At 35.0% G+C, this 230,686-nt stretch carries 197 protein-coding genes, 4 tRNA genes and 18 pseudogenes (2 of these 219 running past the window's edge); 111 read left to right on the top strand and 108 right to left on the bottom strand.

The features are described 5' to 3' along the window. From ABWU38_RS06655 to ABWU38_RS06640, 4 genes are all read right to left on the bottom strand, one after another. On the bottom strand, positions 1-1,226 hold the 5' portion of the coding sequence (locus ABWU38_RS06655; protein ID WP_253309560.1) for a hypothetical protein. It extends 103 nt beyond the left edge of the window; the window shows 1,226 of its 1,329 coding nt (coding positions 1-1,226); its start codon is at positions 1,224-1,226; its stop codon lies off the left edge, out of view. Between the two features lie 4 nt (positions 1,227-1,230). Beyond that, entirely contained in the window at positions 1,231-2,664 is a 1,434-nt protein-coding gene (locus tag ABWU38_RS06650) for a hypothetical protein (RefSeq protein WP_353272708.1), read from the bottom strand. 31 nt (positions 2,665-2,695) lie between these two features. Beyond that, positions 2,696-3,655, bottom strand: a complete 960-nt coding sequence (locus tag ABWU38_RS06645) for an IS5 family transposase (RefSeq protein WP_353272271.1) — start codon at positions 3,653-3,655, stop codon at positions 2,696-2,698. Between the two features lie 86 nt (positions 3,656-3,741). Next, the gene (locus tag ABWU38_RS06640; protein WP_353272707.1) at positions 3,742-4,113 is read right to left on the bottom strand and encodes a hypothetical protein; all 372 of its coding nucleotides are present in this window, start codon (positions 4,111-4,113) and stop codon (positions 3,742-3,744) included. 191 nt (positions 4,114-4,304) lie between these two features. On the opposite strand from ABWU38_RS06640, the gene ABWU38_RS06635 reads away from it, so the two are divergent. Beyond that, positions 4,305-4,991 (top strand): hypothetical protein, encoded by a 687-nt coding sequence (locus ABWU38_RS06635; protein ID WP_265016585.1) that lies wholly within the window; start codon positions 4,305-4,307, stop codon positions 4,989-4,991. Positions 4,992-5,008: 17 nt separating this feature from the next. Next, positions 5,009-5,878: pseudogene (locus ABWU38_RS06630) on the top strand (DUF4815 domain-containing protein); the annotation flags it as partial. Positions 5,879-6,101: 223 nt separating this feature from the next. Here the strand turns inward: ABWU38_RS06630 and ABWU38_RS06625 are convergent. Then, entirely contained in the window at positions 6,102-7,052 is a 951-nt protein-coding gene (locus ABWU38_RS06625) for an IS110 family transposase (protein ID WP_151808084.1), read from the bottom strand. A gap of 223 nt (positions 7,053-7,275) precedes the next feature. On the opposite strand from ABWU38_RS06625, the pseudogene ABWU38_RS06620 reads away from it, so the two are divergent. The 16 genes and pseudogenes from ABWU38_RS06620 to ABWU38_RS06545 all read left to right on the top strand — a co-directional run. Continuing rightward, positions 7,276-8,322, top strand: a pseudogene (locus tag ABWU38_RS06620) (DUF4815 domain-containing protein); the annotation flags it as partial. A gap of 12 nt (positions 8,323-8,334) precedes the next feature. After that, on the top strand, positions 8,335-9,528 hold the full coding sequence (locus ABWU38_RS06615) for a hypothetical protein (RefSeq protein WP_265045260.1): 1,194 nt from the start codon (positions 8,335-8,337) through the stop codon (positions 9,526-9,528). Beyond that, complete coding sequence (locus ABWU38_RS06610) at positions 9,528-9,713, top strand: hypothetical protein (RefSeq protein ID WP_264688187.1); 186 nt, start codon at positions 9,528-9,530, stop codon at positions 9,711-9,713. The genes ABWU38_RS06615 and ABWU38_RS06610 overlap by 1 nt, the downstream gene beginning before the upstream one ends. Further along, positions 9,710-11,362, top strand: a complete 1,653-nt coding sequence (locus ABWU38_RS06605; RefSeq protein ID WP_353272706.1) for a hypothetical protein — start codon at positions 9,710-9,712, stop codon at positions 11,360-11,362. The genes ABWU38_RS06610 and ABWU38_RS06605 overlap by 4 nt, the downstream gene beginning before the upstream one ends. A 22-nt stretch (positions 11,363-11,384) precedes the next feature. Next, positions 11,385-11,943, top strand: a pseudogene (locus tag ABWU38_RS06600) (hypothetical protein). A gap of 54 nt (positions 11,944-11,997) precedes the next feature. Continuing rightward, positions 11,998-13,151: pseudogene (locus tag ABWU38_RS06595) on the top strand (phage tail sheath subtilisin-like domain-containing protein). A 24-nt stretch (positions 13,152-13,175) separates the two neighbouring features. After that, positions 13,176-13,682 (top strand): phage major tail tube protein, encoded by a 507-nt coding sequence (locus ABWU38_RS06590; RefSeq protein ID WP_265045254.1) that lies wholly within the window; start codon positions 13,176-13,178, stop codon positions 13,680-13,682. Positions 13,683-13,758: 76 nt separating this feature from the next. Continuing rightward, positions 13,759-13,980, top strand: coding sequence for a hypothetical protein (locus ABWU38_RS06585; RefSeq protein WP_236514454.1), 222 nt, complete (start codon positions 13,759-13,761; stop codon positions 13,978-13,980). Between the two features lie 3 nt (positions 13,981-13,983). Beyond that, entirely contained in the window at positions 13,984-14,277 is a 294-nt protein-coding gene (locus tag ABWU38_RS06580) for a type II toxin-antitoxin system RelE family toxin (protein ID WP_319803107.1), read from the top strand. A 132-nt stretch (positions 14,278-14,409) separates the two neighbouring features. Beyond that, positions 14,410-14,667 carry a phage tail assembly protein gene (locus tag ABWU38_RS06575; RefSeq protein WP_264688181.1) on the top strand — a complete coding sequence of 86 codons (258 nt, stop codon included), beginning with the start codon at positions 14,410-14,412 and terminating at the stop codon, positions 14,665-14,667. 109 nt (positions 14,668-14,776) lie between these two features. After that, positions 14,777-17,167: a phage tail tape measure protein gene (locus ABWU38_RS06570; RefSeq protein WP_353272705.1), complete on the top strand. Its 2,391-nt coding sequence runs from the start codon at positions 14,777-14,779 to the stop codon at positions 17,165-17,167. Further along, entirely contained in the window at positions 17,168-17,512 is a 345-nt protein-coding gene (locus ABWU38_RS06565; RefSeq protein ID WP_264735750.1) for a phage tail protein, read from the top strand. Beyond that, positions 17,509-17,715: a tail protein X gene (locus ABWU38_RS06560; protein ID WP_373457537.1), complete on the top strand. Its 207-nt coding sequence runs from the start codon at positions 17,509-17,511 to the stop codon at positions 17,713-17,715. The genes ABWU38_RS06565 and ABWU38_RS06560 overlap by 4 nt, the downstream gene beginning before the upstream one ends. Beyond that, complete coding sequence (locus ABWU38_RS06555) at positions 17,715-18,674, top strand: phage late control D family protein (protein ID WP_264688179.1); 960 nt, start codon at positions 17,715-17,717, stop codon at positions 18,672-18,674. The genes ABWU38_RS06560 and ABWU38_RS06555 overlap by 1 nt, the downstream gene beginning before the upstream one ends. Before the next feature lie 53 nt (positions 18,675-18,727). After that, a complete protein-coding gene (locus ABWU38_RS06550; protein WP_353272704.1) occupies positions 18,728-19,306 on the top strand; it encodes an ankyrin repeat domain-containing protein in 579 nt (192 codons plus the stop codon). 104 nt (positions 19,307-19,410) lie between these two features. After that, a complete protein-coding gene (locus ABWU38_RS06545) occupies positions 19,411-19,632 on the top strand; it encodes a hypothetical protein (RefSeq protein WP_264688177.1) in 222 nt (73 codons plus the stop codon). Here the strand turns inward: ABWU38_RS06545 and ABWU38_RS06540 are convergent, their stop codons facing one another. After that, positions 19,633-20,154, bottom strand: coding sequence for a phospholipase D family protein (locus ABWU38_RS06540; protein WP_264688176.1), 522 nt, complete (start codon positions 20,152-20,154; stop codon positions 19,633-19,635). Here ABWU38_RS06540 and ABWU38_RS06535 point away from each other — a divergent pair. The 5 genes from ABWU38_RS06535 to ABWU38_RS06515 all read left to right on the top strand — a co-directional run bounded on the left by ABWU38_RS06535 (position 20,153) and on the right by ABWU38_RS06515 (position 23,918). Further along, positions 20,153-21,073 carry a patatin-like phospholipase family protein gene (locus ABWU38_RS06535; RefSeq protein WP_265016458.1) on the top strand — a complete coding sequence of 307 codons (921 nt, stop codon included), beginning with the start codon at positions 20,153-20,155 and terminating at the stop codon, positions 21,071-21,073. The two genes, ABWU38_RS06540 and ABWU38_RS06535, sit on opposite strands and share 2 nt — an antisense overlap. 11 nt (positions 21,074-21,084) lie before the next feature. Further along, complete coding sequence (locus tag ABWU38_RS06530) at positions 21,085-21,675, top strand: hypothetical protein (RefSeq protein ID WP_353272703.1); 591 nt, start codon at positions 21,085-21,087, stop codon at positions 21,673-21,675. 227 nt (positions 21,676-21,902) lie between these two features. Beyond that, positions 21,903-22,232 (top strand): hypothetical protein, encoded by a 330-nt coding sequence (locus ABWU38_RS06525; RefSeq protein WP_253308912.1) that lies wholly within the window; start codon positions 21,903-21,905, stop codon positions 22,230-22,232. 517 nt (positions 22,233-22,749) lie between these two features. Then, complete coding sequence (locus ABWU38_RS06520) at positions 22,750-23,559, top strand: ankyrin repeat domain-containing protein (RefSeq protein ID WP_253308911.1); 810 nt, start codon at positions 22,750-22,752, stop codon at positions 23,557-23,559. Between the two features lie 5 nt (positions 23,560-23,564). Next, on the top strand, positions 23,565-23,918 hold the full coding sequence (locus ABWU38_RS06515) for a hypothetical protein (protein ID WP_265016460.1): 354 nt from the start codon (positions 23,565-23,567) through the stop codon (positions 23,916-23,918). Positions 23,919-23,959: 41 nt separating this feature from the next. On the opposite strand, the gene ABWU38_RS06510 is transcribed toward ABWU38_RS06515, so the two are convergent. Further along, complete coding sequence (locus ABWU38_RS06510; protein WP_253308909.1) at positions 23,960-24,721, bottom strand: helix-turn-helix transcriptional regulator; 762 nt, start codon at positions 24,719-24,721, stop codon at positions 23,960-23,962. 221 nt (positions 24,722-24,942) lie between these two features. Between ABWU38_RS06510 and ligA the strand changes: the two are divergent. Further along, a pseudogene (gene ligA, locus ABWU38_RS06505) lies at positions 24,943-26,667 on the top strand (NAD-dependent DNA ligase LigA); the annotation flags it as partial. Here the strand turns inward: ligA and ABWU38_RS06500 are convergent. From ABWU38_RS06500 to ltrA, 5 genes are all read right to left on the bottom strand, one after another. Further along, the gene (locus tag ABWU38_RS06500) at positions 26,599-28,293 is read right to left on the bottom strand and encodes a recombinase family protein (protein WP_353272702.1); all 1,695 of its coding nucleotides are present in this window, start codon (positions 28,291-28,293) and stop codon (positions 26,599-26,601) included. The pseudogene ligA and the gene ABWU38_RS06500 overlap by 69 nt on opposite strands. Continuing rightward, positions 28,280-28,498, bottom strand: a complete 219-nt coding sequence (locus ABWU38_RS06495) for a hypothetical protein (RefSeq protein WP_341819653.1) — start codon at positions 28,496-28,498, stop codon at positions 28,280-28,282. Before ABWU38_RS06495 ends, ABWU38_RS06500 begins: the two co-directional genes overlap by 14 nt. 104 nt (positions 28,499-28,602) lie before the next feature. Next, complete coding sequence (locus ABWU38_RS06490) at positions 28,603-28,920, bottom strand: hypothetical protein (protein ID WP_353272701.1); 318 nt, start codon at positions 28,918-28,920, stop codon at positions 28,603-28,605. A 56-nt stretch (positions 28,921-28,976) separates the two neighbouring features. After that, entirely contained in the window at positions 28,977-30,770 is a 1,794-nt protein-coding gene (locus ABWU38_RS06485) for a reverse transcriptase/maturase family protein (RefSeq protein ID WP_253309139.1), read from the bottom strand. Between the two features lie 557 nt (positions 30,771-31,327). After that, entirely contained in the window at positions 31,328-32,578 is a 1,251-nt protein-coding gene (gene ltrA / locus ABWU38_RS06480; RefSeq protein WP_353272700.1) for a group II intron reverse transcriptase/maturase, read from the bottom strand. Positions 32,579-33,565: 987 nt separating this feature from the next. On the opposite strand from ltrA, the gene ABWU38_RS06475 reads away from it, so the two are divergent. Continuing rightward, a complete protein-coding gene (locus ABWU38_RS06475; RefSeq protein WP_265016319.1) occupies positions 33,566-34,519 on the top strand; it encodes a helix-turn-helix domain-containing protein in 954 nt (317 codons plus the stop codon). Between the two features lie 345 nt (positions 34,520-34,864). Here the strand turns inward: ABWU38_RS06475 and ABWU38_RS06470 are convergent, their stop codons facing one another. Next, positions 34,865-35,656, bottom strand: coding sequence for a hypothetical protein (locus ABWU38_RS06470; protein WP_353272699.1), 792 nt, complete (start codon positions 35,654-35,656; stop codon positions 34,865-34,867). Between the two features lie 520 nt (positions 35,657-36,176). Between ABWU38_RS06470 and ABWU38_RS06465 the strand changes: the two genes are divergently transcribed. Further along, complete coding sequence (locus ABWU38_RS06465) at positions 36,177-36,449, top strand: hypothetical protein (RefSeq protein ID WP_264329155.1); 273 nt, start codon at positions 36,177-36,179, stop codon at positions 36,447-36,449. A gap of 89 nt (positions 36,450-36,538) precedes the next feature. Here the strand turns inward: ABWU38_RS06465 and ABWU38_RS06460 are convergent, their stop codons facing one another. Next, positions 36,539-37,360, bottom strand: a complete 822-nt coding sequence (locus ABWU38_RS06460; RefSeq protein ID WP_353272698.1) for a uracil-DNA glycosylase family protein — start codon at positions 37,358-37,360, stop codon at positions 36,539-36,541. Further along, on the bottom strand, positions 37,350-37,889 hold the full coding sequence (def, locus tag ABWU38_RS06455; protein ID WP_353272697.1) for a peptide deformylase: 540 nt from the start codon (positions 37,887-37,889) through the stop codon (positions 37,350-37,352). Before def ends, ABWU38_RS06460 begins: the two co-directional genes overlap by 11 nt. Before the next feature lie 138 nt (positions 37,890-38,027). On the opposite strand from def, the gene ftsA reads away from it, so the two are divergent. The 3 genes from ftsA to map all read left to right on the top strand — a co-directional run bounded on the left by ftsA (position 38,028) and on the right by map (position 40,642). Beyond that, positions 38,028-39,266 carry a cell division protein FtsA gene (ftsA, locus tag ABWU38_RS06450; RefSeq protein ID WP_265016322.1) on the top strand — a complete coding sequence of 413 codons (1,239 nt, stop codon included), beginning with the start codon at positions 38,028-38,030 and terminating at the stop codon, positions 39,264-39,266. Between the two features lie 41 nt (positions 39,267-39,307). Continuing rightward, positions 39,308-39,709 carry a nucleoside triphosphate pyrophosphohydrolase gene (locus ABWU38_RS06445; RefSeq protein WP_253309683.1) on the top strand — a complete coding sequence of 134 codons (402 nt, stop codon included), beginning with the start codon at positions 39,308-39,310 and terminating at the stop codon, positions 39,707-39,709. 150 nt (positions 39,710-39,859) lie between these two features. Then, positions 39,860-40,642: a type I methionyl aminopeptidase gene (gene map, locus ABWU38_RS06440; protein WP_353272837.1), complete on the top strand. Its 783-nt coding sequence runs from the start codon at positions 39,860-39,862 to the stop codon at positions 40,640-40,642. Positions 40,643-40,692: 50 nt separating this feature from the next. On the opposite strand, the gene ABWU38_RS06435 is transcribed toward map, so the two are convergent. Beyond that, positions 40,693-41,904: an MFS transporter gene (locus tag ABWU38_RS06435; protein ID WP_353272696.1), complete on the bottom strand. Its 1,212-nt coding sequence runs from the start codon at positions 41,902-41,904 to the stop codon at positions 40,693-40,695. Between the two features lie 220 nt (positions 41,905-42,124). Between ABWU38_RS06435 and rsmH the strand changes: the two genes are divergently transcribed. Then, a complete protein-coding gene (gene rsmH / locus ABWU38_RS06430) occupies positions 42,125-43,078 on the top strand; it encodes a 16S rRNA (cytosine(1402)-N(4))-methyltransferase RsmH (RefSeq protein ID WP_253309686.1) in 954 nt (317 codons plus the stop codon). After that, positions 43,075-43,386 (top strand): hypothetical protein, encoded by a 312-nt coding sequence (locus ABWU38_RS06425; RefSeq protein ID WP_265016323.1) that lies wholly within the window; start codon positions 43,075-43,077, stop codon positions 43,384-43,386. The genes rsmH and ABWU38_RS06425 overlap by 4 nt, the downstream gene beginning before the upstream one ends. Before the next feature lie 520 nt (positions 43,387-43,906). Here ABWU38_RS06425 and ABWU38_RS06420 read toward each other — a convergent pair. Together ABWU38_RS06420 and ABWU38_RS06415 are read right to left on the bottom strand one after the other, a co-directional pair. After that, the gene (locus ABWU38_RS06420; protein WP_253308905.1) at positions 43,907-45,181 is read right to left on the bottom strand and encodes an MFS transporter; all 1,275 of its coding nucleotides are present in this window, start codon (positions 45,179-45,181) and stop codon (positions 43,907-43,909) included. Between the two features lie 111 nt (positions 45,182-45,292). Further along, positions 45,293-46,114, bottom strand: coding sequence for a hypothetical protein (locus tag ABWU38_RS06415; protein ID WP_353272695.1), 822 nt, complete (start codon positions 46,112-46,114; stop codon positions 45,293-45,295). Positions 46,115-46,438: 324 nt separating this feature from the next. Here ABWU38_RS06415 and ABWU38_RS06410 point away from each other — a divergent pair, with 324 nt between their 5' ends. The 4 genes from ABWU38_RS06410 (at position 46,439) to ABWU38_RS06395 (ending at position 51,858) form a co-directional block, all read left to right on the top strand. Beyond that, positions 46,439-49,021: a valine--tRNA ligase gene (locus ABWU38_RS06410; RefSeq protein ID WP_353272694.1), complete on the top strand. Its 2,583-nt coding sequence runs from the start codon at positions 46,439-46,441 to the stop codon at positions 49,019-49,021. Between the two features lie 65 nt (positions 49,022-49,086). Continuing rightward, entirely contained in the window at positions 49,087-49,335 is a 249-nt protein-coding gene (locus tag ABWU38_RS06405; RefSeq protein WP_353272693.1) for a hypothetical protein, read from the top strand. 446 nt (positions 49,336-49,781) lie between these two features. Beyond that, positions 49,782-50,930, top strand: a complete 1,149-nt coding sequence (locus ABWU38_RS06400) for a hypothetical protein (protein ID WP_353272692.1) — start codon at positions 49,782-49,784, stop codon at positions 50,928-50,930. A gap of 82 nt (positions 50,931-51,012) precedes the next feature. After that, on the top strand, positions 51,013-51,858 hold the full coding sequence (locus ABWU38_RS06395; protein ID WP_353272691.1) for a hypothetical protein: 846 nt from the start codon (positions 51,013-51,015) through the stop codon (positions 51,856-51,858). Here the strand turns inward: ABWU38_RS06395 and ABWU38_RS06390 are convergent. Next, a pseudogene (locus ABWU38_RS06390) lies at positions 51,794-52,613 on the bottom strand (IS256 family transposase); the annotation flags it as partial. The gene ABWU38_RS06395 and the pseudogene ABWU38_RS06390 overlap by 65 nt on opposite strands. 86 nt (positions 52,614-52,699) lie before the next feature. Then, positions 52,700-52,999, bottom strand: a complete 300-nt coding sequence (locus tag ABWU38_RS06385; RefSeq protein WP_253309377.1) for an ETC complex I subunit — start codon at positions 52,997-52,999, stop codon at positions 52,700-52,702. A gap of 145 nt (positions 53,000-53,144) precedes the next feature. Between ABWU38_RS06385 and ABWU38_RS06380 the strand changes: the two genes are divergently transcribed. Further along, positions 53,145-53,753, top strand: a complete 609-nt coding sequence (locus tag ABWU38_RS06380) for a 50S ribosomal protein L25/general stress protein Ctc (protein WP_353272690.1) — start codon at positions 53,145-53,147, stop codon at positions 53,751-53,753. 2 nt (positions 53,754-53,755) lie between these two features. Further along, positions 53,756-54,304 carry an aminoacyl-tRNA hydrolase gene (gene pth, locus ABWU38_RS06375; RefSeq protein ID WP_253309378.1) on the top strand — a complete coding sequence of 183 codons (549 nt, stop codon included), beginning with the start codon at positions 53,756-53,758 and terminating at the stop codon, positions 54,302-54,304. 544 nt (positions 54,305-54,848) lie between these two features. On the opposite strand, the pseudogene ABWU38_RS08430 reads toward pth, so the two are convergent. The 12 genes and pseudogenes from ABWU38_RS08430 to ABWU38_RS06315 all read right to left on the bottom strand — a co-directional run. Continuing rightward, positions 54,849-54,950, bottom strand: a pseudogene (locus ABWU38_RS08430) (IS630 family transposase); the annotation flags it as partial. A 253-nt stretch (positions 54,951-55,203) separates the two neighbouring features. After that, entirely contained in the window at positions 55,204-55,980 is a 777-nt protein-coding gene (locus ABWU38_RS06365) for a hypothetical protein (protein WP_253309379.1), read from the bottom strand. 65 nt (positions 55,981-56,045) lie between these two features. Next, positions 56,046-56,435 (bottom strand): hypothetical protein, encoded by a 390-nt coding sequence (locus ABWU38_RS06360; protein WP_353272689.1) that lies wholly within the window; start codon positions 56,433-56,435, stop codon positions 56,046-56,048. Further along, positions 56,410-56,772: a DUF3168 domain-containing protein gene (locus tag ABWU38_RS06355; RefSeq protein ID WP_353272688.1), complete on the bottom strand. Its 363-nt coding sequence runs from the start codon at positions 56,770-56,772 to the stop codon at positions 56,410-56,412. The genes ABWU38_RS06360 and ABWU38_RS06355 overlap by 26 nt, the downstream gene beginning before the upstream one ends. A gap of 230 nt (positions 56,773-57,002) precedes the next feature. Next, on the bottom strand, positions 57,003-57,155 hold the full coding sequence (locus ABWU38_RS08425) for a hypothetical protein (protein ID WP_410542157.1): 153 nt from the start codon (positions 57,153-57,155) through the stop codon (positions 57,003-57,005). A 273-nt stretch (positions 57,156-57,428) separates the two neighbouring features. Next, the gene (locus tag ABWU38_RS06345) at positions 57,429-57,977 is read right to left on the bottom strand and encodes a head-tail connector protein (RefSeq protein WP_353272687.1); all 549 of its coding nucleotides are present in this window, start codon (positions 57,975-57,977) and stop codon (positions 57,429-57,431) included. A gap of 402 nt (positions 57,978-58,379) precedes the next feature. Further along, complete coding sequence (locus ABWU38_RS06340; protein WP_353272686.1) at positions 58,380-58,691, bottom strand: hypothetical protein; 312 nt, start codon at positions 58,689-58,691, stop codon at positions 58,380-58,382. 315 nt (positions 58,692-59,006) lie between these two features. After that, positions 59,007-60,620, bottom strand: a complete 1,614-nt coding sequence (locus tag ABWU38_RS06335) for an ankyrin repeat domain-containing protein (RefSeq protein WP_353272685.1) — start codon at positions 60,618-60,620, stop codon at positions 59,007-59,009. After that, positions 60,571-61,380: an ankyrin repeat domain-containing protein gene (locus tag ABWU38_RS06330; protein WP_353272684.1), complete on the bottom strand. Its 810-nt coding sequence runs from the start codon at positions 61,378-61,380 to the stop codon at positions 60,571-60,573. The genes ABWU38_RS06335 and ABWU38_RS06330 overlap by 50 nt, the downstream gene beginning before the upstream one ends. Positions 61,381-62,249: 869 nt before the next feature. Next, positions 62,250-62,828 (bottom strand): RlmE family RNA methyltransferase, encoded by a 579-nt coding sequence (locus tag ABWU38_RS06325; protein ID WP_353272683.1) that lies wholly within the window; start codon positions 62,826-62,828, stop codon positions 62,250-62,252. 76 nt (positions 62,829-62,904) lie between these two features. Beyond that, complete coding sequence (locus ABWU38_RS06320) at positions 62,905-63,480, bottom strand: PopZ family protein (protein WP_253309386.1); 576 nt, start codon at positions 63,478-63,480, stop codon at positions 62,905-62,907. Between the two features lie 19 nt (positions 63,481-63,499). Further along, complete coding sequence (locus tag ABWU38_RS06315) at positions 63,500-64,735, bottom strand: TolC family protein (RefSeq protein ID WP_353272682.1); 1,236 nt, start codon at positions 64,733-64,735, stop codon at positions 63,500-63,502. A gap of 132 nt (positions 64,736-64,867) precedes the next feature. Between ABWU38_RS06315 and rplM the strand changes: the two genes are divergently transcribed. From rplM to ABWU38_RS06300, 3 genes are all read left to right on the top strand, one after another. Continuing rightward, positions 64,868-65,326, top strand: coding sequence for a 50S ribosomal protein L13 (rplM, locus tag ABWU38_RS06310; RefSeq protein WP_253309391.1), 459 nt, complete (start codon positions 64,868-64,870; stop codon positions 65,324-65,326). Between the two features lie 10 nt (positions 65,327-65,336). Then, positions 65,337-65,792 carry a 30S ribosomal protein S9 gene (gene rpsI / locus ABWU38_RS06305; protein WP_353272681.1) on the top strand — a complete coding sequence of 152 codons (456 nt, stop codon included), beginning with the start codon at positions 65,337-65,339 and terminating at the stop codon, positions 65,790-65,792. Positions 65,793-65,937: 145 nt separating this feature from the next. After that, entirely contained in the window at positions 65,938-66,249 is a 312-nt protein-coding gene (locus ABWU38_RS06300; protein ID WP_264688310.1) for an HU family DNA-binding protein, read from the top strand. Here ABWU38_RS06300 and ABWU38_RS06295 read toward each other — a convergent pair. After that, positions 66,242-66,949 carry a pyridoxine 5'-phosphate synthase gene (locus tag ABWU38_RS06295; RefSeq protein WP_253309395.1) on the bottom strand — a complete coding sequence of 236 codons (708 nt, stop codon included), beginning with the start codon at positions 66,947-66,949 and terminating at the stop codon, positions 66,242-66,244. The two genes, ABWU38_RS06300 and ABWU38_RS06295, sit on opposite strands and share 8 nt — an antisense overlap. Positions 66,950-67,159: 210 nt before the next feature. Here ABWU38_RS06295 and ABWU38_RS06290 point away from each other — a divergent pair, with 210 nt between their 5' ends. The 4 genes from ABWU38_RS06290 to secA all read left to right on the top strand — a co-directional run bounded on the left by ABWU38_RS06290 (position 67,160) and on the right by secA (position 73,399). Then, entirely contained in the window at positions 67,160-68,119 is a 960-nt protein-coding gene (locus ABWU38_RS06290; RefSeq protein WP_353272644.1) for an IS5 family transposase, read from the top strand. A gap of 220 nt (positions 68,120-68,339) precedes the next feature. Continuing rightward, positions 68,340-69,512, top strand: coding sequence for a 2-oxoglutarate dehydrogenase complex dihydrolipoyllysine-residue succinyltransferase (odhB, locus tag ABWU38_RS06285; RefSeq protein ID WP_353272680.1), 1,173 nt, complete (start codon positions 68,340-68,342; stop codon positions 69,510-69,512). A gap of 103 nt (positions 69,513-69,615) precedes the next feature. After that, positions 69,616-70,503 (top strand): aminoglycoside phosphotransferase family protein, encoded by an 888-nt coding sequence (locus ABWU38_RS06280; protein ID WP_353272679.1) that lies wholly within the window; start codon positions 69,616-69,618, stop codon positions 70,501-70,503. Positions 70,504-70,738: 235 nt separating this feature from the next. Then, positions 70,739-73,399 (top strand): preprotein translocase subunit SecA, encoded by a 2,661-nt coding sequence (gene secA, locus ABWU38_RS06275; protein WP_253309398.1) that lies wholly within the window; start codon positions 70,739-70,741, stop codon positions 73,397-73,399. Positions 73,400-73,402: 3 nt separating this feature from the next. Here secA and ABWU38_RS06270 read toward each other — a convergent pair whose 3' ends face one another. The 6 genes from ABWU38_RS06270 to ABWU38_RS06245 form a co-directional block, all read right to left on the bottom strand. After that, a complete protein-coding gene (locus ABWU38_RS06270) occupies positions 73,403-74,302 on the bottom strand; it encodes an ankyrin repeat domain-containing protein (RefSeq protein ID WP_353272678.1) in 900 nt (299 codons plus the stop codon). Positions 74,303-74,611: 309 nt separating this feature from the next. Next, positions 74,612-76,174 (bottom strand): glutamine-hydrolyzing GMP synthase, encoded by a 1,563-nt coding sequence (gene guaA / locus ABWU38_RS06265; RefSeq protein WP_253309400.1) that lies wholly within the window; start codon positions 76,172-76,174, stop codon positions 74,612-74,614. Positions 76,175-76,279: 105 nt separating this feature from the next. Beyond that, positions 76,280-76,786 (bottom strand): DUF2924 domain-containing protein, encoded by a 507-nt coding sequence (locus ABWU38_RS06260; protein WP_253309401.1) that lies wholly within the window; start codon positions 76,784-76,786, stop codon positions 76,280-76,282. A 402-nt stretch (positions 76,787-77,188) separates the two neighbouring features. Beyond that, the gene (gene gatC, locus ABWU38_RS06255; protein WP_065094978.1) at positions 77,189-77,542 is read right to left on the bottom strand and encodes an Asp-tRNA(Asn)/Glu-tRNA(Gln) amidotransferase subunit GatC; all 354 of its coding nucleotides are present in this window, start codon (positions 77,540-77,542) and stop codon (positions 77,189-77,191) included. Next, a complete protein-coding gene (locus ABWU38_RS06250) occupies positions 77,532-78,458 on the bottom strand; it encodes a ribose-phosphate diphosphokinase (protein WP_253309402.1) in 927 nt (308 codons plus the stop codon). Before ABWU38_RS06250 ends, gatC begins: the two co-directional genes overlap by 11 nt. A 351-nt stretch (positions 78,459-78,809) precedes the next feature. After that, positions 78,810-79,007, bottom strand: a complete 198-nt coding sequence (locus ABWU38_RS06245; RefSeq protein ID WP_264688305.1) for a hypothetical protein — start codon at positions 79,005-79,007, stop codon at positions 78,810-78,812. A 180-nt stretch (positions 79,008-79,187) separates the two neighbouring features. On the opposite strand from ABWU38_RS06245, the gene sdhA reads away from it, so the two are divergent. Further along, entirely contained in the window at positions 79,188-80,993 is a 1,806-nt protein-coding gene (sdhA, locus tag ABWU38_RS06240; protein WP_353272677.1) for a succinate dehydrogenase flavoprotein subunit, read from the top strand. On the opposite strand, the gene ABWU38_RS06235 is transcribed toward sdhA, so the two are convergent. The 7 genes from ABWU38_RS06235 to ychF all read right to left on the bottom strand — a co-directional run bounded on the left by ABWU38_RS06235 (position 80,994) and on the right by ychF (position 91,973). Continuing rightward, positions 80,994-82,121 carry an ankyrin repeat domain-containing protein gene (locus ABWU38_RS06235; RefSeq protein ID WP_353272676.1) on the bottom strand — a complete coding sequence of 376 codons (1,128 nt, stop codon included), beginning with the start codon at positions 82,119-82,121 and terminating at the stop codon, positions 80,994-80,996. 212 nt (positions 82,122-82,333) lie between these two features. After that, positions 82,334-83,626, bottom strand: a complete 1,293-nt coding sequence (locus ABWU38_RS06230) for a hypothetical protein (protein ID WP_353272675.1) — start codon at positions 83,624-83,626, stop codon at positions 82,334-82,336. 313 nt (positions 83,627-83,939) lie between these two features. After that, on the bottom strand, positions 83,940-86,183 hold the full coding sequence (locus ABWU38_RS06225; protein ID WP_353272674.1) for an ankyrin repeat domain-containing protein: 2,244 nt from the start codon (positions 86,181-86,183) through the stop codon (positions 83,940-83,942). Positions 86,184-86,619: 436 nt separating this feature from the next. Continuing rightward, positions 86,620-87,228, bottom strand: a complete 609-nt coding sequence (gmk, locus tag ABWU38_RS06220; RefSeq protein WP_253308926.1) for a guanylate kinase — start codon at positions 87,226-87,228, stop codon at positions 86,620-86,622. Beyond that, a complete protein-coding gene (locus tag ABWU38_RS06215) occupies positions 87,212-89,017 on the bottom strand; it encodes a pentapeptide repeat-containing protein (RefSeq protein WP_353272836.1) in 1,806 nt (601 codons plus the stop codon). The genes gmk and ABWU38_RS06215 overlap by 17 nt, the downstream gene beginning before the upstream one ends. Next, a complete protein-coding gene (locus tag ABWU38_RS06210; RefSeq protein ID WP_265016412.1) occupies positions 89,010-90,203 on the bottom strand; it encodes an ankyrin repeat domain-containing protein in 1,194 nt (397 codons plus the stop codon). Before ABWU38_RS06210 ends, ABWU38_RS06215 begins: the two co-directional genes overlap by 8 nt. Positions 90,204-90,878: 675 nt before the next feature. Then, positions 90,879-91,973 carry a redox-regulated ATPase YchF gene (ychF, locus tag ABWU38_RS06200; RefSeq protein WP_353272673.1) on the bottom strand — a complete coding sequence of 365 codons (1,095 nt, stop codon included), beginning with the start codon at positions 91,971-91,973 and terminating at the stop codon, positions 90,879-90,881. A 118-nt stretch (positions 91,974-92,091) separates the two neighbouring features. Here ychF and ABWU38_RS06195 point away from each other — a divergent pair, with 118 nt between their 5' ends. Continuing rightward, a complete protein-coding gene (locus tag ABWU38_RS06195; protein ID WP_265016414.1) occupies positions 92,092-93,198 on the top strand; it encodes a hypothetical protein in 1,107 nt (368 codons plus the stop codon). Positions 93,199-93,280: 82 nt separating this feature from the next. Further along, positions 93,281-94,453: a CCA tRNA nucleotidyltransferase gene (locus ABWU38_RS06190; RefSeq protein ID WP_353272672.1), complete on the top strand. Its 1,173-nt coding sequence runs from the start codon at positions 93,281-93,283 to the stop codon at positions 94,451-94,453. Here the strand turns inward: ABWU38_RS06190 and ABWU38_RS06185 are convergent. Further along, a complete protein-coding gene (locus ABWU38_RS06185) occupies positions 94,437-95,183 on the bottom strand; it encodes a hypothetical protein (protein WP_309166719.1) in 747 nt (248 codons plus the stop codon). The genes ABWU38_RS06190 and ABWU38_RS06185 overlap by 17 nt on opposite strands. An 82-nt stretch (positions 95,184-95,265) precedes the next feature. On the opposite strand from ABWU38_RS06185, the pseudogene ABWU38_RS06180 reads away from it, so the two are divergent. Then, a pseudogene (locus ABWU38_RS06180) lies at positions 95,266-96,496 on the top strand (IS256 family transposase). A gap of 34 nt (positions 96,497-96,530) precedes the next feature. Here ABWU38_RS06180 and ABWU38_RS06175 read toward each other — a convergent pair. Further along, a pseudogene (locus tag ABWU38_RS06175) lies at positions 96,531-96,749 on the bottom strand (IS66 family transposase); the annotation flags it as partial. A gap of 93 nt (positions 96,750-96,842) precedes the next feature. On the opposite strand from ABWU38_RS06175, the gene ABWU38_RS06170 reads away from it, so the two are divergent. After that, positions 96,843-97,007, top strand: a complete 165-nt coding sequence (locus ABWU38_RS06170; RefSeq protein ID WP_253309122.1) for a hypothetical protein — start codon at positions 96,843-96,845, stop codon at positions 97,005-97,007. Here the strand turns inward: ABWU38_RS06170 and ABWU38_RS06165 are convergent. From ABWU38_RS06165 to ABWU38_RS06150, 4 genes are all read right to left on the bottom strand, one after another. Further along, a complete protein-coding gene (locus tag ABWU38_RS06165; RefSeq protein ID WP_253309121.1) occupies positions 96,998-98,260 on the bottom strand; it encodes a Tol-Pal system protein TolB in 1,263 nt (420 codons plus the stop codon). The genes ABWU38_RS06170 and ABWU38_RS06165 overlap by 10 nt on opposite strands. A gap of 9 nt (positions 98,261-98,269) precedes the next feature. Beyond that, positions 98,270-99,904: a ribonuclease J gene (locus tag ABWU38_RS06160; RefSeq protein WP_353272671.1), complete on the bottom strand. Its 1,635-nt coding sequence runs from the start codon at positions 99,902-99,904 to the stop codon at positions 98,270-98,272. A gap of 217 nt (positions 99,905-100,121) precedes the next feature. Continuing rightward, positions 100,122-101,240 (bottom strand): molecular chaperone DnaJ, encoded by a 1,119-nt coding sequence (gene dnaJ, locus ABWU38_RS06155; protein ID WP_264732332.1) that lies wholly within the window; start codon positions 101,238-101,240, stop codon positions 100,122-100,124. An 82-nt stretch (positions 101,241-101,322) separates the two neighbouring features. Beyond that, positions 101,323-101,400, bottom strand: a tRNA-Arg gene (locus ABWU38_RS06150). 369 nt (positions 101,401-101,769) lie between these two features. Here ABWU38_RS06150 and ABWU38_RS06145 point away from each other — a divergent pair. After that, positions 101,770-102,720 carry an IS110 family transposase gene (locus ABWU38_RS06145; protein ID WP_151808084.1) on the top strand — a complete coding sequence of 317 codons (951 nt, stop codon included), beginning with the start codon at positions 101,770-101,772 and terminating at the stop codon, positions 102,718-102,720. Positions 102,721-102,942: 222 nt separating this feature from the next. Here ABWU38_RS06145 and ABWU38_RS06140 read toward each other — a convergent pair. The 18 genes and pseudogenes from ABWU38_RS06140 to ABWU38_RS06055 form a co-directional block, all read right to left on the bottom strand. After that, positions 102,943-103,737: pseudogene (locus tag ABWU38_RS06140) on the bottom strand (phage tail protein); the annotation flags it as partial. Between the two features lie 286 nt (positions 103,738-104,023). Beyond that, positions 104,024-104,815, bottom strand: coding sequence for a baseplate J/gp47 family protein (locus ABWU38_RS06135; protein ID WP_264687798.1), 792 nt, complete (start codon positions 104,813-104,815; stop codon positions 104,024-104,026). A 2-nt stretch (positions 104,816-104,817) separates the two neighbouring features. Continuing rightward, positions 104,818-105,153, bottom strand: a complete 336-nt coding sequence (locus ABWU38_RS06130) for a GPW/gp25 family protein (RefSeq protein WP_264687797.1) — start codon at positions 105,151-105,153, stop codon at positions 104,818-104,820. 2 nt (positions 105,154-105,155) lie between these two features. After that, positions 105,156-105,410 carry a PAAR domain-containing protein gene (locus ABWU38_RS06125; protein ID WP_253303343.1) on the bottom strand — a complete coding sequence of 85 codons (255 nt, stop codon included), beginning with the start codon at positions 105,408-105,410 and terminating at the stop codon, positions 105,156-105,158. Beyond that, positions 105,411-105,875 (bottom strand): phage baseplate assembly protein V, encoded by a 465-nt coding sequence (locus tag ABWU38_RS06120; RefSeq protein ID WP_353272670.1) that lies wholly within the window; start codon positions 105,873-105,875, stop codon positions 105,411-105,413. Beyond that, the gene (locus ABWU38_RS06115) at positions 105,862-106,335 is read right to left on the bottom strand and encodes a hypothetical protein (RefSeq protein ID WP_353272669.1); all 474 of its coding nucleotides are present in this window, start codon (positions 106,333-106,335) and stop codon (positions 105,862-105,864) included. The genes ABWU38_RS06120 and ABWU38_RS06115 overlap by 14 nt, the downstream gene beginning before the upstream one ends. Next, positions 106,332-106,843 (bottom strand): annotated as a pseudogene (locus ABWU38_RS06110) (phage tail protein). Before ABWU38_RS06110 ends, ABWU38_RS06115 begins: the two are co-directional and overlap by 4 nt. Before the next feature lies 1 nt (position 106,844). Beyond that, positions 106,845-107,150 (bottom strand): hypothetical protein, encoded by a 306-nt coding sequence (locus ABWU38_RS06105; RefSeq protein WP_052265018.1) that lies wholly within the window; start codon positions 107,148-107,150, stop codon positions 106,845-106,847. An 83-nt stretch (positions 107,151-107,233) separates the two neighbouring features. After that, positions 107,234-108,238 carry a major capsid protein gene (locus tag ABWU38_RS06100; RefSeq protein WP_353272668.1) on the bottom strand — a complete coding sequence of 335 codons (1,005 nt, stop codon included), beginning with the start codon at positions 108,236-108,238 and terminating at the stop codon, positions 107,234-107,236. A gap of 25 nt (positions 108,239-108,263) precedes the next feature. Further along, entirely contained in the window at positions 108,264-108,623 is a 360-nt protein-coding gene (locus ABWU38_RS06095; protein WP_353272667.1) for a head decoration protein, read from the bottom strand. A gap of 76 nt (positions 108,624-108,699) precedes the next feature. Continuing rightward, entirely contained in the window at positions 108,700-109,725 is a 1,026-nt protein-coding gene (locus ABWU38_RS06090; protein WP_353272666.1) for a S49 family peptidase, read from the bottom strand. Then, a complete protein-coding gene (locus ABWU38_RS06085; RefSeq protein ID WP_353272665.1) occupies positions 109,725-111,143 on the bottom strand; it encodes a phage portal protein in 1,419 nt (472 codons plus the stop codon). Before ABWU38_RS06085 ends, ABWU38_RS06090 begins: the two co-directional genes overlap by 1 nt. Further along, positions 111,144-111,368, bottom strand: coding sequence for a gpW family protein (locus ABWU38_RS06080; protein ID WP_265018066.1), 225 nt, complete (start codon positions 111,366-111,368; stop codon positions 111,144-111,146). Beyond that, the gene (locus ABWU38_RS06075) at positions 111,358-113,196 is read right to left on the bottom strand and encodes a phage terminase large subunit family protein (protein ID WP_353272664.1); all 1,839 of its coding nucleotides are present in this window, start codon (positions 113,194-113,196) and stop codon (positions 111,358-111,360) included. The genes ABWU38_RS06080 and ABWU38_RS06075 overlap by 11 nt, the downstream gene beginning before the upstream one ends. Beyond that, positions 113,193-114,659: pseudogene (locus ABWU38_RS06070) on the bottom strand (ankyrin repeat domain-containing protein). Before ABWU38_RS06070 ends, ABWU38_RS06075 begins: the two are co-directional and overlap by 4 nt. Positions 114,660-114,673: 14 nt before the next feature. Next, on the bottom strand, positions 114,674-115,156 hold the full coding sequence (locus tag ABWU38_RS06065) for a hypothetical protein (protein WP_264337554.1): 483 nt from the start codon (positions 115,154-115,156) through the stop codon (positions 114,674-114,676). A gap of 7 nt (positions 115,157-115,163) precedes the next feature. Further along, positions 115,164-116,384 (bottom strand): DNA modification methylase, encoded by a 1,221-nt coding sequence (locus ABWU38_RS06060; RefSeq protein WP_353272663.1) that lies wholly within the window; start codon positions 116,382-116,384, stop codon positions 115,164-115,166. 103 nt (positions 116,385-116,487) lie between these two features. Further along, the gene (locus tag ABWU38_RS06055) at positions 116,488-116,943 is read right to left on the bottom strand and encodes a crossover junction endodeoxyribonuclease RuvC (protein ID WP_353272662.1); all 456 of its coding nucleotides are present in this window, start codon (positions 116,941-116,943) and stop codon (positions 116,488-116,490) included. 258 nt (positions 116,944-117,201) lie between these two features. Between ABWU38_RS06055 and ABWU38_RS06050 the strand changes: the two genes are divergently transcribed. The 11 genes from ABWU38_RS06050 (at position 117,202) to ABWU38_RS06000 (ending at position 139,033) form a co-directional block, all read left to right on the top strand. Further along, positions 117,202-120,729 carry a DEAD/DEAH box helicase gene (locus ABWU38_RS06050; protein ID WP_353272661.1) on the top strand — a complete coding sequence of 1,176 codons (3,528 nt, stop codon included), beginning with the start codon at positions 117,202-117,204 and terminating at the stop codon, positions 120,727-120,729. A 3,718-nt stretch (positions 120,730-124,447) separates the two neighbouring features. Next, positions 124,448-126,562: an AAA family ATPase gene (locus ABWU38_RS06045; RefSeq protein ID WP_353272660.1), complete on the top strand. Its 2,115-nt coding sequence runs from the start codon at positions 124,448-124,450 to the stop codon at positions 126,560-126,562. 584 nt (positions 126,563-127,146) lie between these two features. Next, positions 127,147-127,887, top strand: coding sequence for an NTP transferase domain-containing protein (locus ABWU38_RS06040; protein WP_353272541.1), 741 nt, complete (start codon positions 127,147-127,149; stop codon positions 127,885-127,887). 124 nt (positions 127,888-128,011) lie between these two features. Next, on the top strand, positions 128,012-128,965 hold the full coding sequence (locus tag ABWU38_RS06035) for an NAD-dependent epimerase/dehydratase family protein (RefSeq protein WP_182183380.1): 954 nt from the start codon (positions 128,012-128,014) through the stop codon (positions 128,963-128,965). Beyond that, entirely contained in the window at positions 128,922-131,249 is a 2,328-nt protein-coding gene (locus ABWU38_RS06030) for a glycosyltransferase (protein WP_353272542.1), read from the top strand. The genes ABWU38_RS06035 and ABWU38_RS06030 overlap by 44 nt, the downstream gene beginning before the upstream one ends. Continuing rightward, a complete protein-coding gene (locus ABWU38_RS06025) occupies positions 131,210-132,886 on the top strand; it encodes a WG repeat-containing protein (RefSeq protein WP_353272659.1) in 1,677 nt (558 codons plus the stop codon). Before ABWU38_RS06030 ends, ABWU38_RS06025 begins: the two co-directional genes overlap by 40 nt. Before the next feature lie 4 nt (positions 132,887-132,890). Next, a complete protein-coding gene (locus ABWU38_RS06020; RefSeq protein ID WP_265044340.1) occupies positions 132,891-133,880 on the top strand; it encodes a phytanoyl-CoA dioxygenase family protein in 990 nt (329 codons plus the stop codon). Next, complete coding sequence (locus tag ABWU38_RS06015; RefSeq protein ID WP_353272545.1) at positions 133,881-135,656, top strand: ABC transporter ATP-binding protein; 1,776 nt, start codon at positions 133,881-133,883, stop codon at positions 135,654-135,656. A 1-nt stretch (position 135,657) separates the two neighbouring features. Beyond that, positions 135,658-136,707, top strand: coding sequence for a threonine aldolase family protein (locus tag ABWU38_RS06010; protein ID WP_353272826.1), 1,050 nt, complete (start codon positions 135,658-135,660; stop codon positions 136,705-136,707). After that, positions 136,704-137,747 (top strand): threonine aldolase family protein, encoded by a 1,044-nt coding sequence (locus ABWU38_RS06005; RefSeq protein ID WP_353272546.1) that lies wholly within the window; start codon positions 136,704-136,706, stop codon positions 137,745-137,747. The genes ABWU38_RS06010 and ABWU38_RS06005 overlap by 4 nt, the downstream gene beginning before the upstream one ends. Positions 137,748-137,887: 140 nt before the next feature. Beyond that, on the top strand, positions 137,888-139,033 hold the full coding sequence (locus tag ABWU38_RS06000) for an MFS transporter (RefSeq protein WP_353272547.1): 1,146 nt from the start codon (positions 137,888-137,890) through the stop codon (positions 139,031-139,033). A 17-nt stretch (positions 139,034-139,050) separates the two neighbouring features. On the opposite strand, the gene ABWU38_RS05995 is transcribed toward ABWU38_RS06000, so the two are convergent. The 4 genes from ABWU38_RS05995 to ABWU38_RS05980 form a co-directional block, all read right to left on the bottom strand. Further along, on the bottom strand, positions 139,051-139,614 hold the full coding sequence (locus ABWU38_RS05995) for a UDP binding domain-containing protein (protein WP_353272658.1): 564 nt from the start codon (positions 139,612-139,614) through the stop codon (positions 139,051-139,053). 230 nt (positions 139,615-139,844) lie between these two features. Next, positions 139,845-140,693, bottom strand: coding sequence for a UDP-glucose dehydrogenase family protein (locus ABWU38_RS05990; RefSeq protein WP_353272657.1), 849 nt, complete (start codon positions 140,691-140,693; stop codon positions 139,845-139,847). A gap of 47 nt (positions 140,694-140,740) precedes the next feature. Then, entirely contained in the window at positions 140,741-141,640 is a 900-nt protein-coding gene (locus ABWU38_RS05985; protein WP_265016739.1) for a DMT family transporter, read from the bottom strand. Between the two features lie 306 nt (positions 141,641-141,946). Next, positions 141,947-142,144, bottom strand: coding sequence for a hypothetical protein (locus ABWU38_RS05980; protein WP_155968442.1), 198 nt, complete (start codon positions 142,142-142,144; stop codon positions 141,947-141,949). A gap of 867 nt (positions 142,145-143,011) precedes the next feature. Between ABWU38_RS05980 and ABWU38_RS05975 the strand changes: the two genes are divergently transcribed. From ABWU38_RS05975 to uvrC, 4 genes are read left to right on the top strand one after another with little or no spacing between them, the layout of a single operon-like run. Then, positions 143,012-143,770: a phosphatidylglycerophosphatase gene (locus ABWU38_RS05975; RefSeq protein WP_253307312.1), complete on the top strand. Its 759-nt coding sequence runs from the start codon at positions 143,012-143,014 to the stop codon at positions 143,768-143,770. A gap of 44 nt (positions 143,771-143,814) precedes the next feature. Next, positions 143,815-144,654 (top strand): glycine--tRNA ligase subunit alpha, encoded by an 840-nt coding sequence (locus tag ABWU38_RS05970; RefSeq protein WP_353272656.1) that lies wholly within the window; start codon positions 143,815-143,817, stop codon positions 144,652-144,654. A gap of 3 nt (positions 144,655-144,657) precedes the next feature. Further along, complete coding sequence (glyS, locus tag ABWU38_RS05965) at positions 144,658-146,751, top strand: glycine--tRNA ligase subunit beta (protein WP_253307314.1); 2,094 nt, start codon at positions 144,658-144,660, stop codon at positions 146,749-146,751. Between the two features lie 7 nt (positions 146,752-146,758). Continuing rightward, on the top strand, positions 146,759-148,579 hold the full coding sequence (gene uvrC / locus ABWU38_RS05960; RefSeq protein WP_253307315.1) for an excinuclease ABC subunit UvrC: 1,821 nt from the start codon (positions 146,759-146,761) through the stop codon (positions 148,577-148,579). A 50-nt stretch (positions 148,580-148,629) separates the two neighbouring features. Here the strand turns inward: uvrC and ABWU38_RS05955 are convergent, their stop codons facing one another. The 3 genes and pseudogenes from ABWU38_RS05955 to ABWU38_RS05945 all read right to left on the bottom strand — a co-directional run bounded on the left by ABWU38_RS05955 (position 148,630) and on the right by ABWU38_RS05945 (position 151,917). Further along, positions 148,630-149,235, bottom strand: a complete 606-nt coding sequence (locus tag ABWU38_RS05955; RefSeq protein WP_253307316.1) for a CvpA family protein — start codon at positions 149,233-149,235, stop codon at positions 148,630-148,632. A gap of 57 nt (positions 149,236-149,292) precedes the next feature. After that, a complete protein-coding gene (locus ABWU38_RS05950) occupies positions 149,293-149,889 on the bottom strand; it encodes a riboflavin synthase (protein WP_264687809.1) in 597 nt (198 codons plus the stop codon). Positions 149,890-150,130: 241 nt separating this feature from the next. Beyond that, positions 150,131-151,917 (bottom strand): annotated as a pseudogene (locus ABWU38_RS05945) (hypothetical protein). A gap of 145 nt (positions 151,918-152,062) precedes the next feature. Between ABWU38_RS05945 and pheS the strand changes: the two are divergent. The 11 genes from pheS to ruvC all read left to right on the top strand — a co-directional run bounded on the left by pheS (position 152,063) and on the right by ruvC (position 160,037). Next, a complete protein-coding gene (gene pheS, locus ABWU38_RS05940; RefSeq protein ID WP_265017357.1) occupies positions 152,063-153,106 on the top strand; it encodes a phenylalanine--tRNA ligase subunit alpha in 1,044 nt (347 codons plus the stop codon). Next, positions 153,107-154,399: a bifunctional UDP-N-acetylglucosamine diphosphorylase/glucosamine-1-phosphate N-acetyltransferase GlmU gene (gene glmU / locus ABWU38_RS05935; RefSeq protein ID WP_253307320.1), complete on the top strand. Its 1,293-nt coding sequence runs from the start codon at positions 153,107-153,109 to the stop codon at positions 154,397-154,399. Positions 154,400-154,470: 71 nt separating this feature from the next. Beyond that, on the top strand, positions 154,471-154,938 hold the full coding sequence (locus ABWU38_RS05930) for a P44/Msp2 family outer membrane protein (RefSeq protein ID WP_353272655.1): 468 nt from the start codon (positions 154,471-154,473) through the stop codon (positions 154,936-154,938). A gap of 330 nt (positions 154,939-155,268) precedes the next feature. After that, entirely contained in the window at positions 155,269-155,571 is a 303-nt protein-coding gene (gene rplU, locus ABWU38_RS05925; protein ID WP_096617066.1) for a 50S ribosomal protein L21, read from the top strand. A gap of 10 nt (positions 155,572-155,581) precedes the next feature. After that, positions 155,582-155,851 carry a 50S ribosomal protein L27 gene (gene rpmA / locus ABWU38_RS05920; protein ID WP_096617064.1) on the top strand — a complete coding sequence of 90 codons (270 nt, stop codon included), beginning with the start codon at positions 155,582-155,584 and terminating at the stop codon, positions 155,849-155,851. A 9-nt stretch (positions 155,852-155,860) separates the two neighbouring features. After that, positions 155,861-155,937 (top strand) — tRNA-Ile (locus tag ABWU38_RS05915). 63 nt (positions 155,938-156,000) lie between these two features. Beyond that, positions 156,001-157,173 (top strand): methionine adenosyltransferase, encoded by a 1,173-nt coding sequence (metK, locus tag ABWU38_RS05910; RefSeq protein WP_353272654.1) that lies wholly within the window; start codon positions 156,001-156,003, stop codon positions 157,171-157,173. Between the two features lie 125 nt (positions 157,174-157,298). Beyond that, the gene (locus tag ABWU38_RS05905) at positions 157,299-157,973 is read left to right on the top strand and encodes a TenA family transcriptional regulator (protein WP_353272653.1); all 675 of its coding nucleotides are present in this window, start codon (positions 157,299-157,301) and stop codon (positions 157,971-157,973) included. Between the two features lie 40 nt (positions 157,974-158,013). After that, positions 158,014-158,673 carry a TenA family transcriptional regulator gene (locus ABWU38_RS05900; RefSeq protein WP_341816373.1) on the top strand — a complete coding sequence of 220 codons (660 nt, stop codon included), beginning with the start codon at positions 158,014-158,016 and terminating at the stop codon, positions 158,671-158,673. Positions 158,674-158,720: 47 nt separating this feature from the next. After that, positions 158,721-159,548, top strand: coding sequence for a cytochrome c oxidase subunit 3 (locus ABWU38_RS05895; RefSeq protein ID WP_265017353.1), 828 nt, complete (start codon positions 158,721-158,723; stop codon positions 159,546-159,548). Next, positions 159,549-160,037 (top strand): crossover junction endodeoxyribonuclease RuvC, encoded by a 489-nt coding sequence (gene ruvC / locus ABWU38_RS05890; RefSeq protein ID WP_253309367.1) that lies wholly within the window; start codon positions 159,549-159,551, stop codon positions 160,035-160,037. 44 nt (positions 160,038-160,081) lie between these two features. Here ruvC and ruvX read toward each other — a convergent pair whose 3' ends face one another. After that, the gene (ruvX, locus tag ABWU38_RS05885; RefSeq protein WP_253309368.1) at positions 160,082-160,549 is read right to left on the bottom strand and encodes a Holliday junction resolvase RuvX; all 468 of its coding nucleotides are present in this window, start codon (positions 160,547-160,549) and stop codon (positions 160,082-160,084) included. Positions 160,550-160,923: 374 nt separating this feature from the next. Between ruvX and gatB the strand changes: the two genes are divergently transcribed. Both gatB and ABWU38_RS05875 read left to right on the top strand, forming a co-directional pair. Next, positions 160,924-162,348 carry an Asp-tRNA(Asn)/Glu-tRNA(Gln) amidotransferase subunit GatB gene (gatB, locus tag ABWU38_RS05880; protein ID WP_353272652.1) on the top strand — a complete coding sequence of 475 codons (1,425 nt, stop codon included), beginning with the start codon at positions 160,924-160,926 and terminating at the stop codon, positions 162,346-162,348. A 132-nt stretch (positions 162,349-162,480) separates the two neighbouring features. Further along, complete coding sequence (locus tag ABWU38_RS05875) at positions 162,481-164,007, top strand: hypothetical protein (RefSeq protein ID WP_353272651.1); 1,527 nt, start codon at positions 162,481-162,483, stop codon at positions 164,005-164,007. Between the two features lie 192 nt (positions 164,008-164,199). Here ABWU38_RS05875 and ABWU38_RS05870 read toward each other — a convergent pair. Further along, a pseudogene (locus tag ABWU38_RS05870) lies at positions 164,200-165,215 on the bottom strand (IS110 family transposase). Positions 165,216-165,705: 490 nt separating this feature from the next. On the opposite strand from ABWU38_RS05870, the pseudogene ABWU38_RS05865 reads away from it, so the two are divergent. Further along, positions 165,706-167,035: pseudogene (locus tag ABWU38_RS05865) on the top strand (IS110 family transposase). Next, positions 167,032-168,309: an ankyrin repeat domain-containing protein gene (locus ABWU38_RS05860; RefSeq protein ID WP_353272650.1), complete on the top strand. Its 1,278-nt coding sequence runs from the start codon at positions 167,032-167,034 to the stop codon at positions 168,307-168,309. The pseudogene ABWU38_RS05865 and the gene ABWU38_RS05860 overlap by 4 nt, the downstream one beginning before the upstream one ends. Positions 168,310-168,394: 85 nt before the next feature. Here ABWU38_RS05860 and ABWU38_RS05855 read toward each other — a convergent pair whose 3' ends face one another. From ABWU38_RS05855 to ABWU38_RS05825, 7 genes are all read right to left on the bottom strand, one after another. Continuing rightward, positions 168,395-168,814 (bottom strand): DedA family protein, encoded by a 420-nt coding sequence (locus ABWU38_RS05855; protein ID WP_253309412.1) that lies wholly within the window; start codon positions 168,812-168,814, stop codon positions 168,395-168,397. A 6-nt stretch (positions 168,815-168,820) separates the two neighbouring features. After that, positions 168,821-170,194 carry a cysteine--tRNA ligase gene (gene cysS / locus ABWU38_RS05850; RefSeq protein WP_353272649.1) on the bottom strand — a complete coding sequence of 458 codons (1,374 nt, stop codon included), beginning with the start codon at positions 170,192-170,194 and terminating at the stop codon, positions 168,821-168,823. Further along, complete coding sequence (locus ABWU38_RS05845) at positions 170,187-170,843, bottom strand: exopolysaccharide biosynthesis protein (RefSeq protein WP_264687737.1); 657 nt, start codon at positions 170,841-170,843, stop codon at positions 170,187-170,189. The genes cysS and ABWU38_RS05845 overlap by 8 nt, the downstream gene beginning before the upstream one ends. An 89-nt stretch (positions 170,844-170,932) precedes the next feature. After that, positions 170,933-171,589, bottom strand: coding sequence for an exopolysaccharide biosynthesis protein (locus tag ABWU38_RS05840; protein ID WP_264735898.1), 657 nt, complete (start codon positions 171,587-171,589; stop codon positions 170,933-170,935). Between the two features lie 226 nt (positions 171,590-171,815). Then, complete coding sequence (locus tag ABWU38_RS05835) at positions 171,816-172,910, bottom strand: hypothetical protein (RefSeq protein ID WP_353272648.1); 1,095 nt, start codon at positions 172,908-172,910, stop codon at positions 171,816-171,818. Positions 172,911-173,199: 289 nt separating this feature from the next. Next, a complete protein-coding gene (locus ABWU38_RS05830) occupies positions 173,200-173,367 on the bottom strand; it encodes a twin-arginine translocase TatA/TatE family subunit (protein ID WP_006013840.1) in 168 nt (55 codons plus the stop codon). Positions 173,368-173,540: 173 nt separating this feature from the next. Further along, positions 173,541-174,269, bottom strand: a complete 729-nt coding sequence (locus ABWU38_RS05825; protein WP_253309408.1) for an ABC transporter ATP-binding protein — start codon at positions 174,267-174,269, stop codon at positions 173,541-173,543. A 148-nt stretch (positions 174,270-174,417) separates the two neighbouring features. On the opposite strand from ABWU38_RS05825, the gene ABWU38_RS05820 reads away from it, so the two are divergent. The 13 genes from ABWU38_RS05820 (at position 174,418) to ABWU38_RS05760 (ending at position 191,180) form a co-directional block, all read left to right on the top strand. Next, a tRNA-Arg gene (locus tag ABWU38_RS05820) sits at positions 174,418-174,494 on the top strand. 784 nt (positions 174,495-175,278) lie between these two features. Beyond that, complete coding sequence (gene rpsL / locus ABWU38_RS05815) at positions 175,279-175,653, top strand: 30S ribosomal protein S12 (protein ID WP_006279787.1); 375 nt, start codon at positions 175,279-175,281, stop codon at positions 175,651-175,653. A gap of 5 nt (positions 175,654-175,658) precedes the next feature. After that, complete coding sequence (rpsG, locus tag ABWU38_RS05810) at positions 175,659-176,138, top strand: 30S ribosomal protein S7 (protein ID WP_253307294.1); 480 nt, start codon at positions 175,659-175,661, stop codon at positions 176,136-176,138. Between the two features lie 21 nt (positions 176,139-176,159). After that, positions 176,160-178,232 (top strand): elongation factor G, encoded by a 2,073-nt coding sequence (fusA, locus tag ABWU38_RS05805; protein ID WP_253307295.1) that lies wholly within the window; start codon positions 176,160-176,162, stop codon positions 178,230-178,232. A gap of 11 nt (positions 178,233-178,243) precedes the next feature. Then, positions 178,244-179,416: an elongation factor Tu gene (tuf, locus tag ABWU38_RS05800; RefSeq protein ID WP_353272616.1), complete on the top strand. Its 1,173-nt coding sequence runs from the start codon at positions 178,244-178,246 to the stop codon at positions 179,414-179,416. Positions 179,417-179,429: 13 nt separating this feature from the next. Then, positions 179,430-179,502 (top strand) — tRNA-Trp (locus tag ABWU38_RS05795). Positions 179,503-179,521: 19 nt separating this feature from the next. Then, positions 179,522-179,722, top strand: coding sequence for a preprotein translocase subunit SecE (gene secE / locus ABWU38_RS05790; RefSeq protein WP_205517846.1), 201 nt, complete (start codon positions 179,522-179,524; stop codon positions 179,720-179,722). Further along, entirely contained in the window at positions 179,712-180,548 is an 837-nt protein-coding gene (gene nusG / locus ABWU38_RS05785) for a transcription termination/antitermination protein NusG (RefSeq protein ID WP_309166466.1), read from the top strand. The genes secE and nusG overlap by 11 nt, the downstream gene beginning before the upstream one ends. Before the next feature lie 2 nt (positions 180,549-180,550). After that, positions 180,551-180,991, top strand: a complete 441-nt coding sequence (locus tag ABWU38_RS05780) for a 50S ribosomal protein L11 (protein ID WP_253307298.1) — start codon at positions 180,551-180,553, stop codon at positions 180,989-180,991. 4 nt (positions 180,992-180,995) lie between these two features. Further along, the gene (rplA, locus tag ABWU38_RS05775; RefSeq protein ID WP_253307299.1) at positions 180,996-181,649 is read left to right on the top strand and encodes a 50S ribosomal protein L1; all 654 of its coding nucleotides are present in this window, start codon (positions 180,996-180,998) and stop codon (positions 181,647-181,649) included. A 12-nt stretch (positions 181,650-181,661) separates the two neighbouring features. Then, positions 181,662-182,180: a 50S ribosomal protein L10 gene (gene rplJ / locus ABWU38_RS05770; protein ID WP_253307300.1), complete on the top strand. Its 519-nt coding sequence runs from the start codon at positions 181,662-181,664 to the stop codon at positions 182,178-182,180. Positions 182,181-182,206: 26 nt separating this feature from the next. Then, positions 182,207-182,608: a 50S ribosomal protein L7/L12 gene (gene rplL / locus ABWU38_RS05765; protein ID WP_253307301.1), complete on the top strand. Its 402-nt coding sequence runs from the start codon at positions 182,207-182,209 to the stop codon at positions 182,606-182,608. A gap of 58 nt (positions 182,609-182,666) precedes the next feature. Beyond that, on the top strand, positions 182,667-191,180 hold the full coding sequence (locus ABWU38_RS05760; protein WP_353272647.1) for a DNA-directed RNA polymerase subunit beta/beta': 8,514 nt from the start codon (positions 182,667-182,669) through the stop codon (positions 191,178-191,180). A 6-nt stretch (positions 191,181-191,186) separates the two neighbouring features. Here ABWU38_RS05760 and dusB read toward each other — a convergent pair whose 3' ends face one another. Together dusB and ABWU38_RS05750 are read right to left on the bottom strand one after the other, a co-directional pair. Then, positions 191,187-192,149: a tRNA dihydrouridine synthase DusB gene (gene dusB / locus ABWU38_RS05755; RefSeq protein WP_353272646.1), complete on the bottom strand. Its 963-nt coding sequence runs from the start codon at positions 192,147-192,149 to the stop codon at positions 191,187-191,189. Positions 192,150-192,177: 28 nt separating this feature from the next. Next, a complete protein-coding gene (locus tag ABWU38_RS05750) occupies positions 192,178-193,458 on the bottom strand; it encodes a hypothetical protein (RefSeq protein WP_265045400.1) in 1,281 nt (426 codons plus the stop codon). A 143-nt stretch (positions 193,459-193,601) separates the two neighbouring features. Here ABWU38_RS05750 and serS point away from each other — a divergent pair, with 143 nt between their 5' ends. Both serS and purD read left to right on the top strand, forming a co-directional pair. Then, entirely contained in the window at positions 193,602-194,879 is a 1,278-nt protein-coding gene (gene serS / locus ABWU38_RS05745; RefSeq protein ID WP_264687727.1) for a serine--tRNA ligase, read from the top strand. Between the two features lie 34 nt (positions 194,880-194,913). After that, on the top strand, positions 194,914-196,185 hold the full coding sequence (purD, locus tag ABWU38_RS05740) for a phosphoribosylamine--glycine ligase (RefSeq protein ID WP_353272645.1): 1,272 nt from the start codon (positions 194,914-194,916) through the stop codon (positions 196,183-196,185). Positions 196,186-196,618: 433 nt separating this feature from the next. On the opposite strand, the pseudogene ABWU38_RS05735 reads toward purD, so the two are convergent. Then, positions 196,619-196,723 (bottom strand): annotated as a pseudogene (locus ABWU38_RS05735) (IS5 family transposase); the annotation flags it as partial. A gap of 118 nt (positions 196,724-196,841) precedes the next feature. Between ABWU38_RS05735 and ABWU38_RS05730 the strand changes: the two are divergent. From ABWU38_RS05730 to ABWU38_RS05705, 6 genes and pseudogenes are all read left to right on the top strand, one after another. Further along, positions 196,842-197,801, top strand: coding sequence for an IS5 family transposase (locus tag ABWU38_RS05730; protein ID WP_353272644.1), 960 nt, complete (start codon positions 196,842-196,844; stop codon positions 197,799-197,801). A gap of 45 nt (positions 197,802-197,846) precedes the next feature. Continuing rightward, a pseudogene (locus ABWU38_RS05725) lies at positions 197,847-198,083 on the top strand (phage tail protein); the annotation flags it as partial. A gap of 168 nt (positions 198,084-198,251) precedes the next feature. Continuing rightward, positions 198,252-198,962: an ankyrin repeat domain-containing protein gene (locus ABWU38_RS05720; RefSeq protein ID WP_353272643.1), complete on the top strand. Its 711-nt coding sequence runs from the start codon at positions 198,252-198,254 to the stop codon at positions 198,960-198,962. 25 nt (positions 198,963-198,987) lie between these two features. Continuing rightward, positions 198,988-199,449 (top strand): ankyrin repeat domain-containing protein, encoded by a 462-nt coding sequence (locus tag ABWU38_RS05715; RefSeq protein ID WP_182182953.1) that lies wholly within the window; start codon positions 198,988-198,990, stop codon positions 199,447-199,449. Positions 199,450-199,555: 106 nt separating this feature from the next. Then, positions 199,556-199,831: a hypothetical protein gene (locus ABWU38_RS05710; RefSeq protein ID WP_017532679.1), complete on the top strand. Its 276-nt coding sequence runs from the start codon at positions 199,556-199,558 to the stop codon at positions 199,829-199,831. After that, a complete protein-coding gene (locus ABWU38_RS05705) occupies positions 199,740-201,413 on the top strand; it encodes a recombinase family protein (RefSeq protein ID WP_353272642.1) in 1,674 nt (557 codons plus the stop codon). The genes ABWU38_RS05710 and ABWU38_RS05705 overlap by 92 nt, the downstream gene beginning before the upstream one ends. 32 nt (positions 201,414-201,445) lie before the next feature. Here ABWU38_RS05705 and hemB read toward each other — a convergent pair whose 3' ends face one another. From hemB to ABWU38_RS05675, 6 genes are all read right to left on the bottom strand, one after another. Next, the gene (hemB, locus tag ABWU38_RS05700) at positions 201,446-202,444 is read right to left on the bottom strand and encodes a porphobilinogen synthase (RefSeq protein WP_353272641.1); all 999 of its coding nucleotides are present in this window, start codon (positions 202,442-202,444) and stop codon (positions 201,446-201,448) included. Further along, complete coding sequence (gene nuoH, locus ABWU38_RS05695; RefSeq protein WP_353272640.1) at positions 202,437-203,462, bottom strand: NADH-quinone oxidoreductase subunit NuoH; 1,026 nt, start codon at positions 203,460-203,462, stop codon at positions 202,437-202,439. The genes hemB and nuoH overlap by 8 nt, the downstream gene beginning before the upstream one ends. Beyond that, on the bottom strand, positions 203,446-205,494 hold the full coding sequence (nuoG, locus tag ABWU38_RS05690) for an NADH-quinone oxidoreductase subunit NuoG (protein ID WP_353272639.1): 2,049 nt from the start codon (positions 205,492-205,494) through the stop codon (positions 203,446-203,448). The genes nuoH and nuoG overlap by 17 nt, the downstream gene beginning before the upstream one ends. A gap of 5 nt (positions 205,495-205,499) precedes the next feature. Further along, entirely contained in the window at positions 205,500-205,712 is a 213-nt protein-coding gene (locus tag ABWU38_RS05685) for a hypothetical protein (RefSeq protein ID WP_006015760.1), read from the bottom strand. A 245-nt stretch (positions 205,713-205,957) separates the two neighbouring features. Next, on the bottom strand, positions 205,958-207,460 hold the full coding sequence (locus ABWU38_RS05680) for a leucyl aminopeptidase (RefSeq protein ID WP_264732578.1): 1,503 nt from the start codon (positions 207,458-207,460) through the stop codon (positions 205,958-205,960). Positions 207,461-207,556: 96 nt separating this feature from the next. Then, positions 207,557-208,207, bottom strand: coding sequence for a protocatechuate 3,4-dioxygenase (locus tag ABWU38_RS05675; protein WP_253310013.1), 651 nt, complete (start codon positions 208,205-208,207; stop codon positions 207,557-207,559). 513 nt (positions 208,208-208,720) lie between these two features. On the opposite strand from ABWU38_RS05675, the gene ABWU38_RS05670 reads away from it, so the two are divergent. Continuing rightward, positions 208,721-209,020, top strand: coding sequence for a hypothetical protein (locus ABWU38_RS05670; RefSeq protein WP_353272638.1), 300 nt, complete (start codon positions 208,721-208,723; stop codon positions 209,018-209,020). A 197-nt stretch (positions 209,021-209,217) separates the two neighbouring features. Here the strand turns inward: ABWU38_RS05670 and ABWU38_RS05665 are convergent, their stop codons facing one another. The 6 genes from ABWU38_RS05665 to yihA form a co-directional block, all read right to left on the bottom strand. Then, the gene (locus ABWU38_RS05665; protein ID WP_353272271.1) at positions 209,218-210,177 is read right to left on the bottom strand and encodes an IS5 family transposase; all 960 of its coding nucleotides are present in this window, start codon (positions 210,175-210,177) and stop codon (positions 209,218-209,220) included. A gap of 86 nt (positions 210,178-210,263) precedes the next feature. Further along, positions 210,264-210,416: a hypothetical protein gene (locus ABWU38_RS05660; protein WP_353272637.1), complete on the bottom strand. Its 153-nt coding sequence runs from the start codon at positions 210,414-210,416 to the stop codon at positions 210,264-210,266. A 76-nt stretch (positions 210,417-210,492) separates the two neighbouring features. Continuing rightward, the gene (locus tag ABWU38_RS05655) at positions 210,493-211,119 is read right to left on the bottom strand and encodes a hypothetical protein (RefSeq protein WP_353272636.1); all 627 of its coding nucleotides are present in this window, start codon (positions 211,117-211,119) and stop codon (positions 210,493-210,495) included. 686 nt (positions 211,120-211,805) lie between these two features. Next, entirely contained in the window at positions 211,806-213,521 is a 1,716-nt protein-coding gene (locus tag ABWU38_RS05650; protein ID WP_265016351.1) for an ABC transporter ATP-binding protein, read from the bottom strand. Positions 213,522-214,396: 875 nt separating this feature from the next. Beyond that, positions 214,397-215,308 carry an acetylglutamate kinase gene (argB, locus tag ABWU38_RS05645; protein WP_253308952.1) on the bottom strand — a complete coding sequence of 304 codons (912 nt, stop codon included), beginning with the start codon at positions 215,306-215,308 and terminating at the stop codon, positions 214,397-214,399. 4 nt (positions 215,309-215,312) lie between these two features. Further along, a complete protein-coding gene (gene yihA, locus ABWU38_RS05640) occupies positions 215,313-215,909 on the bottom strand; it encodes a ribosome biogenesis GTP-binding protein YihA/YsxC (RefSeq protein ID WP_373457554.1) in 597 nt (198 codons plus the stop codon). A gap of 103 nt (positions 215,910-216,012) precedes the next feature. Here yihA and prfA point away from each other — a divergent pair, with 103 nt between their 5' ends. Continuing rightward, positions 216,013-217,092 carry a peptide chain release factor 1 gene (gene prfA, locus ABWU38_RS05635; protein ID WP_253308954.1) on the top strand — a complete coding sequence of 360 codons (1,080 nt, stop codon included), beginning with the start codon at positions 216,013-216,015 and terminating at the stop codon, positions 217,090-217,092. 28 nt (positions 217,093-217,120) lie between these two features. Here prfA and ABWU38_RS05630 read toward each other — a convergent pair whose 3' ends face one another. After that, a complete protein-coding gene (locus ABWU38_RS05630; RefSeq protein WP_353272635.1) occupies positions 217,121-218,284 on the bottom strand; it encodes a multidrug effflux MFS transporter in 1,164 nt (387 codons plus the stop codon). 466 nt (positions 218,285-218,750) lie between these two features. Here ABWU38_RS05630 and ABWU38_RS05625 point away from each other — a divergent pair, with 466 nt between their 5' ends. Next, positions 218,751-219,680 carry an AEC family transporter gene (locus ABWU38_RS05625; RefSeq protein ID WP_253309260.1) on the top strand — a complete coding sequence of 310 codons (930 nt, stop codon included), beginning with the start codon at positions 218,751-218,753 and terminating at the stop codon, positions 219,678-219,680. A gap of 295 nt (positions 219,681-219,975) precedes the next feature. Here the strand turns inward: ABWU38_RS05625 and ABWU38_RS05620 are convergent, their stop codons facing one another. The 3 genes from ABWU38_RS05620 to ABWU38_RS05610 form a co-directional block, all read right to left on the bottom strand. Continuing rightward, positions 219,976-220,290 carry an FtsB family cell division protein gene (locus tag ABWU38_RS05620; protein ID WP_253309259.1) on the bottom strand — a complete coding sequence of 105 codons (315 nt, stop codon included), beginning with the start codon at positions 220,288-220,290 and terminating at the stop codon, positions 219,976-219,978. A 49-nt stretch (positions 220,291-220,339) separates the two neighbouring features. Beyond that, a complete protein-coding gene (gene ykgO, locus ABWU38_RS05615) occupies positions 220,340-220,468 on the bottom strand; it encodes a type B 50S ribosomal protein L36 (protein WP_006279631.1) in 129 nt (42 codons plus the stop codon). 69 nt (positions 220,469-220,537) lie between these two features. After that, positions 220,538-221,356, bottom strand: coding sequence for a pyruvate, water dikinase regulatory protein (locus tag ABWU38_RS05610; protein WP_253309258.1), 819 nt, complete (start codon positions 221,354-221,356; stop codon positions 220,538-220,540). Positions 221,357-221,506: 150 nt separating this feature from the next. Between ABWU38_RS05610 and ccmC the strand changes: the two genes are divergently transcribed. Together ccmC and ABWU38_RS05600 are read left to right on the top strand one after the other, a co-directional pair. Then, on the top strand, positions 221,507-222,217 hold the full coding sequence (gene ccmC / locus ABWU38_RS05605) for a heme ABC transporter permease CcmC (RefSeq protein WP_253309953.1): 711 nt from the start codon (positions 221,507-221,509) through the stop codon (positions 222,215-222,217). A 98-nt stretch (positions 222,218-222,315) separates the two neighbouring features. After that, positions 222,316-222,456 (top strand): hypothetical protein, encoded by a 141-nt coding sequence (locus ABWU38_RS05600; RefSeq protein ID WP_253309257.1) that lies wholly within the window; start codon positions 222,316-222,318, stop codon positions 222,454-222,456. 67 nt (positions 222,457-222,523) lie between these two features. Here the strand turns inward: ABWU38_RS05600 and ABWU38_RS05595 are convergent, their stop codons facing one another. Beyond that, positions 222,524-224,191, bottom strand: a complete 1,668-nt coding sequence (locus tag ABWU38_RS05595) for a hypothetical protein (protein ID WP_265045471.1) — start codon at positions 224,189-224,191, stop codon at positions 222,524-222,526. 180 nt (positions 224,192-224,371) lie between these two features. Between ABWU38_RS05595 and ABWU38_RS05590 the strand changes: the two genes are divergently transcribed. Then, on the top strand, positions 224,372-225,649 hold the full coding sequence (locus tag ABWU38_RS05590) for an adenylosuccinate synthase (protein ID WP_353272835.1): 1,278 nt from the start codon (positions 224,372-224,374) through the stop codon (positions 225,647-225,649). Positions 225,650-225,905: 256 nt separating this feature from the next. Then, positions 225,906-227,561, top strand: a complete 1,656-nt coding sequence (locus ABWU38_RS05585; protein ID WP_353272634.1) for a hypothetical protein — start codon at positions 225,906-225,908, stop codon at positions 227,559-227,561. On the opposite strand, the gene ABWU38_RS05580 is transcribed toward ABWU38_RS05585, so the two are convergent. After that, positions 227,518-228,468 (bottom strand): IS481 family transposase, encoded by a 951-nt coding sequence (locus tag ABWU38_RS05580; protein ID WP_353272270.1) that lies wholly within the window; start codon positions 228,466-228,468, stop codon positions 227,518-227,520. The two genes, ABWU38_RS05585 and ABWU38_RS05580, sit on opposite strands and share 44 nt — an antisense overlap. 263 nt (positions 228,469-228,731) lie before the next feature. Here ABWU38_RS05580 and infA point away from each other — a divergent pair, with 263 nt between their 5' ends. The 3 genes and pseudogenes from infA to ABWU38_RS05565 form a co-directional block, all read left to right on the top strand. After that, positions 228,732-228,995: a translation initiation factor IF-1 gene (gene infA, locus ABWU38_RS05575; protein ID WP_164224845.1), complete on the top strand. Its 264-nt coding sequence runs from the start codon at positions 228,732-228,734 to the stop codon at positions 228,993-228,995. Next, positions 228,973-229,566: a Maf family nucleotide pyrophosphatase gene (locus tag ABWU38_RS05570; protein ID WP_064125248.1), complete on the top strand. Its 594-nt coding sequence runs from the start codon at positions 228,973-228,975 to the stop codon at positions 229,564-229,566. The genes infA and ABWU38_RS05570 overlap by 23 nt, the downstream gene beginning before the upstream one ends. 192 nt (positions 229,567-229,758) lie before the next feature. Further along, positions 229,759-230,540 (top strand): annotated as a pseudogene (locus ABWU38_RS05565) (IS256 family transposase); the annotation flags it as partial. Positions 230,541-230,570: 30 nt separating this feature from the next. Here ABWU38_RS05565 and ABWU38_RS05560 read toward each other — a convergent pair. Beyond that, a protein-coding gene (locus ABWU38_RS05560) for an IS5 family transposase (RefSeq protein ID WP_353272271.1) crosses the window boundary here: on the bottom strand, positions 230,571-230,686 show its final stretch. The gene runs 844 nt beyond the window's last position; the window shows 116 of its 960 coding nt (coding positions 845-960); its start codon lies off the right edge, out of view; the stop codon is at positions 230,571-230,573.

Below are 230,686 nucleotides of genomic sequence, written 5' to 3'. Positions count from 1 at the left end.
TCAGAAGAATCATAAGTATCATATTCCGTTTTTTTATGATAATCATAATAGTGAAACTTATTATTTTTATCAAAATAACCAAATTCATCAGTCAATGTAGCCTTTTTTTCACCCTTTCCACTATTTATTACTTCGAACACTACAGCTTGATGGTTACCTAGAGAATCTGGTTCAGCAATTCCTTCTGTAATAAAAAACGATGGCCGATGGCTAAGTAACTCACCAAGATTTAGGTTACGTTTTTCTTTCATACAACTCAAACTTATGAATTTATATTCATCTGAAACGTTCGAATACTGTGGATCGTATTTTTTATATTCAAAGAATTCATTACCTAAAAAATTACAAAACGTTAATTTATAATCATCATTATTAAATTTAACAACTTTTAAATAGTGAAAATCCCTTGGGACAATTACCTCCTCTTTCGTAACATGATTACGCATGACCAATTGATCATCGAGCATGTAGTAACCTATTTTTGGTAAAGTAGCTATGGGCTTATCATTCAAGGCAACATTTGCTTCATAGATGTTATCCGATAACTCTTCCCCTTTTTGCAAAGTGAATTTCTGCTTTTCGTTGTTAGTCTCGGTTAAATTGCCTATTATTGTTGATACATCACTTATTGTTAATACACCACATTTATCTTTTGTGTATTGATACTTATAGCAGCTGTCATCTTTACACACTGGAAGACACTTTCCATTTTTGTCTGATATATAGATATTGTCATCTTTTATTGTAAAATAAAGTCCACCATTTTCTCCTTTGATCTTCTGTAGTACTGGATCATTTTCATCATTAAAATTGATGAAGTTTAGTACTTCAGTTGTTGTACTGTGTCTAGAAATGGGTAATTTGGCACCAAAATATGGAATGTCTTCTATGTGGTAAAGCGAAATCTCTATTGGTTTTGATCTAAGCTTTTCTATAATATTGTCCCTGTTTGCACTTATGATATCTTCTTGCTCTATAATAAGATTCTCTTCTTCACCATCTTTATTTTTCACTTTCAGAGGTGATTTTCCCTTATATAAAACTATTTTATCACCCAGCTTCTGTAACTTTAAATCACTAATAGTATCACCCAACTCAGCCGTACCAATGTGTGAACGAATAGTATACTTGTTGTTATTAATCTCTAACCTGTAATATGCAGTAGGAAGTTTAATCAGCTTCTTATAGAGCGGATCTTTATTATCTATTCTAAATGTATTTCCCATACTATTACCTTAAACAATTAACAGCCTTCAGATCAATCGCCTTGAAACTACTTGGAGGAGTGACATCGCTCATAAAACTCCTTGGCTGCTCGTTATCTGTTGCTGTTTTCTCAATATTAACAAACCCCCTTTGTTGCTCATTGTTTTCTAATGTTCTTTCCATACGATCTTTGAAAGTAGTCAAAAATCTATCAGTTTGTTTGTAATTTGGACATGATTTTTTTGCAGATAAATATAAGAGTTTTAACAGCTCGTTACGACTTTCATCATTAAATAATGACCTATCTAGAATGGTTGACTGTAGTTTTACTGGATCAAAATTTAGGCTTTTCTTTGGAATGCCGCATTTTGAAGCTGTTTCTTCTAATACTTTTTCAAATTTTATAGCAATATCTGCTGCATCCATTACTTTTGCCACTTGATTAAGCTCTTGTATTTTATTCTCTATTTTATATTCATCTTGTTTTACAAAAGGATAAAAGAAATTTATTACTTGAGATATAAATGAAGTTGGTCTACCTGCTCCACTTGTCACTGGCAGATTGTCTGAATTTTTAATTTCCCTCTTCTTTATACGTGCAGTACAAACTTGATCTGTAGGTTTTGTTTTACAAAATATATCCTTTACCTTACTATAAAGTGCTTGAGTATTTTGTTCTGATCGAAATGCTTTATCAACAAAATTGTCAGCCTCTTCTTTAAAATCTTTAGCTTCTTTGGCAGATTTTTCAGAAGCGCTTTTAGCTACCTCTGCTGCTTTCTGAGCGTTCTGAATTTCAATTTTTGTTTGATTCATCTTGCGCAGAAACTGATCAGCAACTGCAGCACCTATTCCATCTTCTCCCTTTGAGCCTTTAAGACCAGGCGCTCCTGTGTTGCCTTTAGGACCTACTAGACCTTGAGCACCTTTATTTCCTTGAGGGCCTCTTGGACCTGCATTTCCTTGGTCACCTTTTTCTCCAGGCATTCCTGGCAACCCAGTATCCCCTTTATCACCCATATCGCCTTTAGGACCAGCATCCCCTTTATTACCAGACACACCTGGCGCTCCATCTACTCCTTTGTCACCTTTTAATCCAGCCGTACCCGGCGCTCCGGTTTCTCCTTTATCACCCATATCGCCTTTAGGACCTATGTCTCCCTGATCACCTTTTATTCCAGGCATCCCTGGTAATCCATCTACTCCTTTGTCACCTTTTAATCCAGCCGTACCCGGCGCTCCGGTTTCTCCTTTATCACCCATATCGCCTTTTGGACCAGCATCCCCTTTATTACCAGACACACCTGGCGCTCCATCTGTACCTGAAGCACCATCTACTCCTTTAGGACCTATATCTCCCTGATTACCTTTTATTCCAGGCATCCCTGGTAATCCATCTACTCCTTTGTCACCTTTTAATCCAGCCGTACCCGGCGCTCCGGTATGGCTTTGTTGCATAGCACTGATAGGCATGTAAATCACAGTGAATTTACGCAGCTAATTTAAATTTAGCCATACCTATATCAGTAAATTTGTTCAATAAGTAGCACTTAATTAACAGCTCTTTTTCACGATTTACCTCTGATTTATTTTTCAAGCCAAACCCAAATATTTGCTTCAACCTATAGAAAAAGACTTCAATATAAGACCGTGCTCCATACTTAACTTTTTTCTTCCATTCATTAATACCATCTTCATAATTCTCATATGACCTAATTCTACTAATATACTTGTTTCTTTCTGATAAGTAGTCAGCTAAACAAATTTTAGTATCCTTCCTAGGGCGAATAATAGGCACAATATTGTATTTTCTGCATTCTTTATACACACTTTTTATATCATAAGCCGCATCTGCTCGAATAGAACAAATGTTATATTTATCACTGACTTCTTCTAACATATCGCAGACCGGCAAATAGTCTACAGCAACACCACTAGTGTAGTTCATGCTTATTGCTTTCTTATCATTTATGTTTAAAACAACATGTAATTTTCTTACTTGACCATAACCACTGTATTTTCTTTTTCGAATATTAAGCTTACTATGCCCACCGTTCTTATTGTAGATACTAACTCTAGTGCTATCTACGGCAATTTCAACATTTTCCAGATCATCTTTATTGCTTCTATGGTCATCAATCTTCAAATTAAGCTTTTTAAATCTTCTGGAAGCTTGTGTATAGCTGATAATCTTAAGTTTTTTGCCTATTTGTACCATATAACCTTTTACAAAACCTACAGCTTGTCTCAAGCCAATTCTAAAAAGATGAACTATTATGTGTATTAAAATTACAACTTTATCACTATAAGTGTTATTGCCACCTGCAACTTTTGGACTATTTTCATACCAATTTTCTATGGCTTGATTAACAAAATGAAAAACATTTCCTCTTTTTTTGAGAAACTCGTTATATTCTCTTTGGTTACTTACTCTCATTTTTTGTGGCATAAGTTGTACTTGTTTGAAAAATGCCTATTTTACAACAAAATGCGTTAGTAGCCATATATTAAAAAGCTTTTCTTCTTACAATAACCTCAACCAACACTAGCTATGCAACAAAGCCACTCTGGATTATGATGAAACATAACAAAGATCAAGGACTTTTTATCATGTTTATTGTTCTTGCATAAAAACTGAGCAATGAGCTCTTCGTTCAAAGTGGATTTTGCTACTTCAACAACAGCAGAATGAAGTTTAGAATAGTTAAAACAACTAAGTAGATAATAGTTGAGCAAAGAATCTGAACAATCTGTGAGAATGGCACGTTTTTGTTGAAGTGGAATATCATCGTTATGCTTAAAAAGTTGCAGAAAAATGACATTTAATTGTCTACCTGAGAGGGAAGTAAGCCAATTTTTACGTATTTCCTCATTTTGAAAGCTAGGTAACCAATGATTTATTGGCATCTCTAAATCGCTCTCCCAGAAATCTCTGCTGGGATAAAGATCAACCATACAATATGTATAATATAATGAGCTACATTTTACATAAGTAAAAAATTAATCAACAAAAAAAACTTCAATAAAAAATATTTTTCAAAACAGCCTGAACAAATTTCTATAAAAAATGTATATCTTAAATAGGGGGAGTAGAAAACATGTCAATTCTCACCCAAACGGGAAGAGCAGCAATAGCAGCAAGTATAAAAGAGCAAGTTATACATCTTGCCTGGGGAACGGGTGATGAAAGCTGGGAAAGTCACCATAAAGTAGAGAATTTTTTCACCCTTGATGGCGAAATAAAGCTTGATCACACCACTATTAAAAACGTAAAAGTTTTTACAGGACAGACAACTTATCAGCCAAGTATAGACTATACAGTTGATAGCAGTACTGGTGTAATTAAACGTACGGCAAATGGTTCTATTGCAGCAGATGGTGCAGTTACCATAGAGTATACTCAAGATACATCACCAGAACTCATTACTTCTGCAACATTACTCAAGGAAGTTGGACGTCGTGTTGTTGATGAGATACTCTTCTGTGTTGGTGATGAGAATGGAGAGCTTGTTACTCCCTCTGGAAGGTTTAAATCTTCCGCTGTACCAACCAACAATCTCTACCTTAAATTCACTTTCGATTTCACGGACGCAGCAAATCAAGTGATAAGGGAACTAGGGGTTATGGTTGGTACAAAGCTTAGGGAAAATTTATCTCCTGGGCAGAGATATTTTGAACCAAAGGACATAGAAGACCCGGGAATTTTGTTAGTTTTAGAACACACGGTACCACTTATTAGAACTGCAGCAACCCGTGAAACTTTTTCATTTGTTGTTACATTCTGACAATTTCTTGAGATAAAATGACCCTGAATAACTATTATAATCGCTCTGACAAAGAATACGAGAAAAGTTTATTCTTAGCAGGAAGAGGTTTGCAGTCAGCAGAATTAAATGAGATTCAAGATTATGCTCTTTTGAGGCTCAAAGGCATAGGAGATGCGATATTTCGTGATGGTGATATTATAACGGGAAGCAATTGTATCATAGACGGGGAAAAAGTTACACTTGAAGCAGGAAAAATCTATCTTCGTGGAGCGGTTAGAAAAGTTGAAAAAGAAGAATTTACTATTCCACTGAATACTACAGTTCGCATAGGTGTTTATTACGTAGAATCTACCATTACAGAACTTGAGGATGAAAATCTTCGTGATCCTGCAGTTGGTACACGTAATTATCAAGAAGTTGGAGCTGCAAGGCTTAAAGTTTCCACCATTTGGGGTTATCAATCTGAAGGTTTTTTTCCACGTTTTTCTACAGGAGAGTTTTATCCAATCTATAACATTGAAAACGGAGTGTTGGTAGAACATTCACCGCCACCACAAGCAAACATAGTAACTACAGCTCTTGCTCGTTATGACAAAGAGGCAAATGGTTCCTACGTAGTAAATGGCCTAGAAGTAATGTTTTTACAGAGGGAAGAAAAAGGGGCACAAATATTTGTGATTAATGAGGGAAAAGCTCATATTGATGGCTATGAGATTGAACTTCCTCACAGTATTCGTGTTTATTTTGATGAAGATCCAGACATAAAAACAGTTAAATCAGAATTTCACACCTTTCAGCCAAATAGCCAAAGAGTAATGGAACTGAAAGTTCATGATTTTCCGGTTAGTGAGATAAAAAGGATAGATATAACTGTTCAGAAAACATTTGCCGTTACTCACGGTTCATCAACTATGTTTTTTAAAATTTCTTCAATTTTGTTTTATTACAACTTTTTATTGTAATTCTACAATTCTACTCAATCATGAGGGGTATTTTGGTAATTAAAAACCTATTCATTATAGAAAAAGAATTTTATATCAAACAGCCATCACAGCAATTCCTGCTTAGATTTTGTGGTTAGTGAATATGTGCTTTAAATTTGTGTGGACGCACATATTCACTGTAGATTCAAATAGTATGTAGGCTCATTGCTTCTTTCAGTCTCGCATTAGCAATCACTATGATTTTACGCATTAGAGCTGTCATAGCCACCATCTTCTTTTTACCTTTACCAACAAGCTTGGAATAGAAGGTACCAAGCGCAGACTTAGACCTTGAAGCAGCCATTGCAGCTGTAAAAAGCTTTTCACGAACGTTGCTTCTACCACCTGTTATTCTTCGGTAACCAATAGTTTTTCCACTTTCTTTTGGATGAGGTGCAACTCCAGCAAGACTTGCAACTTCTCCTCTACCTAAGTAGCCAAGTTCCGGCATTAGACATAGAAAATCTTGAGATAATTTTGGACCTATTCCTGGAACTGTTCTAAGAATTTTTTGGCGCTTCTGTAACTCTAGATTCTCATCAATAATTTTTTGTATAGTATTGTTGAGTTCATTTACCTGACTGTTGAAAAATTCAATGGTTTTTTGACAACTTTCTTTTATATGATCGTTTTCAGGTGCTGCAAGCCTACATTTCTCTTGAGCTCTCATTTTTGTAATGTCATCACGACGTTGACAAAGTGCAGCTAAGGTTGTTTGTTCTTTTGACATAGGCACAAATAGAGATAGAGTACTATAGCGTTCAAACCCATATTGAGCAAGGGCTCTTGCATCTGATTGATCAGACTTTGCTAAAGTTCCATGAGATAGGACAAAGCTTTTTACTTTGCGAGTATTAGCTCGATGTACAGCAATATTCATGTCAATAAGAAAATGTGATAAACCAAGCTCATATTTTCCTGTATTTTCTAAAGTCACTAAAGAATTAGGTAGGATATCTGAAAATTTTTGAAACATTCGTTGCCAACCAGCAGTATCATTGTCAAATTCGACAGCGCTCTTCTGTTTGTGAACTGCAACAACATTTTTAAATTTTCCGATGTCAATGCCAATAAAATTTTGATAAGACGTAATCATAATAACCTCGATAGTTTTAATTGATTTAAGATTGTAAACGGGTGCATATTTATGTCCCACACAACTATTCAAACATATCGAGAGATGGGCTAGTGTACCTTGATCCGAACGGTTGTAATACCAATAGTTGGTCGGTCGCACACGCCCGTGATAGCCCTATTTTCTTATAAAGATAGGACTATCTTCCCTCTTATCTTCTTTATATCATATTTTTAACTTACAATATTCTGGAGTTGTTGATCCGATACCTGACTCTGCAGTTCAGGAGATTATTCAAGTTAAGCAAGGAGATGTAATTTATGAAAATAGTACAGATTACAAGCTCAGTGGAGGAAATGTTGATTGGTCATTACCGGGAAAGGAACCAGCGCCAGGAAGCAGTTACCTGATAACCTACCGCTTTCGCACTCATGTTAGCCCTGAAGATGTGGATGAACAAGGATGTAAAATAAAGGGAGCAGTGGATGGCAGTTTAGTTTCAGTTGATTACACCTGGAAGATGCCCCGCTTTGATTTAATCACTCTAGATGCAAAAGGGGTGATAAGGAGAATAAAGGGAATTGCCCACCCTTGGAGACCATCAATGCCAAAAGCCCCTAGCGGACAATTGCTACTTTGCTACATTCACCAAACGTGGAAAGAAGGGGAAGAGGGGAAAATAAAAGTAGTGAATAATGCTATCCATGCAGTACCGATGAACGAATTGGAAGCAATGAAGAGTGGAATAAGAGATCTTTATGCACTCTTTGCAGAGGAGCGTCTACGCAGTGATGCAAATTCAAGAGAGCCTACCACTAAAAAAGGAGTATTTGTCGATCCCTTCTTTGATGATGATATGCGCGATCAAGGAATTGTTCAGTTTGCAGCAATAGTAAATAAGGAACTGATATTGCCGATAAACGTGGAAATTATTGATGTTGAAAGAGGTAAGGAACCTTATTTATTGCCGTATGAACTTGAGCCAGTGCTTGAGCAGCTTTTACAAACTAAAGAGATGAAGATAAATCCTTATCAGGCATTTGATCCAGTACCGGCAAAAGTTACCATGAACAAAAACATCGATCACTGGACCAAGGTAAAGACCAATTGGTCAAGTCCAGTGACAAGAGAATTTACTACTTCTGAAGTTTCTGAACTTTTATCCAGTAGTACAAAAGAGGAAGAGTTTATGAGAGAAGCAATACAAGATTTTGAGATCGAAGGTTTTGAGCCAAATGAGAAGCTTAAAGAGATAAAATTCGATGGCATCGTCATTCAACCCGTGGCATAGGGGGAAAAAAAAGTGGAAGCTAACAACCAGGGAAAATTAAAGGGAAAGGTGAAAGTACCGGCAAATATTCCAGCAGGTACTAAATTAGTACAGTTTTATGGGGATAAAGGAAGCTATGGAGAAGCAACATATACTGGTAAAAAAACTATTACCATAGAAGAACGAAGAAGAGTTTTTTCCAGCAAACGTGTTGATCCTTTAGCACAGACATTTACCTTGGATGAGAGTAGGCATATAGGAGGTGTAGAGCTATGGTTTACAAATAGCGGCAAAAGACGTGTTGTTGTGCAGATTCGGGAAACAACAGTTGGAGTGCCCTCGCAAACAGTTATCGCTGAAAATTCCATCGAGCCAACTAAGATCAATACTGATGGCACAGCAACACGTATAACTTGGTCACCAGTATTTTGCCATGGAGGGCAAGAGTATGCGATAGTTTTACTGACTGATGATGCAGATACAGCGGTAAAGATAGCAGAACTCAGCAAATATGATGCAGTAAACAGCCGTTGGGTAACCAGTCAGCCTTATCAGGTGGGAGTATTACTGTCATCGAGCAATGCAAGTACGTGGACACCGCATCAGAATTTTGACCTTACCTTTCGACTTTTAGCAGCGAAATTTACTGAAAGTTTTCACGTTATTGATCTTGGCAAAGTTACTGCAAATAATACATCAGACTTAATCGCTCTAACCAACATAGAAAAAGTGGGTTTTGATACTAATGTAGAATTTATCTTAACAGATGAGAAAGGAGAAGAAAATTTTCTGTCTGATAATTTGCCGCTCGCACTGCGCGCAAGAATAAGTGGAGAATTAACGGTAAAAGTAGCGCTCAAAGGATCGGGGAAAAAAAGTCCAGTTCTCTACCCTGGGTTACAGCTAGTTATGGGGAATATTTCAGAGTCCGGAGATTATGTAACTAGGAGCATTACAGCAGGTTCCAACACTAAGATAACAATTACCTATGATGCGCTGATACCTGGTACTGCAGACGTTAAAGCATATGTGCAGAAGGGGGTGGAAAAAGGAGAAAAATGGCAGTTAGTAAATTTAACAACGGGAAAACCAATCGGAGAAAATTGGGTGGAAAGAACTCACGTGCTATCAAATTTTAATGGTAATGAGACAAGGGTAAAATTAGTGCTTAGCGGAACGGTTGTCTATCGTCCAAAGGTGAAGAATCTACGAGTAATTATCACGTAATGCCAAACGAAGAGACCAAAAGAGGATATCCTTTGCCGCATCCAGAGAACATAGCTGTAGAAGATGTAGTACGTATACGCAGAGCCATAGAAAAGATAGATGAAGATATGAGTGAAAGAGAAGATGAACTTAAAAATAATTTTGAACGATTTAGATTTGAAACTTTTTTGAATTTTTGGGAATGAAAGAAGCAATAGAAGCATTACACCAAAGGATAAAGGATTTAGCAGCAAATAGCACACCCGATCAACTGGCGTATCTTGCGAAATCGTTGGAATTGATAATAGATAAAAAAGCTATTTCCAACGTTGTGCAAATGACCACAATAAAAGAAATAATTGATGCACTACAAGGAAGGCTTAAGGATTTAGCAGCAAATAGTACACCAGATCAGTTAGCATATCTTGCTAAAGCATTGGAATCAATAGTCGACAAAAGTGCAGTGTCTGAAATTGTGCAGATGACAGATGAAAAGTTGAAAGAACTTCTAAACGCTGCAAGATCGCACTTGAATGATATAAATACTAACAAGGAAAATTCAATATCAGCGATAACTGGAGCAAAGACAGAGTCTGTAAATGAGATCAATACGCTAAAAACTAACACCTTGGATACTTTAAAAGCGTCATCAGATTCATATGTATCGCTACTTGACACGAGAAAGGATGCGAATATTGCGGCAATAAACAGTATTAGCAACAATCATAAAGATGGTCTTAAAGGTTTAGTAGAAGATTTTCGTGGTGTAAATGATGTGCCAGATGGTTCATCGATCATGAAGGAAATAAAAACCAGGGAAAATCAGCTAAAAACACTGACAACCAAATTTAACTCCATCAATGATTTGCCAAGCGGTTCATCAATTATGAAGGAGGTAAAAACCAGGGAAGACCAGCTAAAAACACTGACAACAAAATTTAACTCCATCAATGATGTGCCAAGTGGTTCATCGATTATGAAGGAGGTAAAAACCAGGGAAGACCAGCTAAAAACACTGACAACAAAATTTAACTCCATCAATGATGTACCAAGTGGGTCGTCAATCATGAAAGAAGTAAAAAATCGAAATATGGTTGAACCAGGGTCATTACCTTTCTTGTTTGGAGTACTAAGTAGAGGAAATAATTACTATGGTCACGGAATTTTCACAACTGAGTTAGGTGGATGGAGCGGTGATATAACAAAAACCGATTACATGTTGCAATTACTTGCGGGTAGCCATACATACGATACAAGTTACGTTAGTTTTTATCGGCCAAGACAATTGAGTTTTATAGAGGGAAGTAAAGGTACATTTATTTACGGAGAGTTGTATACAAACAGTTTTTCGAGTAGTCATAATCAGATATATTACTACCCGTGTGCTGCACTTGGAGTAATGTTTGTAAAAAACACCACAAGTAGGGATATAACAAGAACATTAAACTTTGTTGGTACATCTTATTGGAGTTCAGGATATGAAGGAGCAGGAGCATTTGTGGGAACCCCTGATAATACCAATGCTAGTAAATCAAGAATTTCAAAAATAATGTGGAAAAATGTTTACAAATATGCGAGTTCTAATAGCAAATTTGCCGCATCTGGCAATGTAGAAATTCCAGCAGGAAAAACGTTTGCAGTGTTACTTTATACATCATCTTATCTACATTCCAGAACAAAAGTTAGTGAAGGTGCGTTTTCAGGTGATGTATATACCTATGGTCAATTTATCCAGTGGGGAATTTATAACATACGTAACAACTTTTTAACTGCAGGGCTTGAAATCGATGTAGAAAGAACGCTACGAGCTTGGCAATGTCCAGGATTAGATGCCACCCACAAAATCTGGAATTGATACCAGAAAACGGAGAAAACCAATGCCAATTTATATTCATTTTGAAAACAACAAGCAAATTGAAACAACAACGCTTGAAAGCAAGCCAACTGGGAATGAATTGGTACGAAGCGCCAAAGAATTTCGACTGGCAAAAGAGTTATCGGTTAACAGAAGGAGGGAAAATTGTTGAAAGGAGTCAAGAAGATATTGAGCTGGAATTATTGGAAACTGCGAAACTTTCTGCATTTTCTAGTCTTCGTGCTTATTATAATAACTATACTCACCAATATGCAGGATATTCTCATCAGAAGCTTAAGTCGTACGAAATACAAGCAAAAGCCGCAGAGAACATTTTAGCATCACCAGAATCTATAGACGAAAAAGATGTAGAAATCATAGAACCTTTAGCAAAAGTCCGTGATATTACGGTTATTGAAATGGCAAGAATAATTCAGGAAAAAGCAGTAAAAGCAATAATCAAATGCGAAGAGCTTGAAGACTTAGCTAAGAAGAAAATTAAGGAAGTCAGGAATAAAGAAGAGCTGCAGAGTTTACTCAACGATTTTAAGCAAAAAATGCAAAAGGTTTTAGAGAGCTAAAAAAGAAACCTTTTCTCTATCCACTTTCCGAAATTCAACATTACAAGGAGAAAAATGACAGAACAGTTTTTACATGGGGTAAATGTTATTGAGATTACCTCTGGAGCAAGGACAGTACGCACAGCTAAATCATCGGTAATTGGCGTAATTGGTACTGCTCCGGAAGCTGACGAGCAAAAGTTTCCACTGAATAAACCAGTATTAATAGCGTGAAGTTTAAAGGAAGCAGCAAAACTTGGAAAGAGAGGAACTCTGCCTTCTGCAGTGAATGGAATATTTTCCCAGGTTGGTGCAACAGTAGTAGTTATTCGAGTTAAAGATGCTGATCAAGAAGAAGAAACGTTAAAAAACATCATTGGAGGAGTTGATGAAGAAACCGGGGAATATCAAGGGATTCAAGCATTCCTCAGCAGTGAAAGTATAGTCCATGTTGCCCCAAGAATACTAATTGCCCCTCAGTTTACTCATCAATTGCCCGAAGGGTCTGTGAATCCAGTGGTTAGCGCTTTAATACCGATAGCAGAAAAGCTAAGAGCAATAATAGTAGCAGATGGGCCAAATACCAATGATGAAGAAGCAATAAAGTGGAGAAAAAGTGTAGGCAGTAGCAGAGTTTACGTAGTTGATCCATGGGTAAAGGTGTTTGAAGGGGAGGAAAAACCGCCAAGTCCATTTGTTGCTGGTTTAATAGCAAAAATAGATAGTGAACAAGGATTTTGGCATTCGCCTTCAAATAAAGAGATAAATGGTATTGTTGGAACAAGCAGAGCTATTGATTTTACGCTCGGTGATACAAGTTGTAGAGCAAATTACTTAAATGAAAATGAAGTCACGACAATCATTCATCAAAATGGCTACAGACTATGGGGAAATAGAACATGTTCAAACGATGAAAGGTGGGCTTTTCTGCCTGTTAGGCGTACTGCAGATTTAATCAATGATAGTCTACTGCGAGCTCATCTATGGGCAGCTGATCGCAATATTACCAAACTTATATAGATGAAGTGATAGAGAGTGTTAATTCCTACCTAGCAAGTTTAAAAGCACAAGGAGCGATTATCAGTGGAAGGTGTTATGCCAATCCAGAGCTTAATACCCAAGCAAATATTGCAAGTGGTAAAGTGTATTTTGATTTTGAGTTTACACCACCATATCCAGCAGAACAGATCACTTTCAGGTCACACCTTGTGAGTGGCGCAATATCGTAAAAAGGGGAGAAAAGGGGGAGAAGAATGTTACCGAAGATTTTAAAGAATTTTAACGTATTTGTAGATGGTAAAGGCTATGCAGGAAAAATAGATGAAGTAACCTTGCCAAAACTTACCATAAAAACAGAAGAATATAGAGCTGGTGGTATGGATATTCCAATAAATATTGATATGGGCATGGAAAAGCTCGAAGCTGATTTTACTTTTGCCGAATATGATTCAGAGCTTTTTAGGCTGTTTGGTTTAATAGATGGAAATTCGGTTTCTTTGACGCTAAGGGGTGGTCTTCAAGGCAGTGGAAGTAATGATATTGAAGGAGTAATTATCAACCTTAGGGGAATATTCAGAGAATTTGATTTTGGCAGTTGGAAACCGGCTGAAAAAGCAACGCTGAAGTGTACCGTAGCTGCGCATTATTACAAACTTACTATCGGTGCTAGAGAACTTATCGAAATCGATGCTGAGAATATGATTCGCAAGATTAATGGTGTTGACCAGATGGCTTTATTACAAGCAGTTTTAGGAATTTGATGTAGTTTACATATTTTTTTATTGAAAAATTCAGAGAAATGTTGTATAATTATTGTGGTATATTTTGGTAAAACATATGGCAGACTTAGGAATTAACATAGCACTTGACCCAAAAACTTCACATCACCTTACTAGATTAGCTGAAGTTACCAAGGAGCCTATTCAAGAATTAGCAAAAAGGCTAATCATAGAAGGAATTGAATGTGAGATAGAGGAGATTGCGTTATCTGATACTGTCAAGGAGAGTGATGTTCCAGGCGCAGAAACAATTAAGTATGAAGACTTCAAGAGGGGATAAAGTATTTACGAAATTGAACTCTTAAAGAGGTATGCTAAAAAGGATTTTCCAGCTTTACCAGAAGAAATAAGATTGGGTATTGAAGAAGCTATAGAAAAGGAACTCAAAGTTAACCCAAATAAAGCTGGTAAACCATTACGTGGCAAGTTACGAGGATATAGAAGACTGAGATTTGATAACTATCGCCTTATCTATCGTGTGAATATTCCAAAACGCAAAGTATTTCTCGTTACAGCAGGACATAGAGATAACATTTATAAACGGGCAGGATTGTTAGACTTACTACCAAAACTTTAAATATATTTTTTGTTGAAAAAGTTTAGAAAAGGTGTGGTCACTTCAATAAAACACAACTTCTGCAATTCAAGTAAAAAATTAGTTATGTAAAAGCCACGAAGACTTTTATTTAATTAACTTTTAGGGGGAAACATGACAACAGTAAAACTTGATAACCCAATAACAGTAGATGGAACTCCGGTTTCGGAATTAACTTTTAGACCAGTCAAAGTAAGAGACTGCCTAGCAATGGAACGTGCCGGTAGTAGTGATTTTGAAAAAGAAGTTGGATTAATAGCAAACCTTGCATCTGTAACAAAAGAAACAATTTGGGAGTTATATTTTGCAGACTACATGAAAATACAGGAAGCGTTGAAAGATTTTTTTCCATCGGTTACACAAAGAACTTAAGATTAAATGTACTAATGCTCTGTTCTGTTGTAGGTGGCGGAATTGAGCAGGTACTTGAGATGGAAATAAACGAATTTATTTTATGGGCCAAAGCTGCGGGAGAGTTTAAATGTCAACATTATCAGTAAAAATAGGTGCAATACTAGATGGTAGCTTTAATAGCGCAATGGCAGGAAGTAGTGCTCAACTTTCCCGTCTTGGGGGTACAATAAGGCAACTTGATGCATCGATGAAATCGGTATCAAAATTTAAGGAGTTAAGTCGTAACACATTAGTTGCCAAGAGATCCTGGAAAGGCTTAGAAGTGCAAGTAACGTCCTTGGCTAAGCAAATGAAAACAACAGCAAAGCCAAGTAAAGATTTAAAGGCTCAGTTTGATAAGGCTAAGGAATCGGCAATAAAGGCCAAAACAGCGTACTTACAGAAGAGAGACACTTTACATGCGCTCAGTGAAGAATTTAAGAAAAGTGGAAAGAATATACAGTCTTTGATAAGAGATCAAGATAAACTAGGTGCTTCTGTAGGTAGGCTGAGAAGTCAATATAGTAAGTTAAACTTTGCTACCAAAGCATACCAGAGATTTTCAGCACAAAGGACACACTTTAAATCACAATTACTAGAAACAGGGGCACTTGCATTAACATTTGGAACTCCATTTAAAGCTGCAATTGATTTTGAAAGTGTTATGGCTGATATCAGGGCAGTGAAAAAATTTTCTAAAGAGAAGGAAGCCAATGATAGAGGATTTATGGAACTTGGCCAGGGAATAAAGGAGTTATCCCGTACAATACCACTATCTGCTGCAGAGTTAGCACAAATAACTACAAGTGGTGCTCGACTTGGTATTGAAGAAAAAAAAGATCTTCTAGAATTTACAGAAACAGTATCGAAAATGGCAGTAAATTTTGGTATGACCGCAGAAGAAGTAGGAAGTGCTGCTAGCAAGCTCTATAAAATTTTTGGAACAAAAATAGAAGATCTAAAAGAGTGGGGAGATACGATAAATCATCTATCAAGTAATACTACTGTTGAGGGAAAAGATCTGATGGCAGCAATGACGATAGCTGGCGGGGCAGCAAAACAGTTTGGTTTGAATGTTGATCAGATAGCTGGTTTATTAAACGCCTTCATTAGTTTAGGAAAACAACCCAAAAAAGCAGCAGAAATGATAAGTGGTATGCTGGTTAAACTTCAAACGGCAGGGAAGCAAGAAGATGAATTTAGAGAAACACTAGAAGAAATCGGGATAGATATAGAAGAGCTTGAAGAGAGTATCAAGGAAAACCCTCACAAAGCACTACTAGATTTTTTTGAAATTTTAAAAAAAATAGATAAACATGATCGGGCTGGCATTCTGCTAAAGCTCTTCCAACAGGGAGCAGAAGATGATATAGCGCTACTACTTGAAAACTCAAAAGTATATGAAAAGGTGCTGGATTTATTAGCTGATGAAGGGGAACGTGCAAATTCATTGCAGGAAGAATTTAATGACCGTGTGAGTACTACAGCCAACCAATTGCGATTGCTAAAAAATTCAATAGCAGAAGTAGGAATGAATCTGGGTTCAGTGATGTTACCTATTTTAAAACCTATAGCTGAAAGGTTAAAATGGGTAAGTGAACATATAGCCTCATTTGCAGAAAAATATCCCACTGTAACTACAGCAATCATGGGTACCATAGCAGCACTAATAAGTCTTAAAGTTCTATTAGTAGGTGGTGGTTACATACTTAGTTTATTTATGGGAACAGCTTGGAGTTTAGCAGCAAAAGCAATAGCAGCATTTTCTGTTCTATCGACATACGCTATTCCAGCAGTAATTACTGGACTGAGTGTTTTAAAAGCTACGACTCTGAGCCTAGCAACATCAGCTATTCCAGCAGTCACAGCAGGAGTGAGATTTTTGACGGCGGCAATAGTGAGTAACCCTATAGGAGCTATTATTGCTTTACTTATATCTGGTGCAATACTTGTGATTAGTAACTGGGGAAAAGTAAAGAGCTTCTTTGCTAGTTTTTGGGAATATATAAAATCGATAATAAAGCCCATCGGAGAAATGTTTTCATGGATGGGAAATACTGTTGGTAGCATATTTGGAAAGGTTGCCGAAAATAGTCCACCGAAAGAATTTGAAAAAAGAAAAAGTATTGTTGCTGAAATACATACTCCCCTTAAGAGCAGCATTTCTAGTAATTTGTCAAATAATAGTGCGATTAAAGAAATGTCTGAGAGGAGCAAGAATAATGTAAAAATCAAAAGTGTTATCGAGGAGAAAAAATCCATAGAAGATAATCAAAACAAAATTGATAAAGCATTTGAGAAAAGTAGATTTGAGAAAAAAGAATTAAAAACATACAACCAAACCTTTCATCAAACGTTTAACATAAATGTGAAAGCAGAGCCTAACCAAGGCGCCCGTAGCATTGCTGATGCAGTAATAGAAAGATTTAGAGAACAAGCAAGAGGGGCTCTTTTTGATGTTGTGGAGGAAATAAATTAAGTGTTACTTGGGCAATTTAAATTTGATCCAGTGAGCCTCAGGCGTAGTAAAGAGCATAGGTGGCATACAATTGAATGTATCGAGAAGACATCACTGCAGAATATCGGCTCAGGAATTGAGAATATTGATTTAACAGGAGTGATTTATCCACATCGTCAAAATAGTAGTTTAGAACAACTAAGAAATATGCGTGACATCAAAGAACCAAATGTTTTAGTTTATGGTTCAGAGGTACTAGGAAACTTTGTGATTACTCATATAGAAGAAAGACAGAGATCATATCTTCCTTGTGGACTACCAAGAAAGATCGAGTTTCAATTGAAGTTAAAAAGCTACAACAAGTGATTTACTATTTTACCAAGGATAAAGAAATGCTGGATTATATTTGTTGGAGGCATTATGGTTACAGTAGTGGAGCAGTGGAAGTGGTCTTGGAAAAAAATCCTGGACTTGCAGAGTATGGAAGCTTTTTGCCTGCAGGGTTGAAAATTAAGTTGCCTAAGATTCAAAAGATATCACAGAAGTCTGTTGTAAAAATTTTAGATTAATGAAGCCAGATTTTAACATAATAGCAGAAAATAACTCTATTACAGAGGCCTTAAGGAGTAGCTTAATATCTCTGCATATTACTGATGAATCAGGGACAACGAGTGATGAAGCTGAAATATGTCTTGAATATGGAAGTAATGAACTCAAGGGTGAGTTGAAAGTTTTTCTGGGGTATAAAGAGACCGGGCTATTGTCTATGGGGGTTTATACAGCAAGTGAGATCACTATACAAAGTCCACCACAGATTTTAAGGGTCAAATGCCAAGCAGCAAACTTAAGAGGATCGCTGAAAGAAAAAACATCAAAAGAATGGAAAGAAATTACTTTAGGTGATTTAGTAAGAGAGATAACAAAAAAGCACGGATATGAAGCTAAAATTGCGCAAAAATTTGAAGATATATTTATATCACACATCACTCAAACAGATGAAAGTGATATGAATTTTTTGAAAAGGATAGGAGATGAACATGAAGCAACGGTAAAACCTATAGGAGGACACATAATTTTTATTCCCAAAGGAGGAGGAAAATCAGCAACAGAGAAGGTTTTAGGTACAACAGTACTTACACCTAAAGATGTAATAAATTGGAAAGTAAATTTTAATGTACGTAGTAAATATGGATCAGTTATAGCAAAATGGTACAGCTATGAAAGAGGAGAAACCATAGAAGAAAAAGTAGGCAATGAAGAACCAAGTTATCCGATATATAAGCTTTATCCTACTGCAGAATCAGCGATCAATGCAGCAAGCGCTAAGCTCAGACGATTAAAGCAAAATGAAGCAAAATTAAACGTGACAATACCTGGCAATCCAGAGTTATTTGCAGAAGCTAAAATTAACTTATCAGGGTTTTGCCAAGAAATAGATGGCGAATGGGTAATAGAAAGGGCGGAGCATATTTTAGATAATAGGGGATACCAAACTACAATAGAAGCAGCGATAAGCAGAATTAATTAAGAAAAATTCAACAAACAATTGCTATACGCAAGGCAGAGTATTGCAACAAAAGTATGCCAAGAAGAAATCGCCGTTATTATCAAGAGCACTGTCATCATCAAGATTGCTATTATCACCAAAATTGGATGTATTGGATAGAAATTATACCTGGGTTGATAGCATTTGGTGCTGTTGTTGCAGTTATTATAAGTTTCTTTGTCTTTGATACTAACAGAAAGGCTGAATTAGCAAATGCAGAAGCAACCAAGAACTATAAAAAGATAACATCGATTGCTGTTAGAAATTGTGATTTAGAGGTTGTGAAATTTTTGACAGAGAGGAACTTAGTAGATATTCATAATACCCTAGTCTTTGAAGAAAGGTTGTTAGGATATGCTGCAGAAAAAGAGTGCCTAGAAGGTATTCAGTTTTTGATAGAAGAGAAAGTTGATATCAATTCTACGAGCGGTGATTCAAGTCACAGAACAGCCTTACACTACGCTGCAGAGCATGGTAACTTAGAAATTGTCAGATTCCTGTTACAAAATAGTGCAAATCCAAATGCCAAAGAATTTAGGGGAAAAAAGCCAAGGGATTTAGCTGTTATAATGTTACGGCACAATAAAAATAATAGCCCTACAGAGAAATTATAGATCTATTGTATAACGCAGAAAAGCAGTACAAGCCAGAGCAATAAACTGTACATACAACACACAGTAGAAATTTTCAACAATTATCTACAATAAATTATTACATTATGCAAAATCAAAAAATACCATTAGCAGTAATTGTAACGATGTTAATACAGACGGTAGCGGCGATATGGTGGCTTGCCAAGCTAGATTTACGGGTACACATGCATGATAAATTTATAGAGCAGAACAACGGATTGACTGTTACGGTATATCGCCTGGAAGAACGGGTAAAAAATCTTTCTGAGGAATTGGATGAATTCAAAGCTAACTCGAAGTACAAGTAATTATTTTTCTGCTAATGGTATATAAACCTCAGATTGAGATTGACGATCTTTCCAATTTTCAACGTATTGTTCAACTAATGAAGGGCTTCCTGTTATAACCAGTAGATTCTCAGCATTTTTTTTCTGTGCAGCATCGGAAAAATTAAAAGATCCAGTTATGATTTTTTGATTATCAATGATCATAATTTTGCTGTGTGAAATTGCAGGTTTATAGTCTATGTATATCAGTATTTTTTGCCCAAATAATTCATTGATGACACTGTATTTTGATCTGACCTGTGATTCATCTAGGATAACCTTAATATCAACACCACGTTTTTTTGCTCTAATTAAAGATTGTGCAATTGGCTTTGAAGTAAACGTGTATGCCTGAACTAATATGGATTTTTGAGCTTGATCTATAGCATTGGTTATTTGATTAGTACAATTTTCTCTAGGTGTAAAACAAACTGTAGCTTTTGGACAAGGAACACATCCTGATAAAAGTGAGCAAGTCAACAGAACTAATAAATATCTAAACATGACAAAATATATACTTTCAGTAGATGGCGGAGGCATAAGAGGAATAATACCAGCGATAATACTAGCAGAAATAGAAAAAAGATCAAGAAAAAAGGTAGCAGAAATCTTTGATCTGGTGGCTGGTACATCAACAGGCGGTATTGTTGTTGCTGGGTTATGCAAGAAAGATAACCAAGGAAATCCTCAATATTCAGCTAATGATTTAGTTGAGCTTTACCAGGAGTATGGAGCATATATTTTCAAGTCTTCATTTTTTAGACAATCAATACTGTCTTGGTTTAACTGCGCACAATACCCATACGAAAACATCGAATCAGTACTGGATAAGTATTTTGGTGAGGATATTCTAAAAAATACTTTAAGCAAGGTACTGATAACAAGTTATGATATTCACAATAACTGTCCATTTTTCTTCAAAAGCTGGAGAGAAGACAGAAATTTTATCAAGTTGAAAGATGCACTCAGAGCCACAACAGCAGCACCAACATACTTTGCACCTAAGTATTTAGAAGTGAACAAAGATACAAGAGTACTAGTGGATGGCGGTGTTTTTGCCAATAACCCAGCGGCTTGTGCATATGCAAATAGCAAAAAACTTTTCCCTAATGAAGAAATAGTGCTGGTATCAATTGGCACAGGTCGGCTATCTAATCGAATAAAGTATAGGAAATTAGGAAAGATAGCCTGGATAAAACCGCTGTTAAATGTGATGTTTGCATCAAGCCTTGATGTAGTAAATTACCAGCTAGGTAACGTAATGGACGACAGATACGTAAGAATACAATCACAACTGACAATAGCGTCGGCTGAGATGGATAATGTAACACCTAAAAATATTAAATGTCTGCAGCAGGAGGCAAATGCAATGATAGAAGGTAATCAAAAAGTAATCGATAAATTTTGCGATATCGTATCTTAATTTACATAAAAATGCCAAGCAGACTAAAGAAATTATACCACAAAGCAAAGAAAGGTTTAAAAAACATAGTTTCGCCCAAAAAGCATAAAACTGTGACTAAGGGGCAAGAAGCTAAAATTTCAAACGATAAGCCAAAACCGCTACATGAGCAACCTCTAAAGTTGATGGAGAAGACCTCTAAAGTAAAAAAAGATAAAAAAGGAATAAAAGAGAAAATAAAAAGCTTAAAAACAAAGAAAGCAAAACCCGTAGAAAAAGAGCTGAAAAAGGGCAACGTGTTCAAAAAAGGCTTCAAAAAGCTAAAAGGGAAAATAAAAAAATTAAACCCCATAAAGGTTAAGAAAAACAAGATAATCGGGAGCAAGAAGTTAGCATTTTTACTGACATCTGGCACGATTGTGGCAATTTTGCCGATGTTCAATTTAGCTCCTCTTCCAGCATTAGCAATAACTTCTGCATGTGTTTTCAGTATAAACTTTATCGCAGTCAAAACATTGAAGAAATTTATCAAACAACGCAAATTAGCAGCAGAATCTAAAGAGGCAGTATCTAAAGAAGAGTCAACTCTAGCTGAACCAAACAAGCCGGAAGAAGAAATTTAAGATGTGTCAATTGAACCAGTAAAAGAAAATTCTAAGCAAATTTCCAGAGAATAGATTGGCAACTTCTAATGCAGACATATTTTCAGTGTAGCAAATAAAGAAAAGGAAACAAATTTTGCTTGTAAAGTCTCCTCTTCGTTATCCTGGTGGCAAGAGTCGTGCCGTTTCTCAAATTATTAATAAATATATTCCAAAAGGGTTACCTACGCTTTGTGCTCCTTTTGTAGGTGGAGGAGTTAGCATTAGCCAGCAGAGGAACAAAAGTTTATGGCTATGACGCCTTTGAACCATTAGTAAAATTTTGGCAGGTGCTTTTAGAAGATGCTTCTTGTCTTGCAGAGGTAGTGCGGAAATACCAAAATATGACATCTTCCATGTTTTATAGCCTACAAAAAACATTTTTCACCTTGAAAGATAGAGTTGAAATTGCTGCAGCATTTTTTGCATTAAATCGCTCATCTTTCAGCGGTACAACATTGTCGGGCGCCAGGACACCCACGTTTTACACTAAGTTCAATAGAAAGATTGCTCAATTAAAAATCTTACTGTGGATTTAGCTGACTTTAAAAAAAGTATTCCTAAACATGCAAATATATTGTGATCCTCCTTATTTAATTGATCAAAAACTATACGGAAGAAGAGGTAGAGATTTTGACCATGAAGAAACTTTTGTCGACTCGTGATGTTATCGTATAATGATTGTGAGGAAATACGGGATATGTATACAGAATACCACATCATTGAACCCAAATGGAGTTATGGAATGGGCAACTGAAAAAAATCGAATGAGGTTTTAATCTTGAGTAAAGACTATAGCAAGTTTCAGTATCGCGGTCAAAAAAACCAGTAAGTAAAGAAAATTCAGAGCAAATTTCTAAGGAATAGATTTCTATATTCATATATTACCTTAAATACTTTTCTATTTCTATTTAAATATTATCTATTGAATATAAAAGTAGTAGTAAAGCGAGAATTACGTTTGTAAAATGCATGCAAGACATACGCAACGGTTAATAATTTCAAAACATTTATCGCTGCATACTCTAATACAAACACATTTTTTGTGGGGTTGCTATGACAGTAGAAAAGATTTTAGATGAAGCATCAAAGAAAATCTATAAGTTTAGAAATCCTAGCCTCTTTTCTTTATTAGTTAGTGCAGTCTTCAAATGGATCATAAATAGTAGATTGGGTGTTCGTTTTTTACATTTTGCTGCAGAAAAGAACTTTTATAATATCATTCGATTCCTTGTCAAACATGGTGCTAACGTTGATGCTGCAGATAGAGAAGGCAATACAATACTACACATTGCTTCCATACTTGAGTTTATAGAAATAGTACGAATTGTTGTAGTAAGGACTAAAAATATTAATGTCCATAACATTTATGGTGATACTCCTTTACATTATTCAATAAAGTATAAGCATTTGGAAGTTATGCAGAAGTTGTTGCAATGTGGTGGGGATATTGATTGCCTAAATCGTTTAGGTAAATCTCCCCTTCATTTGGCTGTACAATATGCTGATGGAGTAATGTTGGGGTTGCTGATAAAAGGGGGAGCTTTTCTCGAAGCTAAAAATATAGAAGGAAGTACTCCTCTTCTCCTTGCAGTTTCATTGAATAAAAAAGATCATGTGGAGCTTTTATTGCAAAATAGAGCAGATGTTAACGCAATCGGAAGAGATGGTTGTACTCCGCTACATCTTGCTGTTATGAATGGCAATAAAGAAATTGTGGAATTATTGCTAGAGAAAAAGGCAAACGTTCATCTGAAATGTTCTTATAACTCTGAAGAAGGTTACACAGCGCTAGAAAACGCTGAAGCGAATAAAAACGAAGAAATTATAGAATTATTTATGCTTCATGGAATCATTTTAGAGTAGTGGAGATGTCTTACGAGCAGATCGTTATATACGGTACAATATTAATTATTGCTATTAAAATATTTCTTTTTTTTAGGGGAATATACAAAAACCTCGTCAGAACATTTCATTTGAGAGAGAGTGAAAAGAAAACAGATCAAGTTGAGAATCATGACATCCAGGTCTATAAAGAAAATCTAAAAGTAGTCGATATTGTAAAGCCAGTGGGTAAGTGGACAAAAATGGTTATACTGAATGATGGGTTGATGCAGCGTTTGGTTCAATTGATAGCAGAAGAAGGCGATGAGAAGGGATATTGGGAGCTATTTGTAAAAGCTCAAGCTTCAACCCAGGGTAAGTATAAGGGAAGGAGAAGATAGCTCCATTTGACGCATATGTTAGCGCTGCTATCTGTAGTCTCTCAAAGTGTCTGTTCTTCTTCACAAATTTTTGCAATCTCAGATAAAAACGAACAAATGGTATTCTGTAGTCTTTCGTTCCTTATATTTTGATACCCTCTCATAAAACTTAATACTTTTTTTTCTCCTTCAGTATCTTCATCTTCATAATAAATTTCGTCTTTTGATCTTGGCAGTAGTGCTCCATTACTCAATGATAATGCTTTTTCCATTTCAGATATCCTGTTAAATGATATGTCATTTACTCCTTGCTCATATCTGTGTATTTGCTGAGGTGATAACCCTGCTTTGTCTCCTAAATCCGTTTGAGTACACACTTGTACAAACCTCCAATCTTTTAACTTTTGTCTTATTTTGTTGCTCAAAGGCTTTGTACCAGTTATACTCTTGTTTATTTGAGTACCTTCTGATAAAATCTTGACTAGTACACATAATGCATTGCGAAGTTCTTGGTCCTTAAATTTTTTAAAATTTTGCACTACACTTAATGCTTTCTCATCTTTGCTGTTAATACAATTTTCTTTTATTAATTTAGAAAATGTAGCTTCAACATCAATTGATAATACTTTTAAGATATCCTCAAATTTTTTAGGCGAAAGGCTATCTCTCCCTTCTTCATATCTTCCCATCTGTCTCTTTGAGACACCGATTTCTTTTGCTACATACGCTTGAGAGTATCCTTTTAATAACCTCAAATTTTTTATCTCTTGAATTATTTGGTCACTTAGAGAGCCAGCAGCAACTTTCTTTTCGGTAGTGGTCATTTTTTGCACAATTGCAGAACAAATATAATACAGTATTATTGAGTTTTATTAAAGTTTTACTACTTCATAATGTACGTAATTAAATACTTTCCTATTTCTATTTAAATATTATATATTGAATATAAAAGTAGAAGCAAAGCGAGAATCTTGTTTATAAAATACATGCAAAACGTACGTAATGGTTAATAATTAATTTACAACTGACGCTGTATACTGAAACAGTGGTTGAGGTAAAAATTATGACTGAAAATACATTAAAACTACAAGAAGAAATAAAACGCCACAACGAGTTGTACTATCGGGAAAATAGGCAAGAAATAACCGATGCAGAGTACGATGAACTGGTAAAAAAGGTAGATATTCAAACCGTTGGTACTGCGCCTGACGATAGGTTTTCCAAGGTACAGCATATTGTGCCTATGCTCTCGTTAAACAAAGTTTACAGCCAAGAAGACATTGAAGAATTTATTGCTAAGTCCAGAGAACTCCTAAATACAGATGAGCTGAAGATAATGTGCGAGCTGAAAATTGATGGCTTAAGTTTCACTGCAATTTATGAGGATGGTATGTTCATTAAAGGTTTAACTCGAGGTGATGGCCATTACGGTGAAGATGTAACAAAAAATGTTGCAACTATAGAAGGATTGCCTAAAGTTTTACCTGATGTAAAGGGTAGATTAGAGGTGAGAGGGGAAGCATACATAAGTAATGACGACTTTTTAAAATTAAATAAGAATTTCTCAAATCCACGCAACACAGCGTCAGGCTCACTAAGACACCTAAATCCAGAGGTCACCGCTAGTAGGCCACTGAAGTATTTTGCCTATTCTTTAATTGGTGGAACAGAAAATACCCAGTCTGAAGTATTAAATACGCTGAAAAAGCTTGGATTCTGTGTAAATGAACATCAATGCTTAGCAAAAAATGTGGACGAAATGCTGGGGTTCTATAACAAAATCTACGATAATCGCCATGAATTAGGTTATGATATTGATGGCATAGTATATAAAATCAACAACTTAGAGTTGCAAGATCATCTAGGTAATACCAGTAAAGCACCAAGAGGAGCTATAGCACACAAGTTTCCAGCAGCTCAAGGAAAAACTAAGATAGTTGAAATATTAATACAAGTAGGCAAAACGGGCAAATTGAATCCTGTTGCTAAATTAGCTCCGATAAATGTAGGTGGGGTGATCATTACTAGAGCAAATCTGTATAATAAAGATGAAATCAAGCGTAAGGACATAAGGGAAGGTGACATTGTAGTAGTGAAACGAGCGGGTGACACAATTCCTCAGATAGTCGAAGTGGACAAAAAGTTTCGTCCTCGTAATACACCAAAGTTTGTTTTTCCTGATATTTGCCCGGAATGTGGCAGTAGAGTTGATGACTGGGGAACTATAGCTATATGTTCTGGAGGAAATGATTGCCCAGCACAGCGAATAGGAAAGTTAAAACATTTTGTGGAAGTTCTTGACATTAAAGGTTTTGGCGATAAGCAAATAGAGTTCTTTTATGACCTTGGTTTGATAAGGAAAATATCTGATATTTTTGCTCTCGAAGAAAAACTCAAAAATTTCAACTTAAGTGAGCTAAATGGATGGGCTGAGAAATCCGTATCTAATCTATTGAATTCTATCAATAGCAGAAAAACCATAACTCTTGAAAAATTTATATCTTCTTTGGGAATTAGATTCGTAGGACCACACGTAGCAAAATTACTAGCAAAACATTATGGCTCATATGAAAATTGGTATTCTGCTGATGAAGAAGAATTAATGAGCATAATAGGCGTAGGCGAAGAGACCATAACTTCCTTGGAGGAATTTTTCTCTGATGAGGATAATATTGAAATGGTAAGTGATCTTACTAATCAATTAACTATTCTGTCTGTAAGTGCTAATGTTAGTAATTCCCCGCTCAGCGGTAAAATAGTGGTTTTGACTCCTGCAACAATGTTGCAATAAACTTTGGTCCGCTTTTCCACTGTGTGTGAAAGAGTCTGGCAGCTCTTTTACTCGAAACACGATATGCACGTCTTCATGGTTAATCTCAATTCGCTTAACTAATGTTCTAATGATATCACGTCTAGTTAGCCAATCTGCGTTATCAAGACTTGAGTTAACGCTAGAAGAAAACTCTTCTAAAGTAGTCACCACTAGAGTTAAGTCTTGTTCAAGTCTTTTTTGATCAAATATCTTTTTCTTTTGCTCTCCGATCATTTGTAAGGTTTGTTTCATTGCTTTAATTCTTGGTTTAAACTCTTCTTCATTGATGTATCCTTGAGTATAGCCATCAATAAGCCTTGCAATGCCACAGTTTAATTGATCTTCTTTTTTCTCAAGAAAGTCACTTTTTTGATCTAATGGTGATTTTTTAATCTCTGAAAGTCTACGCTTGTATTCTTCTAATATCCGAGTAGGATTTTTCAATAGGTATTTTACCTCTTCCCATACAGCCACGTCTAATACATCTGTACGAATCATTCTATTATTACACATTTTATTGCCACCAAAGTGACCTCGCTCCGTACCAGTACAACGATAATATGTTCGACGAGCGCTAGAGCAAGTGCTAATACCATGATATCCATAATGACAAAGCTGACATACTGTTAAACCTTGCAACAAGTAATTTGCTCCCATTCGTCTTCTCCTAGCTATTCTTTTATTTTCAGTTAGCTGTTCTTGAACTATATCAAATAAATCTTCGTTTATAATATTAGGTACAGGAATATAAATCCAATTTTCTTTATCAGTACGAAAAGTAGAATAATTGTCTTTCGGTTGCTCACAAGAGCGTTTCTGTGGTCTTACGTGTTTTAATTTTACTCCTAGCTTTTTTTTACCGAATGCTGCTTGTCCTTTATAAGCAGGATTTTGTAATAGACGACAGACTACACTCCTATCCCAATACCTTTTTCCTGTTCGTGTTACGATGGACATAGCTCTTAATCTATGACATACTTCTCCAATGCTTACTCTTCCCCTTCCCACCCAAAAAAACATTTTACGAATGACTTCAGCTTCCTCTTCATTAATTTCAAAAAAGGCTTGTCCTCCTCCTATATGCTTATTTATATAACGATAGCCATAAGGAGCTCCACTCATTACATTTATACTGCCTTTATTGGCTGCGTGAATCTTGCCTCTACGACTTCGTTCCATAATTTTTGCACGTTCATATTCTGCTATCATACCCTGTATTTGTAATAGTAATTGAGATTCTGGATTATCGTCAATTTGACAATTCAAGAAAACTGTTTCTACACCCAATTTCTTAAATTCATCAACTAATAACATTTGATGTACATATTTGCGAGCCAAACGATCAGGAGAATGAATATAAACCTTATTAATATTACCTTCTGCTATTTGATCTCTTAATTTTTCTAAACTAGGACGTATTATATCAGAGCCACTATAACCATTATCAATAAATTTATATTCACTTAGTAATTTATGTCCATCAGCACTAATCTTATTCTCTATAGCAGTAATTTGGCTTGCTATTGTATCTCCTTGCACTTGTTTTCCTGAAGAAACTCTCGCGTACAGACTAACAGTTATCATTGCTCCCCCTTAAATTGATTCTATTGTTACATTCAAAAATTTTCTCCTTTTGGCTCCCATTTACTTGTTTATTTAATGCTAGTTTTTTATATGCATCTAATAAGTACAATTCTGCTAACCGATTAGGTTCATAACTATAGCTAACACGAACAGTCAGTTTCTTTTTTCCCATGAGCTTTCCTTGAAAATATATAAATATGTTCATATATCACTCATCGAAACAGATGGTCAGTTGATCGTTGGTTCTATAAGTGAAAACAACTCCTCGTTCTTTGAGTAGAAGCTGCCGGGAAATTATTTTTTTTAGTTTTATGTTTGTTGCAACATTGTTGCAGGGGTATTTGCTATTAATACGTCAACATTATTACACACAAAACGTTTTAAACTTATATTTTTTTCTAGATAATTTTTCATATCCTGCGATAATTTTTCCTTTAATTCTTCATATATTTCCGACAGCAACGTCTCTAATTCCTTAAAAAATTCAATCTCTATATCACCTGACGTAAGGATCATCAGCAAATGTTTCACTAACTCTCTATCGTTTGATTTGATCGCCTGATAAATTGCTTTTTCTCTATCCGTAGAGTGGGCAGCCAGCGAGTTACTTGTTAAGTACTTTTCCAACAACCCCTCTCCGAACCACGCATGATCGTTTCCGTATCACGTGGCTCTCCAATAATCTAACGTTTTAAGGAGTCACCATCATATTTTCCATATTGGATTTTCTTATGGCATTCATGACAAACAACAAGAGTCTTCCTCTGTCGTTCAATCATTCTCTTTTTCCATTTCGGTAGCTCAGTATTACGTTTACCTAGCAAATCAGCAAGTTTACGTACGTGATGTACTTCAATCTGCTCTTGTGATTTACATAATTCACAAGTTTGTGCCAATAGTCTTTGCTCTATTTCACTACGCTTATTCCATATTGGTATAAGGTTATCACTTATACTTACCCATTTATTCCATTTTAGTGACACAGCACCAAAGTGTGTAATTAATGGTATCTTTGATGGTAAACGATCTACTCTGACTTGGATGACTTTTCGTTTTTCACCTTCGTCGTTTTCAATCATTGCACCAAATTTTCTATAAATTTTCCTGCAAGTTGTTTTGTATTTAGATGCTAAAGTCTTTACTAATGATACTTCCATCACATACTTCAAATAACTTAGTGTGTGAAGGTTGTAGGCCATTTTGTAATATTGTACAATTCCTCGATATTCAGTTTGATACTGAGCAACAATACTGTAAGCTGTATCAAGTGTACGTTGAGGTAAATGTATAGGCTTTCCACAACGCATATATTCAGAACACTTTTTCTGCTTTATATGATGTGGTACACGTAACCCAATACTACCGTTAATACATCGTTGTGTCCGATGATCATGTTTATCATCTGCATGCAAGACGTGTATTTTATAACCTAAAAAATTGGCTTTGCTATCACACGCGTGTGTAATAAGCGTTTTATCTTCATTAAGCATAAGTTTGAGCTCCTCATTGAGGAATTTAGCAATCTCATTTTTAATTTGTTCAGCTTCATTTTTTGGTCCTGCAAACCCTACCAGAATATCATCAGCATACCTAACATACCAAAGACGTCGATAATTTAGATCACAAGAATCCTTAGATGGCATACCCTGCACTAATTGACGCAGTTGTTTTGCTTGATCCCAGTTCCCTTGTTTTCTCATCATCGATACTTGCATGGTTAACCTTAAATATTTTGGATTTGTCTTTCTTCGCTTACCTCGGTTATTTGCTGGTATTAGTATATGTTCCACATGTTTATCTAACCGATCGAGTAATATGTTACTCAAAATTGGACCAATAATAGAACCTTGTGGTACCCCACTATGACTCTTATTGTACTTCCAATTTTCCATATATCCTGCTTTTAGCAGTCGATTGATTAGCTGAATAAAACGGTTATCTTGGAAGCTTTCACTCAGTATTTTCAACAACATAGTATGATCAATTGAGTCATAACATGCACTGAGATCTCCCTCTATAAACCATTTTGTACCTCTGCCTTTTTGCATTACTGCTCTTAATGCAGTGTGGCATCCACGCTTTGGTCGAAATCCATGTGAACATTCACTAAATTTAGGCTCATAGTAGGCTTCCAATATTAATCGGATTACTTCTTGAAGTAACTTATTTGACCATGTTGGCAATCCTAACGGCCTGCGTTTACCACTCTTCTTTAAAATATAGATACGTTTTACTGGTGTCCACCGATATCGCTCATAGCGTAAATCCTCTATGATTTTATCGATTTTCTCCAAAGACATACCATCAACTGTTTCAGTTGTCACACCTTCTGTCATAGCACCTTTATTACGACAAAGTTTGCCATACGCTCGAAGGTAAAGATCACGCTGATAAAGTAGGCGATATACGTTTTTAACCGGCAAATTTCTTTGTCCACGTTCACGTATAATGTTAAGTATTGTTTCAGCTTTCCGCATCTTGCGTACCTCCCAATTTCAACATTCAATTATCTGTCACCCTTTGCCCTGTATGTGGCTTTCCCACGCTCCCCGGTGATTCGTTACTTTCACGACTACTACGATGACTCCGTAACCATAGAACTCGCGTTCCTTAGGTCATCCCATGTTCCGTCACTAAGAACTGTTCTAGATCAACTTAGGTTTTCCATTCATCCTCTTAAATAAGTTCACTACTTATCGTTCTACAGCCAGAATGTCACACAAACGAAAGTTTAATCTGTGCTTACCGTAGACATGGGGTTTTAAATGCGATACCCATGGATGTGAAGTCCCACCCCTGAAGATTAGAATTCAAGCAGTTTAGCTTTAACCATATTGATCAGGTGTTGCAAGCCGTTATCTTACACATCTTCAGATAACTCTCGCTTTACATACATGCTCTTGTCCTCCTTCCCTTTCGGGTTAAAGTTAGTTGTTCACCTCGAGGCCATTTATTCTGAACCCCGCTTAGCTCTGCTAAGTATTTCTTAATGCGTACCACGGCGCACCCTCTCGACTCATAAAGCTCCCACTAGTCATTGCCCTAACCCTATACTTAATTTCCAGTGCACAAAAAGATTTGGTCTACTCTTTGCGATTCTTTCTAGTAACTTAGCTGCTTTGGTTTTATGCCTACTCAGCTTCTTGTACTTTGTCTGAAACCACTTTCTGAGTTTCCTATTAAACATTCTTATTATTTCCTCTAGCGCAGTTATGTGATACTTCCCGTAATAGTTAAACCAACCCCTTAGAATTGGATTACATATTCGTGATATATCTTCTATTTCCAAGTTTGTTCTTCTAGCAAATTTCCAGCCTCTAATTTCTTTCTTCATCTTTCTCAGACTTTCTTTACTTACGGTTGGAGTAAAACTTACAAATAGACTACCATCTTTTCTATTTCTTACAAGCCTTTTGCGAAATTCATATCCTAGGAATGTAAATGACACATTCTCATGACTATCCTTTCGTTTTCCATCTTGACAGTAGATGATTTTGGTCTTTGTATGTTTTATTTCCAGCTTGCAAGTCTTCAGTCTCTGCTCAAGTTGACTTAAAATTAGTTGTGCTTGGATCTTGCTTACACAATGTATAACACCATCATCAGCATATCTTGCCCACTTTACACTTGGATATTTTCTTCTCATCCACACATCAAAGCTGTAGTGCATGAATAGGTTACTTAAGATAGGACTAACTACACCTCCCTGCGGCACTCCGCTGAGACGCTTTATCTTTGTTCCATCTTCAAGTTGTATATCTGCACTTAGCCATCTTTGTATGTATAAGAGAACCCATTTGTTTGTAGTGTGCTTTCTGACTGCTTTCATCAGTAGATTGTGGTCTATGTTATCATACATTCCCTTGATGTCAAACTCTATTAACCAATTTTGGTCGAAGCATCGCTTCCTGGTTTGTCCTATGGCATCTAATGCTGATTTATTTGGCCTATAACCATATGAATCCTCATCAAATACCTTCTCAAGTTCTGGTTCTAAAACACTTCTTACAACTTCCTGTGCTATACGATCCGAGACAGTTGGTATTCCAAGTGTCCTTGTCCCTCCATCTGCCTTGGTTATATCACAAGCCTTAACTGCAGGTGGAAAATAACTACCAGATGATAGCCTATTCCATAGCCTGTAAAGGTTCTTGCTTAAGTCTTGATCAAACTTTTCAATTGTTAGATCATCAATACCTGCTCCTCCTCTGTTTTCTTTAACTCTTTTATAAGCCATAAACACTAGAGATTTCGGTATATCAAAAGGCTTTGTTCGTTCAATCATTTTCATCCTCCTTCAAGTTGAATGATTTACTAAAGTCGACTAGTTCAACCCCTTCGCTCCATGGTCATTACAACCACTTCTTCACTACTACGAGTTGATCCGCCCCAGTGATTTGTATCGCTACTCTAAAGCTTGAGGATTTGCCTCTTGCTTGTCTCGCTTTGCATCAAATCGACTGGTTCCTGCAGTTCCTTATTAAAGCCCAGATCAGACTCACGCCACCTTTATGCCGAACACCGCCTACACAGTAATCAGGTTCCCTGTACGCTTTTAAGAGGAGAACAACTCACTCCTCCTTTCGATGTTCACTTCCCTTTTCGACACGTTCATCAGTGGTTCACTTACGTTCGCCTTTCTGATCCACACCTTCTAGCTCTTACGCTGATTTTTCCTTAACGCTTATGACCCTATCTCTTAAATAGAGCCACTTAAGGTGGTTTGAAACCTGCTCCTGAAAACCGATTTCGAAGGACCTTCCTTCATCTTCAATAAAGCTTCTCACAAACATTACCCTGTTTGTTGCTGCAGCACACCATCATTCTTTGGATCGAGAAACTTCGAAAGAGCCATAACGAACTAACCTAAAAAGCATTAATAATTATACACAATTCTGAAAAAATATTCAACTTCTTTATTTTTAGTTTATTTTTTTAAGTTTTGAATGCGTTGATGAAAAAAATGTCTCCCATAGGTGGCTTTAGAATACTACTACGCACCTTAGAGGTCCTTTTTGTAGATCTTTTTATACCCCCCTCATAAAGCGCCTAAAAACCCCGGCAAATGAATTCATGGATTTAGTAGCTATAAAGAGCTTTAAAAATACTTATTTTTGGTGTGAGAGCCTAATAAAATACGAGCCAAAAGCTCAAACCTACCATCGAGCTCTCACATCTTTCATAATAAAGAGCTTGAAGTTTAACGTCAACATTTTCATAGTAAATTTATGCTAACCTGTGTAATAATGTGTAGTTTATTTCTGTTAGCGGCATGGCAAAACGTACTACTATTTCCATAAGGTACAAAATAGCACAAAATATAAGAAGCTGGATATTAAAGCGAAAATATACCCAAAAAGATTTAGCAAATAAAACAGGTATAGAATACTATACGCTGCTAAGGTATGTAAAAGGAAAATGTGGCATTCCAACTGAAAAGTTAAAACGTATAGCAAAGGCATTGTCAGTTCCTATTAGTAATCTACTTCCTCCACCAAGAGAAGACAGTTGTTTTGATAAAGATAAGGCGCAAGAGACGTACGATTTCATGGGAAAATACATGAAAACAAAGGGGAGAGAACCGCGCAAGGCAATTAATCCATTAACCAAATTTATTCGAGCTCAAGAGGAAAGTGATGTAAAAGCAGCAAGAATAAGAATGGCAAAAAATATGCTCAAGTTAGAATTTGATGCTGATATTATCTACCGAGCAACAGGCTTATCAACAAATGAATATAATAATAAAGAGCTAGTTGTCTGTAAGCGTTACAAGGAAGGACAAGAGATGAAGAAATGGAGGATAATAAGAGAATATACTCAAGAGGAATTGGCAAAAGAGCTAGGTGTAGCACGTTCACAAATACATAACTATGAACAAGGGAAGAGTACCTTTTTAAGTGAGGTGGCGTGTAAAGTTGCAGAAATATTATCAGTGGATGCTGAAGATCTAATAACGGAAGAAGATTACTATGAAGGTGAAGACGAGGAAGCGGAAAATGAGCTATTAAGTTTGACGAGAGAATTCAAAAGAATTGATAATCAGGAATCAAGAGATGAACTGAACATACTAATAGAATTTTTGTCCGAAAGAAGGCAAATCTACAGAGAAAAGATCGACAAAGCAGAAGGGATAAAAGTAGCAAATAATCTACTTATACTAGGTATTTCTGTTGATGCTATTTCTTCAATAACTGGCTTATCTAGAAAACCCATATATACCTCCTAGTCTAAAAAGTACAATATATGAAAACAATATGGTAAAAATACAAACATTATTTCGTATGTCAAGTTTTTTTTACTTCAGAATATCAGAACCAATCATAAATTATTCCTAATCTTAAAAAGCAACTAGAAATGGGAATTAATTTGGGAAAGTGTTGAAAAAAAAAGTACATAAATCTTCAAAGAAATGTATCTTTAGGTACTACATGCTTGTTTGACTGCTTTAATTCTTTCTAAAAACGCGAAACTATCATTGCTAGTATGTGTCTAAATAGGATGAAAATAGGCCAACATATTGGACTTTAGGTTACTTAAAGCTTGTGCATATGCTGATAATTTGAATCAAGATTTAAGAATACACTGGCGATTTATTGTGCCCAGTAGTCCATACACTAGAAAGGACGCTCTTAACAGCATCACACGTACCTATATCGGGATCTTCTTGCTTTTCCTCACTAACTCTCTCGCAAAACTTTCCAACACCATAACCTACTAATGCACCAATTACTGCAGCTACAAGAAACACCGCAACAGCACCAACAGGAGTTAAAGTAGCAGCTCCTGCAAGATATGCTATGCTCAAACCTAAAAACAAACCAATTGCTATACCGCCACAAACATAGTATTTGTTGTTGTTTTTAGATTTTATTTGTAATTTAGGGTGTCTTTTAAAACCTATCCCGCAATGTATAAGATTAGCTAACTCATTTGCACCTTCATCACCAATGTTGTTATCAGATAATTCAAGTTTAGTAAGATTCGTAAGACTAGCTAAAGCTTTTGCACCTTCATCACCAATATTGTTATATTTCAAATCAAGTTTAGTAGGATTCGTAAGACTAGCTAAAGCTTTTGCACCTTCATCACCAATATTGTTATCAGATAATTCAAGTTTAGTAAGGTTTGTAAGACTAGCTAAAGCTTTTGCACCTTCATTGCCAATATTGTTATATTTCAAATCAAGTGTAGTAAGATTTGTAAGATTAGCTAAAGCTTTTGCACCTTCATTGCCAATTTCTGCTCTGTGCAAACTAAGTTTTGTAACGTCTGTTCTATTTTGTAAAAAGCTTACTAGTTCACTTACGTTTACGGCGCAATGACAATAAAGGACACCGTACTTAACATGTTCATTAAAATCCATTTCTTCTCCTTACTAAAATTATCATATAAATATTTTAGCCAGTATTTCAGTGATTGTCAATTTTGTTAACAAATTACGTGAAAATTTGTAGAAAATACCAGACTCTGTAGCGTCACAAAAAATTTGTTCATTTACTTTTTCTAAAACCGCAAAAAAGTACGTATCTTTGTGAGAGCTTGTTTGGTAAAAATAAGGTTGTGAAAATAGAAGGTTGAAATTGTTGCAACGAAGTTAAGCAAATTGGTTCGTATATAAATATGGTAAAAGTAGGCCAATATAGCTAGTTTTGTGGTATAGTAAAATTATTATAAGAAAAGTTCGAACGTGTCATTTGGAAAAGAAGATCATTAGAGGGAAAAGAGGAGCTTGATGATTTGGAAGAGAGCTTAATTGATGAAAGATAGCGCTATGTGTTTCCAAAATTGTGCATAAAAGTAAAACAAAACGAAGGTTAACAGTTGCGTCTTTTTCGCAAGAATAGCTGATAAATGGATTTATGGAAAAAAGGAGTGCCTGAACTATGAAAACATTTACAGGAGAAACTATGAGAAAAAGAACATTAACTGTTACCTGTCGATATGAGCCTGATGAGTTAGCAGATAAACGCTTATCGGATGTATACGGGCAACTGATAGAGAGATTGATAAAGAGAAAAAAAGAAAATAGAGAGAAAGAAACAAATGAAAGTAGTGAGTTTATATGCGAGAGTGTCATCGTGCAAAAAATTAAGCATAGTACGACAAATACAAGTTTTCTTGTCGTTTTAATCTGCACAGATTGCGAAGTTAAATGAAATAGCTTCAGTTTCATGATAAGGGGGCTGACGAAACTTGTCAAGTAAGTTTTTTCGTTTCTGCGGGCTACTTCTTGACACCAGTGGTGTTAAGTATTCGTACAGTTATTGGTATTATTAAGATACTCCCTAATCTTCTTTACATCCTCCCAGGCTAAACGTTTTTGCATTGGCTGACGCAGTAGGTAAGCTGGGTGAAATATAGCAGCTGTAGTGATTGAGTGAGATAAATATTGGTTAGTGTACGTATGAAATCTACCACGCAAATTCGATATAGTTTTTGTGCTGTCAAGAAGGCTATAACACGCAATTCCCCCGACCAAAATTAGAATTTGCGGTGAAACCAGTGCAACATGCTTCTCAACAAATGGTCTGCACATATCAAGCTCTAGGTCGGTTGGCTTTCTATTGCCAGGTGGGCGCCAAAATACGGTATTGCTTATGTATACCTTAGTGCGATCAAGATTGATTGCATTTAACATTTTATCGAGCAACATTCCACTTGCACCACAAAATGGTATGCCTTGAAGGTCTTCATTTGCTCCTGGAGCTTCACCAACGAGCATAATTTTTGCGTTTGGATTACCATCGGAAAAAACAGTATTAGTTGCAGTTTTTTTTATCTCACAACCTTCAAATGATTCAACTGCACTTCTTAGTTCATCCACACTACTACATTTACTTGCAAGTTTCCTTGCTTCAATTATCCAATCACTTGGAAACATGTCTTTTCCATCTTTAGTGTCACCCCAGCGCGTATCTGCATCTTTCTTCTGGGTCCCAGTTTGGATAACAGAGGGTTGCACACCCTCTTTGCTCTCCAACTTTTTTTCCTCTTCACCCTCTGTTAGTGTGCAATCAACGCCCACTTCATGGTAAAATTTTAATAATTCTAGGTCTTCATTGCTCATAATGCTTTTTAACCTTTTGTGCTTTTTTCATGGCCATATCATACTTTAATTTAGATAAATGTCTAATATATAATATGCCATTTAAGTGATCTAGCTCATGCTGAATACACCTTGCGAGCCAGCCGCAAGCTTTTAGCGTCTGTTCCTCATTATTTAAATCCTTATATTTCACAGTCAAATATTTTGGACGCTTAATCTCATAGCTTTGCTCTGGAATTGAAAGGCACCCTTCTTTGAGAATTACTTGTTCATCGGATAATTCCGTAATTTCAGGGTTAATCATGTAAAATTTGCCAGTCGATTCATACCCTACTGGCTCGTCTTCAGCTCGAGAGAGCTGAATGTCCATAACAAAAATTCTCCTCAGCACTCCAACTTGCACTGCAGCAAGGCCAAGACCTTCTGCATCGTACACAGTTTCGAACATGTCGTTTACTAATTCTTTAATTTTATCGTTTATATCTGTTACTTCACTGGCACGTGTGATTAGTCTTTCATCAGGGGCAATTACAATTGGTAATATGGACATAAAAATTATAATTCTATGTTTTGCTTTTCCTTTTGTCCAGAATTTAGTGTATATTAAAATGTTGCTATATCTATAATAGAAATATAAATTATTAAAGAAAGCTACAATTTAAATGAAATTGCGTAATAAGGTTAACTAATGTACTCTGCAGTAATAGCAAAACCAAAGAGAAACGTTTTTGCTGTTTTAGACATAGGTACAACAAAGATTATTTGTCTAATCGTTAAAATAAATGGCAACTTCAGCTATAAAGTGACAGGAACGGGCTATAAGATTGCAGAAGGTGTAAACGGTGGGTCGATAACTAATGTAAAACACGCAAATTACTCCATCTCATCAACTATAGGTTTAGCTGAGCAAGTGTCAGAGGAAACTATAGACCAGATATATGTGAACATTGCTGGATGTGGCATCTCATCTTTTAATGTACATAATGAAATTATTGCAGCTAATCATGAAATTTCTGACCGGGATATAAAACGTGTAGTTTTTCAGACGTTTGAGAAATATATTGAAGAAAATGTTATCATTCACAATATACCACTGAAATATCACTTAGATGACATGACTGACATAAAAGAAGTTGGTGGATTGTACGGAAAAAGACTATCTGCTGATGTTAATGTTGTCACTGCTTCGCGTCCAGCGCTTACCAATATTGAAAACTGTATTACCAATAATGGTGGATTAAATATGGCAGGTTGTATTGCTTCTGCATATTCTGCAGGTCTTGCCTGTCTGAGTGAAGATGAAAAAGAGCTCGGGACTGCTATTGTTGATATAGGCGGTGGGTGCACTGCAATTGGAATTTTCAAAAGAGGGAAACTTGTGTATGCAAGCAGCGTTCCAATTGGTGGCGTTCATATCACTCGAGATATTGCTTACGGGCTATGCACAAGCATAGAACGTGCAGAGTATATAAAAATACTGTATGGTAGCACTATCGTAACTTCAATAGATGAGAACGAATATATTACAGTCCAAAATAGTGAAAATGATGAACCTACTCAAGTATTCAAATCTGAGCTTATTAACATCATAAGACCAAGAGTTGAAGAAATACTTGAAATGGTAAGAGAGCAATTTCAAGAGCAGAAAGATCCAATTAATAAAGTAGTGATCACAGGTGGAACTAGTCAACTCACAAGCATGAAGGAAATTGCAGGCTATATATTCAATAAGCAAGTTCGAATTGGGTGCCCTGAGTCTTGTAGCGGTCTTGATGGCGAATATGATAAAAATCCTGTATTTTCTGCTGCTATAGGTTCTATAAAGCTAATAGTTGAAACTTTTTATAAGAATAACTCTGGAATGCTCGGTCAAGATGGTAAAATAAGTAAGTTGTACCATTGGGTTAAATCAAAAGTTACAGTTTAATTTTACTGAATGAAATTCTTATATCTGTCAAAGGAAACATTATGAATAAAAAACATTGTTTCAAAATTAATAAACTTGTTCGTGATCATACAACTGAAATTATACGTTCCCATGGAATTATTGTTTATGAGAGGGTGATGGAAAAAGATGAATACATTGAACGTCTCAAAGATAAACTTTTAGAAGAAGTAAAGGAAGTTATTGCCTCTAAAACCTCAGATGAAAACCTTGAAGAGTTAGCTGATTTACTTGAGGTCATACATGCATTAGGCAAAGAAAGTGGACTATCTATAGAACAAATTGAAGAAAAGCGTATCTCTAAAAAACAAGAGAGAGGTGGTTTTGAGAATCGTATCTACAATACTTACATTGAGGTGAATTCTAATAGCATCGATTACTATCACAAAAAACCTTCAGATTATCCTGAGATAGTAGTTGTATAGTTCAGATTATTAAATAGACTTCTTGCTTGACCACCTTTCATACAAATGACTTGACACTAGGATCCATAGGGCTTATTTTCATAATACGTAAAGTTATTACATTTATGTACTTGCAAGTAAGCGTACCAATTACAATAAGACATGGAAAATATGAACATAACTATACACTCACAAGAAGATTTTGAATTTATGCGCAAGGCTGGCAGGCTTGCTGCTGAAACTCTTGATTTCATTGCACCGTACGTAAAGGTAGGGGTGACAACTAATGAGTTAAATGATCTATGTCATGATTTTATAATTAATGCAGGTGCAATTCCAGCACCACTAAACTATAGGGGGTATCCAAAATCGATTTGCACTTCAAAAAATGCAGTTGTGTGCCATGGTGTTCCCGATGATAAAACGCTTAAAGATGGAGATATTTTAAATATTGATGTCACGGTGATTTTAAATGGTTGGCATGGTGATACAAGTCGCATGTTTTGGGTTGGCAAGCCATCAATAAAAGCAAAACGTTTGTGTGACGCTACTTATCATGCATTGATGGAAGCAATTAAACAAGTTAAACCCGGCAATAAGTTAAATGAAATAGGGCTTGCTATAGAGAAATATATTAGAGATTTTGGATATTCTATCGTACGCAGCTACTGCGGACATGGTATAGGAAAAGTCTTTCATGCTCCACCAAATGTAGTGCATTTCTATGATCAAGATGAAAATCTCATCTTGAAGGAAGGTATGTTTTTTACAATAGAGCCAATGATTAATGCTGGAAAACATGAGACTCTGCTCAGTAAAATCGATGACTGGACAGTGACAACATGCGATCTTTCACTTTCTGCTCAATTTGAACATACGCTCGGAGTAACTAAAGATGGTGCTGAAATATTCACATTATCACCTAAAAATTGGCACTTCCCACCATATAATTAGATTTTTTTAAACTCTGCTATACTGCAACTATACTTGGATCTTGAAGAAAGCTAATCCTTAATTTGCGATATAGCAACTAGCCCAATTAATGCACAGAAAATCATGTAAAAACTAGCTGAAGTCTCTTGTCCTGTAACTTTGATAATTGTTGTGCATATAAATGGTGCAAGGCCACCAAAAAATCCAGCAGCTATATTTCTTGACAAGCCAAATCCGCTGTACCGAACCTTTGTTGGAAATAATTCACACATAAATGCACTGACAGGACCAAGCGATGCAGCTATTGGAATTATAAAAAGAATATATGCCGTAAAAGTGAGTAAGTAATTGCCACTACATAACATTGAGAAAACTGGATAACTCACTATTACAAAAGCTATAAATGAAAATTTCATAACTTTTTCTCTTCCTACCTTATCAGAAAGTATTGCAAACAATATTGTCAATCCTCCGAGCGCAATTTGACTCAGTATTTCTACCATATGGTTAAAATGAGTATTTATTGTTGATGTAAGCACATTGAAAAATACCAGATATATGTAAAGAGATGAGTTTTCAACTATATCAACCCCAACTGATATCAGAAAAGGTTTTTTATAGCTATTCAATAACTCTTTTAATGGCAGTTTAGATGGATTTTTCTGTCTTTTATACTCTGGGCTTTCATCAAGTATATATCTCATATATATGCTGATTAATCCCATTGCTAAACTGAAAATGAAAGGTAATCTCCACCCCCAAGATTCAAAATCAGATACTTTTTTGCATATGAGTACTGCTATCAGGCTTAATACTGAACCAAAAATTGCGCTTAATACTTCAATGCTGCCAAAAAATCCTTTTTTGTTTTTAGGAGCGTGTTCTATTAAAAATGGTGCATTTCCTGCTTCTCCTCCAAGGGATATACCCTGCAATAATCTTAAACAAACTACCAGCATTGACGCTAGTATTCCAATGCTTTGATAACCTGGAACAAAAGCAATTAATACGGTTGATAAAGTCATTAATATAATCGAGAGCAATAAGGCAACTCTTCTGCCATGCTTATCACCAATGTGACCAAATATAGCAGCGCCGACTGGTCTCATTAAGAAACCCACTGCAAACACTCCAAAAGCCTTCAATACGCTGGTTAGTTGATCATCCGATGGAAAAAACACACCACCTATTATGTTTATTAAGTGGCCAAAAAGCATGTGGTCATACCACAATAAAGTGTTACAAATCAAACTTGAAAATATTACTTTTGTTATTTGCTGCATAATTTTCTATAGTTTGTTTAGTATTTAGTAATATACATTACTTTTTTTTATATAATAGAAAAATTTGAACATTATATTAATAATAGTATCTTATTAAATCTTAATATTTTTATATCATTGACTATATTCAAGTATTTTTATATTATTGCCTATATATTTCCATATGTTTTAGTGGGAAGCTATTTTTATTTGTATGCACAGAGTCTTTTGATGGAGCACTATGACACACACTCCAGTTTTGTTAAAAGAGATGCTATCACTACTATCACCGCAGGATGGTGGTATATACGTGGACGCCACATTTGGAGCTGGAGGGTATAGCAAAGCAATATTGGAGTCAGCTGATTGCAAGGTATATGCAATTGATAGAGATGAAACGGTAACTAAGTTTTATGATGATTTAAGCGTTAGATATCCCGATAGAATAAAACTATTCATTGAGAAGTTTAGTAATATTAAAAGTATACTAAGCAGCGTTGAGCCATCTCCTGTCATCCCAGTACTTGATACTGGAAAAAATAACTGGTCACGCGCTGGAATGAAATCAAACGGAGTGGATGGGGTGGTTTTTGACATCGGAGTTTCATCTATGCAGCTTGATAACGGAGATAGAGGGTTCTCATTTTTACATGATGGTCCACTCGATATGAGCATGGATAACTCTTCTTATATAAACGCTTCAACGTTTGTTAACGCTTTACGCGAAGAAGAAATTGCAAATACTATATATAACTACGGAGGAGAGCATCATTCTCGCAAAATCGCAAGAGCAATAGTAAGTGCACGGAAGAAGAAAACTATCAAAACTACATTTGAGCTTGCGAACATTGTACGTTCTGTGGTGTTCCGTGGAAAAAGCAAAATTGATCCTGCAACCAGAACATTTCAGGCAATCAGAATATGGGTAAACGATGAGCTGGGAGAACTTGAGAGGGGCATTAAAGCTGCATCTGAAATTTTAAATGAGAATGGCAAATTAATTGTTGTCACCTTTCATTCTTTGGAAGATCGTATAGTCAAAACTTTTTTTAAAGATCTATGTGAGCCAAGATCTACTGATTGTAAGACATTCTCTCTTCTAAATAAAAAAGTGATCAAAGCAAGTATAGAAGAAGTAAGTGCAAATCCGCGTTCACGCTCAGCAAAACTAAGAGCTATACAGAAGTTGTCATGAGAACTTTCTGCATCATCTCAATAGTTATGTTTTTTCTTAGCATTGTAGGACTATTTAAGATAAAACTACATGTTCAGTCATTAAATAGAGAGCTAATAAAAATAAAAAGTGAAATTAGTTTAGTACAAAGTGATATAAAAGTTTTACAAGCAGAGTGGAGCTATTTGAATAATCCAAAAAGACTTGCAAGCCTTGTAAAGAAATACCTAAAAAATAACTCTTTAATACTGGCTAGCCAGGTTAAAAATCTTGACTCTTTAAATGGCCGCAGTGTGTTAGCACAACTTAAAATCCATGATCAACAGTGAGATTAAGTCTTATTTTTTACAGATGAGCACATCACAATAAAACTTACTTTGTATCCGTTCAGGATAGCGGCAAGGTAGTATAACCATAGAGTAAAAGTGAGTTTACAACAAATGGTGTCATCCCAGTGCTTGACACTGGGATCCAGCCTTTCCATAATCATCAAAAACATTGTATTTTAACGTAAAACAGCTATTTTTATGCTTACCAACTTAATAAAATTCCTGGATCCCAGTGTCTGGGCACTGGGATGACAGCAGTCCTACGTCATACCGCGATTCATTCGCGGTATCTCTTAACATAGATCCCGCTAACAAGCAGCGGGATGACGGTTGTCAGGGTGTCATCCAAGTAGCCCCTTTTTTCTGGATTCCAGACTGGAATGACAGCAGTCCTACGTCATACCGTTACGGTATCTCTAGATCCCGCTAACAAGCAGCAGGATGACGGTTGTCAGGGTGTCAGCTACTTAGATGAAACCCTTTTCCGGTGGAGATCACTATCAAATCACATAAGAGAAAACTAAGACCAATCACATTTTTTATCTTGCGGTTTTATTTGCAATATTGCTACCACACTGATCAACAAGCAGAAGACTATATAAAGCCCAGCAGCAAGGTTTGTTTGAGGAAATGTTACAGTCAACCAAATACAAACCATAGGAGTAAATCCTCCATGTAACGCATAAGAGATGTTGCGTGATAAGCTCACACCACTAAATCTAACATTGGTGGGAAAGAGTTCAGATGCAACTATTCCTATGGGAACTATACCTCTTTCTATTATAGAAAGAGCCATTACACTAAGCATAATTATAAGGTAATTTTTGTAGTAATATGCAATAGATAACGCAGGACAACATAGTGCCATTGTAATTGCTATAAATAAGATTGCAGTGCGCTCTTTTCCAACTTTATCAGCCAACATTCCAAACGCTATTGAAGATATCGGCATTAATACACTGGTTATAATGAGCACAATTTCGTTGATATATGTCGTTACATACACATCCACTGATGCTATTTCCTTTGCGAGTGTTCGAAGAAATATGGTAAATCCGACAGCAACATTAACAGGTACAGATATTAAAATAGCAAGTATAAGAGCTCTCTTGTGGCGCTTTATAAGCTCTATTATTGGCAAATCAGGTAAATTTCTTTGTTTTCGATTTTTTTCATATGCTGGAGTTTCTCCCAATGTGTATATGCTATACGCGCTAATTAATCCTAAAATAGCTGAGAAAACAAATGGCAATCTCCAACCCCAGGTACAAAAATCAGTAGTTTTTTTGCAGATAATTACTATCACCGCAGAAAGCAAGACACCAATGGAGCGACCACAGCCCATTATTCCAAAATACATTCCTAAGTTCTCTTTCCTACTGGATAAATGTTCTATAAGATAAACAGAACTTCCCTGTTCACCACCAAGTGCAATTCCTTGTGTCACATGGATTGCAAGAAGCAATATAGTAGAAATTATACCTACTTGATTGTGACTTGGAATAAATGCAATGAGACTTGATGGTATCGATATTAGCAAGATAGTAATTATTAATGCTATCCTTCTTCCATACCTGTCACCAACGTGACCAAATATGAATGCACCAAGTGGCCTTACAATTGCACCTAGCCCTACAATTCCAAATAATTGCAGTATGTTACTGTAGACATCTTTTGCAAAACAAAACTCTCTGCTAATTATGTTAATCAAATCAGTGAAGAGCATGTAGTCATACCATATTGCGATTCTGCAGAGTATGGTTGATATCAATACCCTTATTTGGTGATTATCCACTAAATTTAATTCGTAAATGTTTGCTTATTCTATTCTGGCTGCTTTTTGGGATTTTGCAACCTAAGCATGTGAAGTTGACTGTTTTATTATGGTGTGTGATAATTGAGATTGTTAAGTACTAGGTAATGCTACATATGTAATACTACCAGCTACAAGTGCAGATGCTACTGCTATACCAATCATTACTAACATCTCTAACCTAACTGTACGTTCAAGTGCAGTAAATGCTATCAGTCCAGCAGCAAGACCCATACCAACAGTAGCGGTGTACCGTGCTCCATTGCCTTGTTTTGGTTGCTCAGTTGTTTTGTTTTTAGCTTCTAGTGCTTGTTTTTCTTGATCGAATTTAGCTTGTAATTCTGTTTTTTCCTGCTCAGCTTTCAGCTTTTCAGCTTCTAATTCTTCGCCTTTCTTACTTAATTGTTTTTCTAATTCTGTTTTTTGCGTATTAGCTGCACCCAATTGAGTTTGTAAGTCTGTTTTTTCCTTCTCTATCTGCTCAAGTTTATTTACTTTTTCTTGCATTTCATTTGATAGTTCATTTTTAGCTTCAGTTTTTAGCTTTTCGGTTTTTAGTTCAGCTTTTGCAGCCGTTATTGTTGCTTGGTCAGTTTTCAGTTCATCTTTTGCAGCCGTTATTGTTGCTTGGTCAGTTTTCAGTTCAGCTTTTGCAGCCGTTATTGTTGCTTGATCAGCTTTAAGTTCATCTTTAGCTTCAGTTTTTATTGCATCATCAGCTTTAAGTTCATCTTTAGCTTCTGTTTTTAGTTTCTCTCTGAATGCACTTACTATGTTTTCTGAAGTTTCTTCCTCTTTACCTTCCAACACTCCTTTAAGGAAAACTCTCAGCTCTTCTTTTTTTGTAGCATCCAGATTATGACCATTCTTATCTAAAGCACCCAAAATCCCTGCTAATCTTTCAAATCCTATCATAACGAACCTCAATATATATAATTAACATTACATAATACCTTTAGAACCTAAGGTCAAGTAATATTTTTATCATAGCATAGAAAATTTATGTTCGTAAACAAAAAATTTTGGCGTAAAATTGCCGTATTTACTTAATTGTGCTATAGCTAAAGTAATTTAGGTTTATCGACAATCGTCATCCCGCTGCTTGTTAGCGGGATCTATGCTAAGAGATACCGCGGCGGTATGACGGTTAAGTATCCTGCTACGTGTTAGCGGCTTAGATACCGCGAATGAATCGCGGTATGACGTTGCTAGCTTAAGGTTTAAAATTGAGAAATATTTATGTTAAAAGAAAAATACGGCTTTAAAGAAGTTGAAGACAAATGCAACATATTATGGGAAGGTAGTAAAGTTTATAAATGGAATGGTGAAAAGGATAACACTTTCACTATAGACACACCTCCACCAACAATATCGGGTAAATTGCATATCGGCCATATATTTAGCTATTGCCACACAGACTTTATTGCAAGGTTTCAGCGCATGCTGGGAAAAGATGTGTTTTATCCAATTGGGTTTGATGATAATGGGCTCCCCACTGAAAGATTGGTTGAACAAACCTATAAAACCCGTGCAAAAGAAGTTGGCAGAGAAAAATTTATAGAGATGTGCCATGAAGTTATTGAAAAATCAAAGCAAGAATTTAAGGAACTATTTAAATCGGTCGGCATTAGTTATGACTGGAGTTTGGAATATCACACGATCAGCAAGGAAACTGTGACACTTTCTCAAATGTCGTTTATCGATCTATATAATAAAGGGTATGCATATAGAAAAATGCAACCTATTCTTTGGGATCCGGTTGATAAAACCGCAATTGCGCAAGCAGAAATAGAAGATAAAGTTTTTGAGTCATCCTTAAACACGATAGTTTTCTCTACTCACGAAAATGAGCAGATCAATATTGCAACTACGCGACCTGAGTTACTTCCCGCATGCGTTGCAGTTTTTTGCCACCCAGAGGATGCACGCTATACCCATCTGATTGGCAAAACAGCCGTAGCGCCAATAACAAAGGAAAAAGTTCCAATAATAGCTGATGATAAGGTTAAAGTAGATAAAGGCACTGGGCTTGTTATGTGTTGTACATTCGGTGATGAGCTCGACATATATTGGCAGCAAAAGCATAATCTGCCGATGAAAATTATCATCGATCAGGATGGGAGGATGAACCTGCATCCACCGCATGGTCAGAAGGAAAGAGCATGGATCCCAGTGTCTGGGCACTGGGATGACACCATAGGGGCTACTCGGATGACAGGAGAAAGGGCTACTCAGATGACAAAAGAAGACGTCATTCCACCACACCCCGGCGTCATTCCAGCGCGTGACGCTGGAATCTACAATGAAATCAATGGATTGAAAGTTACAGCAGCAAGAAAGAGGATGATCGAAATCCTAACTGAGAAGGAGTTACTAATAGAAAGCACTAGCATTTCTCATTCTGTTAAGTGCGCAGAAAGGTCTGGTGCACCACTTGAGATATTGCCTACTTATCAATGGTTTATCAAGACCTTAGAGCAAAAAGCTCAAGTATTAGATAAAGTAAAAGAATGTAATTGGCATCCAAGCAATATGCGTAAACGCATGGAAGTGTGGATAGAAGGGCTAAATTGGGACTGGTGCATCTCAAGGCAGCGCTATTTTGGTGTGCCATTTCCAGCGTGGTATTCCAAACGTAAGGGAGAAGAAGGTAAAATTATTCTAGCTGAGATAAAGGACCTACCTATAGATCCACTCAAAGATTTGCCAAAAGGGTATAGCAAAGAAGAGGTTATCCCAGATCAAGATGTAATGGATACCTGGGCCACAAGTTCAATTACTCCTCAACTAAGTGCACTGGCAGTAAACAGTGAGTTTAGCTTACCAAATCATCGCTATAATACAATATTTCCTGCAGATCTGCGCAGCCAGAGCCATGAGATAATAAGAACTTGGGCTTTTTATACTATTTTAAAGGCACATTATCATGCAGATTCTTTACCTTGGAAAAACATTATGATCAGCGGTTGGTGTTTAGCCGATGATAAGAAAAAGATGAGTAAATCAAAAGGTAACATCATCACTCCTCATGTAATACTTGAAACTTATGGAGCTGATGTAGTACGCTATTGGGCAGCGAACTCAAGGCCTGGAGTTGATACAGTCTACTCTGAAAATATATTTAAAATTGGCAAGCGCCTAGTTACAAAACTTTGGAACGCTAGCAAGTTTGTTTCCATGTTCATGGAAAAGCATCAAGTAATGAGCATAAATTCTGCTCACGAGACAATAGATAAGTGGATATTGTCTAAGTTATACAAAGTTATAGAAAGAGCAACGAATAACCTATTACAGTTTGAATACTGCGAAGCTTTGGGCGTAATAGAGGAATTTTTTTGGAAGGATTTTTGTGATAACTACTTGGAATTAGTAAAAAAACGCGCGTACGGAAGCAGTGAAGCAACCTTAAGTGCAAAACAAAGCTTGGCGTATGTGTTAAATGTTATTTTGCGGTTATTTGCACCTTTTTTGCCTTACATTACAGAAGAGATATACCACCAGTTGTATAGTTATAATTCTGTACACAATCAAAGTAATTGGCCAAAATTAGAAGAGCTTATCTACGATAAATATTCAGAGGAAATGGGAGACAATTGCGTGCAGATATTAAACATTATCAGAAAGATAAAAGCAGATAATAATGTATCAGTTAAGCATTTGATAAAGAAATTAGTGATAAAAGCAGATCTACGAGAGGACAAATTGAATCAATCCGCGCAGAATGACCTACAAGCAGTTTGCAATGCGGAAATGATAGAGTGGATGCAGTCTGAGCTTGAAACTGAAGACGGGAAATACATAGTGAATATAGACTTATACTGATTTGTATAGCTTTACTTCCCTTGACATTTATGCTATTATAATACTTTAGTTGTGAGGGAATAATAATGGGGGATTTATATAATAAAGCCAATGCACCATATCTTATAGCTGGTGCTTTTGCTACTTTGGTATTGCTTGCATCTGGGACACTTGCTGTTGCCCCTTATGTTGAGTTCTTGTCTTCAGTTGCAGTCTTTAATGTAGCTCTTCCTGTTGCCTTGAGTTTATCTATACTATCTACTTTGATACTCGCACTTTCATGCAAGATGATTAGTAATAATGGCTTTGTTGCATCGCTAGCTATGATGGATTAAAGATAAAAAAGATGGAGAATATCAGTAGCTTATTATTCTGGTATTTATAACAAGAACGGTCAGTGAATACCTAAATTTGAGTAAAAGAAATTTCACTACCACTCACTAATCCGGCTAAAATTCAAGAATTTCAATGCTTTAGCTATTTTCAATAGAATTAAGTTTATTAATATAAATAATAAATTACTATTCTTAAATTTGATCAGATTGATTGCAAAAAAACAAGATTTTCAATAGGTTGCTTATAATCCTAGCTATAGTTAGCCTTTCATAAGTAGCGATGCAACAAAGCCAGTAATAATAAGAAAATAGAGGTTGAGAAAAATAAATTTGCTGAAAAAGAGCAAGAGTTAGAAAGCGTAAAACAACAATTTGAGAGTAAGGTACAAGAGTTAGAAAATAAAATAACTCTAGAAAAAGAAGCTAAAGAAGCTGCAAGCAAAGAAGTGGAGGAATTGAATAATCAACTAAATAGATTAACTCGAGAAAAGCAAGGTTTAGATGAGAGAATAAAAAAATTGAATAAGAAAGTAAGTCAGTTAGAATGTGAAAAGAAAAATTCTCTTGATTTTACTAAAGAGTTACGTGATGAAAATACGAAACTAAATGAAAAAAAAGGTAATTTACAAGGTGAATTATGTGAGATGAAGAACAAACTGAGCAACTTAGAACATGAATACAATGACTTACCTTGTAAATTAAAAGAGAAGGTTTCTTCTCTAAATCATCAATTAACTATGTTAGAAAAAGAAAAGATACAATTAGAAACAGAATTAAGAAAAGAAGTAGAAGAATTAGTAGTGCAGTTAAGAATAAAAAGTGATGAAGCTTCCTCTCTGAAGGAGGAATTAAAGAAAAGAGAAAAAGAATTAAGTAACGACATAAAAGAATTAGAGAAGAAGTTATACCAGTTGGAAAGGGAAAAGAAAAGATTAGAAGGTGAAGTTAGTTATGAGCGTCAAGAGCACACTCGTTTTAAAAATGAAGTTGACAAATTAAGTACAAAGGAGAAAAAGCACTTATCTAAAATTGAGGAGCTGGAAAAGGAATTATTATCTTTAAAAGCAGACGAGGAAGAACTTGTTAATCAATCAATAAACGTTAAGGATGATTACAAGAAAAATGTAAATAAATTTGAAGAAAAAAAGAGAGAATATGTAACGAAAACAGTATTTACTGTACTCAGTGTAGTGAAAGAAAGAGTAGAGCAAGGACTTTTTAATTTAGAAGAACAAGACATGCAAGATACAGACCGTATACAAGAAGCAGTTGATGAATTTATGCAACCTATATATGAAAAGTTAGGTATAAATAATCAACTAGATATAAGCAGTGAACATTCATCAGAATTTGAAGGAACAGGTGAAAATAAGCTTGCTAATAGACTAACTTTCCCGAAACCACTTTCTCCTCGCACATCCACACCAAGAAGATATTCTAGAAAATCTCTATCTCCTAAAAAGGAAGATGAGGATGAGAATAAAGAAAATTCAGAGCAACTAAATCACGAAAATCCTAATACAAGTACCGGCAGCCCTAATTTATCGCTTTTTAGAGATGCAACAAATAATTCCTATCACACCTTAACGATGTAAGTGCAGGGACCTCCACAGATAAGAGAATCTTAACAAATATATACAAGACTGCTGAAGTTTTGTTCATGAGGGGAGGGGAGTAATGAGCAATTTGTTTAACAAAGCTAACACATTTTATTTTGTAGCTAGTTCCTTAGCTACTCTTACGTTACTTACATCTTTAGCGCTTATTGTAACTTCTAATGTGCCTCTTCCTCTAATTCTTGCTTTAGCTGCATTATCTGTTTTGGTGCTTGCACTTTCGTATAAAATAATTAGTAATAATAAGAAACTGGAAGTTGAGAGAAATAAATTCGTTCAGAAAGAGCAAGAGTTAGAAAATAAAATAACTCTAGGAAAGGAAGCTGAAGAAGCTGCAAACAAAGAAGTGAAGAATCAATTAAATAAATTAACTCGAGAAAAGCAGGGTTTAGAAAGCGAAATTGAAAGGCTAAATAAGGAAATAGAGTGGTTAAAGAAACAGTTAGAATCACAAGAAGAACTATATGATGAATCAGGAGAAGAACTGTATGATGAATCAGAAGGAAAAGGGGGAGATGAAAATAAAAATGAGGAGTTAGAAAAAAAGATAACAAAAGAAATAGAGGATCTAAAGGCATCCCTCAATATGACAAGTAGAAATATTGGTTTACATAAACAAAACAAAAAGCACTCATCTGAAAATTCTAATATTGATAAAACTCTTTTTAATAAAGCTCTAAAAGCGGAAAAGAAGTTCAACGAAAATATTAACAAGTACGAGGAAACGCTAAGCATGCTGGAACGAATTTCATTACAAGAAAATGCAGTACAAGAAGCAACTAATTCGGGAGTGTTAAATAAACTGTGTCAAACCGCATTTTTAGTTCAACTCAATTTTCAATACTGGCCACATACTTCAGTGAGTTGCGTATCTGATGCACTATACACATCTGCACTTCCGCATTAGGAAAGACACTGTTTATAGCTGCAGGAAAGCTTTTCAGCCCATCAACGCAGGCAATAAGGATATCTTCTACTCCTCTTTCTTTGAGGTCATTTAGCACTCCCAACCAGAAGTTAGCTCCTTCACTTTCAGCCAAATAAAAACCTAATACTTCTTTTTTGCCATTTTGATCTATGCCTAATATGTTATACATGCATTTACTTACGCAATGCCCGTCCTCTTTGACTTTAAAAAACCATGAAAACTATCGGATATACAGACTGCAGCGGGCGACTATGCCATTCGTTGATTACTGGTAGCAATTTGTCAGTAATACTTGATATCTCTGCCACCGATATTTTGTGATCATAAATTTCCTCAACATGTGACACTATATCTCTATAGCCCATACCACTGGCAAATGTGCTCAAAATCTTCGTTTCAAGCTCTGGATGTAAGTTTGTTTGCCTTTTTTTGACTATTTGTGGTTCGAAACTTCCTTCCCTATCTCTTGGCGTCAAAAGCTCAAATGACCCTGCGCTTGTACGTAAAGTCTTTGCATTCCTCCCATTTCTTCGATTATTCTCTTCGCTTTCAGCCGACAAGTGGTTTTCTATTTCACCTTCCAGGCTTACCTCCAGCAACTTTTTTATAAACGGTGTTAATGCTCCATCTCTTCCTGTCAACGGTCTTCCTTCTCGTATAGACAACAGGATATTTGTTTCTAATTCTTTATAATCTACCAAACCGGTAGTTCTGTTTACTACTTTCTGACTCATTGTCAAACCTCCATTTTTTTATATCAATTTATTACTTTTTTTTTCGGTTTGACACAGTTTATTTAACACTCCCTTTGTTGTGCAACTTACTTTAGTATGAAATTGCTTGCGTAAGATTTTGGCAGCCTCTTAACATTTTTTGGCATTTCAATTACGTATTTAACGTTGCGTTTTTTTGCGTAGAATACTGCTTTTTCAAGAGAATCAAACTTTAATACAATCTGTTTTTTTGGATCTTTTGAGCCAACCCACCCCATTAAAGGTTCAATGTAGTAAGAACCAGATTCAATTTTTAGGTGCCAGAGATTTGTATTACCTAAACCAGATTGTGTTGCAGTTTTTGTTGGTTTATAAATCCTAAAAACTACTTTATCATCAATGCCCATAGTTCTTGTTAAATAAGCTTAAATATACATCTAAATAAATCCTTTCACAAACAATTAGTATGAAAGAATGAAGTTTGAAATAAATATTTTTATGTTATATTATTATTAAATTATATTAAAAGGATTAGCTGAATAGGAGTAATCGATGACGCAACAAGAAATAGTAACAATTAATGCAGAGTTACGTGATATAACAAAAACAAAAGCGATGCATTCTCTAAGGAAGAAAGGAAACATCCCTGGAATCATATATGGAAAGGGTCATGATAATGTAAATTTAACATTGTCTGCAAAGGAATTCACGAAGCAATATAAATCAGGCTCTCCTTCTGCACATTTGATAGAGCTGAATATTTCGGGCAAAAAGGAATATGCTCTTGTTCGCGATATCCAATTGCATGTAGTAAAGGATACTGTGCAACATGTTGATTTTCAATTTGTTGATAAAGGCAGCGAAATTAAAATAGACATACCTCTATCATTTGTGAATGAAAGTAAAGCTCCAGGGATCAAGTTAGGTGGAGTGCTTAATGTTTTGTGTCGTTCTATTGCTGTTAAATGCTCTCCTGATAAAATACCTCAGGTTATTGAAGTTGATTTATCCGGTAAAATGATTGGCCAGTCTATACATATTAATGATGTAAAATTACCAGAAGGTGTTAAGTTTGTAGCTCATGAAGAAGAAAATTTTACTATTGTTACAATTTCTGCTGCCGATAGTGACGTTGAAGAACCTCAAGCAGAAACAGAGTAATAGTGCATCTGATAGTTGGACTTGGTAACCCTGGTGGTCAATATGAGTTAACTCATCATAATATCGGCTTCATCGTAGTTGATAAAATTTACAAATATTGGAATTTCCAGTCGTTTTCTAAAAAAGCCGATTATCTAATAACCTCTGGCATAATTAATGATAATAAAATCATGTTAATAAAGCCTTATTCATTTATGAATAATTCAGGCATCCCTGTTGCAAAAATACGAAACTTTTACAAATTATCGCTAGATAATATCGTTGTCATACACGATGACGCTGATTTGGAAATTGGAAGAATAAAAATAAAGAAAGGTGGTAGCTCTGCTGGACATAATGGACTTAAATCCATAGATAGTTTTATTGGTAATGATTATTGGCGCTTGAGATTTGGAGTGGGTAGACCTGAAGATGAAAAAAGCTTAGCAGATTATGTATTATCAAAATTTTCAAATTTTGATAACGTTACTCCCTTAGTGGAAAAAATAGCAAAAAATATACACTTAATGCTGCAAGGAGATAATACAGCTTTTATCAATTTGATTGTATAATATTATGAAACACAAAACTAAATTTCACACAATTAAAATAACAGATTTCTTGTACTACCTCCCAAGCCACAACTGTCATTCAGTGGAAACAAAAAACTTCCTTGACAAACTCCGCCAGCCCCCTTATTATGACAATAAGGGTATTTATGACTCAAAACTTGTTTTTGACCTGCAGGCTCAATGACAAAATTCAGTAAAAAACTTAGGGTATTTTTTGGCGGATTACATAAAATTATAGCGGCTGCATGTCTTTTTTATTTTTTCTACATTCAGCCAAATCGCGCTTATTTTAAGCGTTAGCACATTATTACAGCGCCAGTTTAAATTATTATAGGGTCAAAACTCGCACCACGGGAGTTCTTTGCCTTTTTTTTCGTTTGGTAAATTTCTTAATATTTATGGCTTGGGTTAGTTACAAATTAAGAGCAATATTCACTAGGGAGGATGTCATCCGAGTAGCTTGACTACTTGGATCCAGGAAAGTTTGCTTGTGAGCAAGCAAACTATAGCTAACCCAAGTAAGGTTTCCCCGAGTGCTAAAATCAATAGCCGAATTGATATCGGGCCAAAAGTTCTGCAGAGCTTTTCTTATGGCATGCTTGATGGCAAACCATAACTTTTCAATTGGATTTAAATCCGGCGAGTATCTTTGTCTTTGCACATATTGCCAAATTTTTCAATTATCTTTTCTCTTGATTATCTTCTCCATAGTCATTTTTTTCTCGTCTACTACTTTCAAAACACGTTCCCTCAGATCCTCACTTTGGCATCATTCTACCTTATCTAAAGCCATTTTATACCTTTTTATCCCTTCTGGGGTAACCTTTTTTCAGTTAGCTATATAACCCTAATTATGAATTAACAGACAGTAGAATCGAAAGATTATTACAAGGAAAAGTCTACACAGATCGACCTTTTTGTGAATCTGCGTTTCTGCTTTCTTCAACTTGTTTTGCAAAAGATGTTTCCTGTTTGCTGATATGCTGAAGTGGCTTAGCAATTTCGCGCACAACGGCAGTAACTGCTGTTAAAAATGTTTTTAACAATGCACCTAAAGCTCCACCAACTGCTTCCCTGCCATATATATGAGCTTGCTTTTCGTTATCGTCAGCAGTTTCTCCTGCTCTCCTTCTTGGATCCATCCTATGAGCAATCACCGAAAACAACACTCCCCTGATTGAAGACTTCACTCGTTTTTTTGCTTCATCATCATGTGCTGTTTCATGTCCATGACTTAAGTGTTTAGCGTTCATTAGCTCCTTTTGTTGCTGGGCAAACATGCTACTTAATACTTCTTCTATTGCTTGCTTCCTTCTTTTCTCTCTAACCCTTTTCATAGATTCTGATTTATCGCGAGTATGCTTTGTGGTTTCAAATTCTGCATCAATATCTTCAGACGCAGCCTGACTATATAAAGTCTCTATGAGCCTGTCTATGCTTCGCTTTATTTGCATAGTCCTTTCGTAACTATCCAAATTATCAATTCCTTCGTCGATCTGATTTAGAATATCCTCAAAAACTTTTAAATAGTCTTGAATATACTGTATTATGTATTGCTTATCTTCCTCTTTGTATTGTTCTTCTTGATTTTCATTTTCTAAACTTCTCTCTCTTCTGTCATTGTTATTTTCTTCAATATTACCACCGTCTTCCTCGAAAAGGTTTTCGTCGTTCATGATTTTTTTTAATTTAGTTAAAATTCTCACCAGTTACTATTGTATATGAAAAAATTAAATTAACATTAATGAAAAGCATTTACAACTTCAGCACTCGCTAAAATTACAGTAAAACTGTCAAAAGCAGCGGGGTCATAATATCTCTCATACAGTTCAACTGAACACCGTAATCTGATCTTTTCCTTAGTGTTAAAATTAATTTCATAATCATTATTAGAGTTTAATATAGCAGAATTACGTAATAATTCATCAGCTAATACAGAGTCTAAAATTCCATTAATTTTTATCGTAATGTGTCTGCTTCGAGCACAATCGAGCACTTTTCTCCAGCTAAAAGAAGAAATATCTTTCACCTCTTCTCTGTTATTACGCAAAGTAAACCTTAGGTTTCGTATATTATTTAACACAATAAAATTATTGTCATGATCTTTAATTTTTAGCTGTAATTTGCTCATTATCGCCTCCTTTCATTAAAATATCAAAATTAATTGTTGAATGTAAAATTTCATCGTGCTGACTAATAGCACAATTACTTTCCAAAATAGTTTCATTATCAGAATATTTAATACTCTTAAGTATCAAGTTAATATGCCTTATAATGGCAAACATACTGCCTATATGATGGGTATATATGTCGCATGAAAATCTTGCCTTTGTAGCAAAATTGGACAGCATGTGCAGATTATTATAATTCACTACATGCAATCTCAGGTAAGGAATGGTGACCTGTTTAGGTAAGTAGTCATAAATGTTAGTAACATATTTCCTTAAATCAGAGTGGCTTTGTTGCATCGCTACTTATGAAAGGCTAACTATAGCTAGGATTATAAGCAACCTATTGAAAATCTTGTTTTTTTGCAATCAATCTGATCAAATTTAAGAATAGTAATTTATTATTTATATTAATAAACTTAATTCTATTGAAAATAGCTAAAGCATTGAAATTCTTGAATTTTAGCCGGATTAGTGAGTGGTAGTGAAATTTCTTTTACTCAAATTTAGGTATTCACTGACCGTTCTTGTTATAAATACCAGAATAATAAGCTACTGATATTCTCCATCTTTTTTATCTTTAATCCATCATAGCTAGCGATGCAACAAAGCCAATCAGAGTTTGCTTTTAGTGCTGCATAAATACTATTGTACAACTCGTTTATAGCTTGAATTTTTTCCATGATTAATCCTCGAAAGATATATAGCTAAAACATAAGCAGCGTTTCCCGATACAAACTCGTCATCCCGCTGCTTGTTAGCGGGATCTATGTGAGATACCGTGACGGTATGACGTAGGACTGCTGTCATTCCGCTACGTGTTAGCGGCTGAGATACCGCGAATGAATCGCGGTATGACGGTATTTATCTCGTCATCCCGCTACTTGTTAGCGGGATCTATGTGAGATACCGTGACGGTATGACGTAGGTAGCCCAGTTTGGATGACAAGAAAGAGCTACAAAACAACCTTTGGTTCGCGAAATGGAGAATACACCTTCTTCACTTCAGACAAATGGCTACTTACCCCCGATTCACGATCTTTGTAAATAGTAGAAACATGCCGCATAATACCTAGTTTTATCTGCTCAGGAACATTGTCATAGCCAGCCTCGTATACAACATCAACTCTTATTGCATTCAAATAATTGAAAAACTCAACGTAGCCCCCTACATCACTAAAATAATACTTAAGTGTTCTCTTCTCTTGACCTTTAGACATCATTGCAGTAGCCAATACTATCTTACTCACAGGGCCATAGCTTAAATAGATCCTACGAGGTACATAATCTTCATATGAAACTTGCCATGTTTGTTTCACCAGTGACTTTTCCATATGCCACTCAGCATAATCAGTTGCCATAAAAATTAGATCTGAAATCAACTTATCATCTTGATCGTTCTCAATGCGTAAAAAAGATTTAACCTCTTCTAAAGTAACTGGAAAAGATTCAGGCTTAGATTTACGTTGCACATGTATTCTTGGTGAAGTAGATCTTGTTGACATGATAACCCTCCTTATAGATATATTTTTGTCATTCTAACGCTCCTTATTTTGTCATCCCAGCACCTTCTTCTGTCATCCCAGTGTCACGCACTGGGATGACAAAAAAAGGAGCACTGGTTCCTTTATGACGGTGTCATCCAAGTGGCTGACACTGGTTTCTTTATGATGGCAGTGCTTGACACTGGAATCCAGCCTTTCACTGTCAAAGATGTTATTTTTAATATAAGGTTAGTCACTTTCGTGCTCACCAACTTAATCTCTAATCAAAATTTCTGGATCCAAGTAGTCATGGCACTGGGATGACATCTTTGTGTTTGAGGCAAAACCGGCTATAATATTTCTTCGCAAACAAATGTTCGTACAGAGCTACTTTCATGACACCACGATTATGCTATAAATTCTTTATCGTATGAATATATTAAGAAGAGAACGTATTAAAGCTGTTTTTCCTTTTTTATTGATAAAATTTGAACTTATAGCATATTCAACTAGGCTGGATTTTAGTAGATTAACATTTTGAGAATGAATATTATTGAAGATGGAGTTTAACTCTTTAGCAAGCAGACTGCGAAATTTTTGCACACTGTCATATGCGATATTTTCAAGTTCATGTGCAAATTTATCTTGAGCTATAGTTGTTATATCTTCAATTTCCTTATTAAACTCCTCTAGCTTTTTTTCGTTATTTTTAAAATTTTTCGTAAAAGTTTTCATATCAATTAAACTCAACTACTATTATGATTATAATGATAATGAAAAACTACCGAAGTAAAAAATTCACACTACTGTGTAACTTGCAAATACTTTTTACTAGATTCCAGCGTCATGCGCTGGAATGACATGGTATCCTGCTGCTCCTTTCTTGTCATCCCGCGCGGAACAATTAACCGTCATACCGTCACGGTATCTCTAGATCCCGCTAACAAGTAGCGGGATGACGATTGCCAGGGTGTCATGCAAGTAGCTGACACATAACTGTACGAACATTACCTCCTGGGACAATGTTCGTACAGATGTAGGTGCTAAGTTTTACAAACACTGTCGTGCTGAACCTTGAATATCCACTTCTTTCAATTCAGTGTCAGGAGCGATGGGTTTTGATATTGTGTATGTAATGCCACCGGCTATCAGTGCAGATACCACAGAAGCTGCAACTATTAATAGAGCAGACAATCCAGAAGCAATACTAAGAGCAGCACCTACTACTAACATAGCTGCAAGGCTCGCATAGACAACTTTTGGGGAAAATTGTCTTTTTCCTACTTTTTCTAGCGACACTTCATTTGTTTTAGTTTTGCCTAATTCACCCTTAAGTGGTGTGTTTTCATTTTTCAGATTTTTTATTTCTTGTTTTAGTAATTCATTCTCTTTATTGAGTTGTTTCAACTTAGTCTCATGTCCAGCTATGCAACTTTTTGATTCTTCTAGTTCCTTTTGCGTTTTTTCTAACAACGCTTCTGCTTTAGAATACTGACTTTCTGTTTTGTCTAATTTATCCTTAAGCGTTGCGTTTTCATTTCCTAGCTCTTGTATTTTTTGTTTTAGTGATTGATTCTCTTCGTCGAGTTTATTAAGTGTTTTCAGCCTAGCCTCATGTCCAGCTACGTCATCCTTTAGTTCTGCTAGTACTTTGTGCGCTTTTTCTAGTGACACTTCATTTGTTTTAGTTTTTGTTTTTTCTAATTCACTATTAAGCGTTGCGTTTTCATTTCCTAGCTCTTGTATTTTTTGTTTTAGTGATTGATTCTCTTCGTCGAGTTTATTAAGTGCTTCCAGCCTAGTTCCATGTCCAGTGACACAATTTCTCAATACTTCTAGTTCCTTTTGCGCTTTTTCTAATGGTACTTCATTTGTTTTAGTTTTTGTTTTGCCTAGTCCACCCTTAAGCGTTGCGTTTTCATTTCCTAGCTCTTGTATTTTTTGTTTTAGTGATTGATTCTCTTCCTTTAGCTGAGCACATAATTTTTTTAATTTAACTTTACGTTTTTTAACCTTTTCTGTTTCTTCTGGAGTTTCCGTTGCATTGTGTGTTTTGGAATGGGAAGAAGTACCAGATACAACCTCAGATAGCTGACCACACATACTGTTTAGTCTATCTATTATTAGGCCTTCATCCTTTATCAATGAGCGATCTGCTCCATGTTTTATCAAAAGTTTTGCTAATTCTTTATTGTCATTTGCAAGAGCGTAATATAATGGAGTATACTCAGCTTTATCTTGTGCATCAACATCTGCTCCTTTATCTATTAGATATTCTGCAATCTCCACATAACCAAGTGCAGCAGCATAGTGTAAAGGGGTATGGCCATCTTTACTCTGTACATCAACTTTTGCTCCATATTCTAACAAAAGTTTCACTGATTCTTTATTATTGTTTCCAGCAGCACGATGTAAAAGAGTCAATCCATTTTCATCCTGTGTATTGTGTTTTTCTAACTCTTTACCGATGTCTTCTGTGGAAGTATTTATTCCACTGTCACTACTATTACTTTCATCAATAGTCGAATCTAAAGAGATCTGTTCCCCATTATGTATAGTATACTGCTGTTCTGTGTGTTGATTGTGCAAATAAGTTTGTTCTATGCGCTTCTGATTATTGGCAAGTCGGTTGTTCTGCCTCTTGCAACTTTTGCGCCACAGCATCTCTTTTAGCCTGTTCTCTTTCTAATGTATCACCTACTTTGTCTGTATTGTTTTCATTAATGATTGAGTTTGAAGAAGTCTGTTCATTCTCATTTTGTACATAGATTTTTCTGTTGTTTGGTGTAGTTCCATTGTTCTCTCCCTGACCTTTTGCATTCCATGCTTGCACTGCAGCAGTTATTTTATTTCCGCCCACAGCTAAATTTCCTGGAGTTTTATTATTAGGCTGCGGTAAAGTGCCTTGTCCATAAGTTAGTCTTTTCTTTCTTGCCTCAGCATAACGTTGTTCTCCTTCCTTTAACATTTCTACTATGATATCCTTATTTGGTATATTGCTAACCATATCTCTTGGAGTTCGGCCTTGACTATCTTTTAGTAAAGGATTTGCGTTAGCATCTAATAAAAGCTGAACCATCTCTTGATGACCATGCAAAGCAGCAATGTGCAAAGCAGTGAATTTAGAATTAAAATCACCCGATATTTGTTCATCAACTTTTACTTTCTTTTCTAGTAGGAGTTTTACTATTGGTACACTGTTACATTCCACAGCAAGATGTAACAATGTGTAACTTGCAATTTTATCTAAATCTTGTATCATGAATAGCTTATCTATCTTCAAATTGTTATAAGTGCTATATGCTTCTGGGTTTACACCTTTTAGCTTACTCCCTATCCTTTCAAGCAAATTATCCTTATTCAAACCTTTACTCTCACTCACATTGCGTATTATTTCAAAAAACTTTTCCTTTTCTATTGCCACAACCTTTCCTCTCAATTTATTTATTATTGCTGAATAGTCTCACAAAAAAGTTAAGTTTGTCGAAATTCGATGTTTGATCTAAAAATTAGTCATAAACATTTTCTTCCAATTCGTTGTCATTCAACTCCCCTGTCATCCCAGCACCTTCTTCTGTCATCCCAGTGCGTGACACTGGGATCTCATTTTACTTTATGATGATGTCATGAAAGTAGCTGACACTGGAATCCAGAAGACAACCAAATAATAAAGGCTAGATCCCAGTGTCACGCACTGGGATGACAAAAAAAGGAGCACTGGAATGACACCCTACTTAACCCGTCATACCGCCGCGGTATCTCCTTAGAATAGATCCCGCTAACAAGCAGCGGGATGACGATTGTCGTTTAGCTACAAACATTAAGAAATTTACCAAGTAGAAAAAAAGGCAAAAGAAGCCCCATGGTTGGCTAATTACTTACATTATACTTTCAAGTATGGCGTTTTTTTATTCTAAACGTTTAATAACCGCGATTCAGTTGCTTTTAAGCCGCAACTAATCTAAATTATAAACATTAAGAAATTTACTAAACAGAAAAAAAGGCAAAAGAAACCCTAGGGTAGCTAATTATTCACTATCCATTTTTTAAGTTGGCGTTTTTTGATGTTTTAAATAGCGTATTTCAGCTTGTATAGGTAAAAACCTAGAAATTTGATAAAGACATAGAGTGCACATAGTGCAAAAAATTAAACATGAGACGCCAGATACGTGAGTTTTTTTGTCATTTAATCTGTACAGAGAAGATAAATAAATAGCTTCAGTTTCATGATAAGGGGGCTGGCGGAGTTTGTCAAGGAAGTTTTTTCACTTCTGCGGGCTACCTGGGTTAATATTATATAGGAGGTCTGCTGCCAATAAAGCCTAAACTTACCAAATACATTTCTGTAGATTCAGATCTACTTGACTTTGGTTTAAAATATTTTACTGTTTTAAACATTTTTTTTAGCTTGTTACAAAAATCTTTATCAGATTCTCCTTGGAAAATTTTTACTACAAACGTGCCACCATGGCTCAAGAAATGCTTTGCAAAATTGAGCGCTGCCTCACATAAAAGCATAATTCTGATATGATCCAACGATTTTAAACCACAAGATTCGGGCGCCATGTCAGATAAAATTACATCAAATTTTTGATCCTTGAATTTTTCTCTTAAAATTTCAAGCCCATTGATAATATCACATTGTATAAACTCTACTCCATTAATTGCGTTCATTGGTTTCATGTCAAGAGCAACTACATTTACACCTTTCTGAGACGCGACTTGTGACCATCCACCAGGAGAAGCACCAAGATCAATAATTTTTTGCCCTTCTTGGAATAATTTAAATTTATTATCCATTTCTACCAGCTTATATGCTGAGCGTGACCTATAACCATCCTTGCTAGTTTTTCGCACATACTGATCATTCAAATGACGATGTAGCCACCTTGTTGAAGATAGTTTTCTGCCTCTAGCCGTCTTTACTCTAGTTTTTATTGCTAATACCCTACTTATTATTGATTATATCTTTGAGCTCTTTTTCAACTACTTCTTTTACCAGTGCATGTAGATATTTATTCAGCCATTCTGAGAGCTGAGGTTTTAAAAGAGATGTAACTAATTCTTCAACAGTAAGATTCGCTCTTTTTTGTTGTTTATGCTGCAATTCGTTTTGCATTTTTCCAAGCAGCGCTTTGATCTCTTCCATATTCTCTTTTAAAATTAGATGATCATTATTTTGCGCTTGTAAGCCGCTATTACTCGCTTTGTTATTACTCATTTGGATATTATCGTACAAATCAATGTCTTTTTTTTCTTCTGAATTGTAGCTATGGCCATTAAATTGGTTGTTGTTGCAAGCCATTTCCTCACTTTGGTCATCATTATCAATGTTCTCTTCTTTACCATTTTCTTTTTTGCCATCTTCTTCCATGTCTTCTGGATACTCTTCTTCAAGGCATAGCACATCATCATTTTCATCCTTTATTTCTGCTTTATCGTTACTTGCGTTTTTACCCGATATAGCTTTTTTTATATCTTCTAGAATATCTTTTACAGATTGATTGCCTTGTTCATCATGCATAGTGCTAATACCGTTAAATTTAGAGATTTATACTATTTATTATAAAAAGCAAATTATAAACACTAGTTACATAATTGCTTTTTGCTTCAACTAAGTCTGAACGTGCTTTAAATAATGCATCTTCAGTGTCCAAAAGGTCAGATGTACTCTTTAAACTTAAGTTTACCTCTTGCTCAACTCCTTCCAATGCTAAAGCTGCTGCTTTTTCCGCTTCTTGACTTGCTTTAATAATGGCTTTTGCTGTTAGCACATTATTCCAAGCATTTACAACTTCTTGTTCTATATTTTTTACCGTTTCATAATAATCGTAGGTAGATTTTTTTGCATCCATTTTAGCTTTACTGACACCAAAAGCATTCGCTCCTTTTTTAAAGATTGGAACATCAAGAGTAAAAACTATATGAACATTTTCTAATAGCTTGTCTAATTTTACACCATCCTTCCCAAAATTTTTGCTTGCGCTTAGATTTAAAGAAGGAAGCCACTTGGAGCTTTCAGCGATCACTTCCATTCCGGCTGCTCTTTTTTGATAAACTGCTGCTTTTAGAGATAAATTATTGGTTTTTGCTAATTGTAAACATTCATTTAGCTCTGGGACAGAAGGTAGTTTATCATTAGCTTCAGAAAGGTCATCAGCATCTTCGCCAATCAAATGATAATAAGCAATATTTGCCAATTTTAATTTACCTTCAGCATCAACTCTTTCGGATATAGAAGACGAAAATTTTGCTTTTGCTAGCAAAACTTCAGCGTTAGTAACTTCTCCAAGGGAAAAGCGTTTTTTCATAGCTGACAAATGTTCCAAAGAAACGCGTTCTTTATGTTCTCTGAGCTTTAATATTTCTGTCTTTTGTAAAACACTAACATATGCTTTCACAGCATTAAGTGCAACCTCTTGTTTTAATTGCTGAAATCGCATTTTTTCTGCTTTGAGAAGATGACTTGATCGACTGAATGTGGCAAAGGTGCCACCTCCATCTATTATCCTTTGGCTTAATATCAGACGTTTTCCAGGTAAATTAGGTTGATTATAAAGATTAAAATTACTATCAAAATTGTACTGCAAACTAATGTCAGGTAAAAATCCAGCTAACCCAGAAGACTTAAGCTGTTTTTCTGCGCTTTTATATTGGTAAAATTGAGACTTTATTTTTGAGCTATTTTTGATCGCTTTGCTTATAACTTCTCCCACATCGGTTGCATAGCAACTTATAGTACCAAAAATTATCGCAAGTGTAATAATCAATCGAAACATTCTACTTCCTGTGCATATTGGTTGCGCAGCTCAATTACTAACATAAATTACTTTAATAATCAATAACTAATATTGTTGACACTATTGAGAAATTAAGTATATAGTAGCTTACTATTGTTTAGTTAAATTACAATGAAAACTTTTTTCTTAAAAGAGAAACAAATCGACAAAAAATGGTTTGTCATAGATGCAGAAGGATTAGTGGTAGGAAGGCTTGCAGCATTTGTAGCGACACTATTGCGTGGAAAGCATAAACCTGAGTATACACCTCATATGGATTGTGGCGATAATGTAATTATTATCAACGCAGAAAAGGTGCATTTTACCGGGAAGAAGCTTAAAGATAAAATTTACTATAAGCATACAGGTTATTCTGGTGGTTTGAAGAAAACTACTCCAGATAATATTTTAAATGGCAAATTTCCTGAGCGTGTAATAAAAATGGCAGTGAAAAGGATGCTTGATGATGGCCCTATGGCGCGTAGACGCTTTGAAAATTTGTATGTTTATTCTGGTTCAGAGCATAAGCATCAAGGGCAGCAACCTGAAAAGATAGATTTTGCCTCTTTGAATCGTAAAAATAAAAAGTAATGGAGCAAAAATGAAGAGTTTTACAATAAATAATAATGATTGGTCAGAAAAGACAATTAAATCAGCAGTTGATTCGCTTGGTCGTTTATATGCTACAGGCCGAAGAAAAGAATCTGCAGCAAGAGTATGGATAAAGCCGGGAAGTGGAAAATTTAGTGTTAACAAAAAAGGCGATCTAATTTCTTATTTTAAAAGAGAGTCAGTGTGCCAAATAGTGAAAATGCCATTTGTAGCAACTTCTACGTTAGACAAATATGATGTATTCGCAACTGTAAAAGGTGGAGGGCTATCTGGTCAAGCAGGTGCTCTAGCTCATGGAATAAGCAGAGCTTTAAGTAGTGTAAGCCAAGATTTGCATTCTATATTACGTAATGGTGAGTTCTTAACTAGAGATTCGCGTGTTGTTGAACGTAAGAAATATGGTCAACATAAAGCTCGGAAAAAGTTTCAATTTTCTAAGAGATAGTTATTTCATAGTGGTGTTTTTTTGTAAGTATTATACAAATATTTGCAAAAGTGTATAATATCCTCTATTTTTGTGATGAATTTAGTTGACTATCGGTGTCAACATAATATGCTATTTGTGTGATTTTTCAATATTAAGGTAATTTATGAGTAAAGAAGATATAATAAAACAATTAAAGGAAGATTGTTCTGGTCAGAATATAGATATAACAAAATCTGATTTGAGCAAGATTCATGATGCGTTTATTAAAATAATAAAGGATGAGCTGCATGGGAAAGGTGAAATACGTTTGCATGGAATAGGAACATTTTCTACTGCTATAAGTCAGGAGAAACAATGTCGTAACCCCCAAAATGGTGAGATCATGACTGTTCCTGAAAAGACAAGGGTAAAATTTAAAGCAAGCCAAACTCTTTTAAGTATTTTAAATGAGAAGGAAAAAGCAGCAGTTAGTTAGACATTATCATTTTCATTGTTTTTACTACGCTGTGTAAGCCATAAAATACAGCTTCGCTAATTAAATAGTGGCCTATGTTAAGAGCTGAGATGTGAGGTATTCTTGTCATCTTCTTAGCGTGTTTATAAGTTATGCCATGTCCTGCGTGGCATTCTATTCCTAATTTATTGACGTACTCTGCAGCATTAGTAATTAACTGTAACTTTTTCTCTGATGGATTATCACAGTAATCCCCTGTATGAATTTCTATTATGTCAGGTTTTATCTCTAGCTTCTCAAGATATTTTAGTTGATTAATATTTGGATCGATAAACAGTGAGACTTTTATGCTAGAGCTATGCATTTCCTCTATTATACTAGAAAGTTTGCTGTGCATATTAATGATATCCAGGCCACCTTCGGTTGTTAATTCTTCTCTTTTTTCTGGTACTATACTAATCGAATAGGGTTTTACCTTTTTTGCTATTTTAAGCATTTCTTCCGTGGCTGCAATTTCAAGATTTAGCTCAGTGCTAATGCTTTTTTTTAGGTTAAATACGTCTTCATCTCTAATATGCCTTCTATCTTCTCGTAAGTGTACAGTAATAAAGTCTGCTCCAGCGTCAATGGCTATTTCTGCTGCTTTCAATAGATCTGGGTAGGAAGTTCCGCGTGCGTTGCGGAGGGTTGCAACGTGATCAATATTAACACCTAGTTTCACAATCTACCTCAAAAATTATTTATGGATTATACATGTTATTAGGTCTTTTGCATAGTCATTGTTTGATTAGCAATACCATAGCCGAGAGACGGGGTGGCTTTGTTGCATAGCTAGTGTTGGTTGAGGTTATTGTAAGAAGAAAAGCTTTTTAATATATGGCTACTAACGCATTTTGTTGTAAAATAGGCATTTTTCAAACAAGTACAACTTATGCCACAAAAAATGAGAGTAAGTAACCAAAGAGAATATAACGAGTTTCTCAAAAAAAGAGGAAATGTTTTTCATTTTGTTAATCAAGCCATAGAAAATTGGTATGAAAATAGTCCAAAAGTTGCAGGTGGCAATAACACTTATAGTGATAAAGTTGTAATTTTAATACACATAATAGTTCATCTTTTTAGAATTGGCTTGAGACAAGCTGTAGGTTTTGTAAAAGGTTATATGGTACAAATAGGCAAAAAACTTAAGATTATCAGCTATACACAAGCTTCCAGAAGATTTAAAAAGCTTAATTTGAAGATTGATGACCATAGAAGCAATAAAGATGATCTGGAAAATGTTGAAATTGCCGTAGATAGCACTAGAGTTAGTATCTACAATAAGAACGGTGGGCATAGTAAGCTTAATATTCGAAAAAGAAAATACAGTGGTTATGGTCAAGTAAGAAAATTACATGTTGTTTTAAACATAAATGATAAGAAAGCAATAAGCATGAACTACACTAGTGGTGTTGCTGTAGACTATTTGCCGGTCTGCGATATGTTAGAAGAAGTCAGTGATAAATATAACATTTGTTCTATTCGAGCAGATGCGGCTTATGATATAAAAAGTGTGTATAAAGAATGCAGAAAATACAATATTGTGCCTATTATTCGCCCTAGGAAGGATACTAAAATTTGTTTAGCTGACTACTTATCAGAAAGAAACAAGTATATTAGTAGAATTAGGTCATATGAGAATTATGAAGATGGTATTAATGAATGGAAGAAAAAAGTTAAGTATGAAGCACGGTCTTATATTGAAGTCTTTTTCTATAGGTTGAAGCAAATATTTGGGTTTGGCTTGAAAAATAAATCAGAGGTAAATCGTGAAAAAGAGCTGTTAATTAAGTGCTACTTATTGAACAAATTTACTGATATAGGTATGGCTAAATTTAAATTAGCTGCGTAAATTCACTGTGATTTACATGCCTATCAGTGCTATGCAACAAAGCCAGACGGGGTTGGCGAAATGTGTCAAGATGGCCTAGCATCACGCGCTGGAATGACATTTGGGAGTATATTATCCGTTTGTCACTTCTAAATGATAAAAGCCTCAATGAATTTATTAGTTTATTACATGTCTCTTTTCATGTATAAATCTATAGAAAGTTTTATACGGAAGTTGTTTTATGAGCAAAATTATAGAAATCAGAGCGCCAAAAACTCTTGGTGGTGAGTCAGTTACGGAAGGTATAGTAAAAATAAAGAAAAATATTGGAGAAGCAGTAAAAGTAGATGACTTGATCTTTGAAATTGAGACTGACAAAACAGCACTCGAATTAACTGCAGAAGCTTCAGGGCAAATAACTGAATTTCTCGTAAAGGAAGATGATGTAATAAGTCCTGATCAATTGTTAGCGAAGTTTTCCGTGGGGGAAGTAAAAGAGGAAGCGAGAAAAGAAGATAAAAGCGAAAGTTCTGCCAAAAAAGATGCTCCGTCAGCTCGTAAAATTATGGAGGAAAATGCAATCAGCGCAGAAAGTGTCAAAGGAACTGGCATGGGAGATAGGATAACAAAAGCAGATGTAATAGGCCATATAAACAAAACAGAACAGCCTGCAATAAAACAATATGAATTGCCAAAAAGTGTAGTAAGTGGAGAGCAAAGAGAGGAACGAGTAAAAATGAGTAAAATAAGGCAAGTAATTGCCGCTCGTTTGAAAGCATCGCAAAATACTGCTGCAATACTGACCACGTTCAATGAAATTGACATGAAAAATGTCATGGATCTAAGAGCAAAATATAAGGATGCCTTTGAAAAAAAATATGGAATAAAACTTGGTTTCATGTCGTTTTTTATAAAGGCAGCAGTGCAAGCACTGAAAGAGATCCCTGAAATTAACGCTGAAATCTCAGGCGATGAAATCATATATAAACATTACTATGACATAGGTGTTGCTGTTGGCACTGACAAAGGCCTTGCTGTACCTGTTATTCGGAGTGCTGATCAGATGTCATTTGCAGAAATTGAGTTGACTTTAGTTGCTCTTGGCAAAAAAGCACGAGAAGGCAAATTACAAGTATCAGAAATGGAAGGTGCAACATTTACTATTTCAAACGGTGGAGTATACGGTTCACTTCTTTCCACTCCGATAATAAACCCTCCGCAATCTGGAATACTTGGAATGCATTCGATACAAAACAGGCCAGTTGCTGTTGGTAATGCAGTAGAAATCAGACCGATGATGTACATTGCTCTCTCTTACGACCACAGAATAGTTGATGGCAAAGGAGCAGTTACTTTCCTTGTCAAAATAAAAAATTATATAGAAGATCCAAATAGATTAGTTTTGGAAGTGTAAATTGGTATTAACTTAAACAATGTCAGCAATTAAAAATGACAAGCAAGTTTTTCTAGAATCAGAAGGTTTCTAAGGCGGATGGTAAAATAGGAAAAATCGGCAAATGGCATCAAAAATTGATAGTCGCTCTTGGTTATTACTTGTTACCGAACTTGTTGCACAGCAATTTCCAAAGTGGGCTCACTTAGAGATCAAACCTGTTGAACTCAGTGGTATAGACAATAGAACTTTTCGCTTGGGTGAAGAGATGTTGATCAGGCTACCAAGCGCAGAAGATTATGCGCTACAAGTTCTAAAGGAGCAAAAATGGCTTGAGATACTTGCACCACATTTGTCATTTTCTATTCCTAAGCCACTTGCAATGGGACAACCATCAAAGCATTATCCCTGGAATTGGTTAATATATAAGTGGATCGAAGGGGAAAGCATAAATGCATTGTCTATAGATGATCTGGATTTACAGATTATTGCTTCTCAGCTTGCACAATTTTTGAATGAGTTACATAAAATTGATGTTAAAGGAGGCCCTAATCCTGGACTCCATAACTTCTGGCGCGGCGATCACGTATCAGTCTATGACACAGAGGTAAGATCGGCCATTAAGGAATTGCAAGGTTTTATTGATGCTAGAACTATAATGTCCTTTTGGGAAAAAGCTATAAGCTCAAGATGGAACAAGAATCCAGTATGGATTCATGGTGACTTTGCAAGCGGGAATATCCTAGCGAAAGATGGATGTGTAGCTGCTGTAATCGATTTTGGATGTGTGGGTGTCGGCGATCCAGCCTGTGACTTGGTAATTGCCTGGACACTTTTGAACAACGAAAATCGGAGAATCTTCAAGTCACATCTATGTTTAGATCCAGACACGTGGGCCAGAGCAAGCGGCTGGGCTTTATGGAAGGCACTAATTACAATGCGCGACTGGAAGACAACAGAAGTTATGAAACAACAGAAAATTATTAATGAAATTCTAAATGAAGAAGCTTAGTTTAACCAAAGATTTTCAGTCCTATTTTTGCATACCTACCTTTCTTTGCTGTTCTCAAGTGAATTACTCTTAATCTAGCATAACTAACAACTTAAACGAACAACTATTTTCAGCAAACTAAACAATGCCTGTGATAGGTTCTTAATTTGAAAAGACTCCCCGAATCTAATATGTCATTGCTGTAGGCTGCATTTAGTAATATAATCTCATATTAAATAAGACGTTACTTAAGTTTATGCTAGATTCTCCGCTAATTTTGACAGCCATTCTTATATTTTTCATTTTTACGTTGTCATTCTTTTTTATAAGAAAGATATTTGGGTCAACAAACAAGAAGATAATAAAATCCTTTAGGAAAATTGTTCAGCAAATAAATGCATTAGAAACAGAAATGCAGAGCTTATCTGATGAGGAGCTTGCTGGTAAAACTCAAGAATTCAAACAGGAATTGAAAAATGGGAAAACGTTAAATGATCTTCTCGTACCTGCATTTGCAGTTGTGCGTGAAGCCTCTCGCAGGTTTCTTAACATGAGGCACTTTGATGTTCAGTTGATTGGTGGAATGGTGCTCCATAACGGCATGATATCAGAAATGAAAACAGGAGAGGGAAAGACACTCGTTGCAACTTTAGCTGCATACCTTAATTCTTTAGAAGGGAAAGGCGTGCACGTCGTAACTGTTAACGACTACCTTGCGAAACGAGACACAGAGTGGATGAGCAAATTATATAATTCTCTTGGGGTTTCTGTTGCGTTTATCACGAATAACTTGACAGACGAAGAGAGAAAAGAGGCTTACAGTGCAGATATCGTGTATTCCACAAATAACGAGCTTGCCTTTGATTACCTGCGAGACAATATGAAATTTTCTCAAGAAGACATGGTTCAGAGAGGCTTTCACTACGGAATAGTTGATGAAGTAGACTCAATACTCATTGATGAAGCTCGCACTCCGCTTATTATTTCTGGCCAGATTGAGGAAAACAATCAGATATATAAGCATATCAATAAAATAGTAACCAAATTAGTTGACTCTGATTATGAGGTGGATGAAAAGGGTAGGGCAGTGTTCCTTACTGAAGATGGTATTTCACGAGTGGAAGAACTACTCAGGTCATACAATCTCATTCCTGAAAATTCCTCGCTCTATGATACTGACAGCATGATAATGACTCATTATATAGACCAAGCATTACGTGCACATAAGCTGTTTACTGCTGATAAAGATTATATAGTAAAGGATGGCAAGGTAGTGATTATTGATGAATTTACTGGGCGTATGATGGAGGGCAGGAGATATTCCGATGGTCTTCATCAGGCACTTGAAGCGAAGGAGAATCTTGAAATTCAGCATGAAAACCAAACTTTAGCATCGGTCACATTTCAGAATTACTTTCGTATGTACAATAAACTTTCCGGAATGACTGGAACAGCAGCAACAGAGGCAGAAGAGTTTCGTGATATATACAGGCTAAATGTAGTAAAAATTCCAACCAATGTACCTGTAAAAAGAGTTGATATTGATGATGAAATTTATGGCACAGGAAAAGAAAAATTTAATGCTGTGTTGAAGTTTATAGAAGAATGCCACAAACGCCTTCAACCGGTCCTTGTTGGCACGGTAAGCATCGAAAACTCTGAGAAGCTTTCTGCGCTTTTGCAAAGCCATTCTCTTAAGCATTCAGTATTGAATGCTCGTTATCATGAACAAGAGGCGTACATAATAGCACAAGCTGGAGTGCCAGGTAGTATCACTATAGCAACTAACATGGCAGGACGTGGAACTGATATTCAACTCGGTGGAAACGCTGAAATGATTGCAAAGGTAGAGCTAAAGAAGATAAAAAATGCTGATGAAAGAGAAAAAAAATACCAAGAAATAGTCGAAAGAGTAAAAAAAGATAAGGAAATTGCTATAAAAGCTGGTGGTTTATGCGTGGTTGGAACCGAAAGACATGAAAGCAGGAGAATAGATGATCAATTACGCGGCCGTTCTGGTCGTCAGGGGGATCCTGGACTTTCTAAGTTCTTTTTATCGCTTGAAGATGACCTAATGAGAATATTTGGTTCTGATAGAATGAGAAGCTTTTTACAAAAAGTAGGGTTAAAGAATAACGAAGCTATTCATCATCCATGGATCAATAAGGCACTTGAGAAGGCGCAGAAGAAAGTTGAAGCTAGAAACTATGATGTGCGGAAGTCTTTGCTTAAGTTTGATGACGTAATCAACAACCAACGTAAAGTTATTTTTAAGCAGAGAAACAATATCTTAGGCAACGAAATTAATGATTTACTTGAAGTATATAGCGAAGTAAATGAGAGCATAGTAGAAGGTATAATCCAAAGTGGCTATTATGAGGATTATATTGAAGATATAGTCAAAGAATTCCATACAAAGTATGGAATAACGCTTGATAAAGAAGATTTAGCAAAGTTTTTAAACAAACAAGAAGCTTTGAATTATATAAATGATAAGATACAAGAATTTTTTACTGAGAAAGAAAAATATTTCAACAGTCAGCACACTACAGATTTGTGGAATACGATCGTGAAGCAAATGATGATAATGACACTTGATCATTTATGGAGGGAACACCTTTCAACTTTAGAAAGCTTAAGACAAAGCATAAGCTTACGTGCCATGGGGCAGAAAGATCCACTGAATGAATTTAAACGCGAAGCTTTCTTGATGTTTGAGTCAATGCTTGAAAAATGGAAGGAACTCACCATTCATCGCTTAGCACACTTTAAGTTGGCAGACAACCAAGAGATAGGCAATAGGTTACATTCTGCTAGAAATAGCAGACTTTCCAAAGTCTCAAGAAACGACAAATGTCCTTGCAACTCCGGAAAGAAATACAAGCACTGCCACGGCGCGGTTACTGTGGTAAATTAGTAACTATGGTTGTACAGTTTGTTTATTTCCATCAACATTACTGCAGCTAACCTCACTTAGCTTACTGTTTAATGAATGCTCTGATGACTTATACGCAACCCCATAGGAAATTCCACCAACGATCAGTGCAGATGCCACAGTAATTCCAACTATTGCTAGTGCAGATAATGCAGTAGCGTAAACGAGTCCTAATGGAACTACAATAGCAGATATAACAACCCCAACGGCTCCTGCTTTTGTAGCTTTAGGCCTATGTATACATGATGGGTCTGCACCATAATTTAGCAGAAGTTTTGCCATTTCTGGATATTTACTATGCCAAGCACAACTCAAAGGGGTATATCTATTTTTATTTTGTAGATTGATATTAGCTCCATTTTTTAGTAGAAGTTTCACTGTCTTTATATGCCCGTGCTCAGCAGCATAATGCAAAGGAGTTCTTCCACCTTCATCTTGTAGATTGATATTAGCTCCATTTTTTAGTAGAAGTTTCACTGTCTTTGTATGCCCGTGTTTGGCAGCATAATGCAAAGGAGTCCCTTTATCTTCATCTTGTGCATTAACGCCTGCTCCTTCTTCTAGCAAAACTTCTACTACTTGTGTATGCCCATGCTGAGCAGAATAATGTAAGGAGGTTTTTTCCCATTCATCTTGTACATTAACATTAGCTCCGTTTTTTGTTAAGTATCTTACTACTTTTTCATAGCCATTTTCAGCTGCTATAAGTAATAAATTGCACTTGAGTATTATAAACGTGTAATTTATATCAAATTCGCTTTTTTTCCACTCATCATATATAAGTTGATTTTCCTGCTGCAGCTTATCTTTAATTCTATCAATTAAATTTTCCTTACTCAGATCTGGACTACTGTTGACTTCTTGTAGTATTAACCTTAATGTCATTTCCTTCTCCAAGATATAAAATTTTATTATGGCATATGAAGTGGATTATGTCAATGAAGAACTAAGAAACTGGTTCTTCTTTTTTTCTATAGCTTTAGGTTTACCTACAATTTGAAAAACAACAAATTCGTCATTCCGCCGCAGTATCTCTAGATCCCGCTAACACGTAGCGGGATGACGAGTTACTTAACGTCATACCGTGATTTATTCACGGTATCTCAACCGCTAACAAAGCGGGATGACAGCAATCCTACGTCATACCGCCGCGGTATCTCTAGATCCCGCTGCGGGATGACTAGACTTTTTGATTTACTCCCACTCAATGGTTGCTGGTGGTTTAGAAGTTAAGTCATAGACAACTCTATTTACTCCGGAAACGTTATTAACAATTATACTGCCAACATTCTGTAAAAAGTCCCAAAACACTAGCGAATGCTGATCCTTATCTTCAAATGGAAATGCATCAGCCGTCATACCATCGGACGATGTTACAGCCCTTAAAGCACAAACATATCCGTATGTACGACCATCTCCCATGACGCCTACAGTTTTTATTGGTAATAATACAGCAAAAGCTTGCCATATCTTATCGTATAGATCGTAATTTTTCATCGTATTAATATATATTTCATCTACTTCTTGCAATATTCGCACCTTTTCTTCATCGACTTCACTTATAATCCTCACTGCAAGTCCGGGTCCAGGAAATGGATGTTGAAATATTATCTCGTCTGAAAGCCCAATTTCTTTTCCAAGTAGCCTTACCTCATCTTTAAAGAGGTAGCGTAAAGGCTCTACTAGCTTCAGGTTCATCTTTTCTGGCAACCCACCAACATTATGGTGAGACTTAATTGTACTAGTGTTGTCTGAGGCATGCCCTGACTCAACTACATCAGAGTAGATGGTACCTTGCATCAAAAAATCCACATCACCTATTTTTTTTGCTTCTTCTTCAAACACTTCAATGAAAGCGTTACCGATAATTTTTCGCTTTTTTTCTGGATCAGTTATTCCCTTTAACCTACTCAAAAATAAATTTGATTTATCAACGTAGTTTATCGGAATTTCTTTCAACATAGCAATGGTCTGGTTCTTGCGTAACAACCCAGTATCGATAAAAATACAGTTCAATTGTTTTCCTATAGCTTTATGTGTGAGAGCCGCTGCAACACTTGAATCAACCCCACCACTTACTGCAGCGATTACTTTTTTCTCTCCTACTACATTTTTGATTTTTTCCTTCTGCTTTTCAATAAACGATTTCATTGTCCAGTCTCTCTCGCAATTTGCAATATCCAAGAAGTTAGAGAGCAATTTACTGCCATTTGTTGTGGGCCTCACTTCAGGATGGAACTGAGTACAGTAAATCTTCCGCTGTTCGTTGACAATTATTGCAATTGTTTGATTTATCACACCTGATGCGATAACAGTAAATCCCTGTGGTATAGTATCAACACTGTCCGCATGGTTCATTAATACATCCACTTCAGAATTAACATCCCAGGTATCCTTTATAATGGGGGATTCTTTTAGTATCTTGATTTTAGTTCTGCCAAACTCCTGTTTGAAACTCTCTTTTACTTTTGCTCCAAAATAATGACAAATGAGTTGCTGTCCATAGCATATTCCAAGTATAGGAACGTTTGTTGCCTTATTAAGTTTTATAATTTCATGTACTACTCTACTTGTTTCAGAACAATCATCATTTACAGATTGTGGTCCTCCAGAGAGAATAAACCCATTGAATTTTGATATTGTTTCAAAACTGATGTTGCTTGGAAATATTTCGCAATACACACCCATTTCCCTGACTTGTCTTGCGATAAGCTGTGTAAATTGTGAACCAAAATCAATAATGGCAATTGCTGACAATTTGCTCCTCCATATTATTTAAAAGTGATATCTGATAATAAAGAAAATAAAGAAGTAAGTAAACTAAGACCTCTTAAAAGCTTTGATGTATGACTTAAACGTTAGCTATGATTTATTTTGAGTTGACAGAAACTTTGCACGGCGGTGACTCAGAGTCCTCAGTTTTTCTTTGGGGTCAAGGCATACTTTAAAAAAATCCCAACCGTTGCAACTTTTACCGGTAATTCTTGTGCCAGCCGTAGAAGGAGCACTATATTCTTCCCCATTGTAAATAAACTTTCCCTCATTACTGACTGTAACTTCATACATTTTCTTTTTATATTCTCCAACAAGTGTTCTACCTATAAAAAGAGCTTTAATAACTTTTTGATTTTGCGTTAAGCCATCATCATCAACTTGCACAATTTCTTTAGGTTTATCTATTTTGAGCTCATTTAGTGGCTCATTACCCACCATATTGTTTAATACTTTATTTATTATATATGTTACTGCCTCATCTTTGACTTCTTCTACCCTTTTATCTACATATTTTTCTACTTCACTACGCACATGCCTTTTCAAACTTTCAAGCAAATCCTGTAAGTCGAGTAAAGTTAATTCAGATGTTTCCATAAAAACCCCCAGTTTTATTATCACGTATCAATAATACATCTAGTATACTTAAAATATCTTTAAGAAAGGCGACTCTGACCCTCAGGTAGCTAATGTTAACTACCGATATCGTACGTGAACCAAAATCAATGATGGCAATTGCTGACAACTTACCCCCTCCATATTATTTAAAGCAATATCTGATAATAAAGAAAATCATGGGGCAAGTAAACTATAGCTAAAGTGGCTTAGGTTTACCTACAATTTGAAAAACAACAAATTCGTTATTCCGCTACTTGTTAGCGCCGCGGCGGTATGACGTAGGGAAACCTTCTTGGGTTAGCTATATCTGTTTTGCCACTCTGCTGAACGGATACTTTGAAAGTAGATCTATTATAGAATTGATATGAGCCTTATTTTACCCTAATCGTTTATAACCTTTGGCACTACGAAATACCCATGCTCAGGTTTTGTATTGGACAATATCTCTTCTTTAATGTTTTGAGAATTTATAACATCATCGCGTACATGAATGTCCTTGTCTATACTGCCATAACGCATAGGAGAAACACCTTCAGTATTAACTTGTAATAAAGTATCATGTATCCAATCCAGCATTGTCAGTTCTTTGGAGTAGTGATCAATCTCGTCATTTGATAACTTAATCCTTACAAGCTGTGCAATTTTAAGCATTTCTTCCTTGGTAATTGTTATTTTTCTCTTATTTGCAAATTCTATTAGTGAAGTAATAACGTCTTCTGTTGACTTAGCTGGCATCTTTACCTCCTTGGATGAAGTGAGTTAAAATATCTACGACCGAAACAACTTCTATTTTACCAGTTTTTTCAAGTTTGTGAAGTATAGTATCCGTAATCACTAATTTATCTAAAGAAGAGGAAGAAATTTTTTCAACTGCACTTCCTGAAAGCACGCCATGTGTGATGCATGAAATTACGGACTTTGCTCCGCAATTTTTTAAAGCAAGGGCTGCATTACACAATGTTCCACCAGAGTCAACTATATCATCAACAATGACACAATTTTTATTCGCAACTTCTCCTATTATGTTCATTACTTGAGATGTGCCTGCTTTCTCCCTATATTTATCTACTACAATAATCTTATCACTTAACCCTATCTTGTACTTTTCCTCTAAAGTCTTTGCAAAAGCACGTGCTCTGCCAATTGCTCCAACATCAGGTGCAACAATTGCCAAATTTTCCGTGTGTATACAGTCAACAAATGCTTCAAAGCAGTTCAAATTAGTTATCGGTACATCAAAGAATCCTTCAATTTGACTTGAGTGCAAATCAATCACTGCAACACTACTTGCACCTGCAGTTTGAATAAGATTTGCAACTAATTTGGCATTTAAAGCAGATTGCATATCATTGTTCTTGATAATTCTATCTTGTCTGCTATATCCATAATAAGGAATAATTACTACTATCCTTTTGGCTCCTAATCTATTTACTGCATCAATTATAAGCAGAAGCTCCATAAGGTTATCATTCACAGGGGGAGAAAGAGATTGTACTATGTATACTTCTTGATTATATAGATCATTTGCTACTTCTACATTTACCTCGCCATCGGTAAACTTTGATATCCAAGCAGAGGATGGTTGAACATCTAGCCGGTTAACTACTGATTCCCCTAATTCTTTACTAGCATTACCTATTATTATCTTCATAATATACCAATTGAGCTTGTAAGATTATACAGAAATTATGAAATAATTGAAATGTAAGTTTCTTTATCTAGCATTCTTGTCGGCAAATTAGGTACCTCTTGTACAATGACCTGTCATTTTCACGCATTGTTTCAATATACAGACCCAAATTGAAACAACTATACAAAATCCTGCTTATGTTTCAAGATAAATGACTTTAATGAAATATAATTTACCTTACCACTTCGTTTTGATTCTCCAGTTCAACATAGGATAAATTACTCATACATTCTCCTAGTATTTCCTCCTTTTTATCATTATCTAGTCCACTGCTAAACCCCTGACACTTTTTCTCAAGAGCTAAGCGTGTAGCTATCTTACTGTTTCAGACGATAATTCCGGCAACTCATTACGAATCTTTTCCTGCTCTTCCTCAGAGAAATTGCCAAGGTTTTCCCTGGCCATTTCAGAAAATTTTTGAGTAATCGTTTCTTTTATCATTCCACCAACTTCCTGTTTATTTAGTGTAATAACTACCGATGGATGCAAGCCAGATAAAGACTCAACCATTTTATTGTATGTTCCACCTGAAGTAAGTAAAATAGCGAGGTTTAAATGGCATTAAGATCAAAATTATTGGATGAAAAAGTGGTTCACTAATAATGAGAATTGGTATTAGCTATAGAAAACTTGTATAGATTTTTTCTACTTCTGTGATATCATAAGCCTGTAATGATAAAATAAGCAAATATGGATAAGTCAGCGTATGAGATCATAGAACATGAGTATGATGTGGTAGTAGTGGGTGCAGGTGGAGCAGGGCTCAGAGCAACGCTTGGGATGGCTGCAACTAATTTTTCAGTTGCCTGCATTTCTAAAATTTTCCCTACACGAAGTCATACAGTTGCAGCACAAGGCGGAATTAGTGCAGCTTTAGGTAATATTGGTGAAGACGATTGGCGCTGGCATGCATATGACACAATAAAAGGTTCAGACTGGCTTGGTGATCAAGATGCAATAGAATATATGTGTAAAAACTCTGCTAAAGCTGTTATTGAACTTGAAAATTTTGGCGTACCTTTTTCTCGTACAGAAGATGGCAAAATATACCAGCGCTCTTTTGGTGGAATGACAACTCACTTTGGTAAAGGAAAATCAGCGCAGCGCACTTGTGCAGCGGCAGATAAAACTGGGCACGCAATCCTTCACACTCTATATCAGCAGTGTCTTAAATTCAACGCTGAATTTTTTGTTGAATACTTTGTGATTGATTTAATTATGGATAGCGAAACCGGAGCATGCTGCGGAGTTCTTGCTTGGTCGCTATGCGACGGCACATTACATAGATTTCGCGCACATTCGGTGGTGCTAGCAACAGGTGGATATGGACGTGTTTATTTCTCTGCAACAAGTGCGCATACCTGCACAGGTGATGGTAATGGCATGGTGGTGAGAGCTGGGTTACCACTTGAAGATATGGAATTTGTACAATTTCATCCAACAGGAATATATGGCTCAGGGTGCTTGATGACAGAAGGGTGCCGTGGAGAAGGGGGGTACCTCGTTAATTCTCAGGGCGAAAAGTTTATGGAACGTTACGCACCAAAAGCAAAAGATTTAGCTTCCCGTGATGTGGTAAGTCGTGCAATAACAATTGAAATTAGAGAGGGAAGGGGAGTTGGACCGAAAAAAGATCACATGTATTTAACTATAGCGCATCTTGATCCGGAAGTAATAAAACTCAGATTGCCGGGCATCAGCGAAACCGCAAGAACTTTTGCTGGAGTTGATGTCACTAAAGATCCAATACCTGTTATTCCAACTGTTCACTACAACATGGGCGGCATTCCAACCAATTATCATGGAGAAGTGATCACGCTGAAGCAAGGTAAGGAAGAAGTGGTAGATGGACTATTTGCAATTGGAGAAGCTGCATGTGTCTCTGTGCACGGTGCAAATCGACTTGGTTCTAACTCACTTCTTGATCTTGTGGTTTTTGGTAGAGCTGCAGCGCTCAGAGCAAAAGAGAAACTAAAATCCGGTACACCACATAAAAAATTGAGCTCAGATTGTACAGATTGGATAATAGATAGGTTTAATAAAATGCGATTTGCTTCTGGGAAGCTCAAAGTAGCAAAAATACGCAGCGAAATGCAGAACACTATGCAAAAGTACGCATCAGTGTTCCGTGTTGCTGAAGTTTTAGAAGAAGGTAAAAAAGCTATAAAAAAGGTAGCAAAAATGATGCCTGATGTTTCACTTGAGGATCGCAGTATGATATGGAACAGTGATTTAGTTGAAGCACTGGAGCTTGCTAACATGATCCCACAAGCGGTTATTACCATGGAATGCGCAGCCAATCGAGAGGAGAGTAGAGGTGCTCATGCTCGTGAAGATTTTCCTGAGCGTGATGATAAAAACTGGATGAAACACACCATAGCGTGGCTTGAAGAAAAGAAAGGTCAAATTAACGTAAAAATTGATTATAAAAAAGTGGCTGAAAAAACTCTGAGCGATGAAATTGACTTCATCGCTCCGGAAAAGAGGGTATACTAGTTATATTGTTAACCCATCTGCGGGAGATTTTGTTGATGTATCTTTCATTTCACTTTTTGGATTTCTTGCACGCTTTGTCTGTCGGTCATTGTCAGTAGAGTTCTTTGTTTTATTAGTTAGTTTTTCAAAACATTTCTTAACACCACTAAACCCTAAAGTGAGAGCAAGACATGTAGCTATAGCAATAGCTGCGAGGAATAAAGCGGCAAGGGCCCCAATGTAACCCTGAGAGACACCATATGCTACAGCTGAAATGAAAATAACCGTTGTTATGGATATTAATGTTTGACGGGTTCTCTTTGCTGGATCTATGTACTTTCCAGCAGCAGATACTGCTTTTCCTGTAGTAGATGCTGTTTTTTCTATAAAAGAACCTGCTTTTTCAATGCCAGACTGACATTTTTTTGAAGCAGTTTTACAGTGGTATTTTTCCTCGAGTTTCTCCTTTAGCTCTCTAACCTTTTTTTGTGCTTCTTGTGTAATTCTTGGATATTCTTTTAAATTAAGTAAAGTTAGATAATACTTTTTAGTATCAAATGTTTGACCTTCCAACTCTAGAGAACAGGGATCAGCGCCCATTTCTAGCAGCATTGCACAAAACTTTGTTGTATTGCTACAACTAACTGTTGAATCAAAAATTGTTCCTTGCTTTAGATATTCAATTTTTTCTTTCCTTGCTTTTGTTTTTAGCACCGCTTGTAGAGGCGTGTCTTCTTTCTGGTTGGTAGCATTCATAGCTTCTCTCAATTTATCTTGAGATATCACTTCTTTTTCTACTAAATTCAAAATCAACTCCAAATATGCAACTTTTTGCTCTCCTTTAAGTAAAGCAATATGATGTAAAGCATTGTTGCCATTTGTGTCTTTCAGGCTAATATCCGCCCCTTTCTGTAGTAACTCCTCAAAAAGTTTTTTATCATTATTTTCAATTGCTGAATGTAATGGATTACTATCTGGAGTATTTATGGTATACCCTATAATTTCTTTAATTTTTGTTTCTGTATTGGTTTTTATTTCTGGTTCTAATTCAGACTTCTTTACTGACTCTGCCAATTTTTCTAAGAAGTTAAGATAATATATTTTTTGTTTTTCGCTTAACTCCTGTAATTCTTCTTGGCTTTGTTGCATCGCTAGCTATGATGGATTAAAGATAAAAAAGATGGAGAATATCAGTAGCTTATTATTCTGGTATTTATAACAAGAACGGTCAGTGAATACCTAAATTTGAGTAAAAGAAATTTCACTACCACTCACTAATCCGGCTAAAATTCAAGAATTTCAATGCTTTAGCTATTTTCAATAGAATTAAGTTTATTAATATAAATAATAAATTACTATTCTTAAATTTGATCAGATTGATTGCAAAAAAACAAGATTTTCAATAGGTTGCTTATAATCCTAGCTATAGTTAGCCTTTCATAAGTAGCGATGCAACAAAGCCATTCTTCTTTAGACAACTGCAAATCATCAATATTTGCTCCTAATTTGAGCAATTGTATAGCAGATACTATTGTATTGTCGTAGTGTGGTATAAGTTTTTTAAAAGGTGTTAAAGTTTTTCTAGGTGTAGTCTCAAAACTATGTTTTTCTTTTGTTACTTTACTAAGTAACAATGCTTGCAGTGGTGTTTGACCGTTGCCATTTTTATCGTTTACAGCTTTTTCAAGTTGTGCTTTAAGTTGCTCTTTTCCTTCCTCTTTTCCTTCCTCTTTTCCTTCCTCTTTTCCTTCCTTCTTACTCACATCTAGTACTGTATTTAAAAAATCAAACTTTTGTTTTTTCTCTAATTGTGTAACTATTAGGTGTAAAATATTATTTTCCTTTTCATCTTTTGCACTGCTAATATCCTTACAACCTTTCAGATATTCTTCAAATTTCTTGCGATTTCCATTTTTAATTGCTTTGAATATTGGCTGTTCCTCATCAGTATATTGAACATTGCTGTTCGTTATCCCGTTGGTTTTCTCCACTTCTTGGTTTTCATTTGCTGTGTAGGAAATTGGTATACCCGAAATGTGGTCTTTCTCATCAGCAGGATCATCTTCAGCTTCGCTACTGTTGCCGCTTTCGATTCCACTGTCTCCATTGTCAATCGTCATCCCGTTGTCTTTCTCTACTCCTTGCCCTTCACTTATTGTGTTAGCACTACTGATTGAATGCTTCTTACTAGCGTTATGATCATCTTCAGCATCGCTACTGTTGCCGCTTTCGGTTTCACTCTCCATACTCCCTCTACGACCAATTTCATTTTGATCAACGTTATCAGGATGATCTTTTTTGCTGCTCTTGTTAATAGCTTCTGAAATTACTTGTTCTATTTCCTCTTTTTTTGTTGGGTCTAGTTTTTTTGACTGTTTGATTTCTTTTTTCAATGCTGGAAGGAAGTGTTGAGTATAATACTTATAATATTTTTCTTGTTCTTCAGGTGATTCTCCTAATTTGGTTAACACTTCGGTTAATATCTTAGGACTAGCCCCTTCCTTGAACAATCCCTTGCATTTGTTGAGAGTCTTGTCTTTCCCAACTTCTGGGTGTAGGTGTTTGTGCTTTCCTTTTGTTACTTTTTTCGTTATAATGCTCAATAATTCATTGTTGTGTACTAACTCACTAGATGTAGAATTTTCTTTTGTCATACCAAAGCCTCACTAAAAACTAACTATTTGTGTATCTTTGTAGTTGTAAGTGTCAACAATTTGAGATTGAGAACTAACAACTAAAAAGCTAGATTTAAATTTTAAAATGTTGTATATGTAATTGAAATACAGGCAGAAGAGCGTTTCTGCTAGTATCATAGTTAAACCTCACTTCAACGATTATCTACTATTTTAAATGTTTAGTTTTAAGAAAGGATAAATATTGGTATATAGCTAAAGTGAACAGGTGCAAAATGTGCTATACCGCGGCGCTAACGAGTAGCGGAATGACGGCATATCAAATTGTAGCTAGCTATAGAACGTTCCCTACTAGCTTATTCATGAATTGACGTAGTATTGATACATCGCTCATTTTAGTAGCTGGGTTTTCTGTATATTCTGATTGACTTGATGATTTTTGTACCTCTTGCTCTTCTAAATCGTTGGACTTATTTTCTATATCCTTAACAGAGTTATTGCATTGTGTATCATTTTTTGGTGCGTTATCTTGAAGTGTAAGTTGCTTTTCTTCAGTAAACTTTCCTTTAATTTTTCCAAATCCTTCATAAATATTTTCTAAATTCAAGTAAATAAGATAACAAACTCCAATAACTGCTATAATAGATGAGGCAGTTGCAATTGTAATACTTCCTTGAGAAGCGCTGAATATTACCGCACAGGCTAAAGCAGTAAATACAAGCGTTGTCACTACTTTACAAACAACATTATTGACATACTTCACAATATCGCGTGCTTTTAACTTCTTGCCAAAATTGCACTTCAGTTCAGTTCTCATATCATCTGGAATAAGCGCTCTACCCATTGATTTCTCTATTCCTTTTATAATTTTATAATACTCTTTGCTCCATAATCTTTCGGGTAGTATTAACTGCTTTGGGTCAACACCATTTTGCACTAATTTTACACAAAACTTGATCGTGTTATCACGGCTCTTAGGATTGACCAAATTATGTTTATCTTTTGTCGTCTTAGTAATTAGCGCTACTTGTAGTGGTGTGCGTTCTTTTTCGTTAGTGGCGTTTGCAGCTTTACTAAATTTCTCTTTTTCCACCGAATTTAAAATCAACTCTAAACATGTAACTTTTTGTTCTCCTTTGAATGAAGCAATATAGTGCAGAGCATTTTTTTCATCTTTATCTTGCACGGTAATATCTGCACCGTTTTGTAAAAATAACTCTAAGGCTTTATATCTATTTGTTTTTTCAAATTTCTTAAGTGATCGGTTCTCACTCTTCTCTTGTATGCGCTGGAGTACCAGATGGAGCGGTGTTTGCCCTTCTTTTTTATCATTTACAGCTTTTATAAATTGTTCTTTTTGGCTTGCTTCTAGCAATATATGGAGAAGTTTAAGTTTTTGTTTTGTTTCAGGTTTAACAATCAAGTGTAAAGCATTATTATCATCTGTGTCTTTAAGGCTAATATCTGCCCCTTTTTGCAATAGTTCTTTAAAAAGTTCTTTATCATTATTTTTAATTGCTAAATGTAATTGATAATTATCATTACTATCTGGAGTATTTATGGTACGTGGTATAATTTCTTTAATTTTTGCTTCTGTATTGATTTTTATTTCTGGCTTTAATTTAGATTTCTTTCCTTGCTCTGCTAATTTTTCTAAGAAATTACGATAGTATGTCTTTTGCTCTTCTTTTAAGCCTTGTAATTCTTTTGTAGATAATCCTAAATTATCAGAGCTGGCTTCATGCTCTAACAATTTTGTAAGAAACTTAAGTGTGTTATCATTATTTTGGATCGTATGAGACTCATGTTTTTCTTTTGTTATCTTGTTAATTAGTGCCACCTGAAGAGCGTCCTGATTTTCACTATTAATGAGTTGTGCTAAATCTTCCTTGGTGACCGTTTTTATTAGGATACCCAGAAACTTGCATTTCTGTTTCTTTTCGAGCGATGCAATAAGGTGTAAAATATTATTTCCTTTTTCATCTTTTATGCTGCTAATATCCGTACAATCTTTTAGATATTTTCTAAATTTCCTGTTATTTCCATTTTTGATCGCTTTTAGTAATTGAACATTATTATTCGTTATTCCGTTGCTTATTTCTACTTCATGATCATCTTCAACATCGCTACCGTAGCCACTCTCTGTTTCACTGTCCCTACGATCATTTTGGTTGTGGGTAAAACAATATTTGCTATTATAAGTAATTTCTGAAATTGCTTGCTTTACTCGCTCTTTTGTTTCATTTGGTGTTTTTTTCGATCGTTCTATTACTTCATCTAGCACTGGAAGGAAGCATTGGACATAATACCTATAATATTTTTCTTGTTCTCTAAGTGATTCTTCTAATTTAGTTAATACTTCAGAGCTAGCACCTTCCTCAAATAACCTTTTGCACTTCTTGAGGGTTCCATCTTGACCTCTTGGTTTTTCACGCTTGTGTTTTTCTTTTTTTACCTTTCTCTCTATAGTGCCATACAATTGCTCGTCTTTTCTATCCTGCTCTCGCTTTTTATTTTTATCTATGCATTCGTCTAACTTATCTGCATTAGTAGCTAGTGCGCTTAGATCTATACCCATACTAAAACCCCAATATTAAAAGCTATTTAAGTTGTCAGCACTAAACTAACAACCAAGAAGTTTGACTTTTAAATTGAGCTAAACGTTGTATATGTGATCAAAATATAGGTGGAAAGGCAGAAAACTAGTTTCTATTAGAAAATCTGTTATCATAGTCAAATCCTCACTTGAACAGTTGTCTACTATTTTAACCATTTAATCTTAAAAAATAATAAATATAGCTAAAGTGAGTAACTGCAAAACGTGCTACTGGCTAAAATATAGCTAAACTGACTTACGACAATTTGAAAAACCGTCATTCCGCTACTCGTTAGCGCCGCGGCGGTATGACGGTCCGCTACGTGTTAGCGGAATCTATGCTGAGATACCGCGGCGGTATGACGGTTCGCGGCGGTATAGCTATAGGATAAGAAACTATAGCTGCAGATCGATGCTTTTATAAATCTTCCAGACTTGGTTTTTCTTTTAGTTTTTTAAGTCTTTCTTTATTTAGTATGGAGCTTATCTCTTCTACACTTTTATCAATATCATCATTGATTATTACATAATCATATTTATCACGTTTGCTTATCTCTTTTTGAGCTTCGGCTAATCTGCGCTCTATTTCATCCGCACTGTTGCTATTACGCTTTTGCAGGCGTAACCTCAGCTCTTCCATTGAAGGGGGAAGTATAAAAACACTTACAACTTTTTTTCTCATGAGCTTGAATAAGTGAAATGCCCCTTGCCAGTCTATGCTTAGTAAAACGCTTATTCCACTGCTTAAGTTTTGCTCTATAAAATCTCTTGGTATACCATAAAAATTCTCAAAAACTTTGGCGTATTCAAGCATCTGACCAGCTTCGCATAACTCGTGAAATTTTTCTTCGGTAACGAAAAAATAGTCTTTTCCATTTATTTCGCCAGAGCGAGGCTTGCGCGTAGTCGTAGAAACAGACCTAACTAAATTAGTTGATCGCTCAAGTAATTTTTCTGATATAGTAGTTTTTCCAGCTCCAGAAGGAGAGGATAGAACCAATAATATGCCCTCACTTTTTATGGTCATTTTTCTTTGCATTTTTTAACATGGCGCTTTTTGGATCAGAGTTTAAAAAGCTAGAACCTTCTAAATTAGAATTTGATAAGTTGGTGCCAATGAGAGAAGAGTTATCAAAGACAGTATAGCGCAAATCGGTTTTTTCAAGATTTGCCTTATTCAAATTAACGTTTACAAACTTTGCTCTACTCAATGTTGAATTAGAAAAATCAGCATTTTCTAAATTCATATTCTTAAATTCAAAGTAAGAATAATTTACATTAAATTTTTCACCCTGTGATATTTTCTCTTGCAAATCTCCAATTGAAGTTATAGCATTTTCTAACCCTGCAAGTTTTTTCTGCCCTTGATTGTCAATCAAAATTGAATTATCAAACTTGCAATCTGTTAAATGAGCATCAGCAACTGAACTTTTATATATGCTTGAAGAGTGAAAAGACATATCACTAATTGTTGAATTGCTCAAATTGCTAAGAAAAAAGCTAGTTTTCCTAAAGGCATTAGTGTGAAGCAAAGAAGATCTGAAATCGCTTTCAATAAAATTTGAATTAGTTACTTTTAAATTGGACCAGCTCGAATTATCAGCTAATAAATTAAAGAATGTTGAATTTTCTATTTCACTGGAATCAATATTATGGTGAAAAAGTGTACTGTTATAAACTTGAGAGTCTTGGATTTTTATCTTATACATTGAAGTTGTAGAAAGGTCTGAATCTTCTATCTTCGCAGAGGTGAATAGTGAATGGTCAAAAAATGAGCCATTCATGTTAGAATTCGCAACTTTAGTATTATGAAACTTTCCGTGACGAATGTCAGCATTAGAGACATTAACTTGATGCAGTTCACTAAAACTAAAATCAATATTGGATAAATCAGCATCCTGAAGACTTGCTCCAGAAACATATACATGTTTTATCTTGGAACCATTTAGTATAGATTGAACAAAACTTGAATTATCGTCATTCACATAGGAAATTTGTGTGTTGCTTAAATTAGCTTCGTCGAAGTTACTATTAATTATGATAGAAGAATTAAGGCAGGCATCGGAAAGATTGCTACCTGTAAAGTCTGATTCTTTTAACTCTGCACCATATATGTTAGCATTTTTTAATGAAGAAAATTGTATCTTTAATTTATATGCATCCACTCCAAAGAAACTTGCATTATCAAGGTTATTTTTCTGCATAACAGTATCGTTTATTTCACTATCATTAAAATTTACGTAGCTAACATTCGAGTTTGATAAGTTGGAGAGATTCATTTGCACATTCGAGAAATTAGTATGCAAACCAATTACGTTGTGCATACTTACTTTTTTGAGATCGGAACTGATAAAATCAGCATAACTAACATGAGACTGATCAAATACGATATCTGTTAAGTTTGCAGAAACAAATTTTGTAAAACTCAAATTTGTACCTTTTATTTTAATGCCACGTAAATTAGCATTGGAGAAATTAGCACCACGTAAATCAACATCAATGAAAGACACGTAGGATAAATCGGTGTTAGAAAAATCAGCACCAATCAGACTTACTCCATCAAAAACAGATCCACTTAGGTACAATTGGCTAAAATTAGCTCCATTTAAGTTAGAGCCAAAACCTTTCTTAAAATCTTCTGGCACGCCCTCTTTGTGGCACTGCACCAAAAATTCAGCAAAGTCTTTTTTACTGTAAGATACGTATTTTGCATCATGTAGAGCGTTTAAAAAATCACTAATCTGATTTTTTTCATCATTTGTTTCGTTTCCATAACATAAATGACCAACTAAAATTAATATCAAAAATCTAATCATCTTGCTTATCGCACTGCGACTCATTGTTTTCTTTCGTTTTCACAGCCCAATCGTAAATTGCTGAGCTTTCTTTATTGTCTATTTTTCTATCCTCCAAAAGGTGTGGCATCATTTCGGCAATCGCATTTATTATATTGATCTGCTTTTTTTCGATTGCTATATCAATTGGGGATTGAAAATTATTATTAACTACTCTAAGATCAGCGCCTTGTAATAAGAGAAAGCGCACTATGTCTACCTCACCTTGTTTAACTGAATAAATGAGAGGAGTATCACCCAATTTATTTCTAAACCTTAGTATCTCTTGAGTTGTTAATCCAATTTTTTCTAGCTTACTCATTATTCCTCTTAAGCAAGGTAAGTTATTTTTCTTAATACAGTAAAAAAATTGCTTACTGTAATCATCAATAAATACAGTTGTAGGAAGATGCTCATTAAGGCTATCATATTGTCGTTTATATATTGACTTGCTTTGTATATCTTTATGACCCCATTCTTTTATTGGTTCTCTGTTTAGCTTTGTCCATTTTTGTAAATTTTTCTTTTCACTTTGCTCTTCTTCATCTTTTTTAGTTATAGGTTTTACTCTATTGCGGTCCTTAGAATTATTGTTTGTTTCTTTCACTTTTTTTTCTTCAAACTGATTCTCTACTTTTTCTTTTTTTCCCTCTAATAATTGACTCGCATCACTTTTTGAAAGTTCATTATCTTTTATATCAATCTTCTGATCAGCTTGTAGATTTTTTTGCGGGTCAGTTGTATTCTCATTTAAATCAGCACTTAAAGGCAAAGGCTCTGGTTTCAAATCTTTATTCACTTCTTTATTGGCCACATTTGGTAAATTTCGAGCAAATTCGCCTGTACTTTCTTCTAGCTGGTCATTTGGCAAACCTTTATCAATCCTTTCACCTTCACTTATAGTTTTTTCAACCACAGAAGCTTTATTCTCGTTGTGTTGCAGCTTCTCTTTATCGGTTACTCTTTTGCTCTCAGCCTCTTGTGTTTGTTTAGCATCGACGTTGCTTTTCAACTCATCTTTTTGATTTGTCCTATCTTGCTTCCTTACACCTACATTTTCGTTTTTATGAACTGATTCAATTTTCTTTTCTTCAAATTGCTCTACAGCAAATAGGCTCAGTGATCCAAATACAACAACTAATAATACAAAGTATAAAATACTCTTCATAAATATTCCAAGCATAAGCTTAATTAAGATGATACTATAATCAAATGATTAATCTACAGTAAAAAATGCCTTAGGATTTAATTTATAAAAAAACAATAGATTTTTTGTATCTGTTCAGGGGCATCGCAAATATTGAAGCAAAGTGGTCAGTGCTTACTGTACGAACATTGTGATTTGAGAGCAATCTCCGCTAAGGAGGATGTCATCCCAGTGCCCTGACTACTTGGATCCAGGAATTTTGATTAGAGATTAAGTTGGTGAGTATAAAAGTAGCTAACCTTATGTTAAAACACAATATTTTTGGTGAGGGGTTGTATTAAAAGCTGGATTCCAGTGTCGAGCACTGCCGTCATAAAGGAACCAGTGTCAGCTACTTGCATGACACCCTGACAACCGTCATCCCGCTACTTGTTAGCGGGATCTATGCTAAGAGATACCGCGAATGAATCGCGGTATGACGTAGGACTGCTGTCATTCCAGTCTGGAATCTAGTCTTTACTGGGGAGAAGAAACTCTCCTTCTACAGTGTATCCGTTTAGGGGAGGTATCTGTTCAGATGCATGGCTAATGTACAAATATTGAAACAAAAATTCCAGTGCTCCCTTTCTTGTCATCCCAGTGCCCAGACACTGGGATCCAGAAAACTTAACTTTAAATAAGTGGCTGCATAATAAACTACACATTAAACCTAAAGTGCATTATATCACCATCTTGTACGATATAATCTCTGCCTTCAAAGCGAATTTTTCCTGCGTCTTTGCAAGCTGATTCACTTCCATACTTTATGTAGTCTGCAAAGCTTATAGTTTCTGCTTTTATGAAGCCTTTCTCAAAATCAGTGTGGATTACACCTGCTGCCTTATCAGCTGTTGATCCTATTTTTACTGGCCATGCCCGTGCTTCTTTGGGGCCCACAGTAAAGAAAGTTATCATACTCAGCACTTCATACATAATACGCGCTACCCCATCAAGGCCTGATTCTTGTAAGCCAAATTCTGATAAAAAACTCTGTTTTTCCTCTTCACTATCAAGATTTGCAATATCTGCTTCAAGTTTTGCTGAAATGCAATAAAATTTGCTTTTATTTTCCTCCGCCATTCTCTCTACCTTTCTAGATAATTCATTGCCAGTTATAACATTTGTATCTTCAACATTGCAAACGTACATAACGGACTTTGTTGTGAGCAATTGAAGCGACTTCATCTCGGCTTCGTCCATGTTTTCCAAACTTCTTGCAGGTTTACCGAGTTTTAAAGTAGCTAATACCTCTTGCATTAATTCAAGTTGTCTCTTTAGCTCTTTATCACCTTGTTTTGCTTTCTTTTCCAATTGAGGAAGCCTTTTTTCTATGCTGTCAATATCAGCTAGGATTAATTCCATTTCCACCACTTCAGCATCTGATATTGGATCTATTTTACTGTGTACATGGCTGATATCGTCATCCGTAAAGCACCTGAGCAGATGCACGATGGCATCAACTTCTCTGATATGGCTTAAAAATTTATTGCCGAGTCCTTCACCTTTGCTTGCGCCCTTTACAAGACCTGCAATATCCACAACTTCTAATTGATTATAAATTATCTTCTCTGAACCGGCAATTGCTGCGATTTGTTTCAAACGCTGATCTTTTATCGAAATCTTGCCTATATTTGGCTCGATTGTGCAAAAAGGATAATTTGCAGCTTCGGCTGCACTTGACTCTGTAAGTGCATTAAATAAGGTTGATTTTCCTATGTTTGGTAACCCAACTATACCACAGTTAAAGCTCATATTTGCTATTTAAAGCCATAATTATTGCACAATTTAAGAATTTCTGCTATACTTAATTAGTTACTTATTGACAGTTTTGTTGGTATAGTAATATATAGCTTAAATTAAGGTAAAAATTATGCTTCAATCTAGGGAACGGAAATTACCAACTAATAGCCAAGTAGTTAAGTATAATACTGCGGGCGATGGCAATTGTTTTTTTCATGCTGTGTTTGGTGATAATAGCTCTGGTCCATATAAAGCTGAAAGAGCGCAAGATATGAGAATGGAATGGCACAAATTTTTAAGTCAGTTTGAGTCATTGGATGATGCAAGTATGCCAGCTCCTTTAAGAGATCATCTAGAAAATGTTTTTAATATGTTTTTAAACAAGCCAGGGGATTTAACTGGTAAGTCTGATAGAATAAAGGAGTTGGTTGAGCAAACAAATAGGAAAATTAAAAATGCTGAAGGTAATGTGAAGAGGTTAGTAAGTAAAGCTGTTAGCAAATTTAATATATCGCATGATCAAGCTATGCGTGATTTAAGAGAATATGCAGAGGCCCTTGGTGAAAATGAGTACGATGTCCAATATAACAGTGAATTTATTACACGCTCATTTCTTGACAAACCTGAACTCTATCAAGCCTATCTAGAAGCAATAGAAAGTAAAAGTTATTTTCCTTTCATTGGAGAAATTAGTATGTTAGCTTCTTTAGCTAACATTGAAATTAATGTCTACTACAAAGATAATAATAGCGAGGAGCAAAAAAAGTTTGAGCCAGATCCACAAATGATAAATAATGATGATCAGTTAAATCAGGTATTTAATCGTGAGAGTTATAAATTAAATGACGAGTTATGGGGTAGTAAAGAGCGAGAAACAATATATCTTGGAGGGAATCATTACTCTAGAGCTGAAATTGTAACTCAAGAATTAATAAGACAGCAGCAAGAGCAAGAAGACTTTCTATTAGCAAAAAAACTTCAGGTAGATGAGATCTTGGAATATTGTAACGTTTCAAAGGATATCTCTGAGAGAGCAAAGGTTGAGAAGAGATTTGATGAGTTATTGGCAGAAAATGCTGATAGAAAAATTGATGTTGTTGTAGGGCAGTGCGTTAGTGATATAAAGCAATACATAGAGCGCTCTGAAGAGCAAGACTCTTTGAACCCATCGTGTGGTATTGAAGAAACAAGGGTGGAAAAAGCATTTCATCATCAGCAACCAATACTTGTAAAGTAAATTTTCATAGCCCTATATATTTTTATATAGGGCTTTTGCAAGCATTTCATATAATATGAACTTGCAGTACATACTAACCTAAATGCAAGTTGACCATGAAACTAGTTTAATCATCGATGCCATAGAGAAATTTGGTGGTGAGGCTAGGCTTGTCGGCGGGTGTGTGAGAGACTCAATTTTGCAGCGTGATGTCCATGATATTGATCTCGCTACCAATTTGCTTCCTGATCAGGTGATGAAAGCGCTAAAACTCCGTAATATAAAAACTATTCCAACTGGCTTAAAACATGGAACTATAACTGCGATCTTAAATCAGAGGTCTTTTGAAATTACAACATTAAGGCATGATGTGAAATGTGATGGCAGGCATGCGAAAGTAGAATTTACTAATAATTGGCAAGCTGATGCTTCAAGGCGTGACTTTACATTTAACGCTCTATATGCAGATAAGCATGGCCATATATATGATTACTTTGGTGGTATAGAGGACTTAAAGGCGCGAAGGTTAAACTTTATAGGCAACGCTGAAGATAGAATTGAAGAAGACTATCTACGTATTTTAAGAGCATTTCGTTTTCATGCAAAAATATGTGTCGGAGATTTGAGTGATGAAATACTAAGCGTATGCAAAAAGCATTCGCATATGATCCAAAACCTCTCTGGAGAGAGAATAAGAGATGAAATACTTAAATTGCTGGAGTGCAATGATCCTTTTCCAACACTTAAGAGCATGCAAGAATCTGATGTTTTGCAAAAGATTATCCCAAAAGAAGTAAAATGCGAAATTCTGTCTTCGTCACTTCTTTTCGGCACTGATGCACTAGTAAAATTAGCGTTACTCCTTAGGACCACCAAAAATGACAGGCTAAGTCTTGGAAAATATGTAAGCAAATTTTTACGTCTTTCAAACAAGCAAAAGAAAAAGCTGCTATTTTTACTATCCAACGATATCAAAACAGAACTTTCAGAAAAAGAGCAAAAAAAATACATATCTTTATTTGGTAGAGAATTATATTGTGATTTAGTAAAAATTTGTGGTGTTGAGTCTGGAGAAAATGTTGATAAATACATTTCGTTTGCTAATACATTCAATATTCCAAAATTTCCTTTATCTGGCGATGATTTAATAAGTATAGGTCACCAGCCAGGAAAAAGTTTAGGTAGGAGCTTGGAATTGCTAAAACAACATTGGGAAGACAGCTCCTACACTTTAACAAAAGAGGAGCTGGTGCTTTATGCTAAGAGCCTACTCTAACTGCTTTCCAACTGTTCAATGAATGTATGCTTGCAATATTAGTGTGACTCATCGAGGAATTAGGTGTGTATTCTTTTTTAGCTTTTTCTGTTAATTGGTATTCGTTTACTCCTCCTTGAGTTTGATTACACATTTTCTGATCTGGAGATAAAAATTTATCTCTTATACTTGGTGTCAGTTGTAACTCTTGAATCTTATTTGAAAAACATTTCATTTTAGCCTCTGTTAATTTTCCTGTAACAATTTCTTTAAGTAATTCTCCTGAGTCGTTATTATTATTATTCTTGCTATTAAAGCTGTGCAAGATAGAGTCTACAATCTTATTTACCCCTTCTTGTTTGTTAAATTCTAATTTTTTTACACATTTTACAACAGAAGATGACAACTTGGCTTTTAACGTGCCATCTCGTGGTTCTTTACCTACATTTTCTCCAATGTTACAATGTTTGTTGACAACTTCTTTAACCTTGGCTTCTATGATCTCCCTTGCGGATTGTTTTAAATTACTTTCTAATAATTTAAGTAATTCTTTACTTTCAAATTTTCCACTATTTTTATTTGATAGAGATTTTATGGTTTCATCAAGCACGTTATGGCAAAAGTGCTTTTCTTTAAATTCAGGAAAACCTTTTTTTAACTCCTCGTTTTTCCTAGATAAAAAGTCATCAAGATTCTTATCCCTAAAAAGCTTATAGAAAACCTTTGAAACGTTTGACTGAGTTGATTTCATAGAATAATTAGGGAGTGTTAAATAAACTGTGTCAAACCGAAAAAAAAGTAATAAATTGATATAAAAAAATGGAGGTTTGACAATGAGTCAGAAAGTAGTAAACAGAACTACCGGTTTGGTAGATTATAAAGAATTAGAAACAAATATCCTGTTGTCTATACGAGAAGGAAGACCGTTGACAGGAAGAGATGGAGCATTAACACCGTTTATAAAAAAGTTGCTGGAGGTAAGCCTGGAAGGTGAAATAGAAAACCACTTGTCGGCTGAAAGCGAAGAGAATAATCGAAGAAATGGGAGGAATGCAAAGACTTTACGTACAAGCGCAGGGTCATTTGAGCTTTTGACGCCAAGAGATAGGGAAGGAAGTTTCGAACCACAAATAGTCAAAAAAAGGCAAACAAACTTACATCCAGAGCTTGAAACGAAGATTTTGAGCACATTTGCCAGTGGTATGGGCTATAGAGATATAGTGTCACATGTTGAGGAAATTTATGATCACAAAATATCGGTGGCAGAGATATCAAGTATTACTGACAAATTGCTACCAGTAATCAACGAATGGCGTAGTCGCCCGCTGCAGTCTGTATATCCGATAGTTTTCATGGTTTTTTAAAGTCAAAGAGGACGGGCATTGCGTAAGTAAATGCATGTATAACATATTAGGCATAGATCAAAATGGCAAAAAAGAAGTATTAGGTTTTTATTTGGCTGAAAGTGAAGGAGCTAACTTCTGGTTGGGAGTGCTAAATGACCTCAAAGAAAGAGGAGTAGAAGATATCCTTATTGCCTGCGTTGATGGGCTGAAAAGCTTTCCTGCAGCTATAAACAGTGTCTTTCCTAATGCGGAAGTGCAGATGTGTATAGTGCATCAGATACGCAACTCACTGAAGTATGTGGCCAGTAAAGATGCGAAGAGTTTTTTGAGCGATTTAAAGAAGGTATATCAAGCTTCAAGCAAGGAAATTGCCGAGAATTATCTGTTGGAATTAGATGAAAAATGGGACACAAAGTACCCTATGGTTATAAAATCTTGGCAGAATAATTGGGAAAACTTGTCTGGTTATTTTAAGTATTCTGGTCCAGTTAGGAGGATAATCTACACCACCAATCCCATAGAGGGGCTACATAGGCAAATTAGGAAATTCACTAAGACCAAAGGCTCATTTACCAGCATAAATGCCTTGTATAAGCAGGTATATTGTGCTATAAAGAAGGCAGAGGAAAAGTGGACGATGCCTGTACATGATTGGGCATTAACTATCTCTCAACTTGATGTTTTCTTTCCTGGCAAATTGAAAATTGAGTTGAACTAAAAATGCGGTTTGACACAGTTTATTTAACACTCCCAAAGTAGTTGTAAACCGCATACCTATCGGTAACAACCAAATTCTTATAACTAGAAAATGTACTACTCTCTAGAAACTTAACTCCTCTTGTGTCTGCTAATTTAATAAGGCTTGCTTCATTATTAGCAAACACCCAGCACCAGCCAAGTTTACCTTTAGAATAATGGCTAGTTTCATCAATATGCAAAACTTTGCTTGCTCTCTCTACTTGTTCATATACATCTTAATACATAATTCTCCACAAAAACAATCTTCAGGGAGGAGCTGGATAATTATAAGCTCAGCATTATTGTTTGGCGCTATAGGAGCCACAATGGCTACAATGGGAATTATACCTGAAATTGCTGCTATTGGAGTAATTGCAACTGTTGTGTTGTCAGGAATCGCTGGTACTATAGTAGGTGGTGTAGCGGGATATCTTGTTAATGTGGCAATAAATCAATGCTGTGGAGCATGCAGCTCAGTAGTTCAAGAATAAGACCAATCCGGTAAAGAAGCATTTGTGGGAGTGGAAACCATTTTTTGATTTTTCTTTACTAAGTCTACTAAATATAGTTTAGAGTTGCTTGGTGATTCTGTTCTTGTGAAAATGATTTCTCTACCATTTGGTAGCCATGCCGGAGATTCAATTTTATGCCCTTCTGAAAGTAGACGTTCTTCTTTGCCATCTGGCTTCATAACTCCTATGTAAAATTTTCCTGACTGAATCTTTGTGAAAGCTATCAGATCTCCTTTTGGCGACCAAACAGGCGTAGCATATCTTCCACTTCCAAAACTAATTCTTTTAGGTTTTTTACTTTTGTTAGTAAAATCGATAACATACAGCTGCTGACTCCCACTCATATCGGAACTAAAAACCATATACTTTTGATCTGGAGAAAAAGAGGGAGAAGTGCTTATAGCTGAACCTTTAGTAATTTTTTTTGTCCGTTTACTACTTAAATCCAAAGATAATATATTCGTTTCACCACCCAATGAGTGGGAAATTAAAAGAGATTTACCATCAGGAGAAAATCTCGGTGCAGAAATAACTCCTTCAAATGCGCTGATTATTGATTCAGTGTGGTCTTTTAAATTTTTTAATACTATATAACTTTTACCATTTGCGTATGAGATATAAACAATACCCTTTCCATTTGGTGAGAATCTCGGTGTTGACACAAATCTATCGCCATTTGTTAAGTATTTTATATTACTTCCATCTTGATTCATCACAGCAATTTTACGCACAGATTTGTAGTTGCTATCTTTTTCTTCAGCGATATACGTGATTTTTGTGTTGAAGTGCCCTTTCTCACCAATCAATCTATCATGTATCACATCCGAAACGAGGTGACCAATTTTTCTCCAGTCTTTTGCTGGAAAAACAACTGACTGAGTAAGTAATTCTCTTTTTGTAAAAGTGTCAAATAAACGAAATGATAGCTCTAATGCACTACCAGATACTTCGCTTAAACTTACTGTGACTACAGTATCGCTTTTCCAAGATTTAAATTCAGCTTCCGCGCCACGTTTTACATTAAATAAGCCACAATTAGATAAATTTGTTCCTATTACCTTTGCAATATTTTCGCTTAATTCGCTTTCCAGCGCTGTTTTACATGTACATTTAGATACAACAAGACCAATGTTACCAACACTGCTTTTTTTTATATCAACATATAAAGCAGCTTTTGTAAAATAAGGAATAAATAACGAAACAAGCAATATTAATTGAACGAATAACTTCATTCTTTCATTTCATACCTGTTCTATCTGGACTTCAATTATAGGTCTTTTTAGTAAATATTCCTTTAAGATACTCAATATTGAACTTTCAATCTTATTTTTAATTTTTTTTGTTGGCTGCAAACTAAACAACGACTCAACTTTCTTGACAATTTTCTGTATAATAGCTGCATCTTCTAGCACTTCAAAAACACCAGGTACAAATACTTTCGGTTTAGTAAGCAATTTATTTTTCTTGTTTACAACTGCTATTACCACAATAACTCCGGCATCTCTCATTCTTTTACGCATTTTTATAACACTGCTCTCCGGATGACGTAGCAGCATACCATCAATACCAAAGTAGTCAACATCGATTGAATCAACTTTTTCTCCGTTCTCCAAATTAACAATATCACCTGGTGCAATCATTATTGCTTTTGCCACACCGCACTCTTTAGCAAATTTTACATGTGCATGCGTGTGAATATATTCGCCGTGAACTGGAATAGACATCTTCGGTTTTATTAAAGAATACATTTCCTTTAGCTCTTCTCTTGTTGGATGCCCAGAAGCATGAACATGCTCTGTTTTTTCAGTAACAACTTCTACCCCCATCTCAATAAAGGCATTGAGCATGTTGTGCGCACGAGTTTCATTTCCAGGAATGATTTTTGACGAAAAGATCATGGTATCACCTTGCTGCATTTTAAATGCTTGATGACTCTTATTAGCAAGCCTTGAAGTTGCTGCCAGTGGCTCACCTTGACAACCTGTGCAAAGTAGCACCAGTTTTTCCCTTGGAAAATTTACTGCTTCCTTTGCTTCAAGAAACTGAGGAGAATCAGTTAAATAACCACTATCTTGCGCAACCTTCACTATTCTCCATAAAGATCTACCAAGTAAAACTACTTTTCTATTTAGTGCTTTTGCAGCTTGGCTTATCGTTTCAATTCGTGCCACATTTGAAGCAAATAGCGAAACAGCAACTAATTTTTTAGACCGCTTTATTATGTTATAAATGTTATTATAAATTTCACCTTCTGACTCAGGGTGATGCTTGCTTAATATATTGGTTGAATCGCAAATTGCTGCAAGCAGGTCACCTTTATCGCCAATTTCTTTTAGACGCTCTATATTAGAAGTTAATCCAACAACAGGTTTTGGATCAAATTTCCAGTCTCCGGTATGGAGTGCACTACCCATTTCAGTGCTAATTAATATTGAATTTGCCTCAGGAATTGAATGAGTTATATTTATAAACTCGACGGTAAAAGGACCCAAATTTGTGCTGCCATTTATATCCACCTCTTTCGCAGGTACTGTATCTTCTAATCGAAACTCCTTTAGTTTCTCCCTAAGAAAATTAACCGTAAACTTTGTTGTATATATGGGGCACTGCAACTCTTCCCACAAGTGGGGCACTGCACCGCAGTGGTCCTCATGTGCATGTGTAATTATTATTCCAAGCAAATCTTTTTTTCTTTGAGCAATAAAATCTACATCAGCAATGAGCAGCTCAACACCTGGCATAGTTTCATCTGCAAAACCAACACCAAGGTCGATCATAATCCACTTACCTTGATAATGATATAGGCTAACATTCATCCCGATTCTTCCTACTCCCCCAAGCGGAAGAAATAAAAACTCATTTTTGTTTATATTCATTAAATTTAAATTATTAAAACCTGAGAATAGCAAAACTTCGACCTTAAATAAAGAAATTTATTGCTTTTACATAATTTTAAGGAACTAAGAAGTTTCTGTTGGCTAATAATGTTGATATCAACACTATTGTTAAGTTTTCCATTAATAAGGTCAAAGAATTGCAGGATTAAATGAAAACCCGTAAACAGTTACTCCTTCATGTCATTTAGCAGATTTCTTATTTTTTTTTTACTTTACTAAAAAACCCTTCAGATCGTTGTTGTACATTTGCATTTTCCTCTTCTTCAAACGCTTTTAATAGCTCAATTTGCTTTTTGGTTAAACTTTTTAGATTTAAGGTTTCAACTATTACCTGTACATACAAATCACCGCGAACATGTGAACTCATATGCGGCATACCCTTCTCCTTACAACGTAACTTGGTACCAGTTTGAGTGCTCTCTGGAACTTTTACTTTTGTTTTAGCTCCATCAATTGACTGAACATCAATTTCACCACCAAGCACAGCTAGTGTCATTCTTATAGGTACTTTACAGTGTAAATCTGCCTTATTTCGAGTAAAGATTTTATGGGGAGCTATTTTCACGTATACGTATAAATCTCCACTTTTTCCACCTCTTGCTCCAGCTTCTCCTTTACCACTTATCCTTACCTTAGCTCCTTCTTCTATGCCCTTTGGAATTGAAACGGATATATTTACTTCATCTCTTCTACGTCCACTTCCACCACATTTCTTACATTTATTTTGTATTATTTCTCCTTCCCCATAGCATGTAGTACATGTTCTTTCGATGGTAAAAAAGCCTTGTTGAGTTCTAATCCTACCGCTTCCCTGGCATGTGGGGCACTGAACTGGTTTAATTGCTCCTTCGCTACCTGTGCCTTGGCATGTGTCACATTTTACATTTGTCACATAATGTATAGGCGCTTGTATTCCTTTAAATGCATCTTCTAAGGTAATTTCAAGATCATAACGTAGGTCTGCTCCAGACACTCCTGTTGTGCTCCTCTTTGCTCTTGATCTACTTGCACCACCACCGAATCCTCCACCAAAGAAGTCATTGAATATGTCGCTAAAATCTCCTGCAGAGCTAAAGCCTTGAAACCCACCAGAAGCACCTTCGTGGCCATAACGGTCATAGCTTGCCCTTTTCTCAGAGTCAGATAGAACTTCATATGCAGCTGTTACTTCTTTAAATTTTTCCTCTGCTTCTTGATTGCCAGGATTTCTATCAGGATGATATTTTAACGCTAATTTTTTATACGCTTTTTTTATCTCATCAATACTGGCATTTCTTCCTACTTCCAGCAGATCATAGTAGTCTTTTTTGCTCATATATAATAGTTTAGTGTTTAACCTTTAAAGATAGGTATTGCATATATTAATTTCAAGTGTGACTTCTGTTTCCTATAAAATGTGGTGCACCCTGAGCGACTTGAACGCCCGACCTTTTGATCCGTAGTCAAATGCTCTAATCCAACTGAGCTAAGGGTGCTTTCATAAAGTTAACTTTAGCAGGTTTTGTAGCTTGATTCAATTAATTTGGCTAAAAATAAAACTGTTAATTTTTATCATACGTGAAACCTGCAAAAAATTGCATTTGTTTTCTTAAGAATCATTTTATGGTCAAGCTCACAACTATTGTAAGTTAAAAATATGATATAAAGAAGATAAGAGGGAAGATAGTCCTATCTTTATAAGAAAATAGGGCTATCACGGGCGTGTGCGACCGACCAACTATTGGTATTACAACCGTTCGGATCAAGGTACACTAGCCCATCTCTCGATATGTTTGAATAGTTGTGTGGGACATAAATATGCACCCGTTTACAATCTTAAATCAATTAAAACTATCGAGGTTATTATGATTACGTCTTATCAAAATTTTATTGGCATTGACATCGGAAAATTTAAAAATGTTGTTGCAGTTCACAAACAGAAGAGCGCTGTCGAATTTGACAATGATACTGCTGGTTGGCAACGAATGTTTCAAAAATTTTCAGATATCCTACCTAATTCTTTAGTGACTTTAGAAAATACAGGAAAATATGAGCTTGGTTTATCACATTTTCTTATTGACATGAATATTGCTGTACATCGAGCTAATACTCGCAAAGTAAAAAGCTTTGTCCTATCTCATGGAACTTTAGCAAAGTCTGATCAATCAGATGCAAGAGCCCTTGCTCAATATGGGTTTGAACGCTATAGTACTCTATCTCTATTTGTGCCTATGTCAAAAGAACAAACAACCTTAGCTGCACTTTGTCAACGTCGTGATGACATTACAAAAATGAGAGCTCAAGAGAAATGTAGGCTTGCAGCACCTGAAAACGACCATATAAAAGAAAGTTGTCAAAAAACCATTGAATTTTTCAACAGTCAGGTAAATGAACTCAACAATACTATACAAAAAATTATTGATGAGAATCTAGAGTTACAGAAGCGCCAAAAAATTCTTAGAACAGTTCCAGGAATAGGTCCAAAATTATCTCAAGATTTTCTATGTCTAATGCCGGAACTTGGCTACTTAGGTAGAGGAGAAGTTGCAAGTCTTGCTGGAGTTGCACCTCATCCAAAAGAAAGTGGAAAAACTATTGGTTACCGAAGAATAACAGGTGGTAGAAGCAACGTTCGTGAAAAGCTTTTTACAGCTGCAATGGCTGCTTCAAGGTCTAAGTCTGCGCTTGGTACCTTCTATTCCAAGCTTGTTGGTAAAGGTAAAAAGAAGATGGTGGCTATGACAGCTCTAATGCGTAAAATCATAGTGATTGCTAATGCGAGACTGAAAGAAGCAATGAGCCTACATACTATTTGAATCTACAGTGAATATGTGCGTCCACACAAATTTAAAGCACATATTCACTAACCACAAAATCTAAGCAGGAATTGCTGTGATGGCTGTTTGATATAAAATTCTTTTTCTATAATGAATAGGTTTTTAATTACCAAAATACCCCTCATGATTGAGTAGAATTGTAGAATTACAATAAAAAGTTGTAATAAAACAAAATTGAAGAAATTTTAAAAAACATAGTTGATCCGATAATATAACTTGCGCTTTCGCAAACTTTATTTCTGGTAATAAACTTTGTGGTAATGGATATAGTGCTTTTAAATTGTACCACTGATGACTCCTTTCATAGATGCCTTTGTAATCCTTTGTGTGAGGCTCTGTTTCTCCAAGTACTGCTACATCTAACCGATATATGTCATTACTAAATGCTTGCTCATAATGGTTGCGTAGATAACTCTCTATAACCTTAATTGATGTACCACTAAACCTAAAAAAATTTACTCTTCCAAACGATAATACTGGTCCATCCTTTTCAACCTTTATACCTGAGTAATCCGATAACAAATTTTCAAAAAAACTTTTATCTAAAATAAACCTATCAACGTTGTAGTAATCATTAAACATCCTCATTAGCCGCGATCTTGCTGGCAATGACAGCTTTGCAAGTTCTACTACTGCATCTACAAAAAAGTCATTTGGAACATCTTTTATACCTATCTGCAGCTCAAAGAAGTGCTTGCCAGGTGGTTCTTCGATAATTGTAATGTCTTCTATATTCGCCCATTTCAGTGCTATTTTAAGTGATGCAGGCGTTCCACGTAGTCTTTGAAATTTCACTCCTTCTACTACGGCTTTTCTTCTATCTTTTACCCAGCGCAGTATTTCCTCTAAACCATATTCTTCTATTATCCACGGCAATGTTTCTCCTTTTAGGTTGAACTTAAATCCTCTGATACAGTTTGGATCAACCCTATAATCTATTGAATCAACTAGTGCTTGCTCTTGCTTTGTTGCATTTGGCGGTAATAAACTTTTCATTTGTCTTTTCTTTCAAGTTGCTTTAATTTCCTTTATTTAGGTAGCTTATGAGTAAGCAAGAGATCATTGCAGAACTGATCAAAAATAAAGATGTTCTTAATATCGCAAACACTTTCCATAATATTTGACCATATTATCCATACTTTAAAAAACAAGTTACAACTTCTGGAAGAAAATCAATACTTTCGTCTCCCTAAAATTGGTCATTTTTATCCAGTAAACCTTAAACCACTTATTGCACGCAATCCCCTCACTGGTACGATTCCACAAAACAAAAAAATACGTTTTAAATCCTATCTAACTTGACGTAGCCAAGCACTGCACACTCATTCCCCAGAACCACAACATCCTCTCTTGGCTCGATTAATTCTACGTTTTCTACACCCTCTACAAACAAATTTGCTATTATCCAAGATCTTGTAACATTCCATCCCAGCCTTCTATTTGCTTCAAACTTCTTAATGAACTGCTTCTTGATTTCCTCCTTCGATATTACAGGACTTATGCTCATTCTGCTGTGAATATCTATTTCCATAATATTGCAACCAATCACTGTTACTGCATCTGTTAATACCCTTATATCATCTCTAGTAATCTGCTTTTTTACAATTTCAAGTAGTTCTTCTGATGCTGTGGATAACTTTGTTGATAAAATTGAAATTTGTACTTTCCCTGGTATGGGTGATTCTACTAATGCATCTTGTACTCTACTATCTGCTGACAGTGCATGATATTTATAATATTCCTTACTTCCTCCTGTTGACCAACTTGCTATTTTTGCTTTTACCCTCTTTCTAAGTCTTTCATCATCTTCTTCTTTTTGTCTCTCCACTCCATAAAACTCAGCTAAATTATCAAGATCTTCTCCCGTTGCAAATTTTAATAAATTACTTTTTACAGCTTCGTTTATCCTTTGTCTGAGTAACAACTCTCTCCATGCTGCTACTTCTAATACCTTCATTGCTGGATCCGATTCTACTAATCCTGAAAAGGTTTCATCTCTACGGACTAACTCTTCTTTCATTCTCGAAAAGATTTCTTCATAACTCAGCTTTTCTACAATATTTAGCTGTTGCATCTTTAAACTACAATTTCATCAAAATGAATGTTTTTCCCGCTTGGTAAGTATAATCCTTCTAGTTCAAGCGTTACTTTTCCTTCTTTCACCTCTGTCATTTTTACTTTTTCTAGCTTAAATCTTTCCTCCCACCTTTGTAGAGCTTCTGCTACTGCTGAATAGATTTCCAAAGTTAAATCTCTATTTATTGGCTTATCTACTAATTCAAATAGTCTTGACCCATAATCTCTCCTCATTATTCTACTGTTAATAGGAGTGGTCAGTATATCAATTATTGATTGTTTCAGATGTTCTATTCCTTCTAATTCTTTTCCTGTTTTGGAGTCCATCCCTTTCATTTTTAGCCTGCAAACACGTTTTCACTGCCTTTTATTACTTTAAACCCACATGAAACTATATCTCCTACTCTTCCTATACCAAGACCATTTGAAAAAACTGTTTTTGATCCTTCAGTTAATGCTCTTCCTTCACTAAAACTGTCTCCTTGTCTGCACATTGGCTTACCATTTACAAAAACATTGTTACTCCCACTAATGCAAAAATGCGGTGTTACTTCTACACAATAATCTCCTACTCGTACAACCGATTTATTCATTTAATTAAGGTTTATTCTATCTGCTTTCAGTTTTATTTCGCTCTTCGTCATCTCTATGCTCGATACCCCAGCTTTCAGTGTTATTTTGTCTACTACTTCAATCTCTAAATGATGCTTCTCTTTATCATATAATAATCTTGTTCCATCCTGAAACTTCACACTATTTATTTCTTTTTTATTCTCTGGTGCAGAGTATTTTTCCTGATATATTCCTCCTAATACCACTCCTAATGATAGTTCACCAAGAGGAGAAAATACCATTACTTGTTCATCGATATCTGGAGGAGACCAATCTCTATCTTTTCCTGCTTTGCTTGTTATCCATGGCAGATAATCTGTTACAATATCTCCTATTTTCACTCTTACTTTTGCTTTTTCATAATCTACTTCTTTCACCAATCCAATACGGATAATATTCGCTAATTTTCTATTTAGCTCTGAAATTGCAAAACTATGGTCTAACATGCACTTCACCTATCTCAATAACATGTGGCATTATGCCAGTTGACCATACTGATTTACCCACGTGTACCTCATGAAACCATTCAACTAGCCACACAAGATAAGCATCCAATTCTGGCCTAAATCCGTCAATTTCTGCAGATATAAATTCACCTGGTGAAATATTTTTCATATTCCAAGTATTCTTATTTACTACTCTCGCAACCTCAGCAGCTAGTGTTCTAACAACTACCGAGGAATCCTCGACTGTTCCATCAACGACAATCCTCGCTTCAAACCTGGCTTTCAATGCTAATTCTTCTGTTCCAGGATCTTTTCCAGATTCTAAACTCACAAGCTCTACAAATAACGCTGGCGCTAATAATTCTTTTCTTATCGATGGATAAATTTCACAAGTTTGAATTGCTGGTATTTCTCTCTTCAGCGTAGTGCAGATTGCGTTATGCAAATCTTTGAAATTCATACACTTTCTGTAATATAACTTAATTCACGTTCAAAAAATTTTGTAAATACTTCCTCAACCTCATAATTAACAATATTATCCTTGAAGCCTCAGGTTCGAGTGGCAACTTAACTTCCTTTATTGGCAATGCTGCCCTTCCTTCACGTTTAAACATACCGCTATTTCCTTTTGGCATAACTGCTGCAAATCCTCCTATAAACTCATGCTTTCCTACTTTCGATCCTCTTCTTGTTTTTTGTATCTTGCCAATTGTCGATGCTCTAATGTCATAGAGATTTGCTCTAATTAACACTTCTAATCTGCTAGTTTTCGCCTTAAAAATTCTTAATCTCTTTCTTATCAAACTTAATTTTATCTTCTTTTCCTCACTAATTTCTTTTGCTGTCTTCAATTTTAGCCATAGTGCTGTTCTGTTTAACGCTCTCACTATTGCTAATTCTATTTTTTTTCTTTTAGCATTTACACTTTCTATTACCTCATTACTATTAACTTCTATATGCACAGACATTTTACACCCCATACGCTTCGATTCGCCAGACCATTCCAGATTTATCTCTAAGTGGTGGTGTGTGTATTTTGTATTTGCAATCACCTATAACAAAAATATCTCCTACAATTGGCCTCAGTATATCAAAAATGCTTACCTCAAGAAAAAGCATCTCTCCCACAAATTGTCCTTCACCAATCTCGTATAATTTATCTGGCTGTTGCTTTAATACCTGTACCATATATGACTTATCCTTTGATTTATATAAAGCCACTTCTCCTAAATGGGCAAAACAATCTTTAAATAATCTCTTAATATTCTCTTGCACGTTTCTCCGCTATATACTAACATTTATATGCTAAGAAGAGGTAAAGCATTCTTCTGCCTCACACCGCTTTATATTTGCTCTACCTATGTTGCAACGATCTTGACTAGTATCGCTGGACGGTGGCACATTGGCAGAGGGTTTGACTGCGTATGCAAATCAGTCCCTCTATCAAATCTTCTTGGCTCTTGTTTTGCATATAGTGGCTGTCCTAGTGTATTTACTGTTTCATTAAAATCTGCTGGTGCAAAATATGTTGTAAATGTGCTCGCTGTTCCTACTGGAAAACAGTGTCCTGTATCTCTTTCTATAAACCTTCTTACGGTTCCTTCAGGATCAGTTGCTTGCCCTCTATATTCCTCAAATGTGATTCCACAAAACGTAAATCCTGATCTCATATCATTCCTTAGCGCTGCTCCTTCTTGCCATCTTTCATATGCTTCTTTCACTTTACTATGCGAAGTTAATGCATCAAAAAACTCAGGGCTTACCAAGGCATGAATTCCGGTCATATATTCACCACTTAGATTATCTTCTATATGCCGGAGTACTTCCAGACACTTACGCTTGACATCTGTTGTTGCTGTTCCAAGGGCAAAATTTACTACTTTTGGTGTTATTTCAAATTCGTTGTACAGATTTAATAATTCTGACCCGTCAGCATCTAAAATTATTCCTTTCAGCGCTCCAATCCGCAAATGTTCTAATGTTATCGCATGTTTGTTTCTCATTAGCTGTAAATGGTCAGTTATTACATCTGCCAGCGCTTTCAGTTCACTCTCTGATCCAAATGCCCTTACTCCTTGTACTTCCTCTGGTAATACTACATCATCATGTGGAATGTGCGGAATTGTAAATGTTCTTACCTTTCTTTTTCCTCTTTTTCCTACTGTTGCTGGTGCCCCTGGAACTTGCGTTGGTAGTAAACTTAATACTCCGTTTTGCTCTTCTATTGTAATATGTCTAAATCTTACTGACCTACTTGGAAATAAATTTAAATTTTCAACTCGTCCATAATTTACCGGCAATATATTCATCGCATTTGTTAGTGCCGTCATGCTAAATGCTGTATTTGTAAATGGATTTTGCATTCTTTTTCCCCCTTATTAATTTAAGTTACACTCCCTTGCGGACAATGATCCCTCGTCTTTCAAGTTGCTTTATTGCTGCAGCTTTCTGCTCTTCAGTGATATTTGCTGGCCATACAATTGCATGATCGGCAAGAAGAGCAATACGAGTAATGATTACTGCTTTGGTGTTTTCCGTTGCGTTTACATCACTTGTTATTACACCTATTGCTCCATCTGTTGCAGTTGGATCTATTATCTTAATCATGCTATCTTTATCGAGAGCCACTACTGTACCAAGTTTAAGATTTTGTCCCTTGGCTACCGTTATTTGATCTCTTGAATATAGACTTGATGCCTCATACTTTAATAAGTCACCTAGATTATTTTGTTCGGTTATACATGTCATATTTTCTTTTCTCCTTTTTTTCCTTTAGTTTTACCGCCATGTTTGTAGTTATTGTACGTGGCGGTTATAAAAAAACTTAAATACTTGATTGTGCTCTAGCTTTAGCTACCTGCATCATCAATTCTTCTCCTGAATTCTGTGGTATTGCACTCAGTATCTCTGTCTTTTTCGTTCGCTCTGCTAGCAGTTCCATTAAAACTTCCCGTGCTTGCTCAACACTTATGCTTTGCTCAATAAATTCTCCTATCTTTTCTGGCATCTTTGATATATTACATAATCTTATTATCTCTAAAATTTCTCTACGACAGTTCTCGTAGCCTTCCTCAATAGTTGTCATACTAATACTCCTATGATTGTTGATAAATTCAAAAAATGTTGTAACTCCATCTGCAAGACCTATTTCTATTGCTTTCTCCCCAAAATATAGCCCTGCCTCTGTTGATCGAATCTTTTCAATTGAAAGACCTCTGTTCCTTGCTATTAGCTGCAAAAACATTTCATATAGTCGGCCTACTTCTTTTTGTAAGCTTCCCAGACTTTCAGACGTCATTGGCTCATGTGGGTTTAAATCATTCTTTCGACTACCAGCAAAGATTGTGGTGTACTTAATACCTTGCCTTTCATCAAACCTACTTTGATCTATGTGACTTGCTATTACTCCAATACTTCCTACTCCTGAAGTTCTACTCACAAATACCTTTTCAGCGCTAGAGGCTATAGCGTACGCAGCAGAATATGCATCATCATTTGCTATTGCAATAATTCTCTTTTTTGCTCTTGATTCATAAATAAAATCAGCTAGGTCAAAGACACCGTTTACTTCTCCTCCTGGACTGTCTATGTCAAGTAGAATCGTCTCTATGCTTTTATCTTCTAAAGCACTCTCTATCTCTTCATGAATATTTTCATACGAAGTCATATCTAAAATATGATCAAAAGCTTCTGTTTTTTTTGTCAAAACTCCATAAATACGTATTATTGCTATTCCTTTTGGGTTTATATGAAAATGCTTTAAGTTCTTAAAGATAGGTTGTTTGCTGTTATATAATGATAGTAGTTCAAAGCTTCTTCTCTCTACCATTACTGGTTTATTTATCCACATCACCTTCCTTCCCTTTTATGATTAACATCAGAATCAAAACAAAGTCCAAAAGAATTAGCTCGCTTTTGATCTTCTGCTATTTCTTGGTCAATTTCTTCTACATCGTAACCCATTTCTGATACTACCTCCGATCGACTTTTGAAGCCATTTCTTACTGCCATTTGCTGTGCTTGCTGGTCTTTAAGTGGATCTACCCAATCAAATCCCTGTGGTATCCATTTCACTTCTTCTTTCGCTGCTTTTACTACTTTTTCATCTATACTCAGTTCTCCAGAAAGTACTGCTAACTCTAGCCATCTATTCCAAATAGGCCTACAAAACTGGAACACTATCACGTTATGCTGTAACATTGCACACCTTCTGCGAAACTCTATCAGCCCTGCTCGAATGGATGAATAATTAACACCTGTTAAATCTCCTGTTAGCTGCTCATATGTTATCCCTGTGCCTATTGCTATTGCCCTCAGTTGCTGTCTCATGAATGCTTCATAACTTCCTCCAACATCAGACGGCTCTGAAAATTTTATATCTTCTCCTGGGTCTAAAAGCTGCATTGTTCCTGGCTCTAAACCTGATAATGCTACTCCTTGCTCATTACTTTCACCTTCTCCTAAAATATTTGCTTCTGGATCGAGTCTCGTAATAAATCCAGCAAACATTGCTGCAGTTTTCTTTCTCACCAGCTCTGCATCATCATATTGATCAAGCTCATAAAGCTTCAGCAGTATATTAGAAAGCCAAGGCTCCCCTCTGATTTGCCCAGGTCTTAATGGTCTATAAATATGTAAAACATCGTTTGCTGGCACTCTTACTGACTCTCCAAAGGTATTTTCACCAGGGTGTTCTTTAAATAAGTAATAAGCTTCTCTTTGACCAAGCCTGTTAAACTCAATACCATTACGAATTATGTTACCATTTGCTAAAGTTAGATTTGTTTTATTGTCCAAATGCTCTGATTCTAGTACTTGCAGTTGTAATGGTACAGAAAATCCATCTTCGAGTTTACGATTTCGGAGGCGTACAAAACATTCTCCTCCCTCTATCATACTCCTACATACCAGAGCTTGTAATCCATAAAAATCACTTACTCCGTTACTATCTGCTTCATCTGTCCATCTTAGCCATAATTCTTGCACCTTCTTTCGAAATTCTCCATCTCTTGCTTTTGATTGCGGCTTTATTCCTGTTCCAATAGAATTACTCACTATCGTATCAATTATATTTGCTGCATATGGATTTTTTCTCACCATATCACGTGATCTACTACGTAAAGTTTCAAGGTTTTGAGACAGCAAATTGTTTATACTTCCTAACTCTGGTTGAAAGTGAAAAAATCTTCTTCCTGAGCCTGCTGCATCCCAAGCAGAACTTTTGATTTTTGGTTTGTTAAACAATTGCTTGAAGGTTTTGAGCAGCATTTATAAAATTCCTTTACTCGTTGAAAAAACAATTTTCCTCTTTGGGTTCATACCTGCAACTTTTAACTCAGCCTTAATTCGTTGTCTTAAATTCAATAAATCCTTTATTTGAACTTCCCCGTACCGCACAACATGATCACCATATGCAATTGAGACAACTCTTTCTCCGCTTTGCAGTTTTTGAATTGCTTTCTCAACTTGAGTTAAATATTCTTCACTGTACATTTTGACTACTAAGCCATTTACTCTGTCTTAATTTTTTGGGCTTTTTGCTTTCCATTTTTCCACTCAAACTATTCCATTTACTCTCTGGCCAACGATCAATTCCAAGTGCAATAGATGCTGCTCTCGCATAAATTCGGCAATCCAGTACTTCATTTCTTTCTCTTACCTTTTGCCACTCTTGTTTGGTGTATCCTTTTACTACCTTGCTGACTAATTGCTCTGCCGTTAGCTGCTTAAAATATTCAGGTGCATACTCGGGAAAATGACAATATCCAGGTAGAGCTTTTCCTTCCTCTTCTTTTAAAATATTAAGTAATTGAAAAAGCTCTGACTTTAATATCGATACTCCTACTGGCCATAGCTTTATTCCTCTTTTCAGCTTTTGACCACCAACTGTTATATCTACTCTACTTGGGCTGCTAAGTGGTACTAGCGCTTTGTTTACACCTTTGACTGCCATTACTCTTCCAGAGCCCTGATGACCTCTTACCCAATTGTATACTTCTTGCGTTGCATATCCAGCATCTACTGCCATCATACTTATCATATATTCAAGCCCATTTTCACCGATAAAATGATGATTTAAGAGCTCGGAGAGTTTTCCCCATACTTCCCCACCTCCTGTATCTCCTTCAAATACTTGGTAGTCTATTGACCAATTTTCACGGCTTTTTCCCCATGCGACAACTTCTACTTCTAAACGATCTTTTTGGACATCTACTCCTGCTGTGAGGATTACTTCGCCTTTTGGTACTGTGCCTATGGGAAAAAATTCTCTCCTGTTAAATAATTGCTTCCAGTCTGGTACTTCTCCTTTGTCTACCCAAGTTTCTCCAAGCGTAGTATTTATCCAAACTTTCAGTAATTGCTCACTCTCTTTTGCATGCAGAAAATCTTCTACTGCTTGAGTCCAACTATACCAGCCAACTGGGCTATAAAGACTTGAAAGATGAAATCCTTTTTTCTCACCTTTTACTCTATTAGTAGGTCTCCATTCTCCATGCTCAAGCATCTCTGTTTTTTGATGATTTTCTATTTTGCCGCTACATTCAGTGCAGACATAATGTGCTGTTCTTGAGTCGTTATTCTCCCATTTTATTTGTGCCCATTTTAGAACTTGATAGTAATTACAATGCGGACATGGTACAAAAAAATATCTCTTATCTGTTGCTTCAAATTCTTTCTCAATTCTGCTTATTCCATGAATCGTTGGTGTTGATACTAAAAAAATCTTTCGCCGTGCAAATGTATTAGTTCGAGCAATACTAAGCAGTACTGGATCTCCTTCTCCTCCTGAATCTCCTGGGTAGGCATCTATTTCATCAAGAAAGAGATATTTTACTGGCATAGATCTCAGTGCTACACTGCTATTTGCTCCGGTTATTACTACTATTCCACCTGGAAATTCCTTACTTTGTACAGTATTGCCTGAATCTCTTGATCTTGGGTCTTTTACTTTACTTTTTAAACATGGTGTACTTTCAATCAGTGGCGCAAATCTTCCTTTTGACCAACGCTTTCCCATTTCAACTGTTGGCTGTACTACCAGCATTGGACCAGGAGTCTGATCTATGATGTAGCCAATCCAATTGTTACCAGCTTCTGTTCCCCCAATCTGCGCTCCTTTCATGAATACTACTTTTTCTGTTGGTGAGGACGGAGAAAGTGAATCCATGATTTCTTTTAAATAAGGAGTTCTTTCCGTTCTCCATTTACCTGGCTCTGATGCTGCAGTTGCTGCTAAAACTCGATACTCATTTGCCCACTCTGATACTTTAAGCTCTGGATCTGGTCTTAAACCTTCAGAAAAAGCTCTAGCGTATATCATTGTCTGCATCTACTCATAATTGGTTCTATCTCAATATTGTTAACAGTAGAGTTTATTCCTCCACACTCCTCCAATTCCATAAACATCTTTTTCTGAAATTCGTTTTCTATATATCTTTTGCTCATCTCACTTATCATTAGTGCTATAATAAGCGCAAATATCCCTGTTATTGTTGCAAAAATGATTGCACTGCTTATTGTTGTTGCTGTTAACCCTATACATACCGCTATTGCTACTGCACTTACTGAGGTAAAAACACAGATCACATTGGTGTATTTTCTTACTTTTGCATCTCTATGTTCTATACACTATAATAAACTGGTACAGACTTGCCTATCTCGTCTGGTAATTTGATGCTCTTTTCTTTAAATAAAGTTTTTAGCAATTCTAAATTATTTGACTTGATTGCTAAGTGCAAAACAGGTGTATAGTTTGCTCCTTTTTTCAGCAATAACTTTACTACATGTAAATGCCTTTTTTCTGCAGCAAGATAAATTGGTGATAGACCTTTATTATTTACAATATCAATATTGATTTCTTCTTTTAAAATTGCATCTACAATCTCAATTTCTCCTCTTTGTGCAGCTAAATGGAGTAGACTATTCTTTTCAGAACCGTATTTATTACTCACCAAAGCCTTCTTTATCTCAGGTTTAGCGTAATCAAATGGTGTCTTGCCGCTATCGTCTTTTACCAGAGGGTCTATATCTTCTCGCGTTAGTAAAACTTCTATTGTTTTAAGTCTTTCAGCGTAATGTAGTGGTGTTTTATTTTCGTAGTCTTGCAAATTGACTTGAGCATTAGGCTCCTTTATTAAGCATTTGAGGATATCAAGACATAAGTCTCTTTCATCGTAATTAGTATTACTTACAGCTATATGCACAGGCGACAATTTCATTGAGTTTTGTCCCATGCGTGCACTATTTACATCTGCTCCTAGCTTCAGCAGTAACTTTACTATCTCCAACTTTTTATTATTAACTGCATAGTGCATTGGTGTCTGATTTCGTGCATCAAAGACATCTATTTCAGCTTTTCCTTCTCTTATCAAAATCTTTACAACTTCTGCATGTCCTATTCCTGCTGCTAGATGTAATGGAGTATGATGCAGAGCATTTCGTACATTAACGTCAACACCTTTTCTTATCAAATATCTAACTGCATTAACTTCACCTATCATTGCAGCTAAATGAAGTAAACTATCTTGCTCTGATCCATATTTATTGTTGATTAGCGCTTGTAATATTTCTGCTTTTTTCCCTTCTTTGGCGTAATCAAGAGATGTTTTACCATCATTATCTTCTATAAAAGGATTAATGTTCTTTTTCGTGAGTAACAGATCTACCATACTTAATTCATCAAACTCTATAGCGCAATGTAGTGGGGTTTTTCCGTTTAATCCTCTAACATTTACATCTAATCCAGGTTAGACACTTTATTAACTCTAAACTTAGCCATTTTATATTCAAAATCTTTCTTATATTTGAAATTTAGTATTAGATAATTCTTGTAATGAGTTTGTAATCTCTTCAGTTAACGCCATATGAATCTTTTCAGTGTCACTCAGTGATGCAAGCAATGCTGAAACTCTATTTGGAATATTAAGTAAATTATTACGGACAACTCTTGCTACATTAAATGCATCGCGCTTTACTTCTTCTACTGCTACAAGTTCTCCTATCTCAGCCCTAGCTTTTGCCTCAAGAAGTTTACCTCGTTCCATTTCATTTTTTATTCGAGTTTTTAGCAACATCGTGGAAAGGTTACTTGTATTTTCGTTTTCTGGATTTTTCCTCCTCAGTGGCTGACTTGGATCTCTTATTGCCGCTACTGCTTCATTTGCTTGTTCTCTATTGATCAAACCATCCTCCAACTCAACTATTCCTTTCTTTACTAAATAACAGACATATTGCTTTGATACTCCTATCTCTCTTGCCCATTCTGTTTGTGTAATTTTCACTTTTTTCCTACTGTTTTTCTCCTTGAATTTCTGCAAAAGTTTTACCAGTACCGGCTAAAATGGCATCTCTTCCGGTATATATTTGCCAACGTTTTATGGTTACATCTACAAATTTTGAATCTAGCTCTATTGTTCTGCAAATTCTTCCTGTTCTCTCACATGCAATCAGTGTACTTCCAGAACCGCTAAATGGATCAAGTACTATGTCTCCTGGTCTGCTGCTGTTTACTATTGCTCTCTCCATTAGCTCTACTGGCTTCATCGTTGGATGTAGTGTATTGTGCGTTGGCTTATCATAAAACCACAGATCACTTTGATTTCTACCTCCATGCCACTCACGTTTATTGCCGCTTTTCCATCCATAGAGCATTGCTTCGTATTGTCTTTGATAATCTGATCTTCCTAGCGTAAAGTGATTCTTCGCCCAAATGATAAAAGTTGACCATTTTCCTCCCGCTTCCTCAAATGCTTTTTGCAACGTTGAAAACTCTGATGATGATGCACAGATGTAAATTGCACCTTTCGTATATGCTAAAATATGGGAACAGATGTCGTAGAGAAAAAGTTCGTACTTTTCACCTTGATTATCGTTTAATATTTTTTTCTCTTCTCTTTCCTGACTGCTACCGTAATCAACGTTATATGGAGGATCACATACGGTAATATCTGCCATTTTATTATCTAATACCGCTTTATATGATTCAACTAAAGAGCTATCACCACAATAGATTCGATGATCACCTAAAATCCATAGATCAGCTGGTTTTGTTATTTCTACTTTTTTGTCATCAACAACTAAGTCAGAAAGATCTTCTTCTTCACCATCTAAATCATCAAGAAACCGTTGAACTTTTTCCAATTCAAATCCTGTCATTTTTAAGTCAAACTGCAAATCTTCTAGCTCTTGAATTTCCACCTTCAAAAGATCATCGTCCCACTTTGCCCAATTAGCTGATTGATTGGCAAGCAGTCGAAAAGCTTTAGTTTGTGGTTCATTTAAATTATCACTGAGGACTACTGGAATACTTTCCATACCAAGTTTTCTTGCTGCTTTAAGTCTTAAATGACCATCAACCACAGTTCCATCGCTTTTTGCAACTATTGGAATACGAAAGCCGAATTCCCTGATTGAAGCACACATTCTATTTACTACGTCATCATTCTTACGTGGATTACGCTCATATTCGACTAGATTTTCAACAGGATAGTAGTGGATTGCTAAATTCATATCTTAATAATTAAAAAGTTAATATTCAAAATATCTCTGACGCTAAAGAAGGCCTGGGGTCTGACCCACCAAACCCGCCAATATGGCCGAAAGGACCCACTTTTTATGGATTTTTCGTCTTATTAATATCTTTACTAATATAGAACATTAATGCCAAAGCATCGGCCTCATTATCATCTCTAGGTAAAAAACTTTTTTCACGTATCGCTTCAATAACTTCACTCTTACTTGCATTGCCTTTGCCTGTTATAAAGCGTTTTATAGTTTTAACATTAACACCTTTGTATGGCACATGATGTTCTTCACACCAAGCAGACAGAACTGCGAGAAAACCGCCATAGCAATGCGCTGCATCAGTTCCTAGATGTCTTCTCACTTCTTCAAAATACACTGCAGAAATGTCTCTCAAAGAGTTAAGCCAATTACGAAAATTCAAGAAACACATTCCACCACCACTGAAACGACTACCATGAAAACTTTTGCTTCCACTTTCAATTACTCCATCTGTCAGAATTGCCCAGCCAGTTTGCTTGCCGAGGTCTAGTGTTAGGATTGACATTTATTTGAAACTTTTGTGTTTGAAGCGCGTAGAGGTAAACTAACCTCATTGAAACAATGCCCCTTTATTATATATATACCGGATTTCTTACTACTTTTTCCGAGATTTTCTAAAAAAAAGTTAAAATAATTTTTAATCACAAAAAATGAAGAGACTGTAGAAAAAAAGGTTTTCATATTGCCTTTTCTGCTGTTTTCTTGGCATTTTGTAGTGATTTATGTTAGATTACTTGAGTTTATTTAGGCTAAAATATATATAATGTCTATTTACGGGAGAACATGGTGGGGTAAGAAATGGCTTCAATCTTTCAGTGAAGTTGATTACGATAACCGCCTTTCACGTGGTAGAACTTATGCTAATACTGGTCAAGCTTTTGGTATTCAAATCAACGGCAATACAATTACAGCCAAAGTTAGTGGTTCAAGACCTCATCCATATAAAGTTAAAATAACACTCAATGAATTAAATTCATCAGCTATCCGTTGTATTATTGAAAATTCGCCCTCTATATTGCCTAAATTAATAAATAGACAATTACCAACACTTTTGTTTGATAAGCTTAACAACTCAGGTATTAAATTATTTCCTTCGAATTGGGAAGAAATGAACGCAAGTTGCAATTGTCCTGATTGGGCTATGCCTTGTAAACATATTGCTGCTGTAATTTATCTTATTGCTGCAGAAATTGATAAAAACCCTTTCGTAATTTTCAATATTCATAATTGTGACTTGTTGTCGCTGATTGATGATTTTGGAAATGGAAAATTAGAAAACATTCAAAGTATTCTAAAAATTAATGATCTATTTAAATCGTCTTCTAAAGTTAAAGTATATGACCAAGTAAACTTAAATGATATTGATCTATCGACTATTCCTAACCTTGCTAGCTGTATCGAAAATATCTTGACGAATAATCCACTCTTTTTTGAAAAAAATTTTCACAGTATTCTGCAAATAGCTTACAAGCATTGGCAAAAATATCCTACGGGAAATTCTTTCTACTCTTCCAAGAAAAAGCTATCGGAAGAAGAATTGTTTACTAGCAAATGGGGAAGTATTGAACACTGGCAAACATTTCAATTATTTATCAATGACCAATACCAAGTTATTCAAGTAAGCAATGGTATAGCTAATTCATTTATGCTCAGCGAAAGTGTTTCGAGGAATATAGCACAATTTTTAAACGATATTCCTATTTCATTGCTTCATAAGCTTAATCCTGAGCTTCGCTTCATGCATATGATTTCACAGTTTGCACGTATGCTCATGGAAAAATCAGCACTAGTACCACAAATACTACAAAATAAAAGAGAAGAATTCATAATTAGGTGGATCCCTGCGTTGTTTAATGAATCAGTCAAAGAAATTCATAGAAAAATATCATCTATGTGTCCACCTCTGCTAATTCAATATCAGAAAACTTCTATAGAGCCTGAAGAACAGGTTAATATTGCAATTTCTTTAATCCTTTTGGAATACATGGCAAATAATTTTCCTGCAGCACTTGATAAGTATAGAGAAAAGAATACCTTTCCTTCATCAATGGACAAGTATAGAGACAAGCACATCTTTGCATTATTTTTTACTGGATCAGCATACAAGTTTAGTGAGTTTAGCAACAGAGAAATACCTCAAGCAATTAATCTCTGGTTATCACGGCTTTATTTAACAGATAAACCATACAAACTTTACTTAATGGTAAAAGATTATTATGAAAGATTTGAGCTTGATATACAGGTATCTTTAGATGATGGAAAATCGATAATAAAGCTGAAAAAAGCATTGTCTAACTGCAGCACAAAACTGAGCATTTTATCTGATATGGGAATGCTGTCCGAATACATACCTGAGCTAGAAAGATCGATTGACGACAGCAGTAGATTACTGTTTAGCTTAGATGATTTTGCACCATTGTTTTTAAATATCTTGCCGGTGTTAAAAGCAATTGGCGTTATAGTTATCTTACCAAAATCACTGGAAAAAATCCTAAAGCCAAAGTTGAGTCTTAATTTATCTGCTAAAGGCAAAATTGAAGAAGATCGGAAAAGTTTCTTAACGCTTGAAAAATTATTGAAGTTTGATTGGAAAATAGCGATAGGTGATAAAGAGATAAGCATTACAGAATTTAAAAAGCTACTGAAAGATTCTCGTGGACTTATAAAGATTATAGACCAATATGTGCTTTTGGATGATAAGGAGGTAGAAGCTCTACTGAAAAAATTTGATAAGTTACCTGAACACTTGAGTCAAGCAGAGCTGATGCAAGCTGCTTTAGGAGGTGAACTAGATGGAGCAAAGGTAGGACTTGATCAGCAGATTAAAAGCCTATTTGAAAAGCTTAACACTTATGTACCTGTTGATGTACCAAGTAACCTAACAGCACAGTTACGTCCATATCAAAAACGTGGATTTAGTTGGCTTGTGCAGAACATAGAGACGGGATTTGGTAGTATAATTGCTGATGACATGGGTCTTGGTAAAACACTACAAGTTATTGCAGCCATTTTATACTGTAAGAATGCAGGATTTTTAGATGAAGATAAAGTCTTGATAGTAGCACCAACAAGCATATTAAGCAATTGGCAACGAGAGATGGAACGTTTTGCACCAGAATTAAAGCTTTTTATCTATCATGGACAAAATCGAGAATTGGCAAATGATTATGATGTAGCTCTCACATCCTATGGTCTTGCACGTCGTGATAAAAAAGAGCTTAACAGAGTAGGATGGTTTTTGCTCGTGATTGATGGAGCCCAAAATATAAAGAATCCCCACAGTGAACAGAGCAAAGCTATAAAAGCTATTGCAGCAAAAAATAGAATAGCAATGAGTGGTACACCTGTTGAAAATAGGCTACTAGAATATTGGAGTATTTTTGATTTTACTAATAAATATTACCTTGGTACTCCTAAGGAATTTAAAACTCATTTTGCAACACCAATTGAAAAAGCGAGAGACAAAGTTTGTCTAGAGAAGTTCATGAAAGTTACTCATCCCTTTATGCTACGTAGGGTAAAAAGTGATAAAAGCATTATAGAGGATCTACCAGATAAAATTGAAAATAATCGTTATTGTTCTCTAACTCCAGAGCAAACAGCACTTTATCAAGAAGTAGTTAACACAACTATGAAAAAGATAGAAAAGAGTGAAGGAATTGAGCGTAAGGGTCTAATTCTTAAGCTTATCAATGCTTTAAAGCAAGTTTGTAACCATCCATCGCATTTTGGCAAGAAAAAGCGTGCAAGTATTGAACAGTCAGGAAAGATGCAGATGCTAGAAGAGATATTGATAGGAATTAGTGAGCTTGCAGAAAAATCATTGATATTTACTCAATACACTGAAATGGGTGAGATTATAGCTAGGCTACTTGAAGAAAAGTTTGAATCAAAAGTGCCATTTTTGCATGGAAGTTTATCCCGTAAAGCACGAGACAAAATGGTTAATGATTTTGAAAACTCATTTCGATCAAATATTCTCATAGTATCTTTAAAAGCTGGTGGAACAGGGCTTAATTTAACAGCAGCAAACCATGTAATACATTACGATTTATGGTGGAATCCAGCAGTGGAAGCACAAGCAACAGATAGAGCGTACCGTATTGGGCAAGAACGTAATGTTATGGTGTACAGGCTACTTTCAACAGGTACTTTTGAAGAGCGTATTGATGAGATGATTCAAAGTAAGAAAGAGTTAGCAAACTTAACTATAAGTAGCGGCGAGAGTTGGATTACAGAATTTAGCAATAATCAATTGAAAGATTTGATCAATATAAGAAATGCTGTATAAAAAACAAGTTCAGCTATCCACTTCTTATCTTAAAAATGTAAAAAAACAACATTTGGCCTGCTAACACATATCTTATCGCATTCGGACTATTATAAGAAAGGCTGTACAGAGTATGAATCTGATTTTGACGAATTAATTAAAGCAGGTGAGAAAATAACTACAACAAAGACCAGCTTATAGTTGAGTTATCTGTGTTTGACATCTTGCTTTTGTTTTAATTTCAAGGGGGGTGACCCACCCTTTAGAAAGCTCTATATCTCTATCTACCAATAATATAGTGGAAATTTTGTCTCTATTATATGCGATAAAATTGGAGACGTAAATAAATAAATTTTGATCTTTGTCTCTGTTTTAAGCGGTTTTGTAGCTTATGTTTGCAGCAATTTCAAACTTTTTTCTTTATCTTCACCTACAATTTGTTTATAGAGATTATCTGAAATATTTTCTTAAGAGTTTTAGATAAAAGTCGTTATATTTCAATAAGACCTCCAAAATAACCAGCTTTTATTGCACCGATTTAAAAGACCATTCACTTTTTTGAAAAAATATTTTACAACAAATAAAAAACGTGATAGAGTAAGGTAAGGCTTTTTTATAGCAAGTAAAAGTTTAAGGTAAAAGATAATTTAGAAGTGCCTCATAATCGAGTTTTAAGCTACCTTACATAAGTAACTTAGGTCTTAGTAGTATAATTGTACCCTGGAGTCGTATAATCGCTTTAAATCCGCACTAAATGCAATTGTCTCAAAGTTGTATTTTTTTCATTAAATTTAAGTAATGTTTTGTGGTAATCTCTCTAGGTCTTCTTTATTTCTATTTATCCAATATATTTTATATTTATTATTACTGTTATTATTTATTACTATTATATATATATAATATATAAGGGTTTTAGGAAGCTAGAATCCGCCTCACTGGCTGACTTTAGACATGTGGTTTCTAGGAACGCTTTTAGGAACGTAGGCAAAAAAGCTAGCTCTCACGCAGAATTTAGGTTCCTGATTTCTAATTACTGATTTAGGAACCTAGGAATTAGGAATGTAATACAATCATTGATGGTGCTATTTCTTAAGTGCTAAGTTTTAGTTGAGTGGATGTAAATTGATAGTAGCTATAGATTGAAAGGGCAATAGAGAAAACTTGGTAAACTCTAAAATATTTTTACCCATAAAAAAAGACTTATCCTAACATTAAATTTTGCCTATAGCTAAAATCTTCAGCTCCAGGGGTGAATTTTCCTATACCACGAGCAAATGGTCCTGTTATAACTTCAAGCCACTTATCCTCTCTGAACCTTTAGACATTCCTTTTACTAACTGTTTCACCTGTAAAAGTTACTGTACCATACGTTCTAGTTTGTCTCTTTCCATATCGTGAAAAATTTCAGTAAGCCGTAAGTCTGAATGGATACTCTTAATCGAGTTTTAAGCTACCTTACATAAGCAACTTAGGTTTTGGTGTTGTACCCTGAAGTCGTAGAATCACTTTAAATCCGCATTAAAGGCTATTTCTTGTACTTATGAATATTTTAAAACTTTTCCAATTCCCTTGACTTCTTTTTTTTCATTCCCTAGGTATTACTTTTTAACCTTATTAATTCATTATACTTTCATATTGTTTATTATTATTTCCTATTATTATTAGTATATATATGTATAGTATTATTTACATATTATAATAATATATAAGATTCTCGGAAAGTGGAAAGCTAGCTACTGTGGCGGGTTTTAGGGCGATCTGATTCATTAAGTCTTTTGGAAATAGAAAAGTAATACACTAAGTGGCTAAAAGCATAGAAATTCAGTGAGTTAAGTATAGTATGTTTTTGTTCCTAATTTTTCAATTTTACTGGAAATCACAAAACTCAGAACGGCTTCTTATTCCTTAAAACCTTACTTTGAAGAATAGGCCACACATTTATCTTCCTTTGAGTGATGCCTTTGACTATCTTACAATAACTAGGTTTATGTCTACTAATATAATGCAGCTGGTAATCTATTCCCTGGTCCACCTATATGCATAAGTAGTTAGAACTTTTACCAGCTAAAAAACAAATTTGCAAATTTCACAAACCAACCTTAGTCATCTCTGCTTACTGTAGTAAAAAAGTTCTTGGCACAAAGATACAAACATGAAAAAGGCGTTTCTCTTTAAAGCTAGCTACAATTTTTAAGTAAAAACAGTAGCCACCTGATTAAAGATCGCTTATAAAACAACTCTAAACTCAACTAAAAGGTATTTTCAGTAGTCTTACTATCACGAAGCAAACTTACTTGTAAGTTTAATAAAATCTTCATGCCTTGTAAAGAAAATTTTTTAAAAAGAATTTAACGTTTCCTGTCTCAAATCCTTTTTTTAGAGAGTCATCTACAAAGGTTAAAAAATTAAAGAATAAATAAGAATGAAAAATATAAATAGGGTATTATTATATACCTTATTTTTATTATTTATAATAATAGGGTTTTTCTCTAAACTAAGAAACACTCAAAATCAGCCAAGGAGCAGCCTTTTATGATATTATAGTAGTTTGCTTGACTTGTAACCTTAAATTATGTTAAACTCCCCTACAGTAGCCCACTTCTCAGCTTAATGAGATTTCATTTTCCAATCTAAAATGGCTTAAACTGCCAAAAATCTATGTAATCTCGAATCTAAAGTACTTAATTCACAAATAATTATTATGAATAACTTTACTAATACAGCATTTTTGTGGATACTTCTTATAGACGGAAAATCTCTCCCCTGGGTATATTGTAAACACGTTAAGCTCTATTAAAGTTTAATAGAAAAATCGTAATAAAAAAAATTTTAGAGCAATTCATATTTCGGACTGCATTTCTAGTATATATTGTTTAGAAAAGAGGTCATTTAGTGGGGTATGAAAGCTAATAGAAAGCGGAATTGTGCAAAATTTTTTAAAAAAGTGAACAGTTTTTATAATTTTGGTGAACATATATAGTAAGGGAACAGTGTAAGTTTAAAGTTAGATGTTTTTATAATAAGGAGTAAAAGTGTTTTGGAAAAATTTCCCTCACTTCCGGAAAGATCGATAAGGTATCCGGTATACTATAGTAAATGGTACAGAAATATAAGCATCTCTTGAGTTATGTTAATAAGTGAACTTAGTTTATGCAGTAAGCAACTGTTATAAATTTTCTACCATATAAGTATATTTACTTATTAAAGTAAGCTTCAAAATGCAAATCATTTGGCAAACCTACCAAATAACCAGATGAACTTACAAAGAGAAATACAAGAAAATCAATATCTTAAGAGAATTTCAAATGGCAAATAAAATTTCATTTGGCAAAATTGCCAATCGGCTCCAAAGCTGCGTATATGTGGAGGTTTAACCAAAATGTTAAATGGCAAATTTCCTTATATATAATATATATTACATACTATAAATATGTAATATATCAATGTGACAAAATAGAAGCATTATGATTATTTAATAGGAAGTTGACATAGTGAGGAAAATATTGTAGAATTATATTAGAGTATTTTGTCTTAAAAGAAAGAAAACCCTAAGAGCCTTCAATCTTACCTTTACTATAAACCTGAACTAACTTCCTTCACTTATTAATATATTTTTCAAGCTTTGCCAAGAGAACCACCTACTGCATTTTTTACTTCATGATAAGAGAACAAGACCGCAACCAATACAGCCTTGCTCAAAAACCTTTCAAACACTTAACTTTAAAAGGAGCTTCAACCTATGGTACAAGATTTTTTAACTGATGTCAAAGAAAAAAATACTTTAAATTATGATTTTAACAACGCTGTCTCACATTTAGAACCATTAGAGCAATTTGATGTAGAAGAAATAAAAAGACAACTATTATTAAACATCAGATCATGCCTTTCTTATTTATTTCCAAGAGGAACTTTTCATGGTGACAAATTTCAGATAGGTGATGTACAAGGTAATAAAGGCAAAAGCCTCAAAGTTGAATTAGCGTATGGCAAGGTCGGATTATGGATTGATTTTGCAACTGGGGACGGTGGTGACATTATTGATCTTTGGGCAGCTGCACATGGGAAAAATGCTAAAATAGAATTTGTTGAAGTAATTTCTTCGATAAGTGAATGGATAGGATGTAACAAGCGACCTACTAAAGAGCAAAAGAAAATAACTCAATGGGACTATCTCGATCAGGATAATCAGTTGATTGCCAGCAAATATCGTTATGATACTGCTTCAGGAAAAAGTTATCAACCATTTGATGCTAAAAAATCTACCTTTACTGCACCTGAGATCAGGCCTCTGTATAACATTCCAGGCATCACTGAATCTGATAGAGTGATATTGGTAGAAGGGGAAAAATGTGCTGAGCTACTCATAGAACAAGGGATCACTGCAACAACAGCAATGTTTGGAGCAAAAGCACCTATTGAGAAAACTGATTGGACTCCACTTAAAGGTAAACACATTATTATATGGCCAGATAACGATGATCCTGGAAAAGATTATGCTCAAGAAGCCGCAAAAAAGCTTTCTGGTTTTGGAGTTGCATCACTTTCTATTCTCAAGATTCCTCAAGATAAGCCAAAATCTTGGGATGCTGCAGATAGTGTGCTAGAAGGAATGAACGTTGAAGAATTTATCCTTAACAACAAAAGCCCTTATTCTTCAAGAAAGTCAAAAAGAATTGATACTACAATTTGGACCAATATCCCTCCAGAAAGAAAGTGGGTTATTAAGGATTGGCTCCCTGTAGGAAGTGTTACAGCTCTCTATGGTGATGGTGGTGTTGGAAAATCTCTCCTTGCTCAACAATTAATGACAGCCGCTGCTTTTGGTAAACCTTGGCTTGGAATAGATCTGGAAAAAATAAAGACATACGGTGTGTTCTGTGAAGATGATGAAGAAGAACTTTGGCGTCGGCAATGCGCAATAAATGAATTTTATCAATCAGGTATGGAATCTTCTGATTTTCAGGATAATGTTGGCTTATGGTCACGAGCAGGGCACAATAATCAACTTATGGTTTTTAATAATAAAGATACTGGTCAATTAACTACTTACTTTCAAGAGTTACTTGAGGATATTAAATCGTTTCAGCCGAAGCTTGTGGTATTAGATACAGCAGCAGACCTATTTGGAGGAAATGAAAACGACCGTTCTCATGTGAGACAATTTATTCAAGGTTGTTGTGGTCGAATAGCTCAAGCAATAAAAGGAGCTGTTTTATTACTTGCCCATCCTTCTGATGCGGGAATAATACGTAAAACTGGTACAGGTGGTTCAACAGCATGGAATAATACAGTAAGGTCTCGTTGGTATTTGACTAGACCAGATAAAGCTAATGCTTCTCCTGATGAGAGAATTTTATCGCGCAAAAAATCTAACTATTCGCAGTGCAATAACGGGCAAATGACACTTTACTGGAAAAATGGGGCATTTGTACATGACAATTCAGTTTTAAATTCAGAACCAATAATCAGAGATCAATATAGTAAAAAGTTGGATTTAGAACGGATGAGAAAACATGAGGTTATCTTGAGTTTAATTCGCAGTAGCGCATATCAAGGTAATATTTATACTGCTGGACAATTTGCAAAGCGTTTTGAAGGAGAAGAGGGTCTTGGCAGTGAGCGCAATATTAGAGAAAGAATAAATAATCTTGCAACTCTTGGACAGATTAAATTCTTTCGTAATGCTGCAGGATATGGGACCAATTCTAAATATGGATTTCTTTGTGTGCAGGATATGGAATTTAAAGTTTCAGTAGGAGATAAAGTAGAGCACAAGTTAATAAAGCCAACACATTACTATCTACAAGCAAATGGTGCGGTCTTGCCTATTAAAGATTTAGATATTTTGTGGTAATTTTTCAAAAAGTTTCTGAAAATAGCAATTACTTTTTTGTTTACAAACAGCCTATGTTTTCACTTATTCAAATTTTCAGGATGTTGAGAGCATTTAAGAGGGGCAAGTGATTTTTCTAAAAAAACCTTCATACAAAATTTTCTTTACAATGAATAAAAATGACGACAAAATCATGCGCAAGTTTATTTTATACTAATAGAATTAGTATAAGTACATCTTATTCAAATTTTAAAGGGCATTACAGACGCTAAAGAGGTACAATCGATGGGGTTGGGGGCACACTCGCTTTAAAACTTAATTACAGGCTTTTTGGTGAATTAAGCAGTAGTTACCTTATTTCAAACAGAGTGGTCTAAGAGGTTTCATCAATAAAAACCATACTTGAAAGTAGCACACACTCAATTATAACTATGGGGCGTCTCTTTCTAAAATTTTACTTAATAATTGCTAAGAATTACTACAGATGCTAATTTAACGAATTTTGTCTGTTCGATGGTAGTTATTTTCCTCTAGAAAATCAAAGTGGACTTTACATCTTACTAATTATAAATTAACTTACTACCTAATCAATTCCTGAGTTATGTATGAGTAACATTTTGATAATATTAGCAGCAGGAAAGAGCAGTAGAATGAATTCTGAATATTCAAAAGCGTTGCACCAAGTGGGAAATCTTACTCTTTTAGAACATATAATTTCTAATGCAAAATTGCTGAGTCTAAAAAGCTTATCAATTGTTGTTAACAACTCCCTTCTAAAAGATTTAGAAAAGTTTGATACCCTAAAAAGTATAATCGATCAATACAATATAAAACTAATAATTCAAGAAGATATTACAGGTACTGGCACTGCAGTTAAAATTGCTCTAGAAAATCTGGAGGAGTTATCTGATCAAGACATAGTTTTAATACAGTATGGAGACACTCCCTTTATATCTAGTGATACAGTTATGAAAATGACTGATTGTTTAAAGTATAATAATTTAGTTCTTCTTGGATTCAATAGTCAAGATGAACAATATGGAAGATTAGTAATTGATAATTACGGCAATGTTCAAAAAATCCTAAAAAATGGAGATAAAATGCTTCTTGCAAACTCTGGAATAATAGCTTCATATGCTAAAGATCTCTCTACCTTAGTAAAAGAAATAAAATTTAATAATTCGACCAATGAATATTGTCTTAATGATATAGTACCCATTGCAGCAAACAATAACTTGAGTGTAGGTTATGTAGTTTCTGATGAAAGAGAAGCAATGGGAGTAAATAATAAAGAGGATTTGGTTAAAGCTGAACACTATTTTCAAGCAACAACTCTTCTTTCATAATCACATTTTTTATTCACTAATTTAAGTTGACATTTGTTTTATACTGGTTTTATAATACCTTTTGATTCTTACTTGTAAGATAATTGGTACGACAAATTTTCCTAGTTGTAGTGAGAGGGTATACATGGGGATATTAATAACAGGTGCTGCAGGTTTGATAGGGTCAACCTTGGTGAAAAAGTTAGAAAACCAGGGCCATGAAGTAATAAGCTGTGATATTAGGTTTCACAACAATCCACTCAGTTTTTTTTCAGAAGATATAGTACCACTACTTGCTAAGTGTACAGGAATTATTCATCTGGCTGCAATTTCTCGAGTTATACATGGTGAACTTTATCCTGAACTGTGTAGAAAAATTAATGTTGATGGTACAATGCAGTTTTTAGGGTTATGTAAGTCACTTTCAAATAAACCATGGTTTATATATGCAAGTAGTAGGGAAGTCTATGGAGAGCAGAAGGAACTGCCAGTTACAGAATCTGCTAGTATCGATCCAATAAATAATTATGCCAAAGGTAAAGCATTTATTGAGGAACAAATAACAAGTTCAAAAGATTTTAATGTAGCAATATTACGCTTTTCAAATGTATACGGTGGTTTACTAGATCATAACAGTAGAGTAATTCCTGCACTCTGTATTAATGCATTAAGAGGTGATCCAATTAAAATAGAAGGTAAAGAATGTGTTTTTGATTTTACCTATTTGGATGATGTTATAGAGGGTATATGCTTAACTGTTAAATATTTACAAAGCGAAAAATCTTCTCTTCCTGCTATTCATCTTACTACTAATAGCCCATGTACTTTAGAAAACTTAGCAAAAACAATATTAAAAGTCACGAAAAGTGATTCTAGAATTGATTTTTATCCTCCAAGAAATTTTGACGTAACTAAGTTCTATGGTGATTTTACTAGAGCTAAAGAGCTACTTGGTTGGTCTCCAAAACATTCATTAGAAGTAGGATTAAGTAAATTTATAAAAAGTCTACAAAACAATACACAAGAATATCCTAACAATATAGATATGGTAATATATGAAAATATTAAAAGTTATTCATGGTTACCCTCCTTATTATAGTGCTGGTTCAGAGGTTTATAGCCAAACTCTTGCTCATGAACTAGCAAATAACAATGAGGTACAAGTATTTACTAGGTATGAAAATAGCTTTTTACCTGATTTTTATTACACTACAGTCCTAGATCGTAGTGATTCTCGAATCTTACTGCATTTAATTAATATACCCATAGCTAAATATCGTTACAAATTTATCAATGAAGAAGTAGATATACAATTTAAAAGAGTAATAGATAACTTTCAGCCAGATCTTATACATTTTGGTCATCTTAATCATCTATCAATTACTTTACCAGAAATTGCTTTTAAAGAAAATATACCTACAATTTTTACGCTACATGACTTTTGGTTAATGTGTCCAAGAGGAAGGTTTATTCAACGCAATTCTGAAGATTTGTTACGGCTTTGTGATGGACAAAAGGATCAAAAATGTGCAACCCAATGTTACAAAGGATATTTTACAGGAGATAAAGAATTCCTGAATTTAGACATAAATTATTGGGAACAATGGGTTGCAACTAGAATGAAGCACACAAGGAAAATAATAGACTATATAGATTACTTTATTTCCCCATCGAAATTCTTGATGGACAAATTTACTCAGGATTTTAATGTTCCGATAAACAAAATTTCTTATCTTGATTATGGTTTTGATCTCAATCGTCTTAAGAATAGAAATAGAGCACAAGAAAAAGAGTTTATTTTCGGTTATATTGGTACTCATACTCCCGAAAAAGGTGTTAATCTATTATTGAAAGCTTTTTCTCACTTATCATCTAAAGCAAAACTTAGAATTTGGGGAGCAGCAAGAGAAGAAACTAAAGCTTTAAAAGCGATTGCCAATCAGTTTTCACCTGTTGTTAAAGAAAGAATAGAGTGGATGGGAAGTTATGATAATAAGAATATAGTTACTGACGTATTTAATAAAGTTGATGCAATAGTCGTTCCTTCAATTTGGGGTGAAAATTCACCGTTAGTAATACATGAAGCACAGCAACTTAGAATACCAGTTATAACAGCCGATTATGGTGGCATGGCAGAATATGTAAGAGATGGACTATTATTTAAGCACAGAGATGCAAGTAGTTTATCAGAAAAAATGCAAATCCTATCTACAGATCAGGAGTTATATAGTAAACTTACCCAAAAAGGCTATCCTTATACTGAAAATGGAAATATACCTTCTATAAGTGAGCATACTGAGAAACTTAACAAGATTTACCGTAATGCTATTGAAAAGAAAGGCAAATCAGTAGCTTTGAAACCTGGTCCTTGGAGAATTACTTTTGATACTAATCCAGATTACTGCAATTTTGCTTGTATAATGTGCGAATGTTTTTCACCATACAGCAAAGTTAAAGAAGAGAAGAAAGCCAAAGGAATAAAACCTAAGATACTGTCGATAGAAACTATCAGAAAAGTAATTAAGGAAGCAGCTGGCACACCTTTAAGGGAAATCATTCCTTCTACTATGGGTGAGCCTTTAATGTATAAAAGCTTTGATGAAATAATCAATTTGTGCCATGAGTTCGGCCTTAAGCTTAACCTCACAACCAATGGTTCTTTTCCCATTAAAGGAGCTAGAAAATGGGCTGAACTATTGGTACCAATTTTATCTGATGTTAAGATTTCCTGGAATGGGGCAACTAAAGAAACTCATGAAAGAATCATGAAAGGTTCAAAATGGGAAGTAGTGACAGAAAATTTAAAAACTTTCCTTGAAGTTAGAGATAAATACTTTAGCGATACAGGTGAAAGGTGTACCGTTACTTTACAATTAACATTTTTGGAAAGTAATTTACATGAACTCTATGACATAGTTAAGATGGCCATAAAAAACGGCATAGATAGAGTTAAAGGACATCATCTTTGGGCACATTTTGAGGAAATTAAGGATCTATCTATGAGAAGAGATGAGTTAGCAATTAGTAGATGGAATACAGAGGTGAGAAGGTTATATGAGCTTAGAGATAATATGCTATTACCAAATGGTAAAAAGATAAAATTAGAAAATTTTACAATTCTTTCTCAAGAAGGTATTAAGGATTTGGCTCCAGGTGGTCAATGCCCATTTTTAGGTAAAGAAGCATGGATAAACAATGAAGGAAAGTTTAGTCCTTGCTGTGCTCCAGATGAACTCCGTAAGACATTAGGAAATTTTGGTAATGTTAATGAGGTTAAACTCGAGGAAATATGGCAGAGTAGTGAGTACCTAAGCTTACAAAAGAATTATTTAAATTATAAATTATGCAAAACATGCAACATGAGAAAACCTTTGATCAATTAATCAAAGATAATCTTAAATCTATTAAAATTTCACCGTGTGAGAGTTTTCACGAATTATTAGGAAATCCTTTGTATGAAAATAGGTTTATAAAGGCTGGTAAATTTCATGAGCCCGGTCTTGCACCGGTTTATGATCAGACAGGTGCTTATCATATCAATGTAAGAGGAGAAGCAGTTTATCATCATAGATTTCTAAAAACTTTTGGATTCTACTTTAATAGAGCGGCCGTAGAAGATGATACAGGGTGTTACCATATTGATTCATCTGGATGTAGAGTATACAAACAGTTGTATCAATGGATTGGAAATTATCAGGAAGATATTTGTGTAGTTAGAAGACATGATAAATGTTTTCATATTAATTTAAATGGCAACAGGATTTATCAGGAGGAATATGATTATGTTGGAGATTTTAAGGATGGTATCGCTGTAGTCTATAAGGATGGTAAAGCTACACATATTAATCATCATGGAAAGTTAGTACATAATAAATGGTATAAAAAACTTAATGTTTTTCATAAAGGGTATTCTATTGCAGAAGATCAACATGGTTGGTTTCATATAGATATTAATGGTGATCCTGTTTACCAGCAGAGATTTAAAATGGTAGAAGCATTTTATAATGGGATGGCAAAAGTTGAAACTTTTGAAGGTGTGTTAGGACAAATCGATATTACCGGAAATGTAAAGTTTAGTATTTTTGATTTAGGTAAAGAATCTCAAGTGCATAGGATTTCTGCAGAACTTTCAGCCTTTTGGAAAACTTACCTAACAAGCGTTGCTATTGAACTTGATTTGTTAAATATTTTACCTGCAACTGTGCCGTTTTTATCTAAAAAGTTAAACATTATCGTACCAAATCTAGAAAGGCTGTTAAGGGCGTTGTGGGAAATAGGGTTTATTGATTACGATAAGGACAAGGACTTATGGCAACTATCATCAAAAGGTAAGTGTTTTAAGGAAATACCATTTTTGCCAAAAGCAGCAACGATGTGGGCAAGAGTTGCCGCTGAAAAGAATTGGTTAAAGATTGCCGATATACTAAAACAGAAGTCAATCTCTTCATTTGAATCTTTTAAGGAAAGAGAAGCATCAGAAGATAAGAAAATAGCGTTTTACCAAGCATTGCTAGGATATTCTAGGTTTGATACTAAAGAGTTTAATTCTAGGATTAATATAGATGGTGCTAAGAATATATTGCTATTTGGTGTACACTCTTTATTTCTTGCTTATTCTGATATACACAATAAAGGTTCCATATGCCTATATAACGAACATAAAGTGCCAAGACAGTTAGTAGAAAATTTAAAAGTCAAACTTATAACTCAGGAAGAACTATCAGCTACAAATTATGAATTAGGTGTCTTTTGCCGCTTTCTACAGCATTATGATGATGATAAAGTATTATCTTATTTAAAATTGGTCAAAGGAATATCTCGTATTTTATTGATAGAAACTATTTTAGATTACCGCTCTCCAGCTGGAGGCTCTGTAGATATTAATGTCATGGTTGAAACAGGAGGTAAACTAAGAACATTAAGCGATTGGGAAAAAATACTCAAACAAGTAAAAGGATTCAAAATTTTTGCTGTTATACCTTTAACAGATTACTTATCAGTTATTGATGTCAGGTGTTAATCATATGGAAACATTACAAAAAAATGGTTTTTTTATTATCAAAAATCTGGTTCCTTTAGAGCTAATAACTCAGTCTTTAAGTGATATAACAAATAAGATATCAAAGCTATCCCAAGAACTAAGTGTTTCAACTTCTGACTACTTAAACTGTACCGGCAGATGGGGCACGTCATCTCAAGTAACTAGAATTATCTCTCAAGCATTAGATAAAATTATTAAAAATTACCTTGAAAAGTCACTTCAGTGTCAGATACTGCAGAAAAAATCAAATGTTATATGTAAAACTGCTGATTTAATAGATGCAGTTCCCTTCCATCAAGACATCTCCTATAGTTTCAATGATCCTTACCACTTTTCTGTTTGGTTAGCTTTGAATAATGTCAGTGAAACTTCAGGTGCACTGCAAATTATAGAAAACAGTCATAAATGGGAAATACAGCCTTTAGTTGATTTTTGGTACCCATATTTCTTTGATCAGTACTCAAATAACCGAGAAAATTATAAAATTAAGTCACTACCTATTTCAGCAGGAGATGCGATAGTTTTTGATTCACGGTTATGGCATGGTAGTGATAAGAATACAGATGCTAAAGATAGATTTGCTTATGTAACAAGGTGGATTATAAAAGATCAAGACCTTCCCTATGTGCCAAAACCTCAGCCTTCAGTTTTTGGTATACTCAATTGTGGTGAGTTAACAGAATCTATACTGAGAGAATGCTTGTCATTGTTTGGCTACCAGGAAAGTATAAAAGCAAAAAACATGGAAGAACTTATCAAGAGCTGGTTAGCCTTTATTACAGACACAACTACAAATATTTCTGAGATCGACACTACTGAGGCTAAGCGAGATTTATATAAGCTGCTTATTCTAAATCAAGCATCAGCACTACATGATGCTGGAGACATCTCAGGAAAAATATACAAAAATTTATGGTTTTCACTACTTGTATTTCTCAATAAAAAAGTCAAAGTAGTGGAGCTAGCATTGTAAATGAACAGAAGTAGAGTTGATAGCTTCAAATGTGTATTGATGTTCATCTTGAATATAGTATCTAAATTCAAGCTTAATGTACTTATAATGTCTTTAGTTGCTCTGGTGGTAGCTGTTGATTTGTCTTTTAGAAAGTATTTAGTAAAAAATATTCTAGATACAGCTGTAAAATATCAGGAAGGTAATGTAATTGAAAATCTTTTATTACCTGTAAGCGCTTATCTTGGCATGGCATTACTTATCACTACTGCTTTTAGATTCTATGGCTATTTTGTTGACATTCGAATGTTTACCTTAATGCGTCAAAAAATAGCTGATATATCTTTTTGTAGGCTACTCCAACAAGACCATTCCTATTATCAGAACAATTTATCTGGAAGCTTAGTACATAAGGTCAGTAGCTTAATGGATAGTGTGATAGAGTTAATAAGATTGCTTATAGATTGTTTTTTCGGTTACAGTATAGCATTAGTCTTAGCTATTTATACCTTATCATTAGTAAACATAAAGTTTGCAATCGCTACATTCACTTGGGTAAGCATTTTTATTTTAGTCTCGATTTTCAGCTTTCGTGTACTTACTGAACTAGCTGATAATTACTCTAAACAAAATTCACAAGTAATAGCTAGTATAGCAGATAGTATTTTAAATGTTATATCAGTAAGGTTATTTTCTCAGCAAGCACATGAGAGACACAAATTTTTTCAAATATGCAAGAAAAGAACTATTGCAGAGAGAAAATTGCAGTGGGCATACTTTTGTCTTTGGTTTATATATGGCTATTCATTCGATATACTCCAAGCAGTAAACTTGTATTTTTTAATTCATGATTATCAATTGAACAAGATCGCAATAGGAGATATTGCTCTTGTACTTGGAATTAATATATCGATTATAGAGTTTCTTAACCATCTAACTAGGAATCTTACCCAATTTTCTACTCATTTCGGCAAAGTTTCAGATGCATTGCCAATCTTAACTACTGTACCAGAAATTCAAGATAAGAAAAATGCTAAAGAATTAAATTTATTAAGTGGAAGAATAACGTTTAATAATGTTTCTTTTTCTTATGAAGGTCAGGAGTCATTATTTCAAGATTTTTCAGTTACCATTAATCCTTGCGAAAAGGTAGGTCTAGTTGGTTATTCTGGAGGTGGTAAATCTACTTTTATAAACTTAATCCTAAGGCTATTTGATGTTAAAAAAGGTAATATACAGATTGATAATCAAATAGTATCAGAAGTTACACAGAGTTCTTTGAGGCAACAAATATCTGTAATACCTCAAGACCCATTGTTATTTCATGATACTATTTTAGCAAACATCATATATGGTAAACTTCAATCTACTATCGAAGAAATAATGAGAGCTGCAAAGCTGGCTGGTATTCACGATTTCATTATGACTCTACCAGATCAATATGGAACTACAGTCGGAGAAAAAGGCATCAAGCTATCTGGAGGAGAAAGACAAAGAATAATAATAGCAAGGGCATTTTTAAAAAACGCTCCAATACTATTTCTCGATGAACCAACTAGTCAGTTAGATTCTATAACAGAAAAAACAATTCAAATGAGTTTATTTAAACTGATGCAAAATAAAACTACGATTACTATAGCACACCGTATTTCTACACTTTTACACATGGACCGAATTCTAGTATTTAACAAAGGAAAAATTGTCCAAGATGGTAAACACGCTGAACTAGTTTCTAAACACGGTCTTTATAAAGAACTTTGGAATGCTCAAATTGGTTGTTTGAATGGCAAAAAATAAGATGGAAAAAATTATTGATCTGAGAAGTGACACTACAACTCTGCAGAGCTCCAACGTTATACATGCAATAAGTAATGCAACTGTTGGAGATTTTGCTTATGGTGAAGACAAAAGCTGTAATGACTTATCAGAATATTGCAAACAATTATTCAAAGTAGAAGAAGCATTATTTGTAACCAGCGGTATGCTTGCAAATAGATTAGCCGTTGCCAGTCAAACAAGTCCTGGTGATGAACTAATAACTCATTATAATTATCACGTTAATTTTTTCGATAGCGCAGGCAATGCAAAAGTAAATAATATCGTATTTAATTGTATTAGAAATAATAGCGGAATCTTAGATGTTGATGAAGTAGAATATGCTATTAATTCTAAGCCGAGGTATAAAATTTTTGCTCAGGTGAGTCTTGTTTCTATAGAAAATAGTATAAATGGGTTTAATGGTAAAATTTATCCTTTTGAAAAACAAGTCGAGTTATATCACTTTTTAAAAGCTCACAATGTAAATCTTCATTTAGACGGTGCAAGAATATTTAATGCTCATATCGAAACAAATATTGCTTTAGCAGATTATGCTAAATATGTGGATACAATGAGCTTTTCTTTTACTAAAGGACTTGGCGCTCCTTTTGGTTCAATGCTTATGGGTAAAAGAGAGATAATTGAAAGGGCTAAAAAGCTACAGGTTTGGCTAGGTAGTGGTTATCATCAGATAGGGTATTGTGCTAATGCAGCAAAGTATGTACTACAGAACAATATTTCTAGGCTTAAAGAAGACAATAAACTCGCCAAACTGTTTGCAGACAAGATTAAGGAAATTACACACATAAAACTGGTACTACCTTATCCAGAAACTAATATAGTAAGCTTTAGTATAAAAGCACTAAATGTAACTAATGAGGTTTTCTTGAGTAAGTGCCAAGCTTATGGTTTATTACTTTTTCCTTGGCTCGAGTCTCATATAAGAGCAGTTACCCATCTTGGCACAAAGGAAACAGACATCATGAAAGCTGCTGAAATTATAAAGGAGGTTGTGTTAAATTTAATATGAGAATAAAAATAGATTTCTTTAGCGATTCAAACACTGACCCTTCAGCTAAAATGAGGGAAGCGATGGCTAAAGCAAAAGTTGGAAACGAAGCTGCATGTGAAGATCCAACTGTGAACGAATTAGTGGCAACCGCATGTAAAATATTAGGTAAACCTGCAGGAATCTTTTTGATTTCAGGAACAATGTCCAATGTAATTGCTTATAAAGTACACATTCAAAGACCTGGTGATTACTTGCTGCTTGATGAAACTTCACATCCGCTCATAGTACAATCTGGCTTGATCGCAGCCCAGGCACATGCCACTCCTTTGCCAATCAAAGGTACGAGAGGAATATTTACTGGAGAACAAATTGTTGAGTTTATTACTCGTCCTAGTTTAAGAAATATTCCGAGAGTTGGGCTTGTTTCTATCGAACAAACGACAAATTTTGGTGGTGGAGCTGTGTGGCCTTTAGAATATATTCAAGAGATCTCAAGTCTCTGCAAAGAGAATGACGTATTCACTCATTTAGATGGAGCAAGACTGTTCAACGCTTGTGCTCATACTAAAATATCTCCAAAAGAGTATGCAAGTTATTTTGATTCGGTATTCATTGATTTTAGTAAAGGATTAGGTGCTCCAATGGGCGCAATATTGCTTGGAAGTGAAGAGTTTATTGAAAAAGCTTGGTACTATAAGTTTCAAATTGGCGGAGGTATGCACCAAGCTGGCATTATTTCAGCTGCATGTTTATATACTCTACGTAATAATGTAAATTCTTTAGAAGAAGATCATAAAAAAATGCAGCACCTTATAGAAGGCCTAGACTCCATAGATCAAGTTATAATTGATATTGACCTATACAAAACTAATATAGCGTATTTCTCATTACGTAATAATTGTATATCTACTCAAGAATTAATAAACGTACTAATAACAAATTATGGAATTAGAATGGCTAACATCAAAGGTAAAATCAGAGCTATAACACATAGAGATATAAGCTATGAAGATATTAATATTACTGTATCTGCTATAAGAAAGATACTAAGTAAGTAATTTTCTGCACTAATTGTTTGCAAACTTCTTGTCAAATAATATTATACCAATATAGTATTATGCTGGCATCTGCATAGAGCTATTTGGGAATAGGTGTGAACTTTGTCTTCTTTCAATATTTACTATTCTTCTGTGGATATATGCTGCTTTATTTATCAAGACAAAGTATACCAATTGCTCTGCCACTGTTAATAGATACTGACCATGTAAAATTAAGCTATTTTTTTGCCTGCTTTTCTTTTTTTTATGGAGTATCAAAATTTGTTAATGGAATAATCATGGACTCCAAAAATAATCCATTATTTATGTTTGGGCTATGCAATATTGCAACTGGATTATTAACCATTGGTATAACTTTATCATATAATAATCTGACTTTATTACTGTTAACATTAATATTATTAGCTTGGACACAAGGGTTAGGTTGGCCAGCTATTACCAAGTTTATGGTTACAAACTCTAGCATCTCTTCAATTGCATCATCATGGGGAGTTATGAGCGCATCTCAGCAACTTGGTTCTTGTATTACTTTAATTGTATTACCAAGTATAATTAAAATATATAATGCAAAAAGTGCATTTTTGTACTCTGGTTTCTTATGCTTACTTTTTGGAATTTATATAATATTAAAAGCATATTACAAAGAAAGTGCCAACTTTACTACCTATTATAAGGTGCAGGAATCTCAAATAGGTATCAAGGTAACAAGTTCCATATGGTTTCTATGTTGTGCTACTTTTTGTGCTTATATTATAAAAATGGGAATCTTCTTTTGGTTTCCTATAATTTTAAAGGATAAATTACAAATTTCTCTTGTACAATCCTCACTAATAACAGGCGTATATGATTTAGGTGGAATCCTTGGAACTTTAATAACAGGAAGAATTAGTGATATGTACTTCTTTCAAAATAGAAGCTTGCTGGCATTATTTTACATGTTGGGTATAGCACTCACTTTTATTGCAATGAACTTTGGTCAAAACATAATTCTTATGAACCTTGGTGCAATCTTATCAGGATTCTTTATATTTGGAGTGCAAGTACTGACAGGTGTTATAGCTGTAGAAATTGCTCCACAAAATAATGTATGTGCAATTGTAAGCTTAACAGGATTATTTGGGTATATTGCAAGTTCAATATTTTCATGCGTGCTCTTAGGAGTACTTGTTAAGCACTGTGGTAACAGTATTATGTTTTCATTTTTTTCCATTTGCTCTGTTATTGCACTCGTTTGCTTTTCCATATTATCAAGCAAAGATCTTAAAAAACTAAGTAAAGCGGTGTAAAAAACATTTCTCAACAGTTAAACTTTGTAGATAGATTTTTTACCCAAGGAATAAACATGGTAACCATATCTTAGTAACAGCTCGCTATCTAATAAATTACGGAAATCAAAAACATTAGGTGCAGCCATAATACTCTTTAAACTTGCAAAATCTTGATTTTTAAATTCCCCCCACTCTGTTAATAATAACAAGGCTTCCGCGTCCCTTGCAGCCCCTATAGCATTGTCCGCGTACTCTATATCCTTTAGAACTTGCCTAGCATTATCCATCCCCATTGGGTCATATGCAGTGATTTTAGCCTTGTTATTCACTAACAATTGTGCAATATCTATAGCTGGGCTATTTCTTACATCATCAGTACCAGACTTAAAAGTTAGCCCCCATATTGCTATTTTTTTATTTTGGACTCCATTTAATAGATATTCTACCTTTTTAGCAATGTTTGTTATATGATTATAGTTAGATTCCTTAACTGAATTTAAAATTTGTAGCTTGACATTGTGATCTTCAGCAAGCCTTATTAAGGCCGATAAATCTTTAGGAAAACATGATCCTCCAAATCCTGGACGGCTTTGTTGCATCGCTACTTATGAAAGGCTAACTATAGCTAGGATTATAAGCAACCTATTGAAAATCTTGTTTTTTTGCAATCAATCTGATCAAATTTAAGAATAGTAATTTATTATTTATATTAATAAACTTAATTCTATTGAAAATAGCTAAAGCATTGAAATTCTTGAATTTTAGCCGGATTAGTGAGTGGTAGTGAAATTTCTTTTACTCAAATTTAGGTATTCACTGACCGTTCTTGTTATAAATACCAGAATAATAAGCTACTGATATTCTCCATCTTTTTTATCTTTAATCCATCATAGCTAGCGATGCAACAAAGCCATCCTGGACCAGCTTTGAGAAACTCCTTACCTATTCTATGGTCCATTCCCATACTGTTAGCTAAAAGGTCAATGTCTGCTCCTAATAGCTCACATAAACCTGCCATCTCATTGATAAAAGCAACCTTTGTTGCTAGAAAAGCATTAGAAGCATATTTAATCATTTCAGCAGTAACTGTATCAGTGACCATTAACGGAATATTCTTATCTATAAATGATTTATATATAACTTCTAGTTTTGCCCTAGCTAGCTTAGTTTTTACTCCTATTATTATCCTATCTGGGTATAAAAAATCTGATACTGCAGAGCCTTGCTTGAGAAACTCTGGATTAACCCCCAAATCAAAGTTATAGCCCTTATTAGATAAATAATTATATATATTTTCTGCAGTACCAGGAGGAACAGTTGACTTTATCACTATTAAGCAATCTTGATTAACTCTCTCAGAAACTTCACTTACTGCATTATATACATTCTTTAAATTTGCATTTCCTAGGGAGTCTGATGGAGTATCTACAGTTATAAATACTACTTCTGTATTGGGATTTATTTGAAAATACGAATCGAAAAATCTTATCCTTTGTGACTTTATATTATTCTCTAAATAATCTGCTAATCCAGGTTCATATAGAGGAATGTTCCCTGATTTCAAAAGTTCAATCTTCTCAGTATTTATGTCAATGCAATCAACTTTATGGCCCTGCTCCGATAACATTGTACCAGATACTAATCCTACATACCCTACTCCTATAATAGTTATGTGCATTTTATTATCACCTTAAAAATATAGCTTAGCATCTAAAATAAATACCATTAACAATTATAAACTTTTGTTGTTACACTATTTTTCTTAATTGCCTTACCTTCCGAATAAGCTATAAATAAGGTTGATGGTATTAATATCAAAGTACCATATAAAGCACTTTTATCAGGTAATTCATTAAATATAACGTATGCTACTATTGCAGAAATTATTAGCTCTATGTACCTATAAGGTGCAAGTGCAGTAGCATCAGTAAGAGTAAAAGCTTTTAACATAAAGAGCAAAATTAGATTTGAATTAATTCCCAAAATCAGCAGTAATACTAATTCCAACAAGGAAGGCATATGCCAATAAAATAACAAAGGTGGAGTAGAAAAAACAGTTGTCATTAGAGCTGAATAAAATAACATACTTATTACTGACTCTTTTATCACAAGTTTCTTATTAAGTATGTCTAATATAGCAAAGATTAATGCAGATACAATAAAAATAAGAATTTTAGGATTAAAGTCTTCACTATGAGCTTTGATAGTAATAGCAATACCAACAAAACCAATAATAGTTACTATCCATCTTTGCCAAATTATATTTTCGTTTAGTAAAGGGATTGCAAGAAATATAACAAATAATGGTATAGAAAAACTTATAATCGTTGCAGTTACTATGGGGAAAGTACTCAATCCATAGGTCCATAAGACCATTCCACAAAACAACAGTGCTCCTCTAGTTATTTGAATAGATATTTGACTTGTTTTAAAAGCTTCTATTCCATAGTAAAACATAAAAGGTACAAGGGTAATAGTGGTAAACAGAAAGCGGAAAAAAATTATTTCAAAACTCTGAAGATGTAAACTTAGATATTTTGATATAGTATCATTAGCTACACTACTAAGTAAGCTAAGTATAAACCAGATAACCCCAAACAAATAAGCTCTCAATCTGTAATCCATAAAGCTTCTGATTTAATAGATACGATGTACTCATATAATTTTACTACAAAACTAATAATATAAAAGTTTTCTGATGTACGTCCCCAGAATGTGATCGTAAGGGTCCATTATAAATAATTCGGGAAATTTCGTCTCTGTAGACATATTAAGAACTACGTAACGAATGTTTATATTTGTGAGTAATAGTAAGGTTCAAGGTAAGGAAAATGCTAGTGAGGTAAAGTGGAATAACGTTGATTTGATAATTTAAGCTCATCTTCCCTCTTGCTACATCTCTCTTTAAATATCTCCTCTTTTGCAGCAGATCTATAGAATTATACAGAGTATTTTATCTTCCAATACAGGCAATCTTGACGTTCTTCCATGGCATTTCTTCTGTTCTTGAACTTTTTCCCACTCTGGGCGCACTTTTTCTACAACCTTTTCGAATTCTTCTATTTTCAAACCTGTTACATCTCGAAAATTTCTCGGATGTTCTTTTAGATTATGGTAGTTTAAGCTCATCTTCCCTCTCTATTCTCTTGCTATACCTCCCTATTTTATAACCATTCCTACTCTTTTGCAGCAGGTTTAAAGAAATACTAAAGGCAAAAGATACGCTTGCGTAGTTCGAAAGCTTTCTATAGGATAAGTCTCACCTGATTTACAAATAGAATTGTTATGTTAGATGTTTGCTATTTATTCTTAAGCTCATTTTAACAGCATTTTGCTTTTTTTAGTATGTAGGGGTTTTCTAGGAATTATCCTATTGAATTCTATGATATTATTTTTTGTAACATTGTTATACATATCATGAAACTGAAGGTATTTTATTATCTTCAATCTGTGCAGATTAAACGACAACAGTATTACGTGATTGGCGTCTTATTTTTAATTTTTTGCACTATGTGCACCTTATGTCTTCACAACCTTTCTGGGTTTTTACCCATATAAGCTGAAACGCGCTTACAAAGCGTTTAAGACAGTATAGAACGCCGATTTGCAGGATTAGAGAGTGACAACTAGCTAACACGGGATATCTTTTGCCTTTTTTTCTGCTTAGTAAATTTCTTAAATATTAAAGCTAAGGTTAGTTGCACTTAAAAGCAGCTAAATTGCAGTGTTTAAGACTTAAAAAAACGCCAATACTGAAAATAAACAGTGACCGGGGTTTCTTTTGCCTTTTTTTTATTTGCTTGATATTTATAATAGACCCACACCATCACACTCTGGGACCATACAAGAGAAGGCTACTCGGATGACAGGGAGGAACGGTTGTCGGTAAACTTAGAGCTATAATAACTATTTGCCTTTTTTCTATGCAAGAAGTCTATTGATAAGTCCGTTACAATACAGTATTATAAATAATATAAACCAAGTGTTACTTAGAGCATGGGGATTTTTTTTGAATTTTTGGGAAAGATGCTAGGTAAGGTTTTTCCTGCCAAAACAGTAAGCTCTTTTTTGGGAATAGGATATTTACCAGGTTGGCAGAACTATTGGTCTTCTTTTTTAATATTATTTATTGTCGATGTTATATTGATTTTTACATATGGAGGCGAATATTTACTATATAAAATGCCAAATTCAGGAATAGTTGTAGCTGCTGTTTTTACAAAATTGGCAATAGTTATGTTAGTAATACAATTAATTGGAATATTTATTTTTCATGCTCAGGACCCTTCAGCAAACAGTGGTGAAGAAATAGTAATACAAATAGCGTCAGGGCAAGTATTGACTGTAGCACTTTCAATGCCAGCAATAATGTCAATTTATTATACTGTAAGTAAACTCTATGGGAGTATATGTAAGCAGATGTTTCAATGCCCATTTTGGTTTAATGATTTTATGCACTTTTTCTTTTTTCTTATGATACCTTACGTATTTTTTAATGTCGTAGAAGTGATAAAACCATGGCCAATAAGTTCAATACAACTCAGCTATAATAATGCAATTTCAATTACATTTGAGGGGATTTTTCACACATTTTATGCGGTGATTTTACTGTATTTAACAGCATTTATATTCTGCGATTTAACTATGCATGATGCAATTGTCCTAAATAAAAGCATAATTCAGTATGTGAGGGAAAGTTCAGCAGTTTTAGGTGATTATTTACATAGTGCTGCAAAAAAAATAAATATTGAATAGTACTTATTTATTTATATATTTAGTATAAAAAGTGTGCAATTTGTGTGAATTTACAAAGTATAATAAAAGAGTTGCAAGATTTTTGGGCTGGTGAAGGGTGCGTTATACTTCACCCATACACATCTGAAGTTGGTGCTGGTACATTACATCCTGCAACAATTATGTCTGCAATTGATACAAAACCGACAAAAATTGCATATCTACAACCAGTAATTAGGCCAGCAGATGGACGCTATAGTGATAATCCTAATCGCTTGTATCAACATCACCAATATCAAGTTATAATAAAGCCATCTGGTAATAATTTACAAAACGTCTATTTAGATAGCTTAAAAGCTCTTGGCATATCTACAGAAAAATATGATATTAAGTTTGTTGAAGATGATTGGGAAAACCCAAGTGTTGGTGCATCAGGACTTGGATGGGAAGTTACATGCAATGGAATGGAAGTAACACAGCTTACTTATATACAGCAAGTTGGAGGGATTGACTGCAAGATGATTCCTGGTGAGGTGGCATATGGGTTGGAACGTTTAGCAATGTGCATACAAGGTGTAGATAATGTTTACGATATAACTTGGAACGATAACGGTGTAACTTACGGAGATATTTTTAAACAAAGAGAATATGAATTTTCTTATTTAGCGTTAGATTATTATGATACTAAAGTGGTACAGCAGCAATTTGAAGATACGGAAAAATTATGTAAGTTCCTTATTGAAAAGGAGCTACCAATTGCAGCTTATGACCAATGTATTAAAACTAGTCACCTACTTAATCTGCTTGATGCAAGAGGTGTGCTTGGTATCAATGAACGTACAGCGCATATTGGTAGAGTTAGAGAGCTGACAAAAAAATGTTGCGAATTGTACATGAGTAAATAGCGTATGTCGTTGCAGTTGTTATTTGAGTGCCTTTCAGAAGAAATACCATCGAGAATGCAGAATGTAGCTGCAACTCAAGTTAAGAGCTGTATTGCCAATGTTTTTAACAAAAATAATGTAAAATTTACATCAATGGAGGTTTTTGTAACGGCACGTCGCATTACCCTATTTGTTGACAACATAAATGCTTTGGAGCTAAAGGATTCCAATAACGAAGTTAAGGGACCAAACATTAACGCACCAAAAAGTGCTATCGAAGGTTTTTTAAGAAAATATCAGAAAAATGAAGAAGATTTGCTCGTTCGAAAAGTAAATAATGAGGATTTTTACTTCATTAAAAGAGAAAGCTGCTCATTTAACATCAGAGAATTCCTCAAAAATCAACTGGAGGAAATGCTCAAAAACTTTTCTTGGTTGAAGAGCATGAGATGGGGCGAAGGAAAAGAAAGGTGGGTTAGGCCAATTAAAAACATTTTATGCATTTTAAATGACGAAATAATACCTGTGTCTTTTGCAGGGATCACAGCATCTAACACAACATATGGCCATCGATTTCTCTCAAGTGATGCGACGTTAACTATTAAAGCACCTAAAGACTATTTTGAATTGCTAGAAAAAAACAGCGTAATTCTCCAGCTGGACAAAAGAAAGCAATTTATACTAGATCAGATTAATAAATTCACAAAAGAGCAGAATTTACAACTTGAGAAAAATGATTATTTACTAAATGAATTGACAGGGCTTATAGAGTGGCCAATCGTACTGTTTGGTGAAGTGAATCAAGAAAAGTCATTTGGATTACCGAAGGAAGTAATTCTTAGTATAATTAATACGCAGCAAAAATATCTTGCTTTAAGTAATGGAAAGAGAATTTCACACTTTGTCACTGTTGTCAACGTCAACAATGGTGAAGTTGTTAAAGGACACGAAAGAATATTAGAAGCACGTCTTGCTGATGCACAATTTTTGATATCTCAGGACAAAAAGGAAGATCTGGATCATTATGTCAAAAAATTGGGTTCGATATTATTTCATGCTTTTCTTGGCAGCGTGGGGGAAAAGGTGAAGCGTATTACGTCTCTGTCAAAGTATATAGCTATATTTATTCCACATGCTTCGCTGATAAAAGTTGAACGTGCTGCATATTTGGCAAAAGCTGATTTGGCAACATCGATAGTAAGAGAGTTTCCAGAATTACAAGGAGTAATGGGTGGATATTATGCTTCTTATTTTCAAGAAGATAGAGAAATAGTGGAAGCTATAACTGAACACTATAAGCCAATCGGGCCAGAGCAGGAGTGTCCTAAATCCCCTTCAGCAATTGCTGTGTCAATTGCAGACAAAGTGGATAGCTTAGTTGGTTTAATTGCAGCAGGTGAGAAAATCTCTGGTTCGTATGATCAGTTTGGTTTGCGGAGAATGACAATTAGTATAATTAGAACAATACTTGAAAATAATTTGCATATTCCAATTAGGCTATTGATAGATAAGTCAGTATCTTTATATTCAAGGCTTCTATTTAATGAAAATACAACGTCAGTTGATAAGCCAAATAGAAAACAAATTTCAGAACTAGTATTTAGATTCTGCTTAGAAAGATTCAAGGTTATTTTAAAAAATAGAGATATAAGGCAAGATGTCGTAGATTCAATACTATATAAAATCGATATTAATGATCTGCTGACAGCAGAAAAGCAAACTGTTATATTGGATCGTTATCTTAGTACGCCAGAAGGTGAACAGATTCTAAGCACTTACAAAAGAGTCAGTAACATGATGAGCAAAGTAAGGAAAAGTGATGGCACTACTTATAGTGCATCTTACGGTAAGAGATTTTTGATTGAAAATGAAGAAATTGCGCTATCAAATTGTGCTATAACTGCTTGTAAAAACATAAAACAAGCGATAAAAAATAACCACTTTAATGCAGCGCTTGATGAACTTGCTGGTTTTGCTCCGTTTATCAATCAGTTTATGGACAGTGTAAAGATTAACTGTGATTCTGATAAGCTGAGAAGAAACAGATTATCTTTGCTTGAAAATGTAGTTTCCGTCTTTCATTTAGTAGCAGATTTTAACCTCATACAAGTCAAGTAATGGATAAATGTTCAAGCAATATAAAGAACAGATAAAATTATCTCCGCAGTCTTGTGGTGTGTATAAGATGATTGGAGATAAGGATAAAGTTTTATACATTGGTAAAGCAAAAAACTTGAAATCGAGATTATCTGACTACCTTCAATTCGAAAACCTTTCTGAACGAATTAGAGTTATGCTCTCACAGGTTGTTAAGGTTGAAATATTCATCACTGAGAATGAAATCGAAGCACTGCTTCTTGAAGCACAGTTAATAAAATCATTGAAACCACTTTATAATATTGTGCTCAAGGATGGAAAATTTTATCCTTATATAACAATTTCCAAGCACGATTATCCAAGAATAGCAAAATATAGAGGCAAATTTAAGAAGAATGAGTTTCATTATTATGGTCCCTTTACATCTGCCGCTGCTGTTAAGCAAACTATATTGTCATTGCAAAAAGCTTTTCTCCTAAGAGTATGTTCAGATCAATACTTTTCCTCAACAAAAAGACCATGTATTGAATATCAAATTAAGCGCTGCTCAGCACCATGCATAAACAAAATCACAAAAGACGACTACTGCCAATCAGTAAAACAGGCACGAAATACATTGCTTGGAAGAAATAAGGAAGTGAAAGAACAGTTACTTTTCACAATGAGAAAGTGCAGCAGTGAAGAAAACTATGAGCTTGCTGCTATATATAGAGATCGGGTAAAGTTTCTTGAGCAAATTCAAATACAGCACACGGATTTTTCTTTTGAAAAAGATGCAGATTTCTTCAGTATTGTACGTGAAGAGGATCTAGCATGTATTAGTGTGTTATCGTTCAGAAATAAAGACAACTACGGCAGCACTCCTTACTTTGCCGAGAACTGTGGTGATCACTCAAATGATGAAATTTTATCCACCTTTTTGGTCAATTTTTATAATTCAGCTAACATACCTCCAATACAAATTTACGTTCCAGATTCTATTGTGGATAAGGAAATTATAGAACAAGCACTATATAAGGTTGCTCAAAAGCCAGTAAAAGTTCTGCATGCAAAGAATAAAAAAGAGCGTGATTTATTGAAATTTGTTTATGATAACTCTCAGCATAGCTTAGAGCAGAAGCTTATCGATTATAGAAATAACCTAGAAAAGCTTGAGGAGCTTAGCAAAATCTTCTTGTTACCAAACATTCCAAAGCGTATTGAGGTTTATGACAATAGCCATATATTTGGAAATCAACAAATTGGTGTAATGGTTGTTGCAGGGCAGGAGGGTTTTTTAAAAAGTGAGTACAGAAAATTTACTATAAAGGAAAAATTTTCAGGCGATGACTATAAAATGATGAGGGAAGTGCTAACCAGACGTTTCTCCGGCAATATAAAAGGCATAATACCTGATTTTTTACTGATTGATGGTGGACCAGGACATGTTTCCATAGTACAGAATGTACTGGAAGTATTGAATATAAACGTTCCTTTTGCTTGTATGGCAAAAGGTCCTGATCGTAACGCAGGAAATGAAACATTTTATATGCTAGGCAGGGAAGAATTCAGTCTGGCAAATGACAGCAAAGTCATGCTTTACTTACAATTGCTGCGTAATGAAGCCCACCGTTTTGCGATAACTTCACATAGAAAAAAACGCGATAAACAGTTTATAGTTTCACAATTAAGCAAAATACCCGGCATTGGCAACAAAAGGAAAAAGGCGTTGATGTCTTATTTTGGTTCAGTGAAAAATATAAGCAAAGCTTCTCTGGCTGAAATTCAAAACGTACATGGAATTAGTAAAGGTTTAGCAGAAGTCATTCTTAAATACGTGAATTATAAGAGAGGAGTGCTCTTAACCTGACACATATGGCTTTTTGAATACTCCTAATGAACATATTTATAAATAAATATTTACTCTTCTTTTTTATTGTTTTTGGGTTTTTCTTGATCAACCATTTCTCCACCGATCTCTTTTATTTTTAGTATCAACGACTCTGGTACATACATGTCAATTACTTCTTCTGCTGTCACAAATAAAGCCTGATAAGAGTGTGAATTTATTATCCAATTAGGCAATATGTCTTCTGCTTTTATTTCAGAATGTTCCTCTTTTTTGCCATATTCTTTTTTGTCATATACTGTGTAGCAATATAAGTGCACAGCAAAAAATAATACATAAGAGAGCAATATTCCTTTAAGCACTCCGAGAAAGATTCCAGTAACTCTATCGATAAACCCCAACCTTATGGGTGATAATATGTACATTAGCCAGTTGTTTATTATCATGAATATAAGATTAAGTATAATAAATACAGAGATTGTAGAAAGTATGTTTAGTATAACTTTAGAATCAAAATATTTACTATAATTTGGAGTGAAAAAATCATAGTGATTAGCTGTCAGAAAAATTGATAAAAATAGAAACATCAATGCGCATAGCTCTTTTATAAAACCTCTAGTTACCGAGATTATTACGCATAGAACAACAATGAAGATAATTAGGCTATCGAAAAGCATATTTTATATCTATATGGTTTTCAAGATATAATAGTTGTAAATAACAAGGTTGTAAAATTAATTGTATTTATGCTGCATCAATTGATCTAAATACCTAGCGATCATGTCAATTTCTAAATTCAGATAATCATTTATTTTGTTGTACTGAAAAGTTGTATTTTCCCATGTATAGGGAATTATATTTACTATAAATTCCTGATTAATAACTGAATTCACTGTAAGGGAAACCCCGTCTAGTGTAACGGAGCCTTTTTTTGCAACAAATTTAATTAATTCTTGTGGGCACGATAGTTTGATTTCATGAGAATCTAAATTTCGCTCAATTGTTAAAATTTTTACTATCCCATCAACATGACCCTGAACCAAGTGGCCATCGATTCTGTCGCTTAGCCGCATTGCTTGTTCTAGGTTTATTTTTTTTCCTATTCTCCACGTATTTAAGTTAGCAACCTTCATAGTTTCTTGAGACACTTGAACTGTGAATACATCGTTCAGTATGTTCACAACAGTTAAACATACACCAGAGCAAGCTATTGAATCTCCTTTGTTTATAGAGGGTAAATTTTGTGTTTTGATATGGAAAATTTGATCAGAGTTGGAGTGAGTGGTAGTATCAGTTATAGTCCCGATATCCGTGATAATTCCTTTAAACATATGGTGAAAATAAATAATTTTACCATGAAAATTTTTTTACAACAACTTACTTCTATTTTGTTATAGCTAAAGTAATTCTGGTTTACCAACGATTTAAAAAATGACAAATTCGTCATTCCGCTGCTTGCTAGTGGGATCTATGTGAGATACCGTGACGGTATGACGTAGGACTGCTGTCATCCCGCTGGCTTGTTAGCGGGATCTATCCGCAGCGGTATGACGTAGGAAAACTGAGCCTGCACTAGCTATAGGCGCGAGAAAGGGGATCGTTTTCACTTACTTGCTTAACAGATTCTATAGAATATTCAGAATATATAAAGTAAGCTAAACTCAAAACACATAATGTAATCAATGTCGGTAACCCTATGTTCAATGCTAACCCAATATTTTCTCTTTTTTCTGGTGGCACTAATTCTTTTAACATTGACACTTTTCCTAATGGAAAATGCCATAAGCAAAGTGTTGATGCAGATGCTACTATTATAAATAGATAAAAATAAGCCTTTTTTGAGGAAAATACAGTTTTTAACGGTGATTTGAGTGTAATGTTAGTAGGTGGTAGAGTTTTAGCTTCATTTGTTGCTGGTGAAGGATCTTTAGATTTATTTATTGGTAAAGGGTTTGTAGATTTATGAGGAGTATTTTCATGTTGCGTAGGAGGTTGTTGTATATAAACACCTGAAACTAATTTGAGCAATTGCTCTTTTTTTTTATATACTTGCTTATGTAAATACTCTTTTGGAAAAGAAGACTTGCCAGCTGGTTGTGGTATTTCTAGTATTTCTAATACTTCTGATATCTCACCTGACTCCAATATTTCATGTAATTGTTTATCTTGAAAATAAACAATATTGAATATTGAGTTAAAAACATTGCGAAATGTTTCTGGATCTTGATTTTTGTATCCATTCATCACTTCAATAAATATTTCATCGAGTTTTTTCCCCTGCGCTCAATCTGGTTATCTAACATAGCTACTCTAGCATCATTTTGTGCTTGTTTTATGGCTAATTGTTTTTCTTTCTCTGATAGTTCTTTGGTCTGCTTTTTTGACTTCTTTTTTCTGTTAGCCTTAAAATACTCTGTGTGCGAAGTAGTTTGACCTACATTCTGTTCTGCTCCTTGAGGTATTGGATTTCCTATACTACTTGTCATCCAAGTAGCTGACACTGGGGTCCATTTTTCTTTTTTTTTCTGGATTCCAGCGTCAAGCGCTGGAATGACACCAAATGGTATATTGTTGCTCTGTATAGAAGGTTTTGGTGTTCTTAAAAGGGATAACCTTATTACATCATTAAAAAAATTGGATAAGGGAAGGAAGATTCTATATTTTGGTATATTAGCTTTTATTGCAGCAGTAACCACTGGAGCTTTACAATTTACTTTGCTTGCTACGTTAAAGCCAAACGAGCCTGTAAATGGTACAATTTGTCTATTTTGTGCGTTTTTTTGCTTAGTTTCACTCTGTTCTTGTCTGTCTTTATTTTCTGCTTCTTTTACTTGTAGTGTAACTTGACTCTGTTCCTCATTTTCAGTTTTTTCTGCATGTTTTAGCCTTTCATTTAAAAATGACCCTATTTGGTGCAAATTATCTAAGTTAATGTCTTTAACATTTGTTTGTAGTATGATTGTTATTCCTTGCAGAAGGATTTGAGGCGGAGCATTATTTACGAATTCTTCTACAGTTTTATCACTACTAGTTTTACAGTAGTTATTATATAATTCACTGCTTTCTTTTGGTACTTTTATGTTGACTGTAAAATTTTTTTCCCGAGAAAGGCAGATTTTAAAAAAATCAATTAAAGATTTTATTTGAAATGGTCTTGTATTAAAGGTGTCTTTACCTGTTGCTGTTAGCTCAAATGAAAATTCTTGTATATTACTTTCAATACTTCTCGAGCGAATGGTACTGATCTTAATTATTTTGCTAGAAAATGCTTTACTTATGTTTTTGGATCTTTCCTTAAAGAACTTAGGTAAATCCTCTATTTTGTACTTATTATCAGTTTCAGTGTCACTGTTGTGCATGGTTGATACAGCAAATTCATCAACGCAAAGGTAAATAAAAAAAACTAATTGGTCAATAAATTAATAATCAAAATGGGACAGTTTTTAGATTGTTGATGCTATTCAAGATTTTACTATAATTAAAGTTTAAGCCAGCGTTTCTAAGATGAATAAAGAGCTACTGAATGAAATACCTTCACTTGAAGATAAAGCGGTCTCTGAAATTGAGAATGCTTCTTCTTTACAAGATTTAGAAAAAGTCAGGCTATCATATTTGGGAAAAAAGGGTGTAATTAAAGCTTATTTTGACAACTTAAAAGAGATAGAAGACGCAGGAAAAAAGCGCAATTTAGGCGAAGTTATCAACGTTTTACGTAATAAGCTAGATCAGCTTATAATGAATAAGGAAAATGCACTAAAAGCCGAAGAAGTTAACTTTAAATTGCAGAACGAGGCGGTTGATATCACGTTGCCCGTTAGACCAGAAAAAATGGGCAAGGTCCATCCACTCAGTAAGGTTCTAAATGAAGTAAAGCTTATTTTTGCACATATGGGTTTTAAAGCAGTTGATGGCCCTGACATTGAAGATGAATTTCATGTATTTGATGCACTGAATACTCCAAGTCACCACCCTGCGCGGGAGGAGCAAGATACCTTCTACTTAAAGAATAAAATAAACGACAAAAGAATGGTGCTGCGCACTCATACCTCATCTGTGGAGATCAGAACTATGGAAAAAGCGAAAACTTTTCCGATTAAAATCGTATCTCCTGGTAGAGTATACAGAAACGACTTTGATGCAACTCACACCCCTATGTTCCATCAAATAGAGGGGTTATATGTCAATGAGAATGTCAATATGGGCCAGTTAAAATTTACTATTCATCACTTCCTTAATAAGTTTTTTGGAGATAAAGGGCTGAAGATACGTTTTCGTAATAGTTTTTTCCCTTTTACCGAGCCTTCTGCAGAAGTGGACATAAGTTATAAAGGTAGTAAATGGATAGAAGTACTGGGATGCGGTATGACGCATCCAAATGTATTTCAAAATGTTGGAATAGATCACACTAAATACAGCGGTTTTGCGTTTGGCATTGGTATAGAAAGGCTTGCAATGCTAAAATATCAAATTAGCGACTTAAGGAGCTTTTATGACAACAAAATCAGATGGCTTGATCATTACGGTTTTCATTTTTCATCTTTAAGATAAGTGATAAGTAAAACTCATACGTTCGTTATACTTGCTGCAGGGCATGGCAGGCGGATGAATTCAGATTTGCCTAAGGTCCTACACAAAATAGGCAGTTTTTCCATGCTCCAGCATGTCATTTACAATGCAAAACAGTTAAATCCTGAAAATATTGCTGTTGTAGTTGATCTGCCTTTAATTGAAAGACTAAAGTGCTTTAAGGATATACAGTTAATTACACAAGAATTAACACTTGGCACGGGAGATGCAGTCAAAACTGCGATGAGAAACCTGAAAGAATTGCCAGATTCGAGCATAATTATTGTGCAGTATGGAGATACCCCACTCATAAAAAGCAGCACAATAACTAAAATGGTTAGTTGCTTAGAAGGCAAGGCTCTAGTTTGCCTAGGTTTTAGGACAAGCAATAAAGAATACGGTAGGTTAATTATTGAGAATGGTTCCTTAAGAGAAATCGTAGAAGCAAAGAGTGATAAAAATAATCATGAAGAGTTTCTTGCAAATGCTGGAATAATGGTTGCATGTGCAAAGAATTTACGTGAATTGGTGGAGAAAATAGAGTGCAATAGCTCAACTCATGAATATTATTTGACCGATATAGTTTCCATTGCAGTGAAGAGTAATTTAAATGTCGGTTACGTTATTACCGGTGGAGAAGAGGCAACGGGAATAAATAACAGAAATGACCTTATAAAAGCTGAATTTTACTTTCAAGAAAACAAAAGAAAATTTTTTACCAACTCTGGAGTAACGCTTGTTGCTCCAGAGACTGTTTTCTTTTCTCTTGATACGCAAATTGCCAGAGATTCAGTTATTTACCCATATGTTTTTTTCGGTACTGGAGTGAAAATAGAGTCTGGTGCGAAAATACTGCCATTTTCGCATTTAAAAAACTGCTTAATTAAAAGTAATGCTGAGGTCGGTCCATTTACCAGAATACGCGGAAACACAACAATTGGTAATAAGGCAAAAATAGGAAATTTTGTGGAAGTGAAAACAAGTGAAGTTGGTCAAAACACTAGAATAAAACACTTAAGTTATATAGGAAATGCTAAAGTAGGGCAGAGGAGTAATATAGGAGCAGGTACTATTGTTTGTAATTATGATGGGAAAAAGAAACATAAAACGAACATAGGAAGCAATTGCTTTATTGGTGCCAATAGCTCACTCATTGCACCGCTTAATGTTCATGATGACTCTGTAATTGCGGCAGGTAGTGTTATAGTGGAAGATGTACCAGAAAAAAGCCTTGCAATAGCAAGAGAAAAGCAGGTGATTAAGAGAATAAAGTAATTCGCTGTAATTATATTATTTTTAATGCTTATATTTGTATACATGCGTATATCAATATTTGGAGGGTAAAAATGAAAAAATTACTTACCTTAGTAGCTATATTGCCTGCTGTTTCTTTGTCAGTACCATGTTTTGGAGTTGATTGGGTTAGAGATAGGATCTATACTTCTTCGTCATACAGTTCTGGCAATTTTAGTCATAGTATCGGTTATCACTACACAAACAGCGTAAAAATTTCAGTTGAGCCTATGATTTCAGTTGCAAATATTTTTAAATACAGACTGCAAGGAGGAATTTTAGCAAATTTACGTTATCATTACGAGTTTACAAACACGGATATCACTCCGTATGCCAATGTTGGTATAGGTGCTGCTATCGATTTTATTGGACAGTCAAAGTTTGGTTTCTCATATAAAATAAGCTCTGGTCTTGATTTTCCGCTTTCTTCAAGGACAAGTGCTTTTGCTGGTTATAGTCTATTGAAAGCATTTGAAGATTATAATCATGGATTTGAGCTTGGAATAAATTATAACTTATAAAACCCCAGCTGAATAGCAACAGGTTGTACTTTTTTCAAATTGAAGCTGAATTTTTGCTAGATAATTAATAAGCCATATTATGGAGTTTTAATTAGAGACCTACCGCAAAAGCAAAGTGAGGGAGATTAAAAATGATCAAGTTTTGCTTCTGTTCAAAACAAGATTTTTTGAGAATTAATTATTGTCTGAGAAAAAGCAGATAACAAGGTGAAAAAAGATAGAAGTATTTAAGTAGCTCAGAAGGAGCATTAAGTCATGTTTTTTATTTATATTGACAGCATATATGACATCGTTTACGATTAAAGTTAATAACAATAATTTATATTTATCATGTTTGCAGTAATTGAGACTGGTGGAAAACAATATTTAGTAAAAGAAGGCAGTATAATAAAAGTAGAGAAGTTAGAAGTTGAAGAAAAAAAAGAGGTAGAAATCAATAAGGTGATTTGTATTTCAAATAATGGCTTATCTTATTCATCTAATGCTACTGTTAAAGCTGAAGTATTGGAGCAGTGTAGAGGAGAAAAAATTATAATCTTTAAGAAGAAAAGAAGAAAAAATTACCGTAGAAAGACTGGTCATAGGCAGTATATAACTGTTCTTCGTATCAATGAAATTAATCTTCAAAAGTAAGAGGTAAGATATGGCAACTAAAAAATCAGGTGGTAGTTCCTGTAATGGTAGAGATTCAGCAGGTCGTAGGTTAGGAATAAAGAAGAATGGGAAGGTTATTCCTGGTAACATAATTGTGCGCCAAAGAGGCACAAAATTCCATCCTGGGAAGAATGTTGGTATAGGTAAAGATCATACGATTTTTGCCAAAGTAGAAGGCTGGGTCAGCTTTAGAAGGTCAGCAAATAAAAAGACTTTTATTGATATCTTGCCTACAGATAATATGAAAGCTTCAGCTTGAATAAATCAGGGGTCTGTAGCTCAGGTGGTTAGAGCGCACGCCTGATAAGCGTGAGGTCGGAGGTTCAACTCTTCCCAGGCCCACCATTTAGTAATTACTAACTGTGTTTTTATAGCGGTTTTGGTATTGTATAAGCAGAAACCTAAAGCATGAGTTTATATAAAAATTTAGTAACCAGTGAGTCAGTGGCGGCTGGTCATCCAGATAAAGTAGCAGATCAAATTTCAGATGCAATACTTGATGAATACCTTTTCACTGATCCTTTTGCGCGAGCTGCAATAGAGACTTTAGTCACCAAAGATAACGTTATTATAGCTGGGGAAGTATTCGGACCTAACATCAAAAATAGCAGGATTGAAAGTATTGTACGGAATACAATAAAAGATATTGGTTATGAGCATGATGGTTTCCACTGGAGAAAAGTGAAGGTAAATATACTGCTGCATGAGCAATCAAATGACATTGCAATAGGGTTGGATCAAGGTGCTGGCGATCAGGGCATAATGTATGGCTATGCAACAACAGAGACAGAAAACCTTATGCCAGCACCCATTTTTTATGCACACTCGATTCTGAAAAATATCATGAGCGCAGTTAAAGAAGCAAAGCTTGGTCCGGATGCAAAATCACAAATCACTTTGGCATATGAGAATAACCTCCCGGTACGTGCTGAAAGTATCATTGTCTCAATACAGCACCCTGAGGATTTGGATCAATCAAAAGTAAAAGAAATAATTTATCCTTACATAGTTTCATCTTTACCTAAAGGGTGGATATGTCCTGAGGAAAATCTCTTAGTCAATCCAACTGGTAGATTTGTTATTGGTGGACCGGTTAGTGATTGTGGATTAACCGGACGAAAAATTATGGTTGATGCCTATGGAGGTTATATTCCACACGGTGGAGGGGCATTTTCCGGAAAAGATGCAACCAAAGTTGATAGATCTGCAGCTTATATGGCAAGATACCTTGCTAAAAATATTGTCTTTGCAGGTTTAGCTGAACGTTGTCTTGTGCAGCTTTCTTATGCAATTGGTGTATCAAAACCTACTTCATTCTATATTGATACATTTGGTACGAATGCGGTGGAGGAAAGAGTAATTAAAGAGTTTATCGAGAATAGTATAGATTTATCAACAAAAGGCATAATCAAGCATTTATCGCTTAATCGCCCTATATATAAACGTACAGCCTGTTATGGACATTTTGGTAAAGAGTCAGAAAATGACGGTGGATTTTTTTGGGAAAGCATGAACTTGTCTGCTGATCTTTGTAGAGAATTCAATATAGAAGGTAATAGTAAAATTTCTTTAGATTGCTAAAATTTTTGATTTACAGCCTCATATTTATATACTAGCTTATTGTTGAAGTATAATTGCTTTTTCATAATAATTATACTATATTAGTGATAATTATTATATTCAGTTTTTATTATGAGGCTCATAAAGTGTATAACGAAATAGAAGGAGAACTGTACAACGTAATTGTAAAAGAGCTTTCCGATCTTATTGATAGGATGAAAGAACACCCTTTTTATGTTGAATTGATGAATGGTACTTTAGATTATAAAAGATTTAAATTTTACCTTCAGCAGGATTTTCTAGGTTCTGTAGATTGTGCTCGTGCTCATTTAGTTATTGCAGCTAAAGTTAATGATGTTGAAACAATAAGTAGGTTAATTGATATAGCAAAAGGAGCATTTGATTTTCGAGAACAATATAAAAAATATTTCGAGGATTGTGATCTATCTGATAATCATAAAAAGTCAAGAGCTTGTTCTGCCTGTGTTGACCTTTTCATGAGTACTGCGTATCACAATTCTGTTACTGAGACCTTAGTATTGTCTTATTCTTCCTTTAATGTATACCAAATTGTTATATGCCATATGGCAAATGAGATAACAACTAAGGGGATTAAAAATAACAAATACAAAAAGTGGATTGATATCTGTAATAGCAAAGGAATGGACGCGGTGGTTGAGGAGGTTAGTGATATTACAAGTAGGCTGTACAAAAGAGCTAGTGACTGTGAAAAGGAAAAGATATATGAGCTTTGTAGGAAAGGACTGGAGCTAGAGATAATGTTTTTGGATGAGGCATATTGCTCTAATATACCTCAATAAAAACGCATTAGCACAAGTTGTTTACGTTGGCAGTATTGTAGTGTTCAGTGGTATAATTAAGAGTTGTTATGGATCAAATCTTTTAAAGGATATAATTAAGCATCCTTTTAATGTTGAATTGGAGAATAACACTCTAAGTATAGAAAGTTTCAGATTCTATATTCAACAAGGTACATTACTCTTGAGTGATTATATTCGTACCGTCTTAATTACTGCATCCAGGGTAGAAGGCTGTAACAATGTTGTTTCACTTATTAGGGTGGCTCGAGGGGCAATTGCTATTGAGAGAATTTTGCATAACCACTACTTTGCTATATATGCTATAAGTCGTGGAGAGAAATCTCTTGAGTGCTTAAATTTTACTAATTTTCTTTTGTCTACCTCATATAGCAACACTTATGAAGCCATAACAGTTTTGTATTCTTATATGTTTATATACAAGACTATCGTTGATAGTATGAAAAATAGATTCAAGAAAAATAATAGATATAAGGATTGGTTTGATTATTATAGCGGTAGTTTTATAGAATCTGGATGCATTATTTTGGAAAATATTGTTGATGAATATTGCAGCAGGGCAAGAGAAAATGAAAAGAGCAGGATGCTTAAGTTATTTAGAATAAGCGCCCAATTCATGTTAGATTTTTTGAATGGTGCATATAATTTTTCAAGATTCAATCAATTTCCTAAGGAACATTGACAATTTTAAGCTAATTTGTATCCTTAGTAAGTATTTTTTAAAATGCTATGAAAAGTAAAGAACATGATTTTCATTTAGTGGACCCAAGTCCTTGGCCAATTGCTATATCAGCAGCAATTCTTATTCTTGCACTTGGATTAGTTGGCGCGCTTCATAAACAAATTTTCGGAATGTTTTGTTTAGTTCTGGGAATCTCCGCAGTATCAGGGGTGCTGTTCTATTGGTGGAGAGATGTAATAAGGGAGGCCATTTATGATAAATGTCATACTACCATTGTAAAACATGGACTCAAATTTGCAATGTACTTATTTATTCTCTCGGAGGTCGTATTTTTTATAGTGTTCTTTTGTTCATTCTTTAAAGCCTGGCTTGATCCAGTTTTTTTATTTGAGGCGTTTTCTCCTGCAAAAAAAGTTGAATGGCCCCCTGAGGGAATTTTGCCACCTGATCCGTGGTCACTACCATTCATGAATACATTAATATTATTGCTTTCTGGTACAACAATTACTTGGGCAAATCACTCTTTACTTGAAAATGATAAAAAGAGCACGATTAAAATGCTGTCCATAACTATATTGCTTGGGGTTTTTTTTATAATAGTGCAAGCAATAGAGTATCATGAAGCGAGTTTTTCTCTACAAGAAACAGGAGAAAAGCTTATTTATACATCCAATTTTTATATGATTACCGGTTTTCACTGCGCACACGTTATAATAGGAATAATATTTTTATCAGTGTGTTTATTTAGAGCGCGGAAAGGCCAGTTTACACCTCAGGACCATTTGTGCTTTGAGTTTGCCTCCTGGTATTGGCACTTTGTAGATGTAGTCTGGATGTTTTTATTTTTGTTTGTCTATTGGTTAAGCGTTTATTAAGTGGTTAAAATAATAGGTCTAGATCCAGGGATAAGCAAGACTGGTTGGGCCATTATCAGCCTGAACGAGAAAAATAATATTGAATTTTTGGGCGGCGGTACCATATCAACTGATGGAAAATTGGGTACAGGTGAACGCTTACATATAATTTTTGAACAATTAAAGAAAGTAATATTTCAATATTCTCCGAATGAAGCTGCAGTAGAAAAAATTTTTGTTAATAAAAATCCTAAATCTTCACTAACTTTAGGATATGCAAGAGGGGTTGTAATTTTAGCGTTAAAAATAACAAAGCTAACTATGAATGAATATGATGCAAACTATGTAAAAAAAAGCATTACCGGAAATGGCCATGCTGATAAGGATCAGATTATATTTATGGTGAAGCAAATAGTTAAAAATTTGAGTATAAAATGTCACCATGCTGCTGATGCTCTTGCTGTAGCAATTTGTCATGCTTATACGAAAGGTTCTTGTTTTGTTGAGTAACTTTTATATGAGATTCAGTTTGAAGATTTCCAGATCTGAAAAAACTATTTGATTGTATTTATTTTGTCTAACGTTCGTTGCAAAATAATACATGCGGAGATTTTATCATCTATTTTTTTTGATTTTGTGATTGATATTCCAGTGATTTTTAGTGTATGAGTTGCGATAGATGTTGAGAAGCTTTCGTCTTGTAAGTATATATGTACTTTATATTTTTTTATTATTTTATTTGCGAATTGGATTATGGTTTTACACCATTTAGTTTCTTGCTCGTCCATTTTTAATGGTAGTCCTATTACCATTGATCCAGCTTCATTTTCTTTGAATATTCTATGCAGATAACCTAAATCTTTGCTCATATTTTTCCTATAATATACACTATGAGCTGTGGCTATAAGCTGTGTTTTATCGCTAAATGCTATACCTATTTGCTTTTCTCCCATGTCAAGGCACATTATGCGCTTATCTTTTGGAATAGACTTTAGAAACTCATCTGGATTTCTATGTAGCATCTATTAGACTTCCTTTAAAGTGACCTTACCCAGAAAAAGTAGAGAGAAAGTCAAGAAAATTTTTTACAAAAAGAATAATGAATCAAATTGCTCAGGAATGCAATAATTAATAGCAGAATGTCTACGCTGTTTAATACACAGCTTCTAATTAAAACTCAACTGTATATTCTCTTCTTTTTGTCATTACTACTCCTTTTGAAAAAACATTTTTATTATAAAAAAACGCCTTTTCTTTCTCTTCACTCTTTCTGGGTAAGGTCATATTTTAATTACTATAGGTTAAAAAGTTAAGACAAAAAATAAAAATGTGGGTTTTGTTTTGACTTTTTGTGTTAATTTTGCAGAATATTAAGATTATCATTTAAATAAAATACATGACGAAAGAGGATTGGGAAGCGGTAATTGGGCTTGAGGTGCACGCTCAAGTTTCTTCTAATACGAAGCTATTTTCTAGCTCATCAACGGAGTTTGGTGCTGAGCATAACACTCAAGTTTCTCTAGTTGATGCAGCAATGCCAGGTACGCTGCCAATACTAAATTATTACTGCATAGAGCAAGCAATACGCACCGGTCTTGCAATTTCTGCAGAAATTAATAAGTGTTCTTACTTTGATCGGAAAAATTATTTTTATCCTGATTTACCGCAAGGTTACCAGATAACCCAGTTTTTTGAGCCAATAGTTAAAAATGGTAGAGTATTTATCAACGACAATGAAAAGGAAATAAGAATTGCGAGAATTCATTTAGAGCAAGACGCAGGAAAGAGCGTTCATGAGGAAAGCAAAACTTATGTGGATTTAAATCGTGCAGGGGTTGCTTTAATGGAAATTGTTTCAGAACCAGATCTCCGTTCATCTGCGGAAGCTGCAGAATGCATGAAAAAATTGAGGCAGATTTTGCGTTACATTGGTTCATGTGATGGTGATATGGAAAAGGGATCACTTCGTTGTGATGCAAATGTTTCTGTCCGCCTAAAAGGCAGTAGCACATTTGGCACTCGTTGTGAGATAAAAAATCTGAACTCGATACGTTATATTGTGCAAGCTATAGACTATGAAATACAAAGACAAATTGAAATTTTAGAAGGTGGGGAAGAAATAAGTCAAGATACCTTATTGTTTGACGTTGCTTCGGGAAAAACAAAAGTGATGCGAAACAAAGAAGATGCAAGCGACTATAGATACTTCCCTGAGCCTGATTTATTACCTGTTGAGGTAAGCCAGGAGAAAATTGATTTAATTCAATCATCTTTGCCTGAGTTGCCAGAGCAGAAAAAGCAGCGATACATTGAAAAATTAGGTATCAACGAATACGATGCAAATGTCATTACTTCCGATAAGGCGATTGCTGATTACTTTGAGGAATTGATAAAAAAACATGATTCAAAGCTCGCGGTCACCTGGTTAACTGTAGAGCTTTTCGGTCGTTTAAATAAAGCAAATATTGATATTGTGAGCTCCCCAATCAAAGCAAATGCTTTGTCAGAACTCTTAGATTTTATCGTTGATGGAACGATCTCTGCTAAACTTGGTAAACAAGTTTTTGATATTATGTTTGAAACTGGAAAGCCTGCATCCCTTATTATAGAAGAGCAGGATCTCAAGCAAATAACTGACAAATGTCAAATTTCAGAGGTAATAGATAAAATCATCAATGACAACCAAGATAAAGTTCAAGAATACAAAAGCGGTAAAACAAAATTATATGGTTTCTTTGTTGGTGAAGTCATGAAATTCACCAAGGGAAAAGCCAGCCCTGATGTTGTGAATTCAATTGTGAGTGAAAGATTAAGTAATTAGTCACATTTTTTTATTTACATAACAGCACATCTCGTAGATATTCCAAGGTCTTTGTTACGATATCTGTATATCATGACATATAACTTTTTTACCATTTATGGGTACTATTTATAAAATTATGTGAGGTTGAGGATGCCTGAAACTTATCCTGCTGGAGGGAGAAAACGCTCTTTTCATGGTGATATTTACCAATTGAAGTGGCTAATGCTGTTTCTCAAACGTGCAGTAGATAGAGAATATTCTTTCCGCTTAGCCACAGAAATGGAATCAGCTGCAGGTTTTGATGATATTGTTTTTCGATATAGGCAAAATGGAACAACAGTACATAGGTTTGTACAAATCAAACACAAGCAAAATGAATGGGAAAAAATCGGTGTAGGCAAATTGCTTTCAAAAGATAAAAGTGGTGAATTTAGCTTGGCAAAATATTTTGTTCCCTACCTAAAGACTAAAAATAATCAAGATTTTGCAGATGGTGACCTAGAGGACTTTATTATCTGTACTAATATCGGTTTCGATCTAGCTCAAAGTACAACACAAAATACAATAAAAAAGTTGAAAGTAAAAACTTCGGGACCAAACAAGGGAATAGAAATTGCAGTTGAAGTAATAAGCACTAGTGATATTTTTTTTAAATACGGCGGTACGAGATACAAGTTCTCTTATACTCACGATAACATGATTTCAATAGTGCAACCGGCATTTAAGAGTGCTGTAAAAGAAGCAATAGAAGAATTGGAAAAGGAGATAAAAGAACTTCAAGGTAAATCAGATCAAAACTCAAAAAGAAAATTGGAAAGAAATCAGGTATGGCAACGTGAGTTTGAGCGAATGACAAATGAAGGCAGGTTAGAAGAGAATATAAGGGAATTTTTTGATAAATTAGTATTTGCAGTAAATCAACCTAACGAGATAAAACTAGCGGAAATCATTGAGAATGAGTTAGGCAAAGAATTTAATAATATCGATAAAAAGAACGTTTATGGTCGCTTTCTGGTAGAAGTTCTGGATTGGATGAAAGCAAGAGAGGGAAAGTTTCTATCACATGAAGAAATAAATGAGTTTTTTGAAAAAATAAGAGAGGAAATTTTAGGAGCGATTTGGTTTGGCATAATAGAGCCAGTGGCATCTTTTACTGGTAGAAGTATTGAATTAAAAGCCTTACATGACGCACTACAAAGGAGCACGGGCAGGCAAGCGGTGATATCGCAGGTTGCTACTATTAGTGGTCTTGGAGGAGTGGGAAAAAGTGAGTTAGCTAGGAAATATGCTTACAAGTATGGAAAGTATTATGGTGGCAATGTTATATGGATAAGTGCTGAAAACTCTAAGACTATGGAAAGTTCTTTTCTGGACTTAGCTAAAGATGATAAACTAGGCATTTCTCCCCAGGATAAGTACGGAAATGACAAGATGATAGAAACTATTGTTAAAGAAACATATGCTTTTTTTGCAAGAAGGGGAAGGAGAAGCCTGTTCATTTTTGATAATGCTGAGGGATATAAAGGTATTAAAAGGTTTTTACCTTCATCTTTACATCCTAGGCATAAAAAACCTTATGTTTTAATTACTTCTCGTGACTGTAAGTGGAATGTGAGAGGAGATACCGTCTTGTTAGTCAACAAAAAAATTATAAAAATTTCCCAAGTTGCATCATAAAATCAAAAAATACTTCCAATTGTGTAACAGTACACAGATTATAGTTAGTGGATATGTTGATAAGTAAATTAGTTTTATACGCACAAAACAGATGAAGTTTACTTATCAACATATCCACTAACCAACAACATTCAATAAATTTGTGTAAGATACCACTTTACATAAGATAGATGATAGGAAGCATTTTTGATTTTAAAGTACTAAACCTTCAGTCAACCTCCTAGCCCTGTAGTTTTTGATATGGTTAGGATCAAAAGCACTTTTGGATGTCAGAATACCGAAAATGATATGGAGTAGCTTACGCATTGCAGCACCAACGATGGCCATATTATGCTTACCCTTTTCCTTTAATCTTTGGCAAAAGCTCATAATGATAGGATTGTGATTCTTAGCTACTATGGCAGGAAAGAAAAGTGCCTTACGTAATGTTTGTGAACCGGATTTACTTAATCTGGGTTTGGCATATACAGAGGAACCTGACGTCATATTTCGTGGTATAACTCCTGTATATGCTGCCAATTGCCTGGCATCTCTAAAAACCTCTATATCAGAAACTTCAGCTAAAATAGCTATTGCTGATTCTTCTCCTATGCCTGGAATAGTCAATAGAAGTTGAAAATTTTCCAACAATTCTTTGTGTTGATTTAATAGTTCACGTACGGAGTTTTTTATTGTTTCTATTTTTTGAGCTATATTCATTGCAAGGTCTTCCCAAGCATTTGCAACTTCTTTAGGCAGTCTCTCTTTTTTTTCTAAGTGGTTATTTACTAATGTTAACTCATCTTTTAACGCAACTGAGCAACGATAAAGATGTTTTAATTTTTTCATTTCAGGAGAAGGTGGTGTCCAACTAGAAGGTTCCTGTCTTTGGCAATAATCAGCAATAACTTCTGCATCGGTCTGATCATTCTTTTGTCGTATCAGCTTACTCCTTGCATAAGATTTTATGCAATAAGGATTTACAACACTTACAAAATGTCCAGCATTGTGTAGAAATTCAGCCAGTGCTTCGCTATAACAACCAGTAGATTCCATGCAGGTTTTTACTTTTTCTACATTATGTTTGTGTAGAAAATTCAGTAGACTTTGAAACCATCGTTCTTAAAGCTTCTTTTTCTAGTTTCACGCTTTCCTTTTTTGCTTATAAATGAGAGAAAAACATCAAAGCGATCTTTTGATATATCTATGCCCAAAAAGTTGTTGATCATATATAACCCCATACGTTACCATTAAAAATGAAAAGTAAGGCTAGTCTTGTGAATACAGAATTAGAACCATTCAGGTCTTTCTACGATACCGTCCAGCCTATACTTTTGAGAAGGGAATTCTTATCTCCTCTACAGATTTTATATCTAAGAAGAAGCACAGAGTTCCTCCCTTCTCCACCTAATGCTTAAGCTTAAAACATTAGATGCTTTTGACAAGATACAAGCATCGAACAGACGAAATCTGTCAAATCAGAAAGAAACACACAAATTTAAGTTTTTAGTAGTTTTCAAGTATAGTTGTACAGGGAGCGCCTCTGCAGTTATGACCGACATTTTCAATGGTGCCTAAGTGCCCGTATGCAAGCATGGTTTTGGAAGGAACGGTCAAATCATTGATGGAGTCATTTAGACTACCTCGGTTAGGAGATTGTACTATCAACCGTTCCAAGCTGAAGCGTTTCCCTATTACAAATTATATGTAGGAGTTACCATGAAAAAAGCAAAAAGTAAATTAGAAATAGTGAATCCTAATGCAGCAGGAATAGACATTGGTTCAGCTGTACACTATGTGTGTGTACCTGAAGGAAGAGATGAACAACGCGTTCAGAAATTTGGCTGCTTTACTGAAGACCTTCATAACTTAGCACAGTGGTTGAAAAAGTGTAAAGTTACAACAGTAGCTATGGAATCAACAGGAGTATACTGGATTCCTTTATTTCAAATACTTGAGTCATACAAATTCGAGGTAAAATGCACGGCATGTAAAGAATGTACCTGGTAGGAAGTCTGACGTTCAAGATTGCCAATGGCTCCAACAACTGCATAGCTACGGACTGCTTCATGGATCGTTTAGGCCAGATAATCAGATGTGTGTATTGCGCAGTTACGTGCGGCAACGCAAAAATCTCACTGAAAGTGCATCTACACATATTCTGCGTATGCAGAAGGCATTAATTCAAATGAATATACAATTACACAAGGTTATTAGTCATATTACTGGGATAACTGGTATGAAAATCATTGAAGCTATAATTGAAGGCGAAAGAGATTCTGAAAAATTAGCAGAATTCAGGGACGTGCGAATGAAAAATGATCAGTCTACTATTGCAAAAGCGTTAGCTGGTGACTATAGAGAGGAACACTTATTCACGCTAAAGCAAGAATTTGAATTATATAATATTTATCAAGAAAAAATAGCAGAATGTGATAGAAATATTGAAGCCTATTATAAAACGTTTGAAACAAAGTCTTGTGAAAGCAAACAGCTAAGTAAGCAAAAGAATAAAAATAGCAAAAGTAAGCCAAGCTTTGCTTTGTATGAGGAACTGCACCGAATAACTGGTATGGATTTCACTAAAATTCCTGGATTTGATGTATTAAGTATACAAACCATAATTTCAGAAGTTGGTATAAACCATAGTAAATGGCCAACAGAAAAGCACTTTTCGTCGTGGTTGGGACTCAGTCCTGCTAATAAAGTTACAGGGGAAAAAGTGTTTAACACAAGAACACGTAAAGTCATTAACCGTGCTGCGAATGCTTTGCGAATAGCTGCTCATTCTGTAGGAAATAGTAAAAGTGCGTTGGGTGCATACTACAGAAGATTGAAAAAACGACTAGGAGCACCAAAAGCAATAACAGCTACTGCAAGAAAAATGGCATGCATATTTTATAGTATGCTCAAATACGGACAGGAATATGTAGAAAAAGGAATGGAATACTATGAAACACACTATAAAGATAGAACTGTAAAAAATTTGATCAAAAAAGCGAGCGAATTTGGCTACATATTAGTTCAACAAGAAGAGTTAGTTGAGTGAGTTTCTTAGGAGAAGATACCTTAAGAAAAGTTCTGGAATTGATAAACGGCAGTGATTTAGTAATAGATAATTTTATTCATGTTGCATCTATTTGGGGACATGCAAGTAAGCACAGTAGGTTGATTGATGATTTTTATTTTAGTTCTATTTATTGTGAGCACAAAAGTACTATATTACATTTACTAGCTGAAAATAGTGACTGTGAAGCAATTCAAGGAATACTAACGCATATAAAAGAAAAACATTCAGATAGATTTAGTTGTGTTCTTAATGCTAAGAATAAGTATAATATTACCCCATTACATTCAGCTGTTTATGGTGGAAACTTGAATGTAATAGAATATCTTGTTGAAAAAAACGCAGATATCAACGCTAAAGATAAAGACGGTTTAATTCCATTACACGTGGCTGCTGAGTATGAAAACTTAGAAGCAGTAAAGTACTTCATTGAGAAAGGTATTGATGTGAACGTTAAAGATGGATGTGGTAGTACGCCATTACATATGGCTGCTTTGTATGGAAATTTGGAGATAGTGGAATATCTTGTTGTAAGAGGTGCAGATATTAATGCTGAGGCTAAAGGAATATTTTACAGTGGGACTTCATTACATATGGCTGCTAAAGGTGGAAACTTGGAAGTAGTGGAATATCTCGTTAAAAGAGGAGCTTATTTAAGTGCTGAGGATAAAGATGGTATGACTCTATTACACGTTGCTGCTGAGAATGGTAACTTGGATATAGTTAAGTACTTCGTTAACAAAGGTGCTGACATTAACGCTAGGAATAGTATTGGTAATACTCCATTATATATGGCAGCTTTTTGTGGAAAGTTGGAGGTAGTGGAATATATTGCGGACAAAGGTGCTAACGCTAACATCAAGAACAAAGCTGGCAATACTCCATTACATCTTGCTGCTATCAGAGAAAAAGTTAATATAGCTAAAGTGCTACTAGAACACAATGCAGATATTAATGCTGAAAATGATGAGGGAGCAACAGTGTTACACTATGCTATTATAGGAAAAAACTTGGAGGTGGTGAAGTACATTATCGAAAAAGGTGCCAATGTCAACGCTAAGGATAAAGATGGCAAAACACCACTACATCATGCTGTTCTGATGGGAAAAGTTGATATAGCTATGGTATTACTAAAACACAATGCAAATGTTAATGCTAGAAATAATTGGGGAATGAAAGTATTAGGTTATGCCGCTGATGACCACCAAGAGCTTGTGGAATTGCTTTTAGCTCATGGTGCATCCTATGACTACTAGAAATTTTGCATTTAATTTATAGCTCCGCTTCTATCAGGGCATAGGATGACAGAAGTGGGCTTTAATAGCTGTAGTACTATAGCTGTTATACTCCAAAAGTAAGTATTAGATATAACAAATAGAAGAAATTAGATAGAATGATTAAAGGGGCAAGGATATAAAGGTTTAACTTGAAATAACCTGATAAAATTTGAATCACACTTCCAAGTGCTGGCACCCATGAAAGTAATAAAGTTGCAAAAATTAGCAAATTTTTTGTAACTTTTGGCATTGTATATTCGTTTTCTAATTTGTGGTATGATTCTCGCATTAAGATTGTTATTCTACCTAAATACCAGTTAACTATTCCACCAAGGCTTGATCCTAGTACTCCAAAAAATAACATAAGTAGTAGATTGTGATGTGATCTAAAGTACAGCATAGCTTCAAACATAAAGCCTTGGTGTATAGGCAAGATTAACGATGATAATAGGCTATCTTTAAACAGCAGAAAGTAATCTTCCATATAAGTTTACCAAGTTGTTGTACCATCTTCATTGTCAGAAATTGTAACCCCCATTTGTTTCAACTGATCCCTTATTTTGTCTGCAGTATCGTAATTTTTATTTTTTTTTGCAATTTTTCTTAAGTCTATCAACCTTTCTATTTCTTGATGATTTACATCCACAGCAAACCACTCTTGATAACTTGACTCAAGAAGACCAATAAATCTGGCACTCTTAACAAAACTCTCAGTTAATTTAAGCTTTTCACTTTCATTACTCATTTTGTTAATTTTTGCAGCCATTTCATGCAGTATAGCTAGAGCTTCAGGAATGTTTAAGTCGTTTTTTAAAGCGTCTATAAAATCTTTAGAAATCTCTGCGTTACTTTCATCAATATTCGTTGTATCTAAGCCACGTAATAACCGATAAAATTTATTTAAGGTTTCCTGTGCATCAGAAATAACGTTTTCTGTCCAATCAAGTGGTTTTCTGTAGTGAGTTTTGAGCAGTGCATAGCGTATTACTTCACCCTTTATTCCACTATCTAGCAAATCTCTTACTTTGACTATATTAAATAAGGACTTGCTCATTTTTTCTTCACTTACTGTAAGAAAGCCGTTATGTATCCAGTATTTTGCAAACATTGATCCAGCAAATGCAGACTTACTCTGTGCAATTTCATTTTCATGGTGAGGAAATTGTAAATCTATGCCGCCACCATGAATATCAAAATCTTTGCCAAGATAAGCATATGACATTGCTGAGCATTCTATATGCCATCCAGGCCTGCCCTCTCCCCATGGGCTATTCCAATAACTTGAAAGTTTGTAGTCAATATCACTTGCAGGCTTCCACAGTACAAAATCTCCAGGGTGCTTTTTATTTTCATTAACTTCAACTCTGCTACCTGGAACCAATTCATCAGTTTTTTTTCCTGATAAAGCACCATATTCATGGTAAGATTCTATATTAAAATACACGTGTTTGTCAGACTCGTAAGCGTGGCCTGATTGCAGTAAATGTTCAATTAATTCTATAATATAATCTACGTTTTCCGTTGCTTTTGGTTCGTGTGTTGGCTCTTTACAATTTATGCTTTCCATATCATCATGAAAAGCTTTAATGTAATATGTGGTTATACTTTCTATGTTGCTATTTTTCTCACTTGCTGCATTGATTATCTTATCATCAATGTCGGTTATGTTACGCACATAGGTAACTTTGCCATAACAAAACTTAAGTAGCTGAAATAACACATCATACACAACAACAGACCGTGCATTGCCTATATGTGCTGTGTCATATACTGTTGGTCCGCAAACATACATTTTCACATGATCTTTATCGATTGGTGTAAAAAGTTTCTTTTTTTTTGTTAAGGTGTTGTAAAGCCTAACCATATACGAAGCTTTTGAGAAAAGAAAATGCCCCAATGATAAGTTGTGGCCCTTTGACTACTACAACAAGAGTAAGCAATAGTCCGCACAATGATATTAAAACTCCCAATATGGATAGAAACCCATCTTTACTCATAATACCAAGTGAAATAAGAGTCGTACCAATTGCAGGAATAAAGTTGGTAAGAGGTAATGGAAGAGCTATTGATAATGCACAAAGCAACATTACAAAAGCTAAAATTTTTTCGCCAGGCCCATAGAAAATAAAAGACATTCTTGGCTTCATGAATTTTTCTATTTTTCTTAATGCTGGAGAAGTTTTCTCCACCACAAGAGCTAGTGTTGAACGTTGAAAAGATCTTCTTTCTAGCCAACTGGGCATCCAAGGAGAATCAAATCCAAATAGAAGCTGCAGTGAGAATAAGATTAAAGGTATAGAAAGAATAGTTGTATAACCAGGTGGAACCGGTATAGGCACCGATAGTGGCAAGGAGAAGATGATTATTAAAATACCAAAACCGCGCTCATGCAAAGCTGTTTTAATATCGAACAAAGTTACTTTATCGCTATCATTGTTATTGGTATCTGCAACCTCTTTTAGAATATCAGAAGCTAGTTTATCACTTTTAGTCAACTTATCATTTTGTGACACGAAAAACCCTTGATAAAAGTAATTCTTAACACAATTATTGTTTTATTTCAATATGCATATTCATTTCGCGCTAGTACTTCATTCTTTTGTTAAAGTGTTGTAAAGCTTTTAAGAAGAGAAAGTGCTCCGGTTATAAGTTGTGGTCCTTTGACTATTACAACAAGAGTAAGCAACAACGCACACAATGACACTAAAACTCCCAATATGGATAGAAACCCGTCTTTACTCATAATACCAAGTGAAATAAGAGTTGTGCCAATTGCAGGAAGGAAGTGAGTAAAAGGTAATGGAAGAGCTATTATTATTGCACAAAGCAACATCATAAAAGCCAGAATCTTCTCACCAGGCCCATAGAAAATGAAAGATAGTCTTGGCTTCATGAATTTTTCTATTTTTTCTAATACAGGGGAAGTTTTCTCTACCACAAGAGCTAGTGTTGAACGCTGAAAAGACCTTCTTTCTAGCCAACTGGGCATCCAAGGAGAATCAAATCCAAATAGAAGCTGCAGTGAGAATAAGATTAAAGGTATAGAAAGAATAGTTGTATAACCAGGTGGAACCGGTATAGGCACCGATAGCGGCAAGGAGAAGATGATTATTAAAATACCAAAACCGCGCTCATGCAAAGCTGTTTTAATGTCAAACAAAGTTACTTTATCGCTATCATTGTTATTGGTATCTGCAACCTCTTTTAGAATATCAGAAGCTAGTTTTTTATCTTTAGTTAGTTTCTCACTTTTTTGCACAATTATCCTTTAATCAAACTATTCCTTTTAAACTAACGTAATTATTGCTGTATTTCAATATACATTTATTATTGTTAATTGTTAGAGTTAAAGTACAATCGTAATTTTGTCATTATACTTGCAGTTGGTGCAAATGAAGTTGTTTGTTACAGCATCAATGCAATACAGTTTTCCCTTGCGTGTTTTTTGGGTTACACGCAAGGGTTAAACTACCTATAAAAAAAAGTTATAGTATATCATTAGTATCTGACTGTGAATAATGACTTTCGTCACTTAATGGATCAGAATACAATGAACTCTGTGATAATTCGATAGATTCACTTTCTTCTTCTGTGCCCCATATCCATGATATAAAACTTCTAAAAATAGATGCAATAGATGAAAATACACCAGGTTCACTCGTTTGTGTAGATTGACTTTCTTCTGTGTTATCATCTAGCTTAGCGGTTTCTTTTTGCACTTCTCTTTTTTCTCTATAGAGTTCTTTGTTATTATATAGTGTATCTCCTTCTGTTTCCTCTTCCTCCACTATATTTGTTTTTTTATCATCTTCATTGCTTTCTCTAAGCTCTAATGCCTTGTTATGAGCTGGATTTTCATATTCTTCAGTTTGATATTCTTTTATCTCTCCACTATCTATATCTTTTTTGTTTTCTTTTTCTACTTGACTCCCAATTAAATTTCCAACTAATTCAGGGTCTAATGAATTCTTCATACTTGTTAATAGCTCATTTTGGAACACATGGCCCAGCTCATGAACTAAAACAAAGTCCATACCGGCAAATTTGTATACTACTATCGCTTTACCATCAGTTGCACCATAAGCATTATCTGCGTCAATGCCAGCTAATTCATTATATTTCTGGTAATCATTCTTGTTGTTAAAAACATTAACTTCTAAATTTAAAGTTGTTTCAGGTTTGTTTACATCAAACAATTTTTTAAAATTTTCATAAGCAGCATGAATGTCCTTTTGAATTTGGAACTTCTCTTGTGATGACATGTCATCATACCTTATATTATATTTTATACCTTCATCTTGGAATGAAAATACTTTTGGTAATACTTCCTCTATAGTTTCTGGTGCTTTGTCAAAGATCTTTGACTCTGAAGGCTTGTATATCTTATTAAAGAATTTTGGTATACATTGTTCTCTAATGTTATATATATGATTCCCATCCATATCACGAACTTCATAATTGTATACAGGATTTGAGTTATTTTTGATTAATTGAAACTTTTGTCCATTAGTGTTAATACCTATTTTACCATTATAATCTTCAGAATAGTTTTTGTATTGTTGATTGTTATTTTTACTCATTTTCGTACCTCACTATTTAAATAAATTTACTCTTACATTATCAGTATAGTATGTATAAAAATTTATTAATAATAATGATTGTATTTTTAAATTTTCACTACAAGACTTGTTTGTATGCTATATAAAGTGACCGCGAAAATTTCTATAAAGCATTTTAACAATATTAGAAAAATTATGAATTCAGAGGAAGGTGAAGCAGACGCAACAGCTTAAGCGGAAAGATTGAAAAATAATTGATGCTTTAAGTGAGTAACACGCACCTTAGTGCGTGTCACGAAGTATGAGGACGCTAACGATCTGGTTCATTAGACGATAATTTTTCTGAGTCCTTAAGCTCCTGTTTAAGGTTTTTGATGCCTTTTCCTAAATCACCCATAACTTGCGGTAATCTGCCTGCACCAAACAGAACTAAAATTATTATTAAGACTAGAAACAATTGCCATGGTCCTAAACTCATTTTCACCTCCATTTAAAATATTGACCTTTAAATATTAAAACTTGACTGAAGTCAAGTAACACATAGATTATATCACCTTTATTTAATTATAAATCAAGGTTTTTTAATTATTTTATAACAATTCCAAATTAGATTGTTTTCTTGCAGCGAATAAGTGGAAACTTTTCGCTTAACTATAGAGTAGAGGAGAGCTCACTAAAAAACTTTGCTAGCGTATCATCTTTAGGCCTATGGTATATATCGCTAGAAACTCCTGATTGAATAATTTTACCATTTTTCATTACGTAGATAAAATCTGCAACTTTCAATGCTTCTTGCGGGTCATGAGTTACCATTAGCACAGGGATATTTTTACTTCTAAAAAGGGACAATATATGTTGTCTTATTCGGCACTTGAGCAGTATATCCAAATTAGAAAATGGTTCATCTAACAACACAACATCAGGGTTTTGTGCCATCACTCTTGCTATTGCAACTAATTGTTGCTGTCCTCCAGATAAGGCGTTAGGGTACATATTTTCATATTTTTCTATATTGAGTAACTTCAAGATTTCCAATGCAATTAGGTGCTTTTCTCTCTTGGAAGAGCTGCGGATAGCAAAGGTTATATTTTCTACTACTGTTTTGTGAGGAAATAATGCAGAATGCTGAAAAATCAATCCGATATTTCTATGCTCTATAGCGACTGATGCCTTATTGCTTGCAACTAACCTATCATTTATAAAAATAGTTCCAGATTTTGGATTTTCTATCCCTGCAATTAATTTCAAAATTGTTGACTTGCCACAGCCAGAATGCCCCAATAAACATGCAACACTTCCTTTTTTTACTTTAATGTTTATATTGCTTAAAGCAAAGTCGTCTTGATTGTTATAGAAATAACCAATGTTGTTAACTAGCATTAATCTTACTTAAACCATGTTATTAAATATAATAGCATTATACTCAAGAAGTACAGAAATGTTTCTTGTCGTCATAAATTGGTTATGCAAGAAATCTAGAAAAGAGAAGGATTTTTTGCTATAACTTTACATAAATGGTAGGAAACACGGGACTATAGCTCAGCAGGATAGAGCGTTGGACTCCTAATCCGAAGGTCGTGCGTTCGAATCGCACTAGTCCCACCACATTGCTTCACAAATTTCATGGAGATTTTTTTTCACAAATACACACACCTATTCCAGTGTCAAGCACTGGAATGACAAGTTCTTGGCAACCCCTACGTCATACCGCCGCGGTATCTCTTAGCATAGATCCCGCTAACAAGGCAGCGGGATGACGAGGTTATCGTCATGCCACCGCGAACCGTCATACCGCCACGAACCGTCATACCGCGATTCATTCGCGGTATCTCTTAGCATAGATCCCGCTAACACGTAGCGGGATACTTGACCTTTACAGGGATGACGGTTGTCGTTTAGTTATAAATATTTAAGAAATTTACCAGGCAGAAAAAAAAGGCAAAGAACTCCCGTGGTGCGAGTTTTGACCCTATAATAATTTAAACTGGCGCTGTAATAATGTGCTAACGCTTAAAATAAGCGCGATTTGGCTGAATGTAGAAAAAATAAAAAAGACATGCAGCCGCTATAATTTTATGTAATCCGCCAAAAAATACCCTAAGTTTTTTACTGAATTTTGTCATTGAGCCTGCAGGTCAAAAACAAGTTTTGAGTCATGAATACCCTTACTATCATAATAAGGGGGCTGGCGGAGTTTGTCAAGGAAGTTTTTTGTTTCTACTGAATGACAGTTGTGGCTTGGGAGGTAGTGCAAGAAGTCTACTGATGGCTTTCAAAGCAGTTGAGCTTAATTATTAGAGTAGTAATGTTTATTTTTATATTGACTATTGAGGTTTATTATTTTATAACTAAAAACTTAGTTATTTTAATGAGCTTGAATTTATAACATATGCCTACGATAAATCAATTAATACGTAAGGGTAGATTAGGATTGACCCATAAGAAAAAGGTACCAGCTTTGGGAGAAAGCAACCCTCAAAGGAGGGGTGTTTGCACTAAGGTGTATACTACAACTCCTAGGAAGCCTAACTCAGCACTCCGTAAAGTAGCCAGAGTAAAAATTAGTGGGTATGGTGAAGTGACAGCTTATATACCTGGTGAAGGTCATAATTTACAAGAGCATTCTGTTGTTTTGATACGTGGTGGGCGGGTTAAAGATTTGCCAGGTGTGCGTTATCACATAATAAGAGGTGCCCTTGATCTGCGTGGCGTGCAAAATCGAAAGAAAGCTCGTTCAAAATATGGTGTAAAGAAATCTGGTTAAAATTTATGGCTCGTCGGAATAAAGCAAAAAAAAGAGAAATAAGTCCTGATTCGCGTTATGGCAGTGTTTTGCTGATGCGTTTCATTAATACAATCATGAAATGTGGTAAAAAATCTACTGCAGAAAAGATTATCTATGACGCTTTGTCTTTAGCTGAAAAGAAAATAGGCGAAGGTGGGTTATCAATTTTTGAAACAGCGGTAGGAAATGTTACTCCTTCTATAGAAGTGCGTTCTCGACGCATTGGTGGTGCAACTTATCAAGTGCCTGTTGAAGTTCGACAAGATAGAGCGATTTCTTTAGCGTTAAGGTGGATTGCTAAAGCAACTTCTGCTGCTCGAAAAAAGAGTGGAAAAACCACTGTTGATTGTTTGCAATCTGAAATACTGGATGCTTATAATAAACGCGGTGGTGCGTTTAAGATGTGCGAAGAAAAATATAAAATGGCTGAGGCTAATAAGGCATTTTCTCATCTTCGTTTTTAATGTTAGCTAATTAATTGTGATATGGAAATTGGGATATCTAAATACAGAAATATAGGAATAATGGCTCACATAGATGCTGGTAAGACTACCACAACAGAGCGTATTTTATTTTATACTGGTAAGCAAAATAGAATTGGTGAAGTGCACGATGGGGCAGCTTCTATGGATTGGATGGAGCAGGAAAAAGAGCGTGGTATTACAATCACATCTGCTGCAACAACATGTTTTTGGAATGATCATAGGGTCAATATAATAGACACTCCAGGTCACGTTGATTTCACTATTGAAGTTGAGAGATCTTTAAGGGTTTTGGATGGTGCAGTTGCTGTATTTGATGGAGTTGCTGGAGTTGAACCTCAATCTGAAACAGTTTGGCGTCAAGCTGATAAATATAGCGTTCCTCGTATCTGCTTTGTTAATAAGATGGATAGAATAGGGGCAAATTTTTATCGATGTGTTGATATGATAAAGACGAAGCTTGGTGCAGCACCTTTAGTCATTCAGTTGCCAATAGGAAGTGAGAAAGATTTCAAAGGTATAATTGACCTTATTTCTATGAAAGCCATTATATGGCAAGAAGAAACGTTGGGTGCTAAATTTTCTTATGAAGATATTCCTTCTGATTTGCTTGACAAGGCTCAAGAATATCGAAATCTTTTATTAGATGCTGCAGCTGAGATGGATGATGAAGCGATGAATACTTACTTTGAGTCTAATGATCTGCCAGTAGATTTACTGAAAAAATGCGTGAGAAATGGAACCATCAAAGGAAAATTTGTTCCTGTATTATGTGGATCAGCTTTTAAAAATAAAGGCGTACAACCACTTTTAGATGGTGTGGTTGACTTTTTACCTTCTCCTATTGATGTTGATGTAATTGTTGGAACTGATCCTAAAGATTCAGAAAAGAAAATTGAGATCAAACCTTCAGAAAAAGAGAAATTCGTTGCTCTTGCGTTTAAAGTGATGACGGATAAGTTTGTAGGCAGCTTGACGTTTATTCGTATTTATTCCGGTAAGTTAAAATCCAAATCCGCTGTGTTAAATGCGGGAAAAAATGAGACTGAAGGAATTGGCAGAATGCTGCTTATGCATGCAAATAATAGAGAAGATATAAACGAAGCTAAAGTTGGCGATATAGTTGCCTTAGTTGGATTAAAGAGAACAATTACTGGTGACACTTTATGTTCACCTGATTTTCCTATATTATTAGAGCGTATGGAATTTCCTGAGCCTGTTATTGAAATTGCTGTGGAACCTAAAACTACTTCAGATCAGGAAAAATTAGGTGTTGCTTTAAATAGATTGGTTGCAGAAGATCCTTCTTTAAGAATGTCAGTAAATGCGGAGAGTGGACAGACTATATTGAAAGGCATGGGTGAGCTGCATCTTGAGATTATTGTTGATAGAATGAAGCGCGAGTTTAACGTTGAAGCTAACGTCGGTGCGCCTCAAGTTGCATATCGTGAAACTATCACTAAATCTGTTGAAATTGATTATACTCATAAAAAACAGTCCGGCGGTGCTGGCCAATTTGCAAAAGTAAAGATTATATTTGAACCTCTTGAGCCTGGTTCTGGGTTTCAATTTGAAAGTAAAATTGTAGGTGGTGCAATTCCAAAAGAATATATTCCTGGTGTACAAAATGGTTTAGAGTTGATAAAAGAAGGAGGCATGATCTCTGGTTTTCCGGTTATTGATTTTAAGGCTACCCTTATTGATGGTGCTTTTCATGAAGTTGATTCTAGTCCTTTAGCTTTTGAACTTGCTGCTAAAGGTGCTTTTAAAGAGATGGCAAATAAAGCTGGTCCAAAAATGTTAGAACCTATAATGAAAGTTGAAATCATTACGCCTGAAGAGTATATGGGCGATATCATGGGCGATGTAAATAGCAGAAGGGGGCAAGTTTCAAGTATGGAAACGCATAATAGTAGCACTATAATTCTTGCTTTCGTACCTCTTGCGAATATGTTTGGTTATATAAATGTTTTGCGTTCTATATCTCAGGGAAGAGCTCAGTATAGTATGCATTTTTCTTATTATGAACAAGTACCACAATATGTGGTTGATGAGTTAAAGTTAAAGTATAATTAAGGGTAATAATTATGACAGCAGTAGTGGAAGCATTTGGAAAGCCGCATGTAAATGTGGGAACAATAGGACATGTGGATCATGGGAAGACAACGTTAACAGCGGCGATAACAAAGCATTATGGAAATTTTGTAGCGTACGATCAGATAGATAAGGCGCCAGAAGAAAGGAAAAGGGGGATAACGATAGCAACAGCGCATGTTGAGTATCAGACGGAAAAAAGGCATTATGCACACGTTGATTGTCCTGGACATGCTGACTATGTAAAGAACATGATAGTAGGTGCAGCACAGATGGATGCGGCGATATTGGTAGTGTCGGGGGTTGATGGGCCAATGCCACAAACGAGAGAGCATATATTGCTAGCGAAGCAGGTAGGTGTTGGATATATCGTGGTGTATATAAATAAAGCTGATGTTGCTGATGCTGATATGATAGATTTGGTAGAAATGGAAGTGAGGGAATTGCTGAATAAATACGGATTTCCAGGGGATGAAGTGCCTGTGGTAGTGGGGTCTGCATTGAAAGCGCTGGAGGATGGCAGTAGCGAATATGGAAAGAAATCAATAGATAAATTGATGGAAAAGTTAGATGAGTATGTGGCAGTTCCACCAAGGCCTGTGGATTTACCATTTTTATTGCCAATCGAGGATGTATTTTCGATATCGGGGCGAGGAACGGTGGTAACAGGAAGGATAGAGAAGGGAGAGATAAAGACGGGAGAAGAGATAGAGATAATAGGTCTGAAAGCGACGCAAAAGACGATATGCACAGGTGTAGAAATGTTTAAGAAGTTGCTGGATAAGGGGAGTGCAGGACTCAATGTAGGAATATTGTTAAGAGGAACAAAAAGAGAAGAAGTGGAGAGAGGGCAAGTATTAGCAAAACCGGGGACGATAACGCCGCATAGAAAGTTTAGGGCGGAGGTTTATATATTAAAGAAAGAGGAAGGAGGAAGGCATACACCATTTTTTGCGAATTACCAGCCACAGTTTTATTTAAGGACAACGGATGTAACCGGGAGCATAAAATTGCTAGATGGGAAGGAGATGGTAATGCCAGGAGATAATGTGAGTGTAGAAGTAGAATTGCAAGTACCGATAGCAATGGATAAGGGATTGCGTTTTGCGATAAGAGAAGGCGGTAGAACTGTTGGTTCTGGTGTTGTTTCTGAAATTTTGGAGTGAGAGTTTGAGTTATAGGAGTGTAGCTCAATTGGTAGAGCGCTGGTCTCCAAAACCAGAGGTTGTAGGTTCAATTCCTATCGCTCCTGCATTAATGTTGTGGTGAAAATGTTAAAAAGTTTGTGTGTTTTTTTCTATGATATAAAGCAAGAAATACGAAGAATTGCTTGGGTAAAGAAACAGGAGGTGTTGTCATCTCTATTTGTTGTGATGATTGTTATATTATGCTTTTCGATTTTCTTCTGTTTTGTGGATTTTATGTCTCTTTACGTAATTAAGGCTTTATTTGGAATTATTTATGGAATGTGAATATAAATGGTATATCATTAGAGTTGATTATGGATATGAGCAAAATATACGCGAATTGGTAAGTAATGCTGTTTATTTTAAGGAAGTGTTTATTCCTTATCAAACGGTATGTAATTCAAAGTCTGATATAAAAGAGTTATGTGAAGTGTATGTATATATGCATCTATGTGATGAAAGCAAAAATATTTTGAATCAAACGCCTGGATTCTGCAGTGGCGAATCTGGTGATTTTGAGATGATTTCAGATGATGAGATAAGTTTAAAGTGTAAAGAATTTAATAGATATAAATGGTATATCTTGAGAGTTGCTTCCAATTGTGAAGAGAAAGTGCGCCAACATATATTGGAAAATTCTATGAGATTGAGTGTTAATGGTTACTTTAAGGAAGTTTTTATTCCATATGAAGAGCTAAGTGAAGTAGAGTTGAAATCTAAGAAAATTGCTACACGAAGGAAATGCTTTCCTGGTTATGTCTTTTTATACGTGAATTTATGCGATGAAGTATTGAATTTTATCAATAATATACCAAAATCTCTTAAGGTTTATGGATTTTTGAAAAATGGTAATATTCCAAAGGTGATTTTGGATGATGAGATTCACTCAATGTGTAATGCACTTTATAATGCTCAAGAGACAAAGAAGTTAGGTTATGGTTATGAAAAAGGTGAAAAAGTGAAAATTAATGATGGTCTTTTTCAAAATTTTACTGGTAAGGTAAATATGGTAAACGATGAGAAAAAAATTATTAATGTGGAAGTATCAATTTTAGGTAAGCCGACAATAATAGAGCTTGATCTGGCTCAAGTAGAGAAAATAGAGGATTAATTATGAGTGTTATAGTTGCTAAGATTAACTTACTTATGGAAGCTGGGAAAGCAATTCCAGGACCGAAAATTGCTTCAGTACTTGGTCCACGTGGTATACCTGTTCCTAAGTTTTGTGAAGCTTTTAATAAAGTTACTAGCGCTGCTAACGCTAATTATAAAGTAGGCGATTTAGTAACAGTGCGAATTTCCATAAAGGATGATCGCTCTCATGATTTTACTGTCAGCGGTCCACCTGTGGCTTATTTACTTAAGCAGGAGGCTAAATTAAGTAAAAGTTCTGGTAATCCTGGTAAAGAATTAGTGGCTAAATTACCTATGTCTGCTATAATTAAAGTGGCAAAGTGCAAGATGGTTGATATGAAAGTGGATAATGAAGATTCAGCAGTGAAAATGGTTGTAGGCACTGCAAAATCTATGGGTATAGAAGTTGTGGAAGGTTAGGTAAATGAATACATATAATGATAATCCTAAGCAGTGTTTGAAGAAGATTATTGAGTCTGCTTCAGCAAAATTTAATGAATCAGTTGATATTGCAGTCAATTTAGGCGTAGATTCACGTAAATCTGAAGAGCAGGTGCGTGGTACAGTAGTTTTGCCTAAAGGTATCGGGAAGAATATTAAAGTAGCTGTTTTCGCTCAAGATAAACATTTATTAGAAGCTGAAAAAGCTGGTGCTGATATTGCAGGAGGAGAGGATTTAGTTGAAGAAATAAAAAAGGGTAGAAAATTAGATGTTGATTGGTGCATTACTACTCCTGATTTTATGGCAAAAATCACTCCTATTGCAAAAATATTGGGTGCTAAAGGGCTGATGCCTAACCCTAAATTTGGTACTGTGACTTCTAACATTGCAGAAGCTATTAAAACCATTAAGTCTGGTCAGATAAAATTTAGAACAGATAAAAATGGTGTTATTCATGGTAAATTAGGAAATATTAAATTTGATATTGATGACTTGCTAGAAAATTTAAAAGCCTTTCTTAAAGTAATTAAAGATAATAAACCTATTTCTGCGAAAGGAATTTACTTTAAGGGTGTTTTTTTAAATTCAACTATGGGTGAAGCTTATAAGATAAGCAAAGTGGAAGATATAATTTAAGGGAGTGATACCGTGAAGCGTAAAAATAAGGATGAATTTATACAGAGCACAATAAACGTATTTGTAAATAATGATTTCTTGATATTAGTAAATTTTAAATCTATAAATGCTAATGATTCATTAACTCTGAGGAATAGCCTGAAGTCTATAGCAGGTGGGGTATTAGTAGTTAAAAACACTCTAGCGCGCTTGGCTTTGGAAAGGACTGGTAAATTTTCTTATTTATCAGGCAAATTTTCTGGTTCTGTTGCTATTATATACTCTAGTGGCATAGTAGAAGCTGCAAAGTTAATAGTTGATTTTATTAATGCTAACAAAGAAAAAATGTCTGTGATTTGCGCGGCTCATATAAATGAATTGTTAACAGTGGAAGATGTTAATAAACTGGCTAAGTTGCCTTCTTTGGATGAGTTGCGTGTTAAAATTATGCGTTTAATATCTTATGATATTCCTGCTCGATTGGCGTTGTCTATTAATTCATCTTCTATGAGGCTTATGAGAGTTTTGGATTATTATAGTTCTAAAAAATAAATTTGTTGTTAAGTAAGGTGGTAATTATGAGTAATGTAACAAGTGATTTGGTTGATAAAATATTATCTTTAAACCTATTAGAGGCTTCTGAACTTGTAAAAGTTCTAGAAGAGAAAATAGGGTTGCCTGCTGGTTCTTTTCTTGGTGGGGCTGTTGGTGCTGGGGCGCCTATTAGTGATAATGCTGCTGCTCCTGCTGCTCAAGAAAAAGCTGAGTATAAAGTTGTGATTAAAGAAATTGATGCGAGTAAAAAAATAGGAGTTATTAAAGCTGTGAGAGAAGTTAATTCTACATTGGGTTTAAAAGAAGCAAAAGAGTTGGTTGAATCTTTACCTAAAGATTTAACTGCTAATGTTCCTAAAGACGAAGCAGAAAAAATCAAGCAAAAACTTATTGAAGCAGGAGCAACTAAAGTGGAGCTTGAATAATATTTAATGTATTAATTTTATATTGATATAGCTCTTTTAATTAGTTTGGGGTATTTTAATGGTTGATTCTTCTTATATGTACGCTTCTGGTGCTTTTGTCCCTAGAGTTTCTTATTCTAGGTCGATTGATTTAAAAGATTCTTTATTGGATTTGGTTAAGGTTCAAAAAGAATCGTATGATTCATTTGCTCCTAAGAATAAGGGTAATGAAAGACTTGAAGTTATCTTTCATACAATCTTTCCAATAAATGATCCTTTGCGTAGGGCTACTATTGAGTTTATAAGTTGTAGGGTAGATGATCCTAAGTATGATGAATCTGAGTGTATAAAGCGTGGTGTAACTTTTTCTGCTCAGGTTATTGCTTCTATACGTCTTGTTGTTATGCAGGATGGTATTTCTCTTGATGAATATAAATCGATTAAAGAGAGTGGAGATCATTCTAAACTTGCAACCGTTGTAAAATCTATAGAAGAGCAGGAAGTCCACTTTTGTGGGTTGCCTATGATGACTGATAAGGGCACTTTCATCATTAATGGTGTAGAAAAAGTTATTGTCTCACAAATGCATAGGTCTCCTGGTGTATTTTTTGATAGCGATAAGGGAAAAACTTACAATTCTGGTAAATTGATCTATTCTGCTAGAATTATTCCTTATAGGGGTTCTTGGCTTGATATTGAATTTGATGTTAAAGACCATTTGTATTTTCGTGTTGATAGAAAAAGAAAATTGCCAATCTCAGTTTTGTTAAAGGCGTTAGGTCTATCAAATAATGATATACTCGATAGATTTTATGAGAAAATAAAGTATGTAAAACATAAAGATGGTTGGAAAGTGCCTTTTGTTCCTGATAAATTTAAAGGAGTGAGGTTGCCTTTCGACTTAATGGATATTGAAGGTAATGTGCTGCTTAAAGCTAACGTTCGTATCACCTCAAGACTAGCTAAAAAGCTATATGATAATGAATTGAAAGAGTATCTGGTTCCTTTTAATTCTATATGTGGTTTATTCCTCGCAGAAGATTTAATGGATAGTGCTAGCTCTACGAAAATTTTATCTGCTGGTGAATCTATAAAGCTGGAAGACATAAAGAAGCTTGAGTTATTGTCTGTGGATGAAATATCAGTATTGAACATAGATAATGTATCTGTTGGGCCTTATATATTAAATACGCTTTTCTTAGACGAAAACATGTCTTATCAGGATGCGCTATATGAAATATATAGAGTTTTGCGTCCTGGTGAAGTTCCTGTTTTAGAGATAGTAGAGGAGTTTTTCCGTAATCTTTTCTTCAGTCCGGAATATTATGATTTGTCTAACATTGGTAGGTTGAAGCTTAACTCTTACCTTGGATTAAATTATGATGAGGATTTAACTGTTTTAACGTATGAAGATATTATTGAAATTGTAAAAAAAATAGTATTGTTACGTGACGGTCAAGGATCTGTAGATGATATTGATCATTTAGGAAACAGAAGAGTAAGATCAGTTGGAGAGTTTATAGAAAATCAATTTAGAACTGGGTTGTTGAAATTGGAACGCGCAATAGTTGATTCTATGTCCACTTCTAGTTTAGATAAAGTTTCTCCATCTGATTTTATTAATCCAAAAGTGTTAACTAATGTCTTAAGAGATTTCTTCAATTCTTCTCAATTATCTCAATTTATGGATCAGACTAATCCGTTATCTGAAATAACACATAAAAGAAGGTTGTCCGCGTTAGGTCCTGGCGGTTTAACAAGAGAACGGGCAGGATTTGAAGTGCGTGATGTTCATCCAACTCATTATGGAAGAATTTGCCCTATTGAGACTCCTGAAGGGCAAAACATAGGGTTAATCAACAGTTTAGCTATATACGCGCGTATTAATAAATATGGTTTCATTGAAAGTCCTTATAGAAAAGTAGTTAATAGGGTTGTTACTGATCAAATTGAGTATCTGTCTGCCATAGATGAAGGTTTATATTATATAGCTGATACCAGCGCAAAGCTCGATGAAAATAATTGCTTTGTTGATGATATGCTATACTGTAGATATGCTAGTAGTTTCATTATGGTAAGTAGTGATCAGGTGAGTTACATTGACGTATCTCCTAAGCAGGTAATATCAGTTGCGGCTTCCTTGATTCCATTTTTAGAAAATGATGATGCTAATAGAGCATTAATGGGCTCAAATATGCAACGTCAGGCCGTACCTTTATTGAAGCCTACCGCTCCTCTGGTTGCTACTGGTATGGAGTCTTTTGTAGCTTCTGGCTCTGGTGCTGTAGTTTTAGCAAAACGCGATGGCATAGTTGATAGTTCTGATAGTAACTCTATAGTTATACGTGCTTTTGATAAAGAAAGGGTTAACTACTTGGACGTAGATATTTATCATCTAAGGAAATTTCAGCGTTCTAACCATAATACTTGTATTAATCAAAGACCGCTAGTGTGCGTAGGTGATTATGTTAAAAAGGGTGATGTAATAGCTGATGGTCCTGCAATTAACAGTGGTGAGTTGGCGCTTGGTAAAAATTTGCTAGTCGCTTTTATGTCTTGGCAAGGTTATAATTTTGAAGACTCTATTATTATTTCTAGTGAAGTTGTTAAAAAAGATCTCTTTACTTCTATTCATATAGAAGAATTTGACTGTGTTGTACATGATACCCCTTTAGGATCAGAAAAAATAACTCGTGCTATACCTGGTGTTAATGAAGAAAATCTATATCACTTGGATGATAGTGGTATAGTGAAAATTGGTACAAGAGTTGGTCCAGGCTATATTCTGGTAGGTAAAGTTACACCTAAACCTTCTCTTTCATTGCCTCCTGAAACGAAGTTATTAATGACAATTTTTGGTGAAAAGTCATTCGATTGTGCAGATTCCTCTTTATATACATCTCCAGATGTTGAAGGGACAGTAATTGATGTACAAGTCTTTACACGCAGGGGGGTTGAAGAAAATGAAAGGGCATTACTCATCAAACAAAAAGAGGTAAATGACTTTGAGGAAGAGCGAGATTATATAATCAATGTTACTAGTGAATATTTCTATGATGAACTGAAGAAACTTCTTATTAATTCTGGTTCTCAAGATCGAGAAAAATTTGACTCTATTGAACGTGAGCAATGGTGGGGTATAGGATTAAAAAACCAACCCATTTCTGAGCAAGTTAAGAGCTTAAAAAAAGATTTTGATGAAAAAGTATCACATGCAATAGCACAGTTTAAGCGAAAAGTAGAAAAATTACATGAAGGTTATGACCTGCCTCAAGGTGTGTCGATGTCAGTAAAAGTTTTCATTGCTGTGAAACATAGTCTGCAACCAGGGGATAAAATGGCTGGTAGACATGGGAATAAAGGTGTGATCTCTCGAGTTGTGCCAGTGGAAGATATGCCTTATTTGGAAGATGGTACTCCTGTTGATATTATTCTTAACCCTCTTGGTGTTCCTTCACGAATGAATGTAGGGCAAATACTGGAAACGCATGTAGGTTGGGCTTGTAGAAAATTAGGGGAAAGGGTAAGTAATATTCTCGATGAGATCAATAAAATCAAAAGTGCTTTTTGCAAGGGAATTAGGTCCCTTAACGATGATAATTTTACACAATTTGCAGTAGCATACCTTGACAATAAAAAAATTGAAAATATTGATGATGATGAAATAATGGCTTCTGTTTTAAATACACCTAATAAAAATGCACTAAATGACGAGTTGAATGCGTTAGTAGAGAACTATTTGAACTCTTGTAAAAGTTCATACAGCAATTTACGTAATTTCCTGATTGAGGTTTATAGCTATGGTAGTAACGTATCTATCTGTAATGATATTCGTAATATTAGTGATAATAATCTCATTGAATTTGCACGTAAATTACGTGATGGCGTTCCTGTTGCTGCACCTGTATTTGAGGGTCCAAAAGATGAACAAATAGCAAAATTATTTGAACTTGCTGGTTTGGATAACTCTGGACAAGCTGTATTATATGACGGTTGCAGTGGTGAAAAATTCGACCGCAAGGTTACAGTTGGTTACATGTACATGCTTAAGTTGCACCACTTGGTTGATGGTAAAATTCATGCGCGTTCAGTAGGGCCTTATAGTTTGGTTACTCAACAACCTCTAGGAGGAAAATCTCATTTTGGTGGTCAGCGTTTTGGTGAAATGGAATGTTGGGCATTACAAGCCTATGGTGCTGCTTATACTTTGCAGGAAATGTTAACTGTGAAGTCTGATGATATTAATGGTAGAGTTAAGATTTACGAATCGATAATAAAAGGTGACAGTAATTTTGAATGTGGAATTCCTGAATCCTTTAATGTGATGATAAAAGAACTACGTTCTTTATGTTTAAATGTAGATTTAAAGCAAAATGATGTAGTGATTGAAGATATATCTCACACTAACATTGCACAACCTTTTAATGAGGTTAGCATATCGATTGCTAGCCCTGAAAGTATTAAGCGTATATCTTGTGGTGAGATAGAAGATGTTTCAACTGCAAATTATCGTACGTTCAAAGTTGAGAAAGGTGGATTATTTTGCCCTAAGGTTTTTGGCCCTGTCAATGACGATGAATGTTTATGTGGAAAATACAAAAAAAGAAGACACAGAGGTCGCATATGTGAAAAATGCGGAGTAGAAGTTACATCTTCTAAAGTAAGAAGAGAAAGGATGGGTCATATAGAGCTTGCATCTCCTGTTGCTCATATATGGTTTTTGAAATCGCTTCCTTCAAGAATTGGAGCATTATTGGATATGTCTCTCAGAGATATTGAGAATATTTTATATAGCGATAATTATATCGTGATAGATCCTCTTGTTTCGCCTTTTGAAAAAGGTGAGATTATTAGTGAAAAAGCTTATAATGAAGCTAAAGATAGCTATGGGATCGATAGTTTTGTAGCTATGCAAGGTGTTGAAGCTATAAGAGAGTTGCTAACGCGCCTTGATTTACATGAAATTAGGAAGGATTTAAGACTAGAATTAGAGTCTGTTGCTTCTGAGATAAGAAGAAAGAAAATTATAAAGAGATTGCGTATTATTGAAAACTTCATTAAATCTGGAAATAGGCCTGAGTGGATGATACTTACAACTATACCTATTTTACCACCTGATTTGCGTCCTTTGGTATCGCTTGAAAGTGGTCGTCCTGCAGTTTCTGATCTGAATCATCATTATAGGACTATTATTAATAGAAATAACAGGTTGAGGAAATTGTTGAGCTTAAATCCTCCTGAGATTATGATTCGTAATGAAAAAAGGATGTTACAAGAAGCAGTTGATTCTCTTTTTGATAATAGTCGTCGTAATACTTTGGTAAACAAAGCTGGTGCTGTTGGATATAAAAAGTCCATTAGTGATATGTTAAAAGGAAAACAGGGTCGTTTTCGCCAGAACCTCTTAGGAAAAAGGGTAGACTACTCTGGACGTTCTGTAATAGTTGTTGGTCCAACTTTGAAACTAAATCAGTGTGGATTACCAAAAAGAATGGCTCTTGAACTATTCAAACCTTTTGTTTACTCAAAGCTTAAGATGTATGGTATGGCTCCAACTATTAAGTTTGCTAGTAAGTTGATAAGAGCAGAAAAACCAGAAGTTTGGGATATGCTTGAAGAGGTAATAAAAGAGCATCCTGTTTTGTTGAATAGAGCGCCTACGCTACATAGACTTGGTATTCAGGCTTTTGAGCCAATCCTTATTGAAGGCAAAGCAATACAGCTTCATCCGCTTGTCTGTACGGCGTTTAATGCTGATTTTGATGGTGACCAAATGGCAGTGCATGTGCCAATTTCATTGGAAGCTCAGCTTGAAGCTAGGGTGTTGATGATGTCCACTAATAACGTTTTAAGTCCTTCTAATGGCAGACCGATTATAGTTCCTAGTAAAGATATAGTACTTGGTATATATTATCTGACTTTACAAGAACCTAAGGAAGATAATTTACCATCTTTTGGTGCTTTTTGTGAAGTTGAGCATTCTTTGAGTGATGGTACTTTACATATTCATTCTAGTATAAAGTATAGGATGGAGTATATTAATAGCAGCGGTGAAACTCACTATAAAACTGTTTGTACAACTCCTGGCCGTTTAATATTATGGCAAATTTTTCCTAAGCATGAGAATCTAGGCTTCGATCTAATAAATCAGATATTAACAGTCAAGGAAATAACTGGTATAGTTGATTTAGTATATCGTAACTGTGGTCAAAGTGCTACAGTGGCATTTTCTGATAAATTAATGGTACTTGGCTTTGAGTATGCCACATTTTCTGGTGTTTCTTTTGGTCGTTGTGATCTGGTTATACCTGAAACTAAAGCTACACATGTTGATCACGCGAGGGGTGAAATTAAGAAATTCTCTATGCAATATCAAGATGGGCTAATAACTAGAAGTGAGAGGTATAACAAGGTTATAGATGAATGGTCTAAGTGTACGGATATGATAGCTAATGATATGTTAAAAGCAATATCTATATATGATGGAAATAGTAAGTACAACTCAGTGTATATGATGGTTAACTCTGGTGCAAGGGGTTCTACTTCACAGATGAAACAGCTAGCAGGAATGCGAGGGCTCATGACCAAACCTTCTGGTGAGATTATAGAAACACCTATAATTTCTAATTTCCGTGAAGGATTGAACGTATTTGAATACTTTAATTCTACTCACGGTGCGCGTAAAGGTTTAGCTGACACTGCGCTTAAAACTGCAAACTCTGGATACTTAACTCGTCGTTTAGTTGATGTGTCTCAAAATTGCATAGTTACAAAGCATGACTGTAAAACAAAAAATGGTCTTGTTGTGAGAGCTACAGTTGAAGGAAGTACTATAGTTGCATCTCTAGAGAGTGTTGTGCTGGGTAGAACATCTGCAAATGGTATATATAACCCAGTGACAAAAGAATTATTAGTAAAAGCAGGGGAATTAATTGATGAGGATAAAGTAAAGCAAATCAGCATTGCAGGTCTTGATGCTGTAAAAATTAGATCGCCTTTAACTTGTGAAATAAGTCCTGGTGTGTGTTCTTTGTGTTATGGAAGAGACCTTGCAACTGGTAAAATTGTTTCAATAGGTGAAGCAGTTGGTGTTATAGCTGCTCAATCTGTTGGAGAGCCAGGTACTCAGTTAACGATGCGTACTTTCCATATAGGTGGGGTAATGACTAGAGGCGTTGAATCCTCAAATATTATAGCTTCTATTAGTGCTAAAATAAAGTTAAACAATAGTAATATAATTATAGATAGAAACGGAAATAAAATTGTGATAAGCCGTTCCTGTGAAGTCGTGTTGGTTGATAGCCTTGGTAGTGAGAAGTTGAAGCATAGTGTACCTTACGGTGCTAAACTTTATGTGGATGAGAGTGGGTCAGTAAAAATTGGCGATAAAGTTGCGGAATGGGATCCTTATACATTGCCTATTATCACGGAGAAGACTGGTACAGTGTCTTATCAGGACTTAAAAGATGGAATTTCGATCACTGAAGTGATGGATGAATCTACAGGAATATCAAGCAAAGTAGTAAAAGACTGGAAATTGTATTCTGGTGGAGCTAGTTTACGTCCTCGTATTGTGCTGCTTGACGATAATGGTGAAGTAATGACACTCGCAAGTGGCGTTGAAGCATGTTATTTTATACCAATTGGTGCAGTGCTCAATGTACAAAATGGCCAGAAGGTTCATGCAGGTGATGTTATTACAAGAACACCAAGAGAGTCAGTTAAAACTCGTGATATTACTGGTGGTTTACCGAGGGTTATAGAGTTATTTGAAGCACGTCGTCCTAAAGAGCATGCTATTGTTAGTGAGATAGATGGCTATGTAGCGTTTTCTGAAAAAGACCGTAGAGGAAAACGCAGTATATTAATTAAACCTGTAGATGAACAAATTTCTCCAGTTGAATATTTGGTATCAAGAAGTAAGCATGTAATAGTCAATGAAGGTGATTTTGTACGTAAAGGTGATCTATTGATGGATGGTGACCCTGATCTCCATGATATTTTACGTGTGCTTGGGTTAGAAGCTTTAGCGCACTATATGATTTCTGAAATACAGCAAGTTTATAGATTGCAGGGTGTTCGTATAGACAACAAGCATTTAGAGGTGATCTTAAAACAAATGCTACAAAAAGTGGAAATTACTGATCCTGGTGATACTATGTACTTGGTTGGCGAAAGCATTGACAAGCTGGAAGTTGATAGGGAAAATGATGCTATGAGTAACTCTGGCAAACGGCCTGCTCATTATCTTCCTATTCTGCAGGGGATTACTAGGGCAAGTCTTGAAACTAGCTCCTTTATTTCTGCTGCTTCTTTCCAAGAGACAACAAAAGTACTTACAGAAGCAGCATTCTGCGGGAAGAGTGATCCTTTAAGTGGATTAAAAGAAAATGTTATAGTAGGAAGATTAATTCCTGCTGGTACAGGTTTGATTATGAATAAGATCAGAGCACTTTCACTTTGTGATAATATAGATAAATATGAAAAATATTTTGATATTGAAACTTATGACGAGAAATGGTTTATGGATAATAATTGTCATTTACACTCTGGTGAGGAAGAGAGCGTAGTGGCATATGATCAGTCGAATTGAGTACAGCTAGTGTGTCTCTTGACCAAAAAAGCCAATAATATTTTCTTTCACTTCTGTGCTATCTATCATGTTATTTACTCTCATGCGAAATTCAGATGAGCTTTGAAGCCCGCTACTGTACCAACCTATGTGTTTGCGGGCCATCTTTATTCCTGTGTTATTTCCATAGTACTCAAGAATATTGTCGTAATGCTCGAGTATGATGCTTAATCTCTCTGAAGCTGTTGGCTCAGAAGTTTCACTTCCACTGAGAAAGTTCATTGCTTGATTAATCAGCCAAGGTTTACCGTAGGCACCACGACCTATCATCACTCCGTCTGCTCCAGATTCTTTGAGAGCATTCTGAATATCATTTAAATTTTTAATATCGCCATTTACTATAACTGGAATTTTCACTTGCTCCTTAACATTTCTAACGAATTTCCAATCTGCTTGGCTGTTATAGAGCTGTGCCCTCGTTCTTCCATGCACAGTGATCATTTTTGCTCCTAAGTCTTCGGCAATTTTCGCAAGCCTCGGTGCATTGCGATTTTCATCGTTCCATCCAGTGCGCATTTTTACCGTAACTGGCACATTCACTGCTTTGACCACGGCCTCAATTATCTCAGCGGCTTTTTTCTCATCGCGCATTAGTGCTGATCCTGCATAACCGTTTACAACTTTTTTAACAGGACAACCGAAATTTATATCTATTATTTTTGCACCCATATCCTCGTTGAGCTTTGCAGCCTCTGCCATTACATCCGGCTCGCATCCAGCAAGCTGCACAGCAGTTAATTCATCGACTTTTGCTTTTTGCAGACTCTGGCGAGTTTGCATAATCATGGCTCTGCTTGCAATCATTTCTGAAACTAACAAACTTGCACCTAGCTTCTTTACAATACTTCTAAACGGATAATCAGTTACCCCTGACATTGGAGCTAAAATAACTGAAGAATCAATCGTCAAACTTCCTATTTGGAGGGGCATAAGGTTAATGGTAATCCTTCATTGTAAACTATATAGCAAACTGAGCTGTATTCTGCACCCTTGAGGTAAGAGAGGTGTCCGTTCCTGGTGGAAGATCGCATAAAAGCCCGTTTTCTAGATCTTCCTTCCATTTTTCATCTTCCATAAGCGCTTTTGTAAACTCTCTTCTTTTCTTTTGCAATTGTTCTGGATTAGGCTTGTATTCCGATAACTCTGCGTCAATTTCATCAAATGATTTACCTTCGTTGAGCATTTGCGTAATCCTATGAGCGTTTTCCAATGCAAATATTCCACAATTATGTCCATCGCTTTGTTGTTTGGCTCCGGAGCTTCTTATATTACAGTTCTCTATTTCCAAAACTGCTTCCAGTGCGCTCACTATATTATCAGTATTTATTGGGACATTAATTAATTCATTTTTCTTGTTCCGACACGTTTGTGCTGTCTCTTTGACATCTTTACTCATTTCTTTTTTTCCTTGCGCATTCAACTCACTAGCTTGATCAGTAAGAGGTGTAACCAATTCTTTAATTGCATTTGCAAGTTCTATTTTCTTACGTTGACTACCAGGACTTGGTAAATCAGCACTAAAAGAATCACAATAATAAGCTCTAAATTGTTTATTATCCGAGTTGTATGCAACAACTAGCGTTACCCAATGATTACCACCCAAATTAATAACTGAAGTAAATATCCTTTTCGAACTCTCTCGTTCTGCTTTATTTTTATATTCTCCCAACCTTTCACTCAAGGTTTCAAGATTACCAGGAATACAGAAGAATACACCATCCGTAAAATCTTCTGAATACTTATATTTAATTCTTGCAATATTAGCAATATCATGTTGCTGCAACCAGTAAGCGTAATTCTTTCTATTTGTTTGATGCACAAGAGTGTCCAAATTTTCATGAAACTCTTTACCACCCAAACCACTATCCAAAGAGCTTCTACGACTACTGTTCCTTGAATCGGGTTCACTGCCTGGTACAACACCACTATCTCCATCTTGAGTTTTTTGCTCACCTTGACCTGCTCCTTTTCCATTAACATAACCTTTTACCAAGTGAAATAAAGGTTTAACAATCATTTTGTATGCTGCTGTAAGGACTACTCCCATTATAATCCAAATCACAGGATGAGAAATTAGCATAGCAAGTGGAAAGGTCAATAGAGGAAATCCTATTATCAACCCCAAACAGCCAACAGCAAATGTGGCTGCTAGGCATACGCAAGTAGCGTAGATAACGAATTTCCCACCAGCAAAGTAAGTGCTCTCTTTAAATTGATTATATTTTTCTGTGATGCCCATACTACATCCTATGAATGCTAAGTTAATTAAATTTTAACAAATTCTAACAAAAAAATCAACCATAATAATTTTAATAGTATGAGAAAATATTGAATATTAAGAGCTTTTGAAGTACAGTAACAGTGTTAGTAATAGCACAATATATGCACGATATAGAATATATACGCAAAAACCCTGAAGGATTTGAAAAGGCAATGAAAAGCAGGGGGATAAGAGAGTTTACTGCAAAAGAGATATTAGAAATTGATCACGAGAAAAGGTCATTAACCACTAAATTGCAAGATTTAAATAGGCAGCGCAATGAAATCACAGAGGAAATAAAGAAGCTTAAAATGAGCAAGAGCCCTTGTGAAGAGCAAATAGAGTTGTCAAAAGACATCACGAATGAGATAGAGGCAATTAGCTTAAAGGAACAAGCAGAAAAGGATAAGTTAGTGAATGTTTTATCTAACTTGCCGAATATTCCTGCGCAAGATGTGCCAATAGGCGCAGATGAGAACTCTAATTTAGAGGTGAGAAGATATGGAGGAAAAAGACAGTTTGATTTTGTACCAGAATCTCATTATGAACTCGGAGAAAAATTAGGTTTAATGGACTTCGAACAAGCGGCGAAAATTTCCGGATCAAGATTTGCGATATTAAAAGGACAGTTAGCTAAGCTTGGACGAGCGCTAATAAATTTTATGCTTGAAATGCATGTTAATGAATTTGGCTATACTGAGGTGTACCACCCAGCTTTGGTGAAAAACGAAGCTATGTATAACGTTGGTCAGCTACCAAAATTTTCTGACGATTCGTATTTAACTACCGACGAATTGAGGTTGATTCCCACAAGTGAAGTGTTTTTAACAAATTTGGTTGCTGATAAAATAGTAGAGGAAAAAGAACTGCCTATTCGTTTTACTGCGTATTCAGAGTGTTTTCGTAAAGAAGCAGGCAGCGCAGGGCGAGACACGAGAGGCATGATAAGGCAACACCAATTTGGTAAAGTGGAGTTGGTGAGTATTACAACTGAAGACCAATCAAATGATGAACTTGAGCGCATGACGAGTGTTGTTGAAGAGATATTAAAAAAACTAGAATTACCGTATAGAGTAATGCTACTGTGTAGTGGTGATATGGGTTTTGCTGCACAAAGGACTTATGACATAGAGGTATGGTTACCTGAGCAAAATAAATATAGAGAAATATCAAGCTGCTCAAATTGTGGTGCATTTCAAGCAAGAAGGATGAACGCTAAATACTCTTCAGAAACTGATAAAAAGATAAAAAAATATGTTCACACTTTAAACGGCTCAGCTTTAGCTATAGGAAGAACGATTGTTGCCATAATGGAGAATCATCAAAATTCTGACGGGTCGATTGCAATACCAAACGTGTTGCAAAAATACATGAGTAATGATACTGTTATAAGCAAATAATAATTTTGACATATAGAAAAGCGAGGAAATAAAGATGAAGGTTCTGGTTATAGGTTCTGGTGGACGTGAGCACGCTCTACTTTGGGCTCTAAAAAAATCTCCTATCTTGACTGAGTTATATGTAACTCCTGGTCGCCAAGCTATGAAAGATCTTGGGACTCTTGTGGATGTAAATATTCAAAATTCAGTGGATGTTACACAATTTTGCAAGAGAGAAAATATAGAGTTGGTTGTTATTGGTCCAGAACAACCAATAATTGATGGACTTGCTGATGATTTAGTTGCAGAGGGAATAAATGTTTTTGCTCCGAGTCAAGCAACTGCAAAACTTGAGGGATCAAAGTCTTTCACCAAAGGACTATGCAAGCGATATGGCATACCAACTGCCAAGTACGAGTGTTTTGTTGATGAAGGATTAGCTAAAGATTTTGTACGTAGCAATAAAATAAAGTTTCCACTTGTAGTGAAAGCAAATGGAATTGCGGCAGGGAAAGGCGTGATGATATGTTGCGCAGAAAACGAAGCTTTTTCAGCAATAGATTCAATGCTAGTGGAGAAAGAATTTGGTGAATCAGGTGAAGAAATAATCATAGAAGAATTTTTAATTGGAGAAGAAGTAAGCTTTTTTGCTCTTGTTGATGGGTTGAAAGTAGTAACTCTTGGGTGCGCAAAAGATTATAAGAGAGTGAATGAAAATAATGAAGGCCAAAATACTGGGGGTATGGGATCGTACTCATCACCTTCAATTATAAGTAAGGACATGGAGCAAAAAATCATCCAAAAAATAATATACCCTACAGCTCAAGCATTGGTTAACATGGGTACGCCTTATAAGGGAGTACTCTTTGCTGGTTTAATGATTTGCAGAGATGGCCCAAAACTTCTCGAGTATAACGTTAGATTCGGTGATCCAGAAACGCAATCTATATTACCTAGATTTGATTCAAATTGCGATTTGTTAAAATTGATGTTGTCAGTTGCAGAAGGAAAGTTAAATGTCAAAATGGTGGAACTTAACAACAAATCTACAGTTTGTGTAGTTGTTGCAAGTAAAGGCTATCCGGGTGATTATCAAAAGGGAGAAGTAATTAAGGGATTAGATAAAATTGAAAGCATTCTTGGTATATTGGTATTTCACGCTGGTACTAAATTAGATGAGAGTGGTAATTGGGTTTCAGATGGCGGAAGAGTGCTAAATATAGTAGCAGAAGGGAGCACTATAGAGGAAGCCAAAAGTAAGGTGTACTCAGCATTAAATTTTTTAGAATGGCCAGGGGGCTTCTTCAGATACGATATTGGTAGTTAATGTTAGCTGTCGGTTAGCAGGTAGACCAACCGATTCCAAAACGAACACCCCTCACGCTAGCTGATTTTTGTTGCTGAAAATGGTTGTATTATTTAAGTTTTTAGTAGTATTCAATGCTAAATTAACATTGATTCGTCAGGAAACAGCGAAGAAAAATGTATCCGTTAAGGGAAGTGGCAAAGAAAAAAAATAAGTGAAAGAATATATTAAAGTGATAATAATGCAAAATATTTGGTAGCAATTGTAGAGCTAGATGTTTCAACTGTTAATTAGTCTTGTCGAGCTGTATAATACCAATTCTCAATAATAATGAGACAAATGAAAAAGAGTGCTTTCCGCCTATAAATGGAGGTTTAAGTGAATTTATCGTATATTCTATTTGTCTTCCCAATAACGAAGTTTGGTATAAGAACTTGTCCGCAAACCAGTAAATTCAAGAATATTCCCTCTGCAACATAACCTTACTCATAGCTAAATATATAAAATTTTCAGTAGATGTTGTAAGCAAATCATACTCCTTTGATAGCCTTCTATTCTTCCTGGCTTTGTTGCATAGCTAGTGTTGGTTGAGGTTATTGTAAGAAGAAAAGCTTTTTAATATATGGCTACTAACGCATTTTGTTGTAAAATAGGCATTTTTCAAACAAGTACAACTTATGCCACAAAAAATGAGAGTAAGTAACCAAAGAGAATATAACGAGTTTCTCAAAAAAAGAGGAAATGTTTTTCATTTTGTTAATCAAGCCATAGAAAATTGGTATGAAAATAGTCCAAAAGTTGCAGGTGGCAATAACACTTATAGTGATAAAGTTGTAATTTTAATACACATAATAGTTCATCTTTTTAGAATTGGCTTGAGACAAGCTGTAGGTTTTGTAAAAGGTTATATGGTACAAATAGGCAAAAAACTTAAGATTATCAGCTATACACAAGCTTCCAGAAGATTTAAAAAGCTTAATTTGAAGATTGATGACCATAGAAGCAATAAAGATGATCTGGAAAATGTTGAAATTGCCGTAGATAGCACTAGAGTTAGTATCTACAATAAGAACGGTGGGCATAGTAAGCTTAATATTCGAAAAAGAAAATACAGTGGTTATGGTCAAGTAAGAAAATTACATGTTGTTTTAAACATAAATGATAAGAAAGCAATAAGCATGAACTACACTAGTGGTGTTGCTGTAGACTATTTGCCGGTCTGCGATATGTTAGAAGAAGTCAGTGATAAATATAACATTTGTTCTATTCGAGCAGATGCGGCTTATGATATAAAAAGTGTGTATAAAGAATGCAGAAAATACAATATTGTGCCTATTATTCGCCCTAGGAAGGATACTAAAATTTGTTTAGCTGACTACTTATCAGAAAGAAACAAGTATATTAGTAGAATTAGGTCATATGAGAATTATGAAGATGGTATTAATGAATGGAAGAAAAAAGTTAAGTATGAAGCACGGTCTTATATTGAAGTCTTTTTCTATAGGTTGAAGCAAATATTTGGGTTTGGCTTGAAAAATAAATCAGAGGTAAATCGTGAAAAAGAGCTGTTAATTAAGTGCTACTTATTGAACAAATTTACTGATATAGGTATGGCTAAATTTAAATTAGCTGCGTAAATTCACTGTGATTTACATGCCTATCAGTGCTATGCAACAAAGCCATTCAGCATTATCCATCGTTACAAATTAGAAAATTATACAGATCAGAAGGTCAGAAAATATGTTTTAGCAGAACACAACGTTTACTATAAAAATGACTCAGATTCAGAGCAAAAAGACTCAATACACAAATTAGAAAAGCACATTTTAGTATTTTATCCAGGAGTACTGAAGTGGCACGAACATCGACATTTGCACAGAAGTTGGAAAAATAGTCAAGTAATATGTATAATAAGCTAAGTACTTATATTTAGATCCTCATATATTATATTAATAATAGGTAAAAGTGTATGAAATAAAAAGAAAAAGACTTGCTTTCTTATGCTAAAACGGACATGACTTGAATAGCGGCAGGTAAATATAAGAAATTTGTCTGGCGCTAGAAAAGCTAATTTTGTGAGGTATGAAATGAGTTTTAGCAAGAGTAAGTTTTTTAAAGAAGTATCAAGTAACGGGTTTAAAAACATTAATAAAAGAAATGAAGAAGGAGAGACGATCTTGCATCAAGCAGTAGAAATCTCTGATTATAAAACAGTGAGGTTATTAATAAAAAAAGGAGCAGATGTTAATGCAAGAGATAAAAATGGTTATACACCTCTGCACTGTGCAGTATTTGCAAAAAGTTTAGAAAATGTAAAAGTGCTGCTAAGAGAAGGAGCAGAAGTAAATGCCACTCAATATGTCACTGGATGTACGCCACTGCACTCTGCGAGCAAAATAGGAGAAGCAGGAGTTGAAATAATAAAAGAGCTGGTAAAGGCCGGAGCTGAAGTTAATCAACTGAATAAGTACGGTGCAACACCAATGTACTATATCTGGGAAAGTGAAAAGTATCGTCTATGTGATAGCAAAGAGAGTGAAAAGGCGAGTAAATTTTTGAGAGAAAAAGGAGGAATAACAAAAAGTAGAGAACTGACGTGCTATGGAATAGAGGGGCTAGTGGGAGAAATAGCAGACATGTTGAATGGAAGCTACATGCCGGAGCTAAAAATAATAGAGATAGGAGAAATAAGGAGGAGAGACAAATCGCTAATAAAGAAAGAATGTCAAAATTTAGCAAGCAAGATAATCAGCCAAGTGAATGCAATGATAGATGAGGTGGTAAAAAGGAAGGCTTAGGTTTAAAGAAAAGGTGGGGTAAGTTATGGTAAAGCTGGGTAAAAAAGAGGAGTCACTATTAGAGAACTCGTTTAAAAATATTTATGAAAGAGACGAAAAAGGAAGAACAGCTCTACATTATGCAGTAGAGGTAAAAACAGTGAGGTTATTAATCGAAAAAGGAGTAGATGTGAATGCAGCAGATGTAAGAGGACATACAGCACTGCATCTAGCGATAACGGAGAAACGTCTAGAAACAGTTAGAGAATTGATAAAATCAGGAGGGAATGTAAATGCTGAAGAGTATGGCAATAAATGCACTCCGCTGCATCTTGCATGTATGGTAGGAGAAAAAGAAATAGTGGAGGAGCTAGTAAAAGCAGGGGCTGAAATAGAGCAAGCAGATAAATTTGGAATAACAGCGATGGATTATGCGAAAAATAGCAAAGAAATAGCCGAGGTATTAAAGAAAGAAACAGAGAAAATGGAAAGTTTGTTAAAAAAATAAGAGTCGTATCAGAAAGCGCAACAGCAGTTGGTAAAGGAAGGGCTAGACCAAATTTGAAGGCTGTAGCTGATAAAAGTTGGTCTTTTTCATAAGAGTAAATGGATTGATGGAAAAAAGGAGTGGTAAGGCTCCTTGCACTACAAAAACATTTGCAGGAGAAACTATGAGAAAAAGAACATTAACTTGCCGATACGAGCCAGATGAATTAGCGGAACAACATCTAGCAGACGCCTATGAGCTGTTACTAAGGTATGCGGTAAAAAGAAACAATGAAAAGGAGATAAAGAAAAATGATAACAGTGGCCTTATATGCAAGAGTTTCATCGAAGAGTCAAGCGCAGAACAATACAATAGAGAGTCAAATTGCCGAGCTCAAGCATAGAATTGCTGCAGATAAGCATGAGTTATTGAATGAGTATGAATTTAAGGATGATGGGCTTAGTGGGTGGAGTTTAGAACGTGAAGGTTTAGATGCATTACGTGATAAAGTAGGAGAAGATCAAATTGATAAAATTTATATTCATTCACCTGACCGACTATCAAGAAAATCTGCACATCAAATGATATTACTTGATGAATTTGAAAAAGCAGGAGTAGAAGTAATATTCTTAAATCATAAGACTGAAAATAATCCAGAGTCTAAATTGTTATTGGGAATGCAAGGATTAGTGGCAGAATATGAGTGTACAAAGATTATGGAACGTAGTCGTAGGGGAAAACTCCATAGAGCAAAAAAAGGCTGTGTAAGTGTAATTGGCATTGCACCTTTTGGTTATAATCGTATAAAGCATGTAGATAGAGAAAAGACAAAGTTTGAAATAAATGAAGAGGAAGCAAAAATAGTAAAGCAGATATTCATGTGGGTAGGGCAAGAGAGAATAAGTATAAGGGAAGTGATACGTAGACTAAGAGATAAGTCAATTAGAACAAGAACTGGAAAGAAGGTGTGGTGTCCAATAATAATTTGGAAGGTGTTAAGAAATCCAGCATATAAAGGACAAGCAGCGTTTGGTAAATTAAAGAGGGTTGAAAAAAGAGAAAGAAATAAACAAAAGGTTTCTATCTGTCGCACAGATGAGGACAGCTGGATTTATATACCAGTACCAAAAATAGTTGATGAAGGGTTATTTAATAAAGTACAAAAGCAACTGGATGAAAATAGAAAAAGAGCAAGGATGCAGAGAGAGGGAGGAAAAAAGAAATATCTATTACAAGGTCTAGTTGTGTGTCAAAACTGTGGATATGCGTATAGTGGTGCACAATGTGGAGTTGAGGGAAAAAAGTTTAGCTATTATCGCTGTAGTAGTACTATACGTATTACTGATGGTAGGGAGAAGTGTACTAATAAATTGGTCCGTACAGATATGTTAGAAACAGCTATATGGGAAAAGGTGAAAAATTTACTAAAAAACCCAGAGATAATAAAAAATGAGTATCACCGTAGAATTGCAGAAAATAAAAATGATGAATCATCAGATAAGAAGCTTGCAAGAAGGGAAAATCAAATAAAACAAGGCATCGAAAAGTTAATGGAAGACTATTATAGTCAAGAAAATGTAGGAGATAAAGGATATATAAGTGAGGAAGAATTTAAACAGACGATGAAAAGAATGAGGGAACGCTTAAGAGGGATAGAAGAAGAGAAGAAAAAGGTAGTTGATCAAAAAGCAATAGAGAAGGGAATGAACCTTATCATCAACAGTATAAAGAGTCTTTATTCCAGTGTAAAATCTAATTTGGAACAGCTAGATTGGCAAACTAAGCGTGGCATCATTAAAGCATTAGTAGAACGAATTCAGATTGGTTATGACCAGGTAGAAGTGGCGTTTAGAATCGAAGAACCAGCACAGGATGGAGAGATTTTTAATTTGCAACATTGTACTGGACGTCATGATAAGGGGGCTGGCGGAGTTTGTCAAGTAGGTTTTGCATTTTCATGCTACTTGGATTTTTCTAAATCATAATGTTTGCACAGACGTGCCTTTTAGCCACACTGCTAAACGGATACCAAATTTTTTGCAACATCAAGTGCAGCGTAAGTGAATATTGCACTTGCACCCGCACGTTTGAAACCAATCAAAGATTCATAAATCACCTTGTCATAATCTAGCCAGCCATTATTTGCAGCAGCTTTTATCATTGCGTACTCACCGCTTACTTGGTAAGCAAAAATCGGAAAATTAAACTTATCACTTGCTGTTTTGATAATATCCAAATATGGCATACCTGGTTTAATCATAATAAAATCTGCACCTTCATTTATATCCATTTCAATTTCGCACATTGCTTCGTGCGCATTTTTATAATCCATTTGATAACCACTTTTGTCTATAGAATGTGATAGCCCACATGAACCAACGACTTGCCTGAATGGAGCATAGAAGCTAGAGCAATATTTCACCGCATAAGATAATATTAATACGTCTTGAAAGTTATTATCATCTAATGATTTTCTGATTCTTCCTATTCTACCATCCATCATATCAGAAGGAGCAACTATATCACATCCTGCCTTCGCTAAAGCAAGTGCTTGCTTACACAGTACTGATATAGTTTCATCGTTTTCTACATCCATCTGATTATCTTTTAAAATGCCGTCATGGCCATGAATAGTGTATGGATCCAGTGCAACGTCTGCAATAATACCAATTTCAGGTACCTTTAATTTTACAGCACGGATTGCTTTGCAGATTAAGTTGTCAGAATTATATGCTCCCTCAGCGTTTTCAGATTTTAGTTTACTATCAACTACAGGAAAAATTGCAACAGCATTAATTCCTAAACCTTTAGCTTCCTTAACTATAGACACTAATCCATCTATTGAATAACACTTTACGCCTGGTAAGCCAGAAATTGGTTCAGTTGTTTCTTTTCTGTCGTGAACAAACAGAGGAAGAACCAGATCATTTACTGATAGACTATTTTCACTTGTTAAATTGCGAACCCATTTGCTCGAGCGCCTGCGCCTTAATCTTGTATTTGGAAAATTAAACATTGGACCCAGGTAAATTCCCAGTAAAGAGCAACACTCCTGAAATGAGTACCACCCAAAGCACCGATATTGGCAGAAACACTTTCCAACCAAGACGCATTAGCTGATCATATCGATAACGAGGTATTGTTGCTCTAATCCAAATAAATACGAACAAAAGTATAACTATCTTCAAAACGAACCAAATCAAACCTGGAATTTTGTAAAGTAAACTGAACTCCAGCGGCGGATACCATCCTCCTAGAAAGAATATCGTCATCATAGCACTTGCTAGAATCATATTTGCATATTCTCCAAGAAAAAAAAGGGCAAAAGGCATGGATGAATATTCAACGTTATATCCAGAGACAAGCTCTGCTTCAGCTTCTGGTAAATCAAATGGGTGACGATTAGTTTCTGCAAGCAAAGAAATAAAAAATATTATTCCTATAGGCATTAGTAGCAAATCAACCCAAAATGGCATGTTGTGTTTCGCTACCACCATCTCTCCAAGGTTCAACGTACCAGTTGTAACAACAACTGTAGCAACTATTAAGCCTATTGAAACTTCATATGAAATCATCTGAGCAGCCGACCGTATAGCGCCAAGAAATGCATAATTAGAATTGCTTGACCAGCCTGCAATAATTACGCCGTATACTCCCAGCGACGATATAGCTAGCACATAAAGCACTCCAACATTAATATTTGCTATAACCTTAGGAATCACTACTTGCTGGCCATTTTCTACAATTACTTCAGCACCAAACGGTATAACTGCCCAGGCAATTAATGCCAAGATAAAGGTAAGCATTGGAGCCATAATGAACAGTATGGTGCTCGCTCTAAATGGTATTATCGGCTCTTTAATCAGTAGCTTAATAGCATCTGCAAATGGCTGCAATAGCCCAAAAGGTCCAACTACACTTGGGCCGTGTCTCAGTTGAATTGCACCAATAACCTTACGCTCAAAGTATACCAAGTACGCAACTGAAAGTAGTAGCGGTACTAAAATAAATAAAATATTAACTAGCATGTTCATAAAAAGCTTTAGTACAATCTGCCATTATTTTTGAAGCGCGACTTATTGAATCCGTCATATAAAAATTACACTCCTTTAAAGTGAAAGGTGTATTACTTAAGCTTATCCCATCATTGCTAATTGGCACCCATGTGTTTTTTACCACTTGATCGGCATTTCTAAACTGTGGACCGATAGTATCTAATTTTTTTCTCACATCAAATAAACTATCATACGGTAAAGAAAGGTCTAAATATTGTGAAAGATTTTTAATAATTAACCAATCCTCCTTTGCTTCACCAGGTGGGAATACAGCTAAATTTGTTCTTTGCACTCGACCTTCAGTGTTTACATAAGTTGCATATTTTTCTGTATATGCAGCACCAGGCAAGATAACATCTGCCACATGTGCACCCTTATCACCGTGATGACCTTGATAAATTACAAATGTATTTTCTAATTTTGATGTATCAATTTCATCTGCACCAAGAAGATAAACCACTTCTATGTCACCACTTTCTGCATTTTCCAGTATCTGATTAGTGTCTTTTCCACCTTTTTCAGGAACAAACTCAACGTCCAGACCACCGACTCTTGCTGCAGCTTTATGCAGCACATTAAAGCCATTCCGATCATCTCTGATCATGTTAAATTTTTCTGCAATTTTGCCAGCTAGAATTAGAATTGATTCAGAATCATCTCTTATTAATGCATCTTGACCAATGATCAGCATAGGGTTTTGGGCGGCTACCAGCAGCTCACAGAATTTATGATTTCCATTTGCTATTTCACTCAAAATATCAGGATTATCGCCCAATTTCTCAACATGATACAAATATTCAATGTTAGGACCAACACTTGCAATAGGAAAGTTGCCCTGTAAATATCTCTTTCTCAATCTTACATTAATGATCGGTGCTTCTATCCTTGGATTTGTATTTATAAGCAGACACAAATCTGCATTCTCTATACCCTGGGTAGTGGTATTGAACACATAAGATCCGCGATTACTTGGTATAAGCTTTGCACCATCTTGCCTGCAGTCTATATTCCCCGAGCCGAGCTTCTGCATCACTTCTTTGAGTAGAAGCATAGACTCACAATCTGCTAAATCACCTGCAATTGCAGCTATTTTATTTGATTTTGTATTCTTTAATTTCTTTGCAGCAATAGTTAATGCTTCATTCCAATCAACTGGGGCTAATTTACCATCTTTTTTTACATAAGGTTGATCAAGACGCTGAACTTTTAGTCCATCATAGGCAAAGCGGGTTTTATCTGATATCCATTCTTCATTTACCTCTTCGCTCAGTCTTGGTAATATTCGCATAACTTCCAGGCCACGATAATCAACTCTAATGCTACTTCCCACAGCATCTAGCACATCTATAGTCTCACAATGTGATAGCTCCCATGGACGCGCTGTAAAGGAGTAAGGCTTTGAAGTTAAAGCCCCTACCGGGCAGAGATCTATGATATTTCCAGATAATTCAGAACTAATATGCCTTTTTATGTAAGTGCTAATCTCTACATTTTCTCCCCTTCCGATTCCTCCAAGTTCATTTGTACCTGCAACATCAGACAAAAATCTAACACACCGAGTGCAATGAATGCATCGATTCATCGCAGTCTCAATCAGTGGTCCGAAGTGTTTTTTTGGCACAGCCCTCTTATGCTCATCAAGTCTGCTGGTTCCTTTCCCATAAGCCATCGTGATATCTTGCAAATCGCATTCACCACCTTGATCGCAAATTGGGCAATCAAGCGGGTGGTTAATTAGCAAAAACTCAAGCACACCTTCACGTGCTTTTTTAACCTTAGGGGTATCAGTGTGAATAACCATCCCTTCTGCAACTGGCATTGCACAAGAGGCTACTGGTTTTGGAGGCCCACCCTCAACTTCAACCAAACACATTCTGCAGTTACCAGCAATTGCTAAACGCTCATGATAGCAAAAACGTGGAATTTCAACGCCCACGACTTCACAAGCTTGAATTATAGTGAGCCCATGCTCTACTTCACATTCCTTAGAATTAATAGTAACTTTAACCACAACTATTATACAGCTTCCCACTTTATAGGATTGCCGCTTACCTCATCTTCAACCAGATTGCCGTTATCATATTGAGCAGACATATAATTCATGCGCGAGTCACGATCTATATATCTAACAGGTTTTACCGGTTTATCTTTATACATTTTTTGCTCGGCCTTCTTACGCTGAGTAGGGTTATTTTTACTAGCTGTCTTTGCTTTCCCACCTACTGCCATATAAACTCCTAAAAACTTTTCATTCTATTTTAACACTTAAGTATATAGCGTCAATATTTAATAACTTTAAAATTTCAATAGATCTCTTATTATAATCATTGTTTAAATAAAAAGTTACTCCTTGATATCATTCCAGTGCTTGACCAGAAAAAAAGAAATATGCATCAGCTACTTTCATTTGCTGCGCCTCGAAAATAAACGTTCATGTAGCTGTGAGTCAAGCCATAAATCCAGTATAAAGACCTTTAATCATTGGCTTCGTAGTACTTTTTAACCAACTTATTAAGTAACCTTACACCAAAACCTACTGCTCCTCTTGGACAAATGTCAGTACCTTTTTCGTACCAAGCAGTGCCTGCGATATCTAAATGTGCCCAGCAAGTTTCATTCACAAAACGCTGTAAAAACTGTGCAGCCATTATGCTATCTCCACCAGAGCCTGCAGGAGCGATGTTTTGAACATCAGCAATCGGTGAATCAATAATTTTGTCATAAGTTTCATTCATAGGAAAACGCCATAACTTCTCACTTACTTCATTTCCTGCATCAATCAGACGGTTTGCTAATTCATCATTATTTGAAAAAAGACCAGCATATTCGTTATTTCCAAGTGCAACCACTATAGCACCAGTTAAAGTTGCAAGATCAATCATAAATTTTGGTGAGAATCTGTCTTGCGTATACCATAAAGCATCTGCAAGTATGAGCCTTCCTTCTGCATCGGTGTTCAACACTTCTATCGTCTGTCCAGACATTGAAGTTACTACATCACTCGGCCTTTGAGCATTACCACCCACTGCATTCTCTGCAAGTGCAACCACGCCGATTGCATTTACTTTTGCTTTTCGTCCTGCTAAAGCATGCATCACCCCAACTACAGCAGCAGAGCCTGCCATGTCATATTTCATCGACTCCATACCACGTGAAGGTTTGAGTGATACTCCACCAGTGTCAAACGTTATACCTTTACCAACAAAAGCTATTGGCTTTTGTTCTTTAGAAGCCCCATTCCATTTTATCACTACTAATTTTGGTTCTTTACTACTTCCTTGTGCGACTCCAAGCAAGGCTCCCATTTTTTTCTCTTCCATCTGCTTTTTATCAAGCACTTCGATTTCAAGACCAAGCTTAGTAAGCTCTTTTTTTATATGATCAGCATAGGATTCTGGATATAGAATGTTAGGAGGCTCTGTTATAAAAGAGCGCGCAAGGAATATACTCTCACCTTCTTGCCTTAAGTGCTCAAATGATCTTTCAGCATTACTTAATTGCTCATCTTTTACTAATACGGTAATTTCCTCTACCTCTGTAATTTTCTCATCCTTTTTAGTTTTATACTTATCAAACTTAAAACTACGCAGAAACGCACCATATGCAACATTTGCTGCACTACCTTCGATTAAAATCGCTGCTTTCTTAATTTTTAATCTGCTTAGCTCACAATATATTTTACCACCAATATTTAATTCTTTATTTTCATTCCATTCATCCTTCTTACCAAGTCCAACAACTACAACGTTTTTTCCTTCTGGTAAAATGGTAGAAGAAAATTCACCAAAGCTTCCATTAAAATCGCTAAATTGCTTTATATTATCTATGATCTGTTTTCCTTGCAAAACTCCGCCATCATTTACGGTTTCGTTGTCCTCAAATAAACCCATTACTATTGTTTTAAAATCGGGCGAAATTTTAGAAATTGTTATTTTCATTGCTGGCATCTCCGTTGCAAATAATTGTAAACTGTACATAAAACATAGCAAAAACATCAGTAAGATATTTTTCATATACATCCTAAGTACAATAACATTCAAGTTTACTATGGACTACCTTACATGCAAGGGTTTTTATCTTTTATTAGAGAACTTATTATATCCACCCAAGGTAATGTTAAACGTATAGGTTTTTATGACCTGATCACTGTAAGTAAATGGTGTTATGAGAAGGCTTGCAAGCCCATTACTAACAAAATCTCCAAGAACAGGATCAGCACAATTATCGCAATTATGGTCAGCAAAAAACATTTGCGTTGTGAATTCTGGAAAATCTGGATGTTGAACTAGAAAGTTAATATGTGGAGCTCTCTCACCAATTTTACCAGGTGCTATCGTAATAAAATTATAATAGCCAAGATTATTCACTACAAACCTTCCTGATCCAGCAAAATTCGGATCGAGTTGATTATCCTCTATATTCTCATCGTAATGGTTCACGCCGCGTGAATTCGCGTGCCATATAGAAACTACAGCATTTTGTATTGGTAAACAGTTTATATCAGTAATTCTACCCACTATGTGTATTAATTCTCCTATTGCACTATTTGGAGAACCAGCTTTCCTTCTTAAATTGTTTGAAGAGCTAAAATTTTTTGGCCTTGCATCAAGGTCATATATTTCTGGAGTTTCAATGCAGTTGAGCAAAACAGGATCAGCTGCAAATAGCGGCAAACTGAATACCGTTTGTACTAAAAACGCTAATAAGATATTTTTCACATTCATTTCATTCACAATAGACTTCTTGCATAACCATATAACAAACTTTTATTGGGAATAGAAACGAAAAAATTACTTTACAAGCTTCGCCAGCCCCCTTATCATGAAAATGAAGCTATTTATTTATCTTCTCTGTACAGATTAAATGACAAAAAAACTCAACGTATTTGGCGTCTCATGTTTAATTTTTTGCACTATGTGCACCTTATGTCTTTATCAAATTTCTAGGTTTTTACCTACACAAGCTGAAATACGCTTATAAAGCATTTAAAACATCAAAAAACGCCAACTTAAAAAATGGATAGTGAATAACTAGCTACCCTAGGGTTTCTTTTGCCTTTTTTTCTGTTTAGTAAATTTCTTAACGTTTATAATTTAGATTAGTTGCGGTTTAAAAGCAGCTGAATCGCGGTTATTAAGCGTTTAGAATAAAAAAACGCCATACTTGAAAGTATAATGTAAGTAATTAGCCAACCACGGGGCTTCTTTTGCCTTTTTTTTCATTTGGTAAATTTCTTAATGTTTATAGCTAAACGACAACCGTCATTCCAGTACCTTCTCTTGTCATCCCAGTGCCCAGACACTGGGATCCAGTTCTTATTACCTGGTATAAAGTTAAGTTTTCTGGATTCCAGTGGGCTTTGTTGCATCGCTACTTATGAAAGGCTAACTATAGCTAGGATTATAAGCAACCTATTGAAAATCTTGTTTTTTTGCAATCAATCTGATCAAATTTGGCTTTGTTGCATCGCTAGCTATGATGGATTAAAGATAAAAAAGATGGAGAATATCAGTAGCTTATTATTCTGGTATTTATAACAAGAACGGTCAGTGAATACCTAAATTTGAGTAAAAGAAATTTCACTACCACTCACTAATCCGGCTAAAATTCAAGAATTTCAATGCTTTAGCTATTTTCAATAGAATTAAGTTTATTAATATAAATAATAAATTACTATTCTTAAATTTGATGGCTTTGTTGCATAGCACTGATAGGCATGTAAATCACAGTGAATTTACGCAGCTAATTTAAATTTAGCCATACCTATATCAGTAAATTTGTTCAATAAGTAGCACTTAATTAACAGCTCTTTTTCACGATTTACCTCTGATTTATTTTTCAAGCCAAACCCAAATATTTGCTTCAACCTATAGAAAAAGACTTCAATATAAGACCGTGCTCCATACTTAACTTTTTTCTTCCATTCATTAATACCATCTTCATAATTCTCATATGACCTAATTCTACTAATATACTTGTTTCTTTCTGATAAGTAGTCAGCTAAACAAATTTTAGTATCCTTCCTAGGGCGAATAATAGGCACAATATTGTATTTTCTGCATTCTTTATACACACTTTTTATATCATAAGCCGCATCTGCTCGAATAGAACAAATGTTATATTTATCACTGACTTCTTCTAACATATCGCAGACCGGCAAATAGTCTACAGCAACACCACTAGTGTAGTTCATGCTTATTGCTTTCTTATCATTTATGTTTAAAACAACATGTAATTTTCTTACTTGACCATAACCACTGTATTTTCTTTTTCGAATATTAAGCTTACTATGCCCACCGTTCTTATTGTAGATACTAACTCTAGTGCTATCTACGGCAATTTCAACATTTTCCAGATCATCTTTATTGCTTCTATGGTCATCAATCTTCAAATTAAGCTTTTTAAATCTTCTGGAAGCTTGTGTATAGCTGATAATCTTAAGTTTTTTGCCTATTTGTACCATATAACCTTTTACAAAACCTACAGCTTGTCTCAAGCCAATTCTAAAAAGATGAACTATTATGTGTATTAAAATTACAACTTTATCACTATAAGTGTTATTGCCACCTGCAACTTTTGGACTATTTTCATACCAATTTTCTATGGCTTGATTAACAAAATGAAAAACATTTCCTCTTTTTTTGAGAAACTCGTTATATTCTCTTTGGTTACTTACTCTCATTTTTTGTGGCATAAGTTGTACTTGTTTGAAAAATGCCTATTTTACAACAAAATGCGTTAGTAGCCATATATTAAAAAGCTTTTCTTCTTACAATAACCTCAACCAACACTAGCTATGCAACAAAGCCTCTCGGACTTAGGGTCTTTACAATCATCTAGCTTTGTATGTAAATTAATTTTTAACATACGTGGCAGTTGACGTACATGACTTGCATGCTTATAATTTGAATAAGGAAAAGTGTTTTTTAACATAAAATAGCTCCATTAATAAATAAGAATTAACATAAAATGGGGGTGTGTACTAACAATGTACACACCTTGGTTGCCTTTATATAATATGAACAGTATCTTCTGGTACTGACATTTTTTCAGAAAAAAATGCTGGTTCTTTGCGTGAGTCTATTATAGAAGCATTTATCGCATCCACACAAGCTTTGCATTCAGAATTGCTATCACATCCTCCTTTGAGACGATTGTCTGGATCAATTTCAAGGTTGTTGTCAGTTTTATCTATAATTTCTTTACAGTCTGCAAATTTTAAGCCACTAGTTTTCTTAGTAATGGCATCTTTAATCTCTCCAGAAGTTGCGTCAACTGCTATTGTAAGTTTTGAAAAGTCAATTGGTTTTTTAGGTTCTGGACAAGCAGGACACTCAGGACAAGGAGGTATTTCTACATCAGGACATTTTACCTCAGGACATTTTACCTCAGGACAAGGAGGTATTTTTACCTCAGGACATTTTACCTCAGGACGAGGAGGTATTTTTATATCAGGAAGCTGTATATTTAATTCGAGTCTATCATAACACGGATCAAAGTGGTCATGGCAATGTGGGTTAAAGTGGTTATGACAATGTGGATCAAAATTATGATGGTACCGTGGGTCAGTTGTGCAAGCTGTGCGCGTAGGAATACATGAACCAACACGTGGAGATGAGGAAAAATTATAATTCATAAGAATCCTTTAAAAAATAACTATTAGATTATTATAGGATAAAAAAGTTAATGATTTAATAATTTTGAGGCTAAAATTAGCATATACAAACTTACAGTACATTTCAAAATACGACTTTAATGTAGCAGATATTAGAGTTAAAAGTTTTACTATGGTAGAATAATGATAAGATTCCAAGAAGAAGCTGTCAGTAGTCAAATTAGTCGTGTTGCTGAAATAAATTGTAATATATGGTTACTGTGAATAACAAGTAAGCACCTGTTTATTATATTTTCAAGCAAAATGTGAAGCACATGGGAAACCATGTGCTCTTGGAAGCACGTATAGCTAGACGTGCGTTTATGAGTTGTTTAAAAACAATCTTCTAATAAAGAAACCCAAATTCATCACAAGGATTATAACATGTGTCATAATAGTTATGATATGAGTTAAAATGATTGTGGCACGAATTAGTAGCACAAGGTGCGTATGCAGGTGCACAAGCTTGTGCACAGTTCGATACTGGTGCTGGTAAAGCTGGCAAATTATAACCCGTACATGGTAGTTTTGGTAAATTACTGTAATGATAAGTCATAATGATCCTTAAAAAAATACTATAAGATTATTATAAATTAAAATGATTAAAAATTTAATAACTTTAATTATAAATCTAGCATATCAACTAACGATATGATGTAAATTTTCTTTCAATTCCACTGTATCTTCGCCAGTTTTGCATACAACCCGTCTTTACTTATTAGGGAGTCATGAGTCCCTACTTCTTCTACTTTTCCGTGATTAATTACTATAATCTTGTCAGTTTTAAGTGCAGTTGATAGTCTGTGTGTAATTACGATCGTTGTTCTGTTTTGCATTAACTTGCTTAATGCTTTTTGCACGAGGTTCTCACTTTTATAATCAAGGGCAGAGGTTGCTTCATCCAGTATTAAAACCTGAGGGTTTTTGAGTATGGCTCTTGCTATTATAATACGTTGTTTTTGTCCTTCAGAAAGTTTTAATCCTCTTTTTCCTACAAATGTATCAAATTTATCAGGCAGCTTATCAATAAATTCCATCGCATAAGCGCTGATAGCTGCTTGCTTCACTTCTTCATATTCAGCACCAGGTTTGCCATATAGTATATTTTCCATTATTGAGCAAGAGAATATTATGTTATCTTGTGGCACTAAGCCAAACAACAATCTGAGGTCATTTAACGCAATTGACTTAATATTGTGCCCATCGATAGTAATGCTGCCTCTGCTTGGATCATGAAAACGGAGCAGAAGTTTTAAAATGGTGCTTTTACCACTGCCAGATGGTCCAACAATTGATACTACTTGACCTGCCTTTATAGAAAATGATATGTTATTTAACGCTGGCTTATCAGACTGAGATTCATAAAAAAATGTCACGCCATTAAACGAAATTCCTTTTTGAACACTACAAATTTTTATAGGATCATTGGCATCTGCTATAGAGCTTTTCATATTTTTAAATTCAAATAAACGCTCTACTATTCCAAGACCTCGTTGTAAATCACTGATATTATCGCTCAAATTATTTATAGCTCCTGCCGCAAGCGCTGAATAAAACACAAATGAGGAGAGTTCTCCAATAGTTATATTATTGCTTAAGACTTCTTTAATACCAAAAAAGAGCAAAACAACTAGTGAACCTATCACACACGTGATAACTAGAGTTACTAAAATAGCACGCAAGAGTACTAATTTTACGTATGATTTTGATACTGAGTTTAAATACTCTTGAAAACGGATTTTTTCATTTTCTTCGAGTACAAACGACTTGATAGTCACTATAGATCGAAAGTTTTCCTCACTAAATGACGCAAGCTCACTTAATTTATCCTGGGCAAAGCGTGCATAGCTACGCACTTTTTTTCCAAGTGAGGTCATGATAATGAGTAGTATAGGTACTATTGCGGCTGCATACGCAGTTAGGTGCAGATTTGTATATAATAACATGGCAACACTGCCAATTAATATTACAAAATTTCGCAATATGGTGAGTAGGCTGCTATTTATTATTGATTGCAGCGCAGAGGTATCAGTAATGAGTGCTGAGATAACATCTTGTACGCCTGTGTTCTCAAAGAAACTTGGTTGCAAGTCAGTGATACTGCTATATAAGTCATATCTGATTCTTGCGATAACTTTCTCGCTGCCAATGCCAATGAAATATAACCGAGTAAATGCAGTGAGAGAAATGGCTAAAACTATAAGTATTGCAACTAATAGTTTGGTAGTAAAATCGTGCTCTGTGCCAGAATCAATTATGTTGCTTAAGCCTCTGCCAAAGAGGAGGATCGTTAAGGCTGAAAATAAAACTGCAATAAAAGCTATGATGAAATAAGATAGATTAGGCTTTATATAGCAAAATAACTCTCTAATATTAGATCGCATCGTATTTTGAAGTTTCTAAAGTTAAGTATATAGATTTTAGTTTCAGGGGAAAGGGGAAAGGTGTAGTACAATAGCTAACGTCATACCGTGTACAAACGTTGCAATTTTTAAGCAAAGTGATGTTGTTCAAGTAGCTGACACTTGGGGTCTATGTTTTTTCTGGTCACACGCTGGAATGACAAAGTGAGCGTGCGTAGGTGTCATCCCAGTACTCCTTTCTCGTCATCCCAGTGCCTATTTCTTTGTCATCCGAGTAGCCCCTTTTTTGTCATCCCAGTGCCCAGACACTGGGATCCAGAAAAGTTTGCTTGTAAGCAAGCAAACTAGCATAGAAAGTGGTTACAACATTTTCGATGAGATTATATGGAAAACTGGATCCCAGTGTCTGGGCACTGGGATGACAGCAGTCCTACGTCATACCGCGATTCATTCGCGGTATCTCTTAACATAGATCCCGCTAACAAGCAGCGGGATGACACCTCTCTTGGGCTCTTTTAGCTACAAACATTAAGAAATTTACCAAATGAAAAAAAAGGCAAAGAACTCCCGTGGTGCGAGTTTTGACTCTATATTACTGTAAGTGGCGCTGTAATAATGTGCTGACGCTTAGTTTAAGCGCGTTTTGGCTGAATGTAGAAAAAATTTAAAAGACATGCAGCCGCTATAATTTTATGTAATCCGTCAAAAAATACCCTAAGTTTTTTACTGAATTTTGTCATTGAGCCTGCAGGTCAAAAACAAGTTTTGAGTCATAAATACCCTTATTGTCATAATAAGGGGGCCGGCGGAGTTTGTCAAGTAAGTTTTTTCGTTTCTATTCCCAAGAAAAGTTCGTCATATGGTTATGCAAGAAGTCTATTCGTGTAGTTGTCTAGTTATAAATCACTCACAATTGATATGCTTGAATTATTCTCAGTAAATAAATCAAGCATAATGTTAGGTATTCTACCATCAACTATGTGAACAACTCCAGCACATTCCTCTACCATTTTAGTATATGCCATAAGCCTTCTAATAAATTTTTCTCCTTGAATTTTGCCACAATCAATCGATGCATTTAAATTTTTAACAGATATCTTCCTGCCACCAATTTTATCTATTTCTTCACCTGTATCGCTAAAGGTTATCATTTTAGATGCAGAAACTGCAATTGCAATTGTGCTTGCAGTGCTATCGGCATCAATATGATATGTTTCCCCATTTTTTCCATGACCAATTGGTGCAATAACTGGTATAAAATCTGATTCTTCAATAAAAAATAATATATCAGGATTGATTTCAGTGGGTCTACCGATGAATCCCATGTCTAGTATTTTTTCGATGTTATTTGATCTGTCTTCCTTAAGCGTAGCGCTTATCTTTTCAGCTTTTATTAAGTTGCCGTCTTTTCCACATAATCCAATAGCTGAACCACCAGCAGAATTTATATGCTGAACAATTTTTTTATTAACTGAACCACACAGTGCCATTTCAATGATTTTTATAGTGTCTTTGTCTGTAAGTCTGATACCATTCACAAACTTACTGTCCATACCCAGCATTTTTAACACTGAGTTAATTTCATATTCTCCGTCATGAACTATCACCGGATTTATACCAAGCTGCTTTAATAAGACAACATTATGCACAAAAGTATAGAATAGTGTTTCATCTGAGATCGTTACGCTGCCACATTTAATGACAAAAGTTTCACCCACAAAGCTAGGTATGTTAGATAACACTTCAAGTAATATTTCTGCTTTTTGTTCAAATGATACTTCACCCTTTAAAAACTCACTACTCTTCATTTTTTTATCTTGTAAACTTGAAAAACTCATCTCTTACCTTGGTTATTTTATGCTTAATACGGATGCTTATTTGATGAATTGACACATTCTCATTATTAATCCATTTTTGAGTATCTTCTAGAATGGCATCTAGGCTTTTTTGACTCACTTTATCTATTTTTGTTAGCACAACGTTAAAGTTAATATTATTATATATTAACCAATAAATGAAGTCTTTGTCTATTTCTTTTAATCCTACCTTGCTATCTATCAACACAAACACTCTTCTTAGATTTTTTCTTTGAATTAGATAATACTCAATTAAGTTTAAATATTGTATAATTTCCTCCTTACCTGCATGAGAATAACCATACCCTGGTAGGTCAACAAGTCTGAATTTATCATTGTACATAGAGTAAAAATTTATTTGTCTAGTACATCCAGGTTTAGAGGAAACTCTGGCAGCTTTTTTGCTGTTTATCAGTAAGTTGATCAGACTGGATTTTCCTACATTTGATCTACCAGCAAACGCAATCTCTGGAGCCGACTCATCTGGTAATGATTTCATGTCCGAAGCTCCAAATATGAAATTGCAGCTTGATGTTATCTGTCTTGCCATTATATTCAAGTAGAAGGTGGTAGATATATTATAGTGTTATTGCTTGATATAAGAAATTTTTTATTTCAGTATATATTACTTAGTTAAAATACTAGATCTGTGCTATATGAATATAGAGAATAATTTACAAGACTTAAAGAAAAAATTTAGTGATATAGAAAGGAACTTGGAAAACCCTGCCAATTTAAGTCAAAAAGAATTCATTACTCTTTCAAAGGAATACTCTGAGCTCAGGCCAATAATCAAGATAATTGATGAATATAACACGCTGAAAGAGGAAATTTCAGACTTAGAGGAAATAATGAAAGATGAAAACAGCGAAGGTGATATAAAAGAGTTAGCAAAAGAAGAATTTTTCGAAAAGCACAAGGTATTATTACCAAAAGTAAAAGCAAAACTAAAGTTAGCATTATTGCCTAAAGATGAAGATGACTTAAGAAATGCAATATTGGAAATCAGAGCAGGTACAGGAGGAGAAGAAGCAGCATTATTTGCAGCAATGTTATTTCGTATGTATCAAAAATATGCAGAAAGAAGAAATTGGAAGTTCGAGCCAATAAGCATTTCTAATACAGGTATAGGTGGCTATAAGGAAGCTTCTGCACTCATTAATGGAACAGAAGTTTTTGCAAGGTTGAAATTTGAATCAGGAGCACACAGAGTACAGAGAGTGCCAGAAACTGAATCCTCAGGAAGGTTACATACCTCTGCCGCTACTGTTGCGATATTACCTGAAGTAGAAGAAGTTGACTTTAAAATAGAAGAAAAAGACTTACGAATAGATGTTTATAGATCCAGTGGTCCTGGAGGGCAATCAGTGAATACAACTGACAGCGCAGTAAGGGTCACCCACTTGCCAACAGGGATAATTGTAATACAGCAAGATGAAAAATCGCAGCACAAAAATAAAGCTAAAGCGCTTAAAGTATTGAGGGCAAGGCTATACGAAATTGAAAGACAAAAAAAAGAAATGGAAAGGTCAACAATGAGAAAAAGTCAGATTGGCTCTGGTGATCGTTCCGAGCGCATAAGAACATATAATTTTCCACAATCAAGAATAACAGACCACAGAATTAATCTAACTTCACATCGGCTAGAGCAGATTATAAAAGAAGGTGAACTAGATGAATTTATTGAGGCATTAATTTCACGTAATGAAGCAGAAAGATTGGCCGGGGAAAGTTAATCGCTCACATCTGTAAAAAGATCATTAATTATACCGGATCTTTTAAAAACAATAAACAGGCAGTAAAAACAAGTTCTAGTACTATCGCGGATAGAACAAGAACAGCTACACTAATTGCTTGACCGTTGTAAACGTAGCTTGTTAAGCCGATAAAAATAGCCATGATAAAAGCTCTAATGAACGAGACTGCAGAAGAAGCTGTGCCTTTAATTTCAGGGAAAACATTTATTGATGCATTAAAAATCACTGGCTGGCAAATTGCACAACCGATAGAAAAAATAATCATAGACAGTGTTACTAAGTAGAAAGAGTGGGGTACAATTATACTGAATATTACAAGCAATAGAGACCCAATAGCACCCACGCTCGTACCAGAAATTACACACCATATTGCTCCAAGTTTCTGTAAGATTTTGCCAGCAAATAGACTAATGAGTGAGAAGCACCCAACTATTGCACCTTGATGTAGTGCATAAATAGTGCTAGATAAACCAAAAGTCTCCATATACAAAAAAGGTCCACAAGTAATGAATGACATATACGCAGCAGAAAAGAGGCTTGACATTAAAGACAACGTAACAAGCCTCGGACTAGATAGTAGTTTTCTGTAATCTTTCATTATTTTTTTCAAACTGAAAGCATCGCGATCCTTTTTTGTTTCTGGTAACAGAAAAAGCAGCAAAACCCAAGAGATCAAACAAAGTATTGCAACAGTTGCATAATTACCACGCCATCCTACAATTTCATTAATGAAACTGCCTAACACTGGCGCAATTGCCATGACAACTGTAAGAACAGAATTCATGATTCCAATAAATTTCACCGCTTCGTCGCCTTTGTAGCTGTCTGCAACGATTACAAACACAACTACAGATGTGCTAACACCAATGCCCTGAACAAAGCGAGAAATTAAAAGCCAAAAAATCGACGGTGCAAAAACACAACCAACAGCGCCGATTAATAACAAAGTGTTACCTATGATCATAATCCTTCTTCTGCCATAGCATTCAGACAATGGACCAAAAAACAACCCTCCTATGCAAAAGCCTAGGAAATTATAAGCAATAGTTAATTGAATTGTGCCTTCTGATACGTTAAAATAGTGCACCATATCAGGAAAACTAGGTACGGAAATGTCAATTTCAATGAACTTAGCAATTAGAGACAGGATTAATAGAAAGGGTAGTAACATTTGAAATTTTTAATTAATGAATAAAAATATCACATTTAAAGCGTTGAAAGAAGAACATTTTTTACTGTTATTAAAATGGTTAGAAACACCTCATGTGAAGCTATGGTGGGTAAATTGGACACTAGGGTTAATTAAAGAAAAATATGACAACTATGTTAAAGCCCTTACTCTCTGTCCTAACTTTACTTATTTCCTCTTACTTTTTCAACAGTCCGTCTAAATTACCACAAGCAGTTTAATTTTTCATCATTATTCAAAAATATGCAAGGAGCTTTATAGAAACTTAACATAATTTTATCATAAAAATGTCATTCTTAAGTCTTATGTAAAAACAAATTTTGACACTAAGTGAATCTTTTTTAATTAACTATGAACTGGATAAATTGGAAAATAAATTTTGTTTACTTTTATAATACCTTAAGATCTAATATCACTTTATCAGTCAAAAGTATCACAATAGGCTAGTATGTTCCTTACTCTTTTCCTAAAAATATTACCTATTTATATTACAATATTTATTGGTTATTTATCAGGAAAATGTCTTAAAATTGACAGAAACACTATATCTCAAATACTCTTTTATATAGCTAATCCAATAGTGATTTTATATGGAGTCTCTCATACAGAAGTTAATTTAAAAGTAATTTCTCTGCCGATTTTGATATGGTTTATAGGTAGCACTATGTCCTTATCAGTGTATTATCTTTCTTCTTTTTTATTTAAGGATAACACGAGAAACATATTAGCGTTTAGCTCGGGCAGCACAAGTATGGGGTATTTTGGCCTGCCGATTGCCATGGCTTTGTTTGATGAAGATTCAGTATCTGTATATGTTGTTTGTTATATAGGAATGGCGTTGTTTGAAAATAGCTTAGGATTTTACATAGCTGCAAATGGTATTTATACCGCAAAAGAATGCATATTAAAGTTGTTCAAACTTCCTTCGCTTTATGCGATGGTTCTGGGCTTCTTTTTAAGTATATATGATATACAAATACCTACTTTTTTAACAGATGTTATGATGAATATTAGAAGTACATTTGTCACATTAGGGATGATGCTACTTGGAGTGAGCATTGCAAATATTACAAGCTTTAAAGTAGATTGGAAGCTTGCTTTGATCACTATTACAGCAAAGTACGTATTCTGGCCACTGTTTGTTTTAGGAATTGTCCTTCTAGACAAACATGTTATAGGTGTATACGACGAGAGTATATATAAAGCACTGATGTTGCTGGCTATTATTCCAGTTTCTGGGTCCAGTATAATACTTGCTAATATTTTGAATTATCAACCAGATAAAGCTACTCTGTTGCTTCTAATTAGTACTGCAGTGGGACTATTTTATGTTCCACTAATAATATCATTATTTTTTACTAAACTTATTCTTTTTTGATCAAGCGGTAGATAAAACTTAAATTTACACTAGCTTCTTGCATAATCACATAAAAAACCTACTCTTTTTTGTCATTCCAGCGCGTGACGCTGGAATCTAGTTTCACTTTATGATGGTGTCATGAAAGTAACTGGCACTGGAATCCAGAAAAAAGAATGGTGTCATGAAAGTAGCTGACACTGGTTCACTCTATAATGATGTCATTCCAGTGTCAAGCACTGGAATGACATCATAGGGGCACTGGGATGACAAGAAAGGGGCTTGAATGACAGGAGGTAACGCAAGAAGTCTACTGCTATTCCACGTCAAGAACAACCATAAGTTCATTAGGGTTCACATAACCTAAAGCATTTTTTGCTTGCTCATCAAGCAGATCTAAATCTAAGCTTTTTTCATATAAGCCAAATACTTTATTGTCCAACTTTTCCTTTTCAGAAGAGACATCCTTTAGCAAAAGCTTATTGTACTCAATCTCTTTTTTTAAGTCGATTAACGTCAATAAGCCACGTTTACCTGTAATTGTGCTAATGCTAAAATATAATGTAAGAGAAGAAATGAATAAGGCTGCGCTTAAACACAATAACTTTTGCTTCTTTTTAGGTATAAACACCGTACTTTCACATACAAGAAATGTATAACATGAAAAGGTGAACAAAAAGCTAAGAACCTTGACGCGCTTTACACCTTGGCTTTACCTTGTTTATAATGTAAATCTTACCACCCCTTTTCACAACTTTACAATTTTTATCTCTGTTACGATGAGATTTTAGCGACCCTTTGACTTTCATATCTATAGTAAGAATTAAATTACCTTACATTATGATCACTTACAGAGAGTTAGTCAATTGATAAATTTTTCACATTTTATTAAAATACTGTATAATTGTTGCTGATACTTCTTCGATTGACTTTTGCGTGACATCAATAATTGGCCAGTTATTCTGCTTAAATAGTTCCTCTGCTTCTTTAATTTCCTTTTCTACTTTTCTAGGATTAGCATATATATTATTATCTTCGTTGTTAATTGAAGTAAGTCTATTTTTGCGTATTTCTATTAGCCTACTTACGTCTATTGTTACCCCTATCGTTAGTTTATTTTTTAATTTTGCCAAGTCGACATAAAAGGGTACTCCACTAACAAAAGGAATATTTGCAACCTTATAGCCTCGATAAGCTAAATACGTACTGGTGGGAGATTTTGATGTACGTGAAACTCCAACCAAAATTATATCTGCTTTATCAATATCTTGAATATTTTGCCCATCATCATGATTAATAGTGTAGTTTATTGCCTCAATGCGCTGAAAATATTCGTTATTTATCTCAGTATGCAAGTCAAGCTTTTCGTCTTTTTCAATTTCAAGATAGGACGAAATTTCTCTAATAATATGTGATAATATTGCTCTATAGGGAATTTTCAACTTTATACAGTTATCTTTTAGATATTTTCTTAGCTCATCATCAGTAATAGTGCATATAACAAAATTATGCTCATCACTTTTCCTATTAATTTCCTCCAGAATTTTGTCAATCTGCTCTTCTCCTTTCACAAAAGACCAAACATATTCGATTGTTTCTACAGAACGAAAGTGTTTCAGAGCTGATTTTGCAACTGATATAACAGTTTCACCACTTGAATCTGATACTAAGTGTAAATTAAGCTTTTTAAGGGTCATGTTTTATATAGTGTTATACTAAAAATAATAGCAAGCAATCGGCTACTGAAATTGTGCTAATTTGTTAATCTATGTCAATGCAGAAAAACTATCCTGTTGATAAAACTCAAACTAATTGGTAAATTCTTAACGCAATTATTCTCAAAACGAATGTTTTTATTAAAGCCTACAAATTTCACTTCTTTTTCTAAAAAAGCACTACCTTGGCTTGGGGTTATTTGTTTCGCATGTTTTTTAATTGGAATGTTTTTAGCGTTATTCTTCTCCCCAGAAGATTATAAACAAGGAGAAATTGTACGAATTATGTACATTCATGTGCCTTCTGCATGGCTTGCTCTTGGAATATATGGACTCATTGCATCACTTAGTTTCATTTCATTGGTGTGGAACAATAGCATTGCTAGTGTCTTGGCACATGCTGCTGCTCCTGCAGGGACAGTCTTTTCTGCAATATGCTTAATCACAGGTAGCATCTGGGGAAAAGGAACCTGGGGCACTTGGTGGGTATGGGATGCAAGGCTTACTTCAATGCTAATTTTATTTTTCCTATATGTTGGCTACCTTTCATTGTGGAGCGCTTTTGATAATGAAGCGAGGGCAGAAAAATCAGCAGCAGTATTTGCCATTTTTAGTGCTATAAATATTCCCGTAGTAAAATTTTCTGTGAATTTATGGTCTACTCTCCATCAGCCAGCAAGCATTTTGAGAAGAGGTGGAGTAGCAATAGAAAGTTCTTTGCTGTTGCCACTCATTGTAATGTTTATGTTTTGTGCCACATTTTTTTTAGTAGTGTGGATACTATACTCACTTCACTTAATTAATTTGTACAAAATAAAGAGAGAAATCAGTATGCGGTATTAGGTAGCTTTGTAAGTATACAGGTAAATATGCTAGAGAAAATTAGGTAAAATATCTTTGGTCACTTTAAATACTTGCCTGCTGAAACTGAAGAACGTGCTATGTTATGTGATCTAACTAATTTTAAAAGCAGCAATGACCAACTAACTAGAATAGATCAGGTATTGAATCGAGATCAACTTGAACATTTTACCAACGTTCTTGAAACATATGATGCAACGGCACGTAGTTTTTACGATTAGGTGCATTGTAAAATAGCAACCGTTGCAACCATGAACTCTAAAATATTCAAGGAGCCTACCAGTATCTTTAAAGTAAATGTTCATGTGATTCCACAGATAATTTCTGTTTTTTGATTCTATCTGTCCATTTATCATTTTCTATATCTTGTTTGTTGGTTGCTCTTTTTTCTTGCTCAACAATTGCCTTATCTACCTTCTGATAAATTGCATCAATTGCATTAATTGCATTTTTTTCTTTGTATACTTCGCTTTTCCCTTCAATAATTAACTTAATAAAAGTATTTACAACAGACTGCACTTGATTATGATTAACCTGACCTTTTATCAAAGAAGGTAAAGATCCTAATTCCATTATATGTTGACCTATGTTATTCTTTATACCTTCTGTATGCATTAACTTTATTATTTCATCATCAAACTCTTTCAATACTTCTGATGCTATTTTATCTTGAGTGGAAAGCCCTAAATTATCTGCTACTTCACTTGTTAATAACTCTCTGTTTTCTTTATTATCTTCCAATTTAGCATAATTACTCAACAGATCCATAACTGTAGATACTCTGACTTCAACAATACCATCAACATCTTCATTTCCTAAAGCAACTCCTGATTCCAATAACCTCCCTCTGAGATTTTTGCTTAAAAGATTGATAAACTCTTTATTTGCATCCGATCCTGTAGCAGATATTGTACCATCTAAATAGTTACTTTGAGTACCTAAGCTATGCTCTATTTGTATTTTTGTCTCAGGTTTAAATCCTAATTTTGCACAGAATTTCTGAAAATATTCTTTAATAATGTCAAACAAGCTCTTGCCATTATCTTTATAATTTTTTAACTCTTTAGGAATAGTAAGTGACAATTTACCATCTCTGTATGTTACAAAGTCTTTACCATCTTGAGACTCAAGTGTAAATTCTAATGAGTTAGACAGATCACATATCTTATCACCATGCATAACTTGATTTTTAACAGAGAGTATTGGTAGCCTCATGTCAGATCTAATTCTTACATTATTTTGGTTAGCACAATCAATATTTATTACTTTTTTAGGATTTTCTACTATGAACGACTGTCCAAGTGCAAGTTGGGTTTGTATAAATGGAGCAGCCTCATACCCTGCTTGATTACAATTGGTGACTAGCTCTTCTAAAATAGCATTACTTGGAACTTCTGCTCCAGCGTATCTAAACATTTTTTTGAAAACTTCTTTTGCAAAGGAACGGTAGTCTTTGTTTTCATCTTTCTCTGTTGGTAATAGATGTTGGCCAGCATTGTAAAATTCTTCAAATTCTTTCTTATATGAATCGGTTTTTTGATGATTGGCAGTTTTGGGATTTTCACAGTGATTTTTCCATAGCTCACCCAATGCATTACTTACAAGCTCTTTCTCAATATCTTCGAGTACTGAAGCAACAAAAGCTTTGCCATGATCCGTATCTATTTCTCTTGTTCCTTTTTTGTTAAATATTTCGTCATTATATATATCATCACTATTAAAAAGTTCGCTTTTGTGGTGCTTAGCTCCTTCCTTAAATGCAATAATAAGATTTTTATCTATTTCTTTTCCGTTAATAATAAAATTCATCCTTTGAAAATCTAAGAACATTGTTTCACCAGAATTTGCTAATTCATTATCTTGACCTGCTCTTAATTTACTAAAATTGAACTCTTTAGCTGTGGCCTTTAATCTAACTACTGGACTCTTATTATTTTTTCCTTTTGCCTCTTTCATAAATAACACCTTACTGTAAATATGCTGTAAGTTATATCATATAATGATGAATAGTTTGGTAATATATTAAGAAAATCGACAGTATATTTCTTTATTTAAGAGGTGCAGGAAAGGCGCAGATTTCTCTTTCCATTTGTAGCGTACTGCATTAATATTTATGTATTAATTTAGAAAATAATGATGAATAACATTGTAATTGTTGGTCTGCAATGGGGTGACGAAGGCAAGGGTAAAATAGTAGATTATCTTTCTGGGAATGCAGATGTAGTTGTGAGATTTCAGGGAGGAAATAATGCAGGGCACACTATAGTAATAGATGATGAGGTTTATAAATTAAATTTACTGCCCTCTGCTGTTTTGAGAACGGGCAAAATATCCATCATAGGAAACGGTGTTGCTCTTGATTCACATGCTCTAATCTCAGAAATAGAGTCATTGAAAGTTAAAGGAGTGGACGTAAACTATAACAACTTGATGGTATCCGAGAGCTGTCCATTAATACTTAGCGTACATAAGGACAAGGAAAAGCTATTTGAAGATTTAAACGGAAATCACAAAATTGGTACAACAAACAAAGGGATAGGGCCATGTTATGAAGATAAAGTTGGAAGGAGAGCTATACGCCTTTGTGATTTAGAAAACGCAGATGAGCTCAATAAAAGAGTGGATACTCTTCTAAATTACCACAATGCTATCAGAAAAGGCCTTAACTACCAGGTGGTTAAAAAAGAAGAAATATTAAAAGAAATTCAAGGGATTTCAAAAAAAATTCTTTCATGTAAAAAACCTGTGTGGAGGATATTAAATGACTTTGTGAAAGAAGGTAAGAAAATAATATTTGAAGGCGCCCAAGGCACATTTTTAGATATCGACCACGGAACTTACCCTTTTGTTACTTCAAGTAATACTGTAGCGTCGCAAGCAATAACAGGCTCAGGATTAGCCTCCAATGCTTACATTATTGGTGTGGTAAAAGCTTATACAACAAGAGTGGGCAATGGTCCATTCCCTACTGAGCAAAAGAACGAGATTGGAGATAGCTTATTTACTATAGGCAAGGAGCTTGGAACAGTGAGCAATAGAAGAAGGCGCTGCGGATGGTTTGACGCAGTTTTAGTGCGCCAGGCTGTGCAACTTTCTGGAGTTTCAAGCATTGTATTAACCAAATTAGATGTGCTTGATTCTTTTGATACAATTAAAATATGCACTGGTTACAAGTATAGCGGGAAAATGTATGATTATTTACCCGCATCGCATTCAATACAGGAGGAATTAGAGCCAATATATGAAGAGTTTCCTGGCTGGAAAGAAAATACTCAAGGTAAAAGGTCGATTGAAGCATTGCCTATCAATTTAATAAAATATATAGACAAGTTAGAAAAATTAATAGGTGTACCAATTCATCTAATTTCAACTAGTCCAAAAAGAGAGGATGTTATTAAGCTTAAAGATTTCTGAAAACGTCTTTTAACTTTTATCCAATAAAAAAAATACTTGCATAACTCAAAATACTAAGTCTATTATATAAGATATTATTGTAAACTTATAGTGAGTAGTGCATAATGAAAGACAAAAGCTTAAGTTTAACACTTGCAGTTATTTTCAACACAATTAAGTTAATAATAAAAGTTAGTGTAGAACGTGGTTATACAGTTTGATTTTTTTGAATATATGTTAATTGGTATAATGTAAATATAGTTAAAGGAGGTGTGTGATGATTGGAGGTTTGACTAAGGGAGACAAAACAGCAGAGGCAGGAAAAACAAGTGATCAGTCAGAGAATTATGATGTTGAATCAGTTATAAGGGCAGCATCATGTACCTGGTATGCAATACATCGCCTACTGGTGTTGTATGGAGAAGAAAAAGAAAAATTATGTTATTCATCACGGTTTACACTACCTTTTATATCTCTCAAGAACCGTATCAATGAAGTGGAAAAAGAAAATCCTTCCACTAAGGACTCTGCTACAATAAAGTTCTGCCGCTCAATTGCAGAAAATGATAAATTATGCAAAGAATTAAGAAATTTAAATAATCTTGCTGAAAATTTTGCCAATAAAGAATTTGATTCTCAATTAGAGAAGATAATAACAGGTTTTAAACTAAAAGATCTAGAAGACAAGGTAGGCTTCTTAGTACTTTTAAAAGAAGAAAGTGACTTCACTGCTATACAAAAGGCTTATAGGGATGAGTGGAGTTTTTATGACCTAATAAACGATAGAGATTTTAAACAAACGTACATAGATAAAGCAGTAACAGAGTCTGCTAATAAGAGCTTTAAGGAAGATATAAATAAATGCATAAAGTTGGCAGAGCAGGGAAAAAAAGCTGCAAGTAAATATTTTGAGAGGAAAGACGTAGAGCTTCAAGCTTATTACACAGAAACTGATAACGCTCATAGAGTTTTGAATGTTAACCTTATTAATTACAATAGAAGTGAGCCAACAAGGATTAGTGACATTTTACAGCAAGAGAAAGATATTAAAGAACTGAATATCTATTGCAATAAAAAACATGAAATATACGCTCATCAAGAAGATAAGAAAAGATATTATGAATTTAAAGAAGGCGCATATTATGAAATGACAAGCACTTGGCCTGTAGAGAATGGATCCAGAATGTGTACCATGATTATGAATGTGAGTAGTAGCGGCATAACTGAAGTACTAAAATTTGATGGTGAAGATTTTGTGTCATCGGAGGAGATCCTAGAATTAATAAAGCAAAATGATGAATTATATATTCAAGGCCTCGTCTTACATGATGCTGTAATGAAATCACTAGAAAAGGGTAAGGCTGCTGATGTTGTACCTACTGCTAATAATAATTTTCAAAATGAATCTATAGTGGCCTATCAAGATAAGGAACCAGGGGGGGAATCGAAAGGTCCAGACCCTAAAGTTGATGATGACAATAGCCTTCCTTCTTCTCCTTCTATTAATAGCAATGCATTAATTCAAACAGAAGTCAATTTACAGCACACTGAAACTCAACCAGAAGTTGCTTCACAACAAATGGATGAATTGATTTTAAATAATCAGATGCTGTCCGAAGAAAACGTTGAATTGAAGCAAGAAGAAGCAGAGTTGCAAGTGATAAATAAAAAGCACCATGAATTAACACAAGAAAATCAGCAACTACAGGAGAAACTAGAAACAACCCAAGCAGAAGATAATCAAACAATTGTAAAAGAGAGGCAGAATAGCGATTTACAAGATAAACTTGGAGAAGAGAGACCAGAATTCGACATTCCAGAAAACGAGTACGAGGAATTTCCAGGAGATACAATGCTTATACTTAAACTCACTGAAGATGAAGATAACGTTAATTGTATGGTCCCAGAGTGTGATGGTGTGGATTTAGTATAAATAATTCTGGAGACTGTGTCCACTGATAACATATAAATTCATAAGGAGTAAGACCCTTAAGAGTTTTGAGTCTCTTTGCATAATTATAAGCCATAACAAAGTTATAAAGGTGTTCTTTAAGTTGCTGGTGCGATTGATAGTAATACTTCTTAACTGTAGCATCCTTTAAAGTTTTATTCATACGCTCAACTTGCCCATTTGTCCAAGGATGGCTAACTTTTGTCAAACGATGTTCAATAACATTCTCTTCGCAAACTCTATTAAATATGTGTTGGAAAGCATACTTATGACGCTTCTGGTTTGTAAATTGTATACCGTTATCTGTCAAAATAGTATGGATTTTATACGGTAAAATTCTAATCAAATTACGTAAGAACTCAGCAGCTATGGGTTTTGTAGCACTGTTACGCAACTCAACATAGGTAAATTTGGATGTCCTATCAATAGCAACAAACAAATGTAATTTGCCCTCCTCAGTTCTAACTTCAGCAATATCAATATGAAAGTAACCGATAGGATATTGTTTGAATTTCTTTTTTGACTTAACTTCTCCATCAACAGTTGGTAATCTGCTAATGTTGTGTCTTTGTAAACAACGATGCAAGCTAGAGCGAGTCAAATGCGGAATTGTAGACTGCAGAGCGTAAAGGCAATCATCTAGTGGCAGTAGTGTATACTTGCGAAATGTAACTATTATAGCTTCCTCTTCTAGCGTTAAAACAGTCGATCTTGGACGCTTTGGACCCATATCAGCATCTTTCGTAAATGAACGTTTTCTCCACTTAATAATAGTTTTTGGATTAAGGTTATAATGCTTGGAGAGTTTTGCTATGCTCTCTTTTCTATTTTGTATTGCTCTACGAATCGTCTGTGTTGTTTTGGCGCACCCATGTAATATTTGTCCCATAACTCCTCCTTTGATGGTATTTTTTTCTCATATTTTATCATACCATCACACTCTGGGACTGTACAGTCCGTAAGTCCTATCAGAGCACAGGCAAGGAGTAGAAACGTAGGTAGGTAGCTCACCTTCCTCTCGCATTATTGTGAAGATGGTTGGGGTTAAGTTGCAAGAGAAATACTTAAGTGGGGTGCAAAAAGTCTTTTGTGTTGATAATAATTTAAAATCTATAGTAGACTGAAAAAGATTATTAAATTATAATATAACATATGATAAAAGACGAGAAATCGAAAACAATTTTTGAAGTGGAAGGGGCAGTAACTGCTTTACTACCTGCAGCAGAATTTAGAGTGAAACTGGACAATGAACATGAGATTATCTGTCATGTATCAGGGAAAGTGAGAAGAAGTAAAATACGCATCATTATCGGGGATAGGGTGTTAGTTGAGATGAGCATTTACGATAGGAATGCGAAAAAAGGTCGGATCATTAGAAGGCTTAAAGGTACAAGTGACAGAACGATCTCTAAATAATCTTATTCTTGCTTCATCATCGAAAAGGCGTATAGCTTTACTAAAACAAATAAATATTGAGCCAGGTTTAATTTTGCCAGCAGACATAGATGAAGCCCCTTTAAAAAAGGAACTTCCGAAGGATTACTCAATCCGTATGGCAAAAAGTAAAGCTGAGAAAATACAAAGTTCAAATCCAAATTACTTTGTGCTTGGTGTTGATACAGTTGTTGCTTGTGGTAGAAGGATATTGCTTAAAGCTGAAAACGTTGAGCAAGCAGAAAAATGCATCCGCTTGTTATCAGGAAGAAGGCATAGAGTATATACCAGTGTGTGTCTATTAACTCCCGATCAATCTAAACAACATATTAGAACTGTGGTTACAATAGTGAAATTTAAACGTCTCAGTGAACAAGAAATTAAGTATTATTTAGCATCAGAAGAGTGGAAAAATAGGGCAGGGGGATGCAATATACAAGGCCTAGCTGGGATGTTCGTATTGTTCTTACGCGGCTCCTACTCTTCCGTTATAGGGTTACCATTACATGAAACCTATTGTTTGCTAAGTAATTATTTTAACCGGGAGTGTTAAATAAACCATACGCGTTAAGTTAAGGCCCAATATAGCACCATTTAAAGTGGGTAGATAGCCTTTCGAAATCCCTTAACAAGTGTGCCCAACAAATCTGTCTTTTTTCGTCACTGAAGTAGTGGGAGTGTTAAATAAACTGTGTCAAACCGAAAAAAAAGTAATAAATTGATATAAAAAAATGGAGGTTTGACAATGAGTCAGAAAGTAGTAAACAGAACTACCGGTTTGGTAGATTATAAAGAATTAGAAACAAATATCCTGTTGTCTATACGAGAAGGAAGACCGTTGACAGGAAGAGATGGAGCATTAACACCGTTTATAAAAAAGTTGCTGGAGGTAAGCCTGGAAGGTGAAATAGAAAACCACTTGTCGGCTGAAAGCGAAGAGAATAATCGAAGAAATGGGAGGAATGCAAAGACTTTACGTACAAGCGCAGGGTCATTTGAGCTTTTGACGCCAAGAAGATAGGGAAGGAAGTTTCGAACCACAAATAGTCAAAAAAAGGCAAACAAACTTACATCCAGAGCTTGAAACGAAGATTTTGAGCACATTTGCCAGTGGTATGGGCTATAGAGATATAGTGTCACATGTTGAGGAAATTTATGATCACAAAATATCGGTGGCAGAGATATCAAGTATTACTGACAAATTGCTACCAGTAATCAACGAATGGCGTAGTCGCCCGCTGCAGTCTGTATATCCGATAGTTTTCATGGTTTTTTAAAGTCAAAGAGGACGGGCATTGCGTAAGTAAATGCATGTATAACATATTAGGCATAGATCAAAATGGCAAAAAAGAAGTATTAGGTTTTTATTTGGCTGAAAGTGAAGGAGCTAACTTCTGGTTGGGAGTGCTAAATGACCTCAAAGAAAGAGGAGTAGAAGATATCCTTATTGCCTGCGTTGATGGGCTGAAAAGCTTTCCTGCAGCTATAAACAGTGTCTTTCCTAATTCGGAACGGCTTTGTTGCATAGCACTGATAGGCATGTAAATCACAGTGAATTTACGCAGCTAATTTAAATTTAGCCATACCTATATCAGTAAATTTGTTCAATAAGTAGCACTTAATTAACAGCTCTTTTTCACGATTTACCTCTGATTTATTTTTCAAGCCAAACC

Origin of the sequence: Wolbachia endosymbiont (group A) of Urophora cardui, assembly GCF_964028435.1 — a bacterium.
Taxonomy (GTDB): Bacteria; Pseudomonadota; Alphaproteobacteria; order Rickettsiales; family Anaplasmataceae; genus Wolbachia.
Note: the sequence above shows the minus strand (reverse complement) of the source record. Positions and strands in the feature narration are given on the sequence as shown.

Coding starts and splice junctions, on each gene's coding strand:
- ABWU38_RS05980 (WP_155968442.1), bottom strand. CDS start 142,144: ATGAGCTTAAACTACCATAATCTAAAAGAACATCCGAGAAATTTTCGA.
- ABWU38_RS06635 (WP_265016585.1), top strand. CDS start 4,305: ATGTCAATTCTCACCCAAACGGGAAGAGCAGCAATAGCAGCAAGTATA.
- ABWU38_RS06085 (WP_353272665.1), bottom strand. CDS start 111,143: ATGCTGCTCAAAACCTTCAAGCAATTGTTTAACAAACCAAAAATCAAA.
- ABWU38_RS06060 (WP_353272663.1), bottom strand. CDS start 116,384: ATGAATTTAGCAATCCACTACTATCCTGTTGAAAATCTAGTCGAATAT.
- def (WP_353272697.1), bottom strand. CDS start 37,889: ATGTCCATATTACCAATTGTAATTGCCCCTGATGAAAGACTAATCACA.
- ABWU38_RS05685 (WP_006015760.1), bottom strand. CDS start 205,712: ATGGCAGTAGGTGGGAAAGCAAAGACAGCTAGTAAAAATAACCCTACT.
- ABWU38_RS06160 (WP_353272671.1), bottom strand. CDS start 99,904: ATGAATATAAACAAAAATGAGTTTTTATTTCTTCCGCTTGGGGGAGTA.
- ABWU38_RS05835 (WP_353272648.1), bottom strand. CDS start 172,910: ATGAGTAAAAATAACAATCAACAATACAAAAACTATTCTGAAGATTAT.
- ABWU38_RS05730 (WP_353272644.1), top strand. CDS start 196,842: ATGCCACAAAAAATGAGAGTAAGTAACCAAAGAGAATATAACGAGTTT.
- ABWU38_RS05760 (WP_353272647.1), top strand. CDS start 182,667: ATGGTTGATTCTTCTTATATGTACGCTTCTGGTGCTTTTGTCCCTAGA.
- ABWU38_RS06195 (WP_265016414.1), top strand. CDS start 92,092: ATGCTTCAATCTAGGGAACGGAAATTACCAACTAATAGCCAAGTAGTT.
- ABWU38_RS06465 (WP_264329155.1), top strand. CDS start 36,177: ATGAAAACATTTACAGGAGAAACTATGAGAAAAAGAACATTAACTGTT.
- odhB (WP_353272680.1), top strand. CDS start 68,340: ATGAGCAAAATTATAGAAATCAGAGCGCCAAAAACTCTTGGTGGTGAG.
- ABWU38_RS06020 (WP_265044340.1), top strand. CDS start 132,891: ATGGAAACATTACAAAAAAATGGTTTTTTTATTATCAAAAATCTGGTT.
- ABWU38_RS05680 (WP_264732578.1), bottom strand. CDS start 207,460: ATGTACAGTTTACAATTATTTGCAACGGAGATGCCAGCAATGAAAATA.
- dusB (WP_353272646.1), bottom strand. CDS start 192,149: ATGCCCCTCCAAATAGGAAGTTTGACGATTGATTCTTCAGTTATTTTA.
- secE (WP_205517846.1), top strand. CDS start 179,522: ATGTTAAAAAGTTTGTGTGTTTTTTTCTATGATATAAAGCAAGAAATA.
- ABWU38_RS06100 (WP_353272668.1), bottom strand. CDS start 108,238: ATGCAAAATCCATTTACAAATACAGCATTTAGCATGACGGCACTAACA.
- ABWU38_RS06250 (WP_253309402.1), bottom strand. CDS start 78,458: ATGAAGATAATAATAGGTAATGCTAGTAAAGAATTAGGGGAATCAGTA.
- ykgO (WP_006279631.1), bottom strand. CDS start 220,468: ATGAAAGTCAAAGGGTCGCTAAAATCTCATCGTAACAGAGATAAAAAT.
- ABWU38_RS06500 (WP_353272702.1), bottom strand. CDS start 28,293: ATGATAACTGTTAGTCTGTACGCGAGAGTTTCTTCAGGAAAACAAGTG.
- ABWU38_RS05855 (WP_253309412.1), bottom strand. CDS start 168,814: ATGGAAGATTACTTTCTGCTGTTTAAAGATAGCCTATTATCATCGTTA.
- ABWU38_RS05590 (WP_353272835.1), top strand. CDS start 224,372: ATGAATAACATTGTAATTGTTGGTCTGCAATGGGGTGACGAAGGCAAG.
- ABWU38_RS06245 (WP_264688305.1), bottom strand. CDS start 79,007: ATGGTTGAGTCTTTATCTGGCTTGCATCCATCGGTAGTTATTACACTA.
- rplL (WP_253307301.1), top strand. CDS start 182,207: ATGAGTAATGTAACAAGTGATTTGGTTGATAAAATATTATCTTTAAAC.
- ABWU38_RS06130 (WP_264687797.1), bottom strand. CDS start 105,153: ATGAAAGGGATGGACTCCAAAACAGGAAAAGAATTAGAAGGAATAGAA.
- ABWU38_RS05630 (WP_353272635.1), bottom strand. CDS start 218,284: ATGTTACTACCCTTTCTATTAATCCTGTCTCTAATTGCTAAGTTCATT.
- ABWU38_RS06550 (WP_353272704.1), top strand. CDS start 18,728: ATGCCAAGAAGAAATCGCCGTTATTATCAAGAGCACTGTCATCATCAA.
- ABWU38_RS06050 (WP_353272661.1), top strand. CDS start 117,202: ATGTCTATTTACGGGAGAACATGGTGGGGTAAGAAATGGCTTCAATCT.
- serS (WP_264687727.1), top strand. CDS start 193,602: ATGCACGATATAGAATATATACGCAAAAACCCTGAAGGATTTGAAAAG.
- ABWU38_RS06280 (WP_353272679.1), top strand. CDS start 69,616: ATGGCATCAAAAATTGATAGTCGCTCTTGGTTATTACTTGTTACCGAA.
- rplA (WP_253307299.1), top strand. CDS start 180,996: ATGAATACATATAATGATAATCCTAAGCAGTGTTTGAAGAAGATTATT.
- ABWU38_RS06345 (WP_353272687.1), bottom strand. CDS start 57,977: ATGTCAACAAGATCTACTTCACCAAGAATACATGTGCAACGTAAATCT.
- ABWU38_RS05655 (WP_353272636.1), bottom strand. CDS start 211,119: ATGAATTATAATTTTTCCTCATCTCCACGTGTTGGTTCATGTATTCCT.
- ABWU38_RS06320 (WP_253309386.1), bottom strand. CDS start 63,480: ATGCATGATGAACAAGGCAATCAATCTGTAAAAGATATTCTAGAAGAT.
- ABWU38_RS06365 (WP_253309379.1), bottom strand. CDS start 55,980: ATGAACGACGAAAACCTTTTCGAGGAAGACGGTGGTAATATTGAAGAA.
- purD (WP_353272645.1), top strand. CDS start 194,914: ATGAAGGTTCTGGTTATAGGTTCTGGTGGACGTGAGCACGCTCTACTT.
- ABWU38_RS05650 (WP_265016351.1), bottom strand. CDS start 213,521: ATGCGATCTAATATTAGAGAGTTATTTTGCTATATAAAGCCTAATCTA.
- gatB (WP_353272652.1), top strand. CDS start 160,924: ATGACGAAAGAGGATTGGGAAGCGGTAATTGGGCTTGAGGTGCACGCT.
- ABWU38_RS06445 (WP_253309683.1), top strand. CDS start 39,308: ATGAATAAAAAACATTGTTTCAAAATTAATAAACTTGTTCGTGATCAT.
- ABWU38_RS06225 (WP_353272674.1), bottom strand. CDS start 86,183: ATGGGTATAGATCTAAGCGCACTAGCTACTAATGCAGATAAGTTAGAC.
- ABWU38_RS05625 (WP_253309260.1), top strand. CDS start 218,751: ATGTTCCTTACTCTTTTCCTAAAAATATTACCTATTTATATTACAATA.
- ABWU38_RS06410 (WP_353272694.1), top strand. CDS start 46,439: ATGTTAAAAGAAAAATACGGCTTTAAAGAAGTTGAAGACAAATGCAAC.
- secA (WP_253309398.1), top strand. CDS start 70,739: ATGCTAGATTCTCCGCTAATTTTGACAGCCATTCTTATATTTTTCATT.
- gmk (WP_253308926.1), bottom strand. CDS start 87,228: ATGACCATAAAAAGTGAGGGCATATTATTGGTTCTATCCTCTCCTTCT.
- ABWU38_RS08425 (WP_410542157.1), bottom strand. CDS start 57,155: ATGGAAAAAATTCAAGCTATAAACGAGTTGTACAATAGTATTTATGCA.
- ABWU38_RS06045 (WP_353272660.1), top strand. CDS start 124,448: ATGGTACAAGATTTTTTAACTGATGTCAAAGAAAAAAATACTTTAAAT.
- metK (WP_353272654.1), top strand. CDS start 156,001: ATGAGTTTATATAAAAATTTAGTAACCAGTGAGTCAGTGGCGGCTGGT.
- ABWU38_RS06210 (WP_265016412.1), bottom strand. CDS start 90,203: ATGAAGAGTATTTTATACTTTGTATTATTAGTTGTTGTATTTGGATCA.
- ABWU38_RS06115 (WP_353272669.1), bottom strand. CDS start 106,335: ATGAATTTCAAAGATTTGCATAACGCAATCTGCACTACGCTGAAGAGA.
- ABWU38_RS06570 (WP_353272705.1), top strand. CDS start 14,777: ATGTCAACATTATCAGTAAAAATAGGTGCAATACTAGATGGTAGCTTT.
- ABWU38_RS05990 (WP_353272657.1), bottom strand. CDS start 140,693: ATGCACATAACTATTATAGGAGTAGGGTATGTAGGATTAGTATCTGGT.
- ftsA (WP_265016322.1), top strand. CDS start 38,028: ATGTACTCTGCAGTAATAGCAAAACCAAAGAGAAACGTTTTTGCTGTT.
- ABWU38_RS06335 (WP_353272685.1), bottom strand. CDS start 60,620: ATGCTGTGGCGCAAAAGTTGCAAGAGGCAGAACAACCGACTTGCCAAT.
- cysS (WP_353272649.1), bottom strand. CDS start 170,194: ATGGTTAGGCTTTACAACACCTTAACAAAAAAAAAGAAACTTTTTACA.
- ABWU38_RS06055 (WP_353272662.1), bottom strand. CDS start 116,943: ATGTCAATCCTAACACTAGACCTCGGCAAGCAAACTGGCTGGGCAATT.
- rpsL (WP_006279787.1), top strand. CDS start 175,279: ATGCCTACGATAAATCAATTAATACGTAAGGGTAGATTAGGATTGACC.
- ABWU38_RS05600 (WP_253309257.1), top strand. CDS start 222,316: ATGTTATGTGATCTAACTAATTTTAAAAGCAGCAATGACCAACTAACT.
- ABWU38_RS06405 (WP_353272693.1), top strand. CDS start 49,087: ATGGGGGATTTATATAATAAAGCCAATGCACCATATCTTATAGCTGGT.
- rpsI (WP_353272681.1), top strand. CDS start 65,337: ATGAAGAGTTTTACAATAAATAATAATGATTGGTCAGAAAAGACAATT.
- ABWU38_RS06165 (WP_253309121.1), bottom strand. CDS start 98,260: ATGAAGTTATTCGTTCAATTAATATTGCTTGTTTCGTTATTTATTCCT.
- argB (WP_253308952.1), bottom strand. CDS start 215,308: ATGAAGAGTAGTGAGTTTTTAAAGGGTGAAGTATCATTTGAACAAAAA.
- ABWU38_RS06515 (WP_265016460.1), top strand. CDS start 23,565: ATGTCTTACGAGCAGATCGTTATATACGGTACAATATTAATTATTGCT.
- infA (WP_164224845.1), top strand. CDS start 228,732: ATGATAAAAGACGAGAAATCGAAAACAATTTTTGAAGTGGAAGGGGCA.
- ABWU38_RS06545 (WP_264688177.1), top strand. CDS start 19,411: ATGCAAAATCAAAAAATACCATTAGCAGTAATTGTAACGATGTTAATA.
- ABWU38_RS06170 (WP_253309122.1), top strand. CDS start 96,843: ATGGCTACAATGGGAATTATACCTGAAATTGCTGCTATTGGAGTAATT.
- ABWU38_RS05660 (WP_353272637.1), bottom strand. CDS start 210,416: ATGTTAAAAAACACTTTTCCTTATTCAAATTATAAGCATGCAAGTCAT.
- ABWU38_RS06135 (WP_264687798.1), bottom strand. CDS start 104,815: ATGCAACAGCTAAATATTGTAGAAAAGCTGAGTTATGAAGAAATCTTT.
- ruvX (WP_253309368.1), bottom strand. CDS start 160,549: ATGCTACATAGAAATCCAGATGAGTTTCTAAAGTCTATTCCAAAAGAT.
- ABWU38_RS06125 (WP_253303343.1), bottom strand. CDS start 105,410: ATGAATAAATCGGTTGTACGAGTAGGAGATTATTGTGTAGAAGTAACA.
- ABWU38_RS06590 (WP_265045254.1), top strand. CDS start 13,176: ATGTTACCGAAGATTTTAAAGAATTTTAACGTATTTGTAGATGGTAAA.
- fusA (WP_253307295.1), top strand. CDS start 176,160: ATGGAAATTGGGATATCTAAATACAGAAATATAGGAATAATGGCTCAC.
- ABWU38_RS06340 (WP_353272686.1), bottom strand. CDS start 58,691: ATGAAAACTTTTACGAAAAATTTTAAAAATAACGAAAAAAAGCTAGAG.
- ABWU38_RS06640 (WP_353272707.1), bottom strand. CDS start 4,113: ATGCCAATAAATCATTGGTTACCTAGCTTTCAAAATGAGGAAATACGT.
- ABWU38_RS05670 (WP_353272638.1), top strand. CDS start 208,721: ATGTTTATAGCTAAACGACAACCGTCATTCCAGTACCTTCTCTTGTCA.
- ABWU38_RS06270 (WP_353272678.1), bottom strand. CDS start 74,302: ATGACATTAAGGTTAATACTACAAGAAGTCAACAGTAGTCCAGATCTG.
- ABWU38_RS06380 (WP_353272690.1), top strand. CDS start 53,145: ATGACGCAACAAGAAATAGTAACAATTAATGCAGAGTTACGTGATATA.
- ABWU38_RS05595 (WP_265045471.1), bottom strand. CDS start 224,191: ATGAAAGAGGCAAAAGGAAAAAATAATAAGAGTCCAGTAGTTAGATTA.
- ABWU38_RS05780 (WP_253307298.1), top strand. CDS start 180,551: ATGAGTGTTATAGTTGCTAAGATTAACTTACTTATGGAAGCTGGGAAA.
- ABWU38_RS06535 (WP_265016458.1), top strand. CDS start 20,153: ATGACAAAATATATACTTTCAGTAGATGGCGGAGGCATAAGAGGAATA.
- ABWU38_RS05665 (WP_353272271.1), bottom strand. CDS start 210,177: ATGCCACAAAAAATGAGAGTAAGTAACCAAAGAGAATATAACGAGTTT.
- ABWU38_RS06360 (WP_353272689.1), bottom strand. CDS start 56,435: ATGAGCAAATTACAGCTAAAAATTAAAGATCATGACAATAATTTTATT.
- ABWU38_RS06260 (WP_253309401.1), bottom strand. CDS start 76,786: ATGGAAACATCTGAATTAACTTTACTCGACTTACAGGATTTGCTTGAA.
- nuoH (WP_353272640.1), bottom strand. CDS start 203,462: ATGAACATGCTAGTTAATATTTTATTTATTTTAGTACCGCTACTACTT.
- ABWU38_RS05710 (WP_017532679.1), top strand. CDS start 199,556: ATGGAAAAAAGGAGTGGTAAGGCTCCTTGCACTACAAAAACATTTGCA.
- rsmH (WP_253309686.1), top strand. CDS start 42,125: ATGACACACACTCCAGTTTTGTTAAAAGAGATGCTATCACTACTATCA.
- ABWU38_RS06300 (WP_264688310.1), top strand. CDS start 65,938: ATGAGTAAAGAAGATATAATAAAACAATTAAAGGAAGATTGTTCTGGT.
- rplM (WP_253309391.1), top strand. CDS start 64,868: ATGAAAACTTTTTTCTTAAAAGAGAAACAAATCGACAAAAAATGGTTT.
- ABWU38_RS06075 (WP_353272664.1), bottom strand. CDS start 113,196: ATGATATACGCTAGAGCTTTTTCTGAAGGTTTAAGACCAGATCCAGAG.
- rpmA (WP_096617064.1), top strand. CDS start 155,582: ATGGCAACTAAAAAATCAGGTGGTAGTTCCTGTAATGGTAGAGATTCA.
- ABWU38_RS05985 (WP_265016739.1), bottom strand. CDS start 141,640: ATGGATTACAGATTGAGAGCTTATTTGTTTGGGGTTATCTGGTTTATA.
- ABWU38_RS06520 (WP_253308911.1), top strand. CDS start 22,750: ATGACAGTAGAAAAGATTTTAGATGAAGCATCAAAGAAAATCTATAAG.
- ABWU38_RS06040 (WP_353272541.1), top strand. CDS start 127,147: ATGAGTAACATTTTGATAATATTAGCAGCAGGAAAGAGCAGTAGAATG.
- ABWU38_RS06605 (WP_353272706.1), top strand. CDS start 9,710: ATGAAAGAAGCAATAGAAGCATTACACCAAAGGATAAAGGATTTAGCA.
- ABWU38_RS06000 (WP_353272547.1), top strand. CDS start 137,888: ATGCTGCTTTATTTATCAAGACAAAGTATACCAATTGCTCTGCCACTG.
- ABWU38_RS06355 (WP_353272688.1), bottom strand. CDS start 56,772: ATGCAACAAAGCCACTCTGATTTAAGGAAATATGTTACTAACATTTAT.
- ychF (WP_353272673.1), bottom strand. CDS start 91,973: ATGAGCTTTAACTGTGGTATAGTTGGGTTACCAAACATAGGAAAATCA.
- ABWU38_RS05975 (WP_253307312.1), top strand. CDS start 143,012: ATGGGGATTTTTTTTGAATTTTTGGGAAAGATGCTAGGTAAGGTTTTT.
- ABWU38_RS06645 (WP_353272271.1), bottom strand. CDS start 3,655: ATGCCACAAAAAATGAGAGTAAGTAACCAAAGAGAATATAACGAGTTT.
- ABWU38_RS06555 (WP_264688179.1), top strand. CDS start 17,715: ATGAAGCCAGATTTTAACATAATAGCAGAAAATAACTCTATTACAGAG.
- ABWU38_RS06290 (WP_353272644.1), top strand. CDS start 67,160: ATGCCACAAAAAATGAGAGTAAGTAACCAAAGAGAATATAACGAGTTT.
- ABWU38_RS05830 (WP_006013840.1), bottom strand. CDS start 173,367: ATGAGTTTAGGACCATGGCAATTGTTTCTAGTCTTAATAATAATTTTA.
- ABWU38_RS06460 (WP_353272698.1), bottom strand. CDS start 37,360: ATGAGCAATGAAGACCTAGAATTATTAAAATTTTACCATGAAGTGGGC.
- ABWU38_RS06485 (WP_253309139.1), bottom strand. CDS start 30,770: ATGCGGAAAGCTGAAACAATACTTAACATTATACGTGAACGTGGACAA.
- ABWU38_RS06030 (WP_353272542.1), top strand. CDS start 128,922: ATGAAAATATTAAAAGTTATTCATGGTTACCCTCCTTATTATAGTGCT.
- ABWU38_RS05950 (WP_264687809.1), bottom strand. CDS start 149,889: ATGTTTAAAGGAATTATCACGGATATCGGGACTATAACTGATACTACC.
- ABWU38_RS06415 (WP_353272695.1), bottom strand. CDS start 46,114: ATGATAGGATTTGAAAGATTAGCAGGGATTTTGGGTGCTTTAGATAAG.
- ABWU38_RS06095 (WP_353272667.1), bottom strand. CDS start 108,623: ATGACATGTATAACCGAACAAAATAATCTAGGTGACTTATTAAAGTAT.
- ABWU38_RS06120 (WP_353272670.1), bottom strand. CDS start 105,875: ATGTTAGACCATAGTTTTGCAATTTCAGAGCTAAATAGAAAATTAGCG.
- prfA (WP_253308954.1), top strand. CDS start 216,013: ATGAATATAGAGAATAATTTACAAGACTTAAAGAAAAAATTTAGTGAT.
- ABWU38_RS06215 (WP_353272836.1), bottom strand. CDS start 89,017: ATGATTAGATTTTTGATATTAATTTTAGTTGGTCATTTATGTTATGGA.
- ABWU38_RS06470 (WP_353272699.1), bottom strand. CDS start 35,656: ATGGATTTTAATGAACATGTTAAGTACGGTGTCCTTTATTGTCATTGC.
- rpsG (WP_253307294.1), top strand. CDS start 175,659: ATGGCTCGTCGGAATAAAGCAAAAAAAAGAGAAATAAGTCCTGATTCG.
- ABWU38_RS05895 (WP_265017353.1), top strand. CDS start 158,721: ATGAAAAGTAAAGAACATGATTTTCATTTAGTGGACCCAAGTCCTTGG.
- ABWU38_RS05585 (WP_353272634.1), top strand. CDS start 225,906: ATGATTGGAGGTTTGACTAAGGGAGACAAAACAGCAGAGGCAGGAAAA.
- ABWU38_RS06385 (WP_253309377.1), bottom strand. CDS start 52,999: ATGGGCATTGATGATAAAGTAGTTTTTAGGATTTATAAACCAACAAAA.
- ABWU38_RS05955 (WP_253307316.1), bottom strand. CDS start 149,235: ATGCTTTTCGATAGCCTAATTATCTTCATTGTTGTTCTATGCGTAATA.
- gatC (WP_065094978.1), bottom strand. CDS start 77,542: ATGCCAGCTAAGTCAACAGAAGACGTTATTACTTCACTAATAGAATTT.
- ABWU38_RS05930 (WP_353272655.1), top strand. CDS start 154,471: ATGAAAAAATTACTTACCTTAGTAGCTATATTGCCTGCTGTTTCTTTG.
- ABWU38_RS05705 (WP_353272642.1), top strand. CDS start 199,740: ATGATAACAGTGGCCTTATATGCAAGAGTTTCATCGAAGAGTCAAGCG.
- ccmC (WP_253309953.1), top strand. CDS start 221,507: ATGTTTTTATTAAAGCCTACAAATTTCACTTCTTTTTCTAAAAAAGCA.
- ABWU38_RS05825 (WP_253309408.1), bottom strand. CDS start 174,269: ATGCTAGTTAACAACATTGGTTATTTCTATAACAATCAAGACGACTTT.
- ABWU38_RS06510 (WP_253308909.1), bottom strand. CDS start 24,721: ATGACCACTACCGAAAAGAAAGTTGCTGCTGGCTCTCTAAGTGACCAA.
- ABWU38_RS06235 (WP_353272676.1), bottom strand. CDS start 82,121: ATGCAACAAAGCCAAGAAGAATTACAGGAGTTAAGCGAAAAACAAAAA.
- ABWU38_RS06010 (WP_353272826.1), top strand. CDS start 135,658: ATGGAAAAAATTATTGATCTGAGAAGTGACACTACAACTCTGCAGAGC.
- ABWU38_RS06475 (WP_265016319.1), top strand. CDS start 33,566: ATGGCAAAACGTACTACTATTTCCATAAGGTACAAAATAGCACAAAAT.
- ABWU38_RS06190 (WP_353272672.1), top strand. CDS start 93,281: ATGCAAGTTGACCATGAAACTAGTTTAATCATCGATGCCATAGAGAAA.
- ABWU38_RS06395 (WP_353272691.1), top strand. CDS start 51,013: ATGAGCAATTTGTTTAACAAAGCTAACACATTTTATTTTGTAGCTAGT.
- ABWU38_RS06185 (WP_309166719.1), bottom strand. CDS start 95,183: ATGAAATCAACTCAGTCAAACGTTTCAAAGGTTTTCTATAAGCTTTTT.
- ABWU38_RS06540 (WP_264688176.1), bottom strand. CDS start 20,154: ATGTTTAGATATTTATTAGTTCTGTTGACTTGCTCACTTTTATCAGGA.
- ABWU38_RS05580 (WP_353272270.1), bottom strand. CDS start 228,468: ATGGGACAAATATTACATGGGTGCGCCAAAACAACACAGACGATTCGT.
- map (WP_353272837.1), top strand. CDS start 39,860: ATGAACATAACTATACACTCACAAGAAGATTTTGAATTTATGCGCAAG.
- ABWU38_RS06575 (WP_264688181.1), top strand. CDS start 14,410: ATGACAACAGTAAAACTTGATAACCCAATAACAGTAGATGGAACTCCG.
- ABWU38_RS06585 (WP_236514454.1), top strand. CDS start 13,759: ATGGCAGACTTAGGAATTAACATAGCACTTGACCCAAAAACTTCACAT.
- ABWU38_RS05875 (WP_353272651.1), top strand. CDS start 162,481: ATGCCTGAAACTTATCCTGCTGGAGGGAGAAAACGCTCTTTTCATGGT.
- ABWU38_RS06610 (WP_264688187.1), top strand. CDS start 9,528: ATGCCAAACGAAGAGACCAAAAGAGGATATCCTTTGCCGCATCCAGAG.
- ABWU38_RS06005 (WP_353272546.1), top strand. CDS start 136,704: ATGAGAATAAAAATAGATTTCTTTAGCGATTCAAACACTGACCCTTCA.
- glyS (WP_253307314.1), top strand. CDS start 144,658: ATGTCGTTGCAGTTGTTATTTGAGTGCCTTTCAGAAGAAATACCATCG.
- ABWU38_RS05750 (WP_265045400.1), bottom strand. CDS start 193,458: ATGGGCATCACAGAAAAATATAATCAATTTAAAGAGAGCACTTACTTT.
- ABWU38_RS06230 (WP_353272675.1), bottom strand. CDS start 83,626: ATGACAAAAGAAAATTCTACATCTAGTGAGTTAGTACACAACAATGAA.
- ABWU38_RS06495 (WP_341819653.1), bottom strand. CDS start 28,498: ATGAACATATTTATATATTTTCAAGGAAAGCTCATGGGAAAAAAGAAA.
- ABWU38_RS05715 (WP_182182953.1), top strand. CDS start 198,988: ATGGTAAAGCTGGGTAAAAAAGAGGAGTCACTATTAGAGAACTCGTTT.
- rplU (WP_096617066.1), top strand. CDS start 155,269: ATGTTTGCAGTAATTGAGACTGGTGGAAAACAATATTTAGTAAAAGAA.
- ABWU38_RS05720 (WP_353272643.1), top strand. CDS start 198,252: ATGAGTTTTAGCAAGAGTAAGTTTTTTAAAGAAGTATCAAGTAACGGG.
- ABWU38_RS06315 (WP_353272682.1), bottom strand. CDS start 64,735: ATGTTTCGATTGATTATTACACTTGCGATAATTTTTGGTACTATAAGT.
- tuf (WP_353272616.1), top strand. CDS start 178,244: ATGACAGCAGTAGTGGAAGCATTTGGAAAGCCGCATGTAAATGTGGGA.
- ABWU38_RS06435 (WP_353272696.1), bottom strand. CDS start 41,904: ATGCAGCAAATAACAAAAGTAATATTTTCAAGTTTGATTTGTAACACT.
- ltrA (WP_353272700.1), bottom strand. CDS start 32,578: ATGATTGAACGAACAAAGCCTTTTGATATACCGAAATCTCTAGTGTTT.
- ABWU38_RS06090 (WP_353272666.1), bottom strand. CDS start 109,725: ATGTGGATAAATAAACCAGTAATGGTAGAGAGAAGAAGCTTTGAACTA.
- ABWU38_RS06425 (WP_265016323.1), top strand. CDS start 43,075: ATGAGAACTTTCTGCATCATCTCAATAGTTATGTTTTTTCTTAGCATT.
- ABWU38_RS06145 (WP_151808084.1), top strand. CDS start 101,770: ATGATTACGTCTTATCAAAATTTTATTGGCATTGACATCGGAAAATTT.
- ABWU38_RS06625 (WP_151808084.1), bottom strand. CDS start 7,052: ATGATTACGTCTTATCAAAATTTTATTGGCATTGACATCGGAAAATTT.
- ABWU38_RS06650 (WP_353272708.1), bottom strand. CDS start 2,664: ATGCAACAAAGCCATACCGGAGCGCCGGGTACGGCTGGATTAAAAGGT.
- ABWU38_RS06025 (WP_353272659.1), top strand. CDS start 131,210: ATGCAAAACATGCAACATGAGAAAACCTTTGATCAATTAATCAAAGAT.
- hemB (WP_353272641.1), bottom strand. CDS start 202,444: ATGTTTAATTTTCCAAATACAAGATTAAGGCGCAGGCGCTCGAGCAAA.
- nusG (WP_309166466.1), top strand. CDS start 179,712: ATGGAATGTGAATATAAATGGTATATCATTAGAGTTGATTATGGATAT.
- ABWU38_RS06080 (WP_265018066.1), bottom strand. CDS start 111,368: ATGTACAGTGAAGAATATTTAACTCAAGTTGAGAAAGCAATTCAAAAA.
- ABWU38_RS06035 (WP_182183380.1), top strand. CDS start 128,012: ATGGGGATATTAATAACAGGTGCTGCAGGTTTGATAGGGTCAACCTTG.
- ABWU38_RS05995 (WP_353272658.1), bottom strand. CDS start 139,614: ATGCAACAAAGCCGTCCAGGATTTGGAGGATCATGTTTTCCTAAAGAT.
- sdhA (WP_353272677.1), top strand. CDS start 79,188: ATGGATAAGTCAGCGTATGAGATCATAGAACATGAGTATGATGTGGTA.
- pheS (WP_265017357.1), top strand. CDS start 152,063: ATGAATAAAGAGCTACTGAATGAAATACCTTCACTTGAAGATAAAGCG.
- ABWU38_RS05610 (WP_253309258.1), bottom strand. CDS start 221,356: ATGACCCTTAAAAAGCTTAATTTACACTTAGTATCAGATTCAAGTGGT.
- dnaJ (WP_264732332.1), bottom strand. CDS start 101,240: ATGAGCAAAAAAGACTACTATGATCTGCTGGAAGTAGGAAGAAATGCC.
- uvrC (WP_253307315.1), top strand. CDS start 146,759: ATGTTCAAGCAATATAAAGAACAGATAAAATTATCTCCGCAGTCTTGT.
- ABWU38_RS06530 (WP_353272703.1), top strand. CDS start 21,085: ATGCCAAGCAGACTAAAGAAATTATACCACAAAGCAAAGAAAGGTTTA.
- ABWU38_RS05675 (WP_253310013.1), bottom strand. CDS start 208,207: ATGAATGTGAAAAATATCTTATTAGCGTTTTTAGTACAAACGGTATTC.
- ABWU38_RS06015 (WP_353272545.1), top strand. CDS start 133,881: ATGAACAGAAGTAGAGTTGATAGCTTCAAATGTGTATTGATGTTCATC.